Annotated in this window: 196 protein-coding genes, 1 tRNA gene and 9 pseudogenes (1 of these 206 cut by a window edge); 144 read left to right on the top strand and 62 right to left on the bottom strand. The window is 69.3% G+C overall.

The window, feature by feature from the left end; translation table 11 throughout:
- The 3 genes from ACQCSX_RS19815 to ACQCSX_RS19825 all read left to right on the top strand — a co-directional run.
- On the top strand, positions 1-152 hold the end of the coding sequence (locus tag ACQCSX_RS19815) for a glycosyltransferase (protein ID WP_427019111.1). It extends 1018 nt beyond the left edge of the window; only the last 152 of its 1170 coding nucleotides appear in the window; its start codon lies beyond the left edge, outside the window; it ends in the stop codon at positions 150-152.
- Between the two features lie 70 nt (positions 153-222).
- A tRNA-Ile gene (locus ACQCSX_RS19820) sits at positions 223-296 on the top strand.
- A gap of 135 nt (positions 297-431) precedes the next feature.
- Positions 432-1622: an acyl-CoA dehydrogenase family protein gene (locus ACQCSX_RS19825; protein WP_427016919.1), complete on the top strand. Its 1191-nt coding sequence runs from the start codon at positions 432-434 to the stop codon at positions 1620-1622.
- A 90-nt stretch (positions 1623-1712) separates the two neighbouring features.
- On the opposite strand, the gene ACQCSX_RS19830 is transcribed toward ACQCSX_RS19825, so the two are convergent.
- A complete protein-coding gene (locus tag ACQCSX_RS19830) occupies positions 1713-2264 on the bottom strand; it encodes a M23 family metallopeptidase (RefSeq protein WP_427016920.1) in 552 nt (183 codons plus the stop codon).
- 502 nt (positions 2265-2766) lie between these two features.
- Between ACQCSX_RS19830 and rpsB the strand changes: the two genes are divergently transcribed.
- The 6 genes from rpsB (at position 2767) to ACQCSX_RS19860 (ending at position 8239) form a co-directional block, all read left to right on the top strand.
- Positions 2767-3660, top strand: a complete 894-nt coding sequence (gene rpsB / locus ACQCSX_RS19835) for a 30S ribosomal protein S2 (RefSeq protein WP_427016921.1) — start codon at positions 2767-2769, stop codon at positions 3658-3660.
- 149 nt (positions 3661-3809) lie between these two features.
- Positions 3810-4646 carry a translation elongation factor Ts gene (tsf, locus tag ACQCSX_RS19840; protein WP_427016922.1) on the top strand — a complete coding sequence of 279 codons (837 nt, stop codon included), beginning with the start codon at positions 3810-3812 and terminating at the stop codon, positions 4644-4646.
- Between the two features lie 148 nt (positions 4647-4794).
- Positions 4795-5562: a UMP kinase gene (gene pyrH / locus ACQCSX_RS19845; protein ID WP_427016923.1), complete on the top strand. Its 768-nt coding sequence runs from the start codon at positions 4795-4797 to the stop codon at positions 5560-5562.
- Positions 5563-5680: 118 nt separating this feature from the next.
- Complete coding sequence (gene frr, locus ACQCSX_RS19850) at positions 5681-6238, top strand: ribosome recycling factor (RefSeq protein ID WP_427016924.1); 558 nt, start codon at positions 5681-5683, stop codon at positions 6236-6238.
- 440 nt (positions 6239-6678) lie between these two features.
- Positions 6679-7554, top strand: a complete 876-nt coding sequence (locus ACQCSX_RS19855; protein WP_427016925.1) for a phosphatidate cytidylyltransferase — start codon at positions 6679-6681, stop codon at positions 7552-7554.
- Between the two features lie 97 nt (positions 7555-7651).
- Positions 7652-8239, top strand: coding sequence for a DivIVA domain-containing protein (locus ACQCSX_RS19860; RefSeq protein WP_427016926.1), 588 nt, complete (start codon positions 7652-7654; stop codon positions 8237-8239).
- 103 nt (positions 8240-8342) lie between these two features.
- Here ACQCSX_RS19860 and ACQCSX_RS19865 read toward each other — a convergent pair whose 3' ends face one another.
- The 4 genes from ACQCSX_RS19865 to ACQCSX_RS19880 are packed head-to-tail and all read right to left on the bottom strand — an operon-like array spanning position 8343 to position 12280.
- Entirely contained in the window at positions 8343-9821 is a 1479-nt protein-coding gene (locus ACQCSX_RS19865) for a cation acetate symporter (protein ID WP_427016927.1), read from the bottom strand.
- A complete protein-coding gene (locus tag ACQCSX_RS19870) occupies positions 9818-10294 on the bottom strand; it encodes a hypothetical protein (protein WP_427016928.1) in 477 nt (158 codons plus the stop codon). Before ACQCSX_RS19870 ends, ACQCSX_RS19865 begins: the two co-directional genes overlap by 4 nt.
- On the bottom strand, positions 10291-11013 hold the full coding sequence (locus tag ACQCSX_RS19875) for a LytR/AlgR family response regulator transcription factor (protein WP_427016929.1): 723 nt from the start codon (positions 11011-11013) through the stop codon (positions 10291-10293). The genes ACQCSX_RS19870 and ACQCSX_RS19875 overlap by 4 nt, the downstream gene beginning before the upstream one ends.
- 22 nt (positions 11014-11035) lie before the next feature.
- On the bottom strand, positions 11036-12280 hold the full coding sequence (locus tag ACQCSX_RS19880; protein WP_427016930.1) for a sensor histidine kinase: 1245 nt from the start codon (positions 12278-12280) through the stop codon (positions 11036-11038).
- A 142-nt stretch (positions 12281-12422) separates the two neighbouring features.
- Between ACQCSX_RS19880 and ACQCSX_RS19885 the strand changes: the two genes are divergently transcribed.
- Both ACQCSX_RS19885 and ACQCSX_RS19890 read left to right on the top strand, forming a co-directional pair.
- Positions 12423-12788, top strand: coding sequence for a DUF485 domain-containing protein (locus ACQCSX_RS19885; protein ID WP_427019112.1), 366 nt, complete (start codon positions 12423-12425; stop codon positions 12786-12788).
- 38 nt (positions 12789-12826) lie between these two features.
- The gene (locus tag ACQCSX_RS19890) at positions 12827-14440 is read left to right on the top strand and encodes a solute symporter family protein (protein ID WP_427019113.1); all 1614 of its coding nucleotides are present in this window, start codon (positions 12827-12829) and stop codon (positions 14438-14440) included.
- A gap of 147 nt (positions 14441-14587) precedes the next feature.
- Here ACQCSX_RS19890 and ACQCSX_RS19895 read toward each other — a convergent pair whose 3' ends face one another.
- Positions 14588-15373 (bottom strand): hypothetical protein, encoded by a 786-nt coding sequence (locus ACQCSX_RS19895; protein WP_427016931.1) that lies wholly within the window; start codon positions 15371-15373, stop codon positions 14588-14590.
- Between the two features lies 1 nt (position 15374).
- A complete protein-coding gene (locus ACQCSX_RS19900) occupies positions 15375-15791 on the bottom strand; it encodes a DUF4383 domain-containing protein (RefSeq protein ID WP_427016932.1) in 417 nt (138 codons plus the stop codon).
- 209 nt (positions 15792-16000) lie between these two features.
- Here ACQCSX_RS19900 and ACQCSX_RS19905 point away from each other — a divergent pair, with 209 nt between their 5' ends.
- On the top strand, positions 16001-16816 hold the full coding sequence (locus ACQCSX_RS19905) for an alpha/beta hydrolase (protein WP_427016933.1): 816 nt from the start codon (positions 16001-16003) through the stop codon (positions 16814-16816).
- Positions 16817-16835: 19 nt separating this feature from the next.
- Here the strand turns inward: ACQCSX_RS19905 and ACQCSX_RS19910 are convergent, their stop codons facing one another.
- A complete protein-coding gene (locus tag ACQCSX_RS19910; protein ID WP_427016934.1) occupies positions 16836-17312 on the bottom strand; it encodes an Lrp/AsnC family transcriptional regulator in 477 nt (158 codons plus the stop codon).
- A gap of 219 nt (positions 17313-17531) precedes the next feature.
- Here ACQCSX_RS19910 and pdhA point away from each other — a divergent pair, with 219 nt between their 5' ends.
- The 4 genes and pseudogenes from pdhA (at position 17532) to ACQCSX_RS19930 (ending at position 21783) form a co-directional block, all read left to right on the top strand.
- Positions 17532-18656, top strand: a complete 1125-nt coding sequence (gene pdhA, locus ACQCSX_RS19915) for a pyruvate dehydrogenase (acetyl-transferring) E1 component subunit alpha (protein WP_427016935.1) — start codon at positions 17532-17534, stop codon at positions 18654-18656.
- Complete coding sequence (locus ACQCSX_RS19920; RefSeq protein ID WP_427016936.1) at positions 18656-19666, top strand: alpha-ketoacid dehydrogenase subunit beta; 1011 nt, start codon at positions 18656-18658, stop codon at positions 19664-19666. The genes pdhA and ACQCSX_RS19920 overlap by 1 nt, the downstream gene beginning before the upstream one ends.
- A 2-nt stretch (positions 19667-19668) precedes the next feature.
- Positions 19669-21139 (top strand): annotated as a pseudogene (locus ACQCSX_RS19925) (dihydrolipoamide acetyltransferase family protein).
- A 275-nt stretch (positions 21140-21414) separates the two neighbouring features.
- On the top strand, positions 21415-21783 hold the full coding sequence (locus ACQCSX_RS19930) for an SPW repeat protein (protein WP_427016937.1): 369 nt from the start codon (positions 21415-21417) through the stop codon (positions 21781-21783).
- 92 nt (positions 21784-21875) lie between these two features.
- On the opposite strand, the gene ACQCSX_RS19935 is transcribed toward ACQCSX_RS19930, so the two are convergent.
- Positions 21876-22484, bottom strand: coding sequence for a TetR/AcrR family transcriptional regulator (locus ACQCSX_RS19935; RefSeq protein ID WP_427016938.1), 609 nt, complete (start codon positions 22482-22484; stop codon positions 21876-21878).
- 127 nt (positions 22485-22611) lie between these two features.
- Here ACQCSX_RS19935 and ACQCSX_RS19940 point away from each other — a divergent pair, with 127 nt between their 5' ends.
- The 7 genes from ACQCSX_RS19940 to ACQCSX_RS19970 are packed head-to-tail and all read left to right on the top strand — an operon-like array spanning position 22612 to position 30538.
- Positions 22612-24219 carry a carboxyl transferase domain-containing protein gene (locus ACQCSX_RS19940; RefSeq protein WP_427016939.1) on the top strand — a complete coding sequence of 536 codons (1608 nt, stop codon included), beginning with the start codon at positions 22612-22614 and terminating at the stop codon, positions 24217-24219.
- Positions 24220-24224: 5 nt separating this feature from the next.
- A complete protein-coding gene (locus ACQCSX_RS19945) occupies positions 24225-26450 on the top strand; it encodes an acetyl/propionyl/methylcrotonyl-CoA carboxylase subunit alpha (RefSeq protein WP_427016940.1) in 2226 nt (741 codons plus the stop codon).
- Positions 26437-27600 (top strand): acyl-CoA dehydrogenase family protein, encoded by a 1164-nt coding sequence (locus ACQCSX_RS19950; RefSeq protein WP_427016941.1) that lies wholly within the window; start codon positions 26437-26439, stop codon positions 27598-27600. Before ACQCSX_RS19945 ends, ACQCSX_RS19950 begins: the two co-directional genes overlap by 14 nt.
- Positions 27601-27634: 34 nt before the next feature.
- Positions 27635-28510, top strand: coding sequence for a CoA transferase subunit A (locus tag ACQCSX_RS19955; RefSeq protein ID WP_427016942.1), 876 nt, complete (start codon positions 27635-27637; stop codon positions 28508-28510).
- A 2-nt stretch (positions 28511-28512) separates the two neighbouring features.
- A complete protein-coding gene (locus ACQCSX_RS19960; protein ID WP_427016943.1) occupies positions 28513-29166 on the top strand; it encodes a CoA transferase subunit B in 654 nt (217 codons plus the stop codon).
- On the top strand, positions 29163-29675 hold the full coding sequence (locus tag ACQCSX_RS19965) for a MaoC family dehydratase (protein WP_427016944.1): 513 nt from the start codon (positions 29163-29165) through the stop codon (positions 29673-29675). The genes ACQCSX_RS19960 and ACQCSX_RS19965 overlap by 4 nt, the downstream gene beginning before the upstream one ends.
- Positions 29676-29707: 32 nt before the next feature.
- Complete coding sequence (locus tag ACQCSX_RS19970; RefSeq protein ID WP_427016945.1) at positions 29708-30538, top strand: HpcH/HpaI aldolase/citrate lyase family protein; 831 nt, start codon at positions 29708-29710, stop codon at positions 30536-30538.
- A 50-nt stretch (positions 30539-30588) separates the two neighbouring features.
- Here ACQCSX_RS19970 and ACQCSX_RS19975 read toward each other — a convergent pair whose 3' ends face one another.
- Positions 30589-31539: a hypothetical protein gene (locus ACQCSX_RS19975; RefSeq protein WP_427016946.1), complete on the bottom strand. Its 951-nt coding sequence runs from the start codon at positions 31537-31539 to the stop codon at positions 30589-30591.
- 152 nt (positions 31540-31691) lie between these two features.
- On the opposite strand from ACQCSX_RS19975, the gene dxr reads away from it, so the two are divergent.
- From dxr to ACQCSX_RS20020, 9 genes are all read left to right on the top strand, one after another.
- Positions 31692-32933, top strand: a complete 1242-nt coding sequence (gene dxr, locus ACQCSX_RS19980) for a 1-deoxy-D-xylulose-5-phosphate reductoisomerase (protein WP_427016947.1) — start codon at positions 31692-31694, stop codon at positions 32931-32933.
- Between the two features lie 36 nt (positions 32934-32969).
- Positions 32970-34298 carry a M50 family metallopeptidase gene (locus ACQCSX_RS19985; protein ID WP_427016948.1) on the top strand — a complete coding sequence of 443 codons (1329 nt, stop codon included), beginning with the start codon at positions 32970-32972 and terminating at the stop codon, positions 34296-34298.
- 213 nt (positions 34299-34511) lie between these two features.
- Entirely contained in the window at positions 34512-35150 is a 639-nt protein-coding gene (locus ACQCSX_RS19990) for a MarR family transcriptional regulator (RefSeq protein ID WP_427016949.1), read from the top strand.
- A 151-nt stretch (positions 35151-35301) separates the two neighbouring features.
- On the top strand, positions 35302-35811 hold the full coding sequence (locus ACQCSX_RS19995; protein WP_427016950.1) for a hypothetical protein: 510 nt from the start codon (positions 35302-35304) through the stop codon (positions 35809-35811).
- A 53-nt stretch (positions 35812-35864) separates the two neighbouring features.
- Positions 35865-36158, top strand: a complete 294-nt coding sequence (locus tag ACQCSX_RS20000) for a YciI family protein (protein WP_427016951.1) — start codon at positions 35865-35867, stop codon at positions 36156-36158.
- A 162-nt stretch (positions 36159-36320) separates the two neighbouring features.
- A complete protein-coding gene (gene ispG, locus ACQCSX_RS20005) occupies positions 36321-37487 on the top strand; it encodes a flavodoxin-dependent (E)-4-hydroxy-3-methylbut-2-enyl-diphosphate synthase (protein ID WP_427016952.1) in 1167 nt (388 codons plus the stop codon).
- Positions 37450-38334: a DUF4081 domain-containing protein gene (locus ACQCSX_RS20010; protein ID WP_427016953.1), complete on the top strand. Its 885-nt coding sequence runs from the start codon at positions 37450-37452 to the stop codon at positions 38332-38334. The genes ispG and ACQCSX_RS20010 overlap by 38 nt, the downstream gene beginning before the upstream one ends.
- Positions 38335-38487: 153 nt before the next feature.
- Complete coding sequence (locus ACQCSX_RS20015) at positions 38488-40530, top strand: FAD-dependent oxidoreductase (protein WP_427016954.1); 2043 nt, start codon at positions 38488-38490, stop codon at positions 40528-40530.
- 2 nt (positions 40531-40532) lie between these two features.
- A complete protein-coding gene (locus tag ACQCSX_RS20020; protein WP_427016955.1) occupies positions 40533-41075 on the top strand; it encodes a PadR family transcriptional regulator in 543 nt (180 codons plus the stop codon).
- Here the strand turns inward: ACQCSX_RS20020 and ACQCSX_RS20025 are convergent.
- The 4 genes from ACQCSX_RS20025 to ACQCSX_RS20040 all read right to left on the bottom strand — a co-directional run bounded on the left by ACQCSX_RS20025 (position 41072) and on the right by ACQCSX_RS20040 (position 44669).
- Positions 41072-42400: an MFS transporter gene (locus tag ACQCSX_RS20025; RefSeq protein ID WP_427016956.1), complete on the bottom strand. Its 1329-nt coding sequence runs from the start codon at positions 42398-42400 to the stop codon at positions 41072-41074. The two genes, ACQCSX_RS20020 and ACQCSX_RS20025, sit on opposite strands and share 4 nt — an antisense overlap.
- A 75-nt stretch (positions 42401-42475) precedes the next feature.
- Positions 42476-43114 (bottom strand): TetR family transcriptional regulator, encoded by a 639-nt coding sequence (locus ACQCSX_RS20030; RefSeq protein ID WP_427016957.1) that lies wholly within the window; start codon positions 43112-43114, stop codon positions 42476-42478.
- Positions 43111-43866 carry an ABC transporter permease gene (locus ACQCSX_RS20035; protein ID WP_427016958.1) on the bottom strand — a complete coding sequence of 252 codons (756 nt, stop codon included), beginning with the start codon at positions 43864-43866 and terminating at the stop codon, positions 43111-43113. Before ACQCSX_RS20035 ends, ACQCSX_RS20030 begins: the two co-directional genes overlap by 4 nt.
- Positions 43863-44669 carry an ABC transporter ATP-binding protein gene (locus tag ACQCSX_RS20040; protein ID WP_427016959.1) on the bottom strand — a complete coding sequence of 269 codons (807 nt, stop codon included), beginning with the start codon at positions 44667-44669 and terminating at the stop codon, positions 43863-43865. Before ACQCSX_RS20040 ends, ACQCSX_RS20035 begins: the two co-directional genes overlap by 4 nt.
- A gap of 206 nt (positions 44670-44875) precedes the next feature.
- Here ACQCSX_RS20040 and ACQCSX_RS20045 point away from each other — a divergent pair, with 206 nt between their 5' ends.
- The 3 genes from ACQCSX_RS20045 (at position 44876) to ACQCSX_RS20055 (ending at position 47921) form a co-directional block, all read left to right on the top strand.
- A complete protein-coding gene (locus ACQCSX_RS20045; RefSeq protein WP_427016960.1) occupies positions 44876-45100 on the top strand; it encodes a hypothetical protein in 225 nt (74 codons plus the stop codon).
- A 167-nt stretch (positions 45101-45267) separates the two neighbouring features.
- Positions 45268-47064, top strand: a complete 1797-nt coding sequence (locus ACQCSX_RS20050; RefSeq protein WP_427016961.1) for a proline--tRNA ligase — start codon at positions 45268-45270, stop codon at positions 47062-47064.
- A 59-nt stretch (positions 47065-47123) separates the two neighbouring features.
- Positions 47124-47921, top strand: coding sequence for a sulfite exporter TauE/SafE family protein (locus ACQCSX_RS20055; RefSeq protein ID WP_427016962.1), 798 nt, complete (start codon positions 47124-47126; stop codon positions 47919-47921).
- A gap of 53 nt (positions 47922-47974) precedes the next feature.
- Here the strand turns inward: ACQCSX_RS20055 and ACQCSX_RS20060 are convergent, their stop codons facing one another.
- From ACQCSX_RS20060 to ACQCSX_RS20070, 3 genes are all read right to left on the bottom strand, one after another.
- A complete protein-coding gene (locus tag ACQCSX_RS20060) occupies positions 47975-48967 on the bottom strand; it encodes an aminoglycoside phosphotransferase family protein (protein WP_427016963.1) in 993 nt (330 codons plus the stop codon).
- 15 nt (positions 48968-48982) lie between these two features.
- The gene (locus ACQCSX_RS20065) at positions 48983-49714 is read right to left on the bottom strand and encodes a VIT1/CCC1 transporter family protein (protein WP_427016964.1); all 732 of its coding nucleotides are present in this window, start codon (positions 49712-49714) and stop codon (positions 48983-48985) included.
- Positions 49715-49781: 67 nt separating this feature from the next.
- Entirely contained in the window at positions 49782-51848 is a 2067-nt protein-coding gene (locus ACQCSX_RS20070; RefSeq protein WP_427016965.1) for a DUF4439 domain-containing protein, read from the bottom strand.
- Positions 51849-52049: 201 nt separating this feature from the next.
- On the opposite strand from ACQCSX_RS20070, the gene rimP reads away from it, so the two are divergent.
- The 5 genes from rimP to rbfA all read left to right on the top strand — a co-directional run bounded on the left by rimP (position 52050) and on the right by rbfA (position 57855).
- Complete coding sequence (gene rimP / locus ACQCSX_RS20075; RefSeq protein WP_427016966.1) at positions 52050-52649, top strand: ribosome maturation factor RimP; 600 nt, start codon at positions 52050-52052, stop codon at positions 52647-52649.
- Between the two features lies 1 nt (position 52650).
- Positions 52651-53637 (top strand): transcription termination factor NusA, encoded by a 987-nt coding sequence (gene nusA, locus ACQCSX_RS20080; RefSeq protein ID WP_427016967.1) that lies wholly within the window; start codon positions 52651-52653, stop codon positions 53635-53637.
- A 121-nt stretch (positions 53638-53758) separates the two neighbouring features.
- Positions 53759-54037 carry a YlxR family protein gene (locus ACQCSX_RS20085; protein WP_427019114.1) on the top strand — a complete coding sequence of 93 codons (279 nt, stop codon included), beginning with the start codon at positions 53759-53761 and terminating at the stop codon, positions 54035-54037.
- 176 nt (positions 54038-54213) lie between these two features.
- A complete protein-coding gene (gene infB, locus ACQCSX_RS20090; RefSeq protein ID WP_427016968.1) occupies positions 54214-57120 on the top strand; it encodes a translation initiation factor IF-2 in 2907 nt (968 codons plus the stop codon).
- Between the two features lie 294 nt (positions 57121-57414).
- Positions 57415-57855: a 30S ribosome-binding factor RbfA gene (gene rbfA / locus ACQCSX_RS20095; protein ID WP_427016969.1), complete on the top strand. Its 441-nt coding sequence runs from the start codon at positions 57415-57417 to the stop codon at positions 57853-57855.
- Positions 57856-57933: 78 nt separating this feature from the next.
- Here rbfA and ACQCSX_RS20100 read toward each other — a convergent pair whose 3' ends face one another.
- Complete coding sequence (locus ACQCSX_RS20100; RefSeq protein ID WP_427016970.1) at positions 57934-59058, bottom strand: ScyD/ScyE family protein; 1125 nt, start codon at positions 59056-59058, stop codon at positions 57934-57936.
- 196 nt (positions 59059-59254) lie between these two features.
- Between ACQCSX_RS20100 and ACQCSX_RS20105 the strand changes: the two genes are divergently transcribed.
- From ACQCSX_RS20105 to ACQCSX_RS20145, 9 genes are all read left to right on the top strand, one after another.
- Entirely contained in the window at positions 59255-60859 is a 1605-nt protein-coding gene (locus tag ACQCSX_RS20105; RefSeq protein ID WP_427016971.1) for an arylsulfotransferase family protein, read from the top strand.
- A gap of 102 nt (positions 60860-60961) precedes the next feature.
- Complete coding sequence (gene truB, locus ACQCSX_RS20110) at positions 60962-61867, top strand: tRNA pseudouridine(55) synthase TruB (protein ID WP_427016972.1); 906 nt, start codon at positions 60962-60964, stop codon at positions 61865-61867.
- 3 nt (positions 61868-61870) lie between these two features.
- Positions 61871-62248 (top strand): hypothetical protein, encoded by a 378-nt coding sequence (locus ACQCSX_RS20115; RefSeq protein ID WP_427016973.1) that lies wholly within the window; start codon positions 61871-61873, stop codon positions 62246-62248.
- Between the two features lie 11 nt (positions 62249-62259).
- Positions 62260-62700, top strand: coding sequence for a hypothetical protein (locus ACQCSX_RS20120; RefSeq protein WP_427016974.1), 441 nt, complete (start codon positions 62260-62262; stop codon positions 62698-62700).
- A complete protein-coding gene (locus ACQCSX_RS20125) occupies positions 62697-63329 on the top strand; it encodes a GNAT family N-acetyltransferase (protein WP_427016975.1) in 633 nt (210 codons plus the stop codon). Before ACQCSX_RS20120 ends, ACQCSX_RS20125 begins: the two co-directional genes overlap by 4 nt.
- Positions 63330-63439: 110 nt before the next feature.
- Complete coding sequence (locus tag ACQCSX_RS20130; RefSeq protein WP_427016976.1) at positions 63440-64417, top strand: bifunctional riboflavin kinase/FAD synthetase; 978 nt, start codon at positions 63440-63442, stop codon at positions 64415-64417.
- Positions 64418-64529: 112 nt separating this feature from the next.
- Positions 64530-64799 carry a 30S ribosomal protein S15 gene (gene rpsO / locus ACQCSX_RS20135; protein ID WP_026554060.1) on the top strand — a complete coding sequence of 90 codons (270 nt, stop codon included), beginning with the start codon at positions 64530-64532 and terminating at the stop codon, positions 64797-64799.
- Positions 64800-65095: 296 nt separating this feature from the next.
- Positions 65096-67336 (top strand): polyribonucleotide nucleotidyltransferase, encoded by a 2241-nt coding sequence (locus ACQCSX_RS20140; protein WP_427016977.1) that lies wholly within the window; start codon positions 65096-65098, stop codon positions 67334-67336.
- A gap of 3 nt (positions 67337-67339) precedes the next feature.
- Positions 67340-68701: a M16 family metallopeptidase gene (locus tag ACQCSX_RS20145; protein ID WP_427016978.1), complete on the top strand. Its 1362-nt coding sequence runs from the start codon at positions 67340-67342 to the stop codon at positions 68699-68701.
- A gap of 123 nt (positions 68702-68824) precedes the next feature.
- On the opposite strand, the gene ACQCSX_RS20150 is transcribed toward ACQCSX_RS20145, so the two are convergent.
- From ACQCSX_RS20150 to ACQCSX_RS20165, 4 genes and pseudogenes are all read right to left on the bottom strand, one after another.
- A complete protein-coding gene (locus ACQCSX_RS20150) occupies positions 68825-69067 on the bottom strand; it encodes a DNA glycosylase AlkZ-like family protein (protein ID WP_427019115.1) in 243 nt (80 codons plus the stop codon).
- Positions 69068-69126: 59 nt separating this feature from the next.
- A pseudogene (locus tag ACQCSX_RS20155) lies at positions 69127-69333 on the bottom strand (DNA glycosylase AlkZ-like family protein); the annotation flags it as partial.
- Positions 69330-69914 (bottom strand): DNA glycosylase AlkZ-like family protein, encoded by a 585-nt coding sequence (locus ACQCSX_RS20160; RefSeq protein ID WP_427016979.1) that lies wholly within the window; start codon positions 69912-69914, stop codon positions 69330-69332. The pseudogene ACQCSX_RS20155 and the gene ACQCSX_RS20160, both read right to left, overlap by 4 nt.
- A gap of 34 nt (positions 69915-69948) precedes the next feature.
- Positions 69949-70236 (bottom strand): hypothetical protein, encoded by a 288-nt coding sequence (locus ACQCSX_RS20165; protein WP_427016980.1) that lies wholly within the window; start codon positions 70234-70236, stop codon positions 69949-69951.
- A gap of 122 nt (positions 70237-70358) precedes the next feature.
- Here ACQCSX_RS20165 and ACQCSX_RS20170 point away from each other — a divergent pair, with 122 nt between their 5' ends.
- Positions 70359-71480, top strand: coding sequence for a helix-turn-helix transcriptional regulator (locus tag ACQCSX_RS20170; RefSeq protein ID WP_427016981.1), 1122 nt, complete (start codon positions 70359-70361; stop codon positions 71478-71480).
- A 19-nt stretch (positions 71481-71499) separates the two neighbouring features.
- Here the strand turns inward: ACQCSX_RS20170 and ACQCSX_RS20175 are convergent, their stop codons facing one another.
- Genes ACQCSX_RS20175 through moaA form a run of 3 tightly spaced genes read right to left on the bottom strand, consistent with a single transcriptional unit; the run spans position 71500 to position 74156 of the window.
- A complete protein-coding gene (locus ACQCSX_RS20175) occupies positions 71500-72732 on the bottom strand; it encodes a serine hydrolase domain-containing protein (RefSeq protein ID WP_427016982.1) in 1233 nt (410 codons plus the stop codon).
- 35 nt (positions 72733-72767) lie between these two features.
- Positions 72768-73034: a MoaD/ThiS family protein gene (locus ACQCSX_RS20180; RefSeq protein ID WP_427016983.1), complete on the bottom strand. Its 267-nt coding sequence runs from the start codon at positions 73032-73034 to the stop codon at positions 72768-72770.
- Positions 73035-74156: a GTP 3',8-cyclase MoaA gene (gene moaA / locus ACQCSX_RS20185; RefSeq protein ID WP_427016984.1), complete on the bottom strand. Its 1122-nt coding sequence runs from the start codon at positions 74154-74156 to the stop codon at positions 73035-73037.
- Between the two features lie 172 nt (positions 74157-74328).
- Here moaA and ACQCSX_RS20190 point away from each other — a divergent pair, with 172 nt between their 5' ends.
- The 9 genes from ACQCSX_RS20190 to ACQCSX_RS20230 are packed head-to-tail and all read left to right on the top strand — an operon-like array spanning position 74329 to position 81770.
- Positions 74329-75897 carry a molybdopterin-dependent oxidoreductase gene (locus tag ACQCSX_RS20190; protein ID WP_427016985.1) on the top strand — a complete coding sequence of 523 codons (1569 nt, stop codon included), beginning with the start codon at positions 74329-74331 and terminating at the stop codon, positions 75895-75897.
- A 54-nt stretch (positions 75898-75951) separates the two neighbouring features.
- Positions 75952-77196, top strand: a complete 1245-nt coding sequence (locus ACQCSX_RS20195) for a molybdopterin molybdotransferase MoeA (protein ID WP_427016986.1) — start codon at positions 75952-75954, stop codon at positions 77194-77196.
- Positions 77184-77675 (top strand): cyclic pyranopterin monophosphate synthase MoaC, encoded by a 492-nt coding sequence (gene moaC / locus ACQCSX_RS20200; RefSeq protein ID WP_427016987.1) that lies wholly within the window; start codon positions 77184-77186, stop codon positions 77673-77675. The genes ACQCSX_RS20195 and moaC overlap by 13 nt, the downstream gene beginning before the upstream one ends.
- A complete protein-coding gene (locus ACQCSX_RS20205) occupies positions 77672-78163 on the top strand; it encodes a MogA/MoaB family molybdenum cofactor biosynthesis protein (RefSeq protein WP_427016988.1) in 492 nt (163 codons plus the stop codon). The genes moaC and ACQCSX_RS20205 overlap by 4 nt, the downstream gene beginning before the upstream one ends.
- Entirely contained in the window at positions 78153-78623 is a 471-nt protein-coding gene (locus tag ACQCSX_RS20210; RefSeq protein ID WP_427016989.1) for a molybdenum cofactor biosynthesis protein MoaE, read from the top strand. Before ACQCSX_RS20205 ends, ACQCSX_RS20210 begins: the two co-directional genes overlap by 11 nt.
- Positions 78624-78632: 9 nt before the next feature.
- A complete protein-coding gene (dapB, locus tag ACQCSX_RS20215; RefSeq protein ID WP_427016990.1) occupies positions 78633-79391 on the top strand; it encodes a 4-hydroxy-tetrahydrodipicolinate reductase in 759 nt (252 codons plus the stop codon).
- Positions 79392-79400: 9 nt separating this feature from the next.
- Positions 79401-79856, top strand: coding sequence for a hypothetical protein (locus ACQCSX_RS20220; protein WP_427016991.1), 456 nt, complete (start codon positions 79401-79403; stop codon positions 79854-79856).
- A 5-nt stretch (positions 79857-79861) separates the two neighbouring features.
- Positions 79862-80899 (top strand): GDSL-type esterase/lipase family protein, encoded by a 1038-nt coding sequence (locus ACQCSX_RS20225; protein ID WP_427016992.1) that lies wholly within the window; start codon positions 79862-79864, stop codon positions 80897-80899.
- Positions 80900-80909: 10 nt separating this feature from the next.
- Complete coding sequence (locus tag ACQCSX_RS20230) at positions 80910-81770, top strand: alpha/beta fold hydrolase (RefSeq protein ID WP_427016993.1); 861 nt, start codon at positions 80910-80912, stop codon at positions 81768-81770.
- Between the two features lie 116 nt (positions 81771-81886).
- Here the strand turns inward: ACQCSX_RS20230 and ACQCSX_RS20235 are convergent.
- A pseudogene (locus ACQCSX_RS20235) lies at positions 81887-82681 on the bottom strand (SGNH/GDSL hydrolase family protein); the annotation flags it as partial.
- Between the two features lie 116 nt (positions 82682-82797).
- Between ACQCSX_RS20235 and dapA the strand changes: the two are divergent.
- Both dapA and ACQCSX_RS20245 read left to right on the top strand, forming a co-directional pair.
- Positions 82798-83703, top strand: a complete 906-nt coding sequence (gene dapA / locus ACQCSX_RS20240) for a 4-hydroxy-tetrahydrodipicolinate synthase (RefSeq protein WP_427016994.1) — start codon at positions 82798-82800, stop codon at positions 83701-83703.
- 2 nt (positions 83704-83705) lie between these two features.
- Positions 83706-85397, top strand: a complete 1692-nt coding sequence (locus ACQCSX_RS20245) for a ribonuclease J (RefSeq protein ID WP_427016995.1) — start codon at positions 83706-83708, stop codon at positions 85395-85397.
- Between the two features lie 133 nt (positions 85398-85530).
- Here the strand turns inward: ACQCSX_RS20245 and ACQCSX_RS20250 are convergent, their stop codons facing one another.
- Positions 85531-85929 (bottom strand): hypothetical protein, encoded by a 399-nt coding sequence (locus ACQCSX_RS20250; RefSeq protein ID WP_427016996.1) that lies wholly within the window; start codon positions 85927-85929, stop codon positions 85531-85533.
- Between the two features lie 227 nt (positions 85930-86156).
- On the opposite strand from ACQCSX_RS20250, the gene ACQCSX_RS20255 reads away from it, so the two are divergent.
- The 4 genes from ACQCSX_RS20255 (at position 86157) to ACQCSX_RS20270 (ending at position 90665) form a co-directional block, all read left to right on the top strand.
- On the top strand, positions 86157-88985 hold the full coding sequence (locus tag ACQCSX_RS20255) for a DNA translocase FtsK 4TM domain-containing protein (protein ID WP_427016997.1): 2829 nt from the start codon (positions 86157-86159) through the stop codon (positions 88983-88985).
- Between the two features lie 9 nt (positions 88986-88994).
- Positions 88995-89612 (top strand): CDP-diacylglycerol--glycerol-3-phosphate 3-phosphatidyltransferase, encoded by a 618-nt coding sequence (gene pgsA / locus ACQCSX_RS20260; RefSeq protein ID WP_427016998.1) that lies wholly within the window; start codon positions 88995-88997, stop codon positions 89610-89612.
- Positions 89612-90103, top strand: coding sequence for a CinA family protein (locus ACQCSX_RS20265; protein ID WP_427016999.1), 492 nt, complete (start codon positions 89612-89614; stop codon positions 90101-90103). The genes pgsA and ACQCSX_RS20265 overlap by 1 nt, the downstream gene beginning before the upstream one ends.
- A 121-nt stretch (positions 90104-90224) precedes the next feature.
- Positions 90225-90665, top strand: a complete 441-nt coding sequence (locus ACQCSX_RS20270) for a helix-turn-helix domain-containing protein (RefSeq protein ID WP_427017000.1) — start codon at positions 90225-90227, stop codon at positions 90663-90665.
- 90 nt (positions 90666-90755) lie between these two features.
- On the opposite strand, the gene ACQCSX_RS20275 is transcribed toward ACQCSX_RS20270, so the two are convergent.
- Positions 90756-91352, bottom strand: coding sequence for a MarR family winged helix-turn-helix transcriptional regulator (locus ACQCSX_RS20275; RefSeq protein ID WP_427017001.1), 597 nt, complete (start codon positions 91350-91352; stop codon positions 90756-90758).
- A 41-nt stretch (positions 91353-91393) separates the two neighbouring features.
- Between ACQCSX_RS20275 and ACQCSX_RS20280 the strand changes: the two genes are divergently transcribed.
- The 7 genes from ACQCSX_RS20280 to dapF all read left to right on the top strand — a co-directional run bounded on the left by ACQCSX_RS20280 (position 91394) and on the right by dapF (position 98498).
- A complete protein-coding gene (locus ACQCSX_RS20280; RefSeq protein WP_427017002.1) occupies positions 91394-91615 on the top strand; it encodes a DUF3046 domain-containing protein in 222 nt (73 codons plus the stop codon).
- A gap of 262 nt (positions 91616-91877) precedes the next feature.
- The gene (gene recA, locus ACQCSX_RS20285) at positions 91878-92930 is read left to right on the top strand and encodes a recombinase RecA (RefSeq protein ID WP_427017003.1); all 1053 of its coding nucleotides are present in this window, start codon (positions 91878-91880) and stop codon (positions 92928-92930) included.
- 15 nt (positions 92931-92945) lie between these two features.
- Positions 92946-93476 (top strand): regulatory protein RecX, encoded by a 531-nt coding sequence (locus tag ACQCSX_RS20290; protein ID WP_427017004.1) that lies wholly within the window; start codon positions 92946-92948, stop codon positions 93474-93476.
- Positions 93477-93524: 48 nt separating this feature from the next.
- Positions 93525-94847, top strand: a complete 1323-nt coding sequence (locus ACQCSX_RS20295) for a coiled-coil domain-containing protein (RefSeq protein WP_427017005.1) — start codon at positions 93525-93527, stop codon at positions 94845-94847.
- Between the two features lie 47 nt (positions 94848-94894).
- Positions 94895-96493: a tRNA (N6-isopentenyl adenosine(37)-C2)-methylthiotransferase MiaB gene (miaB, locus tag ACQCSX_RS20300; RefSeq protein WP_427017006.1), complete on the top strand. Its 1599-nt coding sequence runs from the start codon at positions 94895-94897 to the stop codon at positions 96491-96493.
- On the top strand, positions 96490-97443 hold the full coding sequence (miaA, locus tag ACQCSX_RS20305; protein WP_427017007.1) for a tRNA (adenosine(37)-N6)-dimethylallyltransferase MiaA: 954 nt from the start codon (positions 96490-96492) through the stop codon (positions 97441-97443). Before miaB ends, miaA begins: the two co-directional genes overlap by 4 nt.
- A gap of 119 nt (positions 97444-97562) precedes the next feature.
- Complete coding sequence (gene dapF, locus ACQCSX_RS20310; RefSeq protein ID WP_427017008.1) at positions 97563-98498, top strand: diaminopimelate epimerase; 936 nt, start codon at positions 97563-97565, stop codon at positions 98496-98498.
- Positions 98499-98573: 75 nt separating this feature from the next.
- On the opposite strand, the gene ACQCSX_RS20315 is transcribed toward dapF, so the two are convergent.
- A complete protein-coding gene (locus tag ACQCSX_RS20315) occupies positions 98574-99203 on the bottom strand; it encodes a class I SAM-dependent methyltransferase (RefSeq protein WP_427017009.1) in 630 nt (209 codons plus the stop codon).
- A 266-nt stretch (positions 99204-99469) separates the two neighbouring features.
- Between ACQCSX_RS20315 and hflX the strand changes: the two genes are divergently transcribed.
- The 5 genes from hflX (at position 99470) to ACQCSX_RS20340 (ending at position 105804) form a co-directional block, all read left to right on the top strand.
- Positions 99470-101209, top strand: coding sequence for a GTPase HflX (hflX, locus tag ACQCSX_RS20320; RefSeq protein WP_427017010.1), 1740 nt, complete (start codon positions 99470-99472; stop codon positions 101207-101209).
- Entirely contained in the window at positions 101202-103253 is a 2052-nt protein-coding gene (locus ACQCSX_RS20325; RefSeq protein WP_427017011.1) for an ATP-dependent DNA helicase, read from the top strand. Before hflX ends, ACQCSX_RS20325 begins: the two co-directional genes overlap by 8 nt.
- A gap of 119 nt (positions 103254-103372) precedes the next feature.
- Complete coding sequence (locus ACQCSX_RS20330; RefSeq protein ID WP_427017012.1) at positions 103373-103951, top strand: sugar O-acetyltransferase; 579 nt, start codon at positions 103373-103375, stop codon at positions 103949-103951.
- Positions 103952-103956: 5 nt separating this feature from the next.
- On the top strand, positions 103957-104514 hold the full coding sequence (locus ACQCSX_RS20335) for a TetR/AcrR family transcriptional regulator (protein WP_427017013.1): 558 nt from the start codon (positions 103957-103959) through the stop codon (positions 104512-104514).
- 96 nt (positions 104515-104610) lie between these two features.
- Positions 104611-105804 carry an MFS transporter gene (locus ACQCSX_RS20340; RefSeq protein ID WP_427017014.1) on the top strand — a complete coding sequence of 398 codons (1194 nt, stop codon included), beginning with the start codon at positions 104611-104613 and terminating at the stop codon, positions 105802-105804.
- Positions 105805-105880: 76 nt separating this feature from the next.
- Here ACQCSX_RS20340 and lexA read toward each other — a convergent pair whose 3' ends face one another.
- On the bottom strand, positions 105881-106624 hold the full coding sequence (lexA, locus tag ACQCSX_RS20345; protein ID WP_427017015.1) for a transcriptional repressor LexA: 744 nt from the start codon (positions 106622-106624) through the stop codon (positions 105881-105883).
- A 328-nt stretch (positions 106625-106952) separates the two neighbouring features.
- Here lexA and ACQCSX_RS20350 point away from each other — a divergent pair, with 328 nt between their 5' ends.
- From ACQCSX_RS20350 to ACQCSX_RS20385, 8 genes are all read left to right on the top strand, one after another.
- The gene (locus tag ACQCSX_RS20350) at positions 106953-107285 is read left to right on the top strand and encodes a LysM peptidoglycan-binding domain-containing protein (RefSeq protein ID WP_427017016.1); all 333 of its coding nucleotides are present in this window, start codon (positions 106953-106955) and stop codon (positions 107283-107285) included.
- Between the two features lie 120 nt (positions 107286-107405).
- The gene (locus tag ACQCSX_RS20355; RefSeq protein ID WP_427017017.1) at positions 107406-108503 is read left to right on the top strand and encodes a histidinol-phosphate transaminase; all 1098 of its coding nucleotides are present in this window, start codon (positions 107406-107408) and stop codon (positions 108501-108503) included.
- Positions 108504-108633: 130 nt separating this feature from the next.
- Positions 108634-109254 (top strand): imidazoleglycerol-phosphate dehydratase HisB, encoded by a 621-nt coding sequence (hisB, locus tag ACQCSX_RS20360; RefSeq protein WP_427017018.1) that lies wholly within the window; start codon positions 108634-108636, stop codon positions 109252-109254.
- Positions 109251-109958 carry an imidazole glycerol phosphate synthase subunit HisH gene (hisH, locus tag ACQCSX_RS20365; protein WP_427017019.1) on the top strand — a complete coding sequence of 236 codons (708 nt, stop codon included), beginning with the start codon at positions 109251-109253 and terminating at the stop codon, positions 109956-109958. Before hisB ends, hisH begins: the two co-directional genes overlap by 4 nt.
- A complete protein-coding gene (locus ACQCSX_RS20370; protein ID WP_427017020.1) occupies positions 109959-110117 on the top strand; it encodes a hypothetical protein in 159 nt (52 codons plus the stop codon).
- 69 nt (positions 110118-110186) lie between these two features.
- The gene (gene priA, locus ACQCSX_RS20375) at positions 110187-110930 is read left to right on the top strand and encodes a bifunctional 1-(5-phosphoribosyl)-5-((5-phosphoribosylamino)methylideneamino)imidazole-4-carboxamide isomerase/phosphoribosylanthranilate isomerase PriA (RefSeq protein WP_427017021.1); all 744 of its coding nucleotides are present in this window, start codon (positions 110187-110189) and stop codon (positions 110928-110930) included.
- 4 nt (positions 110931-110934) lie between these two features.
- The gene (locus ACQCSX_RS20380) at positions 110935-111843 is read left to right on the top strand and encodes an SseB family protein (protein WP_427017022.1); all 909 of its coding nucleotides are present in this window, start codon (positions 110935-110937) and stop codon (positions 111841-111843) included.
- 58 nt (positions 111844-111901) lie between these two features.
- Positions 111902-113212 (top strand): MFS transporter, encoded by a 1311-nt coding sequence (locus ACQCSX_RS20385; RefSeq protein ID WP_427017023.1) that lies wholly within the window; start codon positions 111902-111904, stop codon positions 113210-113212.
- Between the two features lie 197 nt (positions 113213-113409).
- On the opposite strand, the gene ACQCSX_RS20390 is transcribed toward ACQCSX_RS20385, so the two are convergent.
- Complete coding sequence (locus tag ACQCSX_RS20390) at positions 113410-113727, bottom strand: DUF1844 domain-containing protein (protein ID WP_427019116.1); 318 nt, start codon at positions 113725-113727, stop codon at positions 113410-113412.
- Between the two features lie 440 nt (positions 113728-114167).
- Here ACQCSX_RS20390 and infC point away from each other — a divergent pair, with 440 nt between their 5' ends.
- The 4 genes from infC to ACQCSX_RS20410 all read left to right on the top strand — a co-directional run bounded on the left by infC (position 114168) and on the right by ACQCSX_RS20410 (position 116994).
- Positions 114168-115214 (top strand): translation initiation factor IF-3, encoded by a 1047-nt coding sequence (infC, locus tag ACQCSX_RS20395; protein ID WP_427017024.1) that lies wholly within the window; start codon positions 114168-114170, stop codon positions 115212-115214.
- 106 nt (positions 115215-115320) lie between these two features.
- On the top strand, positions 115321-115515 hold the full coding sequence (gene rpmI, locus ACQCSX_RS20400) for a 50S ribosomal protein L35 (protein ID WP_427017025.1): 195 nt from the start codon (positions 115321-115323) through the stop codon (positions 115513-115515).
- A gap of 101 nt (positions 115516-115616) precedes the next feature.
- The gene (gene rplT, locus ACQCSX_RS20405; protein ID WP_427017026.1) at positions 115617-116000 is read left to right on the top strand and encodes a 50S ribosomal protein L20; all 384 of its coding nucleotides are present in this window, start codon (positions 115617-115619) and stop codon (positions 115998-116000) included.
- A gap of 88 nt (positions 116001-116088) precedes the next feature.
- A complete protein-coding gene (locus tag ACQCSX_RS20410) occupies positions 116089-116994 on the top strand; it encodes a TrmH family RNA methyltransferase (protein WP_427017027.1) in 906 nt (301 codons plus the stop codon).
- Between the two features lie 96 nt (positions 116995-117090).
- Here the strand turns inward: ACQCSX_RS20410 and ACQCSX_RS20415 are convergent, their stop codons facing one another.
- Together ACQCSX_RS20415 and ACQCSX_RS20420 are read right to left on the bottom strand one after the other, a co-directional pair.
- A complete protein-coding gene (locus ACQCSX_RS20415; protein WP_427017028.1) occupies positions 117091-117426 on the bottom strand; it encodes a YnfA family protein in 336 nt (111 codons plus the stop codon).
- 139 nt (positions 117427-117565) lie between these two features.
- On the bottom strand, positions 117566-117838 hold the full coding sequence (locus tag ACQCSX_RS20420) for a GlsB/YeaQ/YmgE family stress response membrane protein (RefSeq protein ID WP_427017029.1): 273 nt from the start codon (positions 117836-117838) through the stop codon (positions 117566-117568).
- A 198-nt stretch (positions 117839-118036) separates the two neighbouring features.
- Here ACQCSX_RS20420 and ACQCSX_RS20425 point away from each other — a divergent pair, with 198 nt between their 5' ends.
- The 3 genes and pseudogenes from ACQCSX_RS20425 to ACQCSX_RS20435 form a co-directional block, all read left to right on the top strand.
- Complete coding sequence (locus ACQCSX_RS20425; RefSeq protein WP_427017030.1) at positions 118037-118981, top strand: cation diffusion facilitator family transporter; 945 nt, start codon at positions 118037-118039, stop codon at positions 118979-118981.
- A 107-nt stretch (positions 118982-119088) separates the two neighbouring features.
- Positions 119089-119418, top strand: coding sequence for an ArsR/SmtB family transcription factor (locus tag ACQCSX_RS20430; protein ID WP_427017031.1), 330 nt, complete (start codon positions 119089-119091; stop codon positions 119416-119418).
- Positions 119418-120057, top strand: a pseudogene (locus ACQCSX_RS20435) (cation transporter); the annotation flags it as partial. The gene ACQCSX_RS20430 and the pseudogene ACQCSX_RS20435, both read left to right, overlap by 1 nt.
- 211 nt (positions 120058-120268) lie before the next feature.
- Here the strand turns inward: ACQCSX_RS20435 and ACQCSX_RS20440 are convergent.
- Positions 120269-121444: pseudogene (locus ACQCSX_RS20440) on the bottom strand (MFS transporter); the annotation flags it as partial.
- Between the two features lie 96 nt (positions 121445-121540).
- Here ACQCSX_RS20440 and ACQCSX_RS20445 point away from each other — a divergent pair.
- Both ACQCSX_RS20445 and ACQCSX_RS20450 read left to right on the top strand, forming a co-directional pair.
- Complete coding sequence (locus tag ACQCSX_RS20445) at positions 121541-121984, top strand: (deoxy)nucleoside triphosphate pyrophosphohydrolase (RefSeq protein WP_427017032.1); 444 nt, start codon at positions 121541-121543, stop codon at positions 121982-121984.
- A gap of 63 nt (positions 121985-122047) precedes the next feature.
- Positions 122048-122257 carry a DUF5302 domain-containing protein gene (locus ACQCSX_RS20450; protein ID WP_427017033.1) on the top strand — a complete coding sequence of 70 codons (210 nt, stop codon included), beginning with the start codon at positions 122048-122050 and terminating at the stop codon, positions 122255-122257.
- 103 nt (positions 122258-122360) lie between these two features.
- Here ACQCSX_RS20450 and ACQCSX_RS20455 read toward each other — a convergent pair.
- Both ACQCSX_RS20455 and ACQCSX_RS20460 read right to left on the bottom strand, forming a co-directional pair.
- A protein-coding gene (locus ACQCSX_RS20455) for an IS5 family transposase (RefSeq protein WP_427018933.1) occupies positions 122361-123204 on the bottom strand; the annotation gives its coding sequence in 2 pieces (ribosomal slippage) (positions 122361-122897 and positions 122899-123204; 843 coding nt in all).
- 103 nt (positions 123205-123307) lie between these two features.
- On the bottom strand, positions 123308-124429 hold the full coding sequence (locus ACQCSX_RS20460) for an Rv2578c family radical SAM protein (RefSeq protein WP_427017034.1): 1122 nt from the start codon (positions 124427-124429) through the stop codon (positions 123308-123310).
- Positions 124430-124548: 119 nt separating this feature from the next.
- Between ACQCSX_RS20460 and ACQCSX_RS20465 the strand changes: the two genes are divergently transcribed.
- The gene (locus ACQCSX_RS20465) at positions 124549-126045 is read left to right on the top strand and encodes a long-chain-fatty-acid--CoA ligase (protein WP_427017035.1); all 1497 of its coding nucleotides are present in this window, start codon (positions 124549-124551) and stop codon (positions 126043-126045) included.
- Between the two features lie 21 nt (positions 126046-126066).
- Here ACQCSX_RS20465 and ACQCSX_RS20470 read toward each other — a convergent pair whose 3' ends face one another.
- On the bottom strand, positions 126067-126699 hold the full coding sequence (locus ACQCSX_RS20470) for an NUDIX hydrolase (RefSeq protein WP_427017036.1): 633 nt from the start codon (positions 126697-126699) through the stop codon (positions 126067-126069).
- Positions 126700-126714: 15 nt separating this feature from the next.
- On the bottom strand, positions 126715-127332 hold the full coding sequence (locus ACQCSX_RS20475; RefSeq protein WP_427017037.1) for a TetR/AcrR family transcriptional regulator: 618 nt from the start codon (positions 127330-127332) through the stop codon (positions 126715-126717).
- A 344-nt stretch (positions 127333-127676) separates the two neighbouring features.
- Between ACQCSX_RS20475 and ACQCSX_RS20480 the strand changes: the two genes are divergently transcribed.
- The 7 genes from ACQCSX_RS20480 to ACQCSX_RS20510 all read left to right on the top strand — a co-directional run bounded on the left by ACQCSX_RS20480 (position 127677) and on the right by ACQCSX_RS20510 (position 137022).
- Complete coding sequence (locus tag ACQCSX_RS20480; RefSeq protein WP_427017038.1) at positions 127677-129194, top strand: ABC transporter substrate-binding protein; 1518 nt, start codon at positions 127677-127679, stop codon at positions 129192-129194.
- Entirely contained in the window at positions 129194-130165 is a 972-nt protein-coding gene (locus tag ACQCSX_RS20485) for an ABC transporter permease (protein WP_427019117.1), read from the top strand. Before ACQCSX_RS20480 ends, ACQCSX_RS20485 begins: the two co-directional genes overlap by 1 nt.
- On the top strand, positions 130162-131061 hold the full coding sequence (locus tag ACQCSX_RS20490) for an ABC transporter permease (RefSeq protein ID WP_427017039.1): 900 nt from the start codon (positions 130162-130164) through the stop codon (positions 131059-131061). Before ACQCSX_RS20485 ends, ACQCSX_RS20490 begins: the two co-directional genes overlap by 4 nt.
- Positions 131058-132896 (top strand): ABC transporter ATP-binding protein, encoded by a 1839-nt coding sequence (locus ACQCSX_RS20495; protein WP_427017040.1) that lies wholly within the window; start codon positions 131058-131060, stop codon positions 132894-132896. Before ACQCSX_RS20490 ends, ACQCSX_RS20495 begins: the two co-directional genes overlap by 4 nt.
- A complete protein-coding gene (locus ACQCSX_RS20500) occupies positions 132893-133699 on the top strand; it encodes an SDR family NAD(P)-dependent oxidoreductase (protein ID WP_427017041.1) in 807 nt (268 codons plus the stop codon). The genes ACQCSX_RS20495 and ACQCSX_RS20500 overlap by 4 nt, the downstream gene beginning before the upstream one ends.
- Positions 133696-135783, top strand: coding sequence for an acetate--CoA ligase family protein (locus tag ACQCSX_RS20505; RefSeq protein ID WP_427017042.1), 2088 nt, complete (start codon positions 133696-133698; stop codon positions 135781-135783). Before ACQCSX_RS20500 ends, ACQCSX_RS20505 begins: the two co-directional genes overlap by 4 nt.
- 78 nt (positions 135784-135861) lie before the next feature.
- Positions 135862-137022: an acyl-CoA dehydrogenase family protein gene (locus ACQCSX_RS20510; RefSeq protein WP_427017043.1), complete on the top strand. Its 1161-nt coding sequence runs from the start codon at positions 135862-135864 to the stop codon at positions 137020-137022.
- 80 nt (positions 137023-137102) lie between these two features.
- Here ACQCSX_RS20510 and ACQCSX_RS20515 read toward each other — a convergent pair.
- Positions 137103-138015, bottom strand: a protein-coding gene (locus ACQCSX_RS20515) for an IS5 family transposase (protein WP_427017044.1) whose coding sequence is annotated in 2 segments (ribosomal slippage) — positions 137103-137639 and positions 137641-138015 — 912 coding nt in all. Because the reading frame shifts where the segments join, the coding sequence is not laid out codon by codon here.
- A 35-nt stretch (positions 138016-138050) separates the two neighbouring features.
- Positions 138051-138894, bottom strand: a protein-coding gene (locus tag ACQCSX_RS20520; RefSeq protein ID WP_427018933.1) for an IS5 family transposase whose coding sequence is annotated in 2 segments (ribosomal slippage) — positions 138051-138587 and positions 138589-138894 — 843 coding nt in all. Because the reading frame shifts where the segments join, the coding sequence is not laid out codon by codon here.
- A gap of 106 nt (positions 138895-139000) precedes the next feature.
- Here ACQCSX_RS20520 and ACQCSX_RS20525 point away from each other — a divergent pair.
- From ACQCSX_RS20525 to ACQCSX_RS20535, 3 genes are read left to right on the top strand one after another with little or no spacing between them, the layout of a single operon-like run.
- Entirely contained in the window at positions 139001-139684 is a 684-nt protein-coding gene (locus ACQCSX_RS20525; RefSeq protein ID WP_427017045.1) for an enoyl-CoA hydratase/isomerase family protein, read from the top strand.
- The gene (locus tag ACQCSX_RS20530; RefSeq protein ID WP_427017046.1) at positions 139681-140556 is read left to right on the top strand and encodes a 3-hydroxybutyryl-CoA dehydrogenase; all 876 of its coding nucleotides are present in this window, start codon (positions 139681-139683) and stop codon (positions 140554-140556) included. Before ACQCSX_RS20525 ends, ACQCSX_RS20530 begins: the two co-directional genes overlap by 4 nt.
- 12 nt (positions 140557-140568) lie before the next feature.
- Complete coding sequence (locus tag ACQCSX_RS20535; RefSeq protein ID WP_427017047.1) at positions 140569-141555, top strand: alpha/beta fold hydrolase; 987 nt, start codon at positions 140569-140571, stop codon at positions 141553-141555.
- Between the two features lie 32 nt (positions 141556-141587).
- Here the strand turns inward: ACQCSX_RS20535 and ACQCSX_RS20540 are convergent, their stop codons facing one another.
- From ACQCSX_RS20540 to ACQCSX_RS20565, 6 genes are read right to left on the bottom strand one after another with little or no spacing between them, the layout of a single operon-like run.
- Positions 141588-142235 (bottom strand): SIMPL domain-containing protein, encoded by a 648-nt coding sequence (locus ACQCSX_RS20540; protein ID WP_427017048.1) that lies wholly within the window; start codon positions 142233-142235, stop codon positions 141588-141590.
- Positions 142236-142237: 2 nt separating this feature from the next.
- Positions 142238-142723, bottom strand: coding sequence for a hypothetical protein (locus tag ACQCSX_RS20545; protein ID WP_427017049.1), 486 nt, complete (start codon positions 142721-142723; stop codon positions 142238-142240).
- The gene (locus ACQCSX_RS20550) at positions 142720-143469 is read right to left on the bottom strand and encodes a hypothetical protein (protein WP_427017050.1); all 750 of its coding nucleotides are present in this window, start codon (positions 143467-143469) and stop codon (positions 142720-142722) included. Before ACQCSX_RS20550 ends, ACQCSX_RS20545 begins: the two co-directional genes overlap by 4 nt.
- On the bottom strand, positions 143466-144173 hold the full coding sequence (locus tag ACQCSX_RS20555; RefSeq protein ID WP_427017051.1) for a hypothetical protein: 708 nt from the start codon (positions 144171-144173) through the stop codon (positions 143466-143468). The genes ACQCSX_RS20550 and ACQCSX_RS20555 overlap by 4 nt, the downstream gene beginning before the upstream one ends.
- Entirely contained in the window at positions 144170-144682 is a 513-nt protein-coding gene (locus ACQCSX_RS20560) for a hypothetical protein (RefSeq protein ID WP_427017052.1), read from the bottom strand. Before ACQCSX_RS20560 ends, ACQCSX_RS20555 begins: the two co-directional genes overlap by 4 nt.
- A gap of 2 nt (positions 144683-144684) precedes the next feature.
- Positions 144685-146067, bottom strand: coding sequence for an AAA family ATPase (locus ACQCSX_RS20565; RefSeq protein WP_427017053.1), 1383 nt, complete (start codon positions 146065-146067; stop codon positions 144685-144687).
- Positions 146068-146184: 117 nt separating this feature from the next.
- Between ACQCSX_RS20565 and pheS the strand changes: the two genes are divergently transcribed.
- Positions 146185-147279, top strand: a complete 1095-nt coding sequence (gene pheS / locus ACQCSX_RS20570; protein WP_427017054.1) for a phenylalanine--tRNA ligase subunit alpha — start codon at positions 146185-146187, stop codon at positions 147277-147279.
- Between the two features lie 2 nt (positions 147280-147281).
- On the top strand, positions 147282-149825 hold the full coding sequence (pheT, locus tag ACQCSX_RS20575; protein ID WP_427017055.1) for a phenylalanine--tRNA ligase subunit beta: 2544 nt from the start codon (positions 147282-147284) through the stop codon (positions 149823-149825).
- A 38-nt stretch (positions 149826-149863) separates the two neighbouring features.
- Here pheT and ACQCSX_RS20580 read toward each other — a convergent pair whose 3' ends face one another.
- The 3 genes from ACQCSX_RS20580 to ACQCSX_RS20590 all read right to left on the bottom strand — a co-directional run bounded on the left by ACQCSX_RS20580 (position 149864) and on the right by ACQCSX_RS20590 (position 152670).
- Complete coding sequence (locus tag ACQCSX_RS20580; protein ID WP_427017056.1) at positions 149864-151081, bottom strand: IS110 family transposase; 1218 nt, start codon at positions 151079-151081, stop codon at positions 149864-149866.
- Positions 151082-151588: 507 nt separating this feature from the next.
- Positions 151589-152164: a transposase gene (locus ACQCSX_RS20585; protein ID WP_427017057.1), complete on the bottom strand. Its 576-nt coding sequence runs from the start codon at positions 152162-152164 to the stop codon at positions 151589-151591.
- On the bottom strand, positions 152104-152670 hold the full coding sequence (locus ACQCSX_RS20590) for an IS110 family transposase (protein ID WP_427017058.1): 567 nt from the start codon (positions 152668-152670) through the stop codon (positions 152104-152106). Before ACQCSX_RS20590 ends, ACQCSX_RS20585 begins: the two co-directional genes overlap by 61 nt.
- Positions 152671-152937: 267 nt before the next feature.
- Here ACQCSX_RS20590 and ACQCSX_RS20595 point away from each other — a divergent pair, with 267 nt between their 5' ends.
- Both ACQCSX_RS20595 and ACQCSX_RS20600 read left to right on the top strand, forming a co-directional pair.
- Positions 152938-153660, top strand: coding sequence for a 4'-phosphopantetheinyl transferase family protein (locus ACQCSX_RS20595; protein ID WP_427017059.1), 723 nt, complete (start codon positions 152938-152940; stop codon positions 153658-153660).
- Positions 153661-153729: 69 nt separating this feature from the next.
- Positions 153730-154017, top strand: coding sequence for a hypothetical protein (locus tag ACQCSX_RS20600; protein WP_427017060.1), 288 nt, complete (start codon positions 153730-153732; stop codon positions 154015-154017).
- A 6-nt stretch (positions 154018-154023) separates the two neighbouring features.
- Here the strand turns inward: ACQCSX_RS20600 and ACQCSX_RS20605 are convergent, their stop codons facing one another.
- Positions 154024-154503 carry a hypothetical protein gene (locus ACQCSX_RS20605; protein WP_427017061.1) on the bottom strand — a complete coding sequence of 160 codons (480 nt, stop codon included), beginning with the start codon at positions 154501-154503 and terminating at the stop codon, positions 154024-154026.
- Between the two features lie 248 nt (positions 154504-154751).
- Positions 154752-155174 carry a hypothetical protein gene (locus tag ACQCSX_RS20610; RefSeq protein WP_427017062.1) on the bottom strand — a complete coding sequence of 141 codons (423 nt, stop codon included), beginning with the start codon at positions 155172-155174 and terminating at the stop codon, positions 154752-154754.
- A gap of 284 nt (positions 155175-155458) precedes the next feature.
- Between ACQCSX_RS20610 and ACQCSX_RS20615 the strand changes: the two genes are divergently transcribed.
- Both ACQCSX_RS20615 and ACQCSX_RS20620 read left to right on the top strand, forming a co-directional pair.
- The gene (locus tag ACQCSX_RS20615) at positions 155459-156055 is read left to right on the top strand and encodes an RNA polymerase sigma factor (protein ID WP_427017063.1); all 597 of its coding nucleotides are present in this window, start codon (positions 155459-155461) and stop codon (positions 156053-156055) included.
- Entirely contained in the window at positions 156021-157052 is a 1032-nt protein-coding gene (locus ACQCSX_RS20620; RefSeq protein ID WP_427017064.1) for a CU044_5270 family protein, read from the top strand. The genes ACQCSX_RS20615 and ACQCSX_RS20620 overlap by 35 nt, the downstream gene beginning before the upstream one ends.
- 198 nt (positions 157053-157250) lie before the next feature.
- Here ACQCSX_RS20620 and ACQCSX_RS20625 read toward each other — a convergent pair.
- Positions 157251-158824: pseudogene (locus ACQCSX_RS20625) on the bottom strand (IS1182 family transposase).
- A gap of 294 nt (positions 158825-159118) precedes the next feature.
- On the opposite strand from ACQCSX_RS20625, the gene ACQCSX_RS20630 reads away from it, so the two are divergent.
- The 6 genes and pseudogenes from ACQCSX_RS20630 (at position 159119) to ACQCSX_RS20655 (ending at position 163252) form a co-directional block, all read left to right on the top strand.
- Positions 159119-159787, top strand: a complete 669-nt coding sequence (locus ACQCSX_RS20630) for a protein tyrosine phosphatase (protein ID WP_427017065.1) — start codon at positions 159119-159121, stop codon at positions 159785-159787.
- A gap of 117 nt (positions 159788-159904) precedes the next feature.
- Positions 159905-160462, top strand: coding sequence for an RNA polymerase sigma factor (locus ACQCSX_RS20635; RefSeq protein ID WP_427017066.1), 558 nt, complete (start codon positions 159905-159907; stop codon positions 160460-160462).
- A complete protein-coding gene (locus tag ACQCSX_RS20640) occupies positions 160459-161187 on the top strand; it encodes a hypothetical protein (RefSeq protein WP_427017067.1) in 729 nt (242 codons plus the stop codon). The genes ACQCSX_RS20635 and ACQCSX_RS20640 overlap by 4 nt, the downstream gene beginning before the upstream one ends.
- Before the next feature lie 714 nt (positions 161188-161901).
- Positions 161902-162093 (top strand): annotated as a pseudogene (locus ACQCSX_RS20645) (hypothetical protein); the annotation flags it as partial.
- Between the two features lie 49 nt (positions 162094-162142).
- The gene (locus tag ACQCSX_RS20650; protein ID WP_427017068.1) at positions 162143-162670 is read left to right on the top strand and encodes an AAA family ATPase; all 528 of its coding nucleotides are present in this window, start codon (positions 162143-162145) and stop codon (positions 162668-162670) included.
- A 69-nt stretch (positions 162671-162739) separates the two neighbouring features.
- Positions 162740-163252 (top strand): hypothetical protein, encoded by a 513-nt coding sequence (locus ACQCSX_RS20655; RefSeq protein WP_427017069.1) that lies wholly within the window; start codon positions 162740-162742, stop codon positions 163250-163252.
- A gap of 79 nt (positions 163253-163331) precedes the next feature.
- On the opposite strand, the gene ACQCSX_RS20660 is transcribed toward ACQCSX_RS20655, so the two are convergent.
- The 4 genes from ACQCSX_RS20660 to ACQCSX_RS20675 form a co-directional block, all read right to left on the bottom strand.
- A complete protein-coding gene (locus ACQCSX_RS20660; protein ID WP_427017070.1) occupies positions 163332-163646 on the bottom strand; it encodes a hypothetical protein in 315 nt (104 codons plus the stop codon).
- Between the two features lie 397 nt (positions 163647-164043).
- Positions 164044-164229, bottom strand: coding sequence for a hypothetical protein (locus ACQCSX_RS20665; RefSeq protein ID WP_427017071.1), 186 nt, complete (start codon positions 164227-164229; stop codon positions 164044-164046).
- Positions 164230-164405: 176 nt separating this feature from the next.
- Complete coding sequence (locus tag ACQCSX_RS20670) at positions 164406-165773, bottom strand: M1 family metallopeptidase (protein ID WP_427017072.1); 1368 nt, start codon at positions 165771-165773, stop codon at positions 164406-164408.
- 9 nt (positions 165774-165782) lie between these two features.
- On the bottom strand, positions 165783-169706 hold the full coding sequence (locus ACQCSX_RS20675) for a Pls/PosA family non-ribosomal peptide synthetase (RefSeq protein ID WP_427019118.1): 3924 nt from the start codon (positions 169704-169706) through the stop codon (positions 165783-165785).
- A gap of 102 nt (positions 169707-169808) precedes the next feature.
- Between ACQCSX_RS20675 and ACQCSX_RS20680 the strand changes: the two are divergent.
- The 4 genes and pseudogenes from ACQCSX_RS20680 to ACQCSX_RS20695 form a co-directional block, all read left to right on the top strand.
- A pseudogene (locus ACQCSX_RS20680) lies at positions 169809-171227 on the top strand (penicillin acylase family protein); the annotation flags it as partial.
- Between the two features lie 130 nt (positions 171228-171357).
- Positions 171358-171993, top strand: a complete 636-nt coding sequence (locus ACQCSX_RS20685) for a penicillin acylase family protein (RefSeq protein WP_427017073.1) — start codon at positions 171358-171360, stop codon at positions 171991-171993.
- Entirely contained in the window at positions 171990-172319 is a 330-nt protein-coding gene (locus ACQCSX_RS20690; RefSeq protein ID WP_427017074.1) for a GNAT family N-acetyltransferase, read from the top strand. The genes ACQCSX_RS20685 and ACQCSX_RS20690 overlap by 4 nt, the downstream gene beginning before the upstream one ends.
- The gene (locus ACQCSX_RS20695) at positions 172222-172593 is read left to right on the top strand and encodes a GNAT family N-acetyltransferase (protein ID WP_427017075.1); all 372 of its coding nucleotides are present in this window, start codon (positions 172222-172224) and stop codon (positions 172591-172593) included. The genes ACQCSX_RS20690 and ACQCSX_RS20695 overlap by 98 nt, the downstream gene beginning before the upstream one ends.
- A 61-nt stretch (positions 172594-172654) precedes the next feature.
- Here the strand turns inward: ACQCSX_RS20695 and ACQCSX_RS20700 are convergent, their stop codons facing one another.
- Positions 172655-173638, bottom strand: coding sequence for a quinone oxidoreductase family protein (locus tag ACQCSX_RS20700; RefSeq protein WP_427017076.1), 984 nt, complete (start codon positions 173636-173638; stop codon positions 172655-172657).
- 125 nt (positions 173639-173763) lie between these two features.
- Between ACQCSX_RS20700 and argC the strand changes: the two genes are divergently transcribed.
- The 11 genes and pseudogenes from argC to ACQCSX_RS20755 form a co-directional block, all read left to right on the top strand.
- The gene (argC, locus tag ACQCSX_RS20705; RefSeq protein ID WP_427017077.1) at positions 173764-174810 is read left to right on the top strand and encodes an N-acetyl-gamma-glutamyl-phosphate reductase; all 1047 of its coding nucleotides are present in this window, start codon (positions 173764-173766) and stop codon (positions 174808-174810) included.
- Positions 174807-175979 (top strand): bifunctional glutamate N-acetyltransferase/amino-acid acetyltransferase ArgJ, encoded by a 1173-nt coding sequence (gene argJ, locus ACQCSX_RS20710; RefSeq protein ID WP_427017078.1) that lies wholly within the window; start codon positions 174807-174809, stop codon positions 175977-175979. The genes argC and argJ overlap by 4 nt, the downstream gene beginning before the upstream one ends.
- A gap of 273 nt (positions 175980-176252) precedes the next feature.
- A complete protein-coding gene (gene argB, locus ACQCSX_RS20715; protein WP_427017079.1) occupies positions 176253-177149 on the top strand; it encodes an acetylglutamate kinase in 897 nt (298 codons plus the stop codon).
- Positions 177149-178471 carry an acetylornithine transaminase gene (locus tag ACQCSX_RS20720; RefSeq protein ID WP_427017080.1) on the top strand — a complete coding sequence of 441 codons (1323 nt, stop codon included), beginning with the start codon at positions 177149-177151 and terminating at the stop codon, positions 178469-178471. The genes argB and ACQCSX_RS20720 overlap by 1 nt, the downstream gene beginning before the upstream one ends.
- Entirely contained in the window at positions 178468-179451 is a 984-nt protein-coding gene (gene argF / locus ACQCSX_RS20725) for an ornithine carbamoyltransferase (protein WP_427017081.1), read from the top strand. Before ACQCSX_RS20720 ends, argF begins: the two co-directional genes overlap by 4 nt.
- A complete protein-coding gene (locus ACQCSX_RS20730) occupies positions 179448-179999 on the top strand; it encodes an arginine repressor (RefSeq protein WP_427017082.1) in 552 nt (183 codons plus the stop codon). Before argF ends, ACQCSX_RS20730 begins: the two co-directional genes overlap by 4 nt.
- A 95-nt stretch (positions 180000-180094) precedes the next feature.
- Positions 180095-181300 (top strand): argininosuccinate synthase, encoded by a 1206-nt coding sequence (locus tag ACQCSX_RS20735; RefSeq protein ID WP_427017083.1) that lies wholly within the window; start codon positions 180095-180097, stop codon positions 181298-181300.
- A 16-nt stretch (positions 181301-181316) separates the two neighbouring features.
- Entirely contained in the window at positions 181317-182780 is a 1464-nt protein-coding gene (argH, locus tag ACQCSX_RS20740; protein WP_427019119.1) for an argininosuccinate lyase, read from the top strand.
- Between the two features lie 173 nt (positions 182781-182953).
- Positions 182954-183322 carry a hypothetical protein gene (locus ACQCSX_RS20745; RefSeq protein WP_427017084.1) on the top strand — a complete coding sequence of 123 codons (369 nt, stop codon included), beginning with the start codon at positions 182954-182956 and terminating at the stop codon, positions 183320-183322.
- 76 nt (positions 183323-183398) lie between these two features.
- On the top strand, positions 183399-184145 hold the full coding sequence (locus ACQCSX_RS20750) for a maleylpyruvate isomerase family mycothiol-dependent enzyme (protein WP_427017085.1): 747 nt from the start codon (positions 183399-183401) through the stop codon (positions 184143-184145).
- Between the two features lie 57 nt (positions 184146-184202).
- Positions 184203-184364: pseudogene (locus ACQCSX_RS20755) on the top strand (F420-dependent methylene-tetrahydromethanopterin reductase); the annotation flags it as partial.
- On the opposite strand, the gene ACQCSX_RS20760 reads toward ACQCSX_RS20755, so the two are convergent.
- The 3 genes from ACQCSX_RS20760 to ACQCSX_RS20770 are packed head-to-tail and all read right to left on the bottom strand — an operon-like array spanning position 184354 to position 187259.
- Entirely contained in the window at positions 184354-185625 is a 1272-nt protein-coding gene (locus ACQCSX_RS20760; RefSeq protein ID WP_427017086.1) for a hypothetical protein, read from the bottom strand. The pseudogene ACQCSX_RS20755 and the gene ACQCSX_RS20760 overlap by 11 nt on opposite strands.
- Positions 185615-186379: a TIGR03943 family putative permease subunit gene (locus tag ACQCSX_RS20765; RefSeq protein ID WP_427017087.1), complete on the bottom strand. Its 765-nt coding sequence runs from the start codon at positions 186377-186379 to the stop codon at positions 185615-185617. The genes ACQCSX_RS20760 and ACQCSX_RS20765 overlap by 11 nt, the downstream gene beginning before the upstream one ends.
- Positions 186369-187259: a permease gene (locus ACQCSX_RS20770; RefSeq protein ID WP_427017088.1), complete on the bottom strand. Its 891-nt coding sequence runs from the start codon at positions 187257-187259 to the stop codon at positions 186369-186371. The genes ACQCSX_RS20765 and ACQCSX_RS20770 overlap by 11 nt, the downstream gene beginning before the upstream one ends.
- A gap of 654 nt (positions 187260-187913) precedes the next feature.
- On the opposite strand from ACQCSX_RS20770, the gene ACQCSX_RS20775 reads away from it, so the two are divergent.
- From ACQCSX_RS20775 to ACQCSX_RS20810, 8 genes are all read left to right on the top strand, one after another.
- Positions 187914-190436: a right-handed parallel beta-helix repeat-containing protein gene (locus tag ACQCSX_RS20775; RefSeq protein WP_427017089.1), complete on the top strand. Its 2523-nt coding sequence runs from the start codon at positions 187914-187916 to the stop codon at positions 190434-190436.
- A 391-nt stretch (positions 190437-190827) separates the two neighbouring features.
- The gene (locus tag ACQCSX_RS20780) at positions 190828-191763 is read left to right on the top strand and encodes a peptidoglycan-binding protein (RefSeq protein ID WP_427017090.1); all 936 of its coding nucleotides are present in this window, start codon (positions 190828-190830) and stop codon (positions 191761-191763) included.
- Positions 191764-191767: 4 nt separating this feature from the next.
- Positions 191768-192559: a peptidoglycan-binding protein gene (locus ACQCSX_RS20785; protein ID WP_427017091.1), complete on the top strand. Its 792-nt coding sequence runs from the start codon at positions 191768-191770 to the stop codon at positions 192557-192559.
- A gap of 20 nt (positions 192560-192579) precedes the next feature.
- Entirely contained in the window at positions 192580-193416 is an 837-nt protein-coding gene (locus ACQCSX_RS20790; protein ID WP_427017092.1) for a hypothetical protein, read from the top strand.
- Between the two features lie 115 nt (positions 193417-193531).
- On the top strand, positions 193532-195508 hold the full coding sequence (locus ACQCSX_RS20795; RefSeq protein ID WP_427017093.1) for a DUF6603 domain-containing protein: 1977 nt from the start codon (positions 193532-193534) through the stop codon (positions 195506-195508).
- Complete coding sequence (locus ACQCSX_RS20800) at positions 195508-198915, top strand: hypothetical protein (RefSeq protein ID WP_427017094.1); 3408 nt, start codon at positions 195508-195510, stop codon at positions 198913-198915. The genes ACQCSX_RS20795 and ACQCSX_RS20800 overlap by 1 nt, the downstream gene beginning before the upstream one ends.
- Before the next feature lie 78 nt (positions 198916-198993).
- Entirely contained in the window at positions 198994-203733 is a 4740-nt protein-coding gene (locus ACQCSX_RS20805; protein ID WP_427017095.1) for a hypothetical protein, read from the top strand.
- Positions 203733-205544, top strand: a complete 1812-nt coding sequence (locus ACQCSX_RS20810; RefSeq protein WP_427017096.1) for a hypothetical protein — start codon at positions 203733-203735, stop codon at positions 205542-205544. The genes ACQCSX_RS20805 and ACQCSX_RS20810 overlap by 1 nt, the downstream gene beginning before the upstream one ends.
- A gap of 116 nt (positions 205545-205660) precedes the next feature.
- Here ACQCSX_RS20810 and ACQCSX_RS20815 read toward each other — a convergent pair whose 3' ends face one another.
- Positions 205661-206524, bottom strand: coding sequence for a DNA-3-methyladenine glycosylase family protein (locus tag ACQCSX_RS20815; protein WP_427017097.1), 864 nt, complete (start codon positions 206522-206524; stop codon positions 205661-205663).
- Between the two features lie 51 nt (positions 206525-206575).
- Here ACQCSX_RS20815 and ACQCSX_RS20820 point away from each other — a divergent pair, with 51 nt between their 5' ends.
- Positions 206576-207232, top strand: coding sequence for a DNA-3-methyladenine glycosylase (locus tag ACQCSX_RS20820; protein WP_427017098.1), 657 nt, complete (start codon positions 206576-206578; stop codon positions 207230-207232).
- A 108-nt stretch (positions 207233-207340) separates the two neighbouring features.
- Here ACQCSX_RS20820 and ACQCSX_RS20825 read toward each other — a convergent pair whose 3' ends face one another.
- Complete coding sequence (locus ACQCSX_RS20825) at positions 207341-207946, bottom strand: GNAT family N-acetyltransferase (RefSeq protein ID WP_427017099.1); 606 nt, start codon at positions 207944-207946, stop codon at positions 207341-207343.
- A gap of 245 nt (positions 207947-208191) precedes the next feature.
- Between ACQCSX_RS20825 and ACQCSX_RS20830 the strand changes: the two genes are divergently transcribed.
- The 3 genes from ACQCSX_RS20830 (at position 208192) to tyrS (ending at position 212497) form a co-directional block, all read left to right on the top strand.
- Positions 208192-208698, top strand: coding sequence for an adenine phosphoribosyltransferase (locus ACQCSX_RS20830; RefSeq protein WP_427019120.1), 507 nt, complete (start codon positions 208192-208194; stop codon positions 208696-208698).
- Between the two features lie 151 nt (positions 208699-208849).
- A complete protein-coding gene (locus tag ACQCSX_RS20835) occupies positions 208850-211090 on the top strand; it encodes a HelD family protein (protein WP_427017100.1) in 2241 nt (746 codons plus the stop codon).
- 96 nt (positions 211091-211186) lie between these two features.
- Positions 211187-212497 (top strand): tyrosine--tRNA ligase, encoded by a 1311-nt coding sequence (gene tyrS, locus ACQCSX_RS20840; protein ID WP_427017101.1) that lies wholly within the window; start codon positions 211187-211189, stop codon positions 212495-212497.
- The last annotated feature ends 353 nt before the right edge of the window (positions 212498-212850 follow it).

Below are 212850 nucleotides of genomic sequence, written 5' to 3' on the forward strand. Positions count from 1 at the left end.
AGATCACCAAGATCCTGCGCCTCTCGCCCGAGGACCGGGCGGCGATGGGTGCGGCCAGCCACGCCATGGTGGCCCGGCACGGGATCCAGAAGACGCTGGACACCTTCGAAGACATCTACCGCGGCGGCAGCTACGAGGACCACGCTCTGTAGCCAAACCGTTTAGGATGGTCTGGGCGCGGTTCCCCGGTGAAGTGTTTGCATCCGGTCCGCGCCCGGACATGGGGCTATAGCTCAGCTGGTTAGAGCGCGGAACTCATAATTCTAAGGTCCTCGGTTCAAGTCCGAGTAGCCCTACCTTGGCAGTCCAGCAATGCAGCAGGACCCCGGAACCGCATTGGTTCCGGGGTCCTGCTGCGTCCCGGCCGTTGCCAGCTTTGTTACTCTCGGGTAAGTTACTCATGAGTAACATATCGAGCGAAGGAGCTTCCCATGGCCAAGGCCGCCATCGACCCCAACAACCTGCCCTACGCCGACGGTGATTTCTACGGGTTTGAGCAGCTGCTCACCGAGACGGAGCGGGAGCGCCTGCAGGAAATCCGCGACTTCCTGGCCAAAGAGGTCAAGCCGATCGCGGTGGACGCCTGGAACCGCGCCGAATTCCCGATGGAGCTGATCCCCAAGCTCGCCGCGCTGGATGTCATGAGCCCCATCCGCCGGCAGGGCCACTCCAGCCTGTTCGCCGGCCTGATGCAGGCCGAGTTCACCCGCGCCGATTCCTCCATCGCCACGTTCCTGGGCGTCCACGACGGCCTGTTTACCGCCGCCATCGAACTGCTGGCCTCCGCGGAGCAGCAGGCCGCCTGGCTCCCCGACATCTACGCCATGAAGAAGATCGGCGCGTTCGCGCTGACCGAGCCGCTGGGCGGCTCCGACGTGGCCGGTGGCACCCGCACCACGGCCAAGCGCGACGGCGGCAACTGGATCCTCAACGGGGCCAAGCGCTGGATCGGCAACGCCACATTTGCCGACTGGGTGGTGGTCTTCGCCCGCGATGTGGAGGACAACCAGGTCAAGGCCTTTCTGGTGGACACCACCGCCGAGGGCTACAGTGCCACCAAGATCGAGAACAAGATTGCGCTGCGCACGGTGCAGAACGCGGACATCACGCTGGACAACGTCGTCGTTCCCGACGCCTTCAAGCTGGCCGGCGGCAACTCCTTCCGCGACACCAACAAGGTGCTCAAGGTCAGCCGGCTGGGCGTGGCCTGGCAGGCCGTGGGCCAGCAGCTGGCCGCGTTCGACGTCGCCCGGCGCTACGCCGTCGAGCGCCACCAGTTTGGCCGCCCGCTGGCCTCCTTCCAGCTGGTGCAGGACCAGCTGGTGAAGATCCTGGGCAATGTGGTCGCCTGCACCGGCATGATGGTGCGCCTGGCCCAGCTCGAGGATGCCGGCGCCGCCAAGGACGAGCAGTCCGCCCTGGCCAAGGCCTTCACCACGGCCCGCATGCGCGAGTCAGTGGCGCTGGGCCGCGGCATCCTGGGCGGCAACGGCATTGTCACCGACTACGAGATGGCCAAGATCTTTGCCGATGCCGAGGCCATCTACTCCTACGAGGGCACCTACGAGATCAACACCCTCGTCACCGGCCGGGCGATCACCGGGGTCTCCGCGATCCTCTGATCCTTCCTCCGCCCGCCGCCCAACTGGGTGACAGTTATCTCACGTTCCGAGGCGATTTTTGTGCGATAGCTGTCACCTAGTTGGGCGGCGTCAGCGGGTGAGGGGGAGCAGTATCGAGGGCCGCAGATCCAGCACGAACTGCAGGGGATTGATGTACTCCTCCCCGCGCCGGACGCCCCAGTGCAGGCAGCTGCCCGGCCCGGGCGGGCCCGGCCCGCAGTGCGTTCGGCCGGCCAGGGTGCCCAGCTGTGCCCCGGCCGCCACCTCCGTGCCGGGCTCCAGTGGGCTGTCCACGGGCTCGAAGCTGCCCAGCAGCCCGTTGGCATGGCGGAGGGTCAGCACGCCCCGGTCAACCACCCAGCCGCTGAACACCACGATGCCGTCGGCCGGCGCAAGTACGGTGCTGCCCTGGGGTGCGGCCAGGTCAACGCCCCGGTGCCCGGACAGCCAGGGTTTGGCCGGCGGGGCGAAGGGGTGGACGACGGCTGGGCGCGGCGCCAGCGGCCAGGTCCACGACGGGGCCCTGGCCGCTGCCGCGTCCGGCGGCTGCGGACCCAGTTGTGTGGCCGCCAGCAGCAGGAGGCAGCACAGTGCCGCCAGCAGCGGGGGAATGCGTCGATGGGTGCGTCGGGGCCTGTCCATCCAGCCAGCCTGGACCCAGGGGCGGACTGCTGCGGGACTGCGCCACCGAAAGTGGAGGGCCTGTGGGGTGGGGGCGCCTGTGCAGGGCCCCGGCGGGACTGGCGAGGGCACCGCGGCGGGTCACGTGCGGGCGCTGCAGCAGGCGCGTTGTCGGGACCCGCGGCAGCCCGGCGCCCGGGCCCAACGGCAGTGTGGCGGCCAGTGCCGCGTGGGGCCCGGCGGCCTTCCCCTCCGTGTCCGCCGCGGCCGGGCCGGTGTAGTAACATTGGTGGAGCAGTTTGCTGAGCAAGCTGACTACGCGCACCCCCCCCGGATGCTCCTCCTTGTTTTGGCCGATTCGTTTCCGACGAACGGCCTTCACCCAAGGTTGGACGCAGAAGGATTGCCCCTCTTCGGTCCGTTCATTCGGTTGAGCAGAGCAATGGGTGCCAGGAGCACAGCCCGGTGGAACCTTCCGCCGGGACAAGAAGGCTAACAACCGTAAACATGAAGGAGCGCCGGCATGCCCGTCGTAACCATGCGCCAGCTGCTTGACAGCGGCGTCCACTTTGGACACCAGACCCGTCGTTGGAACCCGAAGATGAAGCGCTTCATCTTCACCGAGCGCAACGGCATCTACATCATCGACCTGCAGCAGTCGCTGTCCTACATCGACCGCGCCTACGAGTTCGTCAAGGCCACCGTTGCCCACGGCGGCACCGTGCTGTTCGTCGGTACCAAGAAGCAGGCTCAGGAAGCCATTGCCGACCAGGCCACCCGCGTGGGCCAGCCCTACGTGAACCAGCGCTGGTTGGGCGGTATGCTCACCAACTTCCAGACCGTTGCCAAGCGTATCCAGCGCATGAAGGAACTCGAAGAGATCAACTTCGAGGACGTTGCCTCCTCCGGCCACACCAAGAAGGAACTGCTGCTGCTCAAGCGCGAGCTCACCAAGCTGCAGACCAACCTGGGCGGTATCCGCAACCTGACCAAGGCACCGTCCGTGCTGTGGGTTGTTGACACCAAGAAGGAGCACCTCGCCATTGACGAGGCCAAGAAGCTCAACATCCCCGTTGTGGCCATCCTGGACACCAACTGCGATCCCGACGAGGTCGACTTCCCGATCCCGGGCAACGACGACGCCATCCGCTCCGTCCACCTGCTGACCCGCGTCGTTGCCGACGCCATTGCTGAGGGCCTGATCGCCCGCAACAACAAGGCCACGGGCAACGAAGAGGCTCCGGCCGAGCCGCTGGCCGAGTGGGAGCGCGAGCTCCTGGTGACCGACTCCGCCGTCGAGACTGCTGTTGAGGCTCCCGTCGAGACCGTTGTCGAGGCTGCTGTTGAGGCTCCGGTCGAGGCCGCTGCCGAGGTTGCAACCGAGGCTCCGGCCGTCGAGACCGAAACCGAGAAGTAAAAAACTTTCTCTTAGCGTTCCGTTCACCGGATACGCAGACACTGAGATGACTCACCACTGGCAGGAGCGCCGCCCATCGGGGCAGAGCGGTCCTGCCAGTGGCGAGTGACCAGTGGTAAAACTGACAAAATCTACACTGAGGGGTTCACATGGCGAACTACACCGCTGCTGATATCAAGGCTCTGCGCGAGCGCACTGGCGCTGGCATGATGGACGTCAAGAAGGCTCTCGACGAGGCAAATGGCGACGCCGACAAGGCGATGGAGCTCATTCGCATCAAGGGCCTCAAGGGCGCCACCAAGCGTGAAGGCCGCTCCACCGCCGAGGGCCTCGTTGCCGCTTCGGTCAACGATGGAGTTGGCGTCATGGTTGAGGTCAACTGCGAGACCGACTTCGTGGCCAAGGCTGCCCCGTTCATCGACTTCTCCAACAAGGTTCTGGCCGCCGCCCTGGCTTCCGGCGCCTCCGACGTCGAGACGCTGCTGGCAGCCGACGTCGACGGCAAGCCGCTCTCCGAGCTGGTCATCGAGGCCGGCGCACTGCTGGGCGAGAAGGTTGCCGTCCGCCGCGTGGCCCGCGTTGAGGGTGCCTCGGTTGACGCTTACCTGCACAAGACCTCCAAGGACCTCCCGGCCCAGGTTGGCGTGCTGTTCGCTGTTGACGGTGAGGGGAACGCTGCCGCCGAGGCCGCCCACGACATCGCCGTGCACATCGCCGCCTACGCACCGACCTACCTCACCCGTGAGGAAGTTCCGGCCGAACTGGTCGAGAGCGAGCGCCGCATTGCCGACGAGACCGCACGCGCCGAGGGCAAGCCCGAAGCCGCGCTGACCAAGATCGTTGAAGGCCGCCTGACCGGCTTCTTCAAGGAGGGTGTCCTGGTTGACCAGGCATTCGCCAAGGACGCCAAGAAGAGCGTTGCCCAGGTCCTCGAAGAAGCCGGCGTGAAGGCCACCGCCTTCGCCCGCTTCCGCGTTGGAGCCTAAGCACTAGCCTAGAAAATATAACGAGATGGGGTGGCCACCTACGGTGGCCGCCCCTTTTTCATGCCAACAAAGCTAAGATCTTTGTGGCTGGCCCCTTCGGGGGCAGCAGATAATGGAATTAATGGCCGCTGTGCCAATGGAAGGCGACATGACCACCACCACACCTGAAACCCTTCACTCCGCCGAGACCGCTGCCCACCCGTCGGCGGGAGGGCACCGCCGTCGTGTGCTCCTGAAGCTTTCCGGCGAGGTCTTTGGCGGCGGCAAACTGGGCGTCGATCCGGTCACCGTCCGCAACATCGCCGAACAGATCGCCCGCACCGTGGACACCGTGGAGGTGGCCATCGTGGTGGGCGGCGGCAACTTCTTCCGCGGCGCCGAGCTCTCCGCCTCCGGCATGGACCGCTCGCGCGCTGACTACATGGGCATGCTGGGCACCGTGATGAACTGCCTGGCGCTGCAGGACTTCCTGGAGCAGGCAGGCGTGGAGACCCGCGTGCAGTCCGCCATCACCATGGGCCAGGTGGCCGAGGCCTACATTCCGCGCCGCGCCATCCGCCACCTCGAGAAGGGCCGCGTGGTCATCTTCGGTGCCGGCGCCGGCCTGCCCTACTTCTCCACCGACACCGTGGCCGCCCAGCGTGCGCTGGAAGTCCACGCCGACGTCGTCCTGATGGCCAAGAACGGCGTCGACGGTGTCTACACGGCCGACCCGAAGAAGGATCCGTCGGCCGTCAAGCTGGATGCCCTGACCTACGACGAGGCCATGGCGCGCGATATCCGCGTCATGGACCAGACGGCGTTCAGCCTATGCAAGGACAACAACGTCACCATGCTCGTGTTCGGGATGGAGGGCGAGGGCAACGTCGCCGGCGCCATCCTGGGCGAGAAGCTGGGCACCCTGGTCACCCCGTAGGGACCAGTTTTTGCGGTGCTGCGGCGCTGCGCGGCCACGATAGGATGAACTGTGGAGCTGCGCAGCGCACGGCGCCGCCGACCAACCAACGATTGACGCATTTGCGAGGGAGAGACACGTGATCGAAGATACTTTGCTCGAGGCCGAGGAAAAGATGGACAAGGCCATTGAGGTAGCCAAAGAGGACTTCGCCGCTGTCCGCACCGGCCGCGCCAACCCGTCCCTGTTCGCCAAGGTGATGGTGGAGTACTACGGTGCCCCCACGCCGCTGCAGCAGCTGGCATCCTTTGCCGTGCCGGAGGCCCGCACCCTGCTCATCACCCCGTTCGACCGCACCGCGCTCGGGGACATCGAACGCGCGCTCTCGAACTCCGAGGTGGGCGCCAACCCCTCCAACGACGGCACAGTGATCCGCGTGATCATGCCGGAGCTGACCGAGCAGCGCCGCAAGGACTACGTCAAGATCGTCCGCGGCAAGGGCGAGGACGCCAAGATCTCCGTGCGCAACATCCGCCGCAAGGCCAAGGATGAGCTGGACCGCATCGTCAAGGCCGGCGACGCCGGCGAGGACGAAGGCGCCCGGGCCGAAAAGGAACTGGACGCCATGACCAAGTCCCACACCGAGAACATCGACGAGCTCCTCAAGCGCAAGGAAGCCGAGCTGCTCGAGGTCTAATGAGCAATGCCCAGCCTTCGGCGGCTGGCACAGGTGAGGATGGGGCACCAACGACCGGTACCGTTCCATCCGGAACCGGTGGTCCGGCGCCCATATATGCCACACGGCGAGCCCTGAGGGACGCCGAACGCTCGCAGGGGCTCAAGACGGGCACCCTGTCGATCGTCCCGATGCCGGTCCCGGTGGTTGCGCAGGATCCGGCGACGGCGGCTGTTGCCGCGGCAAGGCCTGCGGGTGCGGCCCTGGGGGCCATGCCCGACACCGAACCGGTGGACACCGCCGCCGGGGGCGCGGCCAACGCTTCGCCGAGGCGATCTTCCGGCGGGCCGGCCGGGACCCCGGCAGGGGCTGCTGTTCCTGCGGCACCCCGGCCCGTTCCCGCACTGTCCGTTCCAGCACTGCCTGTTTCGGCACTGTCCGTCCCTGCATTGCCGGGAGCTGTGGAGGACACCAGCAAGCACACGCCCAAGGCGGGCCGGAACCTTCCGGCCGCCCTCGGCGTCGGCGTCGCGCTGTTTGTGGTCGTGCTTGGCGGCCTGCTGTTCTACCCGCTGGCCTTCCTGGTCTTTGCCACGGCCTTTGCCGGGCTGGGTGTGTGGGAGGTGACGCGGGCCATGGGCCAGCGCGGCATCGCCGCGCCGATGGTGCCGGTGATGATCGGAACCATCGCCATGCCGTCCGCGGCATATTTTTCCGGTGCGGAGGGGCTGCTGTTCGCCTTCACCGCCAGCGCCGCGGCCACCATGCTGTGGCGCAGCGTGGACCCGGCGCCCGGGGCGATCAAGAGCATCTTTGCCGGTGTCTTTGCGCTGGCCTGGATCCCGTTCATGCTCAGCTTTGTGTTCCTGATGATCCGCGACGGCGCCGCTCCCACGCTGGGGCCCACGCTGGACCTGGCTCATATCAACCCCGGGGTCCTGCAGGTGGTGATCATGCTCCTGCTGGTGGTGGCCAACGATACCTTTGGCTATCTGGTGGGGGTCCTGTTCGGCAAGCACCCGATGGCGCCGAAGATCAGCCCGAAGAAATCCTGGGAAGGTTTTGCCGGATCCATGGGCGGGGCCGTGGTCGTGTCCATCCTGGCCACCGTGTTTGTGCTCCAGGAGCATTGGTGGGTGGGTCTGGCCCTGGCCGTGGGCCTGGTGCTCGCCGGCACCAGCGGCGACTTCGCCGAATCCATGGTCAAACGCGAGCTTGGCGTGAAGGACATGAGCAATATCCTGCCCGGCCATGGCGGCGTGATGGACAGGCTTGATTCCCTGCTGTTCGCCGCTCCCGTGGCGTTCGCGATTTTCACCGCTCTGGGGCGGTTCTAGCTTCCCGGAATCGGAGGCACTCAACGTAGGATGAATGCAGCATTGGCGGACGGCTACCGTGCCCCGCCGCATGACAGTAGAGGAAAACCAGCAAGGAATGACTGTAACCGTGGAAGAGACCGATCGCACCGAGGCCCCGTTTGCGCGCGTAGGCAGCAAGGACTACGGCTACAACGTCAAGCAGGTGGACCAGTTCCTCAGCCGTGCCCGGGACTTCTACACGTCCGCAGACACCTCGCAGAAGGCCCTGACCTCGTACGAGGTCCGCGCGGTGTCCTTCGACCCGGCCAAGGGCGGCTACGAGGCCCATGCCGTGGATGCGGCCCTGGACCGGCTCGAGGACGTCTTTGTCCAGCGTGAGCGCGACGAACTCATTGCGGCCAAGGGCGAGGACGCCTGGCTGCTGGAGATCGGCAAAATTGCCTCCGTGCTCCGCGGGCGCCTGCACCGGCCCGACGGCGAACGCTTCCGCCGTGCCAAGGGCAAAGCGGCCAGCTACTCCACCGACGGCGTCGATGCGTTGTGCGTCGATCTGCTGAAGTACTTTGAGGAAGACATGCCGCTGAGCGTGGACGTGATCCGCCGGGCGGTCTTTCCCCCGGCCAAGGGCGACGCCGGCTACGACGAGGCCCAGGTGGATGCCTTCCTCGACCGCGTCATCGAACTCATGGCAGCCATCGACTGATCCCCACCCGCTCCCACGGCTCGCAGCCATCTACACCCGCCGAACCGGCAGTTGTGGGCAGTGTTGGGCCGCCGGACTGCCCACAAATGACGGTTCGCGGAGGTCAGCGGGGCTTGTCCACGGCCAGCGGGCGCTCGGGCACATGCAGCCGGGTCATGAACCGGGCGACCCCGGCGTTCCGGCGCCCCGGCGTGGCCAGGGAGACCAGCACCATCACGGCAAAGGCGGCCGGCACCGTCCACGCCGCCGGCTGGGCCAGCAGCTCGTAGCCCGGATCCGCCGCATGCATCCGGCCGCCGAGCACAATGGCGCCGCCGCACATCACGGCGCCGGCCAACATGCCGGCGATGGCCCCGGCGTCGGTCAGCCCGCGCCACCAGATCCCCAGCAACAACAGCGGGCACACCGTGGATGCCGTGAAGGCGAACACCAGCCCCACGCTGCCGGCCAGCGCCAGCGAATCCGTGCCCAGCGCCACGGCGAGCGGCACCACGGCGGAGACGGCGGCGGCCAGCCGGAAGCCGCGCACGCCACCACCGAGCAGGTCCTGGCTGATGACCCCGGCAAGGGAGACCACCAGCCCCGACGTGGTGGACAGGAACGCGGCAAACGCGCCGGCAATCACCAGGGCGGAGAGCAGCTGGCCGCCGGCCCCGCCCATGAGCCGCCCCGGCAGCAGCAGCACCGTGGCATCGGCCGCGCCCTGGGCCACCAGCTCCGGCAGGAACAACCGGCCCAGCAGTCCGAAGATGGTGGGGAAGAGGTAGAACAGCCCGAGCAGGCCCAGCACCATCTGCGTCGTTCGCCGGGCCGCCGCACCGTCGGGGTTGGTGTAGAAGCGCACCAGCACATGCGGCAGCCCGAGCGTGCCGAACAGCAGCGCGGCCAACAGCGACAGGGTCCGGTAGGGCGAAGCGCCCGTGTTGCCCCACACCAGAGCGGTGGCCTCCGCGGCGGGCACCGGTGCCCCCGGCCCGGCCAGCTGGAGCAGGAGAAAGACGGCGGGCACGGCCAGCGCGGTGAGCTTGAGCCAGTACTGGAACGCCTGGACGAAGGTGATGGAGCGCATCCCGCCGGTGGCCACCGTGGCCACCACAATCACGACGACGGCGGCAGCGCCCACCCAGGCGGGCAGCCCCGTGGTGGTCCTGATGGTCAGGGAGGCGCCGTGCAGCTGAGGCACGATGTAGAACCAGCCGACCACCACCACCAGCACGCTGGTGACCGAGCGGGCGGGTTTGGAGTCCAGCCGGGCCTGGGCGAAATCGGGGATGGTGTACGCCCCGCAGCGGCGCAGCGGGGCGGCGACAAACAACAGCAGCATCAGGTAGCCGGCGGTGTAGCCGATGGGGAACCAGAGCGCGTCCAGGCCGGTAACCATGATCAGCCCGGCGATGCCCAAGAAGCTGGCGGCGGAGAGGTATTCACCGCCAATGGCGGAGGCATTCAGCCACGGCTTCACGGTCCGGGAGGCCACGTAGAAATCGCTGGTGGTGCGGGAGATCCGCAGGCCGTAGAAGCCGATCAGCGCCGTAGCCACGGCCACGGCCGCCAGCGCGGCGAACCCGGCACCGGCGTTCATTTATCGCCCACCAGATCGCGGTACCTGGCCTCGTTCCGCGACGCCGCGCGCACATACAGCCAGGCGCACAGGCCGATCACCGGGTAGATCCCGGCCCCCAGCACCAGCCACGGCAGGGGGATGCCCACCACGCGCAGCTCCACCAGGGCCGGCGCCAGCTGCACCAGCAGCCAGCAGGCCAGCAGCACCAGGCCAAAGCCGACCGCCACCACGGCCGCCAGCCGCAGCTGGGACCGGATCAGGGAACGCACAAACACCTCGCCCACCGGGGACTGTTCGGCCACCTCCTGCAGCACGGAGGTGCCGGCGGCGGAGGAGTTGGCCTGCCGGCGCGGTGCCACCACCCGCACCCGCACGGGCTGCGCCGGAGGGCATCCCGCCGGGGCCGCCTCCGCATCGAGCTTCCCGGCGGTGCCGGGCAGCCCGACGGGCGGGTCCAGTGGCCGCACGGCGTCCTGGCCGCGGGGGCTCACAGCTGCGGCCTGACCTTGGTGGCGGCGATGCGCTCGCGCAGGGCGGGCAGGTGCCGCCGGCTGACGGGCAGCTCGGTGCCGGCCACCGACACCGTGGGCCGCGCGGCACCCAGCCGGAGGGCATCCACAAAGGGCATGCAGGCCAGGTAGGAACGGTGGATGCGCAGGAAGCCCGCGCCGGCCCAGCGCTGCTCCAGCTCGGCCAGCGGGATGCGGACCAGGTAGCTGGACTCCGTGGTGTGCAGCCGGGCGTAGTCGCCCTGGGCCTGGACGAAGCGGACCTCGTCGAGGCGGATGATGCGGCTGGTGCCGCCCTTTTCCACGGTGATGAGCTCGGGCGCCGCGGCTGCGGGAGAGGCCGCCTGTTCGGCGATGCGGCCCACCGTGGCGGCCAGCCGCTGGGTGCGGACGGGCTTGAGCAGATAGTCGATGGCCGCCAGTTCAAAGGCCTCCAGGGCGCAGTCCTCGTCCGCCGTGACGAAGACGACGGCGGGCGGGCTGGGCCGGGCGGCGATGCCGCGGGCCAGTGCCAGCCCGGACAGGCCCGGCATGTGGATGTCCAGGAAGATGGCGTCCACCTCGTGCTGCTCCAGGACCGCCAGGGCGGCCCGGCCGCTGGCGGCCCGGTGGATGGTGCCGATCCGTCCGTCCTGGCCCAGCAGGAAGGCAAGCTCCTCAACAGCCGGGACTTCGTCGTCTACCACGAGGACAGAGATCATGGCCTTAGTCTAGTGACGCGGCTCACGCATCGTGGCCAGGCTGGGACTTGGGCACGCGCATGGTGATCAGCGTGCCGGCGCCGGGCGCGGTGTCGATTACCAGGCCGAAATCATCCCCGTAGACCTGGCGCAGCCGGGCATCGACGTTGCGCAGCCCCACATGGTCCCCGTCGCGGTGCCCGGCCAGCACGGCGCGCAACTGGTCGGGATCGATCCCCACGCCGTCGTCCTCGATGGACACCTCGGCCATGGATCCGCGGTCCCGGGCCGCGATCTTCAGGTGCCCCACGCCCTCCTTGGCCTCCAGCCCGTGCCGGACGGCATTTTCGACCAGCGGCTGCAGGGACAGGAACGGGATCACCGTGGCGAGCACCTCGGGGGCAATCTGCAGGTTCACCTGGAGCCGGTCGCCAAAGCGTGCCCGCTCCAGCAGCAGGTACCTGTCGATGCAGCGCAGCTCCTCGGCCAGGGTGGTGAAGTCCCCGTGCCGGCGGAAGGAATAGCGGGTGAAGTCCGCAAATTCCACCACCAGCTCCCTGGCCCGGGCCGGATCGGTGTTGATGAAGGAGGCGATGGCGTTCAGCGAGTTGTAGATGAAATGCGGGCTGATCTGGGCGCGCAAGGCCCGGACCTCGGCCTCCATGAGCAGCGTGCGGCTGGCGCCCAGCTCGGCCAGCTGGATCTGCGCGGCCACCCAGGCGGCCACCTCGTTGGCGGCCCGGACCATGCCGGCGCTGGGCGCCTTGGTGAACGCCAGCACGGCGCCCACCACCCGCGCGTCGACCCGGATGGGGGAGGCCACCACCGCCTTGAGCTCCGGATCCGCCACGCCCAGGGCGGCCAGCATTCCGGCGTCGAGCACCGATACGCGGGTGCGCCCGCCCGACAGGGTGGCCCGGGCCAGCCTCAGCACGGCGTCCGCGCGGTCCGTCCGGCGGTCCGCCCGGACGCCGTCGGGGGCCGCGCGCCGCGGCGACGACGCATCCCAGGCCAGCAGCCGCGACTCGTCCGTCAGGGCCAGGGCGCCGCAGTGCAGCATGCTGCGCAGTGCCTTGGCCGCCTTGGCCGCGCCGGCCGGCTCCAGCCCGTTGCGCAGATGTCCGCCGGCCACGGTGGCCAGATGCAGCGTGGTGTAGGTGGCCCGCTCGGCGTCAGTGCCGAGTTCCGGGTGCGAGCGGGAGAGCTTGTGGCCCAGCGCCACAACCAGGGCCAGGGAGGCCAGCACGACGGCGGCCGCGGCGGTGAGCACTATGGCGGAATCGGGCATGGGCACAACACTAGCGGCTGCCCGCAGGCGCCATTCGGCGCAGCGATCCTGCCGTTGAGCGACGGCGGCCGGGGTGGGCCTGCCCCCGGGCCGCCCCCGGGCCAATAGTGGGATGCATCACACCACTCAATGAGGAGGAATGATGGGCACTGCAGCCCAACCCGCGGACGGGAATAACCAACCGGAGGTGGACTTTGAAGAGGTCCAGGCCACCAAGGAGTTCCAGAGTCTCCGCCGCAAGCACCGCAGCTTTGTCTTTCCCCTGGCCCTCGGCTTCCTGCTCTGGTACTTCCTGTACGTGCTGCTGGCCGACTACGCCCACGATTTCATGTCCACCAAGGTCATCGGGAGCATCAACATCGGCCTGATCCTTGGCCTGCTGCAATTTGTCAGCACCTTCGCCATCACCACCTGGTACGTCAGCTACGCCAACCGGAAGCTGGACCCCGAGGCCACCGCCCTCCGGCACCGGCTCGAGGACCCCACCCTGAGCAAGGAAGGTGCCTGAGCATGGGCGCATACATGGCTGTTCCGCACGCGGTGCCGATGGCAGGGCTCGCGACGCAGATGAAGGACACGTCCTGGATCAACATCCTGATCTTTGCCGCGTTCGTCGCCATCACCCTGGTGGTGGTCTTCCGGGCCAGCCGCAACAACAAGACTGCGGCGGACTACTACGCGGCCGGGCGCTCCTTCTCCGGCGGGCAGAATGGCACGGCCATCGCCGGCGACTACCTCTCGGCGGCGTCCTTCCTAGGCATTACCGGGGCCATCGCCGTCAACGGCTATGACGGCTTCATGTACTCCATTGGCTTCCTGGTGGCCTGGCTGGTGGCCCTGCTGCTGGTGGCGGAGCTGCTGCGCAACACCGGCAAGTTCACCATGGCCGATGTGCTCTCGTTCCGGCTGAAGCAGCGCCCGGTGCGCATTGCCGCGGCCACCACCACGCTGGTGGTCTGCTTCTTCTACCTGCTGGCCCAGATGGCCGGAGCCGGTGGCCTGGTGTCGCTGCTCCTTGGCCTGGACAGCAAGGACACGCTCGGCCAGGCAGTGGTGATCACCGTCGTCGGCGGCCTCATGATTGTCTACGTGCTGATCGGCGGCATGAAGGGCACCACCTGGGTGCAGATCATCAAGGCGGGCCTGCTGATTGTCGGCGCCGCGGCGATGACCATCATCGTGCTGGCCATGCACGGCTTCAACCTCTCCACCCTGATGGATGCGGCGGTGGCCAAGGCCGGCGACGGCGGGGCGGCCCTGCTGAATCCGGGCAAGCAGTATGGCGCCACCGGCACGTCCAAGCTGGACTTCATTTCGCTGGCGCTGGCCCTGGTGCTGGGCACGGCGGCCCTGCCGCACGTGTTGATGCGCTTCTACACCGTGCCCACGGCCAAGGAGGCCCGCAAGTCGGTGGTCTGGGCCATCTGGCTGATTGGCATCTTCTACCTGTTCACCCTGGTGCTCGGCTACGGCGCCGGCGCACTGATCGGCGCCAAGGAGATCCTGGCGGCCCCCGGCGGCGTCAATGCCGCGGCCCCGCTGCTGGCCTTCGTCATCGGCGGACCCGTGCTGCTGGGCTTCATCTCCGCCGTCGCCTTCGCCACGATCTTGGCGGTGGTGGCCGGACTGACCATCACCGCGGCCGCGTCCTTTGCCCATGACATCTACGCCAACGTGATCGCCAAGGGCAAGGCGGACCCCAAGACCGAGGTCAAGGTGGCCCGGCGCACGGTGATTGTGATCGGCGTCGTGGCCATCGGCGGCGGCATCCTGGCCAACGGGCAGAACGTGGCCTTCCTGGTGGCCCTGGCCTTCGCCGTCGCCGCCAGCGCCAACCTGCCCACCATCTTGTACTCGCTGTTCTGGAAGCGCTTCACCACCCAGGGCGCGCTGTGGAGCATGTACGGCGGGCTGGCCGTGGCGATCATCCTGATTGCCTTCTCCCCAGTGGTCTCCGGCGGCCCCAAGGCCATGATCCCCGGCGCCAGCTTCGCCTGGTTCCCGCTCGCCAACCCCGGCCTGGTCTCCATCCCGGTGGCCTTCTTCCTGGGCTGGCTGGGCACGGTGCTGGACAAGGGCCTGGAAAGCCCGGCCAAGGCGGCCGAGATGGAGGTGCGCTCGCTGACGGGCATCGGCGCCGAGAAGGCGGCACCGCACTAGGCCGCGCACCACGGCCCGGCGCAGACAAGCCCGGCGCAGACAAGCTCGACGACGACAGGCCCCGGTTCCCGCCGCAATGGCGGGGCCGGGGCCTGTCTGCGTCCTGTCTGCGTGCTGGCGCTGTCCTGGCGGACCAGTGCCGGCTGGTCAGTGCTGGTGGGCCGGGATCGGGAGTGTGCCAGGGACGGTTGGCCCGGTTGTCCCGGTGCTGTGGTGGCCGCCGTGCGGGACCGCCGAGTGGCCGGCGGTCGAGGCGGCCAGGCCGGGGGTGGTGACGGCGGCCACCAGCACGGAGGCCGCAAACAGGGCGGCCAGCAGCCGTCCCGCCGGCGGCGCCGCGGGCACGTCCGGGGAGCCGCCGGCGGGCTCCGTGCCGGCGCGCTCCGTCCCGTGCCGCCCCAGCCAGCCGATGCCCGCAACGATCGATAGTTCAAGCACGACGGCGCAGGCAGCGTTGAGGTCAAAGGTCCGTTCCGCGGCGGGCCCCAGCCAGAGGCCGGCCAGCACCGTGGCAAGATGGACCGCCGCCGCCACGGTGAAAGCACTGGTCGCGGTCCGCGGCCATACCGGCCGGCCCGTCCGCAGCGAAGCCACGGAGAACGCCAGCACGGCCATGGCCCACACGATGGAGGCCACCCCACCGGCCCAGACCGGCACGGCGGCCGTTCCGGCCAGGCTGCCGGCCCGGACCAGCAGGCTCGACGCCAGCGCCGAGGCCAGGGCGGCGGTGCCCAACCCCGCCAGCCCCGTGTAGAGGCAGACGGTCACCGGCAGCACCGGCACCTTCACGCCGGCGCTGCCGGTTCCTCTGCCGCCGGCCGTTGCGGCCGCGGGGCTGGCCGCGGCCGCAACGCCCGCCGTGCCGGCGGGCCGGCCGGGGACGGGTGTCCCGTCCCCGGCCCGCCGTGCGGCATGGCCTGTGCCGGCATTCATGTCAGGCCATCCGGTGCGCCGTGTTGACGGCCGGGACCTTGTCCTGCGAGAGGCCCACGCCCAGCAGGACCACGGCGCTGGCCAGGTGCAGCACGTTGTCGGCACCGTTCAGGGCAATGATGTTCAGCGAGCTGCCGATCAGGAACAGGCCCACGATGCCCACCAGCAGGTAGACGCCACCCACGGTGGTGTTGACCGCCTTGGAGGCCGCCACGGACTTGAGCCCGGCGGACAGCAGCGCGGCACCGATGAGCAGGTGGATGATGTTGTGCAGCGGGTTGACCGCGAAGACGATCAGGTTGGCGCCCTCGGAGGCGAAGAAGCCGATCCCGCTGGTGACGAAGAAGCCAAGCACGCCCACCAAAAGGTAGACAGCGCCGAAAACAGTGGCAAGCAGTTTGTTGGGTGAAGTACGCATCGAAACCAAGCCTTCCTTAGCCAAAGGACAGGGGCCTGTGGCCCGTCCTCAATGTCAGGAGTCCCTGGAGGAACCCTCGAGCATTATTCGGAGCCGTGCGGGGTTTGGATTGGATGGGTTGGGGGAAATTTTCCGGCGCCCCATGGCCAAGCCCTCAAGGCCGCCGCACACTGGAACCAGCGGCCTCCCATCTTGAAAGGGAAGAAACCATGTCCGAGAATGATCTGCCAGCCCCCCAGCCCGTCCTGTTCATCCACGGCCTCTGGCTGCACGCCAGTTCCTGGGATCCATGGGTGGAGCTGTTCACCAGCCGGGGCTACTCCGCCAGTGCGCCGGGCTGGCCCGGCGACGCTGAGACGGTCGAGGCCACGCGCTCGGCACCTGAAGCCCTCAACGATGTCGGGATCGAGGCCATCTTCAGCCACTATGCGGACATCATTGGCGGGCTGAAGGGGAAGCCGGTGGTCATTGGGCATTCCTTTGGCGGACTGATCGCCCAGGAGCTGCTGGCGAACGGCTTCGCCGCGGCCGCCATTGCGATCGATTCCGCGCCGATCAAGGGGGTGACGGCCCTGCCGTTCTCGGAGCTGCGGACCGTCTTCCCGGTGCTCGCCAACCCGTCGAACCGCAAGAAGACGGTGTCACTGACCGCCAAGCAGTTCCACTACAGCTTCGGCAACACGCTCAGCGAGGAGGAATCCAACGACCTCCATGCGAAGTGGACCATCCCGGGGCCCGGGCGGCCGCTTTTTGAGGACGCCACCGCCAACTTCACGCGGAATTCGCCCGCAGCGGTGGACACCCACAAGGCCGTGCGGGGTCCGCTGCTGCTGACAGCCGGCACCAAGGACCACACGGTGCCCCAGCTTGTCACCTGGCAGACCTACATGCTCTATGCGGACAACCCGTCCTCCGTCACCGAACACCACCTGTTTGACGGGCGGGGGCACTCGCTGACCATCGACAGCGGATGGCAGGACGTGGCGGGGGAGGCCCTGGACTGGCTGGCCGCCAAGGGGTTCTGAGCGGCACCGTTGCCGGGGTTCAGGTGCGCGGCTGCGGACCCTTTTCCAGCAGCGGACCCATCCGGAACGGCACCAGTTCGCCCATCGCCAGGGACGTCTCGGTGCGCTCGACGCCGTCGCACGCCAGGATCTTGCCGTTGATGCGGAAGAGGTCCTCGGCGCCGGTGGAGGCCACCCGGACCAGGAGATCGGCCCGGCCGCTGAGGCCATGGGCCTCCAACACCTCCGGAATGGCGGCGAGGTCGTGCGCAATCTGCCCCAGCTTTTGCTGCTGCACGTGCACGGAGATGAAGGCCGTGAGCGGATAGCCCAGCGCCACGGGGTTGATCCGGTGGTCAAAGGAGAGGAACGCATGCTTCTTCTCCAGCGCCGCCATCCGGGCCTGGACGGTGTTGCGGGAAAGCCCCAGCGTCTGGGCCAGGGCGATCACCGTTTGCCGGGGATCGTCCCGCATGGCCAACAGGATCCGGGCGTCGGTGCCATCCAGAGGTTGCATAGTGCGCAACGTTAGCACGGCCGAACCCGGCCAAACCGTGCACCGTGCTCAATTATTTGCGCATCGGTTGTACGGGGCAGGCTCTGTGAGTATCGTCACAGTAGACGCAGGCAATGGTGCCTGTTCCATGGTGCGGGGCCACAAGCCCACCCACCACGCGGGGTGCGCGGATCCACAAGGTCTGCGGCCCGGCGGCAACCACATGCGAAGGGGCGTGCAATGAAGCGCAACGGCGGGGACCACAGCGGGGGTCCGGGGCTGGAGACCATCCAACTCATTACCGAGCACGGCACACGCGTAGAGCATCCGGAGCTGGATCCGTGGGTTGAGGATGTGCGCGATGAGGATCTCGTGAAGCTCTACGAGGACATGGTGGTGATCCGGAGGATTGACATCGAGGCCACGGCGCTCCAGCGCCAGGGCGAGCTGGCACTGTGGCCGCCGCTGCTGGGCCAGGAGGCCGCCCAGATCGGCTCGGCCCGGGCCCTGCGCACCGACGATTTCGTCTTCTCCAGCTACCGCGAAAACGGTGTGGCCTACTGCCGCGGCGTGGACCTGACGGACCTGATCCGGGTCTGGCGCGGCAATGCCTCCTCCGGCTGGGATCCGTACGAGATCAACATGGCCACGCCGCAGATCATCATCGGCGCCCAGACCCTGCACGCCACCGGCTATGCGCTGGGAATCCAGCAGGACGGCGCGGATTCGGCCGCCATCGCGTACTTCGGCGACGGCGCCACCAGCGAGGGCGATGTCAGCGAGGCACTGGTCTTCGCGGCCAGCTTCCAGGTACCGGTGATCTTCTTCTGCCAGAACAACCATTGGGCCATTTCCGAGCCCGCGGGCCTGCAATCGCACATCCCGCTGGCCGGCCGCGCCGCCGGCTTCGGCATCCCGAGTCTGCGCGTGGACGGCAACGACGTGCTGGCCGTGCTGGCCGCCACCCGGTGGGCGCTGGCCCGGGCCCGTGCGGGCGGCGGCCCCAGCTTCATCGAGGCCGTCACCTACCGGATGGGACCGCACACGACGGCGGACGACCCCACCCGCTACCGCGATGCCAACGAACTCGAGGACTGGCGCGCCAAGGATCCCATCGCGCGCCTGGCCACCCTGCTGGAGTCCCGCGGCGTGCTGGACGCCGCCCGCGAGGAAGCGATCGCGGCCAAGGCCGACGACGTCGCCCGCGAACTGCGTGCCGGCTGCCTGGGCCTGGCGGATCCTGGCCCCGAGGCGGTCTTCGCCCACGTCTACAGCACCCCCAATTCCTGGCTGGAACGCCAGGCCGGGAACTACGGCCGGTATCTGGCCGGATTCGCCGGCGGCAGCGCAGAGGAGAACATCTAATGGGCACCATGACCTTCAGCCGCGCCATCAACGCCGGCCTGCGCAAGGCGATGGAGGACGATCCCAAGGTGGTCCTGATGGGGGAGGACATCGGCAAGCTCGGCGGCGTCTTCCGCATCACCGACGGACTGCAAAAGGACTTTGGCCCGCACCGGGTGATCGACACCCCGCTGGCCGAGGCCGCGATCATGGGCACCGCCGTCGGACTCGCCTACCGCGGCTACCGGCCCGTCTGCGAGATCCAGTTCGACGGCTTCATCTACCCGGCCTTCGACCAGATCGTCTGCCAGGTGGCCAAGCTGCACTACCGCACCCAGGGCCGGGTGAAGATGCCCATCACCATCCGCGTCCCCTTTGGCGGCGGCATTGGCTCCCCGGAACACCACTCGGAATCGCCCGAGGCGTACTTCACGCACACCTCCGGGCTGCGCGTGGTGGCCGTGTCCAACCCGCAGGACGCCTACACGATGATCCGCCAGGCCATCGCCAGCGACGACCCCGTGCTCTACTTCGAGCCCAAGCGCCGGTACCACACCAAGGGCGAGGTCACCGAGGGCGGGGATCTGGCCCGGGAGCTGTCCATGGAGAGTGCCCGGACCGTGGCCGCCGGCAGCGACGCCACGCTGGTCACCTATGGGCCGCTGGTGCCCACTGCGCTGGATGCCGCCGCGGCCGCCGCGGACGAGGGCATCTCCCTGGAGGTGATCGACCTGCGCTCGCTGGCACCCATCGACTTTGCCGCCGTCGAGGCCTCCGTGCGGCGCACCGGCCGGCTGGTCATCACCCACGAGGCGGCGCAGTCCGGCGGGCTGGGTGCGGAGATCGCCGCCAGCATCACCGAACGCTGCTTCAACTTCCTCGAGGCCGCCCCGGTCCGCGTGACCGGCTTCGACATTCCCTATCCCGCCTCAAAATTGGAGAAACACCACTTGCCTGACCTCGACAGGATCCTCGACGGTGTTGACCGTGTCCTGGGCCGCCCCAACTCGCTGAGCGGACTGGAAGGATGACGATGATCAAGGAATTCAAACTGCCGGACCTGGGCGAGGGCCTGACCGAATCGGAGATCGTCTCCTGGCATGTGGCCGAGGGGGACACTGTGGTGCTGAACCAGGTGATTGCCGAGGTCGAGACCGCCAAGGCAGTGGTGGAGCTGCCCAGCCCGTACGACGGCGTGATCGCCCGGCTGCATGAGGCGCCGGGCACGGTGGTCCAGGTGGGTGAAACGATCGTCTCCTTCGACGTGTTGGACGAGTCCGCCCCTTCGGCGGTTGAGCTGGGGCCACGCCCGCAGGGGCCCCCGGCCGAGCGCAGCGAGGTTGGGGGGCGGGTGGGGAGCCGAAACCCCGAGCCCCGCCGAAACCCCGAGCCCGAGGCCAAGCGCGTCCCCACCCTGGTGGGCTACGGGGCCGATCCGGAGAAGTCCGGCCGACCCGTGCGCCGCCGCCGCATCGGTGCCGCCCCGGCGGCCGCGTCCGCCCCGCTGGTCGAGCGCGTCGAGACCATTTCGGCGGTCTCCACCACCATCGCGGTCCCCGGATCCTCCTTCGAGCGCCCGCGGTCCACGCCGCCGGTGCGCAAGCTGGCCCGCGACCTCGGCATCGACCTCACCGCGGTGGCCGGCTCCGGTGACCATGGGCTGATTGTCCGCGAGGACGTGCTGGCCGCCAAGGCCGGCGTGGCCGGCCCGTCTGCGCCGGTGGTTCCGGAAGCACCGGCAGGCCCCGCCGCCGCAGGCCCGGGCAGCCCAGCCGCCGGACCGTCGTCGTCGTTTGCCGGCAAACCGCGCGAGGAGCGGACGGAGATCAAGGGCGTGCGCAAGCACCGCCGCGGCCATGGTGGCCAGCGCGTTCACCGCGCCGCACGTCACCGAGTTCCTCACCGTGGACGTCACGGCCAGCATGGAGCTGCTGGAACGGCTGAAGGCGCGCCGCGATTTCGCCGGCCTCAAACTGACTCCGTTGACGCTGGTGGCCAAGGCGCTGTGCCTCGCGGCCGCGCGGCAGCCCAGCGTGAATTCGCGCTGGGACGGGGCCAATGGGCAGATCGTCACGATGAACTATGTGAACCTGGGCATCGCCGCGGCCACCCCGCGCGGGCTCATGGTGCCCAACATCAAGGACGCGCACGCGCTTGACCTGCGCCAGCTCTCGATGGCCCTCTCCGAGCTCACCGAGACGGCGCGGGCCGGCAAGACCACCCCGGCGGCGCTGTCCGGGGGGACCATTTCGATCACCAACATCGGCGTGTTCGGGATCGACGCCGGCACGCCCATCCTGAATCCGGGCGAGGCGGCGATTGTGGCCATGGGGGCGGTGCGCCGGCAGCCCTGGGAGTACCGGGGCGAGGTGGCGCTGCGCCAGGTCATGACCCTGAGCCTGTCCTTCGACCACCGGCTGGTGGACGGCGAGCAGGGCTCCAAGTTCCTGGCCGACATCGGCGCCGTCCTGGCCGATCCGGGCATCGTGCTGGCCATGGTCTAGCCCGTCGAGCATCACGCCGCTTCCGTATTTTGGCTGGGTCGGGAACCCGGGCGGTGATGGGGCCGGCGGGTTCGGGGTGCGGTGCGCATCGGCGGTGGCTGGAAATGGCCGGCCGGCGGGCCCGAAACCGCCGTGCCGGGCAGTGTTTCCGCAGGTCAGCGGGGGGTTGGTGCCCCGAAGCCGGGCCATTGACCGCCCTCTTGCGGGTGCCTATAGTTTGAAGTGACCCCCACTTGGGAGCCAACTACCAGGGATTACCAAGGAGGTTGGTAGCAATGAAGAGGTGGAACCGCTGGCAGGATTGGGTAGCCGTGATTGTCGGCCTCTACGCCGCATTGTCAACGATGTGGACGGCCCAGGCCGGCGCATCGACGCTTCTCATGGTCGGGTGCGGCGTTCTTCTGATTGTTTGTGGAGTCTGGAACCTGATGTCGCCCGGAATGCCGGTGGCCGAATGGGTCCAGCTTGCGCTTGGCGCCCTTCTGTTCATCTCCCCATGGATCGGCCAATACTCCGGCCATATGGGTGCAGCATGGACGTCATGGATCGGCGGGGCGCTTGCCCTCGTCGCAGCCGGCATGGCCCTCCAGCCGAGCATGCACATGCATGCCGGACATGACCACGGCGGCGCTGCGGCCCACTAGGCCGTTGTCCCTTGGCGAAAGCGCCAGCCCCGGCTGGCGCTTTCGCCATGTACGGGCCCAGGCGGCCGGGCGGAGCAGGCGGCCGGGTCCAGTCAGCAGGCCGGTGCGGCCAGCGAAGCCCAGGCCATCTGCTCCAGCACCGGCCGGGCCGCCTTGGCCCCAATCCGGCGGCCGTGCATCTGCAGGCTGTGCGGGGTGGAATTGATCAGGCCAAACACCGCGTGGGCCTTGATGCGCAGGGCCGCGGGGTCGGTGGCCGGATCCAGCCGGCCGAGCAGGTCCACCCACAGCTCCACGTAGCTGCGCTGGAGCGTGCGCACCTGTTTGTGGTCGGCGGGGGAGAGGTTGTCCAGATCGCGGTCCTGGACACGGATGACGTCGGTGTTGGCCAGGGCGAAGTCCACGTGGAAGGTGATCAGTGACCGCAGCGCGGCGCCGTCGTCGTCCGTGCCAGCCAGCACGGTGCGCCCGCCGGCCAGCAATTCCTCGCTGACATCGACCAGCAGGGCGCCGAGCAGGGCCTGCTTGCCGCTGAAGTGGCGGTAGACCGCCGGTCCACTGACGCCGGCGGCGGCACCCAGATCCTCGATGGAGACCCGGCTGAAGCCGCGTTGGGCAAAGAGCGCCGCGGCGGCGTCGAGCATGGCCCGGCGCCGGCTGGCCTTGGCCTCGCTGCGCCGTGTGGGCAATTCCTGGCTCATTCCATCCCTTGTGTTGGACATCACAGTTTAGACAGACTAACCTAAATCCCAGTTAGTCACCACTAACCAAAGTACTCCCGGAACATTGTGGACCGGGAATATGGCAAGGGAATTGGGGCAGGGGTCAATGGAGACTTTGCAAAGCCGGGTGGACGCGGGGAGTGAATCCTTCGCGGCCAATGAGCGGGCGCAGCGGGAGCTGGCGGCCGGGCTGCGGCAGCGGCTGGCGCAGACCGCGCTGGGCGGGCCGGAGCGCTCGCGGGAACGCCACGTGGCCCGCGGGAAGCTGCTGCCGCGCGAGCGGGTGGATGCGCTGCTCGATGAGGGCAGCCCGTTCCTGGAGATCGCACCGCTGGCCGCCAACGGAATGTACGGCGACGACTCGCCGGGTGCCGGGGTGATCGCCGGGATCGGCCTCATCCACGGCCGGGCGGTGCTGGTGATCTCCAACGACGCCACCGTCAAGGGCGGCACGTACTATCCGATGACGGTGAAGAAGCACCTGCGGGCGCAGGAGATCGCGCTGGAGAACCGGCTGCCGTGCATCTACCTGGTGGACTCCGGTGGCGCGTTCCTGCCCAAGCAGGACGAGGTCTTCCCGGACAAGGAGCACTTCGGCCGGATCTTCTACAACCAGGCCAAGCTCTCGGCGGCCAAGATCCCGCAGATCGCCTCCGTGATGGGCTCGTGCACGGCCGGCGGCGCCTACGTGCCGGCGATGAGCGACGAGACGGTGATTGTGCGCAACCAGGGCACCATCTTCCTCGGCGGCCCGCCGCTGGTGAAGGCTGCCATCGGCGAGGTCGTCACGGCGGAGGAGCTCGGCGGCGGCGAGGTGCACGCCAGGATCTCCGGCGTGGTGGACCATCTGGCGGAAAACGACGCCCATGCGCTGGCGATTGTCCGCGACATCGTCGTCACACTGCCGGCCCCGGCCGCCCCGGCCTGGGACGTGCTGCCCGCCGAGGATCCCGCCGTCGAGCCCGCGGAGATCTACGGCGCGGTGCCGGCGGATTTGAACACGCCCTACGACGCGCGGGAGATCATCGCCCGGCTGCTGGACGGCAGCCGCTTCCACGAGTTCAAGAAGGACTACGGCACCACGCTGGTGACCGGCTTTGGCCGGCTGCACGGCCACCCGGTGGGGATCGTGGCCAACAACGGCGTGCTCTTCAGCGAATCGGCGCTCAAGGGCGCGCATTTCATCGAGCTGTGCGACCAGCGCGGCATCCCGCTCATCTTTCTGCAGAACCTCTCCGGCTTCATGGTGGGCAAGGACTACGAGCGGGGCGGCATCGCCAAGAACGGCGCGAAGATGGTCACGGCCGTCGCCACCGCCCGGGTGCCCAAGCTGACGGTGGTGGTGGGCGGCTCGTTCGGCGCCGGCAACTACTCCATGTGCGGGCGCGCCTACGGCCCGCGCTTTTTGTGGATGTGGCCAGCCAGCCGGATTTCGGTGATGGGCGGCAACCAGGCCTCGGCGGTGCTGGCCACGGTCAAGCGCGAGCAGATCGAGGGCGCCGGCGGGGAATGGTCCGCCGCCGAGGAGGAGGCCTTCAAGGCCCCGATCAAGGCCCAGTACGAGGACCAGGGCAGCCCCTACTATTCGACGGCCCGGTTGTGGGACGACGGCGTGATCGACCCCGCGGACACGCGGACGGTGCTGGGCCTGGCCCTGGACGTCTGCGCCCGGGCCCCGCTGCCGGAGACCTCCTTCGGCCTGTTCAGGATGTGAGCGCGATGACCCTTCCCTTCTCCACAGTGCTGGTGGCCAACCGCGGCGAGATTGCCTGCCGCGTCATCGCCACCCTCAAGGCCATGGGCATCCGCTCCGTGGCCGTCTATTCCGACGCCGACGCCGGTGCCCGCCACGTGCGCCTGGCCGACGCGGCCGTGCGGATCGGCCCGGCCGCCGCAGCGCGCAGCTACCTGGACATCGACGCCATCCTGGCCGCCGTGAAGTCCTCCGGTGCCCAGGCGGTGCACCCCGGCTACGGCTTCCTCTCCGAAAACCTGGACTTCGCCCGGGCCCTGGAGACCGAGGGCATCGCCTTCATCGGCCCCGGGGTGCGCGCCCTGGAGCTGATGGGGGACAAGATCCGGGCCAAGAACCACGTCTCGGGCTACGACGTCCCCGTGGTACCGGGGATTGCCCGCCCGGGGCTCAGCGACGCCGAGCTGATCGACGCCGCGGCCTCGGTGGGCTACCCGCTGCTGATCAAACCCTCCGCCGGCGGCGGGGGCAAGGGGATGGCGGCCGTGCTGTCCGCGGCCGAGCTGCCCGCGGCCCTGGCCACCGCCCGCCGGGTGGCCGCCAGCGCCTTTGGCGACGACACCCTGTTCCTGGAGCGGCTGATCGCCAGCCCGCGGCACATCGAGGTCCAGATCCTCGCGGACAACCACGGCCATGTGGTGCATCTGGGCGAGCGCGAATGCTCGCTGCAGCGCCGGCACCAGAAGGTGATCGAGGAGGCGCCGTCGCCGCTGCTGGACCGGGTCGAAGATGGCCCGGCCATTCGTGCCCGGATCGGGGCGGCCGCCTGCAACGCCGCCCGCAGCGTGGGCTACAGCGGTGCCGGCACGGTGGAATTCCTGGTCTCCGACGCCGCCCCGGACGAGTTCTTCTTCATGGAGATGAACACCCGCCTCCAGGTGGAGCACCCGGTGACGGAGATGGTCACGGGGATCGACCTGGTGCAGTGGCAGGTGCGCATCGCCGCCGGGGAGCCGCTGGCCCTGCTCCAGGAGGACATTCGCCTGACCGGCCACGCCGTCGAGGCCCGGCTCTATGCCGAGGACCCGGAGAATGGCTTCCTGCCCACGGCCGGGACGGTGCTCGCCTTGGCCGAACCGGTGGGCGAAGGCATCCGGGTGGACTCGGCGCTGGTGGCGGGCTTGGAGGTCGGCTCGGACTACGACCCCATGCTGGCCAAGGTCATCGCCTGGGGAACGGACCGTGCGCAGGCACTGGCCCGGCTGGACCGCGCGCTCGCTGGCACCACCGTGCTGGGCCTGGGCACCAACATCGAGTACCTGCGGCTGTTGCTGGCCGACGCCGACGTCCAGGCCGGGGCGCTGGACACCACGCTGATCGAGCGCAAGCTGCCCGCCATGGTCTTCCAGGCCCCGGGGCCGGAGCTGCTGGCGGCCGCCGCGCTGTGGCTGCACCACCGGCCCGACGGGGAACCCTCCGCCGGGCAGGGTTCCGGCCGGCAAGGCGTCGGAGGACAAGGCTCCGCCGCCGGGCACCGTTCCGCCGGGCAGCTCACCACTGCGGGGAGCCCCTGGCACTCGGCCACCGGCTGGCGGCTGGGGGAGCACCGGCGCGTTGCGGTCCGGCTGGAGCCCGACGCCGCCGCGGGCGGTGCCTGGCCGCCGGCCACGGTGGCGCTCACCAAGGCAACCGCCACTGGCGGCTCGCTGGCCGCACGGGCCGTGCTGGCCGGCGACCCGGCCGTGCACACCGTCCGGCTCACCGCGGACCCCGGGGGCGGGAGCGGGGCGCTGGTGGAGTTCGACGACGCCGCCACCCGGATGCACTTCGCCTTCGGCGATGGCGTGCTGTGGGTGGGCAGCGGGGGCCGCTCCACCGCCCTGCGCCGGCCCTCCCGGAGCGAGCGCACGGCGGCCATGCTCGCCGGGTTGGCCCGCCCCGAGGGCGCGGCCGATCCGCAGGTGGCCTCGCCCATGCCCGGCACGGTGGTGAGCGTCAACGTCTCCTCGGGAGACGCCGTCGTGCCCGGCACGGTGCTCCTGGCCGTGGAGGCCATGAAGATGGAGCACCAGCTCACCGCCGCGGTGGCCGGCATCGTCCACCTGAGCGTCAAACCCGGCGACCTGGTCAAAGCCCGCCAGATTGTCGCCACCATCCACCCCACCGGGAACCCGGTGGCAGAGACCGACACGGCCGAGGGCACCGACGCCCCGGCCGGCACCGAAGGAGCCATGCGCCATGCCCAACTTTGAACTCAGCGAGGACTACCAGGACCTCAGCGACGCCGTCCGGGATTTTGCCGACAATGTGGTGGCCCCGGTCAGCGCCAAGCACGATGCGGAGCACAGCTTCCCCTACGAGGTGGTCGCCCAGATGGCGGAGATGGGCCTCTTTGGCCTCCCGTTCCCGGAGGAACACGGCGGCCAGGGCGGGGACTACTTTGCGCTGGCCTTGGCCCTGGAGCAGCTGGGCCGGGTGGACCAATCGGTGGCCATCACGCTGGAGGCCGGCGTCTCCCTGGGCGCCATGCCGATCCACCGCTTCGGCACCGATGCCCAGAAGGAGGAGTGGCTGCCCCTGCTCGCCTCGGGCAAGGCGCTCGCCGGCTTCGGCCTGACCGAACCGGAGGCGGGGTCCGACGCCGGTGGCACCAAGACCCATGCGGAGCTGGCCAACGGCCAATGGGTCATCAACGGCAACAAGGAGTTCATCACCAACTCCGGCACCGACATCACCAAACTGGTCACCGTCACGGCCGTCACCGGGACCAGCGAGCGGGCTGACGGGACGGTGAAGAAGGAGATCTCCACCCTGCTGGTGCCGACCAACACCCCCGGCTTCACGGCGGAGAAAGCGTACAACAAGGTGGGCTGGAACGCCTCCGACACGCATCCGCTGACCCTGCAGGACGTCCACGTGCCCGAGGCCAACCTGCTGGGCGTGCGCGGCCGCGGGTACGCCAACTTCCTCTCCATCCTGGACGAGGGCCGCATCGCCATCGCCGCGCTCGCCGTCGGCGCCGCCCAGGGCTGCGTGGACGAGTCCGTGCGGTACGCCACCGAACGGCACGCCTTCGGCAACATGATCGGCAAATACCAGGCCATTGCGTTCAAGATTGCCCGGATGCAGGCACGGGCCCACACCGCCCGGCTGGCCTACTACGATGCCGCCGCGAGAATGCTGGCCGGAAAGCCGTTCAAGACGCAGGCGGCCATCGCTAAGATGGTCGCAGGCGAGGCCGCCATGGACAACGCCCGCGATGCGACGCAGGTCTTTGGCGGCTACGGGTTCATCAACGATTTCACCGTCTCGCGGCACTACCGCGACTCGAAGATCCTGGAGGTGGGGGAGGGCACCACGGAGGTTCAGCTCATGCTCATTGCCCGGGATCTGGGCCTGTAGCGGAAGAACGGCACCACAACGAGAGGATCGACTTGTGATCAACAAAGTGGTTGGATCGGCCGCCGCTGCCGTCGCCGACATCCCCGACGGGGCGTCGCTGGCGGTGGGGGGCTTTGGCCTCTGCGGCATCCCCGTGGCCCTGATCAACGCCCTGCACCGGCAGGGCACCAAGGACCTGGAGACCATCAGCAACAATTGCGGCGTGGACGACTGGGGCCTGGGGATCCTGCTCTCCGACGGCCGGATCCGGCGCACCATCTCCTCCTACGTGGGGGAGAACAAGGAATTTGCCCGCCAATTCCTGGCCGGCGAGCTCGAGGTGGAATTGACCCCGCAGGGCACGCTGGCCGAGAAGCTGCGCGCCGGCGGGGCCGGGATTCCCGCCTTCTTCACCTCGGCCGGGGTCGGGACGCAGGTGAGCGAGGGTGGCCTGCCGCGCAGGTACGACGGCGCGGGCCAGGTGGCCATTGCCTCCCCGGCGAAGGAGGTGCGCGCCTTCCGGGGCGCGGACTACGTGCTGGAGGAATCCCTGACGCCTGACTTTGCCCTGGTGCACGCCCTGCGCGGGGACAAGCATGGCAACCTGGTCTTCCATGCCACGGCGATGAACTTCAACCCGCTGTGCGCGATGGCGGGGAAGATCACCATCGCCGAGGTGGAGGAGCTGGTGGAGCCGGGGGAGCTGGACCCCGAGCATGTCCATGTGCCGGGCATCTTTGTCCAGCGCGTGGTGCATGTGCCGGCCGGATCCCCGGACGCCGAGAAGCGCATCGAGAAGCGCACCGTCACCGTCGCCAAGCCAGACGGCGGGAGCCTCGATGGGGGACCGGGAGCGGCTTCGGGCGTCCGCGAAGCGGGCGGGGCCCCCATCGAGGCTCCCGCCAGCACCCAGACAGGGGAAGGGGAATAGCCATGGCACTGACCCGCAACGAGCTCGCCGCCCGCGTGGCCGCGGAGCTCAAGAACGGCCAGTATGTGAACCTGGGCATCGGCATGCCCACGCTCATCCCCAACTACATCCCGGCCGGCGTCGAGGTGGTGCTGCACTCCGAGAACGGGATCCTGGGCACCGGCCCCTACCCGCTGGAGGCCGACGTCGACCCCGACCTGATCAACGCCGGCAAGGAAACCGTCACCGTGAACAAGGGCGCGGCGTTCTTCGATTCCGCCACCTCCTTTGGCATGGTCCGCGGCGGGCACGTGGACGTGGCCGTGCTGGGCGCCATGGAGGTGGCCGAGAACGGCGACCTCGCCAACTGGATGATCCCCGGCAAGATGGTCAAGGGCATGGGCGGCGCGATGGACCTGGTGTTCGGCGCCAAGCGGCTGATCGTGATGATGGAGCACACGGACCGGGAGGGCAACCCCAAGATCCTCACCCGCTGCACCCTGCCGCTCACCGGCAAGGCCTGCGTGGACAGGATCATCACTGACCTGGCCGTCATCGACGTCACCGAGGACGGGCTGGTGCTGCGCGAGGTGGCCCCCGGCGTCACGGCGGACCAGGTCAAGGCCGCCACCGGTGCCGAGCTGAAGATCGAATGGCACAACGAGGACGATGTATGAGCACACCCAAGGTCGTCACCCAGCGCGGGCTCTACTTTGACGAACTCGAGATGGACGTGGTGTACGCGCACCGGCCCGGGCGCACCATGACCGAGGCGGACAACGTCCTCTTCACCACGCTCACGATGAACACCCAGGGCCTGCACCTGGATGCCGCCTGGAGCGCGGGGCAACCCTTTGGCCAGCGGCTGGTCAACTCGATGATGACGCTCGCCACGATGGTGGGGCAGTCCGTCACCCAGCTGACCCAGGGCACCATCATCGCCCAGCTGGGCCTGACCGACGTCGCCTTTCCCCATCCGCTCTTCCACGGCGACACCTTGTACACGGAGACGGTGGTGACGGCCAAGCGGCCCTCCTCCTCGCGGCCCGGGCAGGGTATTGTCACAATGGCCCACACCGGCCGCAACCAGGACGGTGTGGTGGTGGGGACGGCCACCCGCAGCTGCCTCATGTGGCTCAATGCGGAGTCGGCCCGGCAACCGGCCAGGAAGCCGCCCCCGCTCTAACCGCCCCGCCAGACCTTTCGAAGGAGCACCGCTTGTCCGCGACACCGCGCGCTTTCCCCCTGGGCCCGTCCCTGCTGTTCTGCCCGGCCGACCGCCCCGAGCGCTACGCCAAGGCCGCCGACCGCGCCGACGCCGTCATCCTGGACCTGGAGGACGCCGTCGCCCCCGAGGCCAAGGCGGCGGCCCGCGGGCACCTGGTGGACACGCCGCTGGACCCCGCCCGGACCATCGTGCGCATCAACCCGCTGGACACCGCGGAGGGCCGGCTGGACCTGGCCGCCCTGAGGCAGACACCCTACCGGACCATCATGGTGGCCAAGGCCGAAAGCCCCGACGCCATCGAGGCCCACCCCGGATTCGACATCATTGCGCTCTGCGAAACGGCCCGCGGCGTGCTCGCCGCTCCGGCGCTGGCCCGCCTGCACAACGTGGTGGCCCTGATGTGGGGCGCCGAGGACCTGGTGGCCTCGCTCGGCGGGACATCCAGCCGGCATGCCGACGGCGCCTACCGGGCCGTGGCCATGCACGCGCGCTCGCAGGTGCTGCTGGCCGCCGGCGCCTACGGCAAGGCCGCCATCGACGCCGTCTACATCGACATCCCGGACCTGGACGGGCTGGCCGCGGAGGCCGCGGACGCCGTCGCCTCCGGATTCGCCGCCACCGCCTGCATCCACCCGAGCCAGGTGGCCGCCATCCGCGCGGCCTATGTGCCCTCGCCGGAGCAGGTCAATGCCGCCCACGATCTCCTCAATGCCGCCGCAGCCGCCGGCACCGGGGTGTTCGCCTACCAGGGCCGGATGATCGACGGCCCCATCCTCAAACACGCCCGGGAAACCCTCCGCCGCGCCGCCCTGCCCAACTGAGTGACAGTTATCGCACACTCCGGGGTGGCGGAACGTGAGATAACTGTCACCTAGTTGGGACGGGGAGGGCGCCAGCCGCACAGCCATAGTGCGTCCCGGACCTTCTTGACGGCGGTGCTAGCTTCGTTCTTCATGTGCCGTTTCGAGATCCTCACCTGGATCCAGCCCGCCGAAGCGAAGTCTTCCTCGCGGGCGATGTCCCGCTCCACCTGGTTGGGATCCGAGTGGTGCGAGCCTTCATATTCCACGGCCACCTTGAATCCGGGGAATGACTCGTCCGGAATGCGCGTGACGTCCCCGGCCAGCGTGACGGGGACGTTGAGCTCCGGTTCGGGCAGCCCGGCACGGACGACGGCGAGCCGGAGTCGTGTTTCCGGCGCCGAGTCGCTGCCGATCCGGGCCTGTTCCAGAGCCAGCCGTGCCTTGCGGATGCCCGGCGTTCCCCAATGGCGGTCCAGGATGCCGGCCAAGTCGCCGGGCAGAGCATACGGTTGGCTGCGGCCCTCGAATTCCGGCCGCGGGCTCCGCAACAGGTGGTCTGCGGCCACGGTGAGCTCGTCCACTGTCATCCGCCGCGCACAGTCCAGCCATGTCCGCACCCTTGTCGTAATCCACAGTCCGTCGAGGCATTCGACCTCGTCGTCAAAGAACTGCAGGCGGTGGCCCGTGGCGCCGCGGCGGCGGGGAATCCCATGCGGCGACTGGCGCGCCACATGGATGGTGTCTTCGTCCGCACCGGGCAAGAACCCAGGCAGCGCCCAGATCCGGAAGGCCGTGGCATGGGAGACGGCAGAGTACCCGGTGACCCGGCTGTATGGGCGGGCGAGCAAGGCCAACGGAAGGCCGTCGTCGTCCGGAGGGCCGACCCTGGCAATGCCGCGGGACAGATGGAGGATCTGCCGGTGCCTCAGATGATCGTAGGGGACGCCGCTGGCCAGTGCATCCGCAACAGTGAACGGTGCCGACGCCAGAGCGGAGGGTAGAGGCGGGAGTCTGCGCATGGCCCATCATGGCAATTTCGCGTTCATGCTGCTGACGTTTTCCACAGGTCCCCCGCCGCGCCCAACTGGGTGACGCTTATCGCACACTTCCGGGCCTGGAACGTGCGATAGCTGTCACCCAGTTGGGTGCAGGGGTGCGGGATACTGGGGGCATGCAGAATTCGCGCCACGCCCAGCCGTCCGCCGCCACCCGCAGGGTCATCCTGCTGGGCTCCACCGGGTCCATCGGCACCCAGGCCATCGATGTCATCGACCGCGCCCGGCTGGCCGACGGGAGCGAGCGCTTCGTGGTCACGGCGCTCAGTGCCGGCGGCGGCAACCCCGAACTGCTGGCCCGGCAGGCCGTCCACACCCGGGCCGAGGCCGTGGGCATGGCCGGCGGCGACGCCGGCGCGCTGCGGGCGTTGATTGCGGAGCTGGCAGCGGCGTCCGGGCTCGCCGGCTACGCGCCGGAGATCTTTGTGGGCCCGGACGCCTCCACCGCGATCGCGGGCTGGGCGGGCGGCGGCGGCCGGGCGGACGTGGTGCTCAACGGCATCACCGGCTCCATCGGCCTGGCCCCGACGCTGGCCGCGCTTGACTCCGGGGCGCTGCTGGCCCTGGCCAACAAGGAATCGCTGATCGTTGGCGGCGCGCTGGTCAAGGGTGCGGCGGCCCCCGGGCAGCTGGTGCCGGTGGACTCCGAACATTCGGCGCTGGCGCAGGCGCTGCGCTCGGGCAGCGCGGCGGAGGTGGACCGGCTGGTGCTGACGGCCTCGGGCGGACCGTTCCGCGGCCGGACCCGGGCCCAGCTGGCCACCGTCACCCCGGCCGAGGCGCTCAATCACCCCACCTGGGACATGGGCCTGATGGTCACCACGAATTCCGCGTCCCTGGTGAACAAGGGCCTGGAGGTCATCGAGGCGCACCTGCTCTTCGACGTCCCGCTGGAGCGGATCGACGTCGTGGTCCACCCGCAGTCGGTGGTCCATTCCATGGTCCAGTTCACCGACGGCTCCACCATGGCCCAGTGCTCGCCGCCGGACATGCGGCTGCCCATTGCGCTGGGGCTCGGCTGGCCGGATCGGGTGCCCGGCGCGGCCCTGGCCTGCGATTGGACCCATGCCACCAGCTGGACCTTCGAGCCGCTGGACACCGAGGCGTTCCCCGCCGTCGGGCTCGCGAAGGACGCAGCGAGGCAGGGGAGCACCTTCCCGGCCGTCTTCAACGCCGCGAACGAGGAGGCCGTGCATGCCTTCCATGCGGGCCGGATCGGCTTCCTGGACATCGTGGACACGGTGGTGGAGGTTCTCAGCGAACACTCGGCTGACTCCCGGCTCACCGTAGACTCTGTGCTGGATGCTGAAGGCTGGGCACGTGCGCGCACCACCGAGCGTTTAGCCCTTAAGGGCTGATCCACCGAGAAATCCAGTGAGCGAGAAAAGACAACTGTGACTGTATTGCTGTTCATCCTTGGCGTGGCCTTCGTGGCCGTGGGCATCGCGGCGTCGATCGCCCTGCACGAGGTGGGGCACCTGCTGCCCGCCAAGCTGTTCAAGGTCCGGGTGACCAAGTACATGATCGGCTTTGGCCCCACGCTGTTCTCGCGCAGGAAGGGTGAGACGGAGTACGGCTTCAAGGCCATCCCGGCCGGCGGCTACGTGGCGATGATCGGCATGTACCCGCCCAACCCGGCCGATGGCTCCGTCCGGCCCTCCAGCACCGGCATGTTCCAGACCCTGGCCACAGAGGCCCGCAGCCTGGCGCACGAGGAGGTGGGACCCGGGGACGAGAACCGGGTGTTCTACAAGCTGCCGGTGTGGAAAAAGATCATCATCATGCTCGGCGGGCCGTTCATGAACCTCGTCATCGGCGTCGTCCTGACCGGCGTGCTGCTGATGGGCTTCGGCGCCGCGCAGCCGAGCACCACGCTGGCCGACGTCAACGCCTGCCAGGTCAAGGCCGGCGAGGCCGCCCCGGCGAACCTGGAGCACTGCACGCCGACGCCGGCCGCGGCCGCCGGGCTGAAGCCGGGCGACGTCGTCACCGCCTTTGACGGCAAGGCCGTGCCCAACTGGGGCACGCTGACGCAGTGGATCCGCGCCTCCGCCGGCAAGTCCGTGCCGCTCACCGTGGAGCGCAACGGTACCAGCATCACCACCACCATCACGCCCGTGCTGACCGCGCGCCCCGTGGTGGACGCCAACGGCCTGCCGGCCAAGGATGCCGCCGGCAACGCCGCCACCACCGACGTTGGCTTCATCGGCGTCGGCCCCACCACGGCCATGGTCCGCCAGCCCATCACCGCCGTGCTGCCCGCCGTCGGGAACAGCATGGTGCAGATTTCCGGCGTCGTGCTCAACCTGCCCCAGCGCCTGGTGGGCGTGGCGCAGGCCGCCTTCAGCAGCGCTCCGCGCGACCCCAACGGCCCCATTTCCGTGGTGGGCGTGGGCCGGGTGGCCGGCGAGGTGGCCGCCATGGACGACGTGCCGGTGAGCTCCAAGCTGGCCACGCTGATCGGGCTGATCGGCGGGGTGAACCTGGCGCTGTGCGTCTTCAACCTGATCCCGCTGCTGCCGCTCGACGGCGGCCACGTACTCGGTGCCCTCTACGAGGGGGCTCGCCGGCTGGTGGCCAAGCTCTTTGGCCGCAAGGATCCGGGGGCGTTCGACATCGCCAAGATGCTGCCGGTGACCTATGTGGTGGCCGGGATCCTGATGGTCATGGGTGCCCTGCTGATCTACGCGGACATCGTGAAGCCGGTCAACATCTTCGGCTAGGCACCGCTGCTTCCGCGGTTGGCGGCGCTGGGCGGCCGGCGGCGCTGACCGCGCTTACCGCGCAGCAGCTTCAGGCGCTGGGCGGCATTGCCGAGGCCGTGCTGGCCGGCCTTGAGGAGCCGCACCGCCCCTGACGGCAGTGCATTTTGGTTGATTTAGAAGAATCAACTAAAAAAGATTGATTTTTAAATATCACCCACTTATGGTTGATACATGTTCGCCATGACGCTCGACCAGCGGTCCAGCCAGAGCGGCCCCGACCGCGTCCCCGACCTGCTGGCCCGGTTGGCGGATCTGGAGCCGGTGCTGCCCTTTGAGCGCTCGGTCGGCGACGAGCTCCAAGGGGTCCTGGCGGGCGCCGGCGACGTCGTCGAGGTTGCCCTGCGCGCGCTGCGCACCGGGCACTGGTACGTGGGCATCGGCATCGGCGCCATCGACTCGCCCCTTCCGGCCAGCCCGCGCGAGGCCCGCGGCCGGGCCCTCGTGGCCGCGCGGCGTGCGGTGGACCGGGCCAAAAAGACCGGCGACCGCGTCCCGCTGGCGGTCGAGGTGGGGCCTGCGGGACCGCGCACGGCGCCGGGACCGCGCGCCGCGGCACCCGCGGCCTCCGCGGCCTCTGCGGCGGAGGCCGTGCTCGTCCTGGTGGGCGCCCTGGTGGCCGGCCGGACCGAGGCCGAATGGCGGGTCCTGGACCAGCTGCACGTGGGTCTCCGCGGCACCCAGGCGCAGGCCGCCGCGGTGCTGGGGATCTCCGCCCAGGCCGTCAGCAAGGCCGTGCTGCGTTCGGGGTGGCGGGAGGAGCAGGGTGGCCGGAACGCGGCGGCGATCCTGCTGGACCTGGCGGACAACTAGGCGCTGCCGTTTCGGTCTTCGGCTGCCGTTTCAACGACAGCGCATGACCACAACTGCGGCCAATGGCCAATTGCGCGCCGATGTCCGCACCCGGGGCTAGCCTGATCCCAGGAAACCGCCGCGGCACCAGCACACAGGAGGGAGGCTCGGTATGGACGCACTCTGGATAGTGCTGGCGGTGCTGGCCGGTGGCCTCCTCGGTTGGCCCGTGACGGCAGGGATCCTGCGGTTGGCCCGGTCCGCCGATGCCCAGGAACAGGCCGCCGAACGGTCCGCCGGCCCTGCAGCCGGCCGGGCGGCCCCGCCGGACGACGGGCCGGAGCCGGTGGACCAGCCCCAGGACCAGTTGGAAGCCCCGGAACCAGCAGCGGAGCCCGCAAGTCCCCGGGACGGGGGAATCCAGGCGTCCACCGGCCTGCCCGCCGGCGTGCTGCGCGGGGGCCTGGTGATCGGCGTGCTGGAGCGGATCGCCGTCGTCGTCTGCATTCTCGCCGACCAGCCGGTGGCCATTGCGTATGTGGTGGCCATCAAGGGGCTGGGGCGCTACCCGGAACTGAAGGACACGCCCGCGGCCAGTGAGAGGTTCATCATTGGCACCTTTGCGTCCATGCTGTGGGCTGCGGGGGTGGCCACGCTGGCCAAATGGCTGCTGTTGGGCTGATGCGCTCGTCACAGGCCCGGCGGCGCCAGCCGTGGAGGCGCTAGGCTGGCTGCATGAGTGTTTACGCCGTCGAATACGTTTATGCCCCCGAAGAAGCCCAGATCCGCGATGACCACCGCCCGGCCCACCGCGCCTGGCTGTCCGCCCTGGTGGAGTCCGGCAATGTGCTGGCCTCCGGTCCGTTTGGCGATGGTGCCGGCGCGCTGCTGATCTTCCAGGCCGAGGACGAGTCCACTCTGAACCAGATCCTCAGCCAGGACCCGTTCAGCATTGCCGGCGGCATCGCCGGCGCCAAGATCACCGAGTGGAACCCGGTGATCGGGCACCTGGCCGCACTGGTCAAGTAGCTGGTCAAGCAGCCGGCCAAGCAGCCGGCTGCCCCGTGCCGGACCATGTCCGGCCGGGCCGCCCCAAAGCCTACAATTGAGCAGGATCTTTCGGCAGAATTCCGTGGGCGGCACAGGGTCCGCCGCGGGCCGGGAATCCACCAGAAACACTAGGAGCACACTTTGACCCCGGTCAGCCTCGGAATGCCTGAAGCACCCCCGCCCGTCCTCGCCCCCCGGCGCAAGACGCGGCAAATCAAAGTGGGTTCCGTGGGCGTAGGGTCCGACTCGCCCATCAGCGTGCAGTCCATGACCACCACGCCCACCACTGACATCAACGCCACGCTGCAGCAGATCGCTGAGCTGACGGCGTCGGGCTGTGATATTGTGCGCGTGGCCTGCCCCTCCGCCGACGATGCCGAGGCGCTTCCCATCATCGCCAAGAAGTCCCAGATCCCTGTCATTGCGGACATCCACTTCCAGCCGAAGTACGTCTTCGCAGCCATCGAGGCCGGCTGTGCCGCGGTGCGCGTGAACCCGGGCAACATCCGCAAGTTCGATGACCAGATCAAGGAAATCGCCCGCGCGGCCAAGGACCACGGCACCTCCATCCGGATCGGCGTGAACGCCGGGTCGCTGGAGCCCTCCATCCTGAAGAAGTACGGCAAGGCCACCCCGGAGGCCCTGGTGGAGTCCGCCGTCTGGGAGGCCTCCCTGTTCGAGGAGCACGGCTTCCACGACTTCAAGATCTCCGTCAAGCACAACGACCCGGTGATCATGGTGCGCGCCTACGAGCTGCTGGCCGAGCGCGGCGACTGGCCGCTGCACCTGGGCGTCACCGAGGCCGGGCCGGCCTTCCAGGGCACCATCAAGTCCGCCACCGCGTTTGGCGCGTTGCTGGCCAAGGGCATCGGCGACACCATCCGCGTTTCCCTCTCCGCCCCGCCGGTGGAGGAGATCAAGGTGGGCAACCAGATCCTGCAGTCGCTGAACCTGCGCCCGCGCAAGCTGGAAATCGTCTCCTGCCCCTCCTGCGGACGCGCCCAGGTGGACGTCTACACGCTGGCCGAGCAGGTCACCGCGGGCTTGGAAGGCATGGAAATCCCGCTGCGTGTGGCAGTCATGGGCTGCGTGGTGAACGGACCCGGCGAGGCCCGCGAGGCGGACCTCGGTGTGGCCTCCGGCAATGGCAAGGGCCAGATCTTTGTGAGGGGACAAGTCATCAAGACTGTTCCCGAGGACCAGATTGTTGAGACACTCATTGAAGAAGCGATGAGGATTGCCGAAGAAATGGGGGAAACCGATGGCGAGGATGCTGTCAAGGGTGGCCCCGTGGTCACTGTCTCGTAATACCTTTGCGCGCAGTCCGGTGCGCATCCTGTCCCATGCGGACACGGATGCGCTCCGGCTGCTCGTGGCGGCGGACCCCGTCGCCAATGTCTTTGTGGCCTCCCAGCTGGAGGCCACAGGCACCGCCGTGCCCAACATTCCCGGTGCGGTGATGCTGGGCATTCCCGACGACGGCGGCGCCCTGGCGGCCGCCTGTTGGGTGGGCGCCAATGTGGTCCCGGTGGGAGCCACCGAGATCCATGCCCGCGCGTTTGGCCAATGGCTGGCCGCCTCGCAGCGCAGCTTTGCCTCCATCTTTGGCCCGGCCGAGGCCGTGCTGCCACTGTTTGGGGAGCTGGAGGCCGACGGCGCCCACGCACTGGAGATCCGGGCCAACCAGCCGCTGATGTCCCTGGCCGGCGATCCGGCCGTGGCCCCCAACGAGCTGCTGGCTCCGAGCCTGCTGGAGGACTTCCCGCAGATCCTCACGGCCGCCGCGGCGATGTTCGAGGAAGAGGTGGGCTATTCGCCCTTCCTCGGCGGGGCCGAGCACTACCGCCGGCGGGTCAAGGACCTGATCCGGGCGGGGCACTCGCTCAGCCATTGCGGCGACGACGGCGAGGTCATCTTCAAGGCCGACCTCGGCGCCGTCTCCACAGCTGCCAGCCAGGTCCAGGGTGTGTGGATGAACCCTGCCTACCGCGGGCTGGGCATGAGCGCCGGCTACATGGCCGCCGTCGTGCTGCTCTCGCGCAAGTTCGCCCCGGTCACCAGCCTCTACGTCAACGACTACAACAGCCGTGCCCGGGCCGTCTACGAGCGCGTCGGCTTCACCCAGGTGGGCACCTTCGCCACGGTGCTCTTCTAGGCCCGCGGGCGTCCCCGCCGCCGACCTCATCTGTGTAGCAGTAGCTGCTGCTTAGGCCGTCCATTCCAGCAACTGCTGCTACACAGTTGGCGAGCGCAGACAGCCCTTGGCGGATGGGATACGCTTTGTGCAACTTGTTGCGCAAAGGAGTGCATGGTGTCAGAGCCGACCAATGACCAGCAATACCCGAACCTGTTCGCCCCGCTGGACCTGGGCTTCACCACGCTGCCCAACCGCGTCCTGATGGGGTCGATGCACGTCGGGCTGGAGGAGCACGCCAACGGTTTCGAGCGGATGGCCGCGTTTTATGCCGAACGTGCGCGCGGCGGCGTCGGGCTGATGGTCACCGGCGGCATTTCCCCCAACGACGCCGGCCGGCCGATGAAGGGCGGGGCCAAGCTCAGCACCGCGGCCGAGGCCCGGCAGCACCGGGCCATCACCGACGCCGTGCATGCCGAGGGCAGCAAGATTGCCCTGCAGCTGCTGCACTTTGGCCGCTATGCCGCCCAGCCGGGGCTCGTGGCCCCGAGCGCCCTGCAGGCTCCCATCAGCCCGCTGGTCCCGAACCCGCTCAGCGGCGCCGAGGTGGAATCGACCATCGAGGACTTTGTCCACGCCGCAGCCCTGGCCCAGGGCGCGGGGTACGATGGCGTGGAGATCATGGGGTCCGAGGGGTACCTGATCAACGAGTTCGTGGCCGCCCGGACCAACCAGCGCGCGGACGAATGGGGCGGCAGCTACCAGAACCGGATGCGCTTCCCGGTGGAAATCGTCCGCCGGACCCGCGAGCGGGTGGGGGAGAACTTCATCCTCATCTACCGGCTGTCCATGCTGGACCTGGTGGAGGGCGGCTCCACGCTGGCCGAGGTCATCGCGCTGGCCCAGGCCGTGGAGGCGGCGGGGGCCACCATCATCAACACCGGCATCGGCTGGCACGAGGCCCGGATCCCCACCATCGCCACCTCCGTGCCGCGGGCCGGCTTTGCCTGGGTCACCCAAAAGGTCATGGGCAGCGTGGGCATCCCGCTGGTCACCACGAACCGGATCAACACCCCCGAGGTGGCCGAAGGGCTGCTGGCCTCCGGGCACGCGGACATGGTCTCGATGGCCCGCCCGTTCCTGGCCGATCCGCACTTCCTGGCCAAGGCCAAGGCCGGCCGCGCGCGGGAGATCAACACCTGCATCGGCTGCAACCAGGCCTGCCTGGACCACACCTTCGTCGGCAAGACCTCCTCCTGCCTGGTCAATCCGCGCGCCTGCCACGAGACCGAGCTGGTCATCACGCCGGCGCCGGTGCCCAAGCGGATCGCCGTCGTCGGCGCCGGGCCCGCCGGGCTTGCCTGTGCCGTGACCGCCGCCGAGCGCGGGCACCACGTCACGCTCTTCGAGGCGGCCTCCGAGGTGGGCGGCCAGTTCAACATCGCCAAGCAGATTCCCGGCAAGGAGGAGTTCCACGAAACCATCCGCTACTTTGGCGGCCAGGTCCAGCTGCGCGGCATCGACCTGCGCCTGGACACCCCGGCGGACGCGGCGTCGCTGTTGGCGGAGGGCTTCGACGACGTCGTGCTCGCCACCGGCGTCACCCCACGCATGCCGGAGATCGAGGGCCTGGACCATCCCTCGGTGCTGACCTACCTTGATGTGCTGCGCGACAAGAAGCCGGTGGGGGCCACCGTGGCCATCCTGGGCGCCGGCGGCATCGGCTTCGACGTCGCCGAATACATCACCGCCCATGGCGAGAGCGCCACCCTGGTGCCGGAGAAGTTCTACCGCGAGTGGGGGATCGATGAGACCTTCAGCGGCCCCGGCGGGATCCGCCGTCCGCAGCCGCCGGAGTCCGGCCGCACGGTGTTCCTGCTCCAGCGCAAGGAGTCCAAGGTGGGCGCCGGACTGGGCAAGACTACCGGCTGGATCCACCGCACCGAGCTCAAGGCCAAGGGCGTCACCATGGTCCCCGGCGTGACCTACCGCAGGATCGACGACGCCGGCCTACACCTGAGCGTCGACGGCAAGGACAGCGTCCTGGCCGTGGAGACGGTGATCCTGTGCACCGGGCAGGATCCCCGCCGCGAACTGGCGGCCGGGCTGGACGCCGGCGGCGCCCGTGTGCACCTGATCGGCGGCGCGGACGTGGCGGCCGAGCTGGATGCCAAGCGGGCCATCAACCAGGGCACGCGCCTGGCGGCGGGGCTGTAGCCGTGAGCCTGCCGCATGCGATCCTGACGTCCCTGCTGGAAAAGCCGTGTTCGGGGGCCGAATTGGCGCGCCGCTTTGAGAAGTCCATCGGCTACTTCTGGTCCGCCACGCACCAGCAGATCTACCGCGAGCTGGCGAAGCTGGAGGAGGCCGGGCTCGTTGCGGCCTCGGACCGGGAATCCACGCGCGGCCGGCAGCGGCATTTCGCCGTGCTGCCGGCCGGCCGGGAGGGGCTGGAACGGTGGAGCCTTCAGGAACAGGCGCCACGGCCCATGCGCGATGAACTGATGGTGCGCCTGCGGGCCGCCGCGGTCCTGGGCACGGTTGACCTGCGCGGTGAACTTGTCCGGCACATGGCCCTGCACCGGGCGCAGCTGGACGTGTACCGGGAGATTGAGCACAAGGACTTTCCCGGCGTCCGCGGCGGTTCCGGGCACGACGCATCCACGCTGCTGCAGCACGCCGTGCTGGCCGCCGGCATCAGCTTCGAGGCGGCCTGGCTGGCCTGGGCCGAGGATGCCCTGGCGGCCCTGGACCGCAACTAGGGCGCAGGGCCGGGGTCAGGCAGTGAGCGCGTCGGCGTCCGAGAGTTGCTGGTCTTCGATCCGGGCAGAGCGGACGTGGAGAGCAAAAGCACCAGCGCTGCCAGCAGCAGGAACGCCACGGCGGTCCAGAGCGCGGTTCCGATGCCCACTGCTGAGGCAACCAGGCCGCCCAAGGGCGCTCCGATGACGATCATGCCTCGGTTCACCGACCGCATGGTGGCGCTCATGCGGGCGATGAGCCGATCCGGTGTCACCGCCTGGCGGTAGCCCATCTCCAACGGCCCTTCGACGCCCATGGCCAGCCCGAACAGGAACTGCCCCGCAGCGGCCAGAACGAATGCTGCCCACGGGTCGGCGGGCCACACCGCGGGAGAGCCGGGGATGGCTGCGGTGGGGTGGACAGCCATCGGCCGGCGACAGGGCCAGCAGGGCGATGGCCACGGCCGGCGAACCCGCGAGGCGACCATTGCCCGGCCCGTGCCCCACCGGCTGCCGAGGTGCGTTGAGACGGAGGTTCCGATGACGGCGCCCACACCTGCGCAGCCCAGAATGAACCCCAGCCCCAGCGCGCCCAGCCGAAGTTCCCTGAGGATGAGGGCCGGGACAACGGCGCCCAGGATGGCAGAGCCGATGAACCAGATGTGACTGCTCCACGCCAACGGCCCAGGTTGGGCATGTCCATAGACCCAGCGCAGTCCCTCGGCAACCCTCTGATGCATTCGCAGGCCGTTTGGCGTTGGCGCCTGGCCTGCTGGTGGCTGGCGCACCGTCAAGAGGACAATGCCGGACAAGACGTAGGAGAGTGCATCGATCAACAGTGCCAAGGCGGCGGTCAGCAGGGCGACCAGGCCGCCGGCCACGGCGCTTCCAGTCGTCTGGGCCACTGTGTCGCTCTGCTGGAGCCGGGCGTTCGCTCGGGTCAGGAGTGTTCTGGGCACCAATTGCGGCAGGAAGGATTGGTAGGCGGCATCGCGCGTCAGGGCCAGCGTCCCAAAGATGAACATCATGACCATCAATACCGGAACAGTGGCAAGACCCAGGATGGCGAGGGTGCACAGCGCCGCCAGAATCAGTCCGCGGCCAAAATCCCCAGCAATGAGCACCGTCCGCCGCGGGAACCCGTCAATCCAGATGCCGGCCAGCAAGCCGAAGAGCAGATAAGGGGCCCATCTGGCGGCGTTGACCAGACCCTGGTCCAGTGGTGAGCCGCGCATCGACACCAAGATGAGAACGGACAGGGCCAAGCCCGTGATGTACGTCCCGAAGTCCGAGACGGTGGACGCAAGCCAGAACCGGACAAATGCCGGATGGTCGCGCAGCTTCATGGGCATTGTGGGTGCAGCCCTGTCATGGTCCGGTCGCCGTCCCCCTCACACAGCAGCAAGCCCTCGCCCGGTCCGTTAGATTATGCCATCCGGTGGGTGGATTCCCACCGGGTGCCAGTCCAGCGGCCCGGTGAGGCAGCGCTGGACGGCCGGGGCAAACAGGGCGGCAATCTGCGCGTGCCCGGCGGAGGCCAGCGGTTCCAGCTTGAGGAGATAGCGGGCCATCACCAACCCCATCAGCTGGCTGGCCAGCAGCGACGCGCGCAGCCGCAGGACGGCGTCGTCGTCCTCCAGACCCGCAAGCACGACGGCGGCCACCCGTTTGAGGAGCACCTCGCGCAGCAGCGCGGCCTGCCCGGTGGAGCTGGCAACGCCGCGGAGCAGAGCCAGCAGGGCGGGCTGGACGGGGGAGTCCCACACCCCCAGCAGGGCCAGCACCAGCGCCTCGCCGCGGTCGCCCGGGTCCCGAGCCGCCACCCCCTTGAGCACCGCTCGGGGGTCCGCCGGCAGCTCGATGCAGGCGCCGAACAGCTCGTCCTTGCCGGCGAAATAGTGGTGCACCATGGCCGCATCCACCCCGGCGGCGCGGGCAATCTCGCGCAGGCTGGTGCCATCGTAGCCATGCTCGGCGAAGAGCCGGCGCGCCGAGTCCACGATGGCCCCGCGGGTGGTTGCGGTCCCGCTGCGCCGGCCCCGCCGGGGCACGGCGTTCACCGGCTCTGCCGGCGCAGGGTCAGCGAGGCCAGCAGCAGCGCCACCAGCACAAACCCGGCCATGGCCAGCAGGTCCGCCACCATGGCCGAGGTGGCCTCGGTGTGCCGTGCGATCTCCTGAAGGGCATCCACCGAATAGCTCAGCGGCAGCACGTTGGAGATTGCCTCCAGCGCCGAGTTCATCGAGTCCCTTGCCACAAACAGTCCGCAGAGCAGGATCTGCGGCACCACCACCACGGGCATGAACTGGACGGCCTGGAACTCCGTGCGGGCAAAGGCCGAGCACAGCAGGCCCAGCGCCACGCCCAGCACGGCGTTGACCACCGCCACCAGCACCACCCACCCGGCGTTGCCCTTGATGTCCATGCCGAACACCCAATAGGCGACGGCGGTGGCCACCAGCGACTGTAGCGCGGCCATCAGCGAGAAGGCCAGGGCGTAGCCGAAGAGCAGGTCCGCCTTGTGGATGGGCGTGGTGAGCAGCCGCTCCAGGGTGCCCGAGGTGCGTTCGCGCAGCATGGTGATGGAGGTGACCAGGAACATCACCACAAACGGGAAGATGGCCAGCATCATCAGGCCCACCCGGTCGAAGGTGCGCGGGACCCCGGGCGGGCGCGTCTCGCCCTCGAAGAGGTAGTACACCACCGCCAGCAGCACCGCCGGAACCACCAGGATCAGGGCAATGCTGCGCGGGTCTCCAGCGAGCTGGCGCAGCACACGCTCGGTGGTGGCCAGTAGCATCCGCGGATTCATGCCGCACCTCCCGGAGTGGATCCGGCGGCCGCCTCGGCCTGTTGGATCAGGTGCAGGAAGGCCAGCTCGAGATCGTCGGTGCGGCCGCGCCGGCGCAGTTCGTCCGGTGTGGTCTGGGCCATCAGTGCGCCGTCGCGCAGCAGCAGCAGGGAATCGCAGTGCCCGGCTTCCTCCATGACATGGCTGGAGATAAGCAGCGTGGTGCCGGACGCTGCCATGGTCCGGAACCGCGCCCAGAGATCGGCCCGCAGCACCGGATCCAGCCCCACGGTGGGCTCGTCCAGCACCAGCAGCTGCGGGTGCGAGACCAGCGCGCAGGCCAGCGACACGCGGCTGGATTGTCCGCCGGAGAGGTCCTCGGTGCGCCTCCGTGCCAGGTCTAAGAGTCCGACGGCGTCCAGCGCCTCGCGGACATCCGCCCGGCCCCTGCCGTGCATGGCGCCGAAGTAGCGCACATTGTCTTCCACGCTCAGGTCCTTGTACACGCTGGGGGACTGGGTCACATACCCCACCTGGTGGCGCAGCAGTTCGGTGCCCGCGGGATGGCCCAGCACCGTGATGGTGCCGCGGGCCAGCCGCTGCACGCCCACGATGGCCCGCATCAGCGTCGTCTTGCCGCTGCCGGAGGGGCCCAGCAGGCCGGTGATCCGGCCGGCCGGGATGGTGAAGCCGACGTCGTGGAGCACCGTGGCCTTGCCGCGGCTGATGTGCACTCCGGCCACCTCCACGCTGGGCGGAATGGTGGACTCCGCGGGCCCAGGCAGCCTGGGGCCGGGCCAGTTGGGAACGGCTGCATGGGACATGGGCACCCCTTCGGTGGCCGGTGAATTCATCACGTGGTGAATTAAAGCTAGGGCTGGCGGCGGAGGGTGTCCAGAGCCCACTGCCAGCATGTTCCCAGTGTTGTTTCGGCGCGGTTTCCTTGTGGCGGGCGGGGCGTGGGCTTAGGTTGGTGGTGAGTTGCAACACAGGAGTGCAGCCGCGCGTTTTGTCGAGAGGAATCGAAAAGATGGCCGTATCGGTAGACCTGTCCAAGGCACTGGACAAGGGCTTTGAAGACAAGTCGTTGAAAGAAATTCTGGATGCATCGCCGTCCGCGCTGGCAGGCATCACCGATGAGAAGGCGGCGGCGCTGAAGGATTTGCTGGGCATCAAGACCATCCGCGAACTCGGCAGCAACAAGTACTTCGCCGTTGCCGGCGTGCTGGTCGCGCTGGAGGGCAAGCAGGGCTAGCCGGCCACGCCCCGTGCCAGGGGCCCGCACGCCGGACACCGGCATGCGGGCCCCTGCTGCGTTTTTTGGGGGTGCCCGGGCACGGGCAGGAGACGCGAACCGGTAGATTAGATGTGGCCCTTGCTTCTCCGCTGGCCCCCAACTGCTCAAGAAAAGGGAAAATACGCGTGGCTCTTCGCCTTTCCACCCTGTTCCTTCGTACCCTGCGCGAGGACCCCGCCGAGGCCGAGGTGGCCAGCCACCGGCTGCTCCTGCGCGCCGGCTACATCCGCCGCGCCGCCCCCGGAATCTACACCTGGCTGCCGCTGGGCCTGCGGGTCCTGCGTAAGGTGGAGGCCATCATTCGCGAAGAGATGGACGCGATTGGCGCCCAGGAAGTCCACTTCCCCGCGCTGCTGCCCAAGGAGCCCTACGAGGCCACCAACCGCTGGACCGAATACGGCGACGGCATCTTCCGCCTCAAGGACCGCAAGGGCGCCGACTACCTGCTGGCCCCCACGCATGAGGAAATGTTCACGCTCCTGGTCAAGGATCTGTACAGCTCCTACAAGGATCTGCCACTGAGCATCTACCAGATCCAGAACAAGTACCGAGACGAGGCCCGCCCGCGCGCCGGCCTGCTCCGCGGCCGCGAGTTCATCATGAAGGACTCCTACTCCTTCGACATCGACGACGACGGCCTGGACGCCAGCTACGCCGCGCACCGCGGCGCCTACCTGCGCATCTTCGAGCGCCTGGGCCTGGACATCGTTCCGGTGGCGGCCACGGCCGGTGCCATGGGCGGCTCCAAGAGCGAGGAATTCCTGCACCCGACGGCCATCGGCGAGGACACCTTTGTCCGCTCCGCCGGCGGCTATGCGGCCAACGTTGAAGCCGTCAGCACCGTGGTGCCCGACGACATCGACTTCACCAACGCGCCCGCCGCCCGTGTCCTGGACACCCCTGACACCCCCACCATCGACACCCTGGTGGCGGCGGCCAATGCGATCGCCCCGCGCGACGGCGGCGCCTGGACCGCCGCGGACACGCTCAAGAATGTGGTGCTGGCCCTGGACCTGCCCATGGGCGAACGCCGGCTGGTGGTCATCGGCCTGCCCGGTGACCGCGCCGTGGACCTCAAGCGCATCGAGGCCAACATCGGCGCGCACCTGGAAATCGGCGGCGAGATCGGCGTCGAGGCCGCCAACGAGGAGGACCTCAAGAAGCACCCGGGTCTGGTCAAGGGCTACATCGGCCCGGGCCAGGCACTCGATGCTGCCGTGCTGGGCACTGAGGGCTCCACCGGCCTGCTGTACCTGGTGGACCCGCGCGTGGTCTCCGGCACCAGCTGGATCACGGGCGCCAACGAGGCCGGCAAGCATGTCTTCGACCTGGTCGCCGGGCGCGACTTCGGCTGGGACGGCGTCATCGAGTCGGTCGAGGTCCGTGCGGGCGATCTGGCCCCGGACGGCTCGGGCCCGCTGGAAGCGGCCCGCGGCATCGAAATGGGCCACATTTTCGCGCTGGGCCGCAAGTACGCACAGGCCCTGGACCTGAAGGTGCTCGACGCCAACGGCAAGCTGGCCGTGGTGACCATGGGCTCCTACGGCATTGGCGTCACCCGCGCAGTGGCCGCCCTGGCCGAGTCCAACCACGACGAAAAGGGCCTGGTCTGGCCCGCCGCCGTGGCGCCGGCCGATGTGCACGTGGTGGCCGTGGGCCGCGGCGAGGAAATCTTCGACACCGCAGCCGCACTGACCGACGAGCTTGAGGCAGCGGGCCTGGAGGTCATCTACGATGACCGTCCCAAGGTGTCCCCGGGCGTGAAGTTCGGCGACGCCGAGCTGCTGGGAGTGCGCACCATCCTGGCCGTTGGCCGCGGCCTGGTGGATGGCGTCGTGGAGATCAAGGACCGTGCCACCGGCGAGGCGGAGAACATTCCCGTCGCCGAGGCCGTCAAGTACATCCTGGACCACGCCAAGTAGGCACTGGGGCGGCCTCCGGCGTAGGCCGCCCCTGTGCAGCCAGCTAGAGGAACCAGACGATGATCAGCGGGCTTGAAGACCTGCAGCTGGCCACGGCCTTGCTGGTGGTGGTTGCCGGGTTTGGCGCGGGGTGGATCGACGCCGTCGTGGGTGGCGGTGGGCTGATCCAGCTGCCCGTGATGCTCATGGTCCCCGGAATCACGCCGGTGCAGGCACTGGCCACCAACAAGATGGGCTCCATCTTCGGCACCACCACCAGTGCCGTGACGTACTACCGCCGCGTGGGCCCGGACCTCAAAACCGCGCTGCCCACGGCCCTGGTGGCCCTCGGCGGCAGCCTGGGTGGCGCCGTGTTGGCGGCCAACCTGCCGCAATCGGTCTTCAAACCCATCATCGTGGCCGCGCTCATCGCCGTCGCGCTCTTCACGGCCCTCAAACCCAAGGTGGGGGAGCTGACGGCGCTCAAACACTCGGGGCACCGGCACTATGTGCTGGCGTCCCTGATTGGCGGCGTGATCGGCTTCTACGACGGACTCATTGGTCCCGGCACCGGATCATTTTTGGTCATCGCCCTGGTGACGCTGATGGGCTATGCCTTCCTGGAGGCCAGCGCCAAGGCGAAGATCGTCAACATGGCAACCAATTTCGGCGCCCTCATCTTCTTCCTGCCGCACGGCTCGGTGCTCTGGGGCCTGGGCCTGCTGCTGGGGCTGGCCAACATGGCCGGCGGCTATCTGGGCGCACGGACCGCGGTGAAGCAGGGCAGCACGTTCATCCGCGTGGTGTTCCTGGTGGTGGTGGCCGTGCTGATCATCAAGCTCGGCTACGACGTCTGGAACGCGAACTTCGCACGCTAGGCGGACAAGGCCTCCAGCGGCCAGCCCCGGCGGCGTTCCATGCCCGGGCTCTTCTAGGTCAGGACCTTCAGGGCATGCGCCTGGGGCAGCCCGGCCAAGGTCTTTCCGGCCAGGGTGCTGGCCACCCACAGGGAGCGCTGTGCGTCGCCCTCATGGTCCGGCTTGGCAAAATACCAGAGCGCGTTTTCCACCTCGCGGGCGATGCTCCATTGCACCGCCACCTCCGCGTCCAGCCCCGCCGCCTCGCACAACTGGGCGCAGCGTTCGCGCAGGGCCACCGCCGGGTCGGTGCGGGAGAGATCGCCGATGCGGTTCCACAGGCACGGTGCCACGGCGAATTCGGCCTCGCCAACGCTGGGCTGCGGGTCGATGGCGGCGTAGTCGGTCCGGCCCGGCCGGCCCAGGATGTTCATGTAGTGCAGGTCCGTGTGGACCAGGACATCGCGTGAGCTGCGCCGCGAGACGGCCCCGCGCGTCTGGCAGACCTCCAGCGCGGCCTCCAGCATCCAACGGCTGAAGGGCCGGCCCAGGTCCTCCCAGCGCGTCGGCAGATCGTCGCTCCAGATCTCGGCCGTATCGGCAATCCTGGGCAGTGCGGACCATTCGGGGCGCCCGTCCGGGGCAATGGAGAGTTTGCGCAGCAGCGTCCCCCACACCTCCACGGCGGTGTCCATCGGGGCCGAAATCAGCGACCTGCCGTCGTCGAGCCGTTCCAGCAGCGCCGAGCAGCTGGCCTCGTCGCTGGCCAGCAGCCGCACGGCACCCCTGCCGTTCCACAGCCGCAATGCCGCCGGTTCCAGCAGCGATTCGTCGTAGGGGAACGCCACCTTCAGCACGGCCCGGCTGCCCAGGGGGGTCAGCACGGGCACCACAATGCCGGAATAGCCGTTCCAGGGCTCCCTGCCCTCGGGGAGGTCCACCGTCAGCTCCCAGCGCCGCAGGCTGGCGTCCACCACGCCGGGCAGCGACTCCAACCAGGCACGCCGCACAGCGGTTGTGCCGTAGCGCTTCTTCAGGTCTGCGGGGATGGGGACGACGGCGCTCACAGCTCCAGAATACTGCTAGCCAACCAGCCCGCTGCCCCCGATCAGGGAGCCGATTCCAAAAGTTGCCGCGAGCGCCAGTGCCCCGCCCAAGACCACCCGTGACGCGGCCCGCAGCCGGGATCCGCCACCGATGGCTGCACCGGTCCACCCGGTGGCTCCCAAGGCCACCAGGACCGCGATGAAGGTGACAGGGACCCGGACCGGTTCCGGAGGCAGCAGGATGGCCAGCATGGGCAGGACCGCCCCCAGGGTGAAGGCGATGGCGGAGGCCACCGCGGCGTGCCAAGGGCTGGCGACGTCGTCCTCATCGATGTGGAGCTCCGCCGAGAGGTGGGCCGCCAGGGCATCGTGCTCGGTGAGCTCCACGGCCACCTGACGTGCGGTCTGGGGCGTGAGCCCCTGGGCCTCGTAGAGGGCGGTGAGCTCGGCCAGTTCCTCCTGGGGCATCTCCGCCAGCTCGCGGCGCTCCTTCTCGATCAGGGACCGCTGGCTGTCCGTCTGGCTGCTCACGGAGACGTACTCGCCCAGGGCCATGGAGATGGCTCCACCCACTAGGGCCGCCATTCCGGCGGTGAGGATGGGACCGGTGCTGGTGGTTGCGCCGGCCACGCCCACCACGACGGCGGCAACGGAGACGATGCCGTCATTGGCGCCCAGCACGCCGGCGCGGAGCCAGTTCAGGCGGGCCGCGGTGTCAGTGGTGTGAGGTTCTTCCCGGTGGGGCGATACCTGGGAGGCAGGTGTCATGGTTCCAGCAAACCACCCCAGCGCGCCGGGCACCAGCCTGCATGGATGCCTCGCCGCGGCGGGCCCGCTACGACCCGCCGGCGGGCACCGGGGTGGGGGAGTCCGTGGCAGCGTCAATGCCGGGCAGCGCCGGCACACCTTGGCCCCACAGGACGGCGCTGTGGGCCGAGCGGACCAGGGCGGCGACGGCGGTGCGCCGCACGCTGTCCGGCGCCGCTGAGGGTGCGCTGAGTGCGGCCAGGCCGCCGTAGACAGTGGTGAGCTCCGACTCCAGCCGGCCCAGCGCATCCGCCGGGGCGGTGGTGAAGGCCGGGTCCAGCCGGTAGCCGGGTACGGTGGCGGGCAAGGCCAGGCAGGCCCGTCCCAGCTCGGCCGACAGCGTGCCGAGGGCGTGTTCGTGGCTGGCCAGGATGGCCACCGCCTGGCTGTCCGACGGGCTGTCCAGCCGGGTGGCGGAGACCTGGTAGGCGTAGACCGCCTCCTGCTCGGCAGCCGCTGCCGCCAGCAGTGCGGCGTCGGCGCTTGCCCCCGGGGCCGGCGAGCGGGTGGCGGTACAGGCCGCGGTGGCCTGGATCCCGGCGTCGGTGGTGGCGGGGTCGGTGGCCGGCACCAGGTGCGCCGAGGCCGGCAGCTCAAGCCCGGCGGCCGAGGCCAGGGCACGGGCGTGCAGCAGCTGTCCGGTTCCCACCGAGGCAAGCAGGCGGCCCATCGCGCCGTCGGCCGTCCCGGCGGCATCCAGGGAGGCATTGGCGCTGGCCGCCAGCGCAGCCACCAGCTGGGCCAGATCGGGAACCTGCGGCACCGTGGCTGCGGTTGTGGTGGGGCTGGCCGATGCCGCACTGGTGGTGATGGTCAGGGCTGCAACGTCCGCGGCCAATGATGCGGCCGTGTCCGACAGCGCAGTGGCAAGGGACGGATCCGCTGTGGCGGCCACCGTTTGCACCTGGGCCGCCAGCACCGTGGCCGACTCCAGCGCGGAGTGCCGTGCCAGCTCGGTCGCCGAGGGTGCGGCGGACGTGGGGCCGGGGGCGTGGAGCAGCACAATGGCTACGGCGATGGCCAGGGTTGCTGCCAGTACAAGCAGCAGCACCTTCCCCACGGTCTTCCGGACCCTCCGGGCCGGCTTGCGGTCAGCCGTGGGCCGGGGCTTGGGCTTGCGGGCGGCCTTGGGCTTGGGCAGCGTCGGCTGGTAGGGCTCCCCGGACTGGAAGGGCATGATGGCCGGTCCGGAGGGTTTGCCGGTACTTCCGGGGGCTGTGGCGCCCGCCTGTCCCTGGGCCTGCTCCGCGGCGCGCAGGGCCCGGCGCGACGGCGTCTCGGCGGCCGCAGGTGCCGGCGTTGCCGCGGAATCCGCTGCAGATTCGTGCGCCGGCTCCAAGGACTCTCCGGCGCCCTCCTGCGGCACCTTGGCGGCATCGGATTCCGGATCGGCACCGGCGCCGGACGGCTCGGTGGATGCCGGCGTGGCGGGGCCTTCGTCCTCGACGGCCGGGGCGTCCTCCTGCTGGGCCGTGGGCTGCCCGGCGCCGGCGGGTTCCTTCGCCTCCTCCTTCCCCTCCGCCTTCCCCTCCGCCTTCGCCTCCTCGTTCGGCTCGGCCTCGGGCAGCGGCTTGCCGGCCGGGGCTTCCTGCATTGCCGCAGGGCCATCGACCGGAACGGCTGTGCCGGCGTCGGGGGCCGGCCCGGCGTCGGAAGCCGGTGCGGGTGCAGCGGTGCCGTCAGCCGCCGGGCCGTCAGCCCCCGGGCCAGCCGCCGGACCGGCCCCCGCATTGTGGGCACCGGCACCGGCACCGGAGCCGGCATCACCGGCGCCGCCAACGGCCGAGCCGGCCCCGCCAAACGGCTTCAGGGCCGCATCTGCGGTGACGTTCGTCTCCATTTTCTTCCCGGCCGAAGCCGCCGAGGGTGCGCCGGACGTGCCGGTGGGTACGCCGTCGGGCACATGGTTGCGGGGGGAATCCTTGGCGTCCACCGTCGCGGCCGGCGGGGCCGCGGCGGCAGCGCCGCGTGACGGCGGCCCCGCGGGCGCGGTGGCGCGGCGGGGACCACCCCGGCGGGCTGCAGCCGGTTTTCCGGGGCCAGAGGTGCCGGCAGGGGCAGGGTTGTTCTCCGCGGGGGTGGGGGATTTAGTCACAACAGTTGATGATGTCATGCGCGGGATGCGCCATGCACACCGGCCCCGCCGCGGGGACGCGGGCACTCGCCGAGGCGCCCGAATGTGGCCATTCTGCGGCGTCCGCGGCGGCGGCGGGATCACACAACCCGTTCACCGCAGGAGCCAGAAACTCGGTACGCTATTACCTACAACATCATCTAAGTGGGAGGCGTGCGCGGAATGAACAAGCCGGAGCGGCCCAGCGGGGCAGCGAAGACCGCACATACAGCCGAAGCCCAGAGACTCTTTGAACTTCTCAATCCCACGGTGGAGGCCAATCGGCTGTTCCTGGAAGATGTGAGCGTCACCGTGGCCGGATCGCACCGGACCGTGGCAGTGGTCATCGACCTGCCCGACACGGAGACCGGCGGCGTCGGCCTGGATGCGATCGGCGCGATTTCCCGGGAACTCTCGGATGTGCTGGACAATGATCCCCGCGACGACGGCCGCCCCTATGACCTTGAGGTCTCCTCTCCCGGCATTTCCCGCCCGTTGACCGAGCCGCGGCATTGGCGCCGCTCGCTCGGCCGGATGGTGAAGGTCAATGTCATGGCGGGGGAGAACGTCACCGGGCGTGTGCTCGAGGTGGACGGCGACGGCGTGCTGTTGCTTCCCGAACTGGAAGTGAAGAAGGGCATGAAGCCCAAGCAGGGCGAGCCCCTGCGGATCGGCTTCGATGCCATCCGCCGCGGCACCGTGGAGGTTGAATTCAGCCACCTGGATGACGCAGAACTTGATTTGGAATTTGGTCCGGCCGGGGCCCAGGGAGAGGAAAGCTGACATGGATATCGATATGAGCGCGCTGCGACTGCTGGAGCGTGAGCGTGAGATCCCCCTGGATCTGCTGATCCCCACCATCGAACAGGCACTGCTGGTGGCGTACCACAAGTCGCCCGGAGCCATCGCCTCAGCCCGTGCAGAGCTGGACCGCAAGAGCGGCCACGTTACCATCTGGGCCGCCGAGATCGACGACGAGGGCGTTGCCGTCGGCGAATTCGACGACACTCCGGCCGGCTTTGGCCGCATTGCCGCCAGCACCGCCCGGCAGATCATTCTCCAGCGTCTGCGCGATGTTGAGGATGACAACGTCCTGGGCGAGTTCAAGGGCAAGGAGGGCGAGCTGGTCTCCGGTCAGATCCAGCAGGGGCACAACCCGCACATGGTGCAGGTCAACCTTGGCGCCGTGGAGGCGCTGCTGCCTCCCACGGAGCAGGTTCCCGGCGAGGACTACCGCCACGGCACCCGCGTCCGCGCGTTCGTGGTGGATGTCCACCGCGGCCTGAAGGGCCCCTCCATTACGTTGTCCCGTTCGCACCCCGGCTTGGTCAAGAAGCTCTTTGAACTGGAAGTGCCGGAAATCGCGGACCGCTCCGTGGAGATCGTGGCGCTGGCCCGCGAGGCCGGACACCGCACCAAGATCGCTGTCGTGGCGCACCAGGCCGGCATCAATGCCAAGGGTGCCTGTATCGGCGAGATGGGCTCGCGTGTGCGCGCCGTCATGACTGAATTGAACGATGAGAAGATCGACATCGTCGACTACAGTGCGGACCCGGCGACGTTCATCGCCAACTCGCTGTCGCCGTCGAAGGTGATCTCGGTCACGGTGGTGGATGCGGATGCCCGCTCCGCCCGTGTGGTGGTCCCCGACTACCAGCTCTCCCTGGCCATTGGCAAGGAGGGCCAGAACGCCCGCCTCGCCGCCAAGCTGACCGGCTGGCGCATTGACATCGTTTCCGATGCCGCCGCAGCGGCCGCCGCTGCAGTTTAGGCAGCCGGGCACCCGTCGCGCTAGAATAGGAGACGGCCGGGTTTAGCGACCGTCGACTCCCCAAAAAGGCAAAACACCAAAAGTGGAAGCATCAACACGCAACACCGCTTCCGCCCAACCGGTGCGAACCTGCATTGGCTGTCGGCGCACCGACTCCCGGCTGTCGTTACTGCGGATCGTCAGGGAGACCGCATCCACGGATGGAACATCCGCGGTTGCCGATCCCTTGCGCCGGCTACCTGGCCGGGGTGCGTGGCTGCACCCCACCGAGGAATGCCTCGCACTGGCGTTGAAGAAACGTGCCATCGGCCGCGCCCTTGCGGGTGCGGCGGACAGCGCGGATGTTCAGGCGTACATTGCACGGCTTTCCCAGGCACAGGCCGCAGTACACGAACCGTAGAACTGTCCAACCTGAAAGCGGGTCAGAAATCTGATGGAAACCCGATGAGTACCCAGCGATGAGTGCCCACCGATGAGCATTTTCATGTGCTCTGAAGCAGCGCGTTCCGACATGGAATGTCGCCGTAAGAATTAAACGGTTCGTACCTGTCCGGTGCGGGCCGAGACAGGAGAAATGTGGCCAAGGCCCGCGTACACGAGCTCGCTAAAGAGCTCGGCATCACCTCAAAAGAAGCAGTCACCAAGCTGCAGGAACTGGGCGAATTCGTTCGCTCCGCATCCTCCACGATTGAGGCCCCCGTTGTGAAGAAGCTTCGCGACGCTTTCCCGGCTGCCGCCAATTCGGCGCCGGCTCCCAAGGCTGCCGTTCCGGCTGCCCCCGCTCCCGCGGCACCGGCTGCTCCGGCTCCGGCGGCTCCGGCGGCTCCCGCTCCGGTGGCTGCTGCTCCCGCGGCTGCTGCTCCCGCGGCTCCGGCCGCACCGGCTCCCGCTGCACCCGCTCCGGCGGCTCCCGCCCCGGCTGCACCCGCTCCGGCGGCTCCCGCCCCGGCAGCTCCCGCTCCGGTGGCTCCCGCTCCGGTGGCTGCTGCTCCCGCGGCTCCGGCCGCACCGGCTCCCGCAGCATCGGGTGCCAAGCCCGGCGCACGTCCGGCAGCTCCGGCTCCCGCCGCACCGGCTCCGGCCAAGCCGGCCACCGGCGCACGTCCGGGCGGCCCCCGTCCGGGCAACAACCCGTTCGCCACCTCCCAGGGGATGCCTCGCTCCGGCGGACGCCCCGAGCGCGGCGACGGCGATCGCCAGTCACGTCCGGGCGCACCCCGTCCGGGCAACAACCCCTTTGCACCCTCCCAGGGCATGCCGCGTCCGGGTGCCCCGCGCACCGGTGACGCCGGTTCCGGTGGACCCCGTCCCGCAGCAGGTGCGGGTGGACCCCGTCCCGCCGCTCCGCGTCCGGGTGGGCCCCGTCCCACGCCGGGCATGATGCCCAACCGCACCGAGCGTCCGGCAGCACCCGGCCGTGCCAACGACCGCCCCGGCGGTCCGGGCCGCGGCCGTCCCGGCGCACCCGGTGGAGCACCCGGCGCCGGTGGCGGCACCGGTGCACCCGCTGGTGGTGGCTTTGGCAAGGGCGGCCGCGGACGCGGTGGCACCCAGGGCGCCTTCGGCAAGGGCGGCGCAGGCCGTGGCAAGCAGCGCAAGTCCAAGCGGGCGAAGCGGCAGGAACTGGAGCAGATGAGTGCTCCGTCGCTGGGTGGCGTGAGCGTACCCCGCGGCAACGGCGAGACCGTCGTCCGTCTGCGCCGTGGATCCTCCATCACGGACTTCGCCGACAAGATCGAGGCAAACCCCGCAGCATTGGTGACGGTGCTCTTCCACCTGGGCGAGATGGCTACGGCCACCCAGTCCCTGGACGAGGACACGTTCGCACTGCTGGGCACCGAGCTGGGCTACAAGGTCCAGGTTGTGTCCCCCGAGGACGAGGAGCGCGAGCTCCTGAGCGCCTTCGACATCGACTTCGATGCCGAGCTTGAGGCCGAAGGCGACGAGGACCTCGAGGTCCGCCCGCCGGTTGTCACAGTCATGGGCCACGTCGACCACGGTAAGACCCGCCTGCTCGATGCCATCCGCAACTCCGATGTTGTGGCCGGCGAGCACGGTGGAATCACCCAGCACATCGGTGCCTACCAGATCAGCCACGAGCACGAAGGCACCGAACGCCGCATCACCTTCATTGACACCCCCGGCCACGAGGCGTTCACCGCCATGCGTGCCCGTGGTGCCAAGGTCACCGACATTGCCGTGCTGGTTGTCGCAGCGGACGACGGCGTCATGCCGCAGACCGTTGAGGCGCTCAACCACGCACAGGCTGCCGGTGTGCCGATTGTGGTCGCGGTGAACAAGATCGACAAGGAAGGCGCCAACCCGGAGAAGATCCGCGGCCAGCTGACCGAGTACGGATTGGTTCCGGAAGAGTACGGTGGCGACACCATGTTCGTCGACGTTTCTGCCCGCCAGAACCTGAACATCGACGAGCTGCTCGAGGCAGTGCTGCTGACCGCAGACGCCGCCCTGGACATGCGTGCCAACCCGAACAAGGACGCCCGAGGCATCGCGATCGAGGCCAACCTGGACAAGGGCCGCGGTTCCGTGGCCACCGTCCTGGTCCAGTCCGGTACGCTCCGCGTCGGCGACACGATCGTGGCCGGTACGGCCCACGGCCGCGTCCGTGCCATGTTCGACGAAGACGGCAGCATCATCACCGAGGCCGGCCCGTCCCGTCCGGTGCAGGTGCTGGGTCTGTCCAACGTGCCCCGTGCAGGCGACACCTTCTTTGTCACGGGTGACGAGCGTACGGCCCGCCAGATCGCTGAAAAGCGTGAGGCTGCCGACCGCAACGCCGCCCTGGCCAAGCGCCGCAAGCGCATCAGCCTGGAAGACTTCGACCAGGCCGTTGCCGCGGGCAAGGTTGACACCCTCAACCTCATCCTCAAGGGTGACGTGTCCGGTGCCGTCGAGGCCCTGGAAGACTCGCTGCTCAAGATCGACGTCGGCGAAGGCGTGCAGCTGCGCGTCATCCACCGCGGCGTGGGTGCCATCACGCAGAACGACGTCAACCTGGCCACGGTCGACAATGCCATCATCATCGGCTTCAACGTCAAGCCGGCCGAGCGCGTTGCCGAACTGGCCGACCGCGAGGGCGTGGACATGCGCTTCTACTCGGTCATCTACGGTGCGATCGACGACATCGAGCTGGCCCTGAAGGGCATGCTCAAGCCGGAGTACGAGGAAGTCCAGCTGGGCACCGCGGAAATCCGCGAGGTCTTCCGTTCTTCCAAGTTCGGCAACATCGCCGGCTCGATCGTCCGCTCGGGCATCATCCGCCGCAACACCAAGGCACGCGTCCTGCGTGGCGGCAAGGTCATCGGCGACAACCTCACGGTTGACTCGCTGAAGCGCTTCAAGGATGATGCCACTGAGGTCCGCACGGACTTCGAGTGTGGTATCGGTCTGGGTTCGTTCAACGACCTGCAGGCAGAAGACATCATCGAGACGTGGGAGATGCGCGAGAAGCCGCGCGTCTAAGCCTGATGCATAGTGGCGGGGTGCCTCCGAGTTGTGGGGGCGCCCCGCCCCTTCGCGTGGTAGCTCAGGACTTGCGTCCTGAGCCACCACGCTCCGGCAGGCCCGAAAGGTCGGAGCCAAGGGCCCCGATCCGAGCTTGCGAGGGTCGGGACGGCTCCAACCGTACTCCCGGGCGCCCCCACAACTCTCCGGCTCCGTCGTAGACTCGCGTTAGTCTCGCGGAACGAACCTGGACGCTTTACGATGTCGTTTCACAACGCCGTCGACGTCCCCCTTTATTTTTAGGAGTAATTCATGGCTGATTCAGCCCGGGCTGCGAAGTTGGCGCAGCGTATCAAGGTGGTTGTGGCCGAGGGGCTGCGCAAGCGGGTCAAGGATCCGCGCGTTGAGGGCATTACGGTGACCGATGCGCGTGTGACCAATGACCTGCAGCATGCCACCGTCTACTACACGGTCTTTGGCGACGAGACGGCCCAGGCCGATGCCAAGGTGGGCCTGGAGAAGGCCCGCGGCGTGCTCCGCCAGGAGGTGGGCAAGAACATCACCGTCCGCCTGACCCCGACGCTGGAGTTCGTGGCGGACGAGATCCCGGTCAACGCCAGCCACCTGGAAGCCCTGCTGAAGGTTGCCAAGGCCAAGGACGCCAAGGTGGCAAGGATCCGCGAGGGTGCCGAGTTCGCCGGCGAGTCGGACCCGTACAAGCGGGCCGACGACGAGGACGACACCGAGGCGTAGCCTCGCGCTCCAGCGCAAAGGCGCGGGTGCGGACCAATTGGTCCGCACCCGCGCCTTTGCGCGTCCCGGCCGCGGGGCCTAGCGCCAATCGTCAAGGCCGATGGCAACCACCCTTCCGTTCGGTGCCATGTTCTCCGCCGGCAGGACGTCGACCGTGGCATACAGAGTGCTGCCTTTCAGGACCAGGGCCGCGGGATGGGGCAGGCTCAGGAACGGCTCCGCCGTGTCGTCCCCGGCCCTTGCCACGGAGATCCGGTCGCCAAAGAGTTCGGCCACGTAGATGTCACCGCTGCCGGTGATGGCCAAGCCGGTGGGGGAGAGCAGCCCGGAGACCACGCGGTGGATGGACCCGGTGGAGGGGTCGATGGAGTAGATCTTCCCGCGGGCGCCCAGCTGCGGCCCTTCCGGCCCGCCGGGCAGCGTGCTCACGTACAGCAGCCCGTCGGGGCCGACCGCCACATCGGTGGGCACAGGTTCAAAGTAGTACCGGTGGTTGAGCGTGCAGGCCGGCAATCCGAGGGCGGCCACGGCCTCGGCCGTGACCACAGCGGGCTGCGGCGGCAGGACGGCCACAGTGCGGACATCACCCGAGTCCGGGTCAACGGCCAGGATGTCGTTGCCGCCGGCATCGGCGACGAAGAGTTCATGCCGGCCCGGGGCGGTGGCATACACATGCGAGTCCACGGTGCCGGTGTAGGCGCCGGGGATGTCCGGCGGCAGCTGGGCGAGGCAGGCGGTGTCGAGGTCGCGGAAGCCGTAGGCCACATCCGCATCAGGGTTCTCGGTGGCCTCGTACCGGGCCAGGTCGGTGATGGTCCGCATTCCGTCGTGGCGGGAGATGGCCATCAGCTTGGCCGTGCTGGCCCCAGACGTGGGGCTGACTCCGGCATTGTCGGAGAAGTAGAGGGTTCCGTCGTGCACCGAGACGGCGCCGACCTCACTGCCGGGAGTGGGGCTTTGGTAGATGGTGCCGGTGGCGCCACGGCCATCGATGGCCGTCAGCGTGCCGCCAAAGTTTTGGGCGACGTAGACGGTCCCGCCGTTGCCCGCCGCCAGGGACAGCGGGGAGAGCAGGCCCGAGGCGAGAGTCGCGGCGCCGTCCGGGGAGTGTTGCGGCGCGGCTGCCGTGGCGGGGCCGGCCCCGAAACCGATGGTGGCGGCCAGGGCAAACGCTGCGGCAGCCGATTGGATTGATCTGTGCATTTTCGTCTCCACGTGCGAGTGAAAAGCTCGAGACCAGAGTGGGTGGCGTTCCCCCAGAGCGCGGCTGGCTGGCACATCAGAGTGCCTTTCCACCCTATTCCCGTTGCCCAGTGCCGTCCAGAGGTTGCACAGCCAACACCCGGCCAACTCGTGGACTGATCCGAGGCTGGCGTTCCTAGCATGGAACATGGAATCGATGGAGAATGCGGTTGCAGACCCTCGGGAGCCGGCCGCAGACGTAGAAGACCAGCCGTGGATCCGCGGATCGGTCAGCAGGCGCGGTTTCCTGCTGGGCGCCGGCGTGGTGGGTGCGGGGGCCATGGCGCTGGGGACGGCGGCCGGCCGGTGGATGGTCCCCACCGCGGCAGCACAACCGGCCGCATCCGCCGCGGCGCCGACCGCCACGCCGACGGCGTCGGCCGCACCCACTGCCACCACGGCTATCTTGGACCGGACGTTCATCAGCACGAAGCTGACCAGCCCGCACGCCACCAGCTGGACGGCGTCGTCCACCGCCGGCGGACTGCTGTTCGCCGCGCCGCAGGGCCACGGCTCCAGCGGCCTGATCATGGACAACGAGGGACGCCCGGTGTGGATCGAGCCCACCGGCGTCGGCATCACCGATCTGCGGGTGCAGGACTTTGAGGGACGCCCGGTGCTGACATATTGGCAGGGGACAGGCACCGGCGGCCACGGCGAGGGCATGGGCACCATCCTGGACACCTCCTACGGCACCGTGGCCCAGGTCAAGGCGGGGAACGGGCTCACCGCCGATCTACATGAATTCCGGCTGACGGACGCCGGCACGGCCCTGCTCATCGCCTACCCGACCATCAGGCGGGACCTGAGCGGTGTGGGCGGCCCGGCGGACGGCTACATGTTCGACTGCCACGTCCAGGAGGTCAGGGTGCGTTCCGGGGAGGTCCTGCTGGACTGGAGCGCCGTCGGCGCCGTCGGGCTGGACGAATCATTTCTCGCGCCGGGCGACACTGCGGCGGCGGACGGCTCCAGCGCCGAGAAGGCGTTCGACCCGTTCCACGTGAACTCCGTGGACGAGGACGGCGGAACGCTGCTGGTCTCCGCCCGGCATACGCACACCCTCTACCTGCTGGACCGCAGCACGGGAGCGCTCCTCTGGCGCCTCGGCGGCAAGCGGAGCGATTTTGCCGTCGCGGCAAACGCCGCCTTTGCCTGGCAGCATGATGCCCGGCGCCGCTCCGCCACCGAGATCAGCCTCTTCGACAGCCACTATTCGCAGGGCAGCACCGGCACGTCGCGCGGGCTGTTCCTCAGCATCGACGAGGCGGCACGCACGGCCGGGCTGAAGGCGGAGTATGCCAATGCCGGCCATCGCGGGAACGCCGAGGGCAATGTCCAGCTGCTGCCCAATGGGAACATCCTGGTGGGCTGGGGTGCGGATCCCGCGGCCACCGAATTCACCCCGGACGGGACGGCCATCTACGAGACCGTTGGGCTGGGCAATGCCTCCTACCGGGTGTACCGCTTCCCGTGGACGGCCACGCCCGGCACGGTCCCCAGCGTGGGCGTCCTGCCCGGCAACGGCTCATCGATGGCGGTGTTCGCCAGCTGGAACGGGGCCACCGAGGTGGCGTCGTGGCGGATCCTGACCGGCGGCGGCGATGGCGGCAGCGACGGCGACGGCGGCCTGACGGCCAAGGGCGTGGTGCCGCGCCGCGGGTTCGAGACGCAGTTTGCCGTGGCCAACGCCGCCCGCGTGGCGGTGGAGGCGCTGGCCGCCGACGGCACGGTCCTGGCCCGCTCCGCCGCCGTCGCGGTCTGAGCGCGGTCCGGGCGGCGTTTGGGGGCACAGCGCCCGCCCACTGGCGGCTGCCCCCGCGGCCGGTGGGCGGGAGCGGCCCGCGCCACCCATATACTGGAAAGCGTGCTTTCTGGACTGGTAGTAGTGGACAAACCGCAAGGATGGACCAGCCACGATGTGGTGGGTCGGATGCGAAGGCTGGCCGGCACCCGGAAGGTGGGGCACGCGGGAACGCTGGACCCCATGGCCACGGGTGTCCTGGTGGTCGGCATCAACAAGGCCACGCGCCTGCTGACCTACATCGTGGGCACCAGCAAGACGTATGAGGCCACCATCCGGCTGGGCCAGTCGACCATCACCGACGACGCCGAGGGCGAGGCCATCGAGACCGCCAATGCCGCGGCCGTTCCCGAGGACGCCATCCGCGCCGGCATCGCCGCGCTCACCGGCCCCATTTCCCAGGTGCCCAGCAGCGTCAGTGCCATCAAGGTCAACGGCGAACGCGCCTACGCCAGGGTCCGCTCCGGCGAGGATGTGAAGCTGGCCGCCCGGCCCGTCACCATCCACCGCTTTGAGCTCCATGGCATCGAGCGGGTGGCGCACGACGGCGGCGAGTTCCTTGACCTGCGCGTCACGGTGGACTGCTCCTCCGGCACCTACATCCGGGCCCTGGCCCGGGATCTGGGCGCCGGACTGGGCGTGGGCGGCCACCTGACCGCCCTGCGCCGCACCGCCGTCGGACCCTACACGCTGGCGAACGCCAAGACGCTGGAGCAGCTGGCCGAAGAGTTTTCCATGCTGGACATCGCCGACGCCGCCCGGGCACTGATGCCCGTGCGCGAGCTCAGCGCCGAGGAGGCCGTGGAGATTTCCTTCGGCCGCCGGATCCCCAGCAGCGAGGCCCGCGAACACACCGTCGAGAACCCCGCGGCGGCCTTCGCCCCTGACGGCACACTGGTGGCGTTGCTGGCCGACGCCGGCAAGTACGCCAAACCCGTGCTGGTCTTCCCGCCCGACGCGCAGGACTGACCCATGGGATTCGACCTGTGGTTCTTTGCCGGGCTCACCGTTGGCCTGGCCTCCACCATCATTTGCGTCGGCGCGGCCGTGATGCGCAAAAAGCCCAACGATGTCACGCTGCTCTCGGTGGCGGCGGTGGAACTGTTCCTGCTGGTGTACCTGGTGGCCTCGATCATCCGCACCGCCGGGGGTGCCGCCATTGTGGGCGAGGCATGGGAGTTCTGGAGCTACCTGGCCACCGCCATGGCCATCCCGATCGCCGGCTTTTACTGGGCCATTCTGGAACGATCGCATTGGTCCAACTATGTGCTGGGCGCCGTCGGCGTGACAGTGGTGGTGATGATGGCCCGGATGGCACAGATTTGGTATGGAACGGCAATCGCAACATGAGGGACGCCACGATGAACACCGCACACACTTCCACCGACCCTTCGGGCCGTTCGTCCGGGCCTGGGCGGATCCTGATTGCCGTCTACGCCATCTTTGCCCTGGCGGCCACGGCCCGCGCCGGCTTCCAGATTGCCACCGCGTTTGAGCAGGCGCCGCTGGCGTACCTGCTCTCCGCCTTCGCCGCAGTGGTCTACATCGTGGCCACGGTATCGCTGGCCCGCAAGGGCGCCTTGTGGTTCAAGGTGGCCGTGGGCGCCATCTTCGTGGAACTGGTGGGTGTGCTGGTGGTGGGCAGCCTGAGCCTGTTCGACGCTGCAGCGTTCCCGCGCGCCACGGTCTGGAGCATGTACGGGGCCGGCTACGGCTTTGTGCCGCTGCTGCTGCCCGTCCTGGGCCTGTGGTGGCTGTACCGGCACCGCACCGCCGCCGTGCCGGCCTCCACCACCGCATGACATCCGGCCCGGGCGCGCCGGCGCCGGACCTGCCGCCGCTTGACCCGCGGCCGGTGGTGCCGGTGCTCGGCGACGGAACAGTGGCGCTGCGTGCCCTGGTGGCCGCCGATGCCCCGGCACTGGTGCGCAATTGCCGCGACCCCGAGGCCGTGCGCTGGACCAGCGTCCCGCTGGATTATGTGCTGGCCGACGCCCACCGCTTCATCGGCACCACAGTGCCGGCGGGCTGGACCAGCGGCAAGGTGCTCACCTTCGCCGTCGCGGCCGCGGACGGCAACCAGCTGCTGGGCACCATTGACCTGCAGTGTTCCAAGCCCGGCACTGCCGAGGTCGGCATCAACATCGGGCCGGACCACCGGGGCAGGGGTGTGGCCGTGCGCGCCGTCGAACTGCTGGCGGACTATGCCTTCACCCAGCAGAACCTGGCCTACCTGCACTGGCTGGCGCTGGAGCCAAACTGGGCCAGCCGCAAACTGGCCTGGAAAACCGGGTTCCGGCTGGAGGGGGCGCTGCGCGGCTATGCCAACGACCGCGGCACGCCCACGGATGCCTGGGTGCTGACGCTGGCCGCCGGGGACCCCCGCGGCCCACAGGAACCGTGGCAGGGTCCGGCACCCGGCAACGGGTAATCTTAGACGAGGTCCGCACCCCGGTGGGGCGGACGGCACAGGCCCACAGGGGCCTGGATTCAAGGCAGGCCGGCGCAGGTGGCGCCGGCCCACAACGGCGAGGTTGACGGTTGCAGATCTGGAACTCATTGGCTGAGGTCCCGGCCCGGTATGGGCCCACAGTGGTGACGCTGGGAAACTTCGACGGCGTCCACCTGGGGCACCAGGCGGTGCTGGGCCAGGTGGTGGCCGCCGCGGCGTCCCGTGCCGCACGCGCCGTCGCCATCACCTTTGATCCGCACCCGGCCCAGATCCACCGGCCCGAAAGCGCCCCGCCGCAGATCATGTCCCTGCCGGACAAGCTGGAGACCATGGCCGCCACCGGACTCGACGGCGTGCTGGTCATGGCCTACACCCTGGACCTGGCGGCGCTCACGCCGGAGGAATTTGTCCGCACGGTGTTCGTCGAGGCCCTGGGTGCCTGCACCGTGGTGATCGGCCACGATGTCCGCTTTGGCCTGCACAACTCCGGCGACCTCTCCACCATGGTGGCGCTGGGCGCAGAGCTCGGGTTCGACGTCGTCGTCATCGACGAGGTGGGCCTGGACCGGCGCTGGTCCTCCACCTGGGTGCGCGAGGCGCTCATGCGCGGGGACGTTGCCACCGCCGCCGAGGTCCTGGGCCGCCCGCACCACATGCGCGGCGAGGTGGTCCACGGCGCCGCCCGCGGACGCGCCCTCGGCTTCCCCACGGCCAACCTCTCCCCGGTCGCCACCGGCATCATCCCGGACGACGGCATCTACGCCGGCTGGCTCACCGATGCCGCCGGCACCCGCTGGCCGGCCGCCATCTCGGTGGGCTCCAACCCCACGTTCGACGGCGTCAGCCGCCAGGTGGAGGCCTTCGTCATCGACCGCCCGGAGGAGCCCGTGGAGGCGTTCGACCTGTACGGCCAGCAGGTGACGGTGGAATTTGTCCAGCGCCTGCGCGGCATGGTGGCCTACACCGGCCCGGAGGCTTTGGTGGTGCAGATGTGCCTGGATGTGGAGCAGAGCCGCACCATTCTGGCGGGCCACTTCGACACAGGCGCGGCACTGCGGCTAAACTAGGTCTGAGGATCCGGCTGCAGTCCGTGGTGGCTGGATCTAACTGTGTACGGAAGTGGTTCGCCGCGTCCGCCCACAGCTTTATGTCAACGCGGCACAACTCAAGGAGTTACCTGTGGCATTGGACGCCGCTGTAAAGCAAGAAATCATGAAGGCTTACGCCACCGTCGAGGGCGACACCGGTTCGCCGGAAGTCCAGATCGCGATGCTGTCCCGCCGCATCCTGGACCTGACGGAGCACCTGAAGGCACACAAGCACGACCACCACACCCGCCGCGGCCTGCTGCTGCTGGTTGGCCGTCGCCGCCGCCTGCTGGACTACCTGAAGAAGACCGACATCACGCGCTACCGTACGCTCATCGAGCGCCTCGGCCTGCGCCGCTAGCATGACCGTTGGGCGGTCCCTCCTTTGCGGAGGGGCCGCCTTTCGCGGCGCTGTGCCCCACTAGGGCAGCGGCACCACGCTGCATCTCCGCAGCGGGAGCACCACAGGACACGCAACGCGCATTCGCGGTCCTCGGTAGTGATCTCCGGGATTGGCTCCGTGCCAGGCCCGTGGGTCTCGATCGAAGACCGGGTGTTGTACAGGCTTCACGGCACCATTCGGTGGAGTACCTGGGTTGATGCGTTCCGACTCCCACAAGATTTGATACACATACACAGAAATGGAGGTGACTCTCTATGGAGGGTCCCGAGATTCAGTTCGCAGAAGCCGTTATTGACAACGGCCGTTATGGCAAGCGCGTTATCCGCTTTGAGACGGGCCGTCTGGCCCAGCAGGCCGCCGGTGCCGCGATGGTGTACATCGACGAGGACACCGCACTGCTTTCCGCCACCACCGCCGGCAAGCAGCCGCGCGAGGGCTTCGACTTCTTCCCGCTGACGGTTGACGTTGAAGAGCGCATGTACGCCGCCGGCCGCATCCCGGGCAGCTTCTTCCGCCGCGAAGGCCGCCCGTCCACGGAGGCCATCCTGGCCTGCCGCCTGATGGACCGCCCGCTGCGCCCGGCCTTCGTCAAGGGCCTGCGCAACGAGGTCCAGATCGTCGTCACCGTACTGGCGATCAACCCTGACGTCCTGTACGACGTGGTGGCCATCAATGCCTCCTCCATGTCCACCCAGCTCTCCGGTCTGCCGTTCTCCGGCCCCATCGGTGGCGTGCGCGTGGCCCTGGTCAATGACGGAAACGGTGCCCAGTGGGTTGCCTTCCCGAAGCACTCCGAGCTGCAGAACGCAGTCTTCAACATGGTGGTTGCCGGCCGCATCGCGGGCGACGACGTTGCCATCATGATGGTCGAGGCCGAGGCCACCGACAACTCCTGGAAGCTGATCAAGGAAGAGGGCCACACGGCCCCGACCGAAGAGATCGTTGCCGAGGGTCTTGAGGCTGCCAAGCCGTTCATCAAGGCCCTGTGCGAGGCCCAGGCCGACCTGGCCGCCCGCGCCGCCAAGCCGACCGTCGAATTCCCGATCTTCCTGGACTACCAGGACGACGCCTACGAGGCCGTCAGCAACGCTGCCGCCGCCAAGCTGGCCGAGGTCTTCGCGATCGCCGACAAGCAGGACCGCGATAACGCCTCCGACGCCCTGAAGGAGACGACCATCTCCGCGCTGGCCGCTTCCTTCGAGGGACGCGAGAAGGAGCTCTCCGCAGCCTTCCGCTCCGTCACCAAGCACGTTGTGCGCCAGCGCATCCTCAAGGAGCAGGTCCGCATCGATGGCCGTGGCCTGACGGACATCCGCCAGCTCACCGCCGAGGTTGAGGTTCTGCCGCGCGTCCACGGTTCGGCCATCTTCGAGCGCGGCGAGACCCAGATCATGGGTGTCACCACGCTGAACATGCTCAAGATGGAGCAGCAGATCGACTCGCTGTCTCCCGTGACGCACAAGCGCTACATGCACAACTACAACTTCCCGCCGTACTCCACCGGCGAGACCGGCCGCGTCGGCTCCCCGAAGCGCCGCGAAATTGGCCACGGTGCCCTCGCCGAGCGCGCCCTGGTTCCGGTTCTGCCGTCCCGCGAGGAATTCCCCTACGCGATCCGCCAGGTATCCGAGGCTCTGAGCTCCAACGGCTCCACCTCCATGGGTTCCGTTTGCGCCTCGACCCTGTCGCTGCTCAACGCAGGTGTGCCCCTGAAGGCTCCGGTTGCCGGCATCGCCATGGGCCTCGTGTCCGACGAAGTTGACGGCCAGACCCGCTACGCGGCCCTGACCGACATCCTCGGCGCCGAAGATGCCTTCGGCGACATGGACTTCAAGGTTGCAGGTACCGCCGAGTTCGTCACGGCCATCCAGCTGGACACCAAGCTCGACGGCATCCCGGCCTCCGTGCTGGCTGCAGCCCTGAAGCAGGCCCGCGAGGCCCGCCTGCACATCCTCGGTGTCCTGAACGCCGCGATCGACGTACCGGACGAGCTCTCCGAGTTCGCCCCCCGCGTCATCGCCGTCAAGATCCCCGTAGACAAGATCGGCGAGGTCATCGGCCCGAAGGGCAAGATGATCAACCAGATCCAGGATGACACCGGAGCCGACATCTCGATCGAGGATGACGGAACCGTGTACATCGGTGCCACGAACGGCCCGTCCGCGGACGCCGCCCGTGCAGCGATCAACGCCATCGCCAACCCGCAGGTCCCGGAGATCGGTGAGCGCTACCTGGGTACGGTCGTCAAGACCACCACCTTCGGTGCCTTCATCTCCCTGACCCCGGGCAAGGACGGCCTCCTGCACATCTCCGAGCTGCGCAAGCTGGCCAACGGCAAGCGCGTGGACAATGTCGACGACATCGTCTCGGTCGGCCAGAAGATCCAGGTGGAAATCACCAAGATCGATGACCGCGGAAAGCTGTCCCTCTCCCCGGTTGTGGCCGAAGACGCCACCACCGGTGAAGAAGAATCTGCTGAAAGCGCCGCTGAGTAATTCATGGCAATCACCCTTTTGCCGTTGACCGCTGCCGCCACTGATGGTTCGGCTACCGTGGACTCCGCTGTGATCTCCGGTGGGACGGGCGGCGCCACTGTGCGCCGGTCCGTCCTGCCGGGGGGCGTGCGGGTCCTGACCGAATCGATGCCTGGGCAGCGGAGCGCGACAATTGGGTTCTGGGTCGGTGTTGGCTCTCGGGATGAAGCCGAGGGCCAACACGGATCCACCCACTTCCTTGAACACCTGCTGTTCAAGGGCACCAAGCGCCGCACGGCGCTGGAAATCGCCTCGGCCTTTGACGAGGTGGGCGGTGAGTCCAATGCGGCCACCGCCAAGGAAAGCACCTGCTACTACGCCCGCGTGCTGGACTCCGATCTGGCCATGGCCATCGACGTCATCGCGGACATGATCACCTCCGCCGTGCTTGATCCGGCCGAGCTGGAGCAGGAACGCGACGTCATCCTTGAGGAAATCGCCATGGACAGCGATGACCCCACCGACGTCGCGCACGAAAAGTTTGTCGCGGCGGTGCTGGGCGGACACGCCCTGGGCCGCCCCATTGGCGGTACGCCGGAGGCCATCAAGGCCGTCCCGCGCGACTCCGTCTGGGAGCACTACCAGCGCCACTACCGGCCCGAGACTTTGGTCATCACCGCCGCCGGCGGCCTGGACCACGACGACGTCTGCGCCCGGGTGCTGTCCGCCCTGCAGACCGCCGGCTGGCCGCTGGACGACGGCGCAACCCCCGTGGCCCGCCGTTCCGCCACCCCCGTGGCGATCGAGGGCACCGCCGGGCTGCACGTCTACAACCGCCAGGTGGAGCAGGCCAACATCATCCTGGGCTGCCCGTCCATCGTGGCCACTGACACCCGCCGCTTTGTCATGAGCGTGCTCAATGCCGTGCTCGGTGGCGGCATGTCCTCGCGCCTGTTCCAGGAAATCCGCGAGAAGCGCGGCCTGGTCTACTCCACGTACTCCTTCGCCTCCGCCTACGCCGACGCCGGCTACTTCGGCATGTACGCCGGCTGCGCCCCTGCCAAGGTGGGCCAGGTGGTCTCGCTGCTGACCGCCGAGCTGGAAAAGCTCGCCGACGGCGGCATCACCGACGTCGAGCTGGCCAAGGCCATCGGGCAACTCTCCGGCGGCATCGTGCTGGCTCTGGAGGACACCGGTTCCCGGATGTCCCGCTTGGGCCGTGCCGAGCTGGTGTCCGGCGAGTTCCTCGACATCGACGAGACCCTGGGCCGCATCCGCTCCGTCACCCGCGACGAGGTCCAGGCCCTGGCCCGCGAGCTGGCCGATGCCCCGCGCACCATCACCGTCGTCGGCCCCTTCGCGGAGACCGAGACCTTCGGACTGTAGCCCCGCGGCACCCACAAATCCATAGCGCAGCTAAGGCGGCCTTCGACCAACGAAGGCCGCCTTAGCTGCGCCATCGATGGTTGAGCCCGTCCCGGCGGTTGAGCCTGTCGAGTGCGGCGGGGGTCAGTCCACGAACCGGAGGTCGACGTCGTCGCCGGCGGCCAGGAACGCGAGGAGCGCTTCACCCTCGTGGGCGATCTCGTCCCGGACGGATGCCCCCAGCGGGGACAGGGGAGCGATGGTGAGCACAGCGTGGCCGCGGCTGCGCCCGATGCCCCAGGTGGCCTCCACCTTCCCGTCCACCAGCAGGCAGCTCGGCTGCGCGCCGTCGTAGCGCCAGCCCAGCTCCAGCAGGTCATGTGTGATGACCGGCTGCGGTCTGCGTGGGAGAGCAGCAGGTTGTCGTAGTCGTAGAGGAACCGCACCGGCGCAGCCGTGTCCTCGGCGGGGCGCGGCGCCTCCGGCAGGTCGAAGAGCTCCCGCCCGGTCCCGTTGCGGAAGACCAGCAGCCCCGGCCGCAGCCCCTCCACCACCTCGCCCAACCGGGTCAGGCCGCACCACGCCTGGATGTCCATGACAGTGGCGGGACCGAACGCCGCCACATAGCGCAGCACCAGGGCATCAACGCTCATCGCCCCATCGAGGGACCGCCCCAGCCACGCCTCGAGGGTGGTGTGGCGGACCGCGCCGCTGCGCTGACACACCCCGCGGGGCGGGACCTGTGCCAGCGCCAGGCGGACCGCGCCGCCTGTCCCAGCGCCAGACGGTTGTGCTCCGGCCACCGCTCCTGCAGCGCCCGGCCGAGTTCGGCGAAGGTCATCGGCTGTGCCTCCATCAGCCCGCGCCCCGCAGCGGCCACGGCATCAAGATCGAGCCCGGCCCACTGCCGCGCGAAGGATCCGCGCGTGCTGCGCTCGATCACCGGCTGCACCAGCGGGCGGAAGGCCAGGGCGTCACGGGCGGACACCAGGTGGATGGTGGAACGCATGAGTGCGATCCGGACCACGGCCCGGTCCTCGAGCAGCCGGCCGAACGCGGCAGCATCGAAGTCCAGCAGGCGCGTCCACAGCCCGGTGTACCAGCTCTGGGGCGTCTGGGCCTGCAGCCCGGCCAGCTGCTCGACGGCGTCGAGTGGGGCCAGCGTCGAGCGCTCCAGGAGCAGCTGCCGGGCAAGGGTGGCCCGGCCGAGGGCGCACGGGGAGATGGATGGCACCGGCCTGGGACGAGAATACCAAGCCCGGTCCGTGCTACGCGGCCGCCATCAACTTCAGAATCCGCGTGCTGGGTTCCCCGGCGAGCGCAGGGGAGGCGGCCGGCCGGTTCCAGACCTCGGTCCGGAGCCGGGCCAGGAAGCCGGCGGCGGCGTCCCGGGTGTCAAAGTCCAGTTCGACCACCACGTAGTGGTCCTGGTTCGTGGGGCACTCGATCCGGTAGGCACGCACGCCCGATGCGCCGCGGTCCAGCGGGTCCCGGTCGAAGGCATCCTTCCACAGGGGAAAGTCCTTGATTCCGTGTTCTATCTGCAGGGTGTACATCGCCCGTCCCTTTCGTCCGAGGTGGTGCCTCCACGCTAGGTCCGCGGCCGCGCCTGCCGCCATCCCATAAATCTGGAGGCCGGCCGGGGACGGGTGCAGCCGGGAGCGCCCATACTGGTGCCATGGCTGGCAGCTGGGCGCACACCAACGGTCGGGCCCAGGTGGAGCGGTTGTGCCGTGCGGGCCTGGACGAGCACGAGCTGCGCGCCGGTGTTCTGCGTGAACTCCGCAAGGCCGTGGGCTTCGACGCCTATGTCTGGCCGCTGGCCGATCCGGCCTCCGCCGTCGGGATCACACCCATGGCGGCGATCCCGTGCCCGCAGGAGCTGCCCCTGTTGATCCGGCTAAAGTACCTGACACCGCTGAACCGGTGGACGGCCTTGGCGCAGGCCCCCACGCCGGCCGCCACCCTGCTGGCGGCCACGGACGGGGTGCCCGGGCGCAGCCTGTTGTGGGATGCACTGCTGCGGCGCCATGGCGTTGCGGACATGCTCTCGGTGGTGTTCGCCCAGAGCCAGGGCTGCTGGGGCTGGCTGGATCTGTGGCGCATCGATGCCAACGCGTTCGACGACGGCGATACCGTCTTTGTGGCGTCGCTGGCACCGGCGCTGGCCCTCGCCCTGCGGGACTGCCGGGCCCGCCAGTTCACGGCCGGCGCGACGTTGTCCGGGACGATGCCGCCCGCCGCCGTGCCGTCGCAGGCCGTCCTGGTCCTGGACGAGGACCTTGCGGTGCTGGGGCAGACCGGCTCCGCCGTGCAGTGGCTGGACCTGCTCCAGCGCGGGCCCGAGCCCTATGCGGGCATCCCGGCCGAGGTGCTCAATGTTGCGGCCCAACTGCTCGCGGCCGAATCCGGTGTGGATGCGCATCCGGCCTGGTCCCGGGTCCGGGTGGGCGGCGGCATCTGGGCGGATCTGCGCGCGGCCCGGATGGCGGCGGCGCCGGCCAGCTCGGTCCCGCCGATCGCGGCGACCATCCAGCAGTGTCTGCCGGCGGCCAGGCTGGGCGTCTTCGCCAGAAGTTTTGCCTTCACCCACCGTGAACGCGAGCTCCTGCGGCTGGCCGCCACCGGGCTGGACACCGCGGGGTTGGCCCGGCGGCAGGGTGTTGCCCGGTACACCGTGCAGGACCAGTTCAAATCGATCTTTGCCAAGTGCGGCGTGCACAGCCGGGCCGCCCTGCTGGCGTTGGCGCTGGGGACCACCGCCGGTGCCCCGCCGCCGGACCTCCCGCCGAAGTGGTAGCCGGTTGGTGCCTGCGCTGCTATCCGGCAGACTTGTAGATACTGCCGATGAGGTTCTTGGCGATGGTGCTTGCCGGGTCCTGGCCGTTGGCGGCGGGGGCCAGATTGGTCCAGACCACCAGCGTCACCTGGTTGGCCGGGTCATTGCCCATGAAGCTGTTGAAGCCCGGCAGCTCGCCGGTGTGGCCGTAGAGCTCGCCAAACTTGGCAATCGACAGCCCGTATTTGGCGCCGCCCGTGCCGGCCGGCTCGGGGGAGTCCAGCCGCAGCTTCTGCAGCGCGGCGTCCAGCAGGCCGCCGCCGGCCAGGGCCTCCACCCAGGTGGCCAGGTCCCCAGCGGTCGAGATACCGGCCCCGGCGGCCCAGGCCCACGATGGGTTGGCGCCGGTGTAGTTGTTGGGCTTGAGCGTGCCCGCGGCGGCCGCCTGCTGGTCCGCCTCAGGCAGCGCGGGGTTGTCCATGGTGAGCACGTTGGTGCTGTACATGTAGCCCTGTGGATGGGGAGCCGGGATGTCGTTGTTTGTGCTCGCCGGAAACAGGGTCTGCGCCATGTGCAGGGGCGTGAAGAGGCGGTCCTGGAAGATGGTGGCCAGGGGTTTGCCGTCCAGCTGCTCGGCGATCAGCCCCAGCAGGACGGTGTTGGTGTTGGAGTAGTGGTAGTCCGTCCCGGGGGCAAAGTACGGCGGCTGGGCAAAGGCCAACGCCAACAGCTCCGCCGGGGTCCAAACCCGTTGCGGATCATCATCCAGTGCGGTGTTCAGCTCCAGGGACTCGGAATAGTTGTACAGGCCGCTGCGCATCGCCATCAGTTCCTCGATGGTGATGGCCTCGCCGTTGGGCACGTCCGGCCGGTACTTCGACACCGGATCGCTGAGCCTGAGCTTCCCCTCCTGCACCAGCTGCAGGATGACCGTGCCCGTCCAGGTCTTGGTGTTGGAGCCGACCCGGATGTGGTCGTCCACTGTGACGGGATCCGTGCCGCCGAGCTCGCGCACGCCATAGGCCGCGGTCAGGCTGCCGGCCGGGGTCCGCAGCAGCATCACCGCGCCGGGCACCAGCAGTTCCTTGGCCCCGGACTCAAACGCCACCTTGAGCGCCGCCGCGTCGAACGGCAGCAGGGCGGAGGTGGCCGCCGTCGTGCTGGACGACGACGGGCCGGGGGAGCCGCCGTCGGGCGAGGACGCCGGGGAGCAACCGGCGAGGGCGAGGATCAGGGCGGCAGTGCCCGCAGCAGATTTCAGGGAGCCGTGCATGGCGAACCTTTCACTTGATCCAGTGGGCCGGGGTGTCAGCCTCCGGCGAACGGCGGCAGGACGTCGACGACGTCGGAGGCGTCAAGCACGGTGGCCAGGTCCCGGACGGCGATCTCATTGCGCAGGAAGCTGCACCGGGTGAGCAGCTCCGCCAGCGGGGGAGTGTGGTCCGAGGCGGAGGCCGGATGCAGTGTGGCCAGCGCAGCCTGGAGGTCCGCCACCGTGGGGGTGCCGGGCAGCTCGATGGCTTCCTCGTCCATGCCGGTGGCGGCGCGGGCGGCGGCAAAGTATCGGATCAGCATCTAGCCCCCAATCGCAGACATGGAACGGTCGGGCTGGACAAAGTCCGCCGCGCCCAGGCCCACATGGTCCATGCCGTGGGCCCGGGGCTTGGCCCACATGGCCTCCTGCCAGCGCACGGCCACGGCGTCGTCGTCGGCCGCGGTGTCCCCGGCGCGGAGCAGCCCCAGCAGGTCCACCTCGGTGCGCGAGAACAGGCAGCTCATCACCTTGCCCTCGGCGGTGACGCGCGTGCGGCGGCAATCGGCGCAGAACGGCTCGGTGACCGAGGCGATGATGCCCACGGTGCCCAGCACCGCGGCCGTGCCCTGGCGGCGGACCTCAAAGCGCTCGGCCGGGGCGCCGTCGCGCTCCCGGGGATCGGGGGAGAGGTCAAAACCCGTGGACAGCAGGCCGCGGATCTCCGCAGCCGTGACCATGCCGTCCCGCGTCCAGCCGTGGTCCGCATCCAGGGGCATCTGCTCGATGAAGCGCAACTCGTAGCCGCGCTCCAGGCACCAGGCCAGCAGCTCGGCCGCGCCGGTGTCGTTGATCCCGCGCATCAGCACCGCGTTGATCTTGATCGGGCCCAGCCCCGCGGCGTCGGCGGCCTCGATCCCGGCCAGCACCTGGTCCAGGAAGGGCCGGCGGGTCAGCTCGGCAAAGGCCCCCGGGTGCAGGGTGTCCAGGGAGATGTTGATCCGGGTCAGCCCGGCATCGGCCAGGGATTGGGCGCGTTTGGCCAGTCCGACGCCGTTGGTGGTCAGCGAGATGGGCAGTTGGGGGTGGGCGGCGCGCAGGCCCGCCACGATGTCCGCCAGATCCAGCCGGACCAGGGGCTCCCCGCCGGTGAGCCGGAGTTCGCGCACGCCCAGCCGGTCCACGCCCAGGCCCACCAGCCGGATGATTTCGGCACTGGTGAGGACCTTGTCCTTCTTGAGCCAGTCGAGGCCGTTCTCCGGCATGCAGTAGGTGCAGCGCAGATTGCACTTGTCCGTCACGGAGAGCCGCATGTCGGTGGCACGGCGCCCGAAGCGGTCCAGCAGCCCGGCCTGGAGGCTGTGCCCGGCGGGGAGCAGTGCGGTGCCCGCGGCCGGTGCCGCGGCGGGCACGCTTACGGGCATGCCTAGCTGGACGGTTGTCATTGCTCCACGCTACGCCACATGCCTGCCGCTGGCGTAGGCCGCCGCGCTAGATGAAGCGGACCGGTGGGGCCGCCGGATGGAACACCGTGCGCCGGCCCGGCGTTAACCCTTGTAGCGTGGGACCACCGGCTCCGCTGCAGCGTGCCGGAGCGGCGGACAAGTCTGGAGCAACATGGCAGCGCGGCGGTGGTGGGCCTTGGCGGCCCTGGTGGCGGTGGCCGTAGGAGTGGCCGCCGGCGAGCTGGTGGCTGCCCTGTTCAGCCCGGCCCTGTCGCCCGTCACGGCCGTTGGCTCGGCCGTCATCGATGCCATGCCGCCGGGCGTCAAGGATTGGGCCGTGGGGCTCTTCGGCACCGCCGACAAGGCCGTCTTCCTGGCCACCATGCTGCTCATCATGGCCGCCGCGGCCGCAGCCCTCGGGCTGTTGGAGCGTTGGCGCCGGTACGCGGGGATGGCCGGCATTGCCGTTTTTGGGGCGCTGGGCGTGGCAGCCGTGGCCACCCGCGCCGGCTTCAGGCCCGACGCGCTGGCGGCGCCGGTGGTGGCGGCCGGCGTGGGCGTGGTGCTGCAGGGCTACCTGCTGGGCAAATACCCCGGCGCGGACCGGCGGCCCGGCGGTGCCGGAGCAGCGGGCGCGCAAAGCGCGGGCCCAACCGCCCGTCCGGCCGCGCCGCCGTCGCGCCGGTCCTTCCTCCAGGCCGTGGCCATCGGCTCCGTGCTGGCCGCCGTGGGCGGGCTGGCCGCCGCGGCCCTGCGCGGCGCGGCGGTGGGCGTCGCCACTGTGCGCGCGGCCCTCACCCTGCCCGCGCCCACCCGCCCCGCCGCGGCGGTGCCCGCCGGCGCGCAGGTCCAGCTGGCCGGCGTGGAACCCGTGGTGACGCCGAACGCGGATTTCTACCGGATCGACACGGCCCTGGTGGTGCCCGCCGTCGACCCTTCCAGCTGGACGCTGAAGGTCACCGGAATGGTGGACCACCCGCTGGAACTGGACTTTGCCACACTGCTGGCGAAACCGATGGTGGAGCATTTCACCACCATCGCCTGCGTCTCCAACTACGTGGGCGGGGACTTGGTGGGCAATGCGCGCTGGCTGGGGTGGCCGGTCCGCGAGCTGCTGGCCGAGGCCGGCGTGCAGCCCGGCGCCGACATGGTGCTCTCGCGCAGCACTGACGGCTTCACCGCCGGCACCCCGCTGGAGGCCATGACCGACCTGCGCGAGGCGATCATCGCCGTCGGCATGAACGGCGAGCCGTTGCCGCTGGAGCACGGCTTCCCGGCCCGGCTGATCGTGCCCGGGCTCTACGGCTACGTCTCGGCCACCAAGTGGCTGGCGGAGCTGAAGGCGACCCGGTTTGCCGACGACGCCGGCTACTGGACCCCGCGCGGCTGGTCGGCCCTGGGGCCGATCAAGACGGCGTCCCGGATCGACGTGCCGCGCGACGGCTACCATGTGGCCGCCGGCACGGTGGCCCTGGGCGGGGAGGCCTGGGCGCCGCAGCGGGGGATCTCCGCCGTCCAGCTGCGGGTGGACCGCGGCCCGTGGCAGGACGCCGCGCTGGCCCCGGCCATCAACGCCGACACCTGGGTCCAGTGGTCCATCCAGCTTGCGCCCGGGTCCGGCCGGCACGAATTCCAGGTCAGGGCCACGGACGGGGCGGGCGTGCCGCAGACCGAGGACCGGGCGGAGCCGGCCCCGGATGGCGCCACAGGCTTCCACACGATTACGCTCACGGTGGGATAGCCGCACCGCCCGCCGCACCATTTCCGCCCGCCGCACCACCCCTAAGGAGTGCCCATGCACCGATCCGTAGCCGCCCACCGGGCCGCCGTGCTGGAACTGCTGCGCGATGCGTGGCCCGCCGGGACGTTTGACGGCGGCGGGAGCGCGCCCCTGCTGGACGCACTGGACCGGGTGCTGGGCGAGGATGTCCGCGCGGTCCGGGCGGTGCCGCCCTTCGCCAACTCGCAGATGGACGGCTACGCCGTGCATTCCGCCGATGTGCCGGGCACCCTGGCCGTGGCGGCGTCCATCCCGGCCGGCTCGGTGCCGCCCCCGCTGGTGCGGGGAACCGCTGCGCCCATCATGACCGGCGCCATGCTGCCCGAGGGCGCCGACGCCGTGGTCCCGGTGGAGGAGGCGGTGCCGCCGCTCTTTCCCAGCCACGACGGAGGCGGCCCGCACACGGTGGCACTGCCGGCCGCGCACCCCGGCCGGTTCGTCCGCGACGAGGGCTCCGACATTCCGGCCGGCACCACCGCCATGGCCGCGGGCACGCAGCTGACGGGCCGTCAGCTGGGCCTGGCCGCGGCCCTGGGGCTGGCCGAGCTGCCGCTGCGCCGCCGTCCGCGCGTGCTGCTGCTGACCACCGGCGACGAGGTGGTGCCCCCCGGCGTACCGCTGCCGCCGGGAAAGATCTACGACGCCAATTCCATCCTGCTGCGCGCGGCGCTGGCGCAGGCTGGCGCGGAGGTGGTGGCCCCCGACGCGGCCCCGGACCGGCCGCATGACTTCCTGGCCCTGCTGGACGCCCAACTGGCGGCGGAGGCGGACCGCGGCGGCATCGACCTGATCCTCTCCACCGGGGGCATCAGCGCGGGGGCGTTCGAGGTGGTCAAGCAGGCGCTCTCCGCCGAGGGCGTGGACTTTGGCCACGTGGCCATGCAGCCCGGCGGGCCGCAGGCCCTGGGCAGCTACCGCGGGGTGCCGTACCTGGGCTTCCCCGGGAACCCCGTCAGCTCGGTGGTCTCCTTCGAACTGTTCCTGCGCCCGGCCCTGGGCGAACTGGTGGGCGCGCCGGCGCCGCGGCCGGTGGTGCTGGCCCATCTGCGCACCGCCCTGCACTCGCCCGCCGGCAAGCACCAGGTGCGCCGCGGCCTCTACGAGCCGCCCGGCTTCGAGTCCCCGGGCTCCGTGGCGGAGATGGGCGGTCCGTCGTCGCACCTGGTCGGTGCGCTGGCCGGTGCCAACGCCCTGATCCAGATCCCGGCCGGCGTCACCGAACTCCAGTCGGGGGCAAAAGTGGAAGTATGGCTTCTATGACCAACGCCAGTGATCCCCAGCTCACCCATGTCCGCGCCGACGGCACGGCCCACATGGTGGATGTCTCCGCCAAACCGGAAACCACCCGTGTGGCCCGGGCCCAGGCGGTCCTGCACAGCACGGCGGAGGTGCTGTCCCTGCTCGGCTCCGGCGGGCTGCCCAAGGGCGACGCCCTGGCCGTGGCCCGGGTGGCCGGGATCATGGCCGCCAAAAAGACCCCGGAGCTGGTGCCGTTGTGCCATCCGCTGCCGCTGTCCAAGGTGACGGTGGACTTTGAGCTGGGCGCCGACGCCGTGCTGGTCACGGTGCTGGTGAAGACCCGCGGCGTCACAGGCGTGGAGATGGAGGCCCTCACCGCGGCCAGCGTTGCCGCCCTGACGCTCTACGACATGGTCAAGGCCGTGGACAAGCACGCGGTGATCTCCGAGATCAAGGTGCTGGCCAAGAGCGGCGGCAAGAGCGGGGACTGGGAACTGTGAGCACACACGCAGCGCAGCGGACCGCAGGGGTGGTGGTCTCCTCCACCCGCGCCGCGGCCGGGATCTACCAGGACACCAGCGCACCGGTGCTCTCGCAGTGGCTGGCCGGGCAGGGCTTCCACGTCATTCCGGCCCGGGTCGTCTCCGACGGCGCCGCAGTGGCGGAGGCGCTGCGGGAGCTGCTGGCGGTGGGGCCCTCGGTCATCCTGACCACCGGCGGCACCGGGCTGAGCGCGGACGACCTGACACCGGAAATGACGCTGCCGCTGCTGGAGCGCCAGATTCCCGGCGTCATGGAGGCCATCCGCGCCGCCGGGGCCGCCGCCACCCCGCTGGCCGCGCTGAGCCGCGGCTATGCCGGCACGGCGGGGAAGACCCTGATCGTGAACCTGCCCGGGTCCGCCGGCGGCATCAAGGACGGCCTGCGGGTGTTGGAACCGCTGATCGGACACCTGTGCGACCAATTGGAAGGCAGCCATGAGCACTGAAACACCCCACACCACCATCATCAACGCATCCCTGAACGCCGAGCCCATCTCCGTGGCCGAGGCCATGGCCGCGGTGGACGCCCCGGACTGCGGCGCCGTGGTGACCTTCAGCGGCGTCGTCCGCAACCACGACGGCGGCAAGGACGTGGCGTCGCTGTCCTACAGCTCCCACCCCGGGGCCGGGCGCGTGATCTCGGACCTGGCGGCCGACGTCGTCGCCACGTTGGTGCCGGCCGGTGCCAGCGCCCGGCTGTGGGTGGCGCACCGCGTGGGCCCGCTGGCCGTGGGCGACGCCGCGCTGGTGTGCGCTGTCGCCACGGCGCACCGCGGGCTGGCCTTTGAGGTCTGCTCCACCCTGGTGGAGCGGATCAAAGCCGAGGTGCCCATCTGGAAGGAACAGTTTTTTGCCGACGGCACAGTGGAATGGGTGGGGTCCGGGACCGCCGGGGGATCCCAGTAGGCTTGGTCCATGAGCGAATTGCTGCGCGTTGCCGTATTGGGTGCCAATGGCCGGATGGGGAGGGCCGCCGTGAAGGCGGTGGGTGATGCCCCCGATCTGGAACTGGTGGCTGCCCTGGGCCGCGGGGACTCCCTGCAGACGGTGCTGGACGCCAAGGCCGACGTGATCGTTGACCTGACGGTGCCCGCTTCCACCGAGGCCAATGTCAGCTTCGCCGTGGAGCACAACATCCACGCCGTCGTGGGCACCACCGGCTGGAACGCCGAGCGCCTGGCCACGCTCACCACGCTGCTGGCCGCGCACCCGCACACCGGCGTGCTCATCGCCCCCAACTTCGCCCTCGGCTCGGTGTTGGCCACCAGCTTTGCCGCCAAGGCCGCCAAGTACTTCGATTCGGTGGAGATCATCGAACTGCACCACCCCAACAAGGTGGACGCCCCCTCCGGCACCGCCCTGCGCACCGCACAGCTGGTGGCCGCCGCCCGCGCCGCCGCCGGCACCCCCGCGGCCCCGGACGCGACGGAGACCGCCATGGACGGTGCCCGCGGCGCCTCCGTGGACGGCATTCCGGTGCACAGCGTGCGCCTGGCCGGGCTGGTGGCGCACCAGGAGGTGCTGCTGGGCAGCATGGGCGAGCAGCTGACCATCCGCCACGATTCCTTCAACCACGAGTCCTTCATGCCCGGCGTCCTGCTGGGCGTGCGCACCGTGGGCTCCCGGCCGGGCCTGACCGTTGGCCTGGACGGCTACCTGGATCTCGGGAACTAGGCGGTGGCGATGTCGAAGACCAAAATTTGGGTGGGCCTGATCACGCTGCTCCTGGTGTTCTACCTGGTGGTCATGCTGCAGCGCTCCGTGCTGCTGCTCGGCGATGCAGACTGGACGGCCAAGGGGCTGGGTGCGGCGTATCTGGTGCTGCCGTTCGTGGGTGCCTGGGCCCTGGTCCGGGAGCTGATGTTTGGTGCCCGGATGGAAAAGCTGGCCAGGATCCTCGAGTCCGAGGACGGGTTGCCGGTGGATGAACTGCCGCGCACCCCCGGCGGCCGGATTGTCCGCGAGGCCGCCGACGCCGAGTTCGCCAAGTACCGCGCCGAGGTGGACGCGGCACCCAAGGACTGGCGCAGCTGGTTCCGCCTCTCCTGCGCCTACGATGCCTCCGGCGACAGGACCCGCGCCCGCAAGGCCATGCGCGATGCCATCGCCCTGTACCGGGCGGGCCTGCCGGTAAAGTAGGGCCCATGGTTTCTGTGACTGCCCGTTGGGCTGGCGTGTTCAAGGTCGACGTCGACGAGGAGGGATGGCAGAGCTTCCAGCGCCTGGATGCGGCCGCGTTCCTGCCGCCGTCCACGGACGGGCTCGCCAACCGTGCGGCGATGACGGCCGGTGTGCGTGCCCTGTGGCAGAGTTCCGGCGGCACGCTGGTGGTCGAGGCCGACTGCACCGCCGATGCCTCCCCGTTTGACGTGCTGGTCAATGGCGAGCTGGCCGCCCGGCTGGCCGGCCCCGGCCAGCAGCGGCACGAGGTGGTCCTGGCCGACCTGCCGGCGGAATCCGCCGTCGAGCTGTGGCTGCCGCAATTTGGCGGCATCCGCGTCAGGGAGGTCTCGCTGACCCACGACGACGCCGTGGCCGCCATCGAGGACGGCCCCCGCTGGACCACCTACGGCAGCTCCCTCACGCACTGCCAGCAGGCCGAGGGGCCCTCCGAAGCGTGGCCGGCCCTGGTGGCGCGCCGCTACGGCTGGAACCTGACCAGCCTGGGGATGGCCGGCGAATGCCAGCTCGATGCCGCCGCCACCGCCACCCTGGCCGCCACCGAAGCGGACCTGGTCTCCGTCTGCCTGGGCATCAACAGCTACAACGCCGCCACCTTCTCCGAGCGCACCTACGCCGGTGCCGTCCTGGCCTTCCTCTCCGCCATCCGCGCCGCCCACCCGGCCACGCCGCTGGTGGTCATCACCCCGATGCTCTCGGTGCCGCGCGAGGAAGTGGTCAATGCCGTGGGCTGGACACTGTCCCAGTACCGGAGGGCCACCGCCGATGCCGTGGCGCTGCTGCAGGAGCGCGGCGACACGTTGATCCGCTGCGTGGACGGCGCTGCCGTGTTCAGCCCCGATGAGGCCGAGGCCCGGATGCCCGACACGCTGCACCCCGACAACGCCGGCTACGCCATGATGGCCGCACGCCTGGGCCCGCAGCTGGCCGCCGCGCTGGCGGCGTCCAGGCACGGTTCCGTGTCCGGCCGGGTTGCCGGCATGCCGGCCGTGCGGGTCTAGGCTGGTGCCCATGGCACCCGGATCCATTTTTCCCGACTCAGTGCATTCCGCCACTGTCTATCCTGCCTCCGGCAGCGTGGTGAATCCGCACGACGGCGTTGAGCTGTCCTACACCTCCAAGGGCCATGGCCCGCCGTTGCTGATGGTGCACGGCAGCGCCCTGTCCAAGGCGATCTGGCGCGGCTTCGGCTACACCAAGGTCCTGTCCGCGCACTACCGGGTCATCACCATGGACCTGCGCGGCCACGGCCGGTCCGGCAAGCCGCTGGCGGAGGCCGCCTACGGCATGGACCGGATGGCCGCCGACGTCCTGGCGGTGCTGGATGACGCCGGGGTGGCTGCCGCACACTATGTGGGCTATTCGGTGGGTGCCCGGCTGGGCTTCGCACTGGCCGCCGCCGCCCCCGCGCGGATGCTGTCCTTCACCTCGCTGGCCGGCACCTACAAGATCCCCGCGGGCAGCATTGGCGAGCTGTTCTTTGCGGACTACGACCATGCGTTGGAGGCCGGCGGCATGCCCGGCTTCGTGGCCGGCTGGGAGGCGCGGATCGGCAAACCCCTGGACGCGATGACCCGTGCGGCGTTCCTGGCCAACGACGCCCCGGCGCTGCTGGCCTATTTCCGCCGGACGGACCGCTCGGAACCGGTGGACGAGGCGGTCCTGGCGGCACTGGACCTGCCCACCTTGCTGATGGCTGGAACCCGGGACCCGAGACGGCTGGAGGATTCCCGCCGAGCGGCGGAGCTCATTCCCGGCGCACAGCTGGTGGGACTGCCCGGACGCGACCACGGGAACACCCTGTTCCCGGCCGACGAGGTGCTGGCCGCCGTCGTGCCGTTCCTGCAACGCGCGGTGCGCGCCCGAACCTGACACGGCTGGACCGTGCCCGTGCTACGCCCCGTGGCGCGGTTCCACGGCAGTGCCAGCCCCCCGGCCTGGTCGTGCGCGGCAAGGACCGCCGGCAGCATCACCTTCGAGGCCCGGCGGTAGCCCAGCGAGGAGGGGTGCACATGGTCCGCGGCGAACATGTCCGCCGGATCGGCCAGGAAGTGCGGTTTGACGGCCCGGCCCAGCTCCACCGGGCGTCCGCCGGCGGCCAGCACCGCCTTGTACTGGGCCGAGGCCAGATGCCGCGATGCGCGCCCGCCCAGCACCCGCAGCGGCTGCGGCACAGTGGACAGCATCCCCATGTCGGGGCAGGTGCCCACCACCACCTCCGTGCCCAGGGCGCGCAGCCGCTCCACGGCATGTTTGAGGGCGGCCACCGACTCCGCTTGGGGGAGCCGTTGCATGATGTCGTTCCCGCCCACCACAATCACCGCGATGTCCGGCACATAGTCCGCCGGCAGGCCGTCCAGCTGGCCCGCGAGCTCCCTGGACACGCTGCCCACCACCGCGACGGTGCGCAGGTCGACGGCGTGGAAGCTGTGCTTGGCCAGCCCCTTGGCCAGCCGTGCCCCCAGGGTGCCCTTCGGCTTGGTGGCGCCCAAGCTGGCGGCCAGCGAGTCCCCGGCCAGCAGCAGGCGGATGGGCTCCCCGTAGGTGGGATGATACACCCGGTCAGCCAGCGGCCCGGTGTCCCCGAGCGGATCCCCGGCGGCCCGGCGCGCCATCTCGCCCTCGGCCCGGAAGAGCAGGGCCACCCCGGCCACCGTGGCCGCGGCTCCGCTGGCCACGATGGCGGCCGAGACCACCACCTTGCGCACGACGGCGGCGGAGCCGTTCGAGTGCTCCGCCGTTCCCTTCAGGATGCCCAGCAACCCCGTACCCACCGGCTCCATGTTCACAGTGTAGGCCTGGCCCCGGACAGGGAATATGACCCGTGCACAGGCATTTCGCCGGGCCCATGCGCCGCCCCGTTCTGCCAAACACGCCGCAAGCAGGTAACGTTTTATCCATGGCTGACTCTGACATTCGCAATCTCCCGTTCGGAACCCTCGCAATCGCGATGGTCACCCCCTTCACCGCCACCGGCGAAGTGGATTATGAGGCGACTGCGAAGCTGGCCAACAAGCTTGTCGAAGACGGCTGCGACTCCCTCGTCGTCACCGGGACCACCGGTGAAACCTCCACGCTGACGGACGAGGAAAACCTCGAGATGTTCCGCACCGTGGTGGAGGCCGTGGGTGGCCGCGCCAAGGTCATCGCCGGCACCGGCACCAACGACACCCGCCACTCCATCAGCCTCTCCCAGCGCGCCGCAGCGGTGGGCGTTGACGGGCTGCTGCTGGTGACCCCGTACTACAACAAGCCCTCCCAGGCCGGCCTGCAGGCCCACTTCGAGGCCATCGCGGATGCCACCGACCTGCCCGTGATGCTCTACGACATCCCCGGACGCGCCGGTGTGGCGATCGAGACCGAAACCATCATCAAGCTGGCCGCGCACCCGCGGATCCGGGCCCTCAAGGACGCCAAGGCGGACTTCTCCGCCACCACCCGCGTGCTGGCGGCCACGGACCTGGATGTCTACTCCGGCGACGACGGACTGCTGCTGCCCTGGATGGCGGCAGGCGCCGTCGGCCTCGTCAGCGTCAGCGCCCACGTGGCCACCAGGAAGTACCGCGCCCTCGTCGACGCCGCCGCGGCCGGCGACTTCGCCACGGCGCGCACGCTGCACTTCGAACTGGACCCGGTGGTCCGCGCCGTCATGACCCACATCCAGGGTGCCGTGGCGGCAAAGCTAATTCTTAAGTGGCAGGGAACCCTGTCCAACTCGGTGGTCCGGCTTCCCCTCGTGGAACCGGGCGCGGCCGAGATCGCCATCATCAAAGCTGACCTTGCGGAAGCTGGAATGGAATTCTAAATATGTCCCAAATGACCGTGCCCGGACTGCGCACCCCGCCGAAACTGCCGAAGGGTACTCTGCGGATTGTTCCGCTGGGCGGTCTCGGCGAGATTGGCCGCAATATGGCCGTCTTCGAAATCGACGGCAAATTGCTCATTGTCGACTGCGGCGTGCTCTTCCCCGAAGAGACGCAGCCCGGCGTTGACCTGATCCTGCCCGACTTCTCCTACATCGAGGACCGGCTGGACGACATCGTCGCCGTCGTGCTCACGCACGGCCACGAGGACCACATCGGTGCCGTGCCGTACCTGCTGCGCCTGCGCAACGACATCCCCCTGGTGGGCTCCCAGCTCACGCTTGCCCTGGTGGAGGCCAAGCTGGCCGAGCACCGGATCAAGCCCTGGTCGCTGACGGTTGAAGAGGGCCAGGTGGAGGACTTCGGTCCGTTCCAGTGCGAGTTCATCGCCGTGAACCACTCGATCCCGGACGCGCTGGCCGTGTTCATCCGCACCGAGGGCGGCACTGTGCTGCACACGGGCGACTTCAAGATGGACCAGCTGCCGCTGGACGGCCGGATTACCGACCTGCGCCACTTCGCCCGTCTGGGCGAGGAGGGCGTGGACCTGTTCATGGTGGACTCCACCAACGCCGATGTTCCCGGCTTCACCACCGCCGAGGCGGAGATCGGGCCCACGCTGGACCTCCTCTTCGGCAAGGCCGAAAAGCGCATCATCGTGGCCAGCTTCTCCTCGCACGTCCACCGCGTGCAGCAGGTGCTCACCGCCGCGGCACTGCACGGGCGCAAGGTGGCCTTTGTGGGCCGCTCGATGGTCCGCAACATGGCCATCGCCGCCAAGCTGGGCTACCTCGAGGTGCCCAACAACGTGCTGGTGGACCTGAAGAACATCGACAAGCTGCCGGACAACAAGGTGGTGCTGATGTCCACCGGTTCGCAGGGCGAGCCGATGGCAGCGCTGTCCCGGATGGCCAACGGCGACCACAAGGTGGTTGTCGGCGTCGGTGACACCGTCATCCTGGCGTCGTCGCTGATCCCGGGCAACGAGAACGCCGTCTACCGCATCATCAACGGCCTGCTCAAGCTCGGCGCGGACGTGATCCACAAGGGCAACGCCAAGGTGCACGTCTCCGGCCACGCCGCAGCGGGCGAGCTGCTGTACTGCTACAACATCCTTGAGCCCAAGAACGTCATGCCGGTGCACGGGGAGACCCGCCACCTCATTGCCAACGGCAAGCTGGCCGAGGCCTCCGGCGTGCCGGCCGGCAATGTGCTGCTGACCGACGACGGCACTGTCGTTGATCTGGCCAAGGGCGTCGCCAAGATCGTGGGCCAGGTCGAGTGCGGCTTTGTCTACGTGGACGGCTCCAGCGTGGGCGAAATCACCGACGCCGACCTGAAGGACCGCCGGATCCTCGGCGATGAGGGCTTCATCTCCATCATCACCGTGGTCAACCGCGCCACCGGGGCGATCGTCTCCGGCCCGGAGATCCACGCCCGCGGCGTGGCCGAGGACGATTCCGTCTTCGACGAGATCAAACCCAAGATCGCCAAGGCCTTGGAAGAGTCCGTGCTGGCCAGCAAGGACCACACGGCCCACCAGCTCCAGCAGGTGGTGCGCCGCGTGGTCGGGACCTGGGTCAACCGCAAGCTCCGCCGCCGCCCGATGATCATCCCGGTGGTCCTGGAGGCGTAGTCCTCTTCAGCGGTGCAACTTCTGCCACCGTTCCCCGTTTCTGCCACCGTTTCCCGTTTCTGCCACCGTTGCGTCCAACGGTGGCAGAACCGGGGAACGGTGGCTTTTTTGCGTTGGCCGCCCCCGGGTGCCGTCAGGGGCGGGTGGCGAGGTGGCGGCGGAAGCGGCGGCCCAGCACGACGGCGGCCAATGCGGCACCCACAGCGGCCCCGGCGAACGCAGCGGGCTGGCCGGAGAATCCATCGGCCAGGTCCCCGACGGCGTTGACGGCGAAGATGGCGCCGGCCAGCCAGGGCGCCCACCGCCGGCGCCGGATGAGCCCGATGGCCGCGGCCAGCAGCAGCACCGACAGCACGCCGAAGAGGAGCGGGACGGCCCACCCCGCCTGCAATAACTGCCGGTGGGCCTCCGGTTTGGCCGCCCAGATGGCGTCCAGCCCGGTGCCCGGCAGCGCCAGGGTTGCGCCCGCGGCCAGGGCCACCACGAAGGCCAGCAGGAAGAAGACCTGGAAGCACCAATGGAATATCTTCACTGCCCGCCTCCCGACGCCTGTGGAGTTCCCTGCAGGGACCAGTGTAGGCCCCGGAACCGCCCGTTCGGCGGCCGCGCGCACCGTCCTGCGCAGCGTTGACGGCGAACCCTGCGCTGGGGCTGCTGCTACCCATGGTTCGGCCCGGAGAGTGCGCGGAACGGTACGCCTGCCCGCCCGTCGGGGCCCAAATCAGCCTGATTGCACCCATCCACCGGTAACCTAGCGGTATGGCGACACGAAACACCTCCGCCCGAACATCCGGCACTTCCGCGCGTCCAAAAACAAGCACGCGCACCAAAGCGCTGCCCGTGGCCCCGGAACCGGAGCCCATCTGGCCGGTGCGCATGGTCGCAGGCTTCTGGCAGGGGATGGGCCACCTGCTCGGCGGGGTGGTGCGACGGATGGGCACCGATGTCAGCGGCATGCCCGCCGCCGAACGCCGCGACGGCAGCGGACTGTTCTTCGCCCTGCTGGGCATCCTGATTGCCACGTTCGAGTGGTGGGGGCTCTCCGGCCCGATGTCCGACGCCGTGCACGGTGTCTTTGCCGGTACGTTCGGCTGGTTCGCCGTGATCCTGCCGCCCATGCTGCTGCTCTTCGCCGTGCGCGTGTTCCGCCAGCCCTCCAATGTGCGCGCCAACAACCGCGTGGCCATCGGCTTCTGCCTGCTGGCCCTGTCGGGTTCGGCGCTGGCCCATGTGGCCGGCGGGATGCCGGACATCAGCGACTTTGGCGCCGTGAGCTCGGCCGGCGGCATGGTGGGCCTGCTGGCCGCGGCCATGTTCGCCTCCATCTCACCGGTGCTGGCCGTGGCCATCTGGTCGGTGCTGGCCTTCGTCTCGCTGCTGATCCTCACCGCCACCCCGTTCCGCAACATTCCGGAGCGCCTGCGCGCCCTGTACGAGCAGCTGATGGGCCAGGCGCCCGAGGACCAGCGCGCCAACGGCCATGACCAGAGCTACCTCTACGACCGCGACGCCAAGCGGGCCGAGGCCAAGGCCGCCAAGGCCGCCCGCCCCCCGCGGCAGAAGGGCAAGGGCTTCTTCAGCCGGCACGACGACGACGTCGAGGACACCGGCCTAGACGGCTACTTTGGCGACGAGGCCTTCGAACAGGCGCTCGTTGACGCCGCCGCCGCGGACGAGGCCGCGGCCGCCAGCAGCCTGCCGCCGGGCGTGCGCCGCCCCACCCAGGCGGAGATCGCCGCGGACAAGATCCGCGCCCGCCAGGGCCTGCCCACCGGGGGTGGGCTGGCGCCGGTGACGGAGGCCATCTCCGTGGTGGATCCGGCGGCGGGCGCCGCCGTCCCCGCCGTGCCGGCCCGCCCGGTTCCGCCCGCGCCGCACATTCCGCCCACGCCCATCCCGCAGCGCACCGAGCAGCTCACGCTGGCCGGGGACGTCACCTACACGCTGCCGGCCGAAGACCTGCTGACCCCCGGCACCCCGCCCAAGGAGCGCTCCGAGGCCAACGACGCCGTCGTGGCCGCCCTGACCGACACGCTGAACCAGTTCAACGTTGATGCCCAGGTGACGGGGTTCTCCCGCGGCCCGACGGTGACCCGCTACGAGATCGAGCTGGGCTCCGGCACCAAGGTGGAGCGCGTCACGCAGCTCTCCAAGAACATTTCCTACGCCGTCGCCAGCGCCGATGTGCGCATCCTCAGCCCCATCCCGGGCAAGAGCGCCATTGGCATCGAGATCCCCAACACGGACCGCGAAACCGTCTCGTTGGGCGATGTGCTGCGCAGCCAGAACGCCCGCCGCAACGACCACCCGATGGTGATGGGCGTGGGCAAGGACGTGGAGGGCGGCTTTGTGCTGGCCAACCTGGCCAAGATGCCGCACCTGTTGGTGGCCGGTGCCACGGGTGCCGGAAAGTCCTCCTTCGTGAACTCGATGATCACCTCCATCCTGATGCGGGCCACCCCGGACGAGGTCCGGATGGTGATGGTTGACCCCAAGCGCGTGGAGCTGACCGCCTACGAGGGCGTGCCGCACCTGATCACCCCGATCATCACCAACCCCAAGAAGGCCGCCGAGGCCCTGCAGTGGGTGGTGCGCGAGATGGACACGCGCTACGACGACCTCTCCAACTTCGGCTTCAAGCACATCGATGATTTCAACAAGGCGGTGCGTGCCGGCAAGGTGCACCCGCCGGAGGGCTCCAAGCGCGTCATCAAGCCCTACCCGTACCTGCTGGTGATCGTGGACGAGCTGGCCGACCTGATGATGGTGGCCCCGCGCGATGTCGAGGATTCCATCGTCCGCATCACCCAGCTGGCCCGTGCGGCAGGCATCCACCTGGTGCTGGCCACCCAGCGCCCGTCGGTGGATGTCGTCACAGGCCTGATCAAGGCCAACGTGCCCTCGCGCATGGCCTTCGCCACCTCCTCCGTCACCGACTCCCGCGTGGTCCTGGACCAGCCCGGCGCCGAGAAGCTGATCGGCCAGGGTGACGCGCTGTTCCTGCCGATGGGTGCCTCCAAGGCGATGCGCGTCCAGGGCGCCTGGGTGACCGAGACGGAGATCCACCAGGTGGTGGAGCATGTGAAGGGCCAGCTGAAGGCCACCTACCGCGAGGATGTGGCCGTCGAGGCGCCCAAGAAGCAGATCGACGACGACATTGGCGACGACCTGGACGTGCTGCTGCAGGCCACGGAGCTGGTGGTCACCACGCAGTTCGGCTCCACCTCCATGCTCCAGCGCAAGCTCCGCGTCGGCTTCGCCAAGGCCGGGCGCCTGATGGACCTGCTGGAATCGCGCGGCGTGGTGGGCCCCTCCGAGGGCTCCAAGGCCCGCGACGTGCTGGTCAAGCCGGACGATCTGGCGGCCACGCTCGCGGCCATCCGCGGCGACGGCCCCGGCACCCCGGGTGACCCGGTGGTGCCGGATGCCGCCACGGCAGCCCTGGCGGAGAACGCAAACGCCAACCACGGCTACGGTGTGGATCTGGTGGCCGATGATCTGGCAAACCGGGCCCAGGCCGTGGAGTACTACGACGGCGGGGACGACGCCGACGGCGGTGAGGACGCCTGGTCGCTGACCGGGCGGTAGCCTTGTGGGGTGAGTGAATCGAGCGCGCCGGCCGCACAGCTGTGGAACCTGCCCAATGCCCTGACCATGCTGCGCATTGTGCTGGTGCCGTTCTTCATCTGGTTCTTCGTTGCCGATGACGGAAACTACGGACCCTGGCGCTGGGCCGCCGTCGCCGCCTTTGTGGTGGCGATCTACACGGACAAGCTGGACGGTGACATTGCCCGCAGCCGCGGCCAGATCACCAACTTCGGCAAGATCGCGGACCCCATCGCGGACAAGTTGCTCATTGGCTCGGCGCTGGTTCTGCTCTCCGCGGCGGGGGAGCTGTGGTGGTGGGTGACCATCCTGATGTTGGTGCGCGAAATCGGCATCACGCTGCTGCGTTTTGTGGTGATCCGCTACGGCGTCATCCCCGCCTCGCGCGGCGGCAAGCTCAAAACGGTGCTGCAGACGGTGGCCATCTTCATCTACCTTTTGCCGTGGACGCCCGCCATCGGCTGGCTGTCCATCCTGGCCCTGGCCGTGATGTTGCTGGCCCTGGCCGTGACCTTGGTGACGGGTGTCGACTACATCGTCCAGGCCGCACGCCTGCGGACCGCCGGCCGGAACCCAAGCGCCGGCCAGGCCGGAAAGCGGGAGCGCTGATGGTGGAACGCGACCTGCCCACCCTGGTGGCCGACGCCGTCGCCGCCCACCTCACCGTTGCCACCGCGGAGTCGCTCACGGGCGGCATGGTGGCGGCCACGCTGGTGCAGGCGGCCGGGGCGTCGGGCATGCTGCTCGGCGGCGTGATCGCCTACCAAAACCACATTAAGACGGACATCCTGGGAGTGGACCCGGCGCGGCTGCTCAGCCACGGCGCGGTGGACGCCCAGGTGGCCGTGCAGATGGCCGAGGGCATCTGCCGCCTGACCGGGGCGCGGGTGGGCATCTCCACCACGGGCGTGGCCGGACCGGAGCCGCACGGCGGCAAACCGGTGGGAAACGTCTACATTGGCGTGGCGCTGGACGGCGCCGCCCAGGCCTACGAGTACCATTTTGCCGGGGACCGGGCCCACGTGCGCCAGCAGGCGTGCGACGAGGCACTGGCCCTGCTGGACCAAGTTGTTGCAGCGGCCCGGGAACAAAAGTTATGACCTAATAGTTAGTCATAGTGAGCGCCGGAACCCCAACCGTCCTAGGATGAGGTCAACAGGCGCCGTACCAATGCCGGAACCCCGGCACTGGCGACGAGTCAAGAGGAGTAAGGCGATACCGATGGTGAAGCAACCCGTATCCGTAAACGGCGTAGTGCGCTGGCGGGATGTGGGTTTGGCAGATGAGGCTAAGCACGAGCAGAAGGAGCGCAAGATGGTGGTTTTACGCCACGAAATTGGAGACGTTCTGCGGGATGTCCGCCAGCGTCAAGGCCGTACCCTCCGTGAAGTCTCACACAATGCACGCGTATCGCTGGGCTACCTCAGCGAAGTCGAGCGTGGACAGAAGGAAGCCTCCTCGGAGCTGCTGTCTTCGATCTGTTCCGCACTGGAAGTCCCCCTGTCCATGATGCTGCGCGAGGTCAGCGACCGTCTGGCCGTTGCCGAGGGCGTTGCCGTGCCGGACACCGTGCCGCAGGAATTCTCGGCCCGCTACGGCCGCGACCTGGGCGAGGAGCTCTCCGAGGAGCTGCGCAAGGGCATGCTCTCCAGCGCCGTCTAGGACGTCACCGAGCCAACGCCACCGAGCCAAACCGCGACGGCGGCCGCCACCTTTGGGTGGCCGGCCGCCGTCGGGCGTTAACGGGAGGTTCTACCCGGCAACCTGCTTGGCCGCGTGCTGGGCCGCATGCTTCGCGGCCGGGGAGTGGGTGGCATCGCCGGGGCCAAAGTCGTTTTCGTAGTCGTGGTTCAGCTTGGCGATGAGCGTGGCGAACTGCTCCAGCTCGGCCGTGGACCAATCCGCCAGCCGCGCGTGCAGGGCCTGCTTGCGCGCGGTGTTGACCGAACGCATGCGCCCCTGGCCGAGGTCGGTCAGCAGGATGGCCTGGGCCCGCCCGTCCGAGGGGTCCGCCTCCTTGCGGACCAGCCCGATCGACTCCAGGAACGCAATCTGCCGGCTGACGGAGGGCTTGCCCACGCCAATGCACGCCGCCAGATCCGTCAGGCGCATGGCCCCATTGGCCATCAGCACCGTCAGCAGTCCGTAGGCGGCCGGTTCAAGCTCCGGGTGCACCTTGCGGGTCAGGTTGTGGTTGATGGAGCGGCCGCGGCGCCACATGAGGCTCAGCTGCGCCTCCACCGTTTCGATGGCGGCCTCGGCCTCGGGCGCCAGCAGCGCCTGTGCATTTGGCTGGGCACCGGGCTGGGCGCCGGCATCGGCGGTGGTTCCGGTCGCGGGAAGGGTCATGGTCCAATTCTAGGGCCGGGCGTCCGTGAGAGACTTCTAGGGTGCGTGTGAGCGATTTTTGGCGATTGATGGACGACGAGTTCGGTGCCGGGTATTCCCGGGTGCTGGCCCGTGACTTGGTGCTCTCCGCGGCGGGCGGGCGGACCGCCGTCGACGCCCTTGGCAGCGGGCTGGAACCGCGCCGGGTGTGGCTGGCCATCTGCGAGATCCAGGACGTGCCCCCGGAGCGGCGCCTGGGCCGGGATGTGGCGCCCAAGGCCTAGACCGGGGCAACACGCCGTCAGGGTCCGATGGAAAACATTCGAATATTTATTCGGATCGATGTAGGCTGGAAGAGCTGCACGACCTTGGCCGTCAGCGCTGTTGCGGACCCAAGTTGTCCACAAAACGTACGGTGCCGCTGATTTTGTCGGTGGCCTCCAGTAGCGTCATATGCATACAAACAACCAGCCGTGCAGACCCCACCCACCGGGGCGGGATCCGCGGCCCGCCAGCTTTGGCGCAGATGAAAGACCGAGGTGAATCATGGCCGCTCCCGCAGACCGTGAAAAGGCGCTTGCAGCCGCTCTGGCGCAGATCGACAAGCAGTTCGGCAAGGGCTCCATCATGCGACTGGGCGATGAAGTCCGTGCCCCGATCGAGGTCATCCCCACCGGGTCCATCGCGCTGGATGTGGCCCTGGGCATTGGCGGCCTGCCGCGCGGCCGCGTGGTGGAGATCTACGGGCCGGAATCCTCCGGTAAGACCACCGTGGCCCTGCACGCCGTGGCCAACGCGCAGAAGGCCGGCGGCATCGCCGCGTTCATCGACGCCGAGCACGCCCTTGACCCGGATTACGCGGCCAAGCTGGGCGTGGATGTCGATGCACTGCTGGTTTCCCAGCCGGACACCGGCGAGCAGGCCCTGGAGATCATGGACATGCTGATCGGCTCCGGTTCGCTGGACGTCGTGGTCATCGACTCCGTCGCCGCCCTGGTGCCGCGTGCGGAAATCGAAGGCGAGATGGGTGACAGCCACGTGGGTCTGCAGGCCCGCCTGATGAGCCAGGCGCTGCGCAAGATCACCGGCCGGTTGAGCCAGACCAAGACCACCGCCATCTTCATCAACCAGCTGCGCGAGAAGATCGGCGTGTTCTTCGGCAGCCCGGAAACCACCACCGGCGGCAAGGCGCTGAAGTTCTACGCGTCCATCCGCATCGACGTCCGCCGCATCCAGACGCTGAAGGAAGGTGCCGAGTCCGTCGGCAACCGGACCAAGGCCAAGATCGTCAAGAACAAGATGGCCCCGCCCTTCAAGATCGCCGAGTTCGACATCATCTATGGCCAGGGCATCTCCCGCGAGGGCGGCATCATCGACATGGGTGTGGAACACGGCATCATCAAGAAGTCCGGCTCCTGGTACACCTACGACGGCGACCAGCTGGGCCAGGGCATGGAGAACTCCCGCCGGTTCCTCAAGGACAACCCGGAACTGGCCGAGGAGCTCGAGCGCCTGATCAAGGCCAAGCTGGGTGTTGGCGTGGTGGCCGAGCCCGCCGAGGAGAAGGCGCCCAAGCTCAAGGCCGTTGACGGCTTCTAGGCGGGGGCACGGACCATGACGGGACGCAGACCGGCCCCCGAGCTGGATCCCGACGCCGACCCAGCTGCCGTGGCACGGTCCATCGTGCTGCGGCAGCTGACCAGCTCCGCCAAGAGCCGGCATCAGCTGGCGCAGAAGCTGGCCGAACGCCACGTCCCCGCCGAGGTGGTGGAGGAGGTGCTGGACCGTTTCGAGGCCGTGGGCCTGGTCGACGACGCCGAGTTCGCCCAGATGTGGGTGCGCAGCCGGGCGCAGACGCGGCATTTGGCCCGCGGCGCCCTGGGGCGCGAATTGTCCGAGAAGGGCATCGACCCGGACCTTGCCGCCGAGGCGCTGGAGCAGCTCAGCGACGAGGATGAGCACGCGGCCGCTGCCGCCCTGGTCCGGCGCAAGCTGCGCCCCGGCATGGATCTGGGCGAACGCGCGGAGCGGGAGAAGCACGTCCGCCGGCTGGTGGGCATGTTGGCCCGCAAGGGGTATTCGCCGTCGCTGTCGTTCCAGATTGTCAATGCCGAAATGGATGCCTGGCTGGATGGGGCCGGCTAGGCCCGCCTGCTGGCCGGCCGCGCTGCCCCGGGTTATGCTGGGCGGCATATGGTCTCCCTCAACGTGAATCCTCTGCGCACCCTGCGGCCGGCAGTGGTGGCCGGCTCCTTTGCCGCCACCGTGCTGCTTGCCATGTCCCTGCTGGGGGCCCTTCCGGCCACGGCGGACGACGACGCTCCGCCCAGCGGCTACCCGAGCTGGGCCGACGTCCAGTCGGCCAAGACCAGCGAGGCCTCCACCGCCGCGGCGGTGGAACGGATCAACTCCCTGCTCGATGGCCTGGGTGCCCAATCCGCGGCGCTTGGCGACAGGGCAGTGGCCGCCGGCGCCGACTACGCCAGGACCAAGGCGGCGCTGGATGCCGCGGCCACCAAGGAAGAACTCCTCAACGCCCAGGTGGACCGCGCCAATGCGGACGTGGACAAGCTGAAAAAGCAGGCCGGTGTGCTTGCGGCCCAAACCTACAAATCCGGCGGCACAGGCATGGGCCTGTTTTCCGGCATGGAGGCCCTCAGCAAGGACGGCGGGTTGGCGGGTCTGGACCTGCTGCACGCCGTGGGGGAGAAGACCAGCGCCCTGTACAACCAGGCCAAGGCCTCCCGCGCCGTCGCCCAATCCCTGACCAGCCAGCAGTCGGCCGCCCGCGCGGAGCGCGAAAGGCTCGCCGCAGCGGCCAAGACCAGCCTGGATTCCGCCGTTTCGGCCCGGGATGCCATGGCGGCCCAGGTGGCCATCGAGCAGAAGAACAGCACACTGCTCACCGAACAGCTGGCGTCGCTGAAGAACACCAGCGCCGCCGTCGAGCAGCAGTTCCGCCAGGGGCAGGTGGCGCAGGCAACCTATGTGGCGGCCCAGGCGGCCAAGGCCGCGGCGGCCGAGAAGGCGCGCCAGGAGGCAGCAGCAGCGGCCGCCGCGGCCGCCGGGTCGGGCGGCGGCAACTCTGGCGGTGGCAATTCGGGCGGTTCCGGAAACGGTGGCGGTTCGGGCTCGACGCCGGTGGATCCGGGCGATGGCTACATCCCCGTGGAGGTCCTGCTGCCCAACATCCCCGGCAACTCCGTCAACGATCCGGCCGGGGCCAAGGCCTACGCCAACGCCCGGCTGTCCGCCTATGGCTGGGGCGCGGACCAGTATCCATGCCTGGTCAAGCTCTGGACGCAGGAGTCCAGCTGGCTGACCAATGCCACCAACCCTTCCAGCGGCGCCTATGGCATCGCGCAGGCGCTGCTGCCGAGCAAGTACGGCGAGACGGGCCCGGACTGGCTGACCAACTACCGCACCCAGATCACCTGGGGACTGGGCTACATCGCCAACCGCTATGGCTCGCCCTGCAGCGCCTGGGACCACGAAGTTGCCATCGGCTGGTACTGAGAGGACCCGGTTACGGAGGAGCGGCCCGCAGGTCTTAAGCTGGATGGATGAGCTTGACCATTGACGGCGTAGATCCTTCCGCCCCCGCAGCCGCCCCGCAGCACCCCCGCACCTACCAGGTGCGCACCTTCGGCTGCCAGATGAACGTGCACGATTCCGAGCGCATGGCGGGACTGCTGGAGGCCGCGGGGCTGGTGCCGCTGGTGGCCGATGCCGGCAACGCCAACGCGGGCAACTCCGATGCCGGCTCGTCGTCCGCACCGTCCGCCGCGCAGGCCGACGTCGTCGTCTTCAACACCTGCGCCGTGCGCGAGAACGCCGACAACAAGCTCTACGGCAACCTGGGCATGCTGCGCCCGGTCAAGGAGGCCAACCCGGGCATGCAGATCGCCGTGGGCGGCTGCCTGGCCCAGAAGGACCGCGACACCATCCTGAAGAAGGCCCCCTGGGTGGACGTCGTCTTCGGCACCCACAACGTGGGCGCCCTGCCCACCCTGCTGGAGCGGGCACGCCACAACAGCGATGCCCAGCTGGAAATCCTGGAATCGCTGGACGTTTTCCCCTCCACCCTGCCCACCAAGCGCGATTCCGTGTACTCGGGCTGGGTGTCCATCTCCGTGGGCTGCAACAACACCTGCACCTTCTGCATCGTCCCTTCGCTGCGCGGCAAGGAGCGCGACCGCCGTCCGGGCGAGATCCTCGCCGAGATCCAGGCGCTGGTGGACGACGGCGCCATCGAGGTCACGCTGCTGGGCCAGAACGTGAACTCCTACGGCGTGGAGTTCGGCGACAAGCTGGCCTTCAGCAAGCTGCTGCGCGCCTGCGGGGCCATCGAGGGCCTGGAGCGGGTCCGTTTCACCAGCCCGCACCCGGCCGCCTTCACCGACGACGTCATCGACGCCATGGCCGAGACCCCCAACGTGATGCCGCAGCTGCACATGCCGCTGCAGTCCGGCTCCGACAAGGTGCTCAAGGACATGCGCCGCTCCTACCGCTCGACCAAGTTCCTGGGCATCCTGGACAAGGTGCGCGAGAAGATGCCGCATGCTGCCATCTCCACCGACATCATCGTCGGCTTCCCCGGCGAGACCGAGGCGGATTTCCAGGCCACCCTGGATGTGGTGGAGAAGTCCCGCTTCGCCACCGCCTTCACCTTCCAGTACTCCAAGCGCCCCGGCACTCCCGCCGCGGAGCTGGAGGACCAGCTGCCCAAGGCGGTGGTGCAGGAACGCTTTGAGCGCCTCACCGCGCTGCAGGACAGGATGGCCGCCGAAGAGAATGCCAAGCAGGTGGGCCGGACGGTGGAGGTCATGGTGACGGCCCAGTCCGGCCGCAAGGCCGCCGAGACGCACCGCCTCACCGGCCGCGCCCAGGACCAGCGTCTGGTGCACTTCAGCGTGCCCGACGGCGCACCGGCCCCGCGCCCGGGCGACCTGGTCACGGTGACCATCACCGAGGCCGCCGCCTTCCACCTCGTGGCCGACCCGGCCACGGTGGCGGACTACAGCCTGCGCCGCTCGCGCGCGGGCGACGCCTGGGACCGTGCGCAGGCCGAGTCCTGCGGCGTGCCCACGCCCGGGGCCGGCACGGCGGCCACGAAGGCCGTGTCCCTGGGCATGCCCGCGCTGCCCGTCCGCACGAAGTGAGCACAGCGGGCGGTCCCGCCTTTGGTGTGCCCGCGGCGGCTCTGCCCGTCATCGCCGTCGTCGGGCCCACCGGCTCCGGCAAGTCCGAGCTGGGCCTGGCGTTGGCGCAGGCGCTGGACGGGGAGGTCATCAACGCCGATTCCATGCAGTTCTACCGCGGCATGGACATCGGCACGGCCAAGCTTTCCATGGCCGAACGCCGCGGCATCCCGCACCATCTGATGGACTTCCTGGACGTTACCGAGGACACCACCGTGGCGGCCTTCCAGGAGCTGGCCCGCACCGCGATGGCGGACATCCGCTCGCGCGGCCGGGTGCCTATCCTGGTGGGCGGGTCCGGGCTGTACAACAGGGCCGCGTTGGACGTGCTGGAGTTTCCCGGTACCGACGCGGCGCTCAGGACTGAGCTGGAGGCCGAGCTGGAGTCCGCGGGCTTTGCCGCCCTGCATGCCCGGCTGGCCGCCGTGGACCCGCTCTCCGCCGCGCGCATCAACGACGGCAAGCGCGTGGTCCGGGCCCTGGAGGTGCACCGGCTCACCGGGCGGCCCTTCAGTTCCTTCATGCCCGAGCGCGAGTACTTCCAGCCCGCCGTGCAGATCGGCCTGGACCTGGACCGCGCCCAGCTGCACCAGCGGCTGGCCGCGCGCGTGCACACGATGGTCGGCGCCGGGCTCGAGGCCGAGGTTGAACGGCTCGCGGCCCACGGGCTGCGCGAGGGCCGCACCGCCCAGCGTGCCCTGGGCTACCAGCAGTTCCTGCGCGTGCTCGACGGCGTGAGCACCGTGGCACAGGCCAGCGAGGAGACCATCGTGTCCACCCGGCAGTTCGCCCGCCGCCAGATCACCTGGTTCCGCGCCGACCCGCGCGTCACCTGGCTGGACGCCTTGGGCGCCGGCCTGCCCGCGGCCGCGCTGGCCGCCGTCGAACGGGCCACCCGGGAGCAGCGCTAGGGACGACGCCGGCCGCGACGCGGGGCGCCCCGCCGACGCCGCCCCAACGCCGCCCCAACGCCGGCAGTGCCGCTGCCGGCGCCGGCAGCGGCCGGGGCGTGGTGCCGTAGGCTTAACCCATGACCGCCCTGACGCATGCGCCCACCCTGTCGACCCTGTCCGGACTGCCCTTTTCCAAGGGCCACGGCACCGGAAACGACTTTGTGCTGGTGGCCGACCCCGAGGGCGTGCACCACATTGGCCCGGAGCAGGTGGCGGCCCTGTGTGATCGGCACCGCGGCATCGGCGCCGACGGCCTGATCCGCGCCGTCCGCTCCAAGGACCTGCCGGAGGGTGCGGCCCTGTTGGCACAGGAACCGGCGGCCGAATGGTTCATGGACTACCGCAACGGCGACGGCTCGCTCTCGGAGATGTGCGGCAACGGCGTGCGCGTGTTTGTGCACTTCCTGATCGAGCAGGGGCTGGTGGCGCTGGCCCCCGGCGAGACCCTGACCATTGGCACCCGCGGCGGCGTGAAGAAGATCGTCCGCACGGCCGAGGGCTACGCGGTGGACATGGGCCCGTGGGAGTTCATCTTCCCCGCGGCCGCCCGGGAGCGCGGCATGGATTCGCTCGTCACGGCCCGCGGGCTGGACGTGCCGCGTCCGGCCGTCTCGATCAGCATGGGCAACCCGCACACGGTGGTGGCCCTGGCGCACGCCGGCGAGCTGGCGGAGACCGACCTGGCCCACGCGCCGGTGGTCGACCCGGTGCCGGCCCACGGCACCAACGTTGAATTCGCCGTCCCGTCGGACCCGCTGGTCCACAACGGCGTCGCCGAGATCACCATGCGCGTGCACGAGCGCGGCGTGGGGGAGACCCTTTCCTGCGGCACGGGCGCCTGCGCGGCCGCGGCGGCCACCCGCTTTTGGGCCGGCGACACGGCACCGAACGATTGGCGCGTCAACGTGCCCGGCGGCGTCGTCGGCGTGAAGTTCTTCCCGGGTGCCGGCGGCGCCGAGCACGTGGAGCTCAGCGGCCCGGCCGTCATCGTCGCCAGCGGCGCCATCGCCTAAAAACCAGGTGACAGCTATCTCACACTTTCGCGAGGAAATTGTGCGATAACTGTCACCTAGTTGGGCCGGGTTGGGCTACAGGGCCGGGCGGACGACCTTGAGGATGCGGAAGGCCTTGTTGGTGCTGTCCCTGCTGACCTTCAGGTGCAGCTCGGGGTACTGCGCCGCCAGCTCGGTGTCGAGCCAGCGCTGGAGCGAATCCGAGCCCAGGTTCTTCTGCACCACCAGGTAGGCGGCGCCGCCCGGTGCCAGCCGCGGCAGCCACATCAGCAGCAGCGAGTGGAGTTCGTCCTTGCCCACGCGGATGGGCGGGTTGGACCAGATGGTGTTGAACTTGAGCTCGGGGTCGACGGCGTCGGGCAGGGACGCCGTGACGTTCGACAACCCCAGCGCTGCGGCGTTGTCGCGGGTCAGTCCCAGGGCGCGTTCGTTGACGTCTACGGCGTAGACCGAGGCATGCGGGGCGCGCAGGGCCAGCGAGAGCGCGATCGGGCCCCAGCCGCAGCCAATGTCCAGCAGGTTTCCGGTGGGGGAGGGCGGCGGCGCCTCGTGCAGCAGGATGGCCGTGCCCTTGTCGACGCTGTCGGGGCTGAAGATGCCACCGGAGGTCTGCAGGGACCGCGGGGCCCCGGCCAGCACAACGCTCAGGGGACGGCGTTTTTCCGGGACGGACGGCTGGGCGCTGAAGTAATGTTCGGAGGCCATAGTCTTGCCAGATTAGTGGCACCGGGGCCGAAACGGAATCAAGGCATGCCTAAGTCTGTGCCGGGGCGCCTGCTAAGCTGGAGGCATGAAGACTCTGTGATTGTGCCAGCCCTCCCGGACCACGTTGAGCAACCTCCGTGCCGTCCGGAACGCTCCACATGCCATGATCTGCCGCGCAGATCCGCCACCAGAGATCGCCGTCCCCTCCAGCGCATCCTCCCCAACCTGTGGGGCGGTGCCGCCGCGGGCCGCAGACAAGGACACCCATGCTCGAGAACCACACCTTTTCCACCGCCCCCGACGGCACTTCCGCCACGCCCGCCGTCGGTGCGCGCGACTACGATAGGAAGAAGAACCCGCTGAAGGAGAATATGACCAACGCACATGCAGCTGGCGAGCCCCGCGACCCGCAGCCCGGCGCATCCGGCGATGCCGCCGATCTGAGCCCCGCGGAAATCCAGGCCGTGATTGACAGGATCCTGGCCAAGGACGCCGGCGCCACGGCCCATGCCGCCCGCACCTCCGCCGAACGCGCGGAGGCGGCGGATCCGCAGGCAATGCCCGAAACCCGGAGCCACGTGGTGGGCAAGGCCCAGGCCATCTCCACCCGGGGCTTCGAGCACGGCTTGTTCGACGGCGCGCAGGAGGACCTGCAGGAACGCCGCGCGCTGCGCCGCGTGGCCGGCCTGTCCACCGAACTTGAGGACGTCACGGAGGTCGAGTACCGCCAGCTGCGCCTGGAGCGCGTGGTGCTGGCCGGACTGTGGACCGAGGGCACGCTGGCCGATGCCGAGAACTCGCTGCGCGAGCTGGCCGCCCTGGCCGAGACCGCCGGGTCCGAGGTTCTGGACGGGTTGGTGCAGCGCCGGCAGAAGCCGGATCCGGGCACCTACCTGGGCTCGGGCAAGGCCCTGGAACTGAAGGATATCGTCTCGGCCACCGGCGCGGACACCGTCGTCGTCGACGGCGAACTCTCGCCCTCCCAGCGCCGCAGCCTGGAGGACGTGGTCAAGGTCAAGGTCATCGACCGGACCGCGCTGATCCTGGACATCTTCGCCCAGCACGCCAAGTCCCGCGAGGGCAAGGCCCAGGTGGAGCTGGCCCAGATGGAGTACCTGCTGCCGCGCCTGCGCGGTTGGGGCGAGTCCATGTCCCGCCAGGCCGGCGGCCGCGTGGGCGCCGCCGGTGGCGGCATCGGCTCCCGCGGTCCGGGTGAAACCAAGATGGAACTGGACCGCCGCAAGATCCGCACCCGGATGGCGAAGCTGCGCCGCGAAATTGCCGCGATGAAGCCCGCCCGGGAGACCAAGCGTGCCAACCGCAAGCGCAACGCCGTGCCGTCGGTGGCCATTGCCGGCTACACCAACGCCGGCAAGTCCTCGCTGCTGAACCGGCTGACCCAGGCCGGGGTGCTGGTGGAGAACGCGCTGTTCGCCACGCTGGACCCCACCGTGCGCAAGACGGAGACGGCCGACGGCCTCGGCTACACGCTGGCGGACACGGTGGGCTTTGTCCGCTCGCTGCCCACCCAGCTGGTGGAGGCCTTCCGCTCCACCCTGGAGGAGGTGGCCGACGCCGACCTCATCCTGCACGTGGTGGACGCCGCGCACCCGGATCCGGAGGGGCAGATTGCCGCCGTCCGTGCGGTGTTTGCCGAGGTGGACGCCCGCAAGGTGCCGGAGATCATCGTGCTCAACAAGGCCGACGCCGCCGATCCCTTTGTGGTCGAACGGCTGCGCCAGAGGGAGCCGCGCCATGTGGTGGTCTCCGCCCGCACCGGCGCCGGAATCGACGAGCTCCTGCAGGCCATCAGCGACGCCATCCCGCGCCCGGGCGTCCAGCTGGAGCTGCTGATCCCCTTCAACCGCGGCGATCTGCTCAACCGGCTGCACCAGTCCGACGCCGAGATCCTCAGCGTCGAGCACGGCGCGGACGGCACCCACGCCACCGTGAAGGTGCGCGAGGGCCTGGCGGCCGAGCTGGAGCAGTTTGTCATCCATGGCTGATCCCGCGTCAAAGAACAAGGCGGCCGGGGGCGAGGACTTCGCCCTCGGCCTGCTGGATGCGGCGGTGGCCGCCATGGGTGGCCAGCGCCGCGATGGCCAGCACGAAATGGTCAAGCAGGTGGTGCGTTCCATTGAAACGGGCGACCACCTGCTGGTCCAGGCCGGCACCGGCACGGGCAAGTCCCTGGCCTACCTCATCCCGCTGATTGCCCATGCCCTCGAGAGCGACAAGCCGTCGCTGGTGGCCACTGCCACGTTGGCGCTGCAGGCGCAGATTGTCAGCCGCGACCTCCCGCGCCTGCTGGAGGCCATCGCCCCGCTGCTGCCGCGCCCGGTGAAGGTGGCCCTGGTGAAGGGCCGCAGCAACTACGTCTGCCGGCACAAGCTCGACGGCGGGTTCCCCACCGAGGAGCCCAGCGACGGCCAGCTGTTCTCCTTGGGCGAGGACACCTCCGTGGTGCACCTGCCCGGCACCCTCACCGGCCCCGGCACGCAGCTGGGCCGCGAAGTGGTCCGGCTGCGCGAGTGGGCCGAGGACACCGAGACCGGTGACCGCGACGAGCTCATGCCCGGCGTCAGCGACCGCGCCTGGCGCCAGGTGTCGGTGACCAGCATGGAATGCCTGGGCGCGCAGAAATGCCCGCTCGCCGAGACCTGCTTCTCCGAGCTGGCCCGCGCCCGCGGCGCCGAGGCGGACGTCATCGTCACCAACCACGCCATGCTGGCCATCAGCGCCTTTGAGGGTCTGGCCGTGCTGCCCGAGTACGACGTCGTGGTGGTGGACGAGGCCCATGAGCTCCAGGACCGGGTGACGGGTGCCGTGACCGGCCAGCTCTCGGTCCAGATGGTCCAGGTGGCGGCCTCCAGCGCGCGCAAGCACACAGCAATCTCCGTCGAGGCGCTCGCCACGTCCGCGGCCGCGCTGGAGCTGGCGCTGGCCGGCACCCCGTCGGGGCTGCTGCCGCAGGGCCTGAACGAGGAACAGCTGGTGGCGCTGGACCAGCTGCGCGACGCCGCCCGCGCCGCACTGTCCGACTCGAAACCCGAGGGCAACGACCCGGCCGACGGCGGACGCCAGATCGCGCGCTCGCGCCTGTCGCTGATCCTGGAACTGTGCGAGCGGATGCTGGCGGCCGCCGAGGCCCACGAGGTGGTGTGGGTCTCGCGCCAGAGCACGTTCAACCCGCAGCAGGGCTACCAGGCCCCGGACGAGTCCTCGCCCGCGCTGCTGAACGTGGCGCCGCTGAGCGTGGCCGGCAAGCTCCGCGAGGGGCTCTTCGCCGACCACACAGTGGTGCTGACCTCCGCCACGCTGGCCATCGGCGCGGCGTTCGAACACACCGCCGGTGGACTCGGGCTGGTGGGGGCGGGTGCGCCGTCGTGGACCGGCGCCGATGTCGGCTCCCCGTTCGACTACCCCAAACAGGGCATGCTCTACGTGGCCAAGCATCTGGAAAAGCCGGGGCGGGGCACCTCCCCGGAGCAATTGGACGAACTCGAGGCCCTGATCACGGCGGCCGGCGGCGGCACGCTGGCGCTGTTCTCCTCGCGGCGAGCGGCCGAAGACGCCGCGGCGGCGATGCGGGAGCGGTTGGACATGGAGATCCTCTGCCAGGGGGAGTCCTCGATGGCGGCGCTGGTGAAGCAGTTTGAGGCCGAGCCCGACACCTGCCTGTTCGGCACGATGTCGCTGTGGCAGGGGGTGGACGTGCAGGGCAGCTCCTGCCGGCTGGTGGTGATTGACCGCATTCCGTTCCCGCGCCCGGACGATCCCCTGATGACCGCCCGCACGCGGGCCGTGGCCGCGGCCGGTGGCAATGGCTTCATGTCCATTTCCGCCACGCATGCCGCCATCCGGCTGGCCCAGGGTGCGGGCCGGCTGATCCGTTCCACGGGCGACAAGGGCGTGGTGGCAGTGCTGGACTCGCGCCTGGCCACGGCCCGCTATGGCGGGTTCCTGCGCGCGGCCCTGCCGCCGTTCTGGTCCACGACGGACCGGGCGCTGGTGCTGGATGCACTGGGCCGGTTGGCCAAGGCCGAATAGCACTGTCGAGCTATAAAGGCCCTGCAGCCATTGCGGCCGCAGGGCCTTTTGCATGTCCGCCGGGCCCCACCGGGCGGGCGTTCTTTCCATCCTTGCCATCTTTGCGTACGATCGTACACATGACCGATTACTTTGCCGGGGACACGCGCACCAACCGGGAGCGGATGCTCGCCGGGGACCTGTACATCGCCGATGACCCCGACAGCGAACGCGAGGCCCGGCGTGCGGTGGCCCTGCAAAGCCAGTACACCGCGGCCTATGCCCAGGACCCGGACGCGGCGCGGCCCATCCTGGCGGACCTGCTGGGCTCCCTGGGGGAGGATGCGCACATCAAACCGCCGCTCTTTGTCGACTACGGATCGTTCATCACCGTGGGGGCGCGCACGTTCATCAACTACAACCTCACCGCCTTGGACGTCGCCTCGATCACCATCGGGGAGGACTGCCAGATCGGCCCGAATGTGCAGCTGCTGACGCCCACGCACCCGGTGGAACCCCAACCGCGGCGGGACCGCCTGGAGGCCGCGCAGCCGATCGCCATCGGCGACAACGTGTGGCTCGGCGGCGGGGCGATAGTTCTGCCCGGGGTGAGCATCGGGGACAACTCGGTGATCGGTGCCGGGGCGGTGGTGACGAGGGACATTCCGGCGAACGTGGTGGCGGTGGGCAACCCGGCCCGCATCGTGCGGGAAATCTGACCACCGTGGCGTCACGCCGTTTCGATCCGGACCGGCGGGACAGGATCATCGATGCCGCCCTGGATGTCATTGCCGCCCAGGGTGTTGCCGGGTCCTCGCACCGCAAGATTGCCGAGCACGCCGGTGTGCCGCTTGGCTCCATGACCTACCACTTCACCAACATGGACGAACTGCTGGCGGAGGCGTTCGGGCGGTTTGCGGATACCGTTGCCGACGGGTTCGAGGACCGGCTGGGCCGCGCCGCCGACGCCGGGGCCGCGAGGGCCGCCGTCGTCGAGCTGATCCACCAGGACCTGCTGGGCAGCCAGCGGGACCTGGTGCTCACGCAGGAGCTCTACACGCTGGCCGCCCGCGAGCCGGCGTTCCGCCAGATCACCCGGGATTGGATGGCACGGAGCAGGCACGCCCTGGGCCGCCACTTCGACCCTGCCACGTGCCGGATGCTCGATGCCCTGATCGAGGGGCTCTTTCTCCATGCCGCCCTCGACACCGAACCGCACGACCGTGCCAGCACGGTGGAGGCGGTTGCCCGCATCACCACCCCGACCGGGGCCCGGCTGTAGTTCCAAGTACACAGCGGCGCACCGGCCCGGCTGGCTGCCGGACCTTCCCGGCCCGGCCTCCACCTCCCTACGACTCTTTGTGGAAGTTGCACCACTATGACCATTACCGTGGACACCCACGTTCGGGCCGCATCCGTGGCCACCTTCCTGGTCTTCGGACTGAACGGCCTCGTGTTTGCCAGCTGGGCAGCGCGCATCCCTGCCGTCACGCAGACCCTGGGCCTAAGCTCCGGACAGATGGGCACCCTCCTGCTCTGCATCGCTGTCGGCTCCCTGCTGGCACTGCCCTCCGCCGGCGCGGTGGTCGGGCGGATCGGTGCGGCGAACACCATCCGCACCGGCGGGCTGCTCGCGGCCACGGCGTGCGCGGGCATCGCTCTGTCGCTGATGGCCGGCTCCGTGCCCGCCACCGCCGCGGCGTTGTTCTTCTTCGGCATCGGGATCGGGCTGTGGGATGTGGCGCAGAACATCGAGGGCGCCGGCGTCGAGCACCGGCTCGGGCGCACCATCATGCCCCAGTTCCACGCGGCCTTCAGCGGCGGCGCCTTCGTCGGCGCCCTGATCGGGGCGGGTCTGTCCACCCTGGGCGTCGGGCTGCCGGAGCATCTCCTGGTGGTTGCCGTGGTGGTGGTCGCCCTGACCTTGACCGCGCCGCGCTGGTTCCTGCCCCGCGTGCCGGTAGCCGTGCCGGATGCGGCCGGCGCCGGCCAGCCGCGGGCCAAGGGGTCTTCCGCCTGGCGCGACGGACGCACCCTGCTCATCGGCGTCGTGGTGCTCGGTGCCACGCTCACCGAGGGCGCGGGCAACGACTGGATCGCCAAGGCCGCCGTGGATGGCTTGGGGGCCACGGAGTCCGCCGGGGCGCTGCTCTTTGCCCTGTTCGTGGCGGCAATGACCTTGATGCGCTTCCTCGGCGGCCGTGCCATTGACAGGTTCGGCCGCGTGGCGGTGCTGCGGGCCAGCATGGCGGCAGCGGCGGTGGGCCTGGTGCTGTTCGTCCTTGCCGGCAACCTTGTCCTGGCCGGGGTGGGGGCCGCGCTGTGGGGAATGGGGGCCGCGCTGGCCTTCCCCATGGGCATGTCCGCCGCTGCCGATGATCCCCGGCACGCCGCAGCCAGGGTGTCGGTGGTCTCCACCATCGGCTATGTCGCGTTCCTCGCCGGCCCGCCGCTGCTGGGCTACCTCGGCGACCACGTCGGCATCAACCTGGCCCTGCTGGCCATCGGGGCGCCGATCCTGCTGGCTCTGTGGCTCGCCGGCGCCGCCAAGCCCCTGCGCGCGGTGCGGTAGGCCCTGCCGGTGCAGACGCAGAACCCCTGCGGCCGGTGCGGCCGCAGGGCTTCTGCGTTGTGGGCTGGGTCTTTTGCTAGATGCTGCGCAGGACGGAGACCACTTTGCCCATGACGGTGGCGTGGTCGCCCAGGATGGGCTCGTAGCGGGTGTTCTGCGGCAGCAGCCAGGTGTGGCCGTCGCGCTGCCGGAAGGTCTTCACCGTGGCCTCGTCGTCGAGCAGGGCGGCCACGATGTCGCCGTTGAGGGCGTTGCTTTGCCGGCGCACCACCACCCAGTCGCCGTCGCAGATGGCGGCGTCGATCATGGAGTCGCCGGAGACCTTGAGCATGAAGAGCTCACCGTGGCCCACCAGGGAGCGCGGCAGCGGCATGACGTCCTCGATGACCTGGTCGGCCAGGATGGGTCCGCCGGCGGCGATCCGGCCGACGAGCGGAACCAATGCCGTGTCCGAGGCGCTGCTGAGTTCGGCCATGTTCAGCCCGTTGGCCCCGCGCAGCTCGGTGGGGGCCGGAACGCCCTCGATCCGCGGCTGGCCGTAGTCCAGCGTCAACGGGATGAGCACCTCCATGGCGCGCGGACGCTTGGGGTCCCGGCGCAGGTAGCCCATCTTTTCCAGCTGGCTGAGCTGGTGGGTGACGCTGGAGAGGCTGGCGAGGCCAACGACGTCGCCGATCTCGCGCATGGACGGCGGGTAGCCCTTGTCCGAGATGGAGCGCTGGATGCACTCGAGGATCTTCTTCTGCCGCACTGTCAGGCCCTTGAGGCCGTGCCGGCTGGCGGGATTCCCGCTGTGGAGGATGAATTCCGGAGACGGCATGGTGCTGTCCTTCCCGCGACGGCGTCGGTACTGGTGGGTGGCCGGTGCGGCCACCCACTGGGTGTGGGGGAGTTCGTGTCGGTGGCGCCTGCTTGACTACTGCTTGGTTCGACTACTACCGATCCGGTAAATCCCTTGCCTTAACGGTAGGACAGCTCCGGTAGTTTTTCAAACATTTGTTCTAGCGAGTCTTGGCAAGCTTCGTCCATTAGTGCTAAAAATGGTCAAGACGCATTCGAATACATGTTCGAATCTGTTTCACCGCTCTCGGCCCGGTTGTTTCGAACGGCCCAGGGCGCACGTCTGCCGAAGTGAAAGGTTTAATGCCATGAGCTCCACGAACGAACTTCCCCCGCTCCGCTTGACCCGCCGGGGCCGCCTGGTCCTGATCTGGATGCCGCTGGCCCTGGTGGCCATCGCCCTGGTGGCCCTGGCCGCCGTCTTCACCACCCCCGCCAAGGCCGCCACGGTGGGCGGCCCGGCGCCGGACTACACCAGCACGGTGACTGTGCTGTCCGGCCAGACGCTGTGGTCCATCGCCATGGCGGCGGATTCCTCCCGCGACACCCGCGACGTGGTGTCGGACATTGTCGAACTGAACGATCTCGCCAGCTCCGTGGTCCAGCCGGGCCAGCGCCTGTTCGTCCCCAAGGCTGCCTGACCTTCCTGGCAGGTTCCGCAGGATGCCGCTCCAGGCCCGGCGCGGCCGGCGGAGGCGGTAACAGAGGGTCACGGAGCCCCGTGGTTCGCCCCCTGTGCCCGTGGCACTTAAAGTGGAAGGGTGAACCAGCTAGAACGCCTGAACCAGTTGCCCCTTCGAGACGATCTCCGGGGGCAGCATCCGTACGGCGCCCCCCAGCTGGATGTGCCCATCCTGCTGAATGTGAACGAGAACACGCACGGCGTTCCGGCCGATGCCCGCGAGGCCATCCTGAAGGCCGTCGCCGAGCAGCTCGAGGGCCTCAACCGCTACCCGGACCGTGAATTCACCGAACTGCGCACCGCGCTGGCCGCCTATCTGGGCCACGGCCTGACCCTGGACAACCTGTGGGCCGCCAATGGTTCCAACGAGGTCCTCCAGCAGCTGTTGCAGGCCTTTGGCGGCCCCGGCCGCACGGCGATGGGCTTCCCTCCCACCTACTCGATGTACCCGCTGCTGGCCAGCGGAACCGGCACGGCGTATGCCGCGGGCCGGCGCAAGGATGATTTCTCCCTCACCGCCGAGGACGCCGCCGCACAGGTGCGCGCCGCTGCGCCGAACATCGTGTTCCTCTGCTCGCCCAACAACCCCACCGGAACGGCCCTGGGGCTGGACGTCGTGGAGGCAGTCTACGAGGCGGGCGAGGCCAGCCAGGCCATCATCATTGTGGACGAGGCCTATGCCGAGTTCGCCCACGACGGCACGCCCAGCGCGCTGAGCCTGCTGCCGGGCCGCCCGCGCCTGGTGGTGTCCCGGACCATGAGCAAGGCCTTTGCCCTGGCCGGCGCCCGCCTGGGCTACCTGGCCGCCGCCCCGGAGGTCACCGACGCCCTGCGCCTGGTCCGCCTGCCCTACCACCTCTCCGCGATCACCCAGGCCACCGCCGTCGCCGCGCTGCGCAACTCCGATTCGCTGCTGGCCAACGTCGAGGACATCAAGGTCCAGCGCGACCGCATCGTCGCCGGGCTGGCCGCGCTGGGCCTGGACCCGGCGCCGTCGGACTCCAACTTCGTCTTCTTCGGCGGATTGGAGAACCCGCACGCCATCTGGCAGGGCCTGCTGGACGCCGGCGTGCTGGTCCGCGATGTCGGCATCCCCGGACATCTGCGCGTCACCGCCGGCACCGAGGCGGAGACCACCGTGTTCCTTGACTCGCTGGCGTCCCTGCTCAAGGGCTAGGACTCCCGCTTTCCCGCCACGGCCCACCCTCTTCTAGACTGGAGGGGACGCAGCGGTGCGCACCGCCACCGGTGTGCACCCTGAGGCCGCCCCCGCCTGCCCCGCCACAGCAATCAAAGGACCTTCTTTCATGACCGAGACCGTGCAGAGCGCCGGCCGCACCGCCCGCCTGGAACGCAGCACCAGCGAGTCCTCCGTGCTCGTGGAGATCAACCTGGACGGCACCGGTGTGTCCAGCATTGACACCTCCGTGCCGTTCTACGACCACATGCTCACGGCGCTGTCCAAGCACTCGCTGATCGACCTCACCGTCAAGGCCACCGGCGACACCCACATCGACGCCCACCACACGGTGGAGGATGTGGCCATCACCTTCGGCGAGGCCCTGCGCATCGCCCTGGGCAACAAGGCCGGCATCCGGCGCTTCGGCGAGGCCACCGTGCCGCTGGACGAGGCCCTGGCCAACGCCGTCGTCGACGTCTCCGGACGCCCCTACCTGGTCCACGGCGGCGAGCCCGCCGGGCAGGAATACCACCTGATCGGCGGCCACTTCACCGGATCGCTGACCCGCCACGTCTTCGAGGCCATCACCTTGCACGCGCAGATCTGCCTGCACATGAGCGTCATCGCCGGCCGGGACCCGCACCACATCGTGGAGGCCCAGTTCAAGGCCTTCGCCCGCGCCCTGCGCTCGGCCATCGAGCCCGATCCCCGCGTCACAGGGATCCCGTCCACCAAGGGCAGCCTGTGAGCACCGGAGAGGACGCCACCGCGGCCGCGGCCGGCGCCGCGGACGGTGCGGCGGACACCCGCCCCACCGTCACGGTGTTGGACTACGGGTCAGGCAACGTGCGCTCGGCCGTCCGCGCCCTGGAGCGCGCCGGCGCCAACGTCACGCTCAGCGCCAAGCCCGAGGACGTCCTGCACGCCGACGGCCTGGTGGTCCCCGGGGTGGGTGCCTTCGCCGCGGTGATGAAGGAGCTCAAGGACGTGGACGGCCTGCGCATGATCGGACGCCGCGTGGCCGGCGGCCGGCCGGTGCTGGCCATCTGCGTGGGCCTGCAGATCCTCTTCGATTCCGGCGTGGAACACGGCATCGCCGCCGACGGCATGGGGGAGTGGCCCGGAGTCGTGGAACCCCTCAAGGCCGAGGTGGTGCCGCACATGGGCTGGAACACCGTGGACGTGCCCGAGGGCTCCATGCTCTTTGCCGGTGTCGAAAACGAGCGTTTCTACTTCGTGCACTCCTACGGCGTGCAGACCTGGGACTTCGACGTGGTCCAGCCGCTGATGAAGCCGCCGGCCGTCACCTGGTCCAACCACGGCGGACCGTTCATCGCCGCGGTGGAGAACGGACCGCTCTGCGCCACCCAGTTCCACCCGGAGAAGTCCGGCGACGCCGGGGCGCGCCTGCTGCGCAACTGGGTCGACTCGCTGCGCAAGGCGGCCGCCTAGATGTGGTCGGTGGTTCTGATGGGGCTCGCCGGCCTGCTGATCGGCGGCGCCTACACGTTCTTCCAGCAGAAGAAGCCGCGCTGGATCCCCATCAGCTTCGCCCTGCTGGCCGCCATGGCCCTGGTGGCGGCGTACCTGCTGACGCTTCCGGCCGCCTAGGGCCCCGCCCGCTTCTGTTCCTCCCCTCTCCCGTTCCACACTGCACCAACCGAACCGCCAAAGGACATCATGACCAGCACCAACGCCCCGATTCTGGAACTCCTGCCCGCCGTCGACGTGGTCGACGGCCAGGCCGTCCGCCTGGTCCAGGGTGAGGCCGGCAGCGAAACCGGCTACGGCTCGCCGCTGGATGCAGCCCTGGCCTGGCAGAACGACGGCGCCGAGTGGGTCCACCTGGTGGACCTGGACGCCGCCTTTGGCCGCGGCACCAATGCGCCGCTGCTGCGTGAGGTGGTTGGCGCCCTGAACATCAAGGTCGAGCTCTCCGGCGGCATCCGCGACGACGCCTCCCTGGAAGGGGCCCTGGAGCTTGGCGCCGCCCGCGTCAACCTCGGCACCGCCGCGCTGGAGAACCCGGAATGGACCGCCCGCGCCATCGAGCGCTTCGGCGACAAGATCGCCGTCGGCTTGGACGTGCGCGGCACCACGCTGGCCGCCCGCGGCTGGACCAAGGATGGCGGGGACCTCTGGGAGGTGCTGGCCCGCCTGGAGGACGCCGGCTGCGCCCGCTATGTGGTCACCGATGTCACCAAGGACGGCACCCTGCGCGGGCCGAACGTGGAACTGCTGCGCGAAATGTGCGCACGGACCTCCAAGCCCGTGGTCGCCTCCGGTGGCATCTCCAGCCTCGAGGACCTGCGCGTGCTGCGCGAGCTGGTCCCGGCCGGCGTCGAGGGCGCCATCGTGGGCAAGGCGCTGTACGCGGGCAAGTTCACCCTGCCCGAGGCCCTCGACGTCGCCGGACGCCGCTAAGCCAGTGCCGCACGAACACCCCAAGCGCGAACTCCCCGGCCACATCGCCGCCGCCCTGGCCGGGGCGGGCGGGACCACCGACTCGGCCGGCCAGCCGTGGTCCGGCCGCGATCTGCCGCAGGACGAGGACTACCACAACTTTGAGGACGACGACGGCACCCGGGACCCGGGCTATGCGGCGGCCCTGGCCGCCCTCGCCGCCGGCACCGGCACCGAGGCCGACGTGGTGGCGGCCCTGGCCCAGGTCCGCGTCTTTGTGCCCATCGTGGCGCAGCTGGCCGAGGCCACCGTGGAAGCCAACGGTCTGGCCTCGGACAAGGAATCCGATATGGCGTTGGTGACCCTGCAGGCTCCGGACGGGCGCACCACGCTGCCGGTGTTCACCTCCACCGCGGCCCTGGCCGCCTGGCATGCCGAGGCCCGGCCGGTGGCAGTGTATGCCGCGCGGGCGGCGCTGTCCGCGGTGTCCGAGCAGGCCGACCTGATGGTCCTGGATCCGGGGTCCGCGCAGCCGTTTGTGCTGCGCCGCCCGGCCGTCTGGGCTCTGGCCCAGCAGCAGGAGTGGCTGCCCAGCTACGCCGACCCCGCCGTGGCGGCCGCACTGCAGGAATCCATGGACCTGGCAGGCCATGCCGCACTGCTGGAAATTGGCGGCTCGGCCTCGACGGGAATACAAACCATCTGGGAGGATGTTATGGATCCCAATGGTCTGACCGTATCCGGCGGCGGCGCCGGCCCGGAGCTGGCGGTTGAACTGACGCTGGCGCCGGGGCTGGACCAGGATGCAGTGCAACAGCTCCTGGGGGAGCTGCAGGGCCACTGGTCCCGGAATGAGCGTTTTGCCCAAAACGTTGATTCGATCCAGATCCGTCTCAAGGGCGCACAGCCGCCCGCCACGCCGAAGCACCGATAACCGCGCCGTTCCTCTCTCCTGGTGGCCGCCGCGGGCCGGTGGAGAGAGAAGTGCCTTAGTGAATTTTTCCCGCTACCTTGAAGTCCTCAGGCAGGGACCCGTCCTCCGCCTGATTCTGGTGGCCATGGTGGCGCGCATCCCGCACGCCGCCGCCGGCGTCGTGCTGACCCTGCACGTGGTCTCCACCATGGACCTTGGCTACGGGGCCGCCGGCGGCGTGGCCGCCGCCGTCACCGTGGGCATGGCCCTGGGTGCGCCGTGGCGCGGGCGCCAGGTGGACCTTGTCGGCCTGCGCCGTGCCCTCATCCCCTCGGTCATTGCCGAAGTGGTGGTCTGGTGCTCGGCACCCTTCCTGAACTACCAGCTCCTGCTCGTGGCCGCCGCCCTGGGCGGCGCCTTCGCCGTGCCCATCTTCTCCGTGATCCGGCAGTCCCTGGGCGTCATGGTGCCCACCAGCCAGCGCCGCACCGCCTTTGCGCTGGACGCGATCGGTGCCGAGATCACCTTCATGATCGGCCCGGCCGCCGGCGTGCTGCTGGCCACCTCCATCAACACCACGGCGGGCCTGATCCTCGTCGGGGCATCCTCGGCGCTGGCGGGGCTGTGCCTGATGTGGTTCAACCCGCCCACCCGCAGCGGGCAGCCCGGCGCCGTCGCCCAAGAGGACGAGGAGGACGATGACCACGTGGCCAGCGAGGTGGACTCCTATGAGGAGCTGGCGCCCGTAGAGGCCATGGCCGGCCAGTCCTCGGCCTCCACCGCGTACCTGGGCCGGTTGTTCACCAAGGCCCGCTACAACTTTGCCTGGGTGACCATCGCGGTGCTGGCCGTCCTGGGCGCATCGGTGGGGACGGGGCTGGTGCTCTCCGGCACCAACGTGGGCATGGTGGCCCTGCTGAACCTGCATGAGCACATCGACGAGCTGGGCCTGGTCTTTGTGTTCTGGTGCGGCGCCTCGGTGCTGGGTGGGGTCATCTATGGTGCCCTGCACCGCCCGGTCTCGCCGCTCATCCTGCTCGCGGCCATGTCGCTGCTGACCATCCCGATGGGCTTTGCCACGGACGCCTGGACGCTGGCGCTGCTGTCCATCCCGCCGGGACTGCTGTGCGCCCCCGTCCTGACCTCCAGCGCCGAACTGATTGCCTCGCTGGTGGCCGAGAAGCGCCGCGGCGAGGCCATGGGCTGGTACGGCTCGGCCATGACGCTCGGCAACGCCGTCGGCTCGCCGGTCGCCGGGGCCATGATCGACGGCGTCGGTCCCTGGGCCGGGTTCACCTTCATCGGCATCTTTGCCGCCGCCCTGGCCGTCGCCGGGCTGGTGGTGCGGAACCTGCGCGGGCGGACGGCTCCGGTCGCCGCCCTCAAGTAGGGCCGGCCGCGCGGCGGCCGCCCGCGCGGGGGCTGCTGCCGCGCTGCGCCCGCCCCGGCACCCAACGTCCCGCGCCCAACGCACAAGGGCCCCGGCACCCGGGCTGCACTCCGAGTCCGGCGCCCAAAGCACAACGGCCGCGGTTCCGCCCCCAACTGTGGGGCGGAACCGCGGCCGTTCCTGCACGGGACCGTGGGCTAGTTCACCGCTCCGGTGAATTTCTCGCCCGGGCCCTTGCCCGGTGCGTCGGGGAACTCGGAGGCCTCGCGGAAGGCCAGCTGCAGGGAGCGCAGGCCATCGCGCAGCGGGGCGGCGTGCTGGCTGCCGATCTCCGGGGCGGCGGCCGTGACAAAGCCGGCCAGGGCGGTGATCAGCTTGCGGGCCTCGTCCAGATCCTTCAGCTCGCCGGCGTCCGGACCATCGGCCAGGCCGCACTTGACCGCGGCGGCGCTCATCAGGTGGACGGCCGCCGTCGTGATGACCTCAACGGCCGGAACCTCGGCGATGTCGCGCATGGCCGACGCGGTCTGGGCCTGGGCGGATTCCTGCTCTGCGGCGGCCTCGCCAAAGCTGTGGCGGGAGGTGGTGGATGCTGGATTGCTATCGGGGGTACTCATACTGCTAAGCTTGTCATAGACCGACTGAATGTCGTTATTTTTGTGTGCTGTCCCGGACAGCACCACAAGGGTGGCGATCGTCCAGTTAGCAAGCGGAGTTCTCTCCCACCCGTCAGCCCGGAGATCCGGAGTTGGGCGGGTACCAGGTCGGGCGGCATCCCTTTGTGGGGAGTGCTGCGGTGCATCCTTGGGATGTGCCGGGACCGATCCATGAGGCCTTCGATTGCACCGGCAATCGGAGGCCTTCTTCTATTTCCGGTGTCACCCTTAGGTACCAATAGCTACAGGAGCTACACATTAGCGAGCCACGAATCAACGATCGCATCCGCGTCCCCGAGGTGCGGCTGGTAGGACCGGCAGGTGAGCAGGTTGGGATCGTCCGCATTGAGGATGCCCTCCGTCTGGCAGCCGAGTCGGACCTCGATCTTGTTGAGGTAGCACCGCTGGCCAAGCCGCCGGTGTGCAAACTGATGGACTTCGGCAAGTACAAGTACGAAGCCGCTGTCAAGGCCCGTGAGGCCCGGAAGAACCAGACCAACACGGTCCTGAAGGAAATCCGGTTCCGCCTCAAGATCGACAAGCACGACTACGAGACGAAGACCGGCCACGCGCTGCGCTTCCTCGGAGCCGGCGACAAGGTCAAGGCCATGATCCAGTTCCGCGGCCGTGAGCAGCAGCGCCCCGAAATGGGCATCCGCCTGCTGCAGAAGTTTGCAGAAGACGTTGCCGAGGTTGGGGCCATCGAGTCCAGCCCCCGCATCGACGGCCGCAACATGGTCATGGTCATCGGTCCGCTGAAGAACAAGGCCGAGGCGAAGGCTGAAGCCCGCCGGGCCCAGCAGCGTGCCGATGCCAAGGCCCACAACGAGGCCGTTGCCACCGGCAAGGCCAAGGTCGACGTCGACCGGGACAACAAGGCCCCGATGACGCAGTCCCTGGCCGACCTGCTCCCCGCAGGCCTGAGCCTGGAGGAGCTCGCCGAGGCCGCCGTCGTCGAGACTGCCGTTGAGGCCGTTGTCGAGGCGCCCGTTGAGGCTCCGGCCGTTGCCGAAGAGGCAGCCCCGGTTGTCGAGGCAGCCCCGGCCCCCGCCGTCGTAGTCGAAAAGGCAGCCCCGGTTGCCGCGGCTCCGAAGGCCGAAGTCCCCAAGGTTGCGGCTCCGAAGGTGGAGGCACCCAAGGTCGCGGCCCCGAAGGTTGCCGCTCCCAAGGTGGAGGCACCCAAGGTTGCCGAGGCCAGGCCCGTTGTGGCCGCCAAGCCGGTGGCCGCACCGAAGCCCGTTGCTGCAAAGCCCGTGCCGATGCCCAAGCCGATGGCCAAGCCCGCCGCCAGGCCTGCAGCAGCACCCAAGCCCGCAGTCCGGGCCAAAAAAGACTCAGCCGAGTAGGGCATCCGCCCTCCAGGTTAGTGAAGTTCCCCCGCCAGTGACCTCACCGGTCGCTGCACCAAGAACCACAGGCAGCGCCGGTGGATGAGTAAGGAGACAGGTCCTCATGCCGAAAATGAAGACACACAGTGGTGCCAAGAAGCGCTTCAAGCTGACCGGTACCGGCAAGCTGCGCCGCCAGCAGGCCAACCGCCGCCACTACCTCGAGCACAAGTCCTCGCGCTTGACGCGTCGCCTGGCCGGAGACAAGACCGTTGCTCCCGCCGATGCACGCAACATCCGCAAGATGCTCGGCATCTAATTTCCCAGTCATTCGGAGGTTCCACCAGCATGGTGGCAACCACCAACTAAAGCCTTCTCAGGCATGCATGGCTTGGGATATGAACTTGAAGGAGTACGCACGTGGCACGTGTGAAGCGGGCGGTAAACGCCCACAAGAAGCGTCGGGTTATTCTTGAGCGCGCAAAGGGTTACCGCGGTCAGCGTTCGCGCCTGTACCGCAAGGCCAAGGAGCAGCTGCTCCACTCGTTCGTTTACAGCTACGGCGACCGCCGCAAGCGCAAGGGTGACTTCCGTCGCCTCTGGATCCAGCGCATCAACGCTGCATCCCGCGCCAATGGCCTGACCTACAACCGTCTGATCCAGGGCCTGAAGGCCGCTGCGATCGAGGTTGACCGTCGCATGCTGGCCGACCTGGCCGTCAATGACGCCACCGCTTTCGCGGGTCTGGTCAAGCTGGCCAAGGCTGCACTGCCCGCGGACACCTCCGCGCCGGTGGCCAAGTAGCATTCCTGCCCTCGGGCACAATGCTTCAGCGCCTCCAGCGGGGAATCCGATTTCCTGCTAGAGCGCACCGGACTGCTACAGTCCAACCATGAACGAAACCGGGCGCCCGCCAGTAGATGCAATGACCAATCCTCGAGCAGATCGAGTGAAGGACGTTGCCAAACTGGCCGGGCGCTCGGCCCGTTTAAAGCGCCGCCAGTTTCTCGCCGAGGGCCCGCAGGCCGTGCGTGAGGCGCTCCTGGCGCACCGCGAGTCCATGACCGCCGGCGGCAGCCCCATCGTCACCGAGGTGTACGCCTCGCTGGAATGCCTCAAGCGCTACCCGGAGATGATGGACCTGGCCCACGACCGCGCCAGCCACCTGCACATCCGCATCGCCAGCGAGCTGGTGCTCGAGGCCATGACCGACACCGTCACGCCGCAGGGCATCCTAGCCGTGTGCAACTTTGTCGACGTGCCCCTTGAAGCAGTGCTCGCCTCCAAGCCCAAGCTCATTGCCGTCCTGGCCCAGGTCCGGGACCCCGGCAACGCCGGCACGGTCCTGCGGGCCGCCGACGCCGCCGGGGCCGACGCCGTCGTCCTCACCGCCTCCAGCGTGGACATCTACAACTCCAAGTCGGTGCGCTCCACCGCCGGCTCCCTGTTCCACCTGCCCGTGGTGCTGGGCGCGGATGTTGAAGAGTTGGTGGAACGGTGCAAGGCCGCCGGGCTGGGCGTGCTGGCCGCCGATGGCTATGGCCACTTGAACCTTGACCTTCTGCAGGACGAGAGCGCCGCCCGCAGCTTTGACCAGGAAGTGCCCGATTCCGCCTACGCGCTGGAAACCCCGACGGCGTGGCTGTTCGGCAACGAGGCCCAGGGCCTCTCCGACGCCGAGCTCGAGTTGGCCGACCACCGCGTGGCCGTCCCCGTCTACGGGTCCGCCGAGTCCCTGAACCTGGGCACCGCCGCCACCGTCTGCCTCTACGCCAGCGCCCGCGCCCAGCGCCGCTAGGTCTTTCCCGGCCCAACCTGTGTGGCAGTAGTTGCTCCAATGATCGATCGTTGGAGCAACTACTGCCGCACAGGTTGCGTTAAGCCTGGCCCGGGCTCAGCTCTGCCGCGGGGCGAACATGATGACAGCGACGCCCGCGAGGCAGATGAGCGCGCCGATGACGTCCCAGCGGTCGGGCCGGAAGCCATCCATGACCATGCCCCACACCAGGGATCCGGCCACAAACACTCCGCCGTAGGCGGCAAGGATCCGGCCAAAGTGGGCATCGGGCTGCAGCGTGGCGATGAACCCATAGGCACCGAGGACCACCACCCCCAGCGCCGCCCACCACCACGGGCTTGAGTCCCGCACGGCCTTCCAGACCAGCCAGGCGCCACCGATTTCCGCGGCGGCGGCAAGGCCGAAGAGGGCAATGGACTTCACGATGGGCACTTGACCATTATGGTGCAGCTGGTCGGGGGCGCGTGTTCCCCCGGGGCGGGGGGACGGCACCGGACGCGGGAAGGCCCCGGCCGGATTGATCCGGTGGGGGCCTTCCGTCCAGTCCTGTCGGACGCCAGCAGGCTGCGGCCTAGGCATGCGACCTGTGGCTCCTGCCGGTGATGGCACCGTAGACGCCTGCCACGACCAGGCCGCCGACAATGGCCAGAATCCAGGAACCGATGTTCCAGAACTCCATGCGGCCGCCGCCGAAGAGCAAGTCCCCGATCCAGCCGCCGACGATGGCCCCGACGACGCCGAGCACCAGGCTGGTGGGCCAGCCGCCGCCGACACGGCCCGGCATGATGGCCTTGACGATTGCTCCGACTATGAGGCCAAGGATGATCCATCCAATGATTCCCATGATCCCTCCTTCGATTGTCCCTATTTTTGGAACGATAGCACCGCGGCCATGGGGGTGCCTAGGGTCCTTTGGCACTGGATGTTTGTTGGGGGCGTGCCGTGCCGCACGGTAGCGTAGTGCCCCGGGGCCCGCTGGGGACCCGCGGCGGCCGCAAGCCGGCCGCCGGCAATCTGTGCACCATCACTAAGGGGAAATCACGTGTCTGCATCCGGAGGAAGCAAGGCGATTGTGGCCGCGTTCGCGGCCAACCTGTCCATCGCCGTGCTCAAGTTCCTGGCCTTCCTGCTGACGGCGTCGTCGTCGATGCTGGCGGAGTCCATCCACTCCGTTGCGGACTCGGGAAACCAGCTGCTGCTCCTGCTGGGCGGCAAGCGGGCGCGCCGCCAGGCCAGTCCGGAGCACCCCTTTGGCTACGGCCGTGAGCGCTACATCTATGCGTTCATCGTCTCGATTGTGCTCTTCAGCGTCGGTGGCCTGTTCGCCCTGTTCGAGGCCTACGAAAAGTGGCACGACCCGCATGGCCTGGATCCGCAGTGGGCCTGGGTGCCGATTGTCGTGCTGCTCGGTGCCATTGTGCTGGAAGGCTTCTCCTTCCGCACCGCCATCCAGGAGTCCAACCACACCCGCGGCAAGCGCACCTGGGTGCAGTTTGTCCGCACATCCAAGGCCCCGGAACTGCCGGTGGTCCTGCTGGAGGATGCCGCAGCCCTGCTGGGTCTGGTCTTCGCGCTGTTCGGCGTGTCCATGACCATCGCCACGGGCAACGGCCTGTGGGACGCCGCGGGCACGGCCCTGATCGGCCTGCTGCTGGTGGCCGTCGCCGTGGTGCTGGCCGTGGAGACCAAGTCGCTGCTGCTGGGCGAGTCTGCCACCAAAGACGATGTCGCGGCGATCGAGGCCGCGCTGGTGGGCCCGGGCGTCAGCCGCATCATCCACCTGAAGACCTTGCACCTGGGCCCGGAGGAGCTGCTGGTGGCGGCGAAGATCGCCGTGGACGGCGCCGACACCGCCGCCCATATTGCCGAGGCCATCGACAGTGCCGAACAGCGCGTGCGCGCGGCCGTGCCGATTGCCAAGGTCATCTACCTCGAGCCGGACATCTACTCCGAGGCGAAGGCTGCGGCCCCCGCCATCGAGGTCTGACCGGGCATCGATGGCGCAGTTGGCGCGGCCTTGGCCGGTGCAAGCCCGCCGGATCTGCGCCATCGTTCAACATTTCCTGAATACACGAAAATGTGTACAGTAGGGATATGGAAACTGTAACTCACTCGGCTGTGCTGGGCCGCTTCGGGCACGCGCTCTCGGACCCCAAACGGGCGCGGATCCTGCTCACGCTCCGCGATGCCCCGGGCTATCCGTCGGAGCTGGCCGATGCGCTGGGCATCAGCCGGCAGAGCCTGTCCAACAATCTGGCCTGCCTGCGCGGCTGCGGGCTGGTGGTGGCCGTTCCGGAGGGGCGCCGCACGCGCTATGAGCTGGCGGATGCCAGGATCGGCCACGCGCTGGCGGACCTCCTGGCGGTGGTGCTGGCGGTGGATCCCGAATACTGCGCCTCCGCCGCCGAGGACGGGTGCTGCTGATGTCCGGTGCCAGCCTGGTGGATGCCGCGGCCCCCACCGCCGAGCGCCGCCTCCTGCTGAACCGGCGGATCCGGCTGTTCGTGGGCGCCACCATCAGTTACAACGCCATCGAGGCCGTCGTCGCCCTCGCGGCAGGCGCCGGTGCGTCATCGAGTGCGCTCATCGGGTTCGGGCTGGATTCGGTGGTGGAGGTGTCATCCGCCGCCGCCCTGGCCTGGCAGTTCAGCGCCCGCGATCCCGAGACCCGGGAGAAGACGGCCCTGCGGATCATCGCCTTCTGCTTCTTTGGGCTGGCGGCATTTGTCGCCGTCGATGCCCTGAGCTCACTGCTGGGCGGCCGGGCGGCGGAGCACTCGAGCGCCGGCATCATTTTGGCCGCGGTCAGCCTGGCGGTCATGCCGGTGCTCTCCTGGGCCCAGCGCCGGGCGGGCCGGGAGCTGGGCTCCCGCTCCGCCGTCGCGGATTCCAAGCAGACCCTGCTGTGCACCTACCTGTCGGCGGTGCTGCTGGTGGGCCTGCTGCTGAACAGCCTGTTGGGTTGGTCGTGGGCCGACCCGATCGCCGCCCTGGTCATTGCCGGCGTCGCGGTGAAGGAGGGCGTCGACGCCTGGCGCGGCGACACGTGCTGCACCCCGCCGCTGCGGCGGGAGGATGGCCGCGACCAGGACGCGGACGCGTGCTGCGCCCCGGCCCCGCCGGCCAGCGACGGCACCGGGAATCCCGCGGCGGTCCCGGTGGCGGATCCCAGCGGTGCGGACTGCGCCTGCTGCGGCACCGGCGACGGCGGCGTGGAGCCGGCGTCCACAGGGGCAGGCAGGGCAACCCGGGACACCGTCCAGCTGTCCGTCCCGCGCTTGTCGAGCAGGCCGCTGGCCAACGCGATCGCCAGGCCCAGAACCGCCAGCACGGCGCCCACGAAGGCCGGAGCCACGTAGCCCCAGCCGGCGGCGATGACCAGCCCGCCCAGGAAGGCGCCGAGGGCGTTGGCCATGTTCAGTGCCGAGTGGTTCAGCGAGGAGGCCAGCGAGGCCGCCCCCGGGGAAACGTCCAGCAGCCGGGTCTGCAGGGCCGGGGTCAGCATTGATCCCGCGGCTCCGACGATGAAGGCCATCACCAGGGCCATCCACTGGATGTTGGCGGTGAGGCCGTAAACCACCAGCACCACGGCGATGAATGACATCACGCCATAGACGCTCCCCATCACGGACTTGTCCGCCAGCCGCCCGCCCACGATGTTGCCGGCCACCATGCCCAGGCCGTAGAGGCCCACGATGACGGGGAGGAAATGCTCGTCGAAGCCGGCCACCACCGTCATGGTCTTGGCGATGTAGGTGTAGACGGCGAAGAAGCCGCCGAAGCCCACAATTCCCGTCAGCAGGGCCAGCCACACCTGGATCCGTTTGAGGGCGCTGAGCTCGCGCCGGATGCTGGCATCGGCGTGCACCTTTTGCGCTGGCACAAACTTGGCAATGCAGGCCAGCGTGAGGACGCCGATGATGGCCACCAGCACGAACATCAGGCGCCAGCCGTACTGCTGGCCGATGAAGGTGGCCAGCGGCACGCCCACGACGTTGGCAATGGACAGGCCGAGCATGATCATCGAGATGGCGTGGCCGCGCTTGGTGGGCGCCACCAGGGATGCCGCAATGACGGCGGCGACGCCGAAGTAGGCGCCGTGCGGCAGCCCGGCAATGAACCGGGTCACCAGCAGGGTGCCGTAGTCGGGTGCGAAGAAGGACGACAGATTGCCCAGGGTGAAGAGCACCATGAGTCCCAGCACCAATGTCTTGCGGGGAATCTTGGCCCCCAGGGCCGATAGCAGTGGTGCGCCGACCACCACGCCGAGGGCATAGCTGGAGATCAGATGGCCGGCCTCGGGGATGCTGACATGGACACCGTCGGCGATGTTGGGCAGCAGGCCCATCATCGCAAATTCGGTGGTGCCGATGCCGAAGCCGCCAACGGCCAGGGAAATGATGGCCCAGGTGACCATGCGCGGGGACAGGGGGGTGTGGGACTGTGGCATACAAGGCTCTCGGTAGGGTCCGTCTGTGCAGACGCTGATACTCGTCGCAGACAACGGCGTCCACCCATCCAGTCTAGTTCGCCCTAAACTGGCCAGGTGAATGAGCTGAAACAAATAGTTGGCGGAGCCATAGTCGATTCGCTGGAGCGGCCGCGGATGTTGCTGGCCGCCCGGCGCACGGCGCCCGAGGCCTTTGCCGGCATGTGGGAGTTCCCCGGCGGCAAGGTGGAGCCGGGGGAGGGCCTTGAGGAGGCGCTGCATCGGGAGCTGGCGGAAGAGCTGGGCGTTGAGGTCCGGCTGGGCGCCGAGGTTGAAGGGACGACGGCGGCCGGCTGGCCGTTGAACACCGCCGCGGCGATGCGCGTGTGGCTGGCCGAGGTCACGGTGGGGGAGCCGGCGCCCCTGGAGGACCATGACGAGCTGCGCTGGCTGCCGCTGGACGGCAGAGCCGGGCTGCTCGGACTGCCCTGGATTCCGGCGGACTTTCCGATCGTGCATGCCGTGCTGGCGGCCACTGCTGCACGGTCCGCCGCGGACTAATACTGTTCCATTCGCCGGGGCCTGTGCCAGACTGAAGTCTCACGCACGATCCAGGAGGTTTTGATGACGTCGTCTGACAATCACCACGACGGAGCAAGCACGGCGCAGGCCAGCACCACGGCCAGCGATGAAATGAAGGCAAAGTTCCGCGAGGCACTTGACCGCAAAAACAACCAACACCATGCGACGGTGGAGGCTGCCACGGGAGCCAAGATCAACCACCAGCATGGATCAGAATCGCAGAAGCGCGAATTCCGCCGCAAGAGCGGATAGCAGCGGGCCATACAAATACGCAGGGCCGGGGCAGCACCAGCTGCCCCGGCCCTGCGTATTTGTGCCACCGGCTGGCAATTGGCCCTTCGCGGACCGGTGGCCGCTAGGGCGTGTCTCCCAATGCGGCGCTCCAGATGACGACGGCGTGCAGGACGGCCGCTGAGCGGTAGGTGAGGGCCAGTTTGTCGTAGCGGGTGGCCAGGGACCGCCATTGCTTGAGGGTGTTGAAGCTGCGCTCGACCACATTGCGCCGTTTGTAGGCGTCCCTGTCGTATCTGACGGGGCGTCCCCCGGCGGAGCCCTTGCGTTTCCGGTTGGCCTTCTGGTCGTCCTTTTCCGGGATAACGCACTCGATGCCCCGCCCGCGCAGGTACGCCCGGATTGCTTTGGAGGAATAGGCCTTGTCGGCCATGGCCCGGTCCGGGCGGGTGCGGGCCCGGCCGGGACCGGGCCTTTCTACCTTCAGGGCCTCCATGAGGTTCTCAAACATCGGCGAGTCCCCGCCCTGGCCCGGCCCCAGCAGCAGGACCAGGGGACGCATGTTGCCATCCACCAGGGCGTGGATCTTGGTGGTCAGCCCGCCGCGGGACCGGCCGATGGCATGGTCCTCAGGCTCGTCGAGCAGATTCCTGTAATTCGACAGGTCCCCCTGTGTGGCGGGGCAGGTTCGTGCCGTGCTGGTGGGCACGGTTGACCGTGGAGTCGATCGAGACCTCCCAGTTGATCAGCCCGGCCGTGTCCGCGCGGGTCAGCAACGCCGCCAGGACCTTGTCCCAGGTCCCGTTGGCGGCGTTGCGGCGGTGGTGCTTCCACACGGTCTTCCACGACCCGAAATAGGCAGGGAGATCACGCCATGGGATCCCTGCCCGGTAGCGGTAGATGATGCCCTCGGTCATCAGCCGGTGGTCGTTGAAGGGTCGGCCCGGTTTCCCCGACGAATCGGGCATCAACGGGGCAATGGACTCCCACTGGGCATCGGACAACACGGAATAGCGAGAAGGCACCCATCAATCATGCCAAACCGCAAAACCACTGATTAGGAGACACACCCTAGAACAGCACCGGCTGCAGGTCTGAGCCGGGCCGGCCGGCCGGTGCCGGTGCGCCGATCCGGCGGATGTCGGGGAGGGCGCCGTCGGGGTACTGGGCCTCCTCCGCCCGGGCGTCGTGGATGAACCCGGCGCTGCCGGCAAAGCCGTGGCGTTTCTTGAAGAAGGCCACCCGCCCGGCCAGCCACTGCCTGTACTCCTTGGCGGCGTAGGCGCCGGTGCCGTAGAGCCTGCGGTAGCGTCCCACCAGTGCCGGATGGTCGCGGGCCAGCCAGGCCATGAACCATTCCCGGGTGCCGGGGCGCAGATACAGTGCCCCTGCGCTGACCCCCGTGGCACCGGCGGCGGCGAGGGAGGAAAACAGCGAGTCAAGGGCGCCGTCGCCGTCGGTGAGCCAGGGCAGGATGGGCATGGCCATGACGCCGCAGGGCAGCCCGGCCTCGCGCAGCCGTGCGATCAGGGCCAGCCGGGCCCGCGGCGACGGCGTTCCGGGTTCGACGGCGTGGGCCAGGGCCTCGTCGGTCAGCGCCAGCGAGATGCCCATGCCGACCGACACCGCCGAGGACGCCTCGGCCAGCAGCGGTATGTCTCGGGCCAGCAGGGTCCCCTTGGTGAGGATGGAAAACGGTGTGCCGGATCCGGCGAGGGCCTCGATGATGCCCGGCATCAGCTTGTACCGGCCCTCGGCCCGCTGGTAGGGATCGGTGTTGGTGCCCAGTGCGACGTGGTGGCGCTGCCAGGTGGGCTTGTTGACCTCGCGGTGCAGCACCTCGGCCACATTCACCTTGACCACCAGCTGGGAATCGAAGTCCGCCCCGGCGTCGAGGTCCAGGTAGGTGTGGCTCTTGCGTGCAAAGCAGTACACGCAGGCATGCGAGCAGCCCCGGTAGGGGTTGATGGTCCACTCGAATGGCATGGTGGATCCCGCGGGGACCTTGTTCAGCGCGCTTTTGGCCGCGACCTCGTGGAAGGTGATGCCGGCAAAGTCCGGGGTGGAGACGCTGCGCAGCAGGCCGGCGAGGGGGAGCAGCGGCAGCGTGGCGGCAGGGGACCCGGCACCCGGGGAGGCCCCGCCGTCGTCCTCGAAGACGTCCTGCCCTAGCTCCTGGCTGCTCCACCGCATGGACTAATTCGAACATATGTTCTAAAATGAGTCAAGGGCCGCAAGGCGGTGTGGCGTTGGTCGCCACCTTGGCCCCGCAGTTACGCTGGTGCCACCACAGCCCACCCAAGGAGCCCGGAATGACCAATCTGGCCAGCACCGTCACCGCGTCTGCCCAAGCCCATGCCGGCACCACCGCCATCAAGATGGACGACGTCCGGGTGTCCTACGCCGCCCTGGATGCGCTCAGCGCCCAGGTGGCGGGGCTGCTGCGCAGCAAGGGGGTGCAGCCGGGGGACCGGGTGGCGCTGGTCAGCCCCAACATTCCCCAGATGCCGACCATCTACTACGGCATCTTGCGCCACGGAGCCATCGTGGTGCCGCTGAACCCGCTGCTGAAGGCCCGGGAGGTGGAGTACCACCTGGCCGACTCCGGCGCGCGGCTGGCCTTCGCCTGGGACGGCGTGCTGGCCGAGGTGGCGGCCGGTGCCGCGGCGGCCGGGGCGGAGGTGGTGCCGGTCGATGCCGGGTTTCTGGCCCTGCTGGCCGCGCAGGAACCACAAACCGAGGTGGCCCCGGCAGCCCCGGACGACACCGCCGTCATCCTCTACACCTCAGGCACCACGGGCCGGCCCAAGGGCGCCGAGCTCACGCATGAAAACCTGCGCAGCAACGCCCAGGCCTCCACGAAGCTGTTCAACATAGGGCAGGGCGACGTGATCTTCGGCGGCCTGCCGTTCTTCCACGTCTTCGGCCAGACCTGCGCGCTCAACGCCGCTGTCATGAGCGGGGCCACGGTGACCATCCTGCCGCGCTTCGACCCGGGAAAGGCGCTGGAGATCATCGAACGGGACAAGGTGACCATCTTCGAGGGCGTGCCCACCATGTACGTGGCCCTGCTGCGCGCGCGGGGGCGGGACGGATTTGACACCTCGAGCCTGCGGGTGGCCGCCTCGGGCGGCTCGGCGCTGCCGTTGGAGGTGCTGCGCGAGTTTGAGCGGGTCTTCGGGGCCACGCTGCTGGAGGGCTACGGACTCAGCGAGACCTCCCCGGTGGTCTCCTTCAACCAGCTGGACGGCATCCGCAAGCCCGGCTCCATCGGCACCGTGGTGCCCGGCGCCGAGCTGCGGATCCTTGACCCGGACGGGAACGACGTCGCAGCCGGCGAGGTGGGCGAGGTCGCCGTCGCCGGCGGGTACGTGATGAAGGGCTACTGGAACAACCCCGAGGCCACGGCCGCGGCGATTCCGGACGGCTGGTTCCGCACGGGGGATCTGGGCCGGATGGATGAGGACAAGGTGTTCTTTATCGTGGACCGCAAGAAGGACATGATCGTGCGCGGCGGCTACAACGTGTACCCGCGCGAGGTGGAGGAGGTCCTCTACGAGCACCCGGCCGTGGCCGAGGCGGCGGTGGTGGGCCGGCCCGACGACGTACTGGGCGAGGAAGTGGTGGCGGTGGTGGCGCTCAAGGACGGGGCCGAGGGCGCCGGCGATCCCGAGGCGCTCGCGGCCAGCATCCATGATTTCGTGAAGGACCGGCTGGCCGCCTACAAGTATCCGCGCCGCGTGGTGATCGTGGACGCCCTGCCCAAGGGCCCCACGGGCAAGATCCTCAAGCGCGAGATCACCGTGTGACCCCCGGCGGGCCCGGACTGGTCAGCGGGCCGTGAACGACGGCTCGGCGAGTCCGGCCACGCGCACCGCCCCGCCGCGCAGGACCACCTCGGCAAACTGGTAGAGGATGGCCCCCGTGGGGGCATGGACCAGCATGTCCTGGCGCAGCGGCAGCTGCAGGAGCGGTTCGGCGCCGGGCCGCGCCTGCCAGCGCGGGACGCCCGGGGCGGTCAGTGCCGACAGGGGCAGCGGGTGCAGCGAGGCCACCTCGGCCGGGTGCCGCCGCGGGTGCTGCTCGGTGTCCAGTAGGACGACGACGGGGGTGATGATGATGCCCCGGCTGGCGGGGAAATCATCCAGCAGGCCCAGCACCTGGGCCTCGGTGGCGGCGATACCGGTTTCCTCGGCGAGCTCGCGCAGGGCGGTTTCGGTGCCGCTCTCGCCCGGATCCATCCGGCCGCCGGGCAGTGCCCACTGGCCGGGATTGGAGCCGCGCGCGGCCCGCTTGATCATCAGGAAGTGCGCGGCCCCGTGCACCGGGTACACCGTGATGGCGACGGCCGCACGGCGCAGGTCGGTCTGGTCCATGCTGCGCCGGTCCCAGCCGGCCAGCCGGGGGCGCCACAGCTCCGCCAGTCGGGCCGGCTCCACCGCTGCATCCAATTCAGGCGCCATGTACCCGGTCTCCGTTCAGACGACGCTGGGCGCCATGGTCAGTTCCTTCTCCACAATGGAGACCAGCATGCTGCGCATATTGTCCACCGTCATCTCCGGTGCCCCGGTGAGGATCTTGATGGCCGCCCCGTCGGTGGCGGAGGTGAGCAGCCGGGCAAACGCCACGGCGTCGACGTCGCGGTAGATGCCCTGGCGCTGGCCGCGCCGGACAATGCTGACCACCGTGTCCATCCAGCGCGTGTAGAAATCGCTGTGGATGGGGCGCAGCGCAGGATTGAGGGTGGTTTCGGACCAGAATTGCAGCCAGATGGACCACTCGTTGCGGACCTGGACGCCCACGGGCAGTTGCAGTTCAATCAGAGCCAGCAGCCGTTTGTGGGCGTTGTCGATCTGGCGCAGCACGGTTCCCTGGCGTTCGAAGGCTTGGTCCACGCAATAGCGCAGTGCCTCGCGGAGCACGTCGTCCTTGCCGGGGAAGTAGTAATGGATAGTGCCGGTGCTGGTGCCGCAGATCCTGGCCACATCCTGGATCCGCACGTGGTGGTAGCCGCGCTCGGCCATGAGCTGCCATGCGGCCTCGAGGATGGCATTCCGCCGCGCCACCGAACCCCGCGGTTCTGTTGTATCGCTCATCAACGTTCCTCCCCGTACACCTAGCGTGTATCGATGACTATAACGTACGCCATCAACTGACGCGTCAGTCAGAAAATGACGAAGAATTTCCATCCGACGGGCCGGCCAGTTTCCGCATCTGCAAGTTTGTTACAGGTGAAAAATTCCCTGCAATCCGGGGATTTTTTGCGGAGGCTGGGTTCGACGCTTGACAGATGTGACGCCAAACACAAGGCTGTCCCCATGACCGATGCGTCAGTTAGCAGCGTCGCAGTCCCGCACAACTTCCTTCACCGCCGCAGGAGGCACAGCAGATGACCGTCCAACGACGACTCAAGAGTTTCCGCCTGGTTACAGCATTGGCCATGAGCGCCTCGCTCCTTGGTCTGGCCGCTTGTTCCTCCGGGGCGCCCGCCGGCCCGGCCGGAGCCGCCACCTCCGCCCCCCAGCCCGGTGGCAACCTCCGCGTGGGCATCGTCGGCGGCTCGGCCAAGGACTCGCTCGACGCCCACTCGCCCGTCACCCACCCGGACCAGGCCCGGGCCATCCAGCTCTACGACACCCTGGCCAGCTTCGACAATGAGCACAAGATCCAGATGTCCCTGGCCGACTCGATCACTCCGTCCGCCGACGCGACGGTCTGGACGGTCCATCTGCGCGCCGGACTGAAGTTCAGTGACGGCAAGCCGATCACGGCCGACGACGTCGTCTTCACCTTCAAACGGATCACCGATCCCAACTCGCCCACCGGTGGTTCCGCCTCGCTGGCCACGCTCAAGGGCGATGAGTTGAAGGCCACGGATGCGCAGACGGCAGTCTTCACCTTCAGCTCCCCGTTCGCCACCTTTCCCGACATTGCGGCCCAGTACGCCAGCGGCATCGTCCCGGTCGGCTACGACCCGAAGAAGCCCGTCAGCTCGGGTCCGTTCATGCTGGAAAGCTTCACGCCCGGACAGCAGAGCGTGTTCGTCAAGAACCCGAACTACTGGCGCCCCGGCCAGCCGTACCTGGACAAGGTCACCATCATCGACTTCCCGGACGACACCGCCCGGGTGAACGCCCTTTTGGGCGGCCAGGTGGACGCCATCGACCAGCTGCCGCTGGGCCAGGTGAACGTGGTCAAGGCCAACCCGGCGATGAAGGTGCTCGAATCCTCCACCGGATCCTGGCTGCCCTTCACCATGCGCGTCGACCAGGAGCCCTTCAACGACCCGAAGGTGCGCGAGGCGTTCCGCCTGATCGTGGACCGCCAGCAAATGGTGGACCAGGTGCTGGGCGGCCATGGCACGGTGGGCAACGACATGTACGCCCCGCTGGACGCGTGCTACCCCTCCGGCGTCGCACAGCGCAGCCAGGACATTGCCAAGGCCAAGGCCCTGCTGGCCGAGGCCGGCAAGAGCAACCTCCACGTCGACCTCGTGACCTCCTCCGTGGCCGCCGGCCTGGTGGAGGCGGCCCAGGTGTTCGCGGAGCAGGCCAAGGCCGCCGGCGTCACTGTCAACGTCAAGAAGGTCGACCCGGGCGAGTTCTATGGTGACCAGTACCTGAAGTGGACGTTTGCCCAGGACTTCTGGTTCACCCGTGACTACCTGTCGCAGTCCGCAACCTCCGGCTTCGCCGATTCGAGCTACAACGAGACGCACTGGGATGACAAGGCCTGGTCCGAGCTGGTCACCAAGGCCCAGGCGACCACCGACCAGACGGCCCGCTGCGAGCTGATCAAGGCGGCCCAGCAGATCGAATTCGACAGCGGCGGCTACATCATCTGGGGCTTCCCGAACAGCGTTGATGCCTACAGCTCCTCGGTCAACGGACTCTCCCCGGACAAGAGCGGCATCCCGCTGACCTCCTTTGGGTTCCGCAACGTATGGCTGGCCAAGTGATGAAGGCACAACGCGGAGGCATGGGCCGGATGCTGTTCCGGCGCTCGCTCTTCGGATTGTTCACCCTGTGGGTGGTGTCCCTGGTGGTCTTCCTGGCCACGCAGGCACTGCCCGGCGACGCGGCCCAGGCCATCCTGGGCCGCGAGGCCACCCCGGAACGGCTCGCCGCGCTGCGCGAGCAGCTGCACCTGGGCGGGTCGCTGCCGGAGCAGTACTTCAGCTGGTTGGGGAACCTGCTCTCCTTCAATCTCGGCACCTCGCTGGCCGGCGGCGTGCCGGTCGGCTCGGCGGTGGCCCCGATGCTGCTCAACTCCTCCGTGCTGATGCTGTGCTCGGCCGTCATCGCCATCCCGCTGGCCATCGGCATCGGCACCTGGAGCGCACTGAAGAAGGACACCACCGTGGACAACGTCACCGGCGTCGTCACGCTGGTACTGGCCTCGCTGCCGGAGTTTGTGGTGGGCGTGCTGCTGGTGCTGCTGCTCTCCACCGGGCTGTTCCACCTGTTCCCCGCCGTCTTTGTGATGGTCCCGGGACAGCAGGTCTGGAGCAACCCCGCCCAGCTGGTGCTGCCGGTGCTGACCCTGGTGCTGGCCGTCAGCCCCTACGTCATCCGGATCATGCGGGCCACAATGCTGGAGGTTCTGGACAGCCAGTACGTCCAGCAGGCGCGGCTGAAGGGCCTGCCCGAGCAGACGGTCATCCTGCGCCACGCGCTGCCGAATGCCATCGGCCCGGTGGCCCAGGTCATCGCCCTGCAGCTCGCCTGGCTGATCGGCGGCGTGGTGATCGTGGAATACCTCTTCCGCTTCCCGGGCGTCGGCTTCCAGCTGATCGACGCCGTGACCAACCGGGACATGCCCGTGGTCCAGGCGCTGGCCATCATCATCGCCCTCTTCTACGTCGTGGTGAACTTGTTCGCCGACGTCGTCACCCTCGCCGCCAACCCGAAAGTCAGGACAGCGCTATGAGCAACGGCGTCGCCACCGCGGACATCCACCGCTCCGCGGTACCTCCGCGGACCACGCGCAAGCAGGGCCTGTTGCGGCGGGCCCTGAAATCCCGCCGGACCAGGGTTGGCCTGCTGATGAGCGCCCTGGTGCTGGTCGTGGCCTTCCTGGGTCCGTTGGTGGCCCCGCATTCGCCCACCGACTTTGTCGCCGCACCCTTCTCTCCCGCCGGCATCGGCGGCCCGTTCGGCACCGACAACCTCGGCCGGGACGTGCTCTCGCGCTTCCTGGCCGGCGGGCAGACCCTGATGGTCCTGGCCCTGCTGGGCACGGCCCTGGGCGTGGGGCTCGGTGCCGTGGTGGGCGTGGTTGCCGCCTACCGGCGCGGCTGGCTGGACGAGGCCCTGATGCGCACCGGCGACGTGGCCCTGGCCTTCCCGCAGATTGTGCTGGCGCTGCTGTTCCTGTCCATCATCGGCCCGCAGCTGTGGCTGCTGGTGCTGATGGTCGGGATGGGGCATCTGCCCCGGGTGGCGCGCGTGGTCCGCGGCGCGGCGATGTCCGTCGTCGAACGCGATTTTGTGAAGGCGGCCGAATCCGTCGGCATCCCGCGCTGGCGGATCGTGCTGGGCGAGATCGTCCCGAACATCAGCTCCACCCTGGCCGTGGAGTTCGGCCTGCGCCTGACCTACTCGATCGGGCTGGTCGCGGGGCTGAGCTTCCTGGGCCTGGGCATGCAGCCCCCGGCCGCCGACTGGGGCCTGATGATCAATGAAAACCGGATCGCCCTGACGGTCTCGCCGTGGTCGGTGGCGCTGCCCGTCATCGCGATCGCGGTGCTGACCGTGGGCACCAACCTGGTCACGGACGGACTGGCCAAGGCGGCCATCGGCAGCGACGAAGGAGTCACCGCATGAGCACCTCCGCACCCACCCTGGTGGTGGACAACCTGAAGATCGTTGGAGTCCCCTCGATGGCCGCGATCATCGAGGAGCTCTCGCTGGAGGTGCGTCCGGGCGAAATCCTGGGCGTGGTCGGCGAGTCCGGCTCCGGCAAGACCACCCTGGGCCTGGCCCTGCTGAACTACTGCAAGGAGGGGACCGAGCTCGGTGGCGGCAGCGTGAGCGTCGCCGGCCAGGAGCTGGCCGGACTGCACTGGCGCGAGGTGCGCCGGCTGCGCGGGACGACCGTGGCCTACATTCCCCAATCCCCGGCGTCGGCGCTGAACCCGGCGCTGCGCATCGGCACCCAGCTCAAGGAATGCCTCGCCGGCCCGCCGGCCCAGGTGCTGGAGCGGGTCCGCGAGGTGCTGCGCGAGGTGGCGCTGGACGACGACGACGCCTTCCTGGCCCGCTATCCGCACCAGCTCTCCGGCGGCCAGCAGCAGCGCGTGGCCATCGCCATGGCCTTCACCGCCCGGCCGGCGCTGATCGTGATGGACGAGCCGACCACCGGGCTGGACGTGAGCACCCAAGCACACGTGCTGGCCACCGTCCGCCAGATGTGCCAGACCTACCACTGCGCCGCCGTCTACATCAGCCACGACATGGCAGTGGTGGCCGAGCTGGCGGACCGGATCGTGGTGATGTACTCGGGCCGGATCGTGGAGATCGGCGCCACCGCCGAGGTGCTGGCCAACTCCCGCCACCCGTACACCGGCCGGCTGCTGCTGGCCGTGCCGGACCTGGACGCCAAGCGTCCGATGATCGGCATTCCGGGGCACGCGCCCTCACCCCTGGCCCGGCCGCAGGGCTGCGCCTTTGCCCCGCGCTGCCCGCTGGCCGGCGACGGCTGCACGACGGCGCCGCCGGCGGCCACCGAGGTGGGGCCGCGGCACACCGTGCGCTGCTTCAAGGCCGACCTGCCGCTGCCGGTGGTCCCCGCACGCACGGCCCCGGTCCGCGTGGCCCGGGACGCGGGGGAGCGGCCGATGGTGCAGATCAGCGGCCTGAAGGCCGGCTACGGCAGCCACACTGTGCTGGAGGACATCAGCCTGGACGTCTACGCCGGGGACTGCGTGGCCCTGCTGGGCGAATCCGGCTCCGGCAAGACCACGCTGAGCCGAGCCATCGCGGGGCTGCACCACAATTTCACCGGCGGGCTCACTCTGGACGGCGAGCAGCTGGCCGCGGACAGCTTCAAGCGCACCAAGGACCAGCGCCGCCGGGTGCAGTACATCTTCCAGAACCCCTACGAGTCGCTGAACCCCCGCCGCACGGTCGAAGAGCTGATCCTGCAGCCGGTCACGGCGGTGCGCGGGAAGGTGCGCAACGGCCGGGAAATCGTGGCGACGGCGCTGGAACGGGCCTCGCTGCGCCCCGACCACGCCCGGCGCTACCCGGACCAGCTCAGCGGTGGCGAGCGCCAACGCGTGGCCATCGCCCGGGCCCTGGCCACGGAGCCGGAGGTGCTGATCTGCGATGAGATCACCTCCGCGCTGGACGTGTCGGTGCAGTCCTCGCTGGTGGACCTGCTGCGCACCCTGCAGGCCGAGATGGGGCTGACCCTGCTGTTCATCACCCACAACATTGCCCTGGTGCGCAACATCGCCCAACAGGTGGCCGTGCTCGAGCGCGGCCGGATCGTCGAATTCGGAGAGGTGGAGGGCGTGTTCGCCAACCCCCAGCATGGCTACACCCGCTCGCTGATTGCCGCGACGCCCAACTTCCAGCTGGCCGAGGGCCTGCACACGGCCGGCACCGCGGAGCTGCCGCTGGCCGGATCCGGGCTGGCCTCGGTGAGGTCGCTGTGAGCGCGGCCCCGAGCTTCCACCCGGCGGCGCTGGCCGGCAAGGTGGTGCTGGTCACCGGCGGCGGAACGGGCATCGGCCGGGCCTCGGCGCTGGCCATGGCCGCCTGCGGCGCGAAGCTGGTGCTCGCCGGACGGCGCGAGGTGCTGCTGAAGGAGACGGCGGAGCTGGTCCGCGCCGCCGGCAGCGAGGCCGTGGTGGTGGCGGGCGACATCCGCGAACCCGAGTCCGCCGGCGAATTGGTGGACGCGGCACTGGCCGCGTTCGGCCGGATCGACGTGCTGGTCAACAATGCCGGCGGCCAGTTCCAGGCCCCGGCCGAGGACATCACGCTCAACGGCTGGCGGGCCGTGCACCGGCTCTCCGTGGATTCGGTCTGGAACCTCACCCGCGAGGTGGCCGTGCGGGCCATGATCCCGCAGCGCTCCGGGCTGCTGGTCTTTATGGCCTTCTCCCCGCACCGGGGGATCCCCGGCATGGTGCACGCCACGGCGGCCCGGGCCGCCGTCGAAAACCTGGCCTCCGGGCTGGCGCTGGAATGGAGCCGCTACGGCATCCGCTCCGTGGCCGTGGCCCCGGGCAGCATCGTCAGCGAGGGGCTGGAGCAGTACTCCGCGCAGGCCCGTGCCGAATGGGAGCAGGGCGTCCCGCTGGGCCGGCTGGGCCAGCCCGACGACGTCGCCGGCGCCATCACCTTTCTGGCCACCGACGCCGCCCGCTACATCACAGGAACCACCATCACCATCGACGGCGGTGCCGACGCCTGGGGCTCAGGCCGGCCCGTCCCCGCAAAGGAGCTGCCATGACCATCACCATCGAGCCCGCCGCGTCGGCCACGGCCACGGCCAAGTCCGGGGCCCTGGACGCGCTCTTTTCGCCCAATGCCGTGGCGATCATCGGCGCCAGCGACGACACCCGCAAGTACGGCAACTGGCTTGCCGTCCAGGCGCTCAAGGGGGACATCCCCGTGCATCTGGTGAACCACACGCGGCCCACCGTACTGGGCCGCCCCACGGTGCCCAGCGTCAGCGCCGTCGGCAGCCCCGTGGAGCTGGCCGTGGTCGCCGTGCCGGCCGCCGGCTTCGAGGCGGCGGTGGACGATGCGCTCGCCGCCGGCGCCAAGGCGATCGTGGGCATCAGCGCCGGCCTGGGCGAGGCGGGAGCTGCGGGCCTTGCGCTGCAGGAGCGCATCACGGCCAAGGTCCGCGCCGCCGGCGCCCGCCTGCTCGGGCCCAACTGCCTGGGCGTGCTGGACCACAGTAGCGGCCTGAGGCTGGCCTCCAACGAATTCCCGGTGGGCACCATCGGGGTCATCTCGCAGAGCGGGAACCTGGCCCTGGAGCTGGCCACCCTGCTGGTGGACCACGGCCTGGGCGTGTCCCGCTTTGCCAGCCTGGGCAACCAGGCCGACCTGGAGGCCGCGGACCTGATCGACGCCTATGTCGACCACGAGGGCACCGCCGCCATCGCGGTGTACTGCGAGGACTTCCGCGACGGCCGCCGCTTTGCCCGGGCCGCCCAGCGGGCCGCGGAGGCCGGCAAACCGGTGGTGCTGCTGACGGTGGGGGCCACCGATGCCTCGGTGCGCAATGCCAAGTCCCACACCGGCGCCATGGTCTCCTCCGGCGTCGTCGTCGAGGCCGCCTGCCGTGCCGCCGGCATCGAGCAGGTGTCCTCCCCGGCGCAGATGGCGCATCTGCTCCAGGCGCTGGTGCGCAGCACCGTGCCGCGCGGGTCGCGCACGGCGGTGTTCGCCGACGGCGGCGGCCAGGCCTCCGTGGCCAGCGACAGCGCCGCGGCGCAGGGGCTCGACGTCGTCGAATTCGGTCCAATGCTGCAGGCGGCGGTGGCCGCGGAACTGCCGCCCACGGCCGCGGTGAGCAACCCGGTGGACGTGGCCGGCGGCGGGGAGCAGGACATCATGTGCTTCCCCCGGGTGCTGGCGCACCTGTCCGCCAGCGCCGACGTCGACGCCACCCTGATGAGCGGCTACTTTGGCGGCTACGGCAGCTACGGCCCCGAGCTGGCCGAGCGCGAGGTGGCGGCCGCCCGCGAGATGGCGGCCACGACGGCGGCCTCCGGCGGCACGGTGATCGTGCAGACGATGAACTGGCAGTCCGCCGGCGCCGATGCCCTGCGCGCGGGCGGGGTGCCGGTGTACCGCGGCATCGAGGAGGCGGCCTGGGCGCTGGGCCGGCTCGCCCGGCGGCACGCCGAACCGCCCACCGGCGTGCCGGAGCTGCCGGCGCCCGCCGGGCCGGTGGAGGACACCGGCTACTACGCCTCGCGGCGGGTGCTGGCGGCGGCGGGCGTTCCCTTTGCCGGTGCCGCCGAGGTGGCCACCGAGGAGGAGCTGCTCGAAGCCGCGGCACGGATGTGCTATCCGCTGGTGCTCAAGGCCTTGGGGGATGAGCACAAATCGGACCGCGGCGGGGTGCTCCTGAACCTGGCCGACGAGGCGGAGCTGCTCGCCGCCTGGCGCGGCATGGCGGAGCGGCTGGCACCGCCGTCGTGCTCGGTCGAGGAAATGGCCGATCTCTCCGGCGCCGTCGAACTGCTGGTGGGCGTGCGGCGCGATCCGCGCTTCGGCCCGCTGGTGCTGGTTGGCCTGGGCGGCGTCTTCGCCGAGATCCTCAAGGACGTCCGCTGCGCCCTGGGTCCCGTCACCGCGGCGCAGGCCAGGGACATGCTGCTCTCGCTGCGCGGGGCGGCCCTGCTGACCGGGGCCCGCGGCCGCGCCCCGGTGGATGTCGACGCCGCCGCGGCGATCGTCGCGCAGATCTCCGCACTGGCCGCCGCGCACCCGGAAATCGCGGAAATCGAATGCAACCCGGTGGCGGCCACGCCCCGCGGCGCCCAGGCCCTGGACGCCCGCATCGTGCTCGGCTAAGCCGCCGGGCACCCCTTCTCCACCCTTTCCTTTCCACCTCGAACACTCCCAGAGAAAGCGGACCCCATGGACTTCCGGATGACACCACGCCAGATCGAGCTCAAGCAGCGCGCCATTTCCTGGACGAACGAAATGATGCAGTACGAGCTCGACTGCGAAATGAACAACGGCCTCAGCGCGGACCAGCATGCCAAGGTCAAGCAGCTGATCCTCAACCACGGCCTGGCCGCCATCAACATGCCCGCCGAGTGGGGCGGCGCCGGCCTGAGCGTGCTCGAGCACGCCATCGTCTCCGAGGAGGTGGGAAAGCTCACCGGCGCCCTCTGGGACACCCTGTGGCGCCCGGCCAACGCGCTCAAGGCCTGCACCCCGGCCCAGCGCGAGGAGTACCTGCTGCCGGAGATCCGGGGCGAACGCCGCGACGCCGTCGCCATCACCGAGCCGGAGGCCGGCTCGGACCCGCAGAACATCCAGACCACGGCGGTCAAGGACGGGGACTCCTACCTGATCAACGGCGAGAAGCTCTTTGTCACCGTCGGCGATGCGGCCGACTTTCTTCTGGTCCTGGCCAGCGTGGACGGTGCGCCCACCATGTTCATCGTGGACAAGGACCTGCCCGGCGTCTCCGTCAAGCGCACGCCGCGCTACACCCACACCTTCGTCTACGAGCACCCGGAATTCCTCTTTGAGGACGTGCGCGTGGGCGCCGACAAGATCCTCGGCGCCATCGGCCAGGGCTACGAGCTCACCCGCGACTGGTTCGTGGAGGAGCGGCTGATGATTGCCGCCCGCACCACCGGTGCCGCCGAGCGTGCCACCTTGCTGGCGGCCGAGTTCGCCAAGGAGCGCGTGCAGTTTGGCCAGCCGATCATCAACTTCCAGCTGATCCAGAACATGCTGGCCAAGAACACCGTGGACATCATGACCAACCGGGCGCTGACCTACCAGGTGGCGTGGGAGGCGGACCAGGGCATGGACCGCAAGCTGCTCAACGCCAAGGCCGCCGTCATCAAGCTCGGCGCCTCCGAGGCCTCCAACCGCTGCGTCGACAACGCGCTGCAGATCTTCGGTGGCCGCGGCTACATGCGCGAGAACCCGGTGGAGCGGCTGTGGCGCGAGCTGCGCGTGGACCGCATCTGGGAGGGCACCTCCGAGATCCAGACCATCATCATCGGCAACGAGATCAACAAGCGCGGAGCCGAGGGGCTGCTGGACTACGCCGGCGCGGTGCCGGCGTGACGGCGGTGCTGGACACCGCGGGCGCCGGCCCCGCCGGGGGCACCGGCCCGCTGGTGCTGGTGGAGGAGCATGGGCCCGTGCTAGGGCGTGTCTCCCAATGCGGCGCTCCAGATGACGACGGCGTGCAGGACGGCCGCTGAGCGGTAGGTGAGGGCCAGTTTGTCGTAGCGGGTGGCCAGGGACCGCCATTGCTTGAGGGTGTTGAAGCTGCGCTCGACCACATTGCGCCGTTTGTAGGCGTCCCTGTCGTATCTGACGGGGCGTCCCCCGGCGGAGCCCTTGCGTTTCCGGTTGGCCTTCTGGTCGTCCTTTTCCGGGATAACGCACTCGATGCCCCGCCCGCGCAGGTACGCCCGGATTGCTTTGGAGGAATAGGCCTTGTCGGCCATGGCCCGGTCCGGGCGGGTGCGGGCCCGGCCGGGACCGGGCCTTTCTACCTTCAGGGCCTCCATGAGGTTCTCAAACATCGGCGAGTCCCCGCCCTGGCCCGGCCCCAGCAGCAGGACCAGGGGACGCATGTTGCCATCCACCAGGGCGTGGATCTTGGTGGTCAGCCCGCCGCGGGACCGGCCGATGGCATGGTCCTCAGGCTCGTCGAGCAGATTCCTGTAATTCGACAGGTCCCCCTGTGTGGCGGGGCAGGTTCGTGCCGTGCTGGTGGGCACGGTTGACCGTGGAGTCGATCGAGACCTCCCAGTTGATCAGCCCGGCCGTGTCCGCGCGGGTCAGCAACGCCGCCAGGACCTTGTCCCAGGTCCCGTTGGCGGCGTTGCGGCGGTGGTGCTTCCACACGGTCTTCCACGACCCGAAATAGGCAGGGAGATCACGCCATGGGATCCCTGCCCGGTAGCGGTAGATGATGCCCTCGGTCATCAGCCGGTGGTCGTTGAAGGGTCGGCCCGGTTTCCCCGACGAATCGGGCATCAACGGGGCAATGGACTCCCACTGGGCATCGGACAACACGGAATAGCGAGAGAAGCACCCATCAATCATGCCAAACCGCAAAACCACTGATTAGGAGACACACCCTAGGGCGTGTCTCCCAATGCGGCGCTCCAGATGACGACGGCGTGCAGGACGGCCGCTGAGCGGTAGGTGAGGGCCAGTTTGTCGTAGCGGGTGGCCAGGGACCGCCATTGCTTGAGGGTGTTGAAGCTGCGCTCGACCACATTGCGCCGTTTGTAGGCGTCCCTGTCGTATCTGACGGGGCGTCCCCCGGCGGAGCCCTTGCGTTTCCGGTTGGCCTTCTGGTCGTCCTTTTCCGGGATAACGCACTCGATGCCCCGCCCGCGCAGGTACGCCCGGATTGCTTTGGAGGAATAGGCCTTGTCGGCCATGGCCCGGTCCGGGCGGGTGCGGGCCCGGCCGGGACCGGGCCTTTCTACCTTCAGGGCCTCCATGAGGTTCTCAAACATCGGCGAGTCCCCGCCCTGGCCCGGCCCCAGCAGCAGGACCAGGGGACGCATGTTGCCATCCACCAGGGCGTGGATCTTGGTGGTCAGCCCGCCGCGGGACCGGCCGATGGCATGGTCCTCAGGCTCGTCGAGCAGATTCCTGTAATTCGACAGGTCCCCCTGTGTGGCGGGGCAGGTTCGTGCCGTGCTGGTGGGCACGGTTGACCGTGGAGTCGATCGAGACCTCCCAGTTGATCAGCCCGGCCGTGTCCGCGCGGGTCAGCAACGCCGCCAGGACCTTGTCCCAGGTCCCGTTGGCGGCGTTGCGGCGGTGGTGCTTCCACACGGTCTTCCACGACCCGAAATAGGCAGGGAGATCACGCCATGGGATCCCTGCCCGGTAGCGGTAGATGATGCCCTCGGTCATCAGCCGGTGGTCGTTGAAGGGTCGGCCCGGTTTCCCCGACGAATCGGGCATCAACGGGGCAATGGACTCCCACTGGGCATCGGACAACACGGAATAGCGAGAAGGCACCCATCAATCATGCCAAACCGCAAAACCACTGATTAGGAGACACACCCTAGTGCTCCGGCTCAACCGGTCCGCCAAGCTCAACGCGCTCTCCACTGCCCTGGAGCAGGCCCTGCTGGAGGCGCTGCGCACCCCGGCGGTGGCCGCCGCCCGGGCCATCGTCTTCGCTGGCTCCGCCCGGGCCTTTTCCGCCGGTGCAGACACCTCCGAGCTGCCGGAGATGACGCCGGAGCGGATCGCCGCCTACTACCGGGGGAGCGGCTCGCTCTACGAAGTGGTCTCGCGGCTGCCGCAGCCCACCGTGGCGGCGGTCTCCGGCTACTGCCTGGGCGCGGGCTTCGAATTGGCGCTGGCCTGCGACATCCGGATCGCCGACGAGAGCGCAAGCTTCGGCCTGCCCGAGGTCGGGCTGGGCATCCTGCCCAGCTCCGGCGGCCTGACCCGGCTGGTCCGAGCCGTGGGTCCGGCCATCGCCCGCGAGGTCATCTTGTTCGGCGAACGCTTCCCCGCCGCCGAGGCCCGCCGGCTGGGCCTGGTCCGCGAGGTGGCTCCGGCCGGGGAGGCCCTGTCCGTGGCGCTGGAACGGGCGGCCTTCCTGGCCGGCCAGCCGGCCATGGCTGTGGCCTGGACCAAGGCGGCCATCGACGCCGCGGCCGAGTCGTCGGCGTCGGCGTCGTTGTTGATCGAGCAGCTCGCCTACGCCGCGCTGAACCGGCCGGCAGGGGGTCCGCAATGACGCGGGCTCCGGCGGGCGGCGCCATCGAGCGCGTGGGCGTGCTCGGCTGCGGGCTGATGGGAGCCGGCATCGCCGAGGTCTGCGCGCGCTCCGGCGCCGGCGTCGTCGTGGTGGAAGCCAGCGACGGCGCCGTGGCCACCGGCCGCAAGCGGCTCACCGCCTCGCTGGAGCGCGCCGTGGCCTCCGGCCGGCTGGACAGCGCGGCCCGCGACGAGGTGCTGGCGCGGATCAGCTTCGGCACCGGGATCGAGGCCTTCGCGGACCGGCAGCTGGTCATTGAGGCGGTGCCGGAGGTCCTGGAGCTGAAGCTGGACGCCTTCCGCCGGATCGATGCCGCCGTCGCGGACCCGGAGGCCATCCTGGCTTCGAACACCTCCTCCATCCCGATCGGCCGGATCGCGGCGGCCACCGGCCGGCCGGGGCAGGTGCTGGGCGTGCACTTCTTCAACCCCGTGCCGGTGCTGCCGCTGGTGGAACTGGTCAGCTCGCTGCAGACCAGCCCGGACACCCTGGCCCGGGCCCGCAGCTTTGCGGAGGGGTTGGGCAAGCAGGTGATCCTGGCCCAGGACCGGGCCGGATTTGTGGTCAATGCCCTGCTGGTGCCGTACCTGCTCTCGGCCATCCGCATGCTGGAGGCCGGGCATGCCAGCGCCGAGGACATCGACACCGGCATGGTGGCCGGCTGCGCCCACCCGATGGGGCCGCTGCGGCTCGCCGACCTGGTGGGGTTGGACACCACGCTGCACGTGGCCAATTCGCTGTACGGCGAATTCAAGGAACCGCACTATGCGCCGCCGGCCTTGCTGATGCGGATGGTGGATGCGGGACGGCTGGGCCGCAAGAGCGGCGCCGGCTTCTACACCTACGACTGAGAGGACTGCACCATGGACGTATTGACCCACGAAACGATCTCGCTGGAGGTCCGGCAGACGGGCTTCGATCGCCTCGGGCCGGTGGTGCGCAGCGCCGTCGTCGGCTCCGGACGGCGGGTGCACTACATCGACGAGGGCAGCGCGGAGGGCACGCCGCTGCTGTTCTTCGGCGGCGCCGGAACCACCGTGCGGGCCTTCGGGCTGATGGAGTTCGCCCGGTCCTTCCGCGAACAGCTGGGCATCCGGGTGCTCTCCGTGGAGCGCAACGGGCTGGGGCAGACGCCCTTCGACCCGGCGGTGGGCTTTGCCGAGCATGCCGCTGATGTCTGGTCCCTGCTGGATTCGCTCGGGATCGGGCAAGTTTCGATCATCGCGATCTCCGGCGGCGGGCCCTACGCGGCCAGGGTGGCGGCGGCACAGCCGGGGCGGGTGCGCTCCCTGCACCTGGCCTGCGCCTACTCCGAGCCGGTGGCGGACGTGGGGGCCAGGTTCGACGCCGAGCAGGTGGCCGCGGATCCCGTGGCCTGGTGGCAGTTCCCGGCCGCGAGCCCGGTCCACCGCATCCCGGGCTTCGACGATGCCGTGGTGGAGGAGGCCACCCGTGGCGTCTTTGCCCGCGGCCGCGATGTGGCACCCCAGGGGCTGGCCCAGGCCTTCGAGCTGTATTCGCGGACCCCGCTGCCGGATCTGTCGGCAGCAACGTGTCCTGTCTTTCTGTATTGGGGGAGTGAGGACGCGTTGGTGCCGGTGGTCCACATGCAGCGCTGGCGCCGGGCCCTGGCCGCGGCCACCCGCGGGCGGGCGGTGGTGGAACGGGTCTACCCCGGGGAGGGGCACGACGTCCAGTACCGGCACTGGGACCAGATCCTGGCCGATGTGGCACACCTGGGGCAGCGCATCGTGCTGACCCACCAAGGCCGCGCCACCCTTCAGACGCCGGAGGATGCCGCGCTCCTGCTGGCGGCCGGGGCAACCCCGGGCCTGGCGGCCTGGGCCTAGCCGGGTCCGCGGGGGCGGCTCAGAGGTGACGGTCAGCCCAGCTCCCAGGTGACGGTGAGGGCGGCGTCAATGCTGCTCTCACCGGCCTCGATGGGCATCGCCATGGACAGGGCCGCCCGCGCCAGCGGCCCGGGGTGTCCGGGACCGGCCGGGGTGCTCTCGCTGATGCTGCGCACCACCCCGAGCGTCCGCCCGGCCAGCTCCGCCAGCTGTCCGGCCTTGCGCAGGGCATCCTCCCACGCCAGGGTGCGCGCGGCCTCCGCCGCCTGGGCGGGGTCCTGCACGGAGGCGGTGAGGCCGTTGAGCCGCAGATCGTCGCCGCCGGCCTGCACCGCGGCGGCCACCACATTCTCCACACCGTCGACGAAGTCCAGTGCCACGGCCAGCGAGCCGCTGCCCACATAGCCCGTCACCACATTGCCCACGCCGTCCTGCCAGGTAGTGTCCGCCCGGATGTTCATGGCGGAGGTGGCCATCCTGGCACCCGGCACATTCAGGGTCGACAACCGGCGGACGACGGCGGACATCGCCTCGCCCGCCGCGGAGTAGGCGGCCTCCACGGTGCCGCGCCGCGATTCCACGCCAATGCTCAGGCTGAGCGCGTCAGGCGCCTGGCGGACGCTGCCTTGGCCCGTCACGGTGATGCTGTCCGGGTGGTGGTGCTGCTGGGGTGTCTGCATGGCTAGATGTCTCCTTGGATGGATGGTGTGGACGGACGACGGCGGAACCGTGCCTGGGTGGGAAGCTCGCGGTAGCCGCCGGCCAGCAGCCCCGCGCGGCGTTCAAAGAAATTGCGGCTGCCGGGATCCCCCGTGCGCCAGAGCGAGAACAGGGCGCAGGCAGCATAGAGCGGAAGGAAGGGCAGCCCCAGGCACAGGGCATACTGGGTGCTGTGGGCCCCCTCGTGGGCCAGCAGGGCCGGCCGGGCATCGATGAAGGCCCGCTCTCCCCGGTAGAGGATGACATTGCCCACCGTGAAGGCCCCGGCCAGCGGCAGCGTTGGTTTGTACCCGGTGCCCAGCAGCAGGCCGCCGGGCCCCTGCTGCAGCTCAGTCCGCGTGGCGGCCGCCAGCAGCAGGCCGGCCGGCGTGGAGAGGTTCAGCAGATTGGCCAGCTGGCGCACGCGCTCGCCGGTGGAGAGCCGGCCGGGCGCGGGGCTGCCGGTCATGGCGCCACCGACGCCGGCGTGACCGCCCCGGACGGGGGCATGGACACCGGAGCACCCGGCGCGGATGGGGCTGGCTTGGGCGTGGCCGGCGGAAGCATCGGCGCCGGCGCTGGCTTGGGCGTGGCTGAGGGGAGCAGCTGGAGCCGGTGTTTGATGGACTCGGCCACGGGCATCGTGGCCAGGAGCTGCCCGACGCCCGGTTTGGGCTTGCCGCAGACGTCGCTGGGCCTGGCGGCCACCATGGCCCGCCCCCGGGCATCCATCAGCCAGATCGTGGGCCCGACGACGCCGTCGGCGGTGCAGGCCTGGCCCTCCCTGGCCCGGTCGCTGGGCCTGGCCAGGGTCGCCAGCAACGGTCCAGGGTCTCCTGCGAGGTGGTCCTCCGAGCGAACGGACCACTGGCCCTCCGGAGTGGTCTCAAGCTCGTACACCCCGGAGCAGAGGACCACCAACACCGGAAAGAATCCCTCCGGCACGCTCCCGGCCACCGGCTGCGGCGGATGGCTGGCCCCGGGCACCAGCCCGGGGCCGCCGGCCGTGGCCAGGCAGTCAACATGGTCCACGAGGGCGGCCGGCGGCGGAGTGTAGCCTTTGGCGGCCCACGGCAGGACCTGGTATCCGGCCAACGCGGCGGTAGCGGCGACGATGAGGGCCAGACCCAGCCCGGCGGCCGGCACGCGGCCCCACACCAACGGCGCGCTGGGCCCCGGTGGATCCACCCGCTCCGGCTGCCGGCGCTCCGTCATGGCGCAGCCGTGGTCGACCGGGGAGTCTGCCAGGGGTCGGGCTCCACCAGATCCACCCGATGGGTGGTGGATTGCACCGTGGCCATCCCGGCCAGCGCCTGGTGCACGCCGGGTTTGGTCTTGCCGCAGCCGGTGGTGGGCCATTCGGCGATGATGGCCCGGCGCCGGGCATCCACCAGCCACAGTGTTGGCACGATTTCCAGATCCGCGGTGCAGGACTGGTCCGGCCTGGCCCGGTCGCTGGGTTCGGCCAGGGCCGCAAGCAGCGGCGCGAGGTCCCCGGAGAGACGCTCCTCGACCACCGCCCGCCCCTTGCCGCCAGGTCCGTCCACGAGGCCACCGGCCGTGCTGCACAGCACGGCCGCCGCTGGAGCAAAACCCTCCGGCACGCTGCCGCCCTCGGGGGCGGGGGAGCCTGTGGCATTCGGCGGGCTGACCGCAAACCGGGCCGAGGCCACGGAGTCAACGCGGTCCCGGACCACGGCCGGCGCCGGAAGGTAGTGTTCCACGGTCCAGGGCAGGAATTGGCAGCCGGCCAAGGCATGGGAGGAGGCAAGGGCCAGCGTGGGGAGCACGGCACGGCGCCGGAGCCCGGGCGCCCACGCCGGCCCCGGATCCGCCCGCTCCACCTGCCGGCCGCCCGCCATGCCAACATCGTAGCCGGACGGTGGCCGGCCCGGAGCGGGAACCATGGACCCGTTCACCGGTTGATGGTTTCGGTGACGGCCAGGGTGCCCAATGCCGCCTCGATGCCGGGTTTGGGCTTGCCGCACACGTCCGTGGGCCAGGCCGCCAGCATGGCCCGGCCGAAGACATCCAGCAGCCACAGGGCGGGCGGGGTGACCAGTTCCTCTGTGCAGGGCACCCAGGCGGCGGACCTGTCGCTGGGCTCCCGGACCGCTGCGACCAGCGGCCCAAGATCACCGGCATAGTGGATTTCAACAGATCCCGACCTAAGCCCTTGCGGGCCCGTCGTCATCACCGGCGTGACGCTGCAGACCACCGCCGACACCGGCTCAAACCCCGCGGGAATGCTGCCGCTCGCGGGCACCGGACCGGGGCAGGCCACGGCGTCCACAAGGGGCGCCGCCGGCGGCTGGTAATGCTCCACGGTGCCCGGCACGTAGCCGCAGCCCGCTGCCGCCGCACCGGCGCAGGCCAGCAGCACGGCGGCGGCGATGCGCCGCCCGGCGGCAGGGAATGGGCGCCGCACCTTTAGCCGCCGGAGCCGCTGCCCAGCAGGCTGCGGGTGAGCGCCTGGCCGGCGTCCAGCATGTCCTCCACCGCCTGCTCGAGATGGGCGTCGGCGGGGGACTGCCCGGCCAGCGCCGCCGCCAGGACCGTCCGGCGCACCAGCTCGCGGGCAAAGGACGCCGTGGTGCCCGCGGTGCGCCGCGCCACCCGGTCCAGCGCCTGCGGGGAGAAACCCACGGTCCGGGCGTAGAGCGCCAGCAGGGCCCGGCGCTCCGCCTCGGCCGGGAGCGGTATCTCCACCGCGAGGTCCACCCGCCCGGGCCGCTGGGCCAGGGCCCGCTCGAGCAGGTCGGGACGGTTGGTGGTGAGCACAAAGGCGACGTCGGCGTCGTCGTCGAGCCCGTCCATCGCCTCCAGCACCTCAAAGAGCAGCGGCTGGGGACCATGGCCGAAACTGCGGTCCTCGGCAATCAGGTCGCAGTCCTCCAGCACCACCAGGGAGGGCTGCATGGCCCGGGCCAGCGCGGCCGCCTGCGCGACGAAGGCCAGCGTGTTGCCGGAGAGCAGGATGGCGGTGGTGCCGCTGCTTTGGCCCAGCAGATAGCGCACGGTGTGCGTCTTGCCGGTGCCCGGCGGCCCGTAGAGCAGGATGCCGCGCTTGAGGTGCTGGCCCAGCGCCGCCAGCGTCCCGCGGTGGGCGGCCATCCCCACGGTGTGGGCCGCCACCTGCTCCAGCAGCCCGCCGGGCAGGATCACCTCGGAGGCATCCAGCGCCGGGCGGTGGTGGAAGCCGACGCCGGCGCCGGAAGGGCCATAGCTGCTGGGCGTCAGCGACACCACCTGGCCCTTGATCACGCTTTGGCTTTCCAGCGAGCGCCGGACGGCGCCGAGCAGCTCCGCCGACGCCTCCGGATGCGGGGCCAGCACCTCCAGCGACGCCGACTCGCGGCCGTAGCGCGGGTTGGCGCCGCGCTGCATCACGGCCAGCGGCACGCCGCCGCGGGAGAAGAGCCAGATGCCCAGCGCCACCACCTGCCGCTGCGTGTCCGGGCCGACGGCGACATTGGCGAAGTCGGGCTGGCCCAACGGGAAGGCGGCATACATGGTGGCCTGCTGGAGGATGTCGCTGAATGAGGAGTGGTGGCGCTGGTCGCCGCCGCCCACGCCCAGCAGCTCGTGGCCTCCATCCTGCTCCGCGACCGCAGACATCAGGATGTCCAGGTCCGCCAGGCGGTTCGCCGGCACCTCCTCCACCACCACGGGAAAGGAGGCCGCGGGCCGGCCCAGATGCTCCGTCAGCCGCGCCAGCAGCGCCCCGCCGTGTTCGACGGGCGGCTGGTGCGCCTGGGCGAGCCGGACGGCGGCGGAAAAGTCGTCTATGAAGGTCCCCACACGATCATCCATGGCCCGAGGCTACCACCGGCACGGGTTCGGGCTGCGCGGGCAGTTCCACTAGAATGAACCGGGCGGGTGGACAGACCCCGCCGTAGCCGTCGGAACGAGCATAGGTAAACACTGTAGATGTCTGACAATCACCAGAACGCGGCCGCCGAGCCGGAATCCGCCACCGAAGCGATCGCCGCCATCGACCCGCTCGACGAGGCGGCCGTCAACGCCGCCGTCGACGCCGCGCTCGCCGCCCTCGAGGCCGCCAGCACGCTGGACGGGCTCAAGGCCGCCCGTCTGGCCCACACCGGCGAGAAGTCCCCGCTGAGCCTGGCCAACGCCGGGATCCGGGACCTCGCCAAGGACCAGAAGGCCACCGCCGGCAAGCTCATGGGTGCCGCCCGCGGACGCGTAAACAAGGCCATCGCGGTCCGCACCGAGGCCCTCGAGGCCGAGGACGCCGCCCGCATCCTGATCGAGGAGACCGTGGACGTCACGGCCGCCCCGCGCCGCCGCCGCGCCGGTGCCCGGCACCCGCTCTCCACCCTGCAGGAGCGCGTGAGCGACATCTTTGTGGGCATGGGCTGGGAAATCGCCGAGGGCCCGGAGCTGGAATCCGAGTGGTTCAACTTTGACGCGCTGAACTTCAAGCCGGACCACCCGGCCCGCGAAATGCAGGACACCTTCTTCGTGGAGCCGCCCGAGGCCCACCTGCTGATGCGCACCCACACCTCCCCGGTGCAGGTCCGCTCCATGCTCGAGCGCGAGCTGCCGATCTACGTCCTGTGCCCGGGCAAGGTGTTCCGCACCGACGAGCTCGATGCCACGCACACCCCGGTGTTCCACCAGTTCGAGGGCCTGGCCATCGACAAGGGCCTGTCCATGGCAGACCTGCGCGGCACGCTGGAGCACTTTGCCCGGCAGATGTTCGGCGAGGAGGCCAGCATCCGGCTGCGCCCGAACTACTTCCCGTTCACCGAGCCCTCCGCCGAGCTGGACATCTGGCACCCCGGCGCCAAGGGCGGCCCGCAGTGGATCGAGTGGGGCGGCTGCGGCATGGTCAACCCGAACGTGCTCCGCGCCGCCGGCATCGATCCGGACGAATATTCAGGATTTGCCTTCGGCATGGGCATCGAGCGCACCCTCATGTTCCGCAACGAGGTGGGCGACATGCGCGACATGATCGAGGGCGACGTACGTTTCAGCGAACACTTTGGGATGGAGATCTAGGGATGCGTATTCCCCTGTCTTGGCTGCGCGAGTATGCGCAGGTGCCGGCGGAAGCAACCGCCGAAGACGTCATGGCCGAACTGGTCAAGATTGGTCTGGAAGAAGAAGACGTCCACCGCCCCACCGATGCGCTCAAGGGCCCCATCGTGGTGGGCCAGGTGCTCTCGCTGGTGAAGGAGCCGCAGAGCAACGGCAAGACCATCAACTGGTGCGAGGTCCGCGTGGTGCCCGAGGGCGCCGAGCAGACCCTCACCGGCAAGGGCATCGAGCCCTCCGGCGTGCAGGGCATCATCTGCGGTGCGCACAACTTCGTGGTGGGGGACAAGGTGGTTGTCACCCTGCCCGGCGCCGTGCTGCCCGGCGACTTCCACATCTCCCCGCGCAAGACCTACGGCCACGTCTCCGCCGGCATGATTGCCTCTGTGCGCGAGCTGGGCATCGGCGAGGACCACGACGGCATCCTGGTGCTCAGCAGCCTGGGCCTGGACCCGGAGCTGGGCACCGACGCGCTGGAACTGCTGGGCCTGTACGACGAGGCCGCAGAAGTCAACGTCACCCCGGACCGCAGCTACTGCTTCTCCATCCGCGGCATCGCCCGCGAGTACGCGCACGCCACCGGCACCGCGTTCACCGACCCGGCCGACGCCGTCGTCGTGGCCCCTTCGACCGGTGCCGGCTACCCGGTGCGCCTGGCCGACGAGGCCCCGATCTACGGCACGCCGGGCTGCGACAGGTTTGTCGCCCGCACCGTGCGCGGCATCAACCCAGCCGCGCCCACCCCGCCGTGGATGTCCGCGCGCCTGCGCCTGGCCGGGATCCGCTCCATCTCGCTGGCCGTGGACATCTCCAACTACGTGATGCTTGAGCTGGGCCAGCCGAACCACTGCTACGACCTGGACAAGCTCTCCGGCGAGATCGTGGTGCGCCGCGCCAACCCGGGCGAGACGCTGGAAACCCTCGACGGCAAGGTCCGCACCCTGGACGTTGAGGATCTGCTGATCACGGACGCCAACGGCGGCCTGGGCATCGCCGGCGTGATGGGCGGCGCCTCCACCGAGGTCTCCGGCACCACCGTCAACGTCCTGGTCGAGGCCGCGCACTTTGACGAGGTCAGCATTGCCCGCGCCCGCCGCCGGCATAAGCTGCCCTCCGAGGCCTCCAAGCGCTTCGAGCGCGGCGTGGACTGGCAGGTGGCCGACAAGGCCGCCCAGCGCGTGGTCGACCTGCTCGTGGAGCTGGCCGGCGGCACCGCCGACACCACCGCCACCGACGTCGGCACGGCACCGGCCGCCGTCGTCATCGACATGCCCGAGGGCTTTGCCTCCGCGCGCATCGGCATCGACTTCACCGTCGAGCAGGTCACCACGGCGCTGACCGATCTGGGCGGCACCGTGGAGAAGACCGACGCCGGCTACCGGGTCACGGCGCCGAGCTGGCGCAACGACCTGGCGACGCCGGAGGACCTCAGCGAGGAAGTGGCCCGCCTGGTGGGCTACGACCTGATCCCCGCCACCCTCCCCGTGGCGCCTCCCGGACGCGGCCTGAGCCGGGTCCAGCAGCAGCGCCGCCGGGTGCTGCAGGCCCTGGCCGACGCCGGGCTGACCGAGGTGCTGGCGTACCCGTTCGCCACCAAGGCCGCCAACGACACCTTCGGCGTGGCCCAGGCCGGGGCGGCACGCCAGGCGGTCAAGCTGGCCAACCCGCTGAGCGAGGAGCACGGCTGGCTGCGCACCTCCGTGCTGCCGGGCCTGGTCGAGATCGCCAAGCGCAACATCTCCCGCGGCTTCCGCAACCTGGCGCTGTTCGAGGCCGGAGCGGTGTTCCTGCCCGAGGGCCCGATGGGCACCGCGAGCATTCCGCCGCTGGGCGCCAAGCCCGCCGAGGACGTGCTGGACGGGCTGTACAACGGCATTCCCCACCAGCCGCTGCACATCGCCGCCGTCTTCACGGGCAAGGATTCCCCGGCGGCCGCCGGCCACGCCCCGCGCGTCTGGGACTGGGCCGACGCGCTGGATACCGTGCGCCTGGTCGGCGACGTCCTCGGCGTGGAGCTGGTGGTGTCCCAGGGCGCCCACCAGGCCTTCCACCCGGGCCGCGCCGCCGCGATCACGCTGCGCACCGGGGAACTGGTGGGCTACGCCGGCGAGCTGCACCCGAAACTGCTAGCCGAGCTGGACATGCCGGCCCGCTCCGTGGCGCTGGAAATCAACGCCGACGCGCTCTTCGAGGCCGCCGCCGACGTCATCGTGGCCAAGCACATCTCCACGTACCCCATCGCCACGCAGGATGTGGCCCTGGTGGTGCCGGCGGAGACGCCCGCGGAGTCCGTGCTGGAGGCCCTGCGCGAGGGCGCCGGCGAGCTGCTCGAAGAGGTCGCCCTCTTCGACGTCTACCAGGGCACGGCCATCCCGGAGGGCAGCAAGTCGCTGGCGTTCGGGCTGCGCTTCCGCGCCACGGACCGCACGCTGACGGCCGACGAGGCCTCGGCGGCCCGCGAGTCCGCCGTCGCCGTCGCCGCCGAGCGCTTTGGCGCCGTCCAGCGCTGATATGTAGGTTGGTTTGATGCTCCTATCTTTGTCAATTGCTATTTTTGGGGTTGTTCGTTCAGCCAGACGCGGTAGCGGTTGATGAGTTCTTCGTCGCGGGATTTGCCTCGTTCGATGCGTGAAATGGCCGTGGTCCAGACCCCCAGGTCACCGGCGGCCCGGGCCTGGGTGAGGCGCAATGCGAGGCGGCGCGGGCGCAGGTCATTGGTGACTGGTGCTGGGCGTGGGTTGCGCAGGACGCGGTAGATTTCCCGGGCGACGTAGCGTTTGAGGCAGCGCATGATCTCGAGCTTGGCTTTGCCATCCGCGGTGCGTTTGGCCACATAATCCCGAGTGCGCTGGTCCTTGGACATGCGCACCAGCACGATGCGGTGGATCGCGGAGTTCGCTGCCCTGTCGCCGCCGCGGGAGAGCCGGTGGCGGGTCGTCTTGCCCGAGGACGCGGGGATCGGGGCGGTGCCGGTCAGCGCGGCGAACTGGGCCTCGCTGGTCAGGCGTTCGGGGTTGTCGCCGATGGTGACCAGCAGCTGGGAGGCCACGGCAGTGCCGACGCCCTTGATCTCAAGCAGTGCCGGCGCGTGGCCGGCGATGATGCGGGCCAGCTCGGCGTCGGTCTCGTCGATTTCGGCGTTGAGGTAGTGGTAGCGGGCGCCCATGCGTTTGAGTGTCACGGCGGTCGCGACAGCGGGGTTCGCGATATCCCCGGCGGGGCGGGAAATCGCCATGGCCTTGGCCCGCGCTTCGCTGGTCTGGCCGCGGTATTTGGCGCGCACGGCCTCGGGAGCGGCGGTCAGCACACCGCTGATCTGCGTCAGCACGGCGGTGCGTGCCTTCAGGGCGCTGGTCCGCGCGGTGCGCAGCACCCGCAGGGCCTCCACGTACCCGTCGCGGGTTTTCGGAGTCGAGACACCACGATCGGCCAGCACCGATTCGGCGGCCTGGTAGGCATCGAGCGGGTCGGACTTGCCGTGCAGGCGCCGGTGGGCACGGTTGGGCCGGTTGACCTCCTTGACGATGAATCCATCCTTGGCCAGCACGCGGGCCAATTCGGCCCCATAGGATCCGGTGCCCTCGACCCCGACCGCGGTGACCGGGCCGTATTGGGTGATGTATTCGGCGATTTCCCGGTAGCCGGATCCGGCGGCCAAAAACTTCCTGTCGGCGAGGTGTTTACCGTACTCCGTGATCAGGGCGACGTGGTGGGTGTCGGCGTGGGTATCGACACCGGCAATGACTTTCATGTCCTCGTTTGTCATGATGGAACTGGCTCCTCTGACTCTCGCGAAGCGTCGGTGCGGGCTCACGTTCGCCAGGTGGGCAGACAAGACGGTGATGGGACTTCTGGTCGAGCTCCTATTAAGTCATGTCCGCCTGGCCAACGCGTTTGGTGCAGACCATCGGCCGGCGGACGGATCATACGAAGGACAACCACGAAGGGTGTCAGTCAAGAGGCGAGTCACGCCGGCCAACGGCCTAATACCATCATCACCGAGGCAGAGATGAGCGGCTCCCAGCGTTGGTGTTGGGGGCCGCTTCCTTGGGTGCCGTCCGGGTGTGGCGGTCGTGCTGGCGAGTCGTGTGTTCGACTGCAGTGTCAGGCTGATATGCGCGGATTGGGTACCGCATGACGATTGTTCGGCTGGGGCGTATCGCTGTCTAAGATCGAGCATCAACGGTGTGGCCCGTTTGCTCATAGCGCTGTCCCGAGTTGGCCCCAAAGTGCTGCCACGTCACGACCGCCACTTGCCCGGAGGGCACGTTCTTCACGCCGCGTTCATGCGTTCCCCCGGTTGCAGGGGTGCGGCCAGGGACCAGCACCAGCCGGCGAGCTCCCTGGCGATCGCGGTGTTGGCTGTGACGGAGCGTTTCTTGCGGGCATCAAACTGCTCCCATTTGCGGTGGAGGCGGTGGTTGCCTTCCAGGGCACGGATCCAGGTGGCCGGGGCAACGAGGTCCAGCTGGCCCAGCAGCCGGGCTCCGGGCCGGGCGTAGGGGCGCCGGTGCTGCCAGGCTGCCTCGATGAGGAGTTTGCGCCCGTATTTGCTGCCGGCCTTGGTGATCGGTCCCTGGTGCCGGGATTGGCCCGAGGACTGCTCGCTGGGCACGAGCCCCAGGTAGGAGCCGATGGTGGCCCCGGTGAACCGGGTCCAGTCGCCGATCTCCACGGCGAGCCCGAACCCGGTCGTGACCTGGATGCCGCGCAGGCACATCAACGCCTCAACCACCGCGGTGTACTGGCAGTCCTTGGCGGTCTGGGCGACGCGTTGGTCAATGCGCTTCAGATGCGCTGCGAGCAGTTCGGCCTGTTCAACGTCGGCCTCGTAGGTGAACTGCAGCACCGGTGAGTCAAAGCGCTGCCGGTGCAGCCACAGCAGGTGCTCCTTCGTCCACTTCGTCTCCTTCGGTACCGGATGCCGTGGCGGAGCAGGATCGCGTTCACGTGCTGGCGGGCATGGGCCAGGTCCTTCGCCGCGGTGGCCCGCAGCCGGGAGAGGTCCCGCAGGTCCTCCTGTTCCCGCGTCGGCACCCGCACCTCGGTGACGGACCCCACGGCGAGCATCTCGGCCAACAGACGGGCATCGCGCTTGTCGGTCTTGACCTTGTCGCCCGGGGCCCGCAGCAGCTTCGAGGACGCCGCGACCACGCAGTCGATGCCGGCCTCGCGCAGGAACCGGGCCAGCACATACCCGGTCGGCCCGGACTCGTACACGGCCTTCACCGGCGGGGCGAAGCGGCGGATCCACTCCAACACCACCGCCGGGTCGGAGTGGATCTGCGCCTGGACCAGCTCGCCGGTATCGGGGGCCAGCGCACATCCCGCGACGGAAACCGCGTGAACATCCAACCCAATAAACGTATGCTCGTACATAGCCGGGACCTCCCAAAATTCACATGTGGCACTACCCATGCAACCCTTGCGAAGGCCGGTAGGCCAAGGGGTTGTTCACTGGCAACCCACGAACGCTGTGAAACAGAAGGCCCCGGCCCTCACCTCATATCGTCTAAACGCCGAAACTGTGGTGCGGCACTTGCTCGAATGGGGCTCCATTCCAGCAACTGCTGCACCACAGTTGTCCCATGGAGGCCTACCTCGCACCGCGAAGGAGGGTGAATGACCGTGGCCATCGGGATTCCGGGCCTGCGGTTGGCGGCCGTTGAGTTGTCCGGCGTCGACGACGGCGGCGAACGGCTGCTGGACGCCGCGGAGCTCCTGCGCGCGGACACCTTTGGCACGCCCGCCCTGCGCCGGCGCTTCGTGGCCGGGAGGATTGCGCAGCGGCGGTTTGCGGCCGGACTGCTTGGGGTGGACCCGGCGGAGCTCCGCGCCGTCTATGGCTGCCCCGACTGCGGCGCCGGTGGCACGGTGGACCACGGCCGGCCCGGATACTGGCGCGGCGGTGCCCCCACCGGGCTGCGGCTGAGCCTGTCCCGCAGCGGGGGATGGGCGCTGCTGGCCGGCACGCTGGCCCGTGGCGTGGACGTGGGCGTGGACCTGCAGGAGGTTGCCGCCGCCGGTTTTGACGGGTTCGACGACGTCGCCCTCACCCCGGGCGAGCGGGCGGCGGTTCTGCGGTTGCCGGCGTCCGAACGGCCCGCAGCCCGGGCCTCGGCATGGGCCGTCAAGGAAGCCGTGGCCAAGGCGCTGGGCCGCGGGCTGCGAATGGACCCGGCCGGCATCGACACGCTCGGCCTGTTCCGTGCGAGGGGCGCCGGTCCCGTGGATGGGGGGACGCCCGGGATCCGGCTGTACGCCTTGGACACGGCGGCCCTGGGTCTGCCGGCGGGCTTTGCCGCGGCGCTGGCCCTCGCCACCGGCGAGGGATCGGGGAGCTAGGCCGGTACGGAGCCTGGGTAGACTCGCGGCAGCGGCCATCCATGGACCGCATTCAGTTTGGGGGACTACGTGAAAGCAAGCCTGCTCATCATTGCGGCGTGGACAACCACAGCCTTGATCTGCGTACTCGGCGTGAGTGCGGCTGGGGCCATCTGGTTCTACATGGAGCCCGTGGTGGATTCGGTCGATGACCCCGCCAGCTATTACGTGGCAGCCATCTCGGGCATGGTGGCGCTGGCGTTGAGCATTGCCGTCAGCCTAGGGATCACCATCCACCTCAGCCGCTGCACGGCACGGGACGCCGCCGCGCGGCCGGCCTGGCCTGGCCACGCAAGCCGATTCGGCCCCGGGGTCTGAATCTTCCTACGGGGCCCGGTGCAACAGTGCGTTTTTCCACCGCCGGAAAGCGACAGCGGCCACGAGAGTGGACACCAGAGGCAGGGCGGTCAACACCATGAACGTCTCGTTGCCGCTGCCGCCCAGGGCCGCAAACCCGCCAAACCAGCACAGGAGCGCGGTGAAGCCGGCCAGGACGGCAGCGGACCGTCCCGGCCCTGCGTGCGGTTGCCGGGGCGGACGGAGGTGCTTCCCCGCGGACTCCAGCTCCGGGCCGGCCGACGCGGAACGCTTCCTGGTGCGGCGCTGGGCCACGCAGATCCATGCCGCAGCGGCCGCGGGAACGGCGAGCAGGGCCAGGATCGCTGCGGTGCCGCCGCCGATCAGGACCATCGCCAAAACCGCTGCCCAACTGAGGGCTGCCGTGAGCCCGGCCATGACAAAGAGATCTTTCCAGAATCGGCGGTGGGCCAGCACCGGCAGCATGCGGTCTTCGACGTCGGTCATGATGGCTCCCCGGTCAGGCGGCCCAAGCCGCGGGCGACTTGCCCACCATCACAGCACGAAACGGCCCCACTGGCGAGGCCTGCACCGGGCCGAACAAACGATAGCGCAGCTTCGTCGGCCTTCGTTGCTCGAAGGCCGCCGAAGCTGCGCCATGGATCCGCGGGTGCCGGCTGACCGACCTCATCGCGGGGAAGTAGGCCTCCGGCGATCCTCAATGTGCCCGTGCTGCCGAATGGGGGCTGGAACCCCTACGGCCGGACCCGGATCCCGGGATGGGCGAGCAATCTGGCTGCCGCCATCGACATGCCGATGAACGCTGCAGTGGAAATGGCCACGAGGGGCCACAGGATCGCATCGACCAGGGCCGGCGACTTGCTCGCACTGACAAGTTCCCCTTCGGTGCCGAGCAACTGCCAGGCACCAACGGCAGCCACAACCCACAGCGTCTCCGCCGCTGCCACGAACCGGGCGAGTCCGGAGGCACCTTTCCTGAATCCTAGGTAGACGGTCACTGCGGCCAGCACGGCGACGACCAGCAGGCCCGCCAGTAGCGGTCCTGGATTGAGGGGGACGCCAACCAGGGTGCATCCGACGACAAGGGCAAATACGGACACGGCTGCAAGCACACCCACGCTCGCCGTGGCTGCGCGCAGGGTCGGTCGGAGCTTCATGATTCGCGTCCCCTCGTCAGTGGCGTGTCCGGCCGGAACCCGCCGTGGGACTCCTGTCGGCGGTCCCGGCCGAAGTCAGGCTGGGATGAACGCTACCCCTTGGCCGCCTGGTCAGAAAGCATCCGCTGCAGCGAATAGACCCCGTGGTGCCGGCGGAGGGCTCCCAATGGATCCGATGGGTGGGCGCGGTGTTCCTGTGGCTAGGCTTTTGATGGACACCATTCCGGGCCGAGCTGAGGGGACAGCTCCGTGAACCCTTTTCCGGGCAGCGGGCAATACATAGTGTGAACACAGACAGCGAGATCATCAGGCGGTCATTGGAGCGCCCCTTTGTCTTTGGGGAGCTGTATGACAGACATGCCTCAGCCATCTACCGGTACGCGGCCCGACGAGCCGGCGACTTTGCCGCCGACGACGTCATGTCGGAGACGTTCCTCGTCGCCTTCGAGCGGCGGAACACCTTCGACAACGGCATCGGGGATGCCAGACCATGGTTGTTCGGCATCGCCACCAACCTGCTGCGCCGCCACCACCGCGCCGAGGCCAAGATCCTGCGTGTCCTGGCCAAGGCCGGACTGCGCGAGGAGGCTGCCGAGGATCTGGGCCGGATCGCCGAGCAGGTGGACGCCCAGGCAACGGTTGGCCGGATCGCGAAGAAGCTGAAAAGCATGGCGGCCATCGACCGGGAAACCATCCTGCTCTATGCCTGGGCGGATCTGACCTATGAGGGCATCGCCCTGGCCATGGGCGTCCCGGTCGGCACCGTGCGTTCACGCATGAACCGCGCCCGCAAGGCGCTCAAGAACGAATTGGGCCTCGGCCCCCTTGGCGAGATGGAGATGGATCATGGACGACTTGCAGCTGCTCCGCACAACCCGTAACGACGTCGGCGCCGCATCCGAGGAGATCCTGGCACCGGGGAGGCAGAAGCTGATGGCACACATCGGCGCCGAGACCACGGCCGGCCCCACCCCCAGCAAGGCAGGGCGGCGCACCATGCTGCGCCGCGGACTTCTGGTGTCGGCAGCGGCTGCGGTGCTCGTCGGCGCCATCGTGGTGGCCGACGTCGTCGCCGTCGACGGAAAGCAACCGGTCGCGACGGCGTCGGCGGCCGAAGTCCTGGACAACGCCGCGGCCGCCACCATCAGGACCAGCGATCCCGTCGTCGGGCCGGGCCAGTACCTGAAGATCGCCACGACCGCCCAGTACCGCACCACCATGGTGGACGCGGCGGGCAAAGAGGCGACGTGGCTGGATGTCATGACGGATGAGAAGTACATCCCGGCCAACCGGAGCGATGAGTGGGTGTGGAACCGTTCGGCGCGTGTGCCCACCACCTTCTTCGACGAGGCGTCCAAGGAAAAGGCGCTGGCCGACTATGAGGAGATGACGCGGAACGGCCCAACGGGCGAACTGCTCCGCGGCGTGGACGGAAAGTTCTACGGCACACCGGAGGAGGACGTCGCGGCAACCGCGGCTTCCCTGCCGCGAGATCCCCGTGCGCTGCTGGACGCGTTCTACCAGCAGGCCCGCGGCAAGGGCCCGTCGCCCGAGGGTGAGGCCCTGGTCCTCATGGCCGACCTTTTGCGGACGGGCCGGGTTCCGGCCGACCTGCGGGCGGCCCTCTACAAGGCTGCGGCGCTGATCCCCGGAATCACGATTGTCGATGAGCAGGCGACGCTCAATGGCAGGACCGGAATCGCCATCGGGCGGGTCGAGCCCAAACGCAACACCCGCCAGGACATCATCATCGACCCGGACACGGGGATGTTGATTGGTGAACGCCAGGTCCTGACGGCTGCCCAAGGGCCGGTGCCGGCGGGCACCGCGGTTGGCTGGACGGCAATCCAAACCTCGGTCGTGGACTCCGCGCCCTAGGAGGGCGCTGAACAAGGGGCAATTCGGGGCCGCGGGTTTGGCTGTCGCACCTTTCCGGGGCCTTTGGCGGCCCGCTGGGGGTCTCCTTTCTGATCGCCGGAGATCTGGTTCGTGATTTTTGCGGGCCTTGTACCTCCGTTCGTGGCTCCCCGCGGCTGGGATTTGGCCCAGGACCGGGGTGGGGGCCCTTTCCGGGTCTTATCCCAGGGCCCAGGCCCCGTTGTGGCGGGTGAGGCCCAGTTTCAGGAGTCGCCGGAGGTTCAGCGCGGCGGTGCGGACCTGCAGCCAGGCGTTGTTCTTTTCAACTCCCCGGTATCTCAGGGCCCGGTTGCCTCCGGCGACCAGCCAGCCGATGGACCGTTCCACCAGGGGCCGGTGGGCCCGGTAGTCGTGCCGGAACCCGGGCTCGAGGGCGGCGGCCCGGTGGGCGCGCTGGCGGGCGTGTGGACGGTGATGACGACCTTGCGCCCGCCCTTGGCCGTGGTGCATTTCTCCCGCAGCGGGCAGGCCTTGCAGGCGGTGCCGAAGTTCACGTTGCCTCTGGCGCTGATGGTGCGCACCTCACCTTTGGGGCAGGTGAGCGTGTTCTTTGCTTCGTCGTGGGTGAAGTCGTCCAGGTCGTAGCCGCCGGGCACTGCCGGGCGCAGCGGCCTGGGCTTGACCAGCCCCTGGTGCCCGGCCCCGTCGAGGTGTTCGAGCATGGGCCCGGAGCCGTAGGCCGAATCGCCAAGCATTTGGTAGTCAACCTCCGTATCCTTCATGGTCGGATCGGCGGCGGCCAGCCCGATTCCGGCCTCCGCGTCGCTGGAACCGGGGCCGGCGGCCCGGGTCATCACGGCGCTGGTGTAGAGCCCGGTTTCCGGTTCGGCAATGATGTGTCCCTTGAACCCGTCCATCATCACCGAGCGGGACTTGTGCGCGTGCCTGGCCTCGGGATCCACGATGGAGACCATCCGGTCCCGGGCGACCTTCCGGGCGATCCGCCACCGCCCGTCGGTGCCGTCGGAACCCTCGGCCGGCTCCACGTCCTGGCCCGAAACCAACGCCAGCAGCACGTAGGCCTGCGCCTGCGGCGAGTCTTCTTCCAGGGTGTCGGGATCCACCGCGCCAAGCAGGGCCAGGGCGTCGGTGACCAGCCCCGAGACCAGGGCGTCCTTCGCTTCCTTGTCGTCCCAGGCGATGTCCGGCTTGCCCACGTGCGAGTAATCGTAGGAGGTGGCATGGACCGCCATGAGCGTGGCCCCGTGCTCCATGGCCCTGCCGAAACGGCGGATCACGGCAATCAGCTGGGTGATGGTGTCCTGCCGGGCCACCGCATCGGCGAACACGGTCGAATCCACCGCCCGGCGGTGCCGGCCGGTGAGGACACCGGTCGCGGTGATGACCTGGGCGACGGCTTCGGTGATGCGGTGCGGGTTGCTGCTGCCGCGCAGGCGGTTGCGCCAATGCACCAGCGCCGTGGGATGGAACGCGGTCTCGGTCAGCCCGTACCCGCAGGCGGCCTTCCACCGCAGGTCAAAGGTCAAGGCTTCGGCGGCGGCCCGGTCCGAGAGACCCTCCAGGGCCTGCAGGACCAGGACGGTGCCGATGACCGCGGCCGGGATCGAGGGCCTGCCCCGGGTGGAGGGAAACAGGTCCTCCATCATCGAGTCCGGGAAAAGCTCCGAGCGGTGCCCGGCCAGAAACGCGTAGGCACTCCCCGGGGCCAACAGCTCCCCGGCCAGCGCCTCCACATCCAAATACCCGCGCTGGGCCTCTTCAATTCCTTGCATGCATCCAGTCTTAAGGACCAGGACCCGAAGTCCAGCAGGCGCGCCTTAAACCACCCAAATTGTTCAGCACAGTCCTAGCACCGACGACGGTTTTGAGGGGTCCAGCCTGGCGGTCCAGTGCCCGGCCGGACCCTTCCCTTTGCCTCCGCGGGCAACCAAGCCCTTCGCCGGGAGCTACGAAAAAGAATTTGAAGGAATCTTTGGGGCCGCGTAACTTTTCCGGCCCGGCTGGCGAATACCAAGATGTGGGCCAGGGTCCACACGTCCACAGCCCAGAATCCTTCCGGAGGTACCATGTCTTTCTTCACCGTCCTAGCCACCAGTAAGATCGCCGCCGCCACCTTGGCAGCAGGCACCCTCGCCGTTGGCGGCACGGGTGCGGCAGCGTTTGCTGACATCCTGCCCACCACCGTGCAGCAAGGCGCCCACAACCTCATCGGCGCACCGGCCCCGCACGCGGCAGGCTCTGCCAGTGCCAGTGCTCAGGCCCCCGCCTCTTCCGCTGGCGCGTCGTCCGTAAACGCATCGTCCACGGCGTCCGCCAGTGCTTCGGATTCCGTGGCGGCAACTGCCGCTGGGACCGCTGCCGGAATGGCGAGCTCGGCACCGAGCCCCGGCGACCTTCCGGTGGGCCTGGACGCCGCTGCAACGGCAGCCCGCGGACTGTGCGACGCCTACGCCGAAGGCGGCCTCGACGCGGCATCGTCCGCATACAACTCCCTGGTCGCTTCCGCCAAGGGGTCGACGAAGATCGTGGCCTACTGCGCCTCCATCCCCGCCGCGGGACAGTCTGAGACCCACGCCGAAGCGGGAACCAGCCCCGCCGCGAAGTTGGCCACGCCCGCATTGCCCACCACCCCTGCGCTGCCCACCACCCCGGCGCTGCCCGGCCAGGCCGATGTCCCCACCCTGCCCAGCCAGACCGTGACCGATGCTGTACACCAGCTGACCGGTCGCCCATAGGACCTGTGAAAGCCGGACGGGAAGCGGGCCACGAGTCCGCTTTCCGTCCGAAACCCCTAGGTGCCCGGCGGTCCATGTGACCGCCGGGCACCGGAGCCCGCGGAGGACAACCGCTACGTGGCAGATTTGTTAACCGATGAGATGCTGTTGGCCCTTGGGCAAGAGCAGGAGCCATCCGTTTTTGCCTGCATTTACGAGGCATTCTCACCGGCGGTGCTCGGCTATTTGCGCGGCCGCGGCGTGGATGATCCGGAAGCCGTCACCCAAGATGTCTTCCTGACTGTCCTTCCACTGGTGGGCGGACTCCGCGGTGGCGTCACAGGGTTGAAGACCCTGATCTTCTCGATCGTGCACGCCAGGTCGGTGGACCACCACCGGCGACGGAACAGAACGCCGGCACTGGTCGAATACCAGCTGGAGCTGGACGGCCGGACCAGCCACTCTGCGGAGGACCAGGCGCTTGATTCGCATCAGGGGGCGGGCGTCCTGTCCCTGCTGGAGGTCCTCAACAACGACCAGCGCGAAGTTCTGCTGCTGCGGGTTGTCGCGGACCTGCCGTTGGAGCAGGTGGCGGCCATCATGGCCAAGTCAGTGGGCGCGGTCAAACAGCTCCAGCGCCGGGCGCTGGCCACGCTCAAGAAACAACCGGACGTACTGGAAAGGAGAGGAAGGTGACCGGACACAACGACTCCGATGAGTCTACACTGGACACCCTGCTGCTCGAATCCGGGCAGGGAGATGCGCCGGAGCTGAAGCAGGTCTTGAGGGAGCTGTGCTCCCTCGCCTCCGGTGTTGCACCGGCGCCATCCGCCGAGCTGCAGGCGCTCCTTTCCACCACCAGTGCCAAGCCGACCCGGCACCTGTCGAGCGTGCCCACCCGGTCCAGCGAGTCAACCATGCCCGGGCCCGCTCCACGCCGACGACGCCGCAGCGCCGTCATCTCACTGACCGTCGTGGCAGCGATGGGCCTGGGCGCAGGCGCGGCAGCTGCCGCGAGCGAGGATTTCCGCGGCGTGGCCCAGCAGATCATTTCCGGAATTGTCCAGACCGTGGTCCAGTACAGCGATCCTGCCTCCCCCCAGCCGGACCACACGGGACCGGCCGACCAGACTCCGGACGGTCCGCCCGCCGTGGCACCTTCCGTGGTGCCTTCCCAGAACCCCGCGGAACAGCCCGGCGCTCCGGTGGTTCCCCCGGCGGTTCCCGGAGGGGCGGATCCCTCCGTACCCCCGTCGTCGCCGGCCCCCACCCAGGCGCAGGTCCCTCCCCTCCCGGACCAAGCCGCGCACAATCTGCCTGGCTGGCTGGTTCCGCCCCTGCCACCGGTAGTCCCGCCCGTCGTCGGCAGCGATGGGAAGGCCGTCCCGGTACCGGATCCGCAGGTTCTCCTCGGGGCTTGATCCCGGGGCAGACTCCGCCGCCCGTCCCTGGCCGGAAGTAGACAGTATCGCCGCAGAAGAGGGATGGGATCGAAGGATGGCGCGTGGTTGCGGGGGAACTATTGGTAGAGCGTGGAGATAGGGACTCCGGGTGATTTGGCGGCGCTCCAGCCTGCCGTGATCCTGGACCGGCGGCGGATTATAGGGGGTTCCTTCGGGACAGCGGATGAAATCGGCCTTGCAGCGTTGCACAACCCAAACCTTTACCGGCCTCCGCGCCCGTCACATCTAAAGGGTCCGCAGAAGTGGTTACTCGGATGGGAGGTTGGGCAAGCGTTCGGGATGCTTGGGGTCTTTGCAGCGTTCCCGCCAGTACTCGTCCCGTTGCCACAAAGAGAATCGGGTCACAGAGATGCCAAAAATGATCGCCCCAACAAGAAGGATGGTGGTCTTGACCCAAAGCCACGGCTCGGAGTCTATGGGCAGGAAGATCAGGACCAACGAGACCAGCATGAAGGGCAGCGCAAAGTGAGAGATGCGCCTAAGCCTGCGCTTCACCTCGGGGCTTGCGCTGACAGAGGGCCGGCTCGTTGTCGGCCTTCTCGGGGATCGCGATGGCATGAACGAACTGAATCACAAACGATAAGAATCCGGTAGAACCCTCGTTGTGCTGGCTGTGGTTGTTGGCCACGCATGGCCGTTGGATCGCAGCTGGGTTCGCGGAGTCATAGCGGAGCCGAGCCTGTCGTCAGGGCCGTGCTCCCCGACGCCAACGTGCCGACCTCCATCCGAGGCAGCGGCATCCTCGTCGACCCGCAGGCGTTCGGCACAGGCATCGAAGGAGCGGTCGACCGCTATGTCGCCATGACCCGAGCAACCCAGCAACTCGTCATTCTCACAACCCCCGACGACGGCCAAGGACCCTGATGGCAGCTTGACGAGTGGAGGAACCCGGCCTTCCGCCTAGACTCTTTGGATGGCTATGGAACTTGAGAGCGTCTTCCTCAATGGCACGGTGGGTGCCGGCAAGACGACCACGGGCGAAACCCTGCACAGGCTCCTCGCCGACGACGGCATCGGCAACGCCATGATCGACCTTGACCAGCTGCGGCGGAGCTGGCCCGCGCCTCCCACTGACCGGTTCAACCACGAACTGGAACTCAGGAACCTCCAATCCGTCGCAGGAAACTATCGTGGGGTGGGGGTGCGGCGGTTCATTCTGGCCGGAGTGCTGGAGGACCCGGCGGAGATGGACCGCTACCGTGCTGCCCTGGGTGGCGGGAAACTGATGGTGATCCGGCTGGACGCGCCACTTGAGGCCGTTCAGGAGCGGCTCAGGAACCGACACGAACCCGACAGTGCGGAGTTGTCCTGGCACCTGCATCGCAGCGTGGAGCTCCATGGGATCCTGGCTGAAGCGCGGCTCGAAGCCCATGTAGTGGCGATAGGACGACGAGGCCCCAACGAGGTGGCCCAGGCGGTTCGTGCCCTGGTTGGGTGGTAGTTCAATGGATTCCTATGGCCTACGGACGCCTGCTGTTAGATTCGTACGGTCAGCGAGGAGGCCTGTTCCATGAAGAATCGCGTGGTCGTGTCCCTTCTCCTTGTGGGTTCCGCAGCTCTTGCAGGGTGTGCCGGGGCCACCGCTCCGCAGTCCGGACCCAGTCCGGTTCCCTCGACCCATGTTCCGTTTGACTGCCTTGATCCCGCATACAGCGAAAGCGTTGCCACTGAGCCGTTCGAGTGCAAGGCATTCATCTCGGCCGAGGGCAGCGCCCCCGGGCAGGACCTATCCTGGATTGCATCCATGCCACTTCACGCGAGTTTTGGCCACATGAACGGGTCCTTGGCAATGGTGGTTCGGATGCCCTGCGGTGTTCTCAACGTCCCTGTCGCCATCGGTGCCGGCGTAGTTACGCCGGATGTTGCTGGCATGGTCCAATCGGCAGATGGATGCATTGGCCAGGCAGCCGAATACCGGGCCTGGACGACTGCCTTCGTGAAGACGCCGATGGCGTACTCCCTGGATAACCAATCGCTGGTGCTCGCAAACGACCTGGGCCAAATCAAATTCAAGAGGTCCTGAGAATTCGCGGCCCCGTCGGGCGGTTTGTGCGCAGGGCACGGCAATCTTCAGACGGCATGTGCCGGGTTGCCGGTGGAGCCTACTTGGCCGTTGGTGTGTAGTCGGGGTAGTACCGCTGTATTTGCGCGGTCGTCCGCCCCATCTCCACCATCGTCTCGATGCTGACGTGCTGGCGCACCTCGTCAAAGGTGGCCAGCGTGCTGTTCCACGGGCCCATGGTCTGGTAGCAGAAGTCGCTCGGGTCGTTCAGCTTGGCTGCGTCGTAGCACTCGGGGTGGCTGGGATCCCCTGAACCGGTTTCAGACACGGCAGGTGCGGGTGCGGGGTGGTCCATCGCGGCATGCGCCGAGGCTCCACCCACTGCAAGCAGCGACGCCACGGCGAATGCCGACAAGGCAGCCTTTGTTTTTGAACGCATTATTCCCCCAAAGAAAAATGTGACCGACATCGGAAAGCCCAAATTAACATGAGCGGCCCGCCGAGATTGGAACCGGGCACGCACGATGCTGAATCGAAATCATTCCCGGCTGCGTGGCGGTGTCCGTCATGGAAGGACTCCACGCCCAGCGGACAATGGGACAACCCGCTCTGCCCCGCCAGCCGATCCTTCCGCTGCCATCCGGTCCGCTCACCATGATGATCTCGGCCCGCACGCCGGGTGCCGGATCGGTGGCTGGTGGTTGGGAACGGGAGCACTGTTCAATCCTGTTCCGAAACCGGAAGTGCCGCCGCAACGTGGTGTTGCGGCGGCACTTCCGGTCCGGCTGCAGGCTCTACCCGATGTGGGCCACTTAGTCGCCGGACATGCCGTCGGCCACGCTGACCGTGAACAGGTTGGGACCGCTCCGGGTGACCCTGACCCGGTCCTTCGGGGCGTTCGCCCTGGCGGAAACGTGGCTGATGGCCGTTTCCAGTGTGTGGTCGATCGTTGCGTGGTCCCAGATCTTGAGGGTCATGGAGTGCGATTCAAAGCTCATGCGCCGTTGCCTTCTTTGATTGTTTTCCGGCCACCTCGTCGTTGAGGCAGCGGCTTAACCCTATGTGAAGGTGCGTTCCCAGCGGGTCGAACTGTGACCGACGGCACAGTGCGGACAGGGCCTGGTCCGTAACGAGGCTGCCGGCGCCGTGTGGGAGCCGCCCCTCAAAGGGCTCCCTAGACCAGCGCGGCAGCCGGGGACGGAAACGCCGGCAGCTCTGTCCGGTGCAGCCACGGTTCCAGCAGGGCCGTGGCATCGAATCCCAGCATGTCCCCGCACACCTGGTTGGCCAGCGCGGTGAACGCTGCGGTGTCCACGGTTCCGTGGCGGCGCTCCGACGTCCACCGGCGCAGCAGGGCGAAGAACAAGGCATCGCCGACGGCGGTGCGCAGCGCGTGCAGCGCCAGCGCCCCGCGCTTGTAGACGCGGTCGTCGAACATGTGCTCGGCGCCAGGGTCGCCAATGGCCAGGTCCGCCGGGAGCCCGGCCAACAGGGTGTGGGCGCTGCGGGCGCGCGCGGCGGCGGTGCCGGCCCCGGACTCCTCGGACCACAGCCACTCGGCATAGCAGGCAAAGCCTTCATGCAGCCAGATGTCCCGCCACGAGCCAGCCGTCAGCGAATTGCCGAACCACTGGTGCGAGAGCTCATGGGCAATCAGCCGCTGGCACCCCCAGGTTCGCTTCAAATGGTTTCGGCCAAAGACGGAGATGCTCTGGGACTCCAGCGGAATCTCCAGTTCATCGGCCGTGACAACCACCGTGTAGCTGCCAAAGGGGTAGGGCCCAAAACATTCGGCAAAGGTCTCCATCATGGCCCGCTGGTGGGCCAGGGCCGCGGTCGCGGCACCGAGGAGTTGCCGGGGGACGGCCATGTGGATGGGGACGGCGGGGTGTCCACCGGCGCCTGAATGTACACCGGCACCGCCGGGCAGTTCGGCGAGGACATAGCGGCCAATCTGCACCGTCGCCAGGTAGCTGGCCATCGGCTCCGACTGTTCGTACACCCACGTGTCGCGGCTTGATTTACTGGTGTGGGACACCAGTGCGCCATTGCAGACGGCCCGGTACCCGGCGTCGGTGCTGATGGAGATCCGGTAGCTGGCCTTGTCCGCCGGGTGGTCGTTGCAGGGGAACCACGACGGCGCGCCTGTGGGCTGGCCGGCCACCAGGACCCCGTCCTCCAGCTCTTCCCAGCCGAGTTCGCCCCAAACACTGGCGATCGGTGTGGGGTTGCCCTCGTAGCGGATGTCCAGAATGACATCGGCATCCGCCGCAAGCGCCGCCGCCGGCGTGATGTGCAGCTTGGACCCGCGCTGGGCGAATTTGGCCGCCTTGGCCCCGTTGACGGAGACCTTGGTGGCCCGCAGTCCGGCGAGGTCCAGCGCCAAGGTGGGCAGCGCCGTCGTCGTCCTGGCCGAGATCAGCGCCCGGCCGGAGAGCCTGTTGCTGGCGAGCCGGCAGTCCAGCGCAAGGTCGTAGTGCGTGACCGTGTAGCCGGCGCTGCCGCTGCCGGGGGTGTAGGGGTCTGGAAAAGCGATGGCCATGCCCCTAGCCTACGGCCGGCCGGGGCCGGTCCACGGACTGACCGGGTTCCCCATCCAATAGCTGCCCGCGGGCACCTGCTCGCCCCGCATCACCAGCGATGCCGGGCCCACCGTGCCGCCGCGCGCGATGCTGGCGGCGGGCAGGATGACTCCGTGTGGGCCGATGGTGGCCCCGTCCTCCAGCACCACCGTGTCCATGGCCATGACCCGGTCGTGGAAGAGGTGGGTTTGGACCACGCAGCCGCGGTTCACGGTGGAGCTTTCGCCCAGGGTGACCAGGTCCGCCTCGGGCAGCCAATAGCTCTCGCACCAGGCACCGTGGCCGATCTTGGCGCCGAGGGCGCGCAGCCACCAGACCAGCGCCGGTGTGCCGGAGGCGGCCCGGGCGAACCACGGGGCGCCCACGCTTTCAATGAATGCGTCCACCACCTCGTTGCGCCAAATGAACGAGCTCCACAGCGGGTGCTCGCCGGCGCGGATCCGGCCCACCAGCAGCCATTTGGCGGCGACGGCGCTGCCGGCGGCCACGGCCCCGGCCAGCATCATCACCACGCCTGCCAGCGCCGCGGCCAGCCAGTAGCTCTCGTGGACGGCCAGGAAGTCGAAGGACCACAGCACGGCGGCGGCCAGGGAGACGGTGAGCACAATGGGCACCAGGCGGCACAGCTCCCAGATCGACCGGGCCACCTTCAGCCGCAGGGGAGGGGCGAAGGTGAGCGACTGGTCCGAGGCGACGGCGGTCCGGCGCAGGCGCACGGGTGGGCTGCCCAGCCAGGACGTGCCTGCCTTGGCCTTGGCCGGGGTGGCCGAGAGCACCGCCACCAGGGAGTTTTTGGGTACGCTGCGTCCGGCCGCCGTCATGCCCGAGTTGCCCAGGAAGGAGCGTTTGCCCACCTTGGCCGGGGCGATGTGGATGTAGCCGCCGCCCAATTCATAGGAGGCGATCATGGTGTCGTCGGCCAGGAAGGCCCCCTCGCCCACGGTGGTCATCTTCGGCAGCAGCAGCACCGTGGAGGCCTCCACGTTCTTGCCGATCTTGGCGCCCAGCAGCCGCAGCCAGACGGGCGTGAACAGGCTGGCGTAGATCGGGAACAGCAGGTCCCGCGCCATGTCGAGCACACGCTCGGTGGCCCAGACCTGCCAGCCGATCCGGCTCCGGACCGGGTAGTGGCCCTCCTTCAGCCCGATCCCCAGCAACCGGACAGTGCCCAGCACCAGCACCATAGTGCCGAAGAACCAGACCAGCGCCGCCAGTGGAACGGCCCACAGAAGCGCCGGTCCTGCCGCGGAGAGCGAGGGAGTGCCGGAGACCGCCGCGGCGACGACCGCGACGGCGGCACCCGCTGCCGCGAACGGAATGAGCGCCAGGATGGCGGAACCGGCGGCATAGGCGCCAAAGCCCAGATTTCTGCGGCTGTCGGGGACGTCGGGCCACTCGTGGCTGGCCTTGCCGACCCGGACCGCCGGCGAGCCGGCCACCTGCTGGCCGGGCTTGACCTTGCCGAGCACCGCGGAGCCGGCGGACACCTGGGCGCCGGCACCAATCCTGGTCCCGGGCATCAGCGTGCTGCGGGCACCGACGACGGCGTTGGCGCCCACCGAGATGGTGCCAATGTGCACCGAATCGCCGTCCACCCACCAGCCGGAGAGGTCCACCTCGGGCTCCACCGAGCTACCGCTGCCGAGCCGGATCATCCCCGTCACCGGCGGCACGGAGTGCAGGTCCACGTTCCGGCCGATCTTGGCACCGAGGGCCCGGGCGTAATAGGGCACCCAGGGTGCGCTGGCCAGGCCGACGGCGGCCGCCATGTCGGCAATCTTTTCGGCCAGCCACAGCTTCAGGTGCACCCGGCCGGAGCGCGGGTAGGTGCCCGGTTTGAGGCCGCGCAGCAGGGTCCGGGCGGCTATCACGGAGATGCCCATCCGGCCCAGCGGGGAAACGAACACCGCCCAGCTGGCCAGCACCCACCACCAGGAAACGGTCGGCGCACCGGTGAAAACATCCCAGGCTGCGAGCAGGTTGTTCATGGCCAAGAGGTACGTCAGCCAGCGCATGCCCACCAGAATGTGCAGCGGAATCCCCATCAAGGTCTGGAAGACCTGGGACTTGCGCGCCGTCCGGCGGACGTTCCGGACGGGTTCCGGGGCGGGCTCGCCGTCGGGCTCCGATGCCCTGGCCAGCTCCACCAGGGCGCCCACCCGTGGATGTGAGTAGACGTCGGCCACGGTGATGGTGGGGTAGCGGCGGCGCAGGGCCGACACCAGCTGGGCCGCGGCCAGGCTACCACCGCCCTGGGCGAAGAAATCGGCATCCAGGCTGGCGGCGTTGCCACCCAGCACGGCGTTCCACTGGTCCACGATCCATTGGGCCGACGGTTCAAGGTGCAGTGCCGCGCCGTCGACGTCGGCCGCACCCGCCGGCGCCGTCAACGGCCAGGGCAGTGCATGCCGGTCCACCTTGCCGCTGGTCTTGGTGGGGAGGGAATCTGCGAGCGTCAGCAGGGGGATCAATGGCGCGGGCAGGCGCTCGCCCAGCAGTGCACGGAACGCGGCCAGGTCGGCCGCGACGCCGGCCTGCGGGACCAGATAGCCCACCAGCACCTGGTTTCCCGCTGTTGTTGTCTGCACCGCCGCCGCGGCTCCGGCGACGCCGGGCAGGTTCTGCAGGGCGGCGTCGATCTCGCCCAGCTCGATGCGCCGCCCGCCCAGCTTGACCTGCTCGTCGGCGCGGCCCATGAATACCAGGCCCGCGCTCTCCATCCGGACCAGGTCCCCGCTGCGGTAGGCGCGTTCCCAGCCGAAGTCGGACATCGGAGCATACTTCTCGGCGTCCTTCGCCGGATCCAGGTACCGGGCCAGGCCCACGCCGCCAATGATCAGCTCGCCCACCTCGCCCTCGGCCACCGGGGCGCCGTCGCCGTCCACCACGGCCAGGTCCCAACCGGCCAGCGGCAACCCGATCCGTACCGGCCCGGGGCCGCCCAGCGGCGCGGCACAGGCCACCACCGTGGCCTCGGTGGGGCCGTAGGTGTTCCAGACCTCGCGGTCCGCCACGGCGAGTCGCTCGGCCAGCTCCGGCGGGCAGGCCTCGCCGCCAAAAATGAGCAGGCGGACCGATTCCAGCGCTTCCACCGGCCAGAGCGCGGCCAGCGTGGGCACGGTGGAGACAACCGTAATGCCGTGCGAGATCAGCCAGGGTCCAAGGTCCATGCCGGTGCGCACCAGCGCGCGCGGCGCCGGCACCAGGGCCGCGCCGTGCCGCCAGGCAAGCCACATTTCCTCGCAGGAGGCGTCGAAGGCCACCGACAGGCCGGCCAGCACCCGGTCGCCGGGCCCCATCGGGGCATCGGGCAGGAAGATCCGGGCCTCGGCGTCCACAAAGGCGGCAGCGGAGCGGTGCGCAACGGCCACGCCCTTGGGTGTTCCGGTGGAGCCGGAGGTGAAGATGATCCAGGCGTCGTCGCCGCCCTCGGGGAGCCGGGGCGTCCGGGCCGGTCCGCCGCGGCCGGCCGGCACGCCGTCGTCGTCCAGGGCCAGGCCGCTGGCATTGGCCGCCGTCCGGCCCGTCAGCACGGCCGCCACCACGGCCTCGCCAAACACCAGCCGGGCGCGCTCGTCGGGATCGTCGGCGTCCACCGGAACGTAGGCGGCACCGACCACCAGGGTGGCCAGGATGGCGATGTAGAGTTCCGCGGTGCCCGAGGGAATGCGGATGCCAATCCTGTCCCCGGCGCCCAACCCTGCCGCGCCGAGCGTGGCGGCGTAGTCGCGCACCGTGGCCAGGAGGTCCGCGTAGCTCAGTGAGCGGGCGCCATCATCGAGCGCCGTCGCGTCGGGGTATCGGGCAGCGGTGGCCGCCAGAATGTCCACCAGCGTCCGCTCGGCGCCGGCCGGTGCCCCGGGAAGCTGCGGAGCAAAAAGCGGTGCGGGCATGGACAAGGTTTCCACCGTCGAGGGGTTGGGGGCAGTGGGTCCGGGCCGGGCCGGGTCAAACGCAGTCACTGCCAGAGTATTCCGCAGGAAAGTGAACAAAAGGTGTACGGCCGCAACCGGACGTCATGGTTCCGCCATGGCCGCCTGTTCCGGCGGGCGGCCGCCGCCGCCCGCCCGCGCCCACCACGGGGGGCCATTTTCCGCGACAACTGGGGGATTGGGCACCTGTGGGCCGAATCCGCCGATGACCTGGCCCGGCTGCAGGGCTTCAACGCGGCCACGGACAGGTCCTGGCAGATCGAGCTGGAGCGTTGGCGCGCCGAGGGCCGGACCGCCGCGATGCTCGGGCCGGACCACCTGGGCTGGGACGTCTTTGCCCGGCAGTCGCGGCTGGAGGATACGGCCCGGCGCTGCTACGGCAACCTTGACCCGGACACGCAGCGCTGGTGCGCCAGCTAGGTTGACGGGGTCAATGCGGCCCTGGAGGCCGGATTGCGCGGCGGGCCCGAATTCGACCTGAGCGGCACCGCCCCCGCCCCCTGGCAGCCGTGGACGCCGCTGGGCGTGTTCCTCACCCAGCACATCCTCTTCTCGACCTTCCCCAACAAGCTCTTCCGGGCCCATGTGGCCCGCACCCTCGGTCCAATCGCCGTCGGGCTGTTCAGCATCGAGGCGCCGGTCTATTCCGGCAGCAATGCGTGTGCCGTCCACGGCTCCGCGACCGAATCGGGGCTCCCGTTGCTGGCCGGGGATCCGCACCGGCTGCTGGAGCTGCCGGGGGTGTACCAGCAGGTCCGGCTGGCCTGCCCCGAGTTCGACGCCGTCGGCCTGGCCTTTCCGGGGGTGCCGGGACTGGGGCATTTTGCCCACACGGGGCACGCGGCCTGGGCCATCACCAACGCCATGGCGGATTACCAGGATCTGTTCGAGGAGGAGCTGAAGTGCGGCGCCGACGGCGAGGTGTGGGCGCGCGGGCCGCGCGGGCCGGAGCGCACCGACGTCCGGATGGAGACCGTGCTGGCCCGCGGCGCGGCCCCTGTCCAGGTGGAGGCCGTCGAGACGGCGCGGGGCCCGGTGGTTGCCGGCGGGCCGGGTGGCGGGGCGTTGAGCCGGCGCTTCCCGGCGCGCGTGGAGGGACGGCTGGGGTTCGAGCCGCTGCTGCGCAGCCGCACCGCCGCGGACGTCGAGGCCGCGCTGGGCGCCTGGGTGGAGCCGGTCAACTCCGTGCTGGTGGCCGACACCGCGGGGGAGGTGCGGCACTTCCTGGCCGGGCTGGTCCCGGAACGCTCCGGGCGCCACCGCAGCCTGCCCGTTCCGGCCGCCGACGCCGGCCCTGAATGGAGCGGCGCCTACGTGCGGCTGCCCTCCACCGCCGTCGACCGCTTTGCCGTCAGCGCCAATGACCGCGCAGCCGCCGGGGAGGATGTCGGCATGGAATTCGTGCCGGCGCACCGCGCCCGCCGGATCGGGACGCTGCTCGCGGACACGGCCGGTGCCGGTCAAACCGTGGAATCGATGCGGTCCATCCACACCGATACGCTCCTTGGCCCGCTGTCCGCCTTCCGGGCGCTGCTGGAGGATGTGGATCCGGCCGAGCTTGGGGCCCGGCGGCAGGGCGCTGCGGGCGCGGATCCTGGCCTGGGATGGCCGGATGGAGGCCCGCAGCACAGGCGCCGGGTTGTTTGCGTGCTGGCGCTCCGCGCTGGTGCTGCGACTGGCAGGCCATCCCGCCCTGTCGCCGCTGGCGGGTCCCCCCGGCTATGCGCCGTTGTTTGGGCCGTGGCTCAATGTTGCATCCCGCGTGGGCTTCGCCCTTGAGACGCTGTTGGCCGGGGCCGCCGGGGTGGGCATTGATCCGGCCGCGGAGGCCGCGGCTGCGCTGGAGGAGGCGGCCCTGGACGGCACCGCCTCGGACGGGGCAAGGCTGGACGGGGCGGCAGCCGGAGGCGGGGAACCGGTCTGGGGCGAGAGCCACACCCTGCTTCCCGTGCACCTGCTGCCGGGCCCCTTGGCCGGCACCGTGCCCACGCTGCCCCTGTCCGGAGACACCGGCTGCGTGCTCTCCACCGAAAGCCTGCCCGGAATTGAGGACCGCAGCTTCCGCGGACCGGTGGCGCGCTACGTCTGGGATTTGGCCGACCGCGCCAACAGCCGGTCGATCGTGCCGTTTGGCGCCGCCGGCACCCCGGCGCACCCGCACTTTGCCGACCAGCTGCCGCTCTGGGCCGCTGGCGGACTCCTCCCCGTCGCCACCGACTGGACACTGCTCACCAAGGAGAAGGAATGACCACCGCAGCACGTGAAGACAGCCGTTTCGCGGCTAGGGCCGCCGTCCATACCGAGGACCTCGGGGAGTGGGGCCGGGTGCGCATCGTGGCGCTGGTGCCGGATGAGGACATCGACCTGGTGCACCGTTGGGTCGGCCAGGAGCGGGGCCGCTTTTGGGGCATGACGGCCCTCGCGCGCCAGGACGTGCTGGACATCTACCAATTCCTGGATTCGCTGGAGACCCACCATGCGTTTCTGGTGCTGCTGGACGGCGAGCCCCCTGTTCCAGACCTACGAGCCGCTGCACGACCCGGTGGGGGAGGCCTACCCGGCCCGCGAGGGTGACATTGGCATGCACCTGCTGCTGGCTCCCGCGACGCGTCCCCTGCCGGACTTCACCCCGCGGCTGGTCACGGTGCTGATCCGGTTCCTCTTCGCCGACCCCGCGAAGGACCGGGTCGTCGTCGAACCCGACGCCCGCAACCTCAAGGCCGTGCGCCGGCTCCAGACGACGTGCTTCGAGCTCGGGCCGGTCATCCAGCTGGCCGAAAAGGAGGCGCAGCTGGCCTTCCGGACCCGGCGCCGCTTTGCCCGGCTGGGTCCGGCCCGCCCCAACTAGGTGACAGTTGTGTCACGTTCCGGGCCCCGGAATGTGACACAACTGTCACCCAGTTGGGGCGCTAGGGGACCAGGAGGACCTTGCCGGTGGTCTTGCGGGCCTGCAGGTCCGTGTGGGCGTCGGCGGCGCGGGCCAGCGGGTAGCGGGCACCGATCCGCACATCCAGGCTTCCGTCGGCGACGGCGGCAAAGAGCTCGCCGGCCCGCCAGCGGCGCTCCGCCGCGTCCAGCAGGTGGTCCTTGAGCTTGGGCCGGGTGACGAACAGCGAGCCGCCGGCGTTCAGCCGCTGCAGCTCGAACGGCGGAACCTGGCCGGAGGCGCCGCCAAAGAGCACCAGCATGCCGCGGGTGCGCAGCGCGGCCAGCGAGCCGTCGAAGGTGTCCTTGCCGACGCCGTCGAACACCACATCAACGCCCACCCCGCCGGTCAGCTCCCGCACCGCCGGGGCAAAGCCGTCGTAGCGCAGCACCTCGTCCGCGCCCGCGGCCCGGGCCAGCGCCTCCTTGGCATCGGAGGAGACGGTGGTGAGAACACGGGCGCCGCGGGCCTTGAGCAGCTGGGTGAGCAGCAGGCCCACCCCGCCGGCGCCGGCGTGGGTCAGCACGGTGTGGCCCGACGCCACCTTGAAGGTGGAGTTGATCAGGTAGTGGGCCGTCATGCCCTGCAGCGGCAGGGCGGCCGCGACGTCGATCGGTATGCCGTCGGGCACGGGCAGTGCCGCCGCGGCATCGACCACGGCGTACTCGGCGTAGGTGGCACGGCCCTCGGCGGTGGCCACGCGCTGGCCCACCGCGAAGTCCGCCACGCCCTCGCCCACGGCCACAATGGTCCCGGCCGCCTCCGACCCCGGGGTGAAGGGGAACGGCACGTTGTAGGTCCCGGTGCGCTCATAGGTCTCGATGAAGTTCACGCCCGCGGCGGCCACCCGGACCAGCAGCTGGCCGGGGCCGGGGGAGGGCGTGCGCACCGAGGCGGTGGCCAGCACCTCCGGGCCGCCGGGGACGGCGGCAACAATGGCAAGGCTGGACGTTGGCACTGCACTCATGGCATGGCTCCGGATTCTCGACGGCGGTGGTTGCTGTCCATCCTAGATCCGGAGCGGGCCGACGCCATGGAGCATGAATGAATAATTATCGGTCACGATGCATATTTCTGCTGTACAGTGGTGCCATGACGATTTCTGTAGCAGTGTCCGGGGCCAGCGGCTACGCCGGCGGGGAGGTCCTGCGCCTGCTGGCCAGCCATCCCGGTGTCAGCATAGGGGCCATCACCGCCCACAGCAATGCCGGGTCCCGGCTGGGGGAGCTGCAGCCGCACCTGCACTCCCTGGCGGACCGCATCCTCGAGGACACCTCGGTGGAGAACCTGGCCGGGCACGACGTCGTCTTCCTGGCCCTGCCGCACGGCGCCTCGGCGGCCATCGCCGCCGCGCTGCCCGCCGGCACGCTGGTGATCGATGCCGGTGCCGACCACCGGCTGGAGGACTCCGCAGCCTGGGAGAAGTTCTATGGCACGGCCCACGCCGGCACCTGGCCCTACGGCCTGCCCGAGCTCCCCGGCGCACGTGGACAATTGGTGGGCGCCAAGCGCATCGCCGTCCCCGGCTGCTACCCGACCAGCTCGCTGCTGGCCCTGGCCCCCGGCTTTGCCGCCGGCGCCCTGCTGCCCGACGACGTCGTGATCGTCGCCGCCTCGGGCACCTCTGGGGCGGGCAAGGCCGCCAAGGTCAACCTGATCGGCTCCGAGGTCATGGGCTCCATGAGCCCCTACGGCGTGGGTGGCGGACACCGGCACACCCCCGAAATCGAGCAGGGCCTCTCCGCCGTCGCCGGCGCGGACGTCACCGTCTCCTTCACCCCCACGCTGGCCCCGATGAGCCGGGGCATCCTGGCCACCGCTACCGCCAAGGTCTCCGCGGAACTGCGCGACAGCCCCACCGCCGCGGCCGACATCCGGGCGATCTGGGTGGACGCCTACGAGAACGAGCCCTTCATCCACGTCCTGCCGGAGGGCCAGTGGCCCACCACCAAGTCGGTGCTTGGCTCCAACCACGTGGCCATCCAGCTGGCCTATGATGCCCACGTGGGCCGCGTGATTGTCTGCTGCGCCATCGACAACCTGACCAAGGGAACCGCCGGCGGCGCCGTGCAGTCCATGAACATTGCCCTGGGCCTCGACGAGACCGCAGGCTTGACCATCCAAGGAGTTGCACCATGAGCATCACCACCGCCAAGGGGTTCCGTGCCGCAGGCGTCACGGCCGGGCTGAAGAAGTCCGGCAACCCGGACCTGGCCCTCGTGGTTAACGACGGGCCGCAGAAGAACGCCGCCGCCGTGTTCACCTCCAACCGCGTGGCCGCAGCGCCCGTGCACTGGTCCCGCCAGGTGCTCGGCGATGGCCGGGTGGATGCCGTGCTGCTCAACTCCGGCGGCGCCAATGCCTGCACCGGCCCCGAAGGCTTCCAGAACACGCACACCACGGCCGAGAAGACCGCCGACGTCCTGGGCATTTCCGCCACCGACGTCGCCGTCTGCTCCACGGGCCTGATCGGCGAGCAGCTGCCGATGGACAAGATGCTCCCGGGCATCGAGGCCGCCGCCGCGGCGCTGGCGTCCGACGGCGGTGCTGCCGCGGCCGCCGCGATCATGACCACTGACACTGTCTCCAAGCAGGCGGTGTGGACCTCCGCGCCGTCGGAGGAGGGCGCCGCCAGCTACTCCATTGGCGGCATGGCCAAGGGCGCCGGCATGCTGGCCCCGGGCCTGGCCACCATGCTGGTGGTCATCACCACCGACGCCGTGGTGGAGCCGGAGGGGTTGGACGCCGCGCTGCGCGACGCCGTCCGCGTCAGCTTCAACCGGGCGGATTCCGACGGCTGCATGTCCACCAACGACACGGTCCTCCTGCTGGCCTCCGGCGCCTCGGAGGTCTACCCGGACATGGCGGAATTCACCACCGGCCTGACCGAGGTCTGCAACACCCTGGCCCGGGCACTGATCGCCGACGCCGAGGGTGCCAGCCACGAGATCGCGATCACCACGCTCAACGCCGCCAGCGAGAAGGATGCGGAGGTGGTGGGCCGGGCCGTGGCCCGCTCCAACCTGTTCAAGACCGCCATCTTCGGCAACGACCCCAACTGGGGCCGCGTGCTCGCCTCGGTGGGCACCACCGACGCCGTGTTCGATCCGGACCAGATCAACGTCTCCATCAACGGGGTGCAGATCTGCCGCAACGGCGGGATCGGCGATTCCCGCGACCTGGTGGACCTGAAGCCGCGCGAGGTCACGGTGGAGATTGACCTGAAGTCCGGCGACGCCCGTGCCACCATCTGGACCAACGACCTGACCCATGCCTACGTCGAAGAAAACAGCGCCTACTCCTCCTAGCGCACCGGCGCCGTGGTCACCACGGTGCCGGCAGTCCGGGATTTTTCCGGCGACTGTGCCGCGACGGCCGCTGGGCGGCCTGCGGCCCTTGACGTCGCCTACGAAAAATCCCTCCCTGCCGCCGAGCGACAGATCGGCACTAGCGCCGGGCGGGATATGGGGGCCCGGGAGCGGCTTCGGGCGTCCGCGAAGCGGGCGGGGTCCCCATATCCCGCCTGGCGCACCCAGCCACCACCGGCTCTTGCACATGAATCTGAACCTAAGGAATTGGACATGAACACCGTTGCTGCGGCGCAGGACAAGGCCGCCATTCTGATCGAGGCGCTGCCGTGGATCCAGCAGTTTGCCGGAACCGTGGTGGTGGTCAAGTACGGCGGCAACGCCATGATCAATGACGAACTCCGCCGCGCCTTCGCCGAGGACATCGTCTTCCTGCACCACGTGGGCATCCGCCCCGTGGTGGTGCACGGCGGCGGCCCGCAGATCAATTCCATGCTCGGCCGGCTCGGCATCGAGTCCGAGTTCAAGGGCGGCCTGCGCGTCACCACGCCCGAGGCCATGGAGGTGGTCCGCATGGTCCTCACCGGCCAGGTCGGCCGCGAGCTGGTGGGCCTGATCAACTCCCACGGCCCCTACGCCGTCGGACTCTCCGGCGAGGACGGCGCCCTGCTGCAGGCCGAGCGCACCGGTACCGTGGTCGACGGCGAGCCGGTGGACCTGGGCCTGGTGGGCGAGGTGGTGGGCGTGAACCCCGGTTCCATCCTGGACCTGCTGGAGGCCGGCCGGATCCCTGTCATCTCCACCGTGGCCCCGGAGGTGGGCAACGCCGGAACCGTGTTGAACGTGAACGCCGACACCGCCGCGGCCGCCCTGGCCGTGGCGCTGCAGGCCTCCCGGCTGGTGATCCTGACCGACGTCGAGGGCCTGTACGCCAACTGGCCGGACAAGTCCTCGCTGATTTCCGCGCTGAGCGCCTCCGAGCTGCGGGCCATGCTCCCGTCGCTGGAGTCCGGCATGATCCCCAAGATGGGTGCCTGCCTGAAGGCGGTCGACGGCGGTGTGGCCCGTGCCGCCGTTGTGGACGGCCGCAGCGCCCACTCCATGCTGCTTGAACTGATTACCACCGAGGGCAATGGCACCCAGGTGGTACCCGATGACGAGGACAACTGATGACTGAGAACACTTCCAAGGCCGGCAGCCAGAACGCCGCCAACGTCCCTGCGGTGCCCGCCGCCCAGACCGAGGCCATCACCGGCACCGGCACGGGGGAGCAGTGGCTGGCCCGCTACTCGCACTCGCTGATGGGCGTCTTTGGCAGCCCGCAGCGGGTGCTGGTCCGCGGCGCCGGCGCCCTGGTCTGGGACGCCGATGGCAAGGAATACCTGGACCTGCTCGGTGGCATCGCCGTCAACGCGCTGGGCCACGCCCACCCGTTCGTCAGCTCGGTGATCGCCAGCCAGCTTTCCACGCTGGGCCACGTCTCCAACTTCTTCACCAGCCCCACCCAGATTGCCCTGGCCGAGAAGCTGCTGCACCTCTCCGCTGCGCCCGCCGGCTCCAAGGTGTTCTTTGCCAACTCCGGCACCGAGGCCAACGAGGCCGCGTTCAAGCTGGCCCGCTCGCACGGGAAGCGGAACAGCCCCGCCGGCGGTCCGGCCCGGGAGACCATCGTGGCGCTCGAGGGCGCCTTCCACGGGCGGACCATGGGCGCTTTGGCGATGACCGCCAAGCAGGCCTACCGCGAGCAGTTCGAGCCTCTGCCCGGCGGCGTCATCCACGTGCCGTTCAACGACATCGAGGCCCTGCGCGCCGCCGTCGACTCCACCGTGGCCGCCGTCATCCTGGAGCCGATCCAGGGCGAGGCCGGCGTGCGTCCGCTGTCCGCCGAGTATCTGCAGGCGGCCCGGGAGCTCACCCGCGACGCCGGCGCCCTGCTGATCCTGGACGAGGTCCAGACCGGCGTCGGCCGCACCGGCGAGTGGTTTGCCGGCCTGGGCGACGGCGGCATCGTGCCCGATGCCATGACCCTGGCCAAGGGCCTGGGCGGCGGCTTCCCGATCGGGGCGCTGGTGACCTTTGGCGAGGAAGCCTCCGCGCTGCTCGCCGCGGGCCAGCACGGCACCACCTTTGGCGGGAACCCGGTGGCCACTGCCGCGGCCCTGGCCACGCTGCACGTCATCGAAACGCAGGACGTGCTGGGCAATGTACGCCGGGTCGGCGCCCGCCTGGCCGAGGGCCTGGCCGCCGTCGACGGCGTCACGGAGGTCCGCGCCCACGGGCTGCTGATCGGCTTCGACCTGGCCGAACCCGTGGCCGCGCAGGTGGTCACTGCCGCGCTGGACGCCGGCTTCATCGTCAATGCGCCCAAGCCCAATACCGTCCGGCTGGCCCCGCCACTGATCCTCACGGCCGAGCAGGCCGACACCTTCCTGGCCGCCCTGCCGGCCCTCATCAGCACTGCCATTGCGGCCGCCGAAGGAGCAGCATCATGACCCGCCATTTCCTCACCGACACCGACCTCACCCAGGCCGAGCAGACAGAGGTCCTGGACCTCGCCGCCGCGCTGAAGAAGGCCCCGTACTCGAAGGACACCTTCGCCGGCACCGGCGCGGGCCGGAAGACCGTCGCCGTCATCTTCGACAAGACCTCCACCCGCACCCGCGTCTCCTTCGCCACGGGCATTGCGGACTTGGGCGGCAATGCGCTGATCATCAACCCGGGCGAGGCCCAGATCGGCCACAAGGAGTCCGTCGCCGACACCGCCAAGGTGCTCGAGCGCATGGTCTCCACCATCGTCTGGCGCACCTACGGCCAGGCCGGCCTGGCGGAGATGGCCGCCAACTCCGCCGTGCCGGTCATCAACGCGCTCTCGGACGACTACCACCCCTGCCAGCTGTTGGCGGACCTGCTCACCATCCGCGAGCACAAGGGCACGCTGGCCGGGCTGACCATGACGTACCTGGGCGACGCCGCGAACAACATGGCCAACTCCTACCTGCTGGCCGGCGTCACCGCCGGCATGCACGTGCGCATCGCCGGCCCCGAGGGATACCTGCCCGCGCCGGAGATCGTTGCCGCCGCGCAGGACCGCGCGGCCGAGACCGGGGGATCGGTGCTCATCACCACCGACGCCGCTGCCGCCGTCGCCGGTGCCGACGTGCTGGCCACCGACACCTGGGTGTCCATGGGCCAGGAGGACGAGAAGGCAGCGCGGATGGAGCTCTTCCGTGCCTACTCGCTCGACGACGACGCCCTGGCCGCCGCCGGCGCCGAGGCGATTGTGCTGCACTGCCTGCCGGCCTACCGGGGCTACGAGATTTCCGCCTCCGTCATCGACGGCCCGCAGTCGGTTGTCTGGGACGAGGCGGAGAACCGCCTGCACGCCCAGAAGGCCCTGATGGTATGGCTCGTAGAGCAGAGCGCAGAGCAGTCCGCCGCGGAAGCGGCCGCCGGGGGAAGCGCCGGGCGATGAACGCAGCGCCCGCCCCGGCAGGCCCGCCGCCCGGGGCCTCCATGCCGGCCACCAAGACGGCCCGGCTGGCCCGCATCACGGCCCTGCTGACCTCCCGGCAGGTTCGGTCGCAGGCCGAACTGGCGAGCCTCTTGGCCGCCGAGGGCCTGCACGTCGGCCAGGCCACGCTCTCCCGCGATCTGGTGGAGCTGCGGGCCGTGCGCGTGCGCAGCGAGGACGGCGGGCTGGTGTACGCGGTGCCGGGGGAGGGCGGCGACAGGACCCCGCACACCGCCGTCTCGCAGGAGCTGCTGGACACCCGGCTGGTCCGGCTGTGCGGGGAGCTGCTGGTGACGGCGGAATCCTCGGGCAACATCGTGGTGCTGCGCACCCCGCCGGGCGCGGCCAATTTCCTGGCCCTGGCCATCGACCATTCGGTGATGCCGGCCGTGCTGGGCACCATTGCCGGCGACGATACTGTCATGCTTGTCACAAGGGACCTGGCCGGCGGCGCTGCCGTCGCCGAGCGGTTCCTGCACTTTGCGGCTGAATCCGCCGCGGGCAACTGAATACTTTTTAGTTGATCTGCATATTCATGCACTATCCTCGATAACAACGAACTTTCGACACAAGATGACGAAGACAGAAAATAAGGAGCCCTCTCGTGACTGAGCGCATTGTTCTGGCCTACTCCGGTGGCCTTGATACTTCCGTAGCCATTGGCTGGATCGGTGAAGCCACCGGCGCCGAGGTCATCGCCGTCGCCGTCGACGTCGGACAGGGCGGGGAGTCCCTGGAGACCATCCGCCAGCGCGCGCTGGGCTGTGGCGCCGTCGAGGCCTACGTGGCCGACGCCCGCGACGAGTTCGCCAACGAGTACTGCATGCCCACGCTGGCGGCCAACGCCCTCTACCAGGGCCACTACCCGCTGGTCTCGGCCATCTCCCGCCCGGTGATCGTCAAGCACCTGGTCAAGGCCGCCCGCGAGTTCGGCGCCACCACCGTGGCCCACGGCTGCACCGGCAAGGGCAACGACCAGGTCCGCTTCGAGGTGGGCATCCAGACCCTGGGCCCGGACCTGAAGTGCATCGCACCGGTCCGCGACCTGGCCCTGACCCGCGACAAGGCCATCGCCTTCGCCGAGGAAAACGGCCTGCCGATCGAGACCACCAAGAAGAACCCGTACTCCATCGACCAGAACGTCTGGGGCCGCGCCGTGGAAACGGGCTACCTCGAGGACATCTGGAACGCCCCCACCAAGGACATCTACGACTACACCGCCACCCCGGAGTTCCCGCCGGCACCGGACGAGGTCGTCATCTCCTTCGTCCAGGGCGTCCCCGTGGCCATCGACGGCGTGAAGGTCTCCCCGCTGCAGGCCATCCAGGAGCTCAACCGCCGCGCCGGCGCCCAGGGTGTGGGCCGCATCGACGTCGTCGAGGACCGCCTGGTGGGCATCAAGAGCCGCGAAATCTACGAGGCTCCGGGCGCCATGGCCCTGATCACCGCGCACAAGCACCTCGAGGACATCACCATCGAGCGCGAGCAGGCCCGCTTCAAGGCCACCGTTGGCCAGCGCTGGAGCGAGCTGGTCTACGACGGACAGTGGTTCTCCCCGCTGAAGCGTTCGCTGGATGCCTTCATCGCCGACACCCAGACGCACGTCACCGGCGACATCCGCATGGTCCTGCACGGTGGCCAGGCCATCGTCAACGGCCGCCGCTCCGAGACCTCCCTGTACGACTTCGACCTGGCCACCTACGACACCGGCGACACGTTCGACCAGTCGCAGGCCAAGGGCTTCATCGAGCTGTGGGGCATGTCCTCCAAGGTCGCCTCCACCCGCGACCAGCGCGTCCTGGGGAAGTAACGTGGCTGACACCCACATGGGCCCACGGACGCCGGGGTCCCCAGCCGAGCGGAGCGAGGTTGGGGAGCGTTCGGGGACCAACGAGGGCGCCCTCTGGGGCGGCCGGTTTGCCGGCGGCCCCGCCGACGCACTGGCCGCGCTGAGCAAGTCCACGCACTTTGACTGGCGGCTGGCGCTGTACGACGTCGCCGGCTCCCAGGCCCACGCCCGGGTGCTGCACAAGGCGGGCCTGCTCGACGACGGCGAGCTCGCCGGCATGCTGGCGGCCCTGGAGTCGCTGGCGGCGGACGTGAAGTCCGGCGCCTACGTGGCCGCCGAGTCCGATGAGGACGTGCATGGTTCGCTGGAGCGCGGCCTGATCGAGCGAGCCGGCACCGCCCTGGGCGGCAAGCTGCGCGCCGGCCGGTCCCGCAACGACCAGATCGCCACGCTGGGCCGGATGTACCTGCGCGACCACGCGCGGATCATCGCCCGCGGTGTGCTGTCCGTCGTCGACGCCCTGGTGGCGCAGGCGCAGACGCACCACGGCGTGGCCATGCCCGGCCGCACGCACCTCCAGCACGCCCAGCCGGTGCTGCTCAGCCACCACCTGCTGGCCCACGCCTGGGCCCTGCTGCGCGATGTGCAGCGGTTGGTGGACTGGGACAAGCGCGCCGCGGTGTCGCCGTACGGCTCCGGTGCCCTGGCCGGCTCCTCGCTGGGGCTGGACCCCAACGCGGTGGCCGCGGATCTGGGCTTCGATTCCGCCGTGTGGAACTCGATCGACGGCACCGCCTCGCGCGATGTCTTCGCCGAGTTCGCCTGGATCGCGGCCATGATTGGCGTGGACCTGTCCCGGATCAGCGAGGAGGTCATCCTCTGGGCCACCAAGGAGTTCTCCTTCGTGACTCTGGATGATGCCTACTCCACCGGCTCCTCGATCATGCCGCAGAAGAAGAACCCGGATGTGGCCGAGCTGGCCCGCGGCAAGGCGGGGCGCCTGATTGGCGACCTCACCGGGCTGCTGGCCACGCTCAAGGGTCTGCCGCTGGCGTACAACCGGGACCTGCAGGAGGACAAGGAGCCCGTCTTTGACGCCGCCGACACCCTCGAGCTGCTGCTCCCGGCCGTCTCGGGCATGATGGCCACGCTGGTCTTCAACACCGCGCGGATGGAGGCGCTGGCGCCGCAGGGCTTTGCCCTGGCCACCGACATCGCCGAATGGCTGGTCCGCCAGGGCGTGCCGTTCCGCGAGGCGCACGAGCTCTCCGGCTCGGCCGTCAAGCTGGCCGAGGGCCGCGGCGTGGAGCTGTGGGACCTGACGGATGCCGAATACGCCTCCATCTCGGACCACCTCACGCCCGAGGTCCGCACGGTGCTCTCCACCGAGGGCTCGCTGAACAGCCGCAGCGCGCAGGGCGGCACCGCGCCGTCGGCCGTGCTGGCCCAGCTGGCGGCCCTGCAGGCCGAGCTGGACGGGGTGCGCGGCTTCGCCGGCTGACGCACGCCTTTCCCTCAACGGGACCCCACCGATGCCCTTGCGCACCGGTGGGTCCCGTTGCCGTTCCGGCGGTGCAGGTGCCGGCCCCTGTCCAACGGCGGCGGCGCGGCGTAGGCTCTGCCATGCGGCCCCGATGGCGGGATGCCGCTGTCCATGCGGATGAGGGGACGCCGATGGGTGCAGAACTGGCTGTCACAGCCGCCAACAAAGGCACAGTGGGCCTGAACGGCTTCAACGACACGCTTCTGGTCAAGATCAAGCTTCCAGCCCCGGGCACCTGTGTGGTCCTGGGCCGGGCCATGGTGCGCAACCACGATTCCGACCCGCAGTTCATGTCCGGCAAGATCCTCCACCAGGCCAACGTCGAGATTGACAGGCTGGAAGTGTATTCCGACGGCGGCGACCGCATCTGCATGGCCCTGCAGGGCACTGTCAACGCCGAAGAGAACGAGCTGGTGACGCTCGAATGCAACACCTACAAGGGCGACGCCTCCTTCGGATCGCTGATCGCCTTCCTGGTGGACAAGCTCATCGTCCAATAGCGCCGAGGCTGCCTTGGCAGGCACGGCGGCACTGCCGTGCCTTCAACAAGCGCTGCTGCTCCGTTAGGGTGGAGCCATGACTGAGCCCTCCACCCTAGTGATTTCCACCGCCGACCTGCTGGACCGGCTGGCCGCTGCCGCCGACACGCTGAGCACGAAGGCCGCCGGCCTGTCCGACGCCGATGTCCGCGCCGCCACCGAGCTGCCGGGCTGGACCCGCGGGCACGTGCTGGCCCACCTGTGCGGCGTGGCCAACGGTTTCGCCCGCCAAGTGGAGTACGCCAAGCGCGGGGAGCGGATCCAGATGTACGACGGCGGCCAGGCGGGCCGCAACCAGGCCATCGAGATGGCCGCCGGTCACACCGCGGCCGAGCACAGCGCCGATCTGGAAGCCGCCCTGGGGCGCGTCTTGTCCCTCTATGGCTCGTTGGATGCCGCCGGCTGGCAGCTGCCCATCTCCTACCGGGACGGTGTGGCCTACGACGGCGCACTGGCCCTGTGGCGCGAACTGGTCATCCACCTCGCGGACCTGGGCGTGGGCCGCGGCCCCGAGACCTGGTCGCAGGAATTCTGCCGCTACCTTTTGTCGTTCCTTGCAGACCGCGTCCCGGCCAACACCCGGCTCAAGCTGCTCCCGCTGGGCCTGGCCCCGCTGAGCCTGGGCAACGGGGAGCACTCCGTGTCCATCTCGGGCATGATCACCGACATCGCCGCCTGGCTGGCCGGCCGCACGCCCACGATGGGCACCCTGCGCGCCGAGGCCGCCGCCGACGCCGTCGACCTTCCCACCCTCCTGCCCTGGCCCTCGCCCGCACCCCATTAGTCCGCGCGACGCCGGTTGGGCTCGTCGAGACCCGGTGTGCCGGCCGTGTCCCCGGCCGCAGTGGACGGCTTCAAGATCTCGCCCTGGCTGGTTCCGGGCGGACGGGACGACATCGTGAAGCATCTGGTGCCCGGGCTGCAGGAGCGCGGGATCCGCCCCACCGAATACGCCGGGACCACGCCGCGCGAACACCTGTCGCTGCCCGCACCTACCCGCACCAGCTGGGGAGGAACCCGGGAAGGGTGCGCACTAGGGCTCCGGTCTTCGCATCAACGATGTCGGTCTCCATGGAGGTTGGTGCGGCGCGTTTCGGATACTGGTCGCCAACGTATTGTGGGGCACTTGTTTCGATGGCGAGGTCATCACCCGTGGGCGAGAGGCAGACGTTGAGTATGCGCGACCACCCGGGGTCGGGCCGGTAGAGCGGGCGCGGGCCGTTCCCGTCGACCAGGTTGACCACGGAGCTTTCCTTCCCCGCGTCGAAGGTGCTCGCCACCTGGGCGTACCGGCCGCCCCCATCCAGTAGGAGGGGCTGGCCTACGGCAGCCGTTGTTGTTCCGTCTTGGGTGGTCTCCGGTCCGGCGCCGGGGGCGAGACTGAGTGGTGTGGCCGCCCCGGTGGCGAGGTGGATGGTCGAGTACCGGACCGGGTCTACGCCTAGGTGCAGTCCACGGTCGGAAACGACGAGGTCCCCGGTGCCGGGGACGAAGCCGAGGAAACCCCCGTGCGAGCCCAACGGGGTGACCTTGCCCGGGCTCGTTGGGTCAAGGAGGAACATGGACTGGTCATCCGTCCGCGCCACCAGCGAGGTGGAACCGGGAGCAAAGCTCCAGTCCGCCGCGGCGACCGGACCGTTGATCCCCTGCACCTCCCGCGGAGTGGCGGCGGGGTCCCCGGCGTCGTACACGAAGAGTGCGTTCCAGTACTGGTCCGTGGCCAGTGAACTGGTGAAGGTGTAGCCGATCAGGTTCCCGGATGCGGCCGCGTGCAGGTTCTCCACACTCCCAGTCTGGGGCAGCGGGACCAGCCGCGGGGCGCCGCCGTCGAGGGGGACGATCTCCAGGGAACTGGTGTTGTCGTCATTGAGCGTGGCCACGGCCAGGGCGGTGGGCAGGGCGGCAAATTCCTGGATACGCGGGGCGCTGACAAGTACCGTGCCATCCGCGCCGCCGGAGAGGTTTGCTCCCAGAATCGTGTCGGGCTCCTTCCGGCCTGCTCCGTCGAGGCCGGTCTTCCGTTCCAGGGTGTAGATGGCAAAGCGCGTTCCGGGGGCATGCTCCAGCGTCGAGACGGAGGTGGGGTGCGGCAGCTGCACCAGGTTCCCCACGGTGAGGGCGCCGGCCAGGAGGGTTAACACGGCGATGGTGCCATAAAGCGAACGTGCGAAGCTGCGCCCGGCCCGGCGCGCCGCAGCCGCTTGCTTGGCGGATGCCTTGGCCGGGGGCTTGGCGGCCGGTTTGGTGGAGGTCTTAGTAGACATAGGGCTGGGCCGGTTGTGCGGTGGGCGTGATCACATCGGGGATCAGCACGATCGGCTCGCGGCTGGTGGCATCGGGGTTCGGGTGGAAGGCGCTGGTGGCGGTCACCCAGCTGTCCGTCTTGTACTCGTTCTGCCAGCCCGGATGGTAGACGGGCACGCCGATGGGTTGGGCGTCAACGGCGCAGCAGGTCACCACGAAGCGCGCCACGAAGAACACATTGGCCGGATCGTTCTTGTCCGGGGTGACGAATCCGGTGACGGTGGCGGTTTTGCCGGCAAAGAAATCCTGGCCCGCGCCCGTCCGGAGCAGCGAGGCCCAGTCCCTGACGGTGAACGCCGAATAGTCCCCACCGGCCAGCTTGCCCGCCTCGCTCTGCGTCAGCGCCGAGGCGGAGCCGTTGAGGCCGCGCTGGCTGACGGTTGCCGTGGTGAGGGTCGACGGCGGCAGGACCAGCAGGCCCACCACCGCCGCGGCGATGGTCAGGATGCTTCCGGCGGGCCAGAGCCAGCGCCACCGGCCCGTTCCTGCCTCGGCGTGGTCGTGCCCGTGCCCGTCCGGAGCGGCAGGGCCCAGCGCAAAGGCGGCGAGGACCAAGACCACGGCAATCACTGCCATGACCACGGTGAAGACGAAGTACCGGGGATGGATGTAGAGCGCGAGCTGGCCCGTCAGGCCCAGCCACAGCGTGGCCACGATGCCGACCAGGCTCAGGGCCGCCCCCTGCCAGCGGCGCACGAGCACTCTAATGGACATAGTTGACCGCCAATCCGAGCACGGCGGCGCACAATGCCACCAGCACGCTCACTTGGAGCAGGGTTTTGGCGGTGAAGGTGGTGCGCAGCAGGGCGAGCATTTTCACATCGATCATGGGACCGAACACCAGGAACGCCACGATCCCCCCTGGCATGAACGTTGCACCGAAGGACAGGATGAAGAAGGCGTCAACGTTGGAACATATCGCCACAACGAAGGCCAGCAGCATCAGGGCCAGTACGGACCAGACCGGGTCACCGCCCAGGGCGACCAGTACGTCCCTGGATACAGCCACCTGGATGATCCCGGCCAGGGCGGCGCCAATGAACAGCGCCGGCATCATCGCCGAGGTCTCCTGAGCGAACATCCGCGCACTGCGCGCCGCCTTGCCCGGCTGCCCGCCGGAGCGGTCGGCCACGGCGCAGGCCGCCTGGAACCGGGTGGTCAGCAGGTCTTCGGGGCGCGGATGCCGGCTGTAGATCCAGCCCACCAGGTTGGCGATGGCAAACCCGGCCAGGATGCGGGCGGCGAGGATGTTGTTGTCCCAGCCAAAGGCCTGCTGGGTGGTGATGATGGTGATGGGGTTCAGGATCGGCGCGGCGAACAGGAACGTCATCGACTCCGCCACCGTCAAACCTTTGACCATCAATCCACGGGCCAGCGGGACATTGCCGCATTCACACACCGGCAGCAGCATGCCCAGCAGCGAGAGGACCATCCGGCGCAGTGTGGGGTTCCGCGGCAGCCGGCGCAGCAGCAGCCCCTCCGGGAGCCAGATCTGCACGGCGATCGAGAGCACGATGCCCAAGAAGACAAAGGGCAGGGACTCGATGACCACGCTGATGGACAGCGTGGCAAAGTCGCGTACGGCATCGGCCATCCCAGCACCGGCCGCACCCGGAATGGAGAGCAAGCGAACCACGAAAAGCAGGGCAACGAGGGCAAGGCCGATGAGCAATCCGGCGGCAGGCCTTCTCCGCGGGATGCGGGGCGGGCCTGCGATCTGCTCACCGGGCGCCAGGTGTCCGCGTTTGTCTGTCGCTGGCAATGGCACGGGCACTCCTTCCGGGACCAAGCCGGGCACCCCGGCCCGAAGGGCTGACACGGGTGACTGTACAGGCTGGGCCAGGGGGCGGCCAGCCCCTGGGCCGGCCGGTGTCCGGCAGTCCGCGGGACGGGAGGCGGTCGGCGGCATGCCTGTCCGGTGGGGGTGCCCCAAACCGATGTCGGGCAAGGAAAGCCTAGGGTTCTTCAGTGGCACCCCACGGACACTGTGAGACGGAAGGCCCCGGCCCTCACCCCATATCCCAAAACGCCACCGTGGAACGGCCAGTTGGAGCTGTGATCCAACAGCCATTGACATTGTTCGAACCCTCCTGCGCAACCCCCGTACATCCGCGGATGCCAGTGCAGCCGAGAAAATGACAGTCGAGGTGCTTGGCATTTTGTTCGCTTCTGTGCGCATTCCTTGACGCTGGAAAGGGCTTTCCGCCAGTGTGGTGTGAATCACCCCGCCTTTCACGAAGGAAAGATCATGTCCTTCACAGTCTTGAGAAGCACCTTCCACCGCGGTTCCGTTATCTTGAGTGCCATCTTCCTCGGCGCGCCCCTGGCGCTGCTCGGCGCGCCCCTGGCGCTGCTCGGCGCGCCCCTGGCGATGGCTGGCCAGGACGGGGCCGGGGGCACAACTGCAGGCGCGAAGTACTACGTCAGCTGCGGTGAAGTGGACGGCAACGGCAGCGCCGATACGCCGTTCGGATCCCTTGACCAGGCCAACGGCGCTCAATTGGCGCCAGGCGACCAGCTGCTTTTCCGCCGAGGCTCAACCTGTACCGGCACCTTGAAGCCCCACGGATCCGGAAGCCAGGGCGCGCCTGTTGTCATCGGAGCGTATGGCAAAGGGCGGCTCCCTGTGCTGGATGGTGCAGGCTCCCACGACACCGTGCTGCTGGAAAACATCGAGCACGTGACCGTTCAGGACCTCGAAATCATCAACGCGGCGAACCCGGGCACGGAACGCAATGGCGTGCGCTTGGTCCTTAATGACTTCGGTCAGGGCAATGGATATCTGCTGCAGAACCTTTCCATCCATGACGTGCGCGGCGGGGATAGCAAAGGACTCACGGGATCCTCGGGAATCCAAGTCACCGTCACGGGCGGCACGAAAGCGTCGTGGTACAATGATCTGCGCATCAGCAACAACCAGATCTACGACGTCGACAGGGAGGGTATCTACTTCAAATCCACCTGGAACAAGCGCCCCGAGGTTGGCGGCCAGGACTACACGGGTCTGGGGCCATGGACCCCCAGCACCGGCGTCGTCGTCAGCGGAAATAGGCTCAGCAGCATCGCGGGCGACGGCATCAAGTTGGACACCACCACCGGGGCTGTGGTCCGGGACAACACACTGGCCGGGTTCCAGCTCCGTTCGGCGGCCGCCAACGCCGGAATCTGGACCTTCAATGCCGACGACACCATCGTCTCCGGCAACGATGTCTCCGGCGGTGGAAATTCCCGCGACGGCATGTCCTTTGACGCCGACGGCGGAGCCCAGCGGACTGTCTTCGAGTACAACTACAGCCACGACAACGCCGGCGGGCTGCTGCTGCTCTGCCCCTACTCTGGCGCCTTCACGCACGGAACAGTCATGCGCTACAACATCAGCCACAACGACGCCGCGCGCCTCTTCCAGCTATGCCCCGGCGACATCCAGCACACGGAGATCTACAACAACACCATCGTAAACGACGCCGCAACACCTTTGAAGTTCCTGCAGGACGACAACAGCACCAGGCGCCAGATCAGCTGGCGGAACAACGTGGTGGTCAACCGGGGAACGGCGATGTCGGTGGACAACCACGGGCCCAGCCTCAGTTTCGACCACAACTCGCTGATCGGCGTCGGCCAATTGCCGGCCAATGCTGACGGAAGCACGAACCCTGGCGGACTGGCCAGCGACCCGGGCTTGCTGGATTCGGACCATGCGCCCAGCGGCATCGGAGATTTGGACGGTTTCCGGCTGCGCACCGGCTCTCCCGCGCTCGGCTCGGGAGCGGTGGTCGCAAACAACGGCGGGCGGGACTTCTTCGGAAACCCGGTGAGCCGCGACGGCGCTCCGAATGTGGGCGCCTACCAGGGTCCCGGCATCAAGGACAACGCCAGGCCGGCCACCGTCGAATTTACCGGACAGACGCTGAATGCCCCGTCGGGGACCGCAGTCCGCGTCAACGCGGAAATGCGCTGGTGGTCAAATTCCAACGCCGCCGGAGTCCGAGCCGAGCTGGCCGCCCCACAGGGCTGGACCGTCACTGCGCTGGAAGACCAGATCCCTGCTAATACCCGACTTGGCGATACGGTTCCGCTGAGCTGGTTGGTCACCCCGGCGGTGGACGCCGCACCTGCCGCCTACCAGCTCACGGCCCGCGTGCTCCGCGGTAGCTCGGCCAAGGATGAGACGACGACGAATCTCACGGTGAGCCCGCTGTTTTCCGATCTGGCCGGCGCCTTCAACAGGGTGGCAATCACCGATGACGCCAAGCCCGGGCCGGGACAACTGGCGGCCAGCAACTCCAGCCTCTCCGCCCAGGCGCTTCAGGCAGCGAAGGGCATCGCCCCCGGGGCGCAGGTCAAGGGCTCGGCTGTAACGTACACCTGGCCCAACTTCGCCCCCGGAACAGCCAATGCTGTACGGACCGAGGGCCAGAACATTGCCGTCCACGCCTCCGGTGCGCACCTGGGATTCGTGCTCTTCGGAATCAATGGCTCGCCTGTCGGCGCCGGGAAGGTGGCATACACGGACGGATCCAGCCAGGACTTCCCGCTGGCGGCAGGGGACTTCTACTACAACAAGGCGGCGGCCGGGAACACTGCCTTTGCCACCATGGGCTACCGCAACATTCCAGCAGGCCAGGACCGTCGAACGGTGACGATCTTCGAGTCAGGTGTCACGCTGGATCCCGCCAAAACAGTTGCGTATGTCACGCTGCCGCAGTTGCCCGCCCAGACCGACGCCAAATCTCCCGGAATGTTCATTCTGGCCATGGCGGTAGGCGGGTAGGAACGCAAGTCCGGAGTGCACCACCAGCCCTGAATCCTGCGGCGGCCGCGTCCCCAGGTTGCGCCGTCGTCTGCCGGAGGTCTCGACGGGCTCGACCACCGAGTCCGCTGGTTGATCTCGTCGAAACCCGGTGCGACGGGGTTTCGTGGCTCGACCATCAGGCCCGAGGCTGTTGACGGCCTGTCGGCAACGGGCGCACACTGGTGCTTGTCATCCCCGCTCCACCCGATCTGACTGCTCCACCAGCTTTTGCTGCAGCCTCTGACGCTGCCCCGGGGACATTTGTTTGCACGCTTCTGGGACGCTGCACCGATGCCAAGCCGTGGCGGTGCAGCCCCAAACTGGCAGCCGGGACGGCTGCCACAGGGCACCTTTCCATACTGGGGGAAGCATGCGCAGCAGCGTCAGAGACTATTGGCTGGAATTCAACAAACCCCTTGAGGGCCGCGTCCATTTCATGTACCTCGATGTCAAGGGGTACGTCAGCACCGGAGTCGGCAATTTGATCGACTCCACCAAACAACCGCTCACCGCACCGACCGCCGCCGAGCGCAGCGCTTCGCTTGCCACGGCCGGGGCCATTGCCTGGGTCCGCAACGGCGACGGCGATGCCGCCGGCCAAGATGAAATCGCCGCCGAGTGGGACACCGTGAAGTCGCGGATGGATCTGGCACATCTGGGTGGAGGACATTTTGCGCCGCCGGTGACAAGCCTGTCCATCACCGATGCCGAGATTGACAGGATCGTCTTTCAACGGCTGGACCAGATGGAGTCCTATTTGAAGGGCAGGGCCCCGTTCGGGGACTTTGACAGCTGGCCCGCCGATGCCCAGTTGGGGCTGTTGAGCATGTCCTGGGGGATGGGGCCGGCATTCAACTTCCCCAAGTTCCAGGGCTTCGCCGCGCAGCGCGATTGGCCATCGGCGTCGTCCGAGTGCCGGTTCAGCCCCGAAATGGGCACCATCGTCACGCGCAACAACCTGGACCAGCAGTGTTTCCTCAACGCCGCCAGGGTTGAGGCCCAGGGGTTGGACCCCGAGGTGCTGCTGATCGCCGGCGGTGCGCCCACGCCCGTAGGCCCGGTGGACCCACCGTCCGGAACGGTCCTGAACCTGGCCCAGCTGGCCGGCATCCAGGCCGGGCTGACGGCGCTTGGCTACGATCCCGGCCCCGTGGACGGGTTGAGCGGCCCCAGGACCACCGCGGCCATCCGGCAATTCCAGGCGGACCAGGGATTGGCCGCCGATGGCATTGCCGGCCCCTTGACCCGGGCGGCGCTGGCTGCCGCGTTGGGCCAGATTGGCATCGATACTACCGCTGGAGGATGATGACGTGCCTGCGTTTGATCTGGACATGAGCAACCCCTTTGAATCCGGGTACACCCAAACCTACGGCGGCCCCAACCAGGGCGGCCATGTCCCGCCCGAGTGGTACATCCAGTACGGCATGGACCTGGGCGCCGTCGGCGGGACGGAGATCCATGCCGCCTTCGACGGCCATGTCACCAAGCTGGACACCACCAACGTTGGCCTGTCCACGGGCAAGGTCTATGGAGCCCAGCTGTTCATGCGGTCCAACAACGATGGCATGGGCGCCTTCTACACGCACTTCTACGACGTTCCGGCCGGGCTGGCCGCAGGGTCGCAGATCACCCGCGGCCAGGTGCTGGGCCGGGTCGTCGATGCACCGGGATCCCCGCACCTTCACCTGGCACTGGTGGAGATCACCAACGGCGTGTACCGGGGCGTGGACCTGTTCAACCTGTTCCTCTCGACGGCCAACACCACCGACGTCTTCACCGTGACGTTCCACCAGGACGGTGCCACACCGCCGTCGTCCTCGGGCGGCGGAGGAGGGGGCGGCGGAGGGGGCGGCGGAGGGGGCGGCGGAGGGGGCGGCGGAGGGCTGGGCGGCTTTGGGACGCTGTCCTCCGTCTATGAGATCCAGGGGGCGTTGATCGCACTGGGCTACGACCCCGGGGCGCAGGACGGCATCAGCGGTCCCAAGACCACCGCCGCCATCCGGGCCTTCCAATCGGCGAATGGCCTGGCGGCCGACGGCATTGTTGGTCCAATGACCAGAGCTGCCCTGGCCGCCGCCCTGGCCGCTGCGGGGCTGGTCTAGGCATGGGCGGCTGAGGGCCAATGGCCACGGCGTCGCCGGACACCCTCGGGACGGTGGCCGGGCAGATCCTCCAGGCTGCAGCCGAGGAGGCCTCGGGCGCAGCCAGCCAGCTGGGCGGCATCCTCACCGAGGCCAGGGCGCGCGCCGGCGAGCTGGCCGAGGCGGCGGCGGAACTTCCGGCGGATCTGCTCCAGCGGCTGGAGGACTTTGCCCGGAACCCCGACTGGCAAACGTTGCTGGTCTTTGCCTTCCTGCGCATCCGGGATCTTGATCGGGAACACCTGAGCGTAGGGACCGTGCAGGTGCCCGGCTGGTCTCCGGCCGTGGCTTTGACATACACCACCGGTTCCAACCAGACGCTGGTCCTGGCCGTGGCCGTCGGGGACCCCGGAACCAAACATGGCCTGCATGTGAGGGCCACCGGCCCCCTGGCTGCTTCGTTCGGCTCCGCGGATGCGCTCTCCATCAGCGTCGGTGCCACGGCGGCCTGCGCATGGGACTGGGAATTCGGACAAAGTGCCTCCGCTCCCGCGGAAACCGGCACCCTGGCCGTGAAGGCCTTCTGGACCCTGCCTGTCCCGAGCATCAACAACGACATCGTCGAATTCTCCCTGGGACCACTGGCCTTGGACGCCACGCTGTCCAGGGAACCGGGAGCAGCCCTGTACCGCGTCGATCTGGGGCTGGGGGACCGGAGCAGCCCCGGCCGCCCCGGCATCACGGCCAAGGCCAAGATCGAGGAACTGCTCCAGGGCCTCGGTGGCATCGCCGCGCTGGACCTGCCCTCCCTGGACTACTCACCGGGGCTGTCGCTCCAAGCCGGGGCCGCCCCGCGGTTCAGTCTGGGGACTGCCTGACCCAATCCACCCGCACACCCGCCGCACCACAGGACACACTCCGGGGGTTTACATGAGCTCTGAACTGGAAACTGGAATTGACGTTGCCGGACATCCGGACGGACGAAACAGTTCGGTGAGCCTGGACGTGTGGGCCTGTGCCGCCGTCGAACTGCCGGGGCTCAGCCTGGCCGTCGAAAAGATCCGGTTGTCGACGTCGCTGGCCATGAGCATGAAGGACGGGCGCCTTGGCCTGCGGCTGCAGACTCCCGCCGCAGCCGGCCCGGACGGGGCGCGGGCGGAGCTGAGCCTGCCCGGATTCAGCGGAGGCGGCTACCTTAGCCGGAACGGCAGCGTCTGGAGCGGTGCCGTGGAGGCGCGCATGGGTCCGGTGGCCGTGAGCGGTTTTGCCATCCTGGATACGGACCATTTTTCCCTGCTGGTGCTGCTCGCCGCCGAATTCACCCCGCCCATCCAACTCTCCTTCGGCTTCACCCTGGTGGGCATCGGCGGGTTGGTGGGCATCAATCGGCGGCCGGATCCGCAGGCCCTGCAGGCGGCCCTGCGCTCGGGGGAGTTGTCGGCCCTGCTGTTCCCCCGCAACGCGGTCAGCGATGCACCGCGGCTGCTTCCCGCATTGGCCGGAGCATTTCCCGCCAAGGACAACGGGTTCGTGGTGGGGCCCATGATGAAACTCGGGTGGGGGACCCCCACCATTGCTGCGGCCACCATTGGGTTCCTCGTGAGCGACGAGGGCGTGGTCATCGTGGGCAGGGTGGTCATTGCGCTGCCCTTCGAGGATGCCGCACTGATCCGGCTCGAGGCCATGATCCTGGGCACCATCGACAGCGAAGGGCTCACCGTGGGGGCATCGCTGGTGGACTCGGTGATCGTCGGGCTGCCGGTCACCGGGGACATGATGCTCAAGACCCGCGGCGGCTCGGACCCGATGTTCGCCTTCTCGGCCGGCGGATTCCATCCTGCCTTCACGCCTCCGGCCGGGATGTCGGGGCTGCGGCGGATCGGCACGGAGATTTCGCCGGGGCCCATGTTGCGGGCCCGGCTCGGGGCCTACCTCGCCGTCACCACCAATTCGGTGCAGTTTGGCGCCGCCGCGGAGCTGGAGGCCAAGGTGGCCGGATTCGGCATCTCCGGTGGGTTTGCCTTCGACGCCCTGGTCATCTTTGACCCGTTCGGGTTCACGGCCGATTTCTCCGCCCACGTCAGCGTTGACTGCGCCGATTTCTCCGTGGCCAGCATCACCCTCGACGGCCACCTCTCCGGGCCGACCCCCTGGCGCATCCGGGGCCATGCCAGCATCTCCATCCTCTTCTTCGACGTTGACGTCGATGTTCCGGAAATCACCTGGGGCCCGCGGTCCGCACCGGAGCTTCCACCGGGCCGGGCGCCGTCGTCCGTCCTGGCCCAGGCCCTGGCCGAGCCCGCCAACTGGAGCGTGGCGTCCCGGTCCGTGCCGCCGGTGGCCCACCTGAATCCGCGCACCACCGCCGGCACGGCGGCCGTGCACCCCTTGTCGGAGCTGGCGTTTGTCCAGAATGCGGTGCCGATCAACCTGGAGCTCCAGCGGATGGACGGGCGGCCCCTGCCGCAGCCGCTGACCCTCCGGCTGGCCGGCGATCCGGCGGGGCCGGCACCGAGGTTCACCCGGGCGCCGTTCCCGCCGTCGCAGTTCCGTGAACTCGATGCCAACGCGAAACTGTCCACCTCCGGATATGCCGACGCCGACGCCGGCATCACCGTTCCCTCAGGGGTGCGGCTCGGCCAAGCCACCACCGCCCGGGACCCGAATGTGCCCGAGACCAGCATCCTGGACGCGGATACGTTCTTCTCCCGGCTGCGCACGCGGCTGGACGACGGCGCCCTGGCCGCGCTGCCGACCCTGGAGCTGCCGCCGCGGCCGGTGTTCGTGACAGCCAAGCGCAACCCCGGCGACGTCGTCGTGACGGATCTGGACTCGCTGGCCATCCGGACCGCCGCCAGCGGATCGGTCCTGGCCGCCGGAGCGTACTCAAACGCGGCCCTGGTGCACAGCTTCCTGGGCGGGTTGGCCGACGGCGTCCAGGTCTCCAATGTGTGGGAGCTGGGATTCTGATGGCCCATCCGCTGCACTTCATCCCGTTCTCCCGGCGGGGCCTGGCCGCGGGCACCGCTGCCCCGGACCCCGATGGCCGCCTGCACGTGAGGCGGACGTTCACCATCACCAGCGAAGTGTCCGGGGCCGGCACCGCGCCCGCCCCGGTGCCGGCGTCGTCGGCACCGATGGCCGTCTTTGGGCCAGGGGACGTGGTGGGTGTCGACGCATCCCAGATTGTCCGCCGCCATCCGGTTCCCGGGGATGCAAACCTTGAACCGAACTATCTGGCCGGCATCGAGTTTGCGCATCCGGACCTGCCCTGGATGTTCAGCCCCGAGCCGGACGATGGGACCAGGGCCCAACCCTGGCTGATGTTGGTCGTGCTGCCCGCAACAACCGGCGGGGCACCCACCGTGGGCAGGCAACCCGGGATCCCCTGTCCCTTGATCACGCTGGGCCGGGCCGAGGACGTTCCGGACCCGGCCGGCGCCTGGGCGTTCGCGCATGTGCAGGTCTTCGGCGCCGACGGTCCGGACACGGCCAGGGACTGGGTGGCCTCCTTGGCCGGCTATGGGCCCAACATCCGCTCACGGGTGCTCTGCCCCACCCGGCTGGACCCCGGCACCAGTTACGTGGCGGCGCTGGTCCCAACCTATGAGCTGGGCCGGCTCGCCGGACTGGGTCTTTCCGCGGGAGCCGAGCCGCCGGGAACCCGCAAATGGGTCCCGGCCACGGGGCTCGCCCTGCCGGTCTACGATTCGTGGACCTTCCGCACGGGTCCGGCCGGGGACTTCGAGACGCTGGCGAGAAAGCTGCGCCGGGCGCCGGCCGGCGTGATGGAAAAGCTGGGCGCCCGGCAGGTGGCGATTGAACCGCGGGCCGCGCAGCTGCCGCCCATGGACGGCTTCGGCGGGGCCGTCCGGCCCGGCGTCCACGCGGTGCCCACGGCCATTGCCCGGGTGGAACATCTGGCCGGCGCGGGGGAGCTGGCCCCGGACCTGCTTCCGGCGGGCGGCCGGCCGGCGGTGTTGCACAGTGTACTGAAGTCCCTGCTGAACCAGGTGGGGCGGGCTGCGGATGCCGATCCCCTGGTGGGGCCGCCGCTGTACGGCCAATGGCCGGCCAAGGTGCGCACCGTGGACGGCGACGACCATGTGGACGAGGTGGCGCTTGCCGACGTCGATGGCGCGCCGGGGAGCCGGCAGGGGTGGATCGAGCAGCTCAACGTCGACCCCTGCCAACGGATCGCCGCCGGGCTGGGTGCGCGGACGGTGCAGCTCGACCAGGAGGGGTTGATGAAGGAGGCCTGGCTCCAGCTTGAAGACGTGGAAGCCGCCAACCACCGTCTCCGCTGGTCCGCGCTGTTCGCCAGCATCTCCACGGTGCTGCACGTCAAAATCGCCAGCCAGGACCAACAGGCAACGTTGCGCTTCCTGGCCCCCGCCGCCGGACGGCTGCGCGATCTGCAGACGCCGGCGCAGACCTACAGGGCCACCCTTGACGCTTCAGTGGTGGCCCCGGTGGTGCTCTCGCCGGCCTTCCTGCGGACCGCCCGGTTTGCTGTCCGCGCCGCACAGCGGGCTCCACGCGACGCCGCGGTGCAGCCGTCCACCACAGCGATCGTGGGGTCCTTGGTCACGGCGATGCAGACGGGAGCGGCCCAGCTGAGGCCGCAGCGGTTTGAGGGTGTGCACGCAGTGGATCCGGGGATACTGCGGGAGCTGGTCAACGATGCCCGGTTGGGGCCCCGGCTGTCCGAATCACTGGGTGAACCGGCCGCCGGCTACCTGGACCGGGCCTCGGAGATACCCAAATTGCTGGACTCGCTGGCGTCGGCGGTGGTTGTCCAAGAGGAGGCAAGCCCGCCGCCCGCCGTCGTGCCCCACCATCCCGTGCACGGGCACCCCGGCTCCGGACTGGATGTCCATGGCGGCCTGCTGGAGCAAGGGGGACTGCACCCCTTTGGGCCAGCGCACACGCCGCATTCCCCGTTCGATCTCCACGGACTCGGGGACGAGGTGCAGGTGGACCACGCGCAGGTGGACCACGCGCACGTGGATGCGGGGCTGCTGGTTCCCTTGGAGACTGCGCAGGGCCCGGGGTTCAACCGGGAGATGGTCCAAATCAGGGACTTTACGCCGGACCAGATGGGGCTGGCCTTCAACCCGGATCTGGTCACGGAAAGGCTGGACCTCGGCGCCGGCTTCGCGCGCGATGCCACGGCACTGGCCCGGACGCTGGACATTCCGGAGTCCCGCTCCGGCCAGGCCGCCGCCGTTCTGGGATTGGAGACTGCAGCCCAGAGCGCCCTCGGCGTGGGCCGGCTGGAACTGGGCGCCGTCTTTGCCGAAGACCCCGAGGCGAGTGCCCATCTCATCGCGGCCCTGGGCGACGGCGGAAACGGCCTGGTGGACGTGGACGCCAGGGTGGCCCTGCCGGCCGTCAATGGGCTGGATCCCGGCACTGCCGCTGGTCTGCTTGCCTCGGTGGAGCCGATGGCCACCTATGCCGGCATGCTGGCCTACGCCGCAACCTTCGATCCGTCGCTGGTCCGCCGCCGCTTCGGCGACCCCTTCAGCCCGGCCATGGCCGCACCGGTGTTCCCCACCCCGGCAGTGGAACGGCTGAAAAAGGTGGACGAAGCGTGGATTTTGGGCGGGGTGGGCCTGCTTCCGGAAAATTCGGTGTCAGTGCTGGAAGTCAACTGGAAGTTCGTGGAATCGTTCCTGGCCGGCAGCAACCATGAAATGGCCCGGGAGCTGCTCTGGCGCCGCTATCCAACGGATCTGCGCGGGAGCTGTTTCCGGCAGTTCTGGGCCGGCGCGGGCGAGGACATCGCCGCCATGGACCGCTGGGGCGGCCCGCTGGGCAGCCATGGTGCCGCGCAGCCAGGGGCAGCGGCCGGCCGGAAGGACATGATTGTGCTGGTGCTCAAGGGCGACCTCCTGCGCCGCTATCCGAACACCGTCATCAGCGCCGTCAAGGGGTTCCCCACGCCCCACCAGCCCGGCGACGCCTTCACCACGACGGAGTCCCGGCAGGAGCTCTTCCACGGATTCCTCGCCCGCGACGTCAGCTACATCGGGCTGGACCTCTCGCCTGCCGAGCTGGCTTGGACCGATCCGGCCAATGCCAGGCACAGCTGGTACATCCAGCTGCTGGAGCCGCACAACGAGCCCCGCTTTGGCCTCGATGAGCAGGAGGGCGCCGCCCCGGGAAGCAACCAGGCGAACCCGTCCAGCGAGTACGGCAACAGCGACAACTGGTCATGGCAGGGGCTGCCGCCGCCCGTTCCCGCCCCGCTGCCCGGTGCGCCGGTGCATCTGAAGCCGGGCCAGGCCCTGGCGGACAACAGCGCCGCCCTGGCGGCCAACCTGTTCCAGCGGCCGTTCCGGCTGCTTCTGCGGGCCTCGGACTACATCTGACCCGGACCCACCAGGACGGCACCGCAGGCCGCCGTCGAAGCCGCAGCAGAAACGCACCAGAAAGAAAGAGGGGCCAGCATGGAACCCATTCAGCCGCCGGCCGGACTCTTTGCTGACCTGGCCAGCGATGTTCCCATCGCCCTGTTGCCGTTGCGGCTGGAAACGCGGTTCGGCACACGGCCCGGAACCACCGCCGACGGCACCGCCGTCGCCGTGGCCACCCTGCGCGTGCGCATCTATCCCGACGGGATCTCCATCACCGGCTCCGGCATTGGGTTCGGCCCGGCCGAAGCCGCTGCGGCCCGTGAGTTCTGGGCAGCACAGCAGCAGCTCGACGGCGAGGACGGGGAAGCGTTCGTGCACCGGCGCACGGGTGCCTGGGAGGTGCTGGTCCAGCACGTGGGGGCGCAGCGGGCCGTCCCGGCGGCCCTGGCTGCCCGGAACGGTGCGCTGCCGCCCGCCAACGACGCCGCTGCAGAGCCCGCGCCCCATGCCCGGCTGCTGCCCGATGCCTGGGTGGTGGTCGGCGAGGCAGCGGGCCGGACGGCGTTCACCCACTACCTCCAGCGCACAGCCGGGGACCTGCAGACCGGGCCCACCCGCTCGTCTCCCTCGTTCCACCCCGGCGAGGCGCTCCTGTTCGCCCCGGACGACGGGCTCCGCTGGATCAGCGACTTCGACGCCGCCCTGCGGATTGGCATGGCGGCGGAAATCGACCTTGAAACAGTTGACCAGGCGGCCTCTGGAGCACATCCGGCCATCGTCACCGGAGGGCTGGACTCGCTGTACGTCCTGGGCGTGCTGGGCGGATCGGCCGAGGACACCGCGGGGCAGCTCACCGCACTGCTCGGCACCCATGCGGCCGAGTCGGCGGCGTCGTTCCTGCAGCAGGGGATGCCCACCAACATTGTGGCCGGTGCCGGTGCCGGTGCCAAGCGTCCGCCCGCGGCGGATCCCTATGCCGGATACCGGTGGCTCACCGAACCGGCTGCGGCGGTCCAGTCCCTCTCGGACACCGTGACGGCGCTTCAGGGCGGTGCGGCAGACGGGTCGATCCTGGAAACGGCGCTGGGCATCCCCGACGGCGCCACCTCGGCCATGCCCGGCGCCGGTGGGAAACAGCAATGGCTGGCCCGCAACATGGGCAGGGCCCTGTTCCCCGTCGCCTTCGGCGAGGCCATCGGCACGCTGTCCACCCGGACCGACACGGGCGCCGAAGACAGCCCTGCGGCACGGGCGGTGCGCCGCCGCCAGCAGGAGGCCATGATCTTTGCCCGCGAGCACATCAGTTCCTATGTGCGGGCAGGCGGGCCCATCACGGGCCTGCGGGTGGGGAGCAACCCCTATGGATTCCTGCCGGTCATGGCCCGCGAGGGCTGGGTGCCCCAGTATGGCGATGCACCGATGACCACCTCCTTGGTGGGCCTGCTGGACGCCGTGCGCTGGTATTTCGACCGTGCCGCCCGCTCCGTGCCCCGGCTTGAGGGCAGCGGCAGCCCCGACACGGTGCTGCACAACATCCTCAGCATGGCGCCCGTTCCGCACGAGGGCGCCTATCAGGTCCGGGACGTGGCGGGCCTGCTGGTCAGCTATGTCAACACGATCAACATCAATTTTGGCGCCGACAGCCCGGATCCGGACCTGCGTGCCATCGTCGAAGCAGGCGGGTCGCTGGACCGGGTGCTCGGGCTGGCCGCCATCCGCCGGCTCGTGGCCCTGAGCTTTGGCGAGACGCTCAAGCGGACCAACTTCGAGGACATGACACTCCATGGGGCCAACACCATGCGGTCCTGGGTCGCGCACACGGACCCGGGCAGGACCGGGTGGGAATCGCCGTCGACCTACCTGTACGGCCTGTTGGAGCAGTCCCACCGGCTTCATTGGGAGATGCTTGTACCCCACGACCGCCCCGAGGACCTGCTGTACATCCTGGCCGAACGGTCCCTGGCACTGGCCGGCGAACTCGATGGCGGCTGGCTGTTGGAGGCCGTCAGCCCGGCCCTGGCACAGTCCATGGCCCAGGTGTCGCCCGAACTGGTGGGATCCTCGCTCCCCGCCGAGGAGCCGTGGGCCCTGGCCCGGACCCGGCCGGTGTCCCAACTGGCCACCGAAGCCGTCCAGTTCCCGGACCATCTGATGGACCGGACCGCCACGGAACTGGCCTTCACGGCCACGGACAGCCTGGAAGGATACCTCCAGGAGCTCGCGCCGGACCTGGGCGCGTTTGGCACGATCAATACCCTGGCCGGCACCCGGGATGCCGTGCGGGTGCTGGCGGAGGCCGGGGGAACCGACCTTGACGACGACGGCTACACCCGGCTGGTGTCCGAAACCCTCTCCTGCGCCGGCACCCGGCTGGACGCCTGGGCCACCTCCTTGGCCACCGCCCGGCTGGACAGCCTGCGGGCGGACAAGCGCTTTGGGGTCTACGCGGGCTCATGGGGCGTCCTGGTGGATGTCCGTCCGCAGACCGCGCCCGACGCCCCGGCCGGTGCCAACGGCGCCGGAGTCCCGGCCGCGGACCTGGCCGGCGGCGGCCCGCAGCGGTGGCGGCAGCATCTGGAGAGCCACGGTCTGCCCCAGGCGCCGGAGCTGCGCCACCCGCGCGACTACGTGGGGTATGTCCATGCACCCTCGCTGTCCCAGGCTGTCACTGCCGGCATCCTGCGGGCCGGCGAGGTGGCACATCGGGGGGACGGAAGCTCGGTGGCTTCGATGGACCTGACCTCCCACCGGGTCCGCACGGGACTGGACGTCCTCGCCGCCATGTCCCACGGCCAGCCGCTGGGTGCGTTGCTGGGATACCGGCTGGAACGGACCCTGCACCAGAGCGGCCGGCACACCCTTGTCGCGACACTGCGGGAACGGTTTCCCCAGCGCCGCGCCGACGGCCCGGCCGGCGATCCGGAGGCCGGCGACGACGGCGTGGTCCCGGCCGAGGTGGTGGACGGCCTGCAAGTGTGGAAGTCCAGGGCGGACCTGCTGGCCGCGCCGGGCGGGGAGGGGCTGGCGGAGGCATTGGCGGAACTGGACCAGACCGTCGAAGCAGTGGCGGACCTGCTGGTGGCCGACGGTGTGCACCAGATCGCCACGGGACGCAGCGAAAGCGCGGGGGCAACCTTCACCGCCATCGCCGAGGGCCGCACCCCGCCCGAGGTCACGGTGGCCGGTGAACCCCGCAGCGGCATCACCATCACCCACAAACTGATGCTGGCAATGGAGCCGGCGCCGGGCGATGCCGGCGGCAACGACGCACAGGGCTGGAACACTGGCGCTCCACGGGCCCTGCTGGCCCCGGCCGCCGAGCAGTGGGCACAGTCCATCCTGGGGCCGGCAACGTCCCACACCGTCCACCTTCCGGTGCCGGACGGACAAGCAGAGCAGCCCGTTGCACTGGACTCCCTGGGGCTGTGCGCCCTGGACGTGGTGGCGGAATCCGTGGTGCTGCCCGGCGGGGCACCGGCGCTCGCCGCCCGCTGCACGGCGTCGGCGGAATTGCTGGAACTGGCCAGGGCGGCGGCGGAGGTCCTTTCGTCCGGCCGTCCAGCCGAGCCGGCCGATGTGTGGTTTCCACCGGCGTCGGAGCTGGGGGCCAAGGTCGGCACAGTGCCGGCGCCGCCGCCGCCGGATCCGGCCGGGCTGGCCGCGATCACCGGGGCCATCGCCGCCCAGGTGCGCAAACTCAAGGCCGCCGTTGACGCCATCCATGATGCCCTGGGTGGCCCCGGTGCCGGGCCCGGCGGCTGGGCCGGCGAGGTGGCCGGCCGGAGCGTGGATGCGGCCCTGCTTGGCCCCTTGGCGGCACTGGGCATTCTCGGCACCGCTGGCCCCTTGACCGCCCCGCCCGATGCGGGCCCGGCCGAAGCAGCCGCACCGGCAGGGCACATTGGTGCGGCCGGCGCCCTGGCAGCGGCGAGCGCCGCGGAATCCATGCGGGCGGATGTCTTCCGGCTGATCCTGCAGGGCCAGCCCAACAGCGCCACCGCCACTGTCCCGGGGGTGGTGCCCGTGCCAACAGTCGATGCAGACACGTGGGAAGCCGCGCTGGACAACATCGCCCTTTCGATGACGGCCCTGTCCACCCTGGCCAAGATCACCCGTCGGCTTGGCGGCGATGCCGTCGTGCCCAGCTTGGCGGTGGCAATGCCGGCCGCGGCCGTTGGCACCGTGGGTGCCGGGGACCTGGAACGGTGGCTGGGCCGGATGGCCAGGATCCGCCCGGCGATGGCCCGGTTCGACGATCTGTGCCTCTTCGGTGCAGCCTCCGGCCGGACACCGCCGGACCTGGCCGCCTTCCACCTGCCGCCCACGCCGGACCTGGCCTGGCTGGGTGGACCGTTGGAGCCGAAGGCGGAGCCGGGGAATCCGCTGCGGCGCTGGGTCCGCCCGGAAGAACCGCACACCCATGTTGTCCTGGCCGGGACCGGGGCCGCGCCGGGTGTTCCCCGCCAACTGCTGGTGCTCGATGAGCTGGCCGAGGTCCTGCCGGCCCCCACAGCGGCCACGGGATTGGCCGTCCACTACAACGCACCCAACGCCCGCGCTCCACAGACCGTGCTGCTGGCGGTCCACCCCAACCCCGGGGCTGGCTGGGACTGGCAATTGCTGCTGCGCACCTTGCAGGAAACCATGGACCTGGTGCGGCTGCGCGGGGTGGATCTGGATGATCTGGCGCCCACCGGCATCACCCAATTCCTTCCCCTGTCCTACGTCCATGACGGCGGCGATGGCCTGGTGCCGTTGGACAAACTGACGGAGGACAGGGTGTGGCTGCTGCACCAATTGATGGCGAACCGGATGATTGAGGGGCCCTGGTGATGAGCGGTTTCACGACGTGGAAGCGGATCGAACCCCATGCCCGGTCCATGGACCTGGCGCCCGGGCTCAGCGCCGGCATTGCCGACCCGCTGTGGCTGTTGCTGCGCCAATGGCAGCTGGGCGAGCTGACCGGCGACGACGGTGGCACCCCCGTGGCCGTGGACGTTGCCAGCAGCTGGTCCAGGTTCACCAGATTCCGGCCCGAAGGCACCGGCGCCGCGGGGCAGGGCGGAACGGGGGAGGGCATGCCGCTGGGCGAAGCCAACGGCCCCTTGGAACGAATGGTGGAACGCGAGCCGGTGCTCACCGTGGCCGCCGCCGAAGGTGGGCCCGGAGCCGCGACGGCACCGTGGCTTGCCGCCGTACAGACCGGCCGCGGGTTTGGGCGGCGGCTGGAGGAGTACGGCGTGGGCGATGTTGCCGTGCGGTTGATGGCCGTGGCACCGGAGACCGTCTTCGGCGCCGCAATGCCGGACGGGGTGGTGCCCGGTCCCCACGAGACCCGGTTCCAGAAGCTGTTGGCCGGCAAAGTGCTCGACGGCGCTCGCGTGCTGGTGCTCCTGGACGGGCCCGGGTTGCCGACGGAGGCCATCGGAGCGGCGGATCCGGCCCAGGTGGCGGCGGCGGTGGCCGTGTGGCGGGTGGACGTTGCCGACGAATGGGGTGCCGGGACGTCGTCGTGGGTGTCCAACAGGCTTGAATATGCCTTCAGCATTGGCGCGCCGCCGCTGCCGGTGGACGATTTTTCCGCGTCGCCGGAGGACGATGCCGGCGGCGCCGAAATCGTGCTCCGGGCCATGGAATACGACGGCACGGGGGTGGCCTGGCATTCCCTGGATTTGGACAAGGATCCGGGCGCGGTGCTGGGGGCTGCGGCCGATGCGGGTGGCCCGCATGCAGGCGATGCCTCGGGGGAGGGCTGCACGGGGCAGCAGGTCCGGTCCATGCTGGCGGCCCCGCTGCGGTACCCCGGCATGCCGGCGGATAGGTACTGGGAATTTGAGGATGCGGCGGTGGCCCTGGGCAATGCCAGCGCCGGGCCCACGGATCTCGCCCGGCTGCTGGCCATTGATTTCGCCGTGGTCTACAGCCCGGACTGGTTCATTGTCCCGGTGGAGCTGCCCGTGGGATGCATTGCCCGGGTGGACTGGGTCATTGTCCGGGACACCTTTGGCGTGGCAACGGTGGCCGGTACGGCCGGACTGCAGGCCGTGGACGGCGCCGGCCGGATGTTCCAGCCCGACACGGTGGGCGGGGGCGGGGCAGGGGATGTTCCGCTGCTGGTGGTGCTGCCCTCGGCGCTGGGCGCCGCCATCTCCGAGCCGCTGGAAGAAGTGGCCCTCCAGCGGGACGAGGGGGCCAATCTAGCGTGGTCCATTGAATCGCGCGTCCTCGGGCCCGCCGGCCGGGGCGTGGACCGGCCCTGGACCAGATCCGCGTTTGGCCTGCCTGCGGCCGAAACCGCCGACCCCTACGACCTCATCTGGCGTCTGGCCACGCCCGTTGCCCCCTCGTGGTCGCCCCTGGTGGCGGTCAACGCGGACGGCGGCGGGCAGCCCATGCTGCGCAAGGCCCGTCTGCTCGAAACCGACATCAACGCCGTGCGCTCGGCACAGGGCCTGGTCATGGGCGGCGTGCGGGACATCTGCGACGAGGAGATCACGCGCTCCGGAATCAACATCCGCGTTCTCGACCAACTGGCACGCGGCTACGACGGATCCACCTATATTTGGAGGGGCCGCACCAAGCAGCCATGGAAGGGGGAGGCATCCTCCGGGCTGCGTTTCGACGCCGCCACGCCCAAGGAATAGGGCCAACCACGGCCCCGGTGATCCTCCCCAGCCGCTCCCACGGCTCGCAAGCTCGCAGCGGGTCCCTCACGACCGTGGGCCCACAGGCCGCTCGCAGCCGCGTGGAGATCGGTCCCTCAGTTCCCCGCGGCGGCCCGCCACAGGTGCAAGGTGGCATAGGACCGCCAGGGCGCCCACGCCTCGCTGGCGCGCTGCAACTCCTTCGGCGTGGGCTTGGCACCGTCCGCGGTGAGCCTGGCGTAGCCGTTGCGCACCGCCGCATCGGTGGGCAGGAAGACATCGGGGGCACCCAGCACCCGCATGGCCACGTAGCCCACCGTCCAGGGGCCGATCCCGGCGACGGGCATCAGCGTGGCGGCCAAGGACTCCACGGTGTCCTCAATGGATAGTTTGAGGGAGCCGTCCGCCAGCATTCCGGCCACCGAGACGACGGAGTCGATCCGGCGTGCCGGCCCGCGCAGGATCTCCCGGCCGCGTTCGGCCAGCTGTGGCGGGCTGGGGAAAAGTCCAACCAGGGCGCCGTGGGGAAGGGACGACGGCGTGCCCAGGACCGCGAGCTGGTGCAGCGTGCTCCGGGCCGCCGCCACGGTGATTTGCTGGCCGATCATGGCCCGGATGAGGATTTCGCCCGGGTCGACGCAGCCCGGCAGCCGGATGCCGGGCACAGCGGCCACCCGGGGAGCGAGCAGCGGGTCCGCGGCCAGGGCCTGGTCAACCGCGTCCAGATCGGCATCGAGGTTGAACAGGTGCCGCACCCGGCGGCGGAGCTCCGGCAGGTCGCCGTCGTCCTCTACCTGTGCGCGCAGGTGGAGGCCGTGCCCGTCCCAGTCCACCGCGAACCAGCCATGTCCCCCGGGAAGGGCCAGGGCGCGGGCGTAATGGGCGGGCCCGGCATCCTCCACGCCGTTGACGGCGCGGGCTGCCAGAAAGGCGAAAATGCCCGGGTCAAAGCGGCCTCGGACGGCCAGTGCAACATCCATTCCGCCATCGTGCCATGACCGGGGGAGGACATGGGGTTGTAGCGTGGGGCCATGGACGCCGCTGCGCACTTGATCGAGCTCCTCGGCAGACCGGCCACGGAGGTCGCGCCGCTCCTACTGGGCGCCACCCTGTCCCACACCACGCCGGAGGGGACCGTGACGGTGCGGCTGACGGAAATGGAGGCCTATTTGGGCGCCGCCGATTCCGACGCACCCGACCCCGGATCGCACAGCTACCGGGGTCCAACGGCCCGGAATGCCGCCATGTTTGGCCCGCCCGGCCGCCTCTACGTCTACTTCACCTACGGCATGCACTATTGCGCCAATGTGGTCTGCGGCCCGGAGGGAACCGCCACCGGCGTGCTGCTGCGGGCCGGCGAGGTGCTGGAGGGCCTGGAACTGGCCCGGCTACGGCGTCCGGCGTCGCGCTCGGACAAGGACCTGGCACAAGGTCCGGCCCGGCTGGCCACGGCTCTGGGCCTGGACCGGCGGCACTACGGCATGTCGGTCCTGGGCGGCGAGCTGGCGCTCGTGTTGCCGGCATCCCCGCCGGACGCAGCCATCCGCACCGGCCCGCGCGTCGGCCTGGCCCCTCCGGGCGGTACACCGGAGTACCCCTGGCGGTTCTGGCTCGACGGCGATCCCACTGTGTCCACCTACAAGCCGGCCGTGCCCAAGCGCCGCACCCCGCCCGTGACCTCGTCCTGAACGCAGGACGCCGCTCCCCGTTGGGGACGCCATAGTGGCGCCATCCCATGTGGGGACCGGCATCCTGGATGAAGTTGGGCGTCCCGGAAGCGGGACGGAGTGAGGTTGCTAGGCCACCACGGAGGACCGCTGCCGCACCAAGCCGGTGGCGAGGCGGTCCAGCAGCCGGGTGTGCACCAGCGGCCACTCGTCCGTGAGGATCGAGAAGACGCTGGTATCGGTCCGGGTGCCGTCCGGGGCCAGCCGGTAGCCGCGGAGCACACCCTCGTGGGTGGCGCCCAGCTTCAGGATGGCGTTGGCGCTGCGGACGTTGCGGACGTCGCAGCGCAGGGTGATGCGGTGGACGCGCAACTGCTCAAACGCAAAGTTCATCAGCAGGTGTTTGGAAGCGGCATTGACCTGGGTGCCCCAGAACTGGCGGCCAAAGAAAGTCATGCCGATTTCCACCCGGCTTTGGTCCGGCGCGTAGTCATAAAGGCTGGTGGTTCCCATCAGGGCACCGGTTTCATCGTCCAGCACCGCGAAGGGCACGGTGGACGGATCCATGATGCGGGCGGCAAACAGGCGCTCCAATGCGCGTTTGCTCACCGGCTGCGGGGAGGCCATTCCGGCCCACAGTTCGGAGTCGATAAAGCCAAAGAGCTCGCCCGCGTGGCGGCGCCGCAGTGGCACAAGCCGGACACCGTGTCCGGAGAGGGAGATGTTGTGTTGCACTGAGATATCTAAGCACCTCTTTGGGCCTTCTGAAACCATTTTTTGGCCCAGCGGAAAATGAATTTTTGGTGACATCGGCCACCGGTCCATTTTCGCCATTCGGCGGTGGGCCGCGCAGTGCCGGGGCACGGTGGCGTGCAGCGGTTTCCGCACCCGCCGGGCACCCCGTTGGCGCCGGGTAATCTGGGGGAGTGAATCCTGAATCCGCCACCCAAAACACCGCGCCCGCCGAGAGCATCGAGGCCATGCTGACCCGCCTGTGCGAGATCGTGCAGGACTACCCGGAGCCCGGCATTTCCTTCAAGGACCTGACTCCGGTGTTCGCGGACGGCCAGGCGCTCAAGGCCGTGGTCCAGGCGCTGGTGGAGCCGTTTGCCGGCCAGTTCGACGCCGTGGCCGGCGTGGAGGCGCGCGGATTCCTGCTCGCCGCTGCCGCCGCCTACGCCACAGGCAAGGGCGTCATCACCGTGCGCAAGGCCGGGAAGCTGCCCCGGGCCGTGTTCACCGAGAAGTACGCGCTGGAATACGGCGAGGCCGCGCTCGAACTGCACCAGGGCGACGTTCCCGCCGGCAGCCGTGTGTTGATCCTCGACGACGTCCTGGCCACCGGCGGCACGCTGGCCGCCGCGCGCCGGCTCTTTGAGCGCTCCGGAGTCCAGATCGCCGGCGTCGGCGTGGTCCTGGAGCTGGAGGCGCTGGCAGGCCGGGCGGCGCTGGAGGGCGTCGAGGTCCACTCGCTGCAGCTCGTCTAGCCGCCGGCGGCCCCGGGCGCCCCGCACACAGGGTGGGCCGCGGGGCATCCCGCCACGGCCCGGTCAGCCGCGGGCGTAACGCCGTTGGGTTTCAGTTCACCCAAATGGCTATAGAATGGACGGTCTGACTTTTGCGAAGGGACCGTAAGTAATGCATGATGCTGAACTCGCCCACGAACGCGACTATGTAGCTGGTTTGTACCACCGTCTGGATGAGCTGCGCGATGAAAAGACGCACCAGCTTGAGGAGGTGCGCCGTACGACGTCGATGGGGTCCCACCAGAACCGCTCCGAGCGTGATGCCTTTGCCACGCTCTACGAGGACCGTTTGGCGCAGCTGAATGCCGTGGATGACCGGTTGGCGTTTGGCCGGCTGGACCTGGACTCCGGGGAGCAGCGCTACATTGGCCGCATCGGGTTGTCCACGGATGACCTGCAGCAGCTGATGGTCGACTGGCGGGCACCGGAGGCCGGCACCTTCTACCAGGCCACGGCCTTTGAACGCCAGGGCGTGCGCCGCCGCCGCCACCTGATCCTGCAGGGCCGCAACGTCAAGGCCATCGAGGATGACGTCTTGGACTCCGCCATGCTGGCCGAGTCCGAGACCCTCCAGGGCGAGGGCGCGCTGCTGGCCGCCCTGAACTCCAAGCGCACCGGCCGGATGAGCGACATCGTCGGCACCATCCAGGCCGAGCAGGACCGCATCATCCGTTCGCCCCTCAGTGGCGCACTGGTGGTCCAAGGCGGACCCGGCACAGGCAAGACGGCGGTGGCGCTGCACCGCGCCGCCTACCTGCTCTACACGCACCGCGACCGGCTCAAGTCCGCCGGCGTGCTGCTGGTGGGCCCCTCGAGCGCCTTCATGAAGTACATCGAGCGCGTGCTGCCCTCGCTGGGCGAGACCGGCGTGGTCATGGCCAGCATGGGCCGGCTCATGCCCGGCATCGCGGCGTCGGCGGACGAGGATCCGGCGGTGGCAGAGGTCAAGGGCCGCCTGGTCATGGCCGATGTCATCCGCAACGCCGTCACCAACCGCCAGCGCATCCCCGCCTCGGACATGAAGCTCAACGTGGAGGGCACCAACCTGGTGCTCACCGTGCGGCAGGTGCGCCGGGCCCGGGACAAGGCCCGCGCCACCGGCAAGACCCACAACGAGGCCCGCGGCACGTTCGTGAAGATCCTGCTCCGCGAACTGACGGACCAACTGCGCGAGCACATCGAAGCCTCCGGCGCCGGCAACACCGCCGACCGCTCCTACCTCTCCGAGGACGTGCGCCAATCGCGCGACGTCCGTGTGGCACTGAACCTGTGCTGGATGCCGCTCTCGGCCAAGAAGCTGGTGTCGGAGCTGTTCGCCAAGGACCACATCCTGGCGTACTCCACCCCGATGCTCTCCGACGCCGACCGTGCACTGCTGCGCCGGCCAGTGGCCGCGGCGTGGACCGAATCCGACGTTCCGCTGCTCGACGAGGCGGCCGAGCTCCTGGGCGAGCTGGATGCCACGGGTGGCCGCGACGAGGCCGCCCACGACGCCGCGCACAAGCGCGACATCGAGAATGCCAAGCGCGCGATCGACAACATGACGGCCCTGATGGCCGATTCCGGCGTCGACGGCGTGCTCACCGCCGAGGAACTGGTGGACCACAACGAGGTCCGCGACAACTCAATGACCAGCGCCGAGCGCGCCATGGGCGACCGCAGCTGGGCCTACGGGCACATCGTGGTGGACGAGGCGCAGGAGCTCTCGCCCATGCAGTGGCGCCTGCTGGTGCGCCGCTGCCCGGTGAAGTCCTTCACGATCGTCGGGGACATCGCCCAGACCAGCTCGGCCTCGGGCGCCACCTCCTGGCAGCAGGCCCTCTCGCCCTTCATGGGCGACCGCTGGGCGCTGGAGGAGCTGACAGTGAACTACCGCACGCCGTCGCAGATTGCCGAGGCCGCCGTGCGCATGGCCAATGCCGCCGGTGCCGTTGTGTCCGCGCCCAAGGCGGTCCGCGAGGGCCGCTGGGGTCCGGTTATTGACCGTGTTGGCGCCCCGGAGATGCTCCAGACGTTGGTGCGGGTGCTGCCCGAGGAATTGGCGGCGCTCGACGGTGGCCTGCTCGCCATCATCACCACCCACAGCCAGGTGGCGGCAACTGCCGCAGCGGTCAGGGCCGTGTACGGCCGGCGTGTGGGCCATGGCGCCGGTTCGCTGGAGCAGGACATCGTGGTGATGGACCCGCACGAGGCCAAGGGCCTGGAGTTCGACGGCGTCGTGATCCTTGAGCCCTCGGCCCTGCTGCATGCCGCGTCCGGCCGGGTGGGGGACCTGTACGTGTCCATGACCCGACCCACCCAGCGCCTGCGCCTGATCACCTCGACCGCGCTGCCGGCCGGGATCGAGGCCTAGCTTCTCTGGAACGACGACGGCGTCTGGGCCCTGCATCGGGGCTCAGGCGCCGTCGCCGTAAGGGATTTTCCGCCGTGGGCTGGTAGTTTTGAAGGCGTGTCAGCGCATACAGAAATCACAGCCCAAACGAACGATCCCAGCTTTGCCAACATCTGGCAGGAACTGAAGTGGCGCGGCCTGGTCCAGGTCTCCACGGACGAGGCCGAGCTGGAAAAGCTGCTCGCCGGGGATCCGATCACCTATTACTGTGGTTTTGATCCGACGGCGCCGAGCCTGCACCTGGGGAACCTGGTCCAGTTGCTGACCATGCGCCGCCTCCAGCTGGCTGGCCACAAGCCGCTGGGCCTGGTGGGCGGCTCCACCGGTTTGGTGGGCGATCCCCGCCCCACTGCCGAGCGCACCATGAACACCAAGGAAACGGTGTCCGAGTGGGTGGGCTACCTGCAGGGCCAGGTGCAGCGCTTCCTCTCCTTCGACGGCGAGAACGCCGCACGCATGGTGAACAACCTGGACTGGACCGCTCCGATGAGCGCCATCGACTTCCTCCGCGACATCGGCAAGTACTACCGCGTGGGCACCATGATCAAGAAGGACATCGTCGCCTCGCGGCTGAACTCCGACGAGGGCATCAGCTACGCCGAGTTCAGCTACCAGATCCTGCAGGGCATGGACTACCTGGAGCTGTTCCGCTCCTACGACTGCGTCCTGCAGCAGGGCGGCTCGGACCAGTGGGGCAACCTGACCAGCGGCACGGAGCTGATCCGCAAGGTGGAGGGCAAGAGCGTCCACGCCCTGGGCACCCCGCTGATCACCAACTCCGACGGCACCAAGTTCGGCAAGAGCGAGGGCAACGCCATCTGGCTCGACGCCGCCATGTGCAGCCCGTTCGAGATGTACCAGTTCTGGCTCAACACCACCGACGCCGATGCGGTGGACCGGTTGAAGGTCTTCACCTTCCTCAGCCGGGCCGAGATCGAGGAGCAGGCTGCCGCGGTGGCCGAGCGCCCGCAGGCCCGCCAGGCCCAGCGCACGCTGGCATTCCTGGTCACCTCGCTGGTGCACGGCGAAGAGGCAGCACAGAAGGTCATCGACGCCTCCGCGGCGCTGTTCGGCCAGGGTGACCTCGCCGGACTGGACGCAACCACGCTGGAGTCGGCCACGCGCGAGCTGCCTCGGGCCAGCGTGTCCGCCGATGCCATGGGCATTGTCGACCTGCTGGTTGCCTCGGGTCTGTCAGCGAGCAACTCCGCGGCCCGCCGCACCATCGGCGAGGGCGGGGCATACGTGAACAATGCCAAGATCACCGACCCCGACACCGTCATTGCCGGCTCCGAGCTGCTGGCCGGCAAGTACCTGTTGATGCGCCGCGGCAAGCGGACGTTGGCCATGGTGGAAGTTGCCGGCTGATATTTCCTTTTCCCCTTAATGGGGGAGTGCACCGATGCCCGGGCGGCGCGATTTGCGCCCACCCGGGCATCGGTGTATTGTTTTCTGAGTCGCCTGCAGGGCTGGCCGCCGGATCCAAGGATCGGGTGCCGAATGCGGCGGTGACAAACTTCCAAAAAATCCCCGGAAGGGTGCGGTTTTGTCGTCCGACAAACCCCCTGAACGGGTGGCGGATGGGACTCAGATGAATTTGATGTGACGAGCGGCATAATATTCCGATTCGACAAATCATTTCAAATGAAATAAGCTCTAAATATCGCAGCGACTGAAAAGCTGAAGCAAAATAAATGCTGAGCAAAGTAACTCGAATGTGT

The organism is Pseudarthrobacter sp. P1 (assembly GCF_050156935.1).
In the GTDB taxonomy this organism is placed as follows: Bacteria; Actinomycetota; Actinomycetes; order Actinomycetales; family Micrococcaceae; genus Specibacter.

Coding starts and splice junctions, on each gene's coding strand:
- ACQCSX_RS19825 (WP_427016919.1), top strand. CDS start 432: ATGGCCAAGGCCGCCATCGACCCCAACAACCTGCCCTACGCCGACGGT.
- ACQCSX_RS19830 (WP_427016920.1), bottom strand. CDS start 2,264: ATGGACAGGCCCCGACGCACCCATCGACGCATTCCCCCGCTGCTGGCG.
- rpsB (WP_427016921.1), top strand. CDS start 2,767: ATGCCCGTCGTAACCATGCGCCAGCTGCTTGACAGCGGCGTCCACTTT.
- tsf (WP_427016922.1), top strand. CDS start 3,810: ATGGCGAACTACACCGCTGCTGATATCAAGGCTCTGCGCGAGCGCACT.
- pyrH (WP_427016923.1), top strand. CDS start 4,795: ATGACCACCACCACACCTGAAACCCTTCACTCCGCCGAGACCGCTGCC.
- ACQCSX_RS19860 (WP_427016926.1), top strand. CDS start 7,652: ATGACTGTAACCGTGGAAGAGACCGATCGCACCGAGGCCCCGTTTGCG.
- ACQCSX_RS19865 (WP_427016927.1), bottom strand. CDS start 9,821: ATGAACGCCGGTGCCGGGTTCGCCGCGCTGGCGGCCGTGGCCGTGGCT.
- ACQCSX_RS19875 (WP_427016929.1), bottom strand. CDS start 11,013: ATGATCTCTGTCCTCGTGGTAGACGACGAAGTCCCGGCTGTTGAGGAG.
- ACQCSX_RS19880 (WP_427016930.1), bottom strand. CDS start 12,280: ATGCCCGATTCCGCCATAGTGCTCACCGCCGCGGCCGCCGTCGTGCTG.
- ACQCSX_RS19885 (WP_427019112.1), top strand. CDS start 12,423: ATGGGCACTGCAGCCCAACCCGCGGACGGGAATAACCAACCGGAGGTG.
- ACQCSX_RS19890 (WP_427019113.1), top strand. CDS start 12,827: ATGGCAGGGCTCGCGACGCAGATGAAGGACACGTCCTGGATCAACATC.
- ACQCSX_RS19895 (WP_427016931.1), bottom strand. CDS start 15,373: ATGAATGCCGGCACAGGCCATGCCGCACGGCGGGCCGGGGACGGGACA.
- ACQCSX_RS19900 (WP_427016932.1), bottom strand. CDS start 15,791: ATGCGTACTTCACCCAACAAACTGCTTGCCACTGTTTTCGGCGCTGTC.
- ACQCSX_RS19905 (WP_427016933.1), top strand. CDS start 16,001: ATGTCCGAGAATGATCTGCCAGCCCCCCAGCCCGTCCTGTTCATCCAC.
- ACQCSX_RS19910 (WP_427016934.1), bottom strand. CDS start 17,312: ATGCAACCTCTGGATGGCACCGACGCCCGGATCCTGTTGGCCATGCGG.
- pdhA (WP_427016935.1), top strand. CDS start 17,532: ATGAAGCGCAACGGCGGGGACCACAGCGGGGGTCCGGGGCTGGAGACC.
- ACQCSX_RS19920 (WP_427016936.1), top strand. CDS start 18,656: ATGGGCACCATGACCTTCAGCCGCGCCATCAACGCCGGCCTGCGCAAG.
- ACQCSX_RS19930 (WP_427016937.1), top strand. CDS start 21,415: ATGAAGAGGTGGAACCGCTGGCAGGATTGGGTAGCCGTGATTGTCGGC.
- ACQCSX_RS19935 (WP_427016938.1), bottom strand. CDS start 22,484: ATGAGCCAGGAATTGCCCACACGGCGCAGCGAGGCCAAGGCCAGCCGG.
- ACQCSX_RS19940 (WP_427016939.1), top strand. CDS start 22,612: ATGGAGACTTTGCAAAGCCGGGTGGACGCGGGGAGTGAATCCTTCGCG.
- ACQCSX_RS19945 (WP_427016940.1), top strand. CDS start 24,225: ATGACCCTTCCCTTCTCCACAGTGCTGGTGGCCAACCGCGGCGAGATT.
- ACQCSX_RS19950 (WP_427016941.1), top strand. CDS start 26,437: ATGCCCAACTTTGAACTCAGCGAGGACTACCAGGACCTCAGCGACGCC.
- ACQCSX_RS19960 (WP_427016943.1), top strand. CDS start 28,513: ATGGCACTGACCCGCAACGAGCTCGCCGCCCGCGTGGCCGCGGAGCTC.
- ACQCSX_RS19965 (WP_427016944.1), top strand. CDS start 29,163: ATGAGCACACCCAAGGTCGTCACCCAGCGCGGGCTCTACTTTGACGAA.
- ACQCSX_RS19975 (WP_427016946.1), bottom strand. CDS start 31,539: ATGCGCAGACTCCCGCCTCTACCCTCCGCTCTGGCGTCGGCACCGTTC.
- dxr (WP_427016947.1), top strand. CDS start 31,692: ATGCAGAATTCGCGCCACGCCCAGCCGTCCGCCGCCACCCGCAGGGTC.
- ACQCSX_RS19990 (WP_427016949.1), top strand. CDS start 34,512: ATGTTCGCCATGACGCTCGACCAGCGGTCCAGCCAGAGCGGCCCCGAC.
- ACQCSX_RS19995 (WP_427016950.1), top strand. CDS start 35,302: ATGGACGCACTCTGGATAGTGCTGGCGGTGCTGGCCGGTGGCCTCCTC.
- ACQCSX_RS20000 (WP_427016951.1), top strand. CDS start 35,865: ATGAGTGTTTACGCCGTCGAATACGTTTATGCCCCCGAAGAAGCCCAG.
- ACQCSX_RS20010 (WP_427016953.1), top strand. CDS start 37,450: ATGCTGTCAAGGGTGGCCCCGTGGTCACTGTCTCGTAATACCTTTGCG.
- ACQCSX_RS20015 (WP_427016954.1), top strand. CDS start 38,488: ATGGTGTCAGAGCCGACCAATGACCAGCAATACCCGAACCTGTTCGCC.
- ACQCSX_RS20025 (WP_427016956.1), bottom strand. CDS start 42,400: ATGAAGCTGCGCGACCATCCGGCATTTGTCCGGTTCTGGCTTGCGTCC.
- ACQCSX_RS20035 (WP_427016958.1), bottom strand. CDS start 43,866: ATGAATCCGCGGATGCTACTGGCCACCACCGAGCGTGTGCTGCGCCAG.
- ACQCSX_RS20040 (WP_427016959.1), bottom strand. CDS start 44,669: ATGTCCCATGCAGCCGTTCCCAACTGGCCCGGCCCCAGGCTGCCTGGG.
- ACQCSX_RS20045 (WP_427016960.1), top strand. CDS start 44,876: ATGGCCGTATCGGTAGACCTGTCCAAGGCACTGGACAAGGGCTTTGAA.
- ACQCSX_RS20055 (WP_427016962.1), top strand. CDS start 47,124: ATGATCAGCGGGCTTGAAGACCTGCAGCTGGCCACGGCCTTGCTGGTG.
- ACQCSX_RS20065 (WP_427016964.1), bottom strand. CDS start 49,714: ATGACACCTGCCTCCCAGGTATCGCCCCACCGGGAAGAACCTCACACC.
- rimP (WP_427016966.1), top strand. CDS start 52,050: ATGAACAAGCCGGAGCGGCCCAGCGGGGCAGCGAAGACCGCACATACA.
- nusA (WP_427016967.1), top strand. CDS start 52,651: ATGGATATCGATATGAGCGCGCTGCGACTGCTGGAGCGTGAGCGTGAG.
- rbfA (WP_427016969.1), top strand. CDS start 57,415: ATGGCTGATTCAGCCCGGGCTGCGAAGTTGGCGCAGCGTATCAAGGTG.
- ACQCSX_RS20100 (WP_427016970.1), bottom strand. CDS start 59,058: ATGCACAGATCAATCCAATCGGCTGCCGCAGCGTTTGCCCTGGCCGCC.
- ACQCSX_RS20105 (WP_427016971.1), top strand. CDS start 59,255: ATGGAGAATGCGGTTGCAGACCCTCGGGAGCCGGCCGCAGACGTAGAA.
- ACQCSX_RS20115 (WP_427016973.1), top strand. CDS start 61,871: ATGGGATTCGACCTGTGGTTCTTTGCCGGGCTCACCGTTGGCCTGGCC.
- ACQCSX_RS20120 (WP_427016974.1), top strand. CDS start 62,260: ATGAACACCGCACACACTTCCACCGACCCTTCGGGCCGTTCGTCCGGG.
- ACQCSX_RS20125 (WP_427016975.1), top strand. CDS start 62,697: ATGACATCCGGCCCGGGCGCGCCGGCGCCGGACCTGCCGCCGCTTGAC.
- ACQCSX_RS20140 (WP_427016977.1), top strand. CDS start 65,096: ATGGAGGGTCCCGAGATTCAGTTCGCAGAAGCCGTTATTGACAACGGC.
- ACQCSX_RS20145 (WP_427016978.1), top strand. CDS start 67,340: ATGGCAATCACCCTTTTGCCGTTGACCGCTGCCGCCACTGATGGTTCG.
- ACQCSX_RS20165 (WP_427016980.1), bottom strand. CDS start 70,236: ATGTACACCCTGCAGATAGAACACGGAATCAAGGACTTTCCCCTGTGG.
- ACQCSX_RS20170 (WP_427016981.1), top strand. CDS start 70,359: ATGGCTGGCAGCTGGGCGCACACCAACGGTCGGGCCCAGGTGGAGCGG.
- ACQCSX_RS20175 (WP_427016982.1), bottom strand. CDS start 72,732: ATGCACGGCTCCCTGAAATCTGCTGCGGGCACTGCCGCCCTGATCCTC.
- ACQCSX_RS20180 (WP_427016983.1), bottom strand. CDS start 73,034: ATGCTGATCCGATACTTTGCCGCCGCCCGCGCCGCCACCGGCATGGAC.
- moaA (WP_427016984.1), bottom strand. CDS start 74,156: ATGACAACCGTCCAGCTAGGCATGCCCGTAAGCGTGCCCGCCGCGGCA.
- ACQCSX_RS20190 (WP_427016985.1), top strand. CDS start 74,329: ATGGCAGCGCGGCGGTGGTGGGCCTTGGCGGCCCTGGTGGCGGTGGCC.
- ACQCSX_RS20195 (WP_427016986.1), top strand. CDS start 75,952: ATGCACCGATCCGTAGCCGCCCACCGGGCCGCCGTGCTGGAACTGCTG.
- moaC (WP_427016987.1), top strand. CDS start 77,184: ATGGCTTCTATGACCAACGCCAGTGATCCCCAGCTCACCCATGTCCGC.
- ACQCSX_RS20210 (WP_427016989.1), top strand. CDS start 78,153: ATGAGCACTGAAACACCCCACACCACCATCATCAACGCATCCCTGAAC.
- dapB (WP_427016990.1), top strand. CDS start 78,633: ATGAGCGAATTGCTGCGCGTTGCCGTATTGGGTGCCAATGGCCGGATG.
- ACQCSX_RS20220 (WP_427016991.1), top strand. CDS start 79,401: ATGTCGAAGACCAAAATTTGGGTGGGCCTGATCACGCTGCTCCTGGTG.
- ACQCSX_RS20225 (WP_427016992.1), top strand. CDS start 79,862: ATGGTTTCTGTGACTGCCCGTTGGGCTGGCGTGTTCAAGGTCGACGTC.
- ACQCSX_RS20230 (WP_427016993.1), top strand. CDS start 80,910: ATGGCACCCGGATCCATTTTTCCCGACTCAGTGCATTCCGCCACTGTC.
- dapA (WP_427016994.1), top strand. CDS start 82,798: ATGGCTGACTCTGACATTCGCAATCTCCCGTTCGGAACCCTCGCAATC.
- ACQCSX_RS20245 (WP_427016995.1), top strand. CDS start 83,706: ATGTCCCAAATGACCGTGCCCGGACTGCGCACCCCGCCGAAACTGCCG.
- ACQCSX_RS20255 (WP_427016997.1), top strand. CDS start 86,157: ATGGCGACACGAAACACCTCCGCCCGAACATCCGGCACTTCCGCGCGT.
- ACQCSX_RS20265 (WP_427016999.1), top strand. CDS start 89,612: ATGGTGGAACGCGACCTGCCCACCCTGGTGGCCGACGCCGTCGCCGCC.
- ACQCSX_RS20270 (WP_427017000.1), top strand. CDS start 90,225: ATGGTGAAGCAACCCGTATCCGTAAACGGCGTAGTGCGCTGGCGGGAT.
- ACQCSX_RS20275 (WP_427017001.1), bottom strand. CDS start 91,352: ATGACCCTTCCCGCGACCGGAACCACCGCCGATGCCGGCGCCCAGCCC.
- recA (WP_427017003.1), top strand. CDS start 91,878: ATGGCCGCTCCCGCAGACCGTGAAAAGGCGCTTGCAGCCGCTCTGGCG.
- ACQCSX_RS20290 (WP_427017004.1), top strand. CDS start 92,946: ATGACGGGACGCAGACCGGCCCCCGAGCTGGATCCCGACGCCGACCCA.
- ACQCSX_RS20295 (WP_427017005.1), top strand. CDS start 93,525: ATGGTCTCCCTCAACGTGAATCCTCTGCGCACCCTGCGGCCGGCAGTG.
- miaB (WP_427017006.1), top strand. CDS start 94,895: ATGAGCTTGACCATTGACGGCGTAGATCCTTCCGCCCCCGCAGCCGCC.
- dapF (WP_427017008.1), top strand. CDS start 97,563: ATGACCGCCCTGACGCATGCGCCCACCCTGTCGACCCTGTCCGGACTG.
- ACQCSX_RS20315 (WP_427017009.1), bottom strand. CDS start 99,203: ATGGCCTCCGAACATTACTTCAGCGCCCAGCCGTCCGTCCCGGAAAAA.
- hflX (WP_427017010.1), top strand. CDS start 99,470: ATGCTCGAGAACCACACCTTTTCCACCGCCCCCGACGGCACTTCCGCC.
- ACQCSX_RS20325 (WP_427017011.1), top strand. CDS start 101,202: ATGGCTGATCCCGCGTCAAAGAACAAGGCGGCCGGGGGCGAGGACTTC.
- ACQCSX_RS20330 (WP_427017012.1), top strand. CDS start 103,373: ATGACCGATTACTTTGCCGGGGACACGCGCACCAACCGGGAGCGGATG.
- ACQCSX_RS20340 (WP_427017014.1), top strand. CDS start 104,611: ATGACCATTACCGTGGACACCCACGTTCGGGCCGCATCCGTGGCCACC.
- lexA (WP_427017015.1), bottom strand. CDS start 106,624: ATGCCGTCTCCGGAATTCATCCTCCACAGCGGGAATCCCGCCAGCCGG.
- ACQCSX_RS20350 (WP_427017016.1), top strand. CDS start 106,953: ATGAGCTCCACGAACGAACTTCCCCCGCTCCGCTTGACCCGCCGGGGC.
- hisB (WP_427017018.1), top strand. CDS start 108,634: ATGACCGAGACCGTGCAGAGCGCCGGCCGCACCGCCCGCCTGGAACGC.
- ACQCSX_RS20370 (WP_427017020.1), top strand. CDS start 109,959: ATGTGGTCGGTGGTTCTGATGGGGCTCGCCGGCCTGCTGATCGGCGGC.
- priA (WP_427017021.1), top strand. CDS start 110,187: ATGACCAGCACCAACGCCCCGATTCTGGAACTCCTGCCCGCCGTCGAC.
- ACQCSX_RS20390 (WP_427019116.1), bottom strand. CDS start 113,727: ATGCGCGACATCGCCGAGGTTCCGGCCGTTGAGGTCATCACGACGGCG.
- rpmI (WP_427017025.1), top strand. CDS start 115,321: ATGCCGAAAATGAAGACACACAGTGGTGCCAAGAAGCGCTTCAAGCTG.
- ACQCSX_RS20410 (WP_427017027.1), top strand. CDS start 116,089: ATGAACGAAACCGGGCGCCCGCCAGTAGATGCAATGACCAATCCTCGA.
- ACQCSX_RS20420 (WP_427017029.1), bottom strand. CDS start 117,838: ATGGGAATCATTGGATGGATCATCCTTGGCCTCATAGTCGGAGCAATC.
- ACQCSX_RS20430 (WP_427017031.1), top strand. CDS start 119,089: ATGGAAACTGTAACTCACTCGGCTGTGCTGGGCCGCTTCGGGCACGCG.
- ACQCSX_RS20450 (WP_427017033.1), top strand. CDS start 122,048: ATGACGTCGTCTGACAATCACCACGACGGAGCAAGCACGGCGCAGGCC.
- ACQCSX_RS20460 (WP_427017034.1), bottom strand. CDS start 124,429: ATGCGGTGGAGCAGCCAGGAGCTAGGGCAGGACGTCTTCGAGGACGAC.
- ACQCSX_RS20465 (WP_427017035.1), top strand. CDS start 124,549: ATGACCAATCTGGCCAGCACCGTCACCGCGTCTGCCCAAGCCCATGCC.
- ACQCSX_RS20470 (WP_427017036.1), bottom strand. CDS start 126,699: ATGGCGCCTGAATTGGATGCAGCGGTGGAGCCGGCCCGACTGGCGGAG.
- ACQCSX_RS20475 (WP_427017037.1), bottom strand. CDS start 127,332: ATGAGCGATACAACAGAACCGCGGGGTTCGGTGGCGCGGCGGAATGCC.
- ACQCSX_RS20480 (WP_427017038.1), top strand. CDS start 127,677: ATGAGCGCCTCGCTCCTTGGTCTGGCCGCTTGTTCCTCCGGGGCGCCC.
- ACQCSX_RS20485 (WP_427019117.1), top strand. CDS start 129,194: ATGAAGGCACAACGCGGAGGCATGGGCCGGATGCTGTTCCGGCGCTCG.
- ACQCSX_RS20490 (WP_427017039.1), top strand. CDS start 130,162: ATGAGCAACGGCGTCGCCACCGCGGACATCCACCGCTCCGCGGTACCT.
- ACQCSX_RS20495 (WP_427017040.1), top strand. CDS start 131,058: ATGAGCACCTCCGCACCCACCCTGGTGGTGGACAACCTGAAGATCGTT.
- ACQCSX_RS20505 (WP_427017042.1), top strand. CDS start 133,696: ATGACCATCACCATCGAGCCCGCCGCGTCGGCCACGGCCACGGCCAAG.
- ACQCSX_RS20510 (WP_427017043.1), top strand. CDS start 135,862: ATGACACCACGCCAGATCGAGCTCAAGCAGCGCGCCATTTCCTGGACG.
- ACQCSX_RS20530 (WP_427017046.1), top strand. CDS start 139,681: ATGACGCGGGCTCCGGCGGGCGGCGCCATCGAGCGCGTGGGCGTGCTC.
- ACQCSX_RS20535 (WP_427017047.1), top strand. CDS start 140,569: ATGGACGTATTGACCCACGAAACGATCTCGCTGGAGGTCCGGCAGACG.
- ACQCSX_RS20540 (WP_427017048.1), bottom strand. CDS start 142,235: ATGCAGACACCCCAGCAGCACCACCACCCGGACAGCATCACCGTGACG.
- ACQCSX_RS20545 (WP_427017049.1), bottom strand. CDS start 142,723: ATGACCGGCAGCCCCGCGCCCGGCCGGCTCTCCACCGGCGAGCGCGTG.
- ACQCSX_RS20550 (WP_427017050.1), bottom strand. CDS start 143,469: ATGACGGAGCGCCGGCAGCCGGAGCGGGTGGATCCACCGGGGCCCAGC.
- ACQCSX_RS20565 (WP_427017053.1), bottom strand. CDS start 146,067: ATGGATGATCGTGTGGGGACCTTCATAGACGACTTTTCCGCCGCCGTC.
- pheS (WP_427017054.1), top strand. CDS start 146,185: ATGTCTGACAATCACCAGAACGCGGCCGCCGAGCCGGAATCCGCCACC.
- pheT (WP_427017055.1), top strand. CDS start 147,282: ATGCGTATTCCCCTGTCTTGGCTGCGCGAGTATGCGCAGGTGCCGGCG.
- ACQCSX_RS20580 (WP_427017056.1), bottom strand. CDS start 151,081: ATGACAAACGAGGACATGAAAGTCATTGCCGGTGTCGATACCCACGCC.
- ACQCSX_RS20595 (WP_427017059.1), top strand. CDS start 152,938: ATGACCGTGGCCATCGGGATTCCGGGCCTGCGGTTGGCGGCCGTTGAG.
- ACQCSX_RS20605 (WP_427017061.1), bottom strand. CDS start 154,503: ATGACCGACGTCGAAGACCGCATGCTGCCGGTGCTGGCCCACCGCCGA.
- ACQCSX_RS20610 (WP_427017062.1), bottom strand. CDS start 155,174: ATGAAGCTCCGACCGACCCTGCGCGCAGCCACGGCGAGCGTGGGTGTG.
- ACQCSX_RS20620 (WP_427017064.1), top strand. CDS start 156,021: ATGGACGACTTGCAGCTGCTCCGCACAACCCGTAACGACGTCGGCGCC.
- ACQCSX_RS20630 (WP_427017065.1), top strand. CDS start 159,119: ATGTCTTTCTTCACCGTCCTAGCCACCAGTAAGATCGCCGCCGCCACC.
- ACQCSX_RS20650 (WP_427017068.1), top strand. CDS start 162,143: ATGGCTATGGAACTTGAGAGCGTCTTCCTCAATGGCACGGTGGGTGCC.
- ACQCSX_RS20655 (WP_427017069.1), top strand. CDS start 162,740: ATGAAGAATCGCGTGGTCGTGTCCCTTCTCCTTGTGGGTTCCGCAGCT.
- ACQCSX_RS20665 (WP_427017071.1), bottom strand. CDS start 164,229: ATGAGCTTTGAATCGCACTCCATGACCCTCAAGATCTGGGACCACGCA.
- ACQCSX_RS20670 (WP_427017072.1), bottom strand. CDS start 165,773: ATGGCCATCGCTTTTCCAGACCCCTACACCCCCGGCAGCGGCAGCGCC.
- ACQCSX_RS20675 (WP_427019118.1), bottom strand. CDS start 169,706: ATGCCCGCACCGCTTTTTGCTCCGCAGCTTCCCGGGGCACCGGCCGGC.
- ACQCSX_RS20685 (WP_427017073.1), top strand. CDS start 171,358: ATGGAGGCCCGCAGCACAGGCGCCGGGTTGTTTGCGTGCTGGCGCTCC.
- ACQCSX_RS20690 (WP_427017074.1), top strand. CDS start 171,990: ATGACCACCGCAGCACGTGAAGACAGCCGTTTCGCGGCTAGGGCCGCC.
- ACQCSX_RS20695 (WP_427017075.1), top strand. CDS start 172,222: ATGCGTTTCTGGTGCTGCTGGACGGCGAGCCCCCTGTTCCAGACCTAC.
- ACQCSX_RS20700 (WP_427017076.1), bottom strand. CDS start 173,638: ATGAGTGCAGTGCCAACGTCCAGCCTTGCCATTGTTGCCGCCGTCCCC.
- argC (WP_427017077.1), top strand. CDS start 173,764: ATGACGATTTCTGTAGCAGTGTCCGGGGCCAGCGGCTACGCCGGCGGG.
- argJ (WP_427017078.1), top strand. CDS start 174,807: ATGAGCATCACCACCGCCAAGGGGTTCCGTGCCGCAGGCGTCACGGCC.
- argB (WP_427017079.1), top strand. CDS start 176,253: ATGAACACCGTTGCTGCGGCGCAGGACAAGGCCGCCATTCTGATCGAG.
- ACQCSX_RS20720 (WP_427017080.1), top strand. CDS start 177,149: ATGACTGAGAACACTTCCAAGGCCGGCAGCCAGAACGCCGCCAACGTC.
- argF (WP_427017081.1), top strand. CDS start 178,468: ATGACCCGCCATTTCCTCACCGACACCGACCTCACCCAGGCCGAGCAG.
- ACQCSX_RS20730 (WP_427017082.1), top strand. CDS start 179,448: ATGAACGCAGCGCCCGCCCCGGCAGGCCCGCCGCCCGGGGCCTCCATG.
- argH (WP_427019119.1), top strand. CDS start 181,317: ATGGGCCCACGGACGCCGGGGTCCCCAGCCGAGCGGAGCGAGGTTGGG.
- ACQCSX_RS20745 (WP_427017084.1), top strand. CDS start 182,954: ATGGGTGCAGAACTGGCTGTCACAGCCGCCAACAAAGGCACAGTGGGC.
- ACQCSX_RS20750 (WP_427017085.1), top strand. CDS start 183,399: ATGACTGAGCCCTCCACCCTAGTGATTTCCACCGCCGACCTGCTGGAC.
- ACQCSX_RS20760 (WP_427017086.1), bottom strand. CDS start 185,625: ATGTCTACTAAGACCTCCACCAAACCGGCCGCCAAGCCCCCGGCCAAG.
- ACQCSX_RS20765 (WP_427017087.1), bottom strand. CDS start 186,379: ATGTCCATTAGAGTGCTCGTGCGCCGCTGGCAGGGGGCGGCCCTGAGC.
- ACQCSX_RS20770 (WP_427017088.1), bottom strand. CDS start 187,259: ATGGCCGATGCCGTACGCGACTTTGCCACGCTGTCCATCAGCGTGGTC.
- ACQCSX_RS20775 (WP_427017089.1), top strand. CDS start 187,914: ATGTCCTTCACAGTCTTGAGAAGCACCTTCCACCGCGGTTCCGTTATC.
- ACQCSX_RS20780 (WP_427017090.1), top strand. CDS start 190,828: ATGCGCAGCAGCGTCAGAGACTATTGGCTGGAATTCAACAAACCCCTT.
- ACQCSX_RS20790 (WP_427017092.1), top strand. CDS start 192,580: ATGGCCACGGCGTCGCCGGACACCCTCGGGACGGTGGCCGGGCAGATC.
- ACQCSX_RS20800 (WP_427017094.1), top strand. CDS start 195,508: ATGGCCCATCCGCTGCACTTCATCCCGTTCTCCCGGCGGGGCCTGGCC.
- ACQCSX_RS20805 (WP_427017095.1), top strand. CDS start 198,994: ATGGAACCCATTCAGCCGCCGGCCGGACTCTTTGCTGACCTGGCCAGC.
- ACQCSX_RS20810 (WP_427017096.1), top strand. CDS start 203,733: ATGAGCGGTTTCACGACGTGGAAGCGGATCGAACCCCATGCCCGGTCC.
- ACQCSX_RS20815 (WP_427017097.1), bottom strand. CDS start 206,524: ATGGATGTTGCACTGGCCGTCCGAGGCCGCTTTGACCCGGGCATTTTC.
- ACQCSX_RS20820 (WP_427017098.1), top strand. CDS start 206,576: ATGGACGCCGCTGCGCACTTGATCGAGCTCCTCGGCAGACCGGCCACG.
- ACQCSX_RS20830 (WP_427019120.1), top strand. CDS start 208,192: ATGCTGACCCGCCTGTGCGAGATCGTGCAGGACTACCCGGAGCCCGGC.
- ACQCSX_RS20835 (WP_427017100.1), top strand. CDS start 208,850: ATGCATGATGCTGAACTCGCCCACGAACGCGACTATGTAGCTGGTTTG.